This is a genomic window from Roseibium sp. SCP15, assembly GCF_040329435.1.
Taxonomy (GTDB): Bacteria; Pseudomonadota; Alphaproteobacteria; order Rhizobiales; family Stappiaceae; genus Roseibium.
On record NZ_JBDZYI010000004.1, the window covers coordinates 1 to 228515 of the forward strand.

The window sequence follows — 228515 nt, forward strand, 5'->3', positions numbered from 1 at the left end:
CGTCGATTTTGACCCGACGGGGTCCCCGCAACGAGGACAACGTCCGACGCAACGGCGCACAAAACAAGAAAATCATGCACAAACAACAAAACAAAAAAAGCCCGCACGGTGAAAACCAGCGGGCTTTTTTGGCGTCGCCAAAGGAAACAGTGCCAAAACTTAAAGGGCCCCATCAACGAGCCCAAAGCCCAACAAAGATGGGCAAAATACGCAAAGCAAAACACCGCAAACCAAACATAACAACCCGGCCTCAAACGCCGGGCTGTTAGTGCGCAAATGCACAACACGGGAAAAGAAAGGCAATCTAGAAAAAAGTGGGAAAGGCTACATAGAAGATAAGAGCGAAGACTTTCAGTACTGATTACGCCAGACGAAGAAGCGGAGTTTCCGCGCCGGGAGGCGTCTTTTGTTCCTCTTCCGAATTGTCGACGTAGCCGTCCCTCGTCTGTGGTGTTTTCATGCCAAGTATACTGCTTGCCACTTGAGTTCTCAGGACCTGGGCGGTTCCCCCGCCAATCGTGAACATTCTCGCGTCTCGAGCCATTCTTTCCAGCGGGAGGTTTCTGGAATATCCCGCTGCACCGTGGATCTGTAGAGCGTCGTTGGTCACCTTGATGGCGGTTTCCGAAGCAAGGATCTTGGCCTGGGCTGCTGCTGCCATGTCAGGAAAGCCAGTACCTGCGTCGAACGCTGCATTGTGAAGGAGGGCTCTGGAAGCTGCCAGTCCGATCGACATATCGGACAACATCCACTGCAATCCCTGAAACTCCGCAATCGGACGGCCAAATTGGTTTCTGGTCTTTGCGTAGTCTACCGCGAGTTCATAAGCGCCTTGAGCAATGCCGAGGGCGACGGTTCCGGCTCCAATGCGTTGACCGTTATAGGCGTTCATCAAACCGGCAAAGCCGCGTTTTACGCCTTCTGGCGGGACGAGTATCATGTCGTCCGGTACCACGAGATTGTCAAAGATCACTTCTGTTTCGGGAATGCCACGCAGGCCCATTGCGGGTTCCCTTCGACCGATCGTCAGGCCATCGGCATCACCGCGAACGACAATAAATCCGGCAATTCCCTGCGAAACGCCATTCTCCATGACGCGGGCGAAAATCAGATGCAGTTTTGAGACGCCGCCTCCAGTGATCCAGTGCTTGGTTCCATTGAGAATGTAGTGATCACCGCGACGTGTGGCGGTTGTCGTCATTTCCGTTGCAGCGCTGCCCGCGCCGGGTTCCGTGATGCAAATCGCCGGTTTATCACCGCTCAGGACGAGATCTGCCGCCAATTTTTTCTGCTTCTCGGAGCCGTACTTCATAATGGCACCTACGCCGCCCATATTGGCTTCAACGACGATGCGTGCGGTTACGCCACAGACTTTTGCGATTTCCTCAATCACCAGGATTGCGTCGAAGTAGGTAAGACCCAGCCCCCCGTATTCCAAGGGTATCGTCATGCCCATGAAGCCTGCCTTTGTCAGGCTTTCGACATTGTGCCAGGGATACTCCTCAGAACGGTCAATGTCGGCAGCGCGCGCACGAAAGACATCCTGGGACAGCTTTCTGGCAGCCGATTGAAGCAATGTCTGGTCGCACGTCAACTTTGTCATGGTCTTGCCTGGGCTTCCGGACAGGAGGACTTTTGTTCGGTTGAAATTGTAAGTGAATGGGTTTATTCAAATCAATCGAATTAGATTGCAAATCAACTTCAGAAAAGTTGAAGAAATGCAAACGCGCGCACTGGAAACGCTTGTTCGAATAAATGATGTTCAGTCTTTCAGTAAGGCGGCTGAGCTTCAAAACATGACGCTGTCCGCGCTGAGCATGCAAATGAAGGCTCTGGAGACAGAGTTGGGAGCGGATCTTTTTGATCGAAACTTTCGCCCGCCAAAATTGACACCTTTGGGACGATTGGTTGCGGAACGTGCAAGGGCACTTCTTCGCGAAGAACAGGCTATTGTCGGTATCTGCGGAACTGCAACTGTTCTTCATGGTGTGTTTCAGATTGGTTTCGTGCACTCTGCCAGCGTGCGAATTCTGCCTGGCTTCATCAAACTCGCCAGGGGGCATGTTTCCGAAGCGCAATTCAGATTTTCTTCTGCCTTGTCCGAAATTCTGGAGAGCCGGGTGGCCGCGGGACAAATCGATTGTGCAGTCATCACTTCCGCTGGTCAGAAGGACGATACGCTCAGATATGACGTGATTGCGTCTGAAGTGATGAGTATTGCTGCGCCTGCCGATCAACGCGGTGCAAATTTCGACGCTCTTTCCGCCAGGTTGCCGTTCATTCATTTCAGGCCAAGCACCGGGATTGGGAAACTGATTGCGGGCTTTGTCAGGAACCGGCCCCCTTCGAATCAACAGACTCTTGTCCTGGACAGCATCGAGTCCTGTATGGAATGCGTGAAGGCCGGGTTGGGATACACGATTTTGCCTCGGCCGGACATCGTTCGATACGCTGATGAAAATGTGTGTGTGGCCGATCTCAAGGAACAACCGATTTCAAGAAACCTGGTTCTTGTCTCGCGGCGAAGCGAACCAAACCCGCAATGGGTTGCGGTGATCTATGATCTGCTTTTGAAGGCTGTGTAGCAGCGCGTTTTGGAAGACGGAGCGGGACTACTTACCGTTTCACGCGTTTTCTGAAGGTTTTGGAAATGTTGCGAACGGAATTTGAGATCACACGCGTATGGCGCCACTGGCGTGCCGATGCGATCATGAGGTGATGTGCATAGCCTGCAGCCAGAATGTTCGCTGCGCAAAGGGCAATCAGGATCCATAACGGGCCGAAAATAGATCCGATTACCAATGCCGGAAACACGATCAGCGCGGAGCGAACAAACATCAGTTTGAGTGCAGTCAAAGGCGTCTGCAGCCCATTGAAAACAGCAACAGTGACATTCACCAGACCCTGAAATCCGTAGGAAAATGCGACAACCTTGAAATAGAGACTGACAAACTCGATGACGCCGGGGTCCTTGGTGAAGATCTTTGCAACGTAGGATCCGGCAAAGGCAAGGATAACGAAGAGACAAAGGCCGATCACAAGGGACGCCTTGCCTGCAAACACGATCGCTTCATCAATCCGTCCATGTTTTCCGGCGCCAAAATTCTGCGCAACAAACGGTGTCATCGCCATGCCGATCGCCGAAATGCCGACAAGTGCCAACGTTTCGATGCGACTGGCCACACCATAGGCTGCAACGGCGTCCGGACCATATCGAGCCAGAAGAAACGTCGTGAAAACTGCCGTTACAGGGACCAGTATCTGCGTGAAGATAGCGGGCAAGGAAGTCAAAAAGAACTCTCGAAGATCTCCGGCAACACCAGTCTGACCTGTTGCTCCCACCAACTGGTACCGTACCAAGAGTGTTCCTATTCCGACGAATATGAATAGAAACGATAGAACCGTCGCCCAGGCGGCACCTGCAATCCCGAGTGCGGGAAAGGGACCAACCCCGAAGATTAGAAGGTAATCAAATACCAGATTCACCACTCCGGCGATGGCAAACACGATTTCTGTATCCCTGGTGATTCCGATTGCGCGGATCGCTCCACCTCCGACAATGCCGACCATCAAGAATGGCAGTCCCAGATAAAGGATGCTCATATAGGATGCGACCAGCGGCAATGTGTCGGTTTGTGCGCCAAGGATGGCGAACAGGGGGGGATGGTCAGGACGCCTGCAATCGATATCAGGATGGAAAGCATCAGAACCACGCCCAATGCCGAGGAGGTAATCGCGCAAGCGTGTTTCCTGTTGCCAGCACCGACGGCCTTGGCAACAACCGAGGAAACACCGACCGAGAACCCGATATAGATGGAGACGATGACAAGATAGGCGTTGGAGGCAAATGTCAGCGCAGCGAGTTCAGCAGGACCGAGGAGGCCGACAAAATAGGTGTCGACTATCTGGAACAGAAACGTCGAGATCATGCCAAGGCTGATGGGAGCTGCCATCTTTACAAGCAGGGAGTTTACCGGAGCCTTGATCAGCGTATGCTCCCTTCTTCGCTTGGGCATGTTCACCTCCATTCCCGGCAGTCGCAGCCGATCTTGCGGCCGTGTTTTGAACGGTCGCGTTCAGAGCATTTTTGAAAGAACATCGTTTTCCGGGCGGTCAAAAAAGCGGTGCTTGAGAGCTCCAGCCGCATGAACAGTGATGATCGCAATCATGGCGTAGCCCAGGTACTTGTGAATGGAGATGTAAAAGACCGTCGTCTCGTAGTTCCTGGTGATCGGAAACAGAGGCAATTCCAGACCGAAAAACCAGATGGCGTGCAGCGGAGGGATGCTTGGAAACTCCGGCACTGCGGAACTTGCGACATACCCAAAAACAGGAATTGCCAGCATCGCAAGATACAGAAAGATCTGTGCTGCCCTGGCTGAGGTTCTTTCGTACCAGGGTAGCGTTGCCGGCATTTCAGGGGAACGTGAGCCGAAGCGGACAATCAGGCGAAGGATCACCAGTGCGAAGGCGAGAACCCCGAAGGCACGGTGCCATGCATAAAGATCAAACTTCCAGGGGTGGTCCAGTGTCATGCCATGCGCATAGATGCCTGACACAAGCAAGCCGATAAGAAGCACTGCCATGGACCAATGCAGAGCGCGCAGGGGAACCGAGAACTTTTGAGTTTGAGTGTTCATTTCAGGCATCCATAGCCATGAGTCCTGCCGGAAAAACCCGACAGGACCTGGTGTCAGGGAGATCAGGCGGCAGCGTCCACCTTCGGGCTGGTCCCTTGAGCTTCGTGTACGCGTTGAACAGCTGGATCGGACGCCAGTTTGCGGATGATGCGATCAATGTTCGGATAGTGTGATGTCGGCTTGTCGAAGCCATAAGCCCACCCGGCCATCGGATAGAGAAAGGCGTCGGCAATGGACTTGCTTGTGCCGACCATCCAGTCCCGTCCGTCCAGATGATCGTCGATGAGCGTCAGAGCCTTGTCGACCAGGATATGGCTTGCGGCGCGGACTGCTTCCTGACCGTTCTCGTCGGTGGTGAAGCGCATCGGCATGAAGTGCGGCCAAAAGTAAGGATGCAAGGTACCGGAAAGATAAACCAGCCAGCGGTGCAGCTCGATACGTTCCACGGTCCCTGCCGCAGGCCCGATGCCTGCGTCCGGATTCTGATCCAGGAGATACAGGAGGATTGCCATGCCTTCCGGCAACGCCAGTTCACCGTCCACCAGTGTCGGGACGACACCGGACGGATTGAGTTCAAGATATTCAGGGGACTTCATTGCGGCAAAATCCAGATGCTCAACCTCATAAGGCTTGCCAATCCATTCCAGTGCAATGTGCATGGCCGTGGCGCAGGTGCCCGGTGCTGAATAAAGTTTCATGGTTTCGGTTCCTTTCCGTTGTGACGGAAAGATGTGGCCTGTCCACTTTCGGTGCTAGACGGTGATTTCGAGCAAGGTCTGCTCATTTGAGACACAGTGCGAATTCGGCGAGGGAATGGCTTTCGCTCGCGGAGCCCGAAAAGAGAGCTCAAACCTGACACCACGCGAGAAGATGCTGCTGAAAGGACTGTGCGGCCGATCAATGTTTCGGTGCTGGAACACACCACCGGATTAATCAAAAGGCGCGAATCTTGCTGTCGTAGCGCGGCATCTTAGTTATATTCAAAATACAATGGATTGAATATTTCGAGGTTGCTGATATCAATTACTGGTAGTTTGTGTTTTGGACCCATAAATGAAGATTCTACTTGCTGAGGACGATCAGAAGGCAGCTGACTACATCCGGAACGGGCTCACGGAGAACGGGCATACCGTCGACTGGCTGACGGATGGTCGTGAGGCGCTGACTTATTGTCTTTACAATGATTGTGACCTTGCCATTGTCGACCGGATGCTGCCAGGCATGGACGGGCTTTCCCTGGTCAAGGCGCTGAGGGCGACAACCAGCAAACTGCCGGTGATTTTTCTCACCGCGCTTGGCGATGTTGACGACAAGGTAGAAGGTCTTCTGGCAGGCGGTGATGACTACATGGTCAAGCCGTTTCATTTTTCCGAGTTGCTTGCCCGGATCACCGCGCTTTCCCGCAGGCCCCAGGAAACTGCGGCCGCCACCGAGCTGAAGGTGCATGATCTGAAACTGGACTTGCTGGCGAGGACCGCCAAGCGGGCCGGTACTCCGATAGAGTTACAGCAGAAGGAATTTGCACTGTTGCAGTTGTTGATGGAAAACGCAGGGCGGGTCGTTACACGCACCATGATGCTGGAGAAGATCTGGGGCTTCAACTTCGACCCGGGTACTTCCGTCGTCGAGACTCATATCAGCAAGCTGCGCCAGAAGATCGACAAGCCGTTTGATACGGCGCTTATTCAGACCATTCGCAATGTCGGGTATTCAATCCGTGCGCCGCGCTGACGTCAGATCGGGCCTTGCCTTCAAGAACTCCCTGCGGGTGGCCTGTGCGTTCGTGTTGATGATCGTGGTCGCCGGCGTGGTTCTGGTCCTGGCTGTCACAAATACGTTGGAAGGAGAACTGCGGGCACAGACCGAAGAGGAAATCGTGCTTCTTGAGCAGATCTACCGATCCGAAGGCCAGAGCGGGTTGGTCAATGCCATCAGGAACCTCACGGAACATGCGCTGCCGATCGGACATGCCTCCGGCGTATTTGACAGCGGGGGAATTCGCCTCGCCGGAACATTGCCATCCGTTCCTCCGGCAATCGGTTGGCAGAAGGTACAGGTCAGCTATTCCGAGGCAGCTGCGACCACACAGGGATTTTATCTCAAACGCGTGTCGCTGGATGATCTGACACTGGTGATCGGCCGGAGCAGCCGGATCATCGACGCTGCCCGTTGGTGGCTGCTGTTCTGGCTGATTTTTCTCGGCACTGCGATAACCGCCGGTACATTGCTGCTTGGATATTTTGCAAGCCGGAAATCCCTGCAGAAGCTGCGCGCAATGGAAAGCGTGATGCAGAACATTTCGCGTGGGGATATCTCCGCACGGCTTGCAGTGTCTTCCGACCATGACCAGATCGACCGGATTTCAGCAGAGGTCAACTGGCACCTTGACCGCCTGGCGAGGCTGATGGAGGGCATGCAGTCGACCGCATCGTCCATAGCGCACGACATCAAGACCCCGCTGTCCAACACACAGATCTGTCTCAACCAGGCGCTTGAAAAAATAGACAAACACCGGGCTCCGCGAGAAGATATCGAAGCAGCACTTGGTGAGGTGCAAAGGCTCAATGCAATCATCGAGACCGTTCTGCGAATTTCACGCATCGAGGCAAGCGCCGGAACCTCTTCCTATCAGGATTTCGATTTGCCAACGCTTATTCGCGATATGATCGATTTCATGGAACCTTTGGCTGAACTGGCTGACCAGAACATTCGCTTGTCATCCAAGTCGGACGCCCAGTTGCTCATGCATGCCGATCCGGGAATGATCAAGCAACTCCTGGTAAATCTGCTCGGCAATGCCATCGAACACTGCCCGCCTGGAACCTCGATTGTCGTTGAGTGCCATCAGGAGAATCCTGAGATCGTGCTTTGTGTCGTCGACAACGGGCTTGGCGTTCCCGAGGCTGATCGCGACCGGATCCTGAAACCCTTTGAGCGGCTCGACAGTGCCCGGACAAAGCCGGGAAGTGGCCTGGGGCTTGCCATGGTTGCGGCGGTTGCCGAGCACCATGGTGCATCAGTGACGCTTCAGGACGCTGCGCCGGGCCTTCGGATCATACTGCGCTTTCCAAGCCGCGCGCAGGTCGAAGCCAAGGCTGCGCAGTAAAGCTCCTCATCCCGAACGCGCCCTTTGTCTGGCGTTTCGACCTGAATTTCCAAACCTCAATTATTTTTAAACTTCGCGACAGGCGCAGTTAAAGCGCACACCCCATTCTCCGGTTGTTCAAACAATACCTGCCCCTGGGGACCGGATCGGAGCGTCGCTGACATGACTGCAAAACTGCGAATGAAAATTCGCAATGCCTGCAAGGCGTTGCAAACGCAGATCCCTGCCTGTTTCCGGATTCGCGCAGGTTCACCCTCCAATACCGAAGTCCAATTGCGCTCACCGGAGCACAGCCCGTCGGAACGAAACGGCGAGCAGTACATATCCGGCGATCGCGACGTCACATTTTGAAAGGACGCCAGATCATGAACCTGCATGCAACTGCTACTGCGGCAAACACCAAGGGTGATGTTGCCCAATATCTTCGCGATTTCATGAATTCCCGCATCATCGGCCAGCAGCAGTTTGTTGACCGCATACTGCTCGGTCTGTTCAGCGATGGTCATGTGCTTGTCATCGGCGCGCCCGGTTTGGCAAAAACCAAGGCGGTAAACGCTCTTTCGGAAGTTATCGACTGCGACGCAAAGCGCGTCCAGTTCACGCCGGATCTCTTGCCGAGCGACCTGACCGGAACCGACGTCTATCGCGCTGAGCGCGGAGAGTTCAATTTCCAGAAAGGCCCGCTTTTCAACAGCCTGATCCTGGCGGATGAGATCAACCGTGCGCCGGCAAAGGTGCAGTCCGCGCTTTTGGAAGCCATGGCGGAAAAGCAGATCACGGTTGGCGGCACCACACATTTGCTGCCGGAACTCTTTATGGTCCTGGCAACGCAGAACCCGATCGAGCAGGAGGGCACTTACCCGTTGCCCGAAGCTCAGCTCGACCGTTTCCTGCTGCAGGTCAATGTCGATTTTCCCTCGGCGGAAGCCGAGCGCGATATCTTGAAACTGGTGCGCGGCGAAACCTTTGGTGAGATAGAACGGCCTGAGCGCAAAATCAGCATCAACGAGATTTTTGACGCCCGCAGGGAAGCGCTGGAAACACATGTTTCCGAAGCCCTGACCGAATACATCATTCAACTGGTTCAGGCGACCCGCAACCCGGGAGCTTACGGCGACGATCTGTCCCGCATGATTGCCTACGGCGCTTCTCCCCGAAGCACGATTGCGCTTGATCGTTGTGCAAGGGTGCATGCCTGGATGCGCGGCTCCGACTTCGCAACCCCGGCAGATGTTCAGGCGATCTTGCACGACGTTCTGCGCCACCGGATCATCCTGAGCTTTGAGGCTGAAGCCGATGGCGAGACCCGTGACGGCTTCATTGATGCTCTGATCGATCGCGTTCCGGTTAGCTGAGGTATCGGGCCATGCATGAACACCGCACCTATGCGGCAGGCGTTGAGGCGAGTACGGCGGAATTGATCCGTACCCGTCCTCCAAGGGCAACGTCGGGATTCGCCCCGTCCGGCCGTGTCAGCACACATCAGTGGGGGACCAATCGTTCGGTTTTCCGGGGGCGTGGCATGGAGTTTGCCGAGTCCCGTGAGTACCAGCCCGGCGATGACGTTCGCAGCATCGACTGGCAGGTGACCGCACGAACCGGCCGGACCCACACGAAACTCTTTCAGGAAGAAAGAGAGCGTCCGGTCCACATCCTTCTGGATCTGCGCGAGATGATGCAATTCGGTAGCCGTGTGCGTTTCAAATCGCATCTGGCAGCAGAGATTGCCGCCAAACTGGCATGGATTGGCCATGATGGCGGCGACAGGGTCGGTGGCCTGATCCTGACGAGAAGTGGTGTCCGCGATTTTCGCGGTGCGCGGACTCGCCGGGCGGTGCTTCGTTTCATCGAGGCAATTGCGGAAGAAACCCGTTTGGACCGAAAACCGGGAAAAGAACTGAGCCTTGCCGATGGCATACGCCGTTTGCGTCATGAATGCCGGCCAGGAGCCCTTGCCTTCATCGTCAGTGATTTCACCGATTTCGACAAGCGGTGCGAACAGGAACTTCGCCGGCTATCGAAAAGCCCTCACGTCACCAACATCATGGTGACCGATCCTCTGGATTGCGAATTGCCTCCGAGGGGAGGGCGGATCAGTGATGGAGACCGGGCGGTTTCTCTATCGGGCCTCAAGCGCCATGCGTTGCAGGATTATTCGACGGCATTCAACGAGCGGCAAGAGCGTCTGGAGCTGACATGCCGCCAACGGGCAATGGCGTTTCATGCGCTGTCGACGCCGGATGATCCGAAATCTCTTCTTTATGTCAAAGGCATTGAACCCGGAAGGAGGTCGCAATGACGACAGAACTTCCCCCTCAGATACTGACACAACTTGAGCAGCTTAAGGACATCCGTCTGCCTGAACCGGTTTCCTGGTGGCCACTTGCCCCAGGCTGGTGGGGCGTTGCTGTCCTGTTTCTGGCGGCTGTCGCAGCGTCGATGGTCTGGTCGATCCTGCGCAGGCGGACCGTGCGTTACGTCGCTCTGGGCGAACTTGAGAAAATGCGCGGTGAAGATGCCACCGATCTTTCGGAGCTGGCGACACATGTCTCGGCGCTGTTGCGGCGGGTTGCCATTCGACTGAACGGCCGCTCCATCGGCATTTTGAGCGACAAGGATTGGGCTGAATATCTTACCAGCGGCAAAAGCGGCATGTCCCGTGAACTGGCACTGGTTCTGTCTCAAGCACCCTACGCACCGTCGAAACCGGCGACGGACGAGCAGAAGAAGAAGCTCGTCGACGCAGCAGAACAATGGATCAGGAGGTGCGCATGATTACGTTTCTGTGGCCCTTGGCCTTCCTGGCCTTACCGCTCCCCTTCCTTGTCCGCTACTTCGCCAAACCTGCTGACCCGGGCCTTTCCGGTGCACTGCGTGTGCCGTTTTTCAAGTCCGTATTCGGCGGAGCCTCCGGCGGGGCAGGCGCTGAAAACCGCAGTTTGTGGAAGTTGACACTGGCTTCGCTTATCTGGGTGCTGTTGGTGACCGCACTTGCGCGTCCGGCATTTGTCGGCCCGGAAGTTCCGCTTCCTGCCGAAGGCCGAGACGTCATGCTGGCGATCGACCTGTCCGGTTCGATGGATGAGCAGGACTTTGCAGTCGGTGGCCGTCCGTCGACGCGTCTTCATGTGGTCAAGGCGACTGCCGATACATTCATAGAAAGCCGCAAGGGTGACAGGGTCGGCCTGGTGCTGTTTTCCGATCGTGCCTATCTGCAGGCGCCTCTGACTTTCGACCGGAATGCGGTCCGCGATCTGCTGGACGAGGCAGAAGTTGGTCTGACCGGTCAGAAAACGGCCATTGGCGATGCCATCGCAATTTCGTTGAAGCGGCTGAAGGACCGTCCGGAAAATGGCCGGGTGCTGGTTCTGCTGACCGACGGGGCGAACAATTCCGGTGTCATGGAACCTCTCAAGGCTGCCACGCTTGCTGAGGAACTCGGCATCAAGATCTACACGATTGGCGTCGGCGCGGAAGCGATGACAGTCAACACGAGATTTGGGCAGCAGCTGGTCAACCCGTCCGCAGATCTTGACGAGGGCGTCCTCAAAGAGATCGCAGACATGACCGGAGGCAAATACTTTAGGGCAACCAATGTCGAAGGACTGGCAACGGTCTACCGCGAGATTGACCGCCTGGAGCCCGTTGCGGGGGACCCGGTGCATATCCGCCCGGAAGTGGCGCTTTATTACTGGCCCGCAGGCGCGGCGCTGATCCTGGCAGCTCTGTTTGCATTGATCCTGGTCGTTCCCACCACTTTTTCACGGCGTCATAGCGTGGCTGGAGGCTGATTGAGATGACTTTCTTGTCGGATAATTTTCATTTTCTGCGGCCTGAATGGCTCTGGGCTTTGGTGCCGGCCACGGTTCTGGCTGTGCTGTTGTGGAATGGTCGCTTCCGCAGTGTCGGAAATACCTGGGCCCGATATGTCGATGCCCATCTCTTGTCGCATCTGTCGGTGCGGGGAGGCAAAAAGCAGCGCAGGAGCAGGTTGGTTGCTCCCGTCGCCTTTGCCGCAGTCGTTCTGATCATCGCGGGTCTTGCCGGCCCGACCTGGCAGAAAACCGATGTGCCGTCCTTTACCGGCGGTGAGCCGGTGGTTGCAGTGCTGAGCCTTGCCCAGTCGATGAATGCCGATGACCTGACGCCAAGTCGGCTGAAGCGCTCGGTTCACAAGCTGCGGGACATCCTGTCCCGCACGCAAGGGGACGAACGTGGCCTCGTAATCTACTCGGATGTTCCGTTTGTCGCAGCACCGCTGACAAATGATGCACGCGTCATCGAGCAAATGCTGCCCGAACTGTCAACATCCCTGATGCCGGTGCTCGGCAACAGGCTGGATCTGGCAATCGGCGAAGCTCAACAGGTTCTGGAAAGAGCGGACGCCACGCGTGGCCAGATCATCGTCATTGCGGACAATTCCGGTAGCGACTCCGATGCGAGCCTTGTTGCAGCAGAAGCCGCGCGCAGAGCCGGTTACACGATTTCCGTTCTTGCGGCCGGAACCGAGGAAGGGGCCACGCTGCAGACTGCCGACGGCCGTGCCATCAGCAATTCTCAAGGGCAGACTTTCATGACGAAACTTTCCAAGGAAAGCCTGGAAGCTTTAGCGAGTGCGGGCGGCGGACAGTTTTCGATGATCACTCCCGGTGATGCGGATCTCAACGCGCTGTTGCCAGCACAGGATCAGTCCATGCGTGCTGCAGGTGAAGCAAATGACTTCCAGGCTGATAGCTGGGTGGATATGGGATACTGGTTGTTGATCATTCCGGCACTCTTGGCGCCTTTTGTCTTCCGCCGTGGTGTCCTCATGGGTCTTGTCGTGATTGGCGCCGGTCTGTTGGCTCAGCCTCAACAGGCAAGCGCGAGCACCTGGGATGATTTGTGGGCGACACGTGATCAACAAGCGCAAACTGCGTTCCTGAATGGTGACTTCGAAACCGCCGCGAGAACCTTTGACGTTCCTGAATGGCAGGCGGGAGCAGCCTATCGGGCCGGAGAATACGGTGCCGCCGTTGCTGCCTATTCACGTTCGCAGGATCCGCAGCGGGATTACAATCTTGGCAACGCGCTTGCGAAATCCGGAAATCTTGAAGGTGCGCTGGAGGCTTATGACCGCGCACTGGACGCCGCACCGGCAGATGAAGACGCTCAGTTCAACCGTGATCTTGTTGCCAAGTTGCTGGAAGAACAGCAGCAAGAACAACAACAGCAACAGCAGCAGAACCAGGACCAACAGCAACAGGATCAACAAGGCGGTCAGGGAGAGCAAGATCAACAGGACCAGGCCCAGCAGGGTCAGCAGGGTCAGCAGGATCAGCAAGACCAGCAGGATCAGCAGCAGGAAAGTGGTTCTGAAAATCAGGAAGCCAATTCGCAAGGCAGCGAAGATCAGAACCAGCAGGAGCAATCTGGCGAACAGCAATCGGCAGATCAGCAGTCTGGTGAGCAACAGTCTGGTGAGCAACAATCTGGCGAACAACAGGCAGATGACCAGCAGAACGGCCAGGAAAATGCTGCGCAGCAATCAGGCGGCATGACGCCGGAAGAGCAGCAAGGTGAGAGCGCTGACGCCCAGGATCAGGCTGCCCAAAATGAACAGGGCCAGGATCAGCAGGCCAAAGACCAGTCGGCTGAACAACTGGCCGCCGAAGAAGAGAACCGGGAGCAGGCGGACGCCTCTCAGGAGCGGGAAGCCGAAGGTCAGACTGCAGAAATGCCTGAAGAAACCGGCCAGCAACAAGCCATGCAGCCACAGTCTTCCGAAGGTGCTGACACACAGGAACAGGCAGAGCAGGAGCCGAGTGAGAACATGCTCTCACGCCTCTTCTCGGAAGCGCTCTCAGGCAACGGCGAAGAAGAAGATGAACCCGTTGCGGAAGGCTACTCCCGCACGCCGCCACCAGTCGATCAAGCGGTGGAACAACAACTGCGCCGGGTGCCGGATGATCCGTCCGGTCTGCTGAAAGCGCGGATCCATCAACACTATGCGCGGCTGCGCGCAGCCCAGTAGGCGAGGATAAAACGATGAAGCGTAACGGAGTGAAAAAAGTTCTGTTAGCGACAGCGCTGACGCTTGCGGTGAGCCATGGTGCGCTGGCGGCAAGTCTGAATGCGAGGGTCAACACGGACAAGGTCGCGCTTGGCGATCAGTTCCAGCTGACACTGACAACGGATGGTGCAGGCAATTCAATGCCTGATCTGGCCCCTTTGCAAAGGGAGTTCAATGTCCTTGGAACGTCGAGCTCCATGCAGACCCAGATAATCAATGGCAGACATTCGCAGCAGAAAAGCTGGATTGTCACCCTGTCGCCGAAGCAGAAAGGACAGGTAACGATCCCGGAGCTGTCGTTTGACGGCGCCAGCAGCAAGCCGCTGACCCTGACAGTGCTTGATCCGTCTGACATGCCGAAATCTCAGGGTGTAGACGGGGTTTCGGTCGAGGCGACGCTTCAGGGTGACCATCATTACCTCTACCAGGAAATTCCGGTGACGGTACGGATCGAAACACCTGTGCCTCTCAAGAGAGCCGAGTTGGTCGCACCGAGCGATCCGGCCTATGAACTGGCGCCGAATGGCGAGGATCGGACGTCGCAAATCATGAGAAACGGGCAACCGGTCACCGTGATCGAGCGCCAATACATGTTGCGGCCGCAAAAGACCGGTGAAGTGACCATCGCGCCTTTTGTCATTCGGGGCGAGGTAAAGGATCCGAATGCACGTCAAAGTCCGTTTGACCGCATGGGGATCGGGCGATCCCTGTTTGACGATTTTCCCTTCAAGGGCAGTGCATTCGGCTCACGCGGCTTTGGCGGCAGCATGTTCGATGACATGTTTTCGCCCGGCAAGCCGTTTGCAGCACGGTCCGACGCGATCAAATTGTCGGTGGAGGGCGGCGCCACAACGCAGTCGGATCAATGGTTCCTGCCCGCCAAAGCGGTCAAGCTGATATCCGAGTGGTCTTCTGAAAAGCCTGAGTTCAAGGTCGGCGAAGCTGTGACGCGCAAGGTCAGTATTCTGGCGCTGGGGGCCCGTTCCGAGCAATTGCCGGATCTGCAGTTTACCGCTCCCACGGGGGCGCGGATCTATGTCGACAGCGACGCAACCGATGAGTTCAGCACCGAGGAAGGTACCGTCGGACGCCGTGAGATCGTGACGTCCATCGTGCCGACAACGGGCGGTGAAGTTGTGCTGCCGGAAATCTCCCTGACCTGGTGGGATACGGAAGCAGGTGAAGAAAAAACTGCAACCATCCCGTCCGAGACCATTCATGTGGATGGGCCCGTGACGGCGTCGGCGACGCCTTCGCGGCCCGCTGCTTCCTCCGGGCCGACAAACTCGTTTTCTTCTGAGAACGGTTCGATCCATATGGAAGAGTGGGCCCTTGCGGGAGGCGGCGTTGCCGTGACGCTGGCGCTCGCGTTCGGCGTTGCCATGGCTGCCCGGCGCAGGCATGTTCCATTGCCGGTGCAAAAGGAACCGGTCTCAAAACACGCAGACAAGTCCGGCAAGGCCCGCCGGGAAGCGGACCAATTGCTGTCAGCTCTCAAGTCAGCGGGCAGGAGCAAGGATGCCAGGAAGATCTATCTTGCAGCGCTCGCCTGGCAACGCGGATTGCCGAAAGCGGTCTCGGTTCCGCAGTCCTTCAAGCAGGAGGTAAGCAAACTGGAACAGCATCTTTATGCGGTGGACAAGGAAAGCGTGAGCTTTGATGCCGGCCGCCTGATCCAGATTGCTGAAGAGGTTACCCGAGGGGCGGGCAAGACCAGCAGGCAAAGCGGAATACTGCCTTCGCTCTATCCGGAGCATGCAAATCCGAAGATGGCCTGACGCCTTTTCAGGTCAACAGGTTGCCTGTGGTTCTTTGCAGTTGAAATGGGACAGTGCAGCAGGGATGCTGCACTGTCCCATTGAAGAGGAAGACAAATGTACAAGGTATTGCCACAAAGCGAGGGTCCCGCGCTGGGTCTCATGATTTCCGGAAAGATCGATATCACTGAAGAACAAGAGATGATCGAGCTTGCCGAAAAAGTGCTTGCCGAGCATGACAAACTCAATTTGCTTGTCATTGTTGGAGAAAACGTGTGGGCGTCTCTTGAGGCTGCTTATGCTGATCTCAGGTGGATCACCACTCATCTGAAGAACGTCGCGAAGCTGGCGATCGTCACGGACAGCAAGACGCTGGGCTGGCTGGTCGAACAGGATGCGAAGATTGCCAGGCATCTGGGAATCGGCGAACGGCACTTTGCCACTGACGAATTGGAAGAAGCGTGGACGTGGACAAAGTCCGCCTGACGTAAAAAAGAATGAAGCCCCGCCGGCCGGCGGGATTTTGTGTATCGGTGCAATACTCATCGAGTTTTGCCGGTATCAGACCGGTTGTCCCGCCATTGCCGGTTGCTGCTTTATTGATACATCCTGTGCGGCCTGCGCAATCAATGATGCGTTTGGAGCGAGACGGAGCCTGGTCGCGCCGAGGTCTGCGCCTTCGCTGAAGAGAACGTCCTGAATGCCGCTGACCTGCAGTTCCTGCCACTGCGCCGAGAGGTTGAACAGACACAGCGTCTGTCCATCCCGCAGGAATGCGAGGACCGGTTCTTCGGTGTCCAGAAACCGGGTCTGTCCGTGTTTGAGAGCCGGATTGTCGTGGCGAAGTTTCAGGAGTTGCCTGTATGTTTTCAGGATGCTGCTGTTGGACTGTTCCTGAAGGTCCGCGGACTTGGCAAGTTGCGGCGCCTTGACCGGCAACCAGCTCGTTTCGGCGTCTGAAAATCCCCCGTGAGTGGCATCATGCGTCCAGACCATGGGGGTGCGGCAGCCGTCGCGTCCCTTGTCCGCCGGCCAGTAATTGAGGCCCTGAGGGTCGGTCAGTTCTTCATAAGCAAGTTCCGTTTCCGTCTGCCCCAACTCCTCGCCCTGATAGAGGCACACAGATCCTTCAAGCGACAGCAAGAGGGCAGCCGCCTGTCTGGCCAGGGCAACCTCGTCACCACCATGGTCCGACCAGCGGCTGCAATGACGTTGAACGTCGTGATTGGAAAATGCCCAGCACGGCCATCCGTCCCGCGCTTCGCGGAAGAAGGTTTCAATGTGGTTGCGGAAGTGGCCGGCGGAAAATTCTTCGCTTAGCATATCGAACGAATAGGCCATGTGAAGCCGTCTGCCGCTGGTATAGGCCGCCATCAATTCCGTGCCATGGTGATGGTCGCCGATTTCTCCAATCAGGGTCCGGCCCTGGTATTCATCGAGGACACTGCGCAACTTTTCCAGAAAAGGCAGGTTTTCCGGCTGGTTTTTCGAGAACAGCGGATACTGCATGTCGTAAAGCCGACCGACCGGTCCTTCGCGCTTCACGTAGTCTGCCGGATTGTCTCTGAGCTTGGCGTCGTGAAAGTAGAAGTTGACGGTATCAAGCCGGAAACCGTCCACGCCCCGGTCCAGCCAGAAACGAAGAACGTTCAAGAGCCAGTCCTGAACTTCCGGATTGTGAAAATTGAAGTCAGGCTGTTCCTTCAGGAAGTTATGGAAATAGTATTGCTGGCGGCGCGGTTCCCATTCCCAGGCGCCGCCACCATTGAAGATCGCCTGCCAGTTGTTGGGTGGCGTGCCGTCGTGGTTGGGGTCTGCCCACACATACCAGTCCGCCTTCGGATTGGTGCGGGACTGCCTGCTTTCCAGAAAGAACGGGTGCTGGTTGCTGGAATGGGACAGGACCTGGTCGATGATGACCTTTAGCCCCAGTCTGTGAGCTTCCGCGATCAATGTGTCGAAATCTGCAAGCGATCCGAAGAGCGGGTCGATGTCGGTGTAGTTGGAGACATCGTAACCCATATCGGCCATGGGCGATGTGAAGATCGGAGACAGCCAGATCGCGTCGACGCCGAGCGAGGCGACATAGGGCAGGCGTTGCACGATGCCTTTCAGGTCGCCGATGCCGTCGCCATTGGTATCCTGAAAGGAGCGCGGATAGATCTGATAAATTACGGATCCCCGCCACCATTCTTCTTTCATGACCAAGCCTCCTCGCTGGTTCTTGACAGGTTTGATGGCGAATATGACTATCCAAAACGTTTTGGAAATGCAAGTTGTCCATTTCCAATCTCTCGCCTGAGTGAAGAAACTCGGCTAAGAATGATGGCAAATCAGGGGATCGTTCATGGCAACCATCAAGGACATCAGCAAGAAGCTGGGCATCTCGGTTACGACTGTCAGTCGTGCCCTGAACGGCTATTCCGACGTTAACGAAGAAACGCGGAAGCGCATTCAGAAAGCTGCTAAGGCCATGAATTACAGGCCTAATCAGATTGCGCGGAAGCTGGTGTCCGGTCGATCCGGTATTGTTGCAATGGTTCTGCCTGATGACTACGGCATCACGACAAGGGACATCTGGTTCGAAATAATTTCCGGCCTGTCTTCGGAATTTTCCAAGCGCGACATGGATTTTGTTCTCAATGTCAGCGCCAGGGAGAACATTCTCGGAGTTTATCAGCGTATGATCGACCGTGGCACAACTGACGGATTTATCATCATTGCTCCGGTCAAGAATGATCCTCGCGTTGCGATGCTTGAGAAGAACAAGGTGCCGTTTGTGATTCACGGTCAGGCCGAGCAACGCTTTGATTATGCTTACTTTGATATCGACAATTATGGGCTGACACGCCGGTCGGTGGAGTATCTGATCGGTCTCGGGCACACCCGAATCGCCTTTGTTTCCGGTCCCAAGGAACACGGCTTCATCACGCATCGTGTGAAGGGGTATTCGGACGCGCTTCGTGGGCATGGGCTGGAGCCGAAATCTGCCTGGATCCGATATGCCGACAAGATGTCGGAAGATTTTGGTCTGGTTTCGGCCATTCAGATCCTGAGTCGCGGAGGGGAGGTCCCGACGGCGTTTGTTTGTGGTAATACCTTGATTGCAAAGGGAATTTATCAAGCCGCTGCGTCTCTTGGATTGTCAGTGCCCAAAGATGTTTCCGTCATCGCGCATGATGATGCGTTGCCGGACTCTCGCGCGGTTTCATTTGATCCGCCTTTAACCGTCACTCGTTCCCCTTTGCGCGACAGTTCTGCTCCGTTGGCGGATATTCTCGTGCGGCGTATTCAAGGTGCTCCCTTGTCCGAGCTTCAAGTGACGGTTCCCGATCAGTTCATCGAACGGCAATCGACGGGCAAACCGGCCCGGTAAACCTCACTTTTTCGTGGTCTGCTTGACTTGTGATTTTGTTTGAATTAGCGTCCAAAACGTTTCGGACAACTGAAATTGGCTGAAAACGGCGATTTTTAGCGGGTTTCATGAAGTTTACACCAACGGGCAAGTGGCCATGGGAGGAAACGATGGCTCCAACTTCAACAAAATCATCTTTGAAAAGAGTGTTGCTTTCAGCGCTCTGCCTGCCTGTGTTCGCTGCACCGGCGTCTGCGGATGTCGTGAATTACGTCTCGGGAGCACCGGCAAAGGATATCAAGATCCTCAAGGAGATCGTGAAGCCCTGGGAGGAGGCAACCGGTCACACGCTCGAGTTCACGTCGATGCCACCGTCGACAACGGATTCCTTTGCGCAGTACCGGCTCTGGCTGGCTGCCAACAACTCAGACATTGACGTCTACGAGACCGATGTCATTTGGGCGCCGCAACTCGCCAATCACTTCGTTGATCTGAGTAATGCTGCTTCCGATGTGATTGATGCGCATTTCCCGTCGATCATCGAATCCCAGACGGTGGACGGCAAACTGGTGGCGTTGCCGCTCTTCACCGACGCCCCTGCCCTCTATTACCGGAAGGACCTGCTTGAGAAGCATGGTGCTGCTGTCCCTTCCACCTGGGAGGAGCTGACGGCAACGGCGAAAAGCGTGCAGGCTGCAGAGCGAGCCGGTGGGCAAAGCGACCTTTGGGGATTTGTCTGGCAGGGAAATGCCTATGAAGGTTTGACCTGCGATGCGCTGGAGTGGGTGAAATCATTCGGCGGCGGTCAGATTGTCGAGCCGGATGGAACCGTTTCGATCAACAACGAGCAGGCCATCAATGCGCTGGAGCTGGCAAAGAGCTGGGTCGGCACGATCTCGCCGGAAGGTGTTCTCGCCTATCAGGAGGAAGACGCACGCGGGGTCTGGCAGACAGGCAACGCGGTTTTCATGCGAAACTGGCCGTATGCTTATGCGCTGGGCAACTCCGACGACTCAGCCGTCAAGGACAAGTTTGGCGTCGTCCCGCTGCCAAGCGGTGGCTCAAACGACAAGTCGGCCGCCACTCTGGGTGGCTGGAATCTTGCCGTCTCCAAATATTCAAGGAACCCGGACGCGGCGATTTCGCTGGCCCTTTATCTGACTTCCCCGGAGGCGCAGAAACGCCGGGCACTGGAACTGTCGCGCCTGCCGACCCTTGTATCTCTTTACGATGACGAGGAAATCAAGGCCGAGCAGCCGGCGATCGCAGAGTGGAAGGACATCTTCCTGCAGGCTGTGCCGCGCCCCTCCGCTCCGACCAAGACCAAGTACAACGAGGTTTCGTCGAAATTCTGGTCTGCCGTTCATGACACGTTGTCGGGCAACGGTTCAGCTGCAGAAAACCTGGAACTTCTTGAAATCGAGCTGAACGAGATCAAGGGCAACTCCTGGTAATAACGAGGTCCTCCGAAGGGGGCTGGGCACCTGGTGCCCGGCTCCCGACTTTCGCTTGAAGGCGTCACCGGTCATGGTTTCAAATGTCGGCCGGATGGCCATCGCAACAGGTGGGCAATCCGCATTTCAAAAATCCGATCTGCAGCAAAGCAGGATCCGGGCAGCAAGGTGGTTTCTTGCCCCCATGATCGTGGTGCTGTTGTGCGTGGCTGCATGGCCCCTGGCGCGCACGGTCTATTTCAGCTTCACCAACACGAGCCTGACCAACCTCTACGGCGGTGAATGGGTTGGCTTCGATAATTATCTGAACTGGCGCACTCTTTCCTCTGGTCGCATAATTTTTCGCGGTACGCTTGTCGATCCCGACTGGTGGAACGCGGTCTGGAATACACTGCGGTTTGCAGTGGTGTCGGTCGGGTTAGAAACTGTCCTGGGTCTGATGATTGCGCTGGTCCTGAATGCCGAATTCCGCGGTCGCGGACTGGTGCGCGCAGCAATTCTTGTGCCCTGGGCAATCCCGACCATTGTCTCCGCCCGCCTTTGGGGGTGGATGCTGCATGACCAATTCGGCATCATCAACGATATTCTCCTGAAACTGGGCCTGATCTCTCAAAAGATAGCCTGGACGGCCAATCCAGACACGGCGATGCTTGCCGTTCTTGTGGTCGATATCTGGAAGACCACCCCGTTCATGGCGCTTTTGTGCCTGGCCGGTTTGCAGATGATCCCGAGGGATATCTATGAAGCTGCCCGGGTGGATGGCGTTCATCCCATCAAGGTGTTTTTCTACATAACCCTGCCCTTGGTCCGCCCGGCACTGATGGTCGCGGTCATTTTCCGCCTGCTCGATGCGATGCGGATCTTCGATCTGATCTACGTCCTGACGCCTAACTCGACCCAGACCAAAACCATGTCGGTGATCGCCAGGGAAAACCTGATTGATTTCGACAAGTTCGCTTACGGCTCGGCGCAGTCGACGCTTCTTTTCCTGATCATCGGGGCCAGCGTGATTGCCTATATTTGGCTGGGCCGCGTCGATCTGACCGGGGAGGATCACAGATGATCATGCCGCGCGCTGCAAGACAGATTGCCAAGACGTCCTCATTTTACGCGCTGGTCGCGGTGATCGTTATCGTGTCCGTTTTTCCGTTCTACTACGCGATCGTCAGCAGCTTCAAAACGGGAACGGATCTGTTCCGGATTTCCTATTGGCCCGCGCATTTCGATCTGGCCAACTATCGCACCGTGCTGGAAACGGGTGCGTTCCCGCGCAATCTGTTCAACTCACTGTTCGTTGCTACATTGACAGTGCTGCTGTCGCTGCTGCTTGCGGTGTCGGCGGCCTACGCGCTTTCGCGCGTGAAGTTTCGCGGACGCAGTCTCATGCTGATGACCATTTTGGGTGTCTCCATGTTTCCGCAGATCGCGATCCTTGCGGGATTGTTTGAGCTCGTGCGGGCGAGCGGTCTTTACAACACGCCGTATGCGCTCGTCCTGAGCTACCTGATCTTCACCTTGCCCTTCACTGTCTGGGTGCTCACTGCTTTCATGAGAGACCTGCCGGTGGAGATCGAAGAGGCCGCCATCATGGATGGTGCGAAACCCTGGCAGACCGTGGTTTACGTCTTTCTGCCCCTGATGTGGCCAGCCACGGTAACGACGGGACTTCTTGCCTTCATCGGGGCTTGGAACGAGTTCCTGTTTGCGCTCACGTTCACGTCTTCGGCCAATACGCGAACTGTTCCTGTCGCCATCGCCCTGTTTTCCGGATCTACCGAGTTCGAGACGCCATGGGGCATCATCATGGCTGCATCGGTCATCGTCACTGTGCCGCTTGTCGCACTGGTTCTGATCTTTCAAAGAAAGATCGTTGCCGGCCTGACGGCTGGGGGCGTCAAGGGGTAGCGTTTGGAGAGACGCGGTCAGGCACGGCCTCTCGCAAACCAGGTAAATTGAAGTGAAGCAGGCTTCAGCTTAACTAACTGACCTCGTTGTCGAGGCTCGCGAACCAGGCCTGGTAATCCAGCTCAGCGGCTTCGATCGCCTTGCCGTTAATAAGCCGGCGCAGGAATGCGATGCTGACGGCCCTGGATCTGCTGTTATAAATGGCGCCGCCTGTGTCGCGGCCCGTTTCCTGATCGACGCCCAGTTTCTCGTAAAGCGATTGCAACCGGCTCTGGACGCTGCGCAGGGAAATGCCCCGCCGACGTGAAATCGTCCGGTCGGTGAGGCCGAGGGCAATGTCGATCAGCACCTCGTATTCGGAGTCGGTCAGGCCCTGCAACCGGTCGTCGGCGCGTTGCTGAACCCCGCGCACCGCTCTGTCTATGATGCATTGGTCTTCGACAAAGACACCCTGGAGCGCCAGTTTCAGCCGGTCTTCCGACGCGGATTTCAGGATGTAGCCGTATGAGGCACCCACCGGCACAATGCGCGAAATGCCACGGACGTAGGCTTCGTCGGCATAATTTGACCAGAACAGGATGCGCGTTTCCGGTTCCTTGCGCCAGATCGCGCGGGCGGCGTCCACACCGGTCCGGTTCGGCATCTGCAGGTCCATGACAATGGCATTGGGACAATGCTGCGCGGCAAGGGCGACGCCCTCGTCTCCATCCTTTGCCTCGATCAGTTCGGTGACATCCGGCAGTTCCCGTTCAATCACTTCCCGCAGGAACGAACGGTGCAGGACATCGTCTTCAACTATCAATACGCGCATCTTGGTCTTCTGTTTGTTCGTCTAAGGCGGCAATGCCGCTTCTTGTTGCTGTTTCCGGCAGGATCACGCGCACGCAGGTGCCGGGCATTTTCGAGCAAGGCGCAATGCAGAACTCGGCAGATATCAGGGTGGCGCGGGTTCTCATGTTTTCTATGCCACCCAGATGGTCTGCATCTTCTTCAGGCAGTCCGCGTCCGTCATCGGACACCGAAAGGCAGAGGCTGTCATCTTTCAAGGAAAGGGACACGTCAATGCGTGAAGCATCCGCGTGCTTGATCGCATTGTTGACTGCTTCCTGGGTGATCCGGAAGAGCGCGATCTGCAAGGTTTCCTGCAGGTCGTTTCCTGCGCCTCCCGTTGTGTCGGAATAGTGGATGTCGATAGCCCTTGGCTGGGAAGCGACAGCTCTTTCCAACAGCGCCTCAATGCCCTGATCAAAGCCGAAGAGCTGCAATACGCTCGGTCTTGCATCCTCGATAATGCTTCTGAGCTCCTGCAGGCTGACCTCCAGATCGTCGGTCAGTTGATTGAGCGCATCTCCCGGGATCATCGGACGATTGCGAAGGCGTCTCAAGGAATGATTGAGCCGCGTGAGGTCTGCCAGCGTCTGATCATGAAGGTCCATTCCGATTCGCTGGCGTTCCTGTTCCAGGGCTTCCGTCAATCTAAGGGCTCCGGCGCGCAGGCCCTCCGCGTGTGCGTGGATCTCCGCTTGCCGAATTGCAGCGTTCCGGGCGCGTTCTCCCTGGTGCAGCGCGTGAATATAGGACGACAGCAGATCGGCAACATATTGGGCGATCGTGACGTGACTGTCTTCATAAACGCTGCGCGCATGACAGGAATAGGATAGCGCGCCGATTACCTTGCCCTCGACTTGCAGGGGAACGTGAAGGCGGCTGCGCAAACGCGCGTCGAAGATCGGATCACTGAAGGCGCCAACGAAATGAAAACGCTCATCACATTGGGCGTCGGCGGTCAGGATGAAGGCTTCTTCACCGCGCAGGATGCTTCGGATCGGGCTGACGGAAACCGGCACCGGGTCCGGAGCGTCACCCCAGCCGGTGTGAAGGCGGGCTTCATAGGCCACATGCATGTCCTGGTCACCGGTCAGAATGCAAACATCAATGTGGTCGTGAGGCAGGAAAAAGCCGACTTCCTCCGACACTTTCTGGATCAGGGATTGAAAGTCCAGTTGACCGGCCACGGCTCTTGAAATGAGCAGAAACCGCTGGAGCATGGCTTCAGTGCTGATGGGGCTCGCTCCGGTATTGGCGCTACTTTCGGTCAAGGATAGCGATCTCCATTCTTCCGCGCCCGAGCCTTTCCCGCTGAGACGCTGCCGAATTCCGCGTGCATTGATACGGGAACCCGCAGAGCTTGATGTGGAAAGTACAGCATACATCCCGAGCGCGGCATGGAAAGCTCTCCCATACCAATTCAAGACGATGTTGCTTCAAGTAAGCGGCAGCACGGATCATTGAGGGAGCGTGGGGCTGTTGCACGAGGGTGTGGAAATTGAGTGCGAGCGGATGCGGGATCTGGTTATCCCGATATGCCGGCTTGAAAAGCTCTTTGAGGACTGCCTCTGGGCAGAAGGGCCGGCCTACATGGCCGGCGCCGACTGTGTGGTCTGGTCGGATATTCCCAACAACCGCATCCTGCAATGGGTCGAGGGTCTGGGCACTCGTCCACTGGTTTCCGTATCCAACTATGCCAATGGCAACACGATCGATCGGGAGGGCAGGCTGGTCAGTTGCGAGCATCAGAGCCGCTCTGTCGTTCGCCGGGAGCACAACGGATCGCGAACAGTGCTTGCGTCGCATTTCGAGGGCAAGCGGCTGAATTCCCCGAACGACATCGTTGTGCGGTCGGATGGATCGATCTGGTTCACGGATCCGACCTACGGCATCTTGACGGATTACGAAGGCGAGCGGGCCGAACCGGAGCAGGAAGGTTGCAATGTCTATCGTCTCGATCCGGAAACCGGCGAACTGCGCGCTGTTGTTCGCAGTATGGTCAAGCCGAACGGACTGGCCTTCTCTCCCGATGAGGATCGGCTCTATGTGTCTGATACCGGAGTTTCCCATCTGGACGGTGGCCCGCATCATATCCTGGCCTTCGATCTGAATGAGCAGGGGCTGCCGGAGAACGAGCGCGTATTTGCCGAGATCTCTCCTGGCGTTCCCGATGGTTTCCGAGTTGATGAATTCGGCAATATCTGGTCGAGTTCGGGAAATGGCGTTCAGGTTTTCTCGCCTGAAGGAGACTTTCTCGGACGTATCGCCGTTCCCGAAGCAGTCTCGAACCTGACTTTCGGCGGTCCGAAAAACAACCGTCTCTTCATCACAGCAACGACCTCGCTCTACGCCATCTATGTCGGTGTGCGGGGCGCAACCAGGAGAGAAGTTCTCTGAGGAACTGAAGTACTTTTAATTGGGAGGAAATCATGACTATCAGACGTTCCCTGATGCTTGCGACAGCCGTCCTTGCGCTGTCTGCCGCAGGCGTCCCGTCCGCAATTGCCGACACATCGGACAAGCGGATTGCACTGTCCAACAACTATGCCGGTAACAGCTGGCGCCAGGCCATGCTCAATTCCTGGGAAAAGAACGCCGATCAGGCGGTCAAGGACGGCGTGGTTGCCGCAGGTGATGCGTTCACCACGGCGGAAAACCAGGCGACCGAACAAGCGGCCCAGATCCAGAACCTGATCCTTCAGGGCTATGATGCAATCGTCATCAACGCTGCGTCGCCGACAGCGCTCAACGGCGCGGTCAAGGAAGCGTGTGACGCAGGCATCGTGGTCGTTTCGTTTGACGGTGTCGTCACCGAGCCCTGTGCCTGGCGCATTGCGGTCGATTTCAAGAAGATGGGCGAGATCCAGGTCGACTACCTAGCGGAACGGTTCCCGGACGGTGGAAATCTTCTGGAAATCCGCGGTCTTGCCGGTGTCTTCGTTGACGACGAAATTCACTCGGGCATCGAATCTGGTGTTGCCAACCACAACAAGTTCAATGTCGCCGGCTCGGTTCATGGCGAATGGACCCAGACCGTTGCCCAGAAGGCTGTCGCGGGGATCCTGCCAAGTCTGCCGGAAGTGGTTGCTGTCGTGACCCAGGGTGGAGATGGCTATGGTGCGGCCCAGGCGTTTGCAGCCGCCGGACGTCCGACACCGATCATCATCATGGGCAACCGGCATGACGAGCTGACATGGTGGAAGGAGCAAAAGGATGCCAACGGCTATGAAACCATGTCGGTTTCCATTGCGCCGGGTGTCTCGACGCTTGGCTTCTGGGTTGCGCAGCAGATCCTTGACGGCAAGGATGTTCCCAAGGATCTGATCGTGCCGTTCCTGCAAATCGATCAGGCGGACCTGGAAGAAGGGCTCGCCAACACCGAGGCAGGTGGGGTTTCCAACGTCGAGTATTCTCTCGACGATGCCAAGTCCTATCTCGACGGCGTCAAGTAAGGCGTTCCAGTACCGTCCGTTGACTTTCCGGGGGAGCGATGACAACGGAAATTATGCCTCCCTTGATTGCTCTCAAGGGAATTCGAAAAGTATTCGGGGCGGTACAGGCCCTCGCTGGTGTGGATCTTGAAATCCGCACCGGCGAATGCCTGGGGCTTGTGGGTCACAATGGGGCCGGCAAGTCGACCTTGATGAATATTCTTGCCGGAACGCTGACCGCAAGCGGCGGCGATCTTGAAGTGGCAGACACCAATCAGGGCAAGGGTTACTCGGTTCAAAGTGCAGGACATCTTGGCATCCGCTGCGTCTTTCAGGAACTGTCGCTGTGTCCGAACCTTTCTGTTGCCGAAAACACCAGGATCATTCATCCGGTGCTGAAAGGCTTCGGCTGGCGCAAGCGCGCCGGCATCCTGATCATGGATCAGTTGGACCTGATTTTTCCCGGACATGGAATTTCCAGCGGCGACATCATTGGCGATCTGTCAATCGCAAAGCGGCAGATGGTGGAAATTGCCCGTGCCTTTACGGTGACGGATACTGAGCTGCACCTCGTGATCCTCGATGAGCCGACCTCGTCGCTGGATGCCCAGGTCGCCGACCAGCTGCTGGCTCATATCCGGGACATTGCATCGCACGGAGTGAGTGTCATTCTGATTTCGCACCTGCTTGGCGAAATCCTCGAAGTCTCCAATACGATTGCGGTGATGAAAGACGGGCGCGTGGTTGACTTGCGTGCCGCTGATAATTTCGACCGGACCAGCCTAGTGGAAGCCATGGGCAGCACCGTGGTTGCCGAGGCAGCGCCGCGCCGGGATGCCGTTCCTGCAAGCGCCAAAGGTGAAGAGCGCGTCCACATGCGTCCACCCGGTCAGCCGGATGACCAGAGCATCAGGGCGCAGGCAGGTGAAGTGATCGGCTTTGCCGGTCTTGCCGGTCAGGGGCAGACGGCGGCGCTTCTGTCTGTCTATGACGGTCACGGAGTATTGCCCTCAACCGGGGGAGAGGCAGCCTGCTGTTTTGTTGCCGGTGACCGGCAGGTGGACGGTGTTTTGCCCCTTTGGTCGATCCGAAAGAATATCGGTATCAGTTCACTGAAGAGACTGCGCTCCGGGTTGCTGGTGCAGGGAGAGCGGGAGCAGGAACTTGCCGAAGCCTGGAAGGACCGGATCGGGATACGGGCGCCAGATGTCGAGGCGCCGATCCTGTCGCTCTCTGGCGGCAACCAGCAAAAGGTCCTTTTTGCTCGCGCGCTGGGCTCGGCGGCGGATATCGTGCTGATGGACGATCCCATGAGAGGGGTCGATGTCGGTACGAAAAACGAAGTCTACGCCATCATCCGGCAAGAAGCCTCCAGAGGACGAACCTTCCTTTGGTACACGACCGAAATGGAAGAGCTCGACTATTGCGATCGCGTTTATGTGTTCCGCGACGGGGTGATCGCCGAGACTCTTTCGGGCGACGACATCACGGAAGAAAAGCTGTTGCTTGCCTCTTTCAAACAGGTGGCCGAACCGGCATGACATATCTTCACTTCTTTACCTCGGCCCGGTTCTGGCGAGGGGTATTGCCCGCGCTGTCGCTGACCTTCGTTTTACTAGGCGTTTTCTGGCTGCAGCCACGCGCCATGAGCTATTTCGGCCTCAACCTTCTTTTCAATCTCGCGGTGCCGATTGCTCTTGCGACCATAGCCCAGATGTTTGTGATCGCCGTGAACGATCTGGATCTGTCGATCGGCAGCTTCGTGTCTCTAGTCGCTTGTATCGGGGCGACCTGGCTCAACGACACGCCATTGTTGGGAATCGCGGCTCTGGCGGGGTGTGTTCTGGTTTATGCCGCTCTTGGAGCATTGATCCATCTGCGGCAGTTGCCCAGCATTGTTGTCACGCTGGGCATGTCGTTTGTCTGGTCCGGCTGCGCGGTGCTCCTTCTGCCAACGCCCGGCGGAGCGGCGCCAGACTGGATCCGGGCCCTTGTTTCCTTCAAGCCGCCCTACGTGCCCATGCCTCTGATTGCAGCACTGGTTCTGGCTCTGGTTGTCTATTTCGGGCTGATGCGCACATCCTGGGGTGTCTTGATGCGCGGTGTCGGCGGCAATGAAAAGGCACTCACTCGGGCAGGCTGGTCGATCCTGAAACTGAAAATGGTCATGTATTCGCTAACCGCTCTGTTCGGCATATTCGCCGGGCTCACGCTGGTCGGTCTCGCGACGTCTGCAGATGCCAACATCGCGCTTCGTTACACGCTCCTGTCGATCGCCGGGGTCATTCTCGGCGGTGGCGAGTTCGTTGGAGGACGCGTGTCGCCGGTTGGCGCTGTGCTTGGTGCCATGACCCTGACCCTGACCGCCTCCTTCCTTTCATTTCTGCGGATCTCGCCGGACTGGCAGATCGGTGCTCAGGGAGCAATCCTGATCATCGTTCTGGCTCTGAGGGCTGTCGTCAATCGTCTGGAGAAACGCTGATGAAGGTGCTCGATACACTCACGCGCAATCGTCCGTGGAGCTGGTCTTTCCTGGCGGCGTTTCTGACCTGGGCCGTCACGGCGGCCTATATCAGTGGAAGCGGCGGTCTGGCGTTGGCATCGACCGCACTGTCCTTCGCGACTTTCTTCGTGATGGTCGGGATCGGGCAAATGTTCGTCATCACGCTCGGGCCGGGCAATGTCGATCTGTCCATCCCGTCGACAATCACGTTGTCGGCCGTGGTTGCCATGATGGTGATGGGCGGCGACAACGCCATGATTCTGCCGGGCTTTCTTGCGGCGGTTGTCGTTGGAGCGTTGGTTGGGCTGTTCAATTACGGCCTCATCCGTGTCCTCAGTATCCCTCCGATCATTGCGACCATGTCGTCCAGCTTTCTGGTGCAATCCAGCGCGATTGCCCTGGGTCGCGGGGTCAAGATCAAACCGCCGTCGGCTCTTGAATGGGTTTCGACCGCGAAAATCGCAGGGCTGCCGGTCCTGTCGCTTGGTGTTGTTTTATTTGCGCTCGGCATGGCCGTTCTGCTCAACCGCACGGTCTATGGCCGGTCGGTGACGGCTTTCGGGCAAAATGTTCGTGCTGCATGGCTTGCCGGTGTGCCCGTGGAACAAATTCGGTACCTGACCTACACGCTGTCCGCGGTGCTTGCGGCGGTCTGCGGGGTGTTTCTGGCCGGCTTCTCGGGCGGATCTTCGCTGAATATGGGCGAAGAGTATCTTCTTGCCTCAATTGCAGTCGTTGTGATCGGTGGATCGTCCATCGCGGGTGGCAATTCCAATGTGCCGGGCATTTACGGGTCGGCCCTGTTTCTCTTTTTGCTGGTGGCTATGCTCAACACCTTCGGGGCAGCCGCCGGCGTGCGCCTGATTCTGACGGGCCTGATCATCGTCGGTGTTGTCACCTTTGCCGGTGGGCGAAAGGAAAGCCGGTAGGCGTACGCAAAAAAACTCGTTCATTCCGCTTGCAGCGTCACGGGTCGTTTTTGAGTCGGAGGAGACATGAGATGTCACCTCCGGCATGCGCATGCACGCCTTTAAAAACCTCCTGAATTTCCCAGAAAAAACTGCTTCCCGCCACGACGCTTGAGCAGGGATGGCATGGCGGTCTTGTGCACCTTCCGGTGACTGTTCTGGACGCTTCAAGTGCATTAGTTGAAAACGTTATCAAAATAAAATCTGAAATTTTCCGCTTGATTCAAACTAACATGTCAGTTTATTAGATTTAGAAGTTGAAACGTTTCATTTTGGGAGGACGTTATGAAATTCATGGTTGGAACGTCAGCGCTTGCCTTGGTTGCCAGTGCGGTGTTTGGCGGCGCTGCGCAGGCTACGGATCAGGAGCTTGTCATCTTCAACTGGCTCGGCGGTTCCGAGCGCGAGATGATCGTGAAGCTGGAAGAGGGCTTTGAAGCCAAGTACCCGGAGATCGATGTCAAGGACATCAACCCGGCGGCCGGTGGTGACGATGCGCGGGGCGGAATCCGGACCGCGCTGTTGGCCGGCGAAAAATTCGACATACTGATCAACACTTGGCCGTCTCTGGAAAAGGAAATGGTCGACAATGGTCTGCTGCAGCCGCTGGATGGTGCATGGGAGCAGTATGGTTGGTCGAGCGCTCTCAGCGACAGCTGGAGGAACCTCAGCAATCACGACGGCAAGACCTATGGCGCCTATTTCATAGCGGGCAACAGATCCGGCCTTTGGCATCGCACAGATACGTTGAAAGGCGCCGGCATCGAGAGCGTGCCAACCGAGTGGGATGGTTTCCTGGCTTCGTTCGGGTCTTTGAGCGAGTCCGGAAAACTTCCTGTTTTCATCGGTGCGCGCAGCTGGGCCCAGACGGAATGGTTTGAAAATGCCCTCCTGAAGACGGCCGGCACGGACTTTGCCGGCAAATTGGCGCGCCACGAGGCAAAGTGGACCGACGAACCGGTCAAGGCCACCTTCCGCAACATGCGCGACATGCTCCAGGCCAATTGTTGCGCGGATGCGGAAACCATGCTGTCCACGCACTGGACCGATGCGGCAGATGCCGTTTTGAAGGACGGCAAGGCCGGCTACATGCTGATCGGTACCTGGGTGAACAGCCGCGCTTCCAACGAATATGCGCTGACGCCGGGCGACGATTACGACTTCGTCCAGTTCCCGACCATCGATCCGGCTCATGCCGACGCTATGAGTGTTGACGGCAAGAACCTTGTTGTCATGGAAAACGCCGCCAATCCGGAAGCTGCAGAGAAATTCATCGACTATGTCCTGAGCCCGGAAGGGTCGGCGATCATCGCCCAATATGGCCAGGCGACGCCGAGCGCGCACAGCGATCTGTCGGGATACGATCCTGTCGTCGCCAAATATGCGGCCCTGTTGCAGAGCTCGGACGTCTTCTTCGTGCTTGATGATCTGCTACCGGCGGAGTTGAGCGGCGAGTTCCGGGTCAGCTTGCAGAAGTTCCTGAAAGATCCTTCTGACGCCAACATTGACGCGATCACACAGGCTATCGAAGCCAAGGCCAACGAAGTCTACCGATAATGCTGCACGGGTCTCATTCCTCCTCTTCCCGGCAGACCCCGGCCAGCCCCTTCTCGGGGCTGGCCGCAAGGCTCCTGTCCGGGAAGCTCAGGAAATATGACTGGGTCGCGTTCGCCTTGCTGGCGCCAACCCTGTTCTTCTTTGCGGTGGGGGTTCTCTATCCGCTGCTCGATACGTTCCGGGTCAGTTTCCTGGACTGGACCGGATTGAGCCGTCCGAAGCCGGCGGGGCTGGAGAACTACATCAAGCTGTTTGCCGACCCGAACTTTCACAATGCACTCAGGGTCACGCTGACCTGGACGTTGTCCTGCACTTTCATATCCGTTGCCATCGGCTGGTCGTTCGCGTTGATGTCCGGGCTCGCGCCCAAGGCAACCGCTCCCTTCCGGATCGTCATATTTGCCGCCTATGGAATTTCGGAAACAGCCAGTGGCCTCATGTGGCTTGGCATTCTGCAGCCGGAATTCGGTCTCTTGAACGGCGTCCTTCGAGCCGTGGGACTTGAGAACTGGACCAATCCCTGGCTGGGAGATCCCGACACGGCCCTTTGGGGTGTCATTGCGGCCTATGTCTGGACGCAGGCCGGTCTGCCTCTGCTCACCTGCTTTGCCGCAATCCAGGCCATACCCCGCAGTCAGATCGAGGCGGCCTATGTCGATGGCGCCACCAATTGGCAGATCCTGCGCTACATCATGATGCCGCTCAGCCTGCCGGGCGTCAGTATCGCAATCTTCATCAATCTGCTGAACAGCCTCAAGGCTTTCGACATGATCCAGATCCTGACCGCCGGTGGCCCGATCCGCGCAACCGAGACCGTTGGCTACTTCATGTATCAGGAGACGGTTGTCTACTTCAAACAGGGCTACGGCGCCGCCAGCACCATCGTGCTGCTTCTGGCCATCATGGTCTGTTCGCTGCCCCTGATCCTCAAAAGGAGCTCGGAAGCCAGATGATCCGCAAGACCCCGACATGGCCTGTGTTCATCATGGGAGCAGTTGCGGCCCTCTGGCTGGTGCCGCTGGCCGGCATCGTGATGATGTCGATCCGCCCGGAAGTCGAGATCACGTCAGGCTGGTGGGTGCTCGATCCATTCACATTCACGCTTGATGCCTGGGTCGAGGTCTGGACGACCTATCCGCTCGGCAAGGCATTCGTGAACTCGCTTCTGATCGCGTTGTTTGCCACGATCCTGCCGGTACTGTTCGCTCCTGCGGCAGCCTATGCATTCCATTATCTGAAGTTCCCCTTCAGCAAGGTGCTGCTTCTGATTCTGGTCAACGCGTTCGTGGTTCCCAACCAGGTGGTGATCATTCCGCTGTTCAAGCTGTGGCGCGAACTGGGGCTGATCGACAGCTATCTTTCAGTGGTTATTCCGTTTGTCGGGTTGTCCTTTGCCTGGGCGGTTCTTCTGGTGAAGAACTTTCTGCGCAATTTCCCGAGATCGCTTATCGATGCGGCACAAGTCGATGGTTGCGGCCATTTGCGCACCTATTTCTACATCGTTCTGCCCAACTCGCTGACCGCGATGGCTGCAGTCGCGATCCTGCAGTTCATGTGGACCTGGAACGCTCTGCTGATCCCGATGCTGTTCCTCAGGGAAAACGCGACGCTGCCGGTACTCCTTTCCACGATTTCCGGCGCCTACGAGCCCAACTGGGATCAGCGCGCGGTGGCTACCATCATCACTTCGGTGCTGCCCCTGATCATTTTCCTGGTGTTCCAGAAGTATTTCTCGGCCGACGGCAAGAACCGTAGCGGCGCAAAAGGATAACAAGCATGCCGAAACAAGAGCCGGAAAATTTCCGCTTCCGACAGATCCATCTGGATTTTCACACCTCGGAACATATCGAGGGAGTCGGTGACGATTTCGATCCCGAACAATTCGTGCAGGTGCTCAAGGACGGGGCAGTTTCTTCAGTGACGCTGTTTGGACGTTGCCATCACGGCTGGGCCTACTATCCGACCGAGATCGGCAAGCCTCACCCGCATCTGAGCCGTCCGGATCTACTCGGCGACATGGTAAGGGCGTGCAGGAAATCCGACATTGAAACGCCGATCTACATGACTGTGCAATGGGACGAGTTGAGTGCGCGCGAACATCCGGAATGGCGGGTCATGCAGGCAGAAAACCGGGCGGCTAACTACCCCGGTACAGAAGCCAGTGCCATGAACCAGCTGACGCCGACCTGGCACACGCTTTGTCTGAACCACTCCGAATATGTCGATCATCTGATCGCCATGACGCGCGAGGTCTGTGAAGCCTATGCACCGCCGGCACTCTTCATGGATATTCTGGGGTCTTACGACTGCGTCTGTAACAGTTGCCTCCGGTCCATGCGCAAAGCAGGGCTCGATCCGCTGGTTGCCGCGGACCGGAAGGCCAACGACAAGGCCGTGTTGATGGCGTTCTTCGAGCGCTTTACCCGCGAAATCAACGGTGAATTTCCGGACGTACGGATCTTCTACAATTCAGGTCATATCTTCAAAGGACAGAAAGAGCGTTACCGGTTCTACGGCCAGCTTGAACTGGAAAGCCTGCCGACCGGTGGTTGGGGATACGATCACTTTCCGGCCTCGGCACGTTATGCGGACGGACTTGGATTGCCGATGCTCGGCATGACTGGACGTTTCCACACTCACTGGGGCGAGTTCGGTGGTTTCAAACGGCCTGAAGCCTTGATATTCGAGTGCTGCCAGATGATTGCAATGGGCGCACATTGCTCGATCGGCGATCAGCTGCACCCGCGTGGTTCCATGGATCCGGCTACTTATGACCTGATCCGCCCGGCCTATGAACGAGTGAGGCAGCTGGAGCCCTATGCGGTGGGGGCTGAATATGAGGCCGATGTCGCTCTGCTGTCGCTTGAGTCCCAGGAGGGTGGGCTGACCGCCCACCTTGGCCATCGGACGTCGGAAAGCGACACGGCTGCTGCCCGAACGATGCTGGAAATGCAGATCCCGTTTGACGTGATCGAAGGGGATACGGATCTGTCGAAGTACCGCCTGGTCGTGCTGCCGGATGACATCCGGCTGGACAACGACCTTGCCGTGAGGATTGAAGAGTATCTTGCAGGGGGCGGAGCCGTTCTGGCGACAGGACAGTCGGGACTGAACGCAGATGGCAATGCCCTGATGCTGGATATCGGAGCCTCGCTGGCACCGGATGTCGGCTTCGATCCCAGTTACCTGCGGGCCGAGCCGGACCTTGATCCGGACCTACCGGGCTCTTCCATCGTGATGTACGAACAGCCTCTCGGGCTTCGGGCTCACGACGCTGACGTGCTTGCGGCCGTTCGGCCCTCCTACTTCAATCGGAAATGGGACCGTTTCTGCTCACATCTGCATACGCCGGAAGATGCCACGGCCAAGGATATTGGCCCGGCGATCCTGCAAAAAGGTCAGCTCGTTCACTGCGCGTATCCACTTTTCAGGCTCTACGGTGCAACCGGGCAGGTGCTCTACAAATATCTGCTTCGCGGGATGATCAACCGGGTTTACGGCGAGCGGTTGATGGGGACCGACCTGCCGTCGGCGGCGCGGCTTTCCCTGATGAACCAGCCCGCCGAACACAGGCAGATCCTGCATGTTCTCTATGCTCCGACGCAGTTGCGGGGGGCGGGGATGAAATACAATGATGGTCAGACGCGTCCTGTCGAGATCATTGAGGACGCACCTGAAATCGATGGTGCAACTGCCTGGATCAAAACGGATGCCGCTCCGGCCAAAGTCACCTGTGCCTATACGGGGCAGGAGGTGCGATGGACGCATGACAGCGAACGTGGTCGTCTACTACTGTCGATTCCCAGATTTCATATTCATACCGCTCTCGTCATTCATGCGGAGCAACAGAAAGACAGTTTCAGATGAACCATCGCAGTCCGACCATTCTGGATGTTGCAAAGAAGGCTGATGTCGCCGTCGGCACTGTCTCCCGTTTCCTGAATGGCCGGAACATTCGAAAGTCCAATCGTGACCGGATCGAAGCTGCGATCTCCGAGCTTGGGTTCCGGGCAAACATTGTCGCCCGGGCAATGAAAACCGAACGGACGAAGTCAATCGGACTGCTGGTGCCGGTCTTTGATGAATTCAATTCGGCGATCCTGTCCGTTCTTGTCGATGAACTTCAAGCGAACGGTTATTCCCTGCTGACCTTTCACCATGGCCATCAGGCCAAGGCGATGATTGAGGCGCTGGAGGCCGCCGCGTCCCGTCGGATCGACGCCCTGCTCCTGTCGGCGACGGAAGGCATTCAGACCGAAGTCGAACGGCAGGTGGCCGGGGACCTGCCAATTACTCTGTTCAACAACGACCTGCCAGAGGTTGCCGCCGACAGGGTTCTGGTCAATGACCGGGCAGGAACCGCTCAGGCGGTGCGTCGGATGGTTGAGTTCGGGCATGAGCGGATCGGCTTTGTCAGTGGTGACCTGTTTGAATCAACCGCACGCAATCGCCTTGACGGTTACCTTGATACGATGCGTAAGCTGGGCCTTCCCATTGACGAAGAGCTGATCTGGAAACAGGACTGGAGCCGCAGCAACGGTCATGTCGCGACCCGCGCGTTTTGTGAAATGACCAACCCGCCAACGGCCATATTTTACAGCAGCTACATTCTGGCAACCGGCGGACTTGAATTCATGCGCGGTGCGTCGCTGGTGCCGGGCAAGGATATGCACGTCGTCTCCTTCGATGACCCCGACTACTTCTCCTTGCTGACGCCCGGCATTACCGCCGTGGCGCAGCCCGTCAAGGCAGTGGCTCAATCCCTTGCTGAATTGACGATCAGCAGGTTGGAAAACGACATAGACGCCCCGCGGACCGTGACACTGGATTGCGATTTCAAACTGCGCGGATCGCTTGGACTGAAGAAAGACTGAACCGGAAATGAAACTTGTCAGCTACAACATTCGATACGGTGTAGGTATCGACGATCAACTGGACCTACCTCGCATTGCACGCGAACTGGAAGGCGCCGACATCATCGGCCTGCAGGAGGTGGACCGCTTTTTCAAGCGGGGTGGCGAGGTGGATCAGGCAGCTGAAATTGCAACGCTGCTCGGAGATTATCACTGGGTTTACGGAGCGGGCCAGGACACTGACGGGAGCTATCGAGACGCCGATGGCCGGCTTGTCAATCGCCGCCGCCAGCATGGCGAGATGATCCTGTCGCGCTATCCGATCCTTTCCACCCGCACATACCCGTTGCCGAAAATGGGGTCGATCACCCGCCACGCCGTGCAGGCGGCGTTGCTGGAAGCGGTGATTGACGCGCCGGGTGGGGCGATCCGTGTCTACAACACCCATCTCTTCTACTGGTCCCCGGACTTTGCCGTCACACAGGCTCACTTCGTCCGTGATCGCATCCTGGCAGCGCCTGGAGAGGGCGGTGCCTGGTGCGGTGATCCGGAGTTGATCGATGCGCATTGGCAGAACGATGCTCCGGTGCCGCCGATGCCACGCGATGTGATCCTGATGGGGGACCTGAACAGCAACGTCGAAACTCCGGTCTACGAGACGTTTGTCGGGCCGAAGTCGATGGAGGGTGGCCGGGTGCAGACGATCGACGGGTTTGTCGATCCGTGGGTCTGGCTTGGCAATGAGGAAACGTCCGGCAGAACGTCGCATTTTTCCGATGACAGGATCGACCACATTCTGGTTGGCGCGTCACTCCGCCATCGCATCCGCAGCATGCATATCGATGAAAACGCCCGTGGCTCCGACCATCTGCCGGTCTGGGTCGAGCTTGGCGAATAGGACAGGGACGAACAATCATGGCACGCGTAGCGTTGAACAAAATCGTCAAGGCCTATGGCAAGGTCGAGGTCGTGCATGGCATCGACATTGACATTGCGGACAAGGAGTTCGTTGTTCTGGTCGGTCCTTCAGGCTGCGGAAAATCCACCACACTGCGCATGATCGCAGGCCTTGAGGAAATCAGTGGCGGTACCCTGTCCATTGGCGACAGGGTGGTGAATGACCTTCCGCCGCGAGATCGCAACATTGCGATGGTGTTTCAGGACTATGCGCTTTATCCGCATATGAGCGTCGCTGGCAATCTCGGGTTCAGCCTCAAGATATCCGGGACGCCGAAGGCTGAAATCGACCGGCGCGTTGCCGATGCTGCCGACATCCTGGGACTGACGGATTATCTTGGCCGCAAACCCGGTCAGCTTTCAGGCGGTCAACGCCAGCGCGTGGCAATGGGCCGTGCGATCGTTCGACATCCCGATGTCTATCTGTTCGATGAACCGCTTTCCAACCTGGATGCCAAGCTGCGGACGCAGATGCGCATCGAGATCAAGAAACTGCACCAGCGTGTCGGCAACACCATCGTCTATGTCACGCATGATCAGATCGAGGCTATGACCCTTGCGGACCGGATCGTCATCATGAAGGACGGGCACATCGAGCAGATAGGGACCCCGCGGGACGTTTTCGAAAATCCGGTGAACACCTTTGTCGCGACCTTTATCGGTTCACCGCCGATGAACCTGATCAATACCGAAGTCGAGAGCAGGGAGGGCGCACCGGTCCTGACACTTCCAGGCGGCGCGCAGATCTCGGTGCCGAAACGGCTCGTCGGCAAGTTGCCACAAAACAGGGATTTGAAGCTTGGGATTCGGCCCGACGCAATTTCTCCTGCAGGCCATGGATTGCCGGTCGAGGGGGAAAGCGCTTCCCTTTCCATGCCGGTCATGTTGTCGGAAGACCTGGGTGCGGAGGCCGCGCTGTTCGCCGATCTCGGCGGTGGGCAGGTGCAGTCCGTGATGTTCAATCCCCGCCCGGTGTCCTCCGGTGAAAAGCTGGAGTTTCATATCTCGCTCGAGAAATGCCATCTCTTCGACGGGCAGAGCGGTCTCAACCTGGCCGCATAACTGCGTCGAACTCCGGCACCTGACAGGTGATGGCCCGGCTTGCAGGTTGGCCATCATCTGTCCTGTGTCGCTCTCAAGAAGAACGTGTCATTCCTGCCGAGACGCGGTCCCTCAACCCTCTCCAGGCAGCCATTGTTGCCTCAATCCCTGCCAGTCCGGCGACCAGGATCAGCAACGCAAAAGATCCTGTTTCCACGATCATCCATCCGGCGATCAGAGGAAATCCGAATATTCCCACGAAGTAGCTCAAGGCAAAGAACTGCAAGGTTTGCGGTATCAAGGATTCGTCTGCGTCGTTGGCAGCCATGGCGGCAAGTATCGGATAGCTGACGCCGTAACCGATGCCGAAGAGGAATGCGACCAGCAGATAAAGCTGATCATCGTTGCCGGTACCAAGAAACAGGACAACGGACGCGAACATCACATACTGCAAGGCAGCGATTGTCAGGTAGGGACTGTTTCCTCCCCTGAAGCGTGCCAGCGCGAGGCGAAACAAGACCACCGTCAGCGTGTAGGCGAGAAAGTAGTCTGCATAATCAAGCCCGCGTTCATCGGCAAACACCGTCTGGAAATTGTTCATACCGGCGAAGACACTCGCCCCCAGACAGACCATCACGACGGGAAGTCGTGCAGGTGACCGCATGATTGCTGCCACCGCGCTCAACGACAGGCTGGAACGCGTTTCATTGCCTGCCGCTTGTGAATGCCGGTGAACGGGAGCGACCAGAGCGAAAAACATCAGCGCGGCAATCAGGCACAGGGCTCCTGTCAGGTAAAAGGCGTCATTCACCGTGAAAGAGGCGTTTTCCAGCACGGAGGCGAGAACCGGAGACAAGCCGAATCCGGCCATTACTGCGACCGAAAGCAGGGCGAAAAATCGCACGCGCTCTTCGCTGGGCACAAGGCGGGTCAATACGATCGGGGCAAGAGCATAGGTCAGGCCCCACCCGGCCCCGAGTGAGATGCTCGCCAGAACAAGCAGAGCGCCGACACTTTCGGCCAGTCCATATGAAGTGAGGGAGATCGCAATGAGCAGGCAGGCGATCCCCAACGTGCGCACCCGGCCAAGCCGGTCAGAGAGATGTCCTGCGTAATACACCGTCAGCAAGGTTGAAATCGCCGTGACGAACAGCATGAGGCCGACCACCTTTTCGTCGGCCGAAAGGCCTTCGAACAATCGCGGCAACATGAAGGTAAGCCCATAGGCTCCGGCCTGCAGGAAATTGGCAAGGTAGAACAAGAACAACGTGGTTGAACGCGACATGCATGAAGTCCTTTGACAGGGCTGGTTTCCGCCCTTGTGATCGGTCGACTACGCTTGTCACGATTTTGGTTGTTCATTAATGTCCAAAAATCGGAAAAATGACCATACCAAATTATGAAGCTCACATCCTGGCTGGCATTCTCAATCGATCGAACCTCAAAGACACCGATTTTTGAGCAGATCTGTAGGTTCATTCGCGAGCAGGCAATCTCGGGCGAGTTGCCTGAAGGCACCAGATTGCCGCCAACCAGAATGTTTGCGACCGAGCTCGGGGTCTCCCGGTCCACTGTGATTACCGCCTACGAGCAACTTGAGGCTGAGGGTTATCTGCAAGGTCTTCGAGGGTCTGGCTACACGGTTTGCGCTATGGGCCAGGTCGAGCTGCAAGAGCAAAGGGCGCGCAAACCTTCTGCAACCTCCGAAATGCAGGCCGACCTTGCGAGACCTTTTGAAATCAGTCAGGCGGATCTGCGGCTGTTTCCGCATCGGCAATGGGCGACGACCGTGAAGCGGGTCTGTAGAACCGGCCCACAATCCATGTTGACTGGCGGCGCGCTGTTCGGGAGCTTGGAGCTGCGAGAAGCGATTGCGGATCATGTTTCAGAATGGAGAGGCGTAGATGCCTCGGCGCATCAGGTCATCGTAACCGCAGGATCGACGGACGCGCTCGAAACCTGTGTTCGCACAATGTGCGAAACCGGAGATACCATCGGGTTGGAAGAACCGGGATATCTTCCGGTTCGCCGATTTGCCCAAGACTATGGGTTGAAACCGTGTTTTCTGGCCATAGACGGGAGCGGCGCGGAGCTCCCGGCCTCACGTAACAAGCCTCGGTTGGTCGTTTTGACACCTTCGCAGCAATTTCCTTTAGGCGGTGCCATGGCGCCCAGCCGACGACTGGAATTCATCAACTGGGCAAAGGAAAACAACGCGTGGCTCGTCGAAGATGACTATGACAGCGAGTTTCGGTATTCGGGGCGTCCGATCCCGGCAATGGCGGGGTTCGATCGCCTGAAGCGGACAATCTACATCGGTAGTTTCTCAAAGATCTTTTCCAGTTCGCTGCGGCTCGGTTACATGATTGTACCGGAAAGCCTGGTGGAGCAATTTCACTCAGCCATGAAGCAGACCGGCGTAAAAGCCAGCTACATGCCGCAACCCGCGTTGGCGGAGTTCATGAAATCCGGTGAGTTTCATCGGCATTTGCGCCGTGTCCGACGCATTTACGGGGAGCGGCGGAAATTTCTGCTGAACCGGCTCGAGCGGGATTTTTCGGAAATTGGATGGTTCAAGGACCATCAGGCGGGCATGCAGGTTGTATTGCATTTGAGCAGCCGGTTTGAAGACTTTCGTATTTCCCGGGGTGCGGCTGAAAAAGGCATGTCGGTGCAACCTCTGTCACATTATTCGATCGGGGAGGTGCGTCACAACGGGCTGATTTTGGGATTTTGCAGGAGCACTGAAGAAGAATTGGGACGGGCGCTGGACTTGCTTCTTTCATGTGTTTCGGAGGCCTAGAGCGACAAAGCAATCCCAGCGGAAAGATTGCCTGGAAACAACGTAGTCCGGGTCGATGCCTGTGAGTTTCTAGCTTCTGGGCAGAGCTCCATAGAGGAATATTCTGACGATTTCCTGCACATGCGTCTTTCGCAGTTCCGGGGTCATGCCGCTGTCACCGGTCATGAGTGCACGTGTCTGATAATCCCCCTTCAGCATTTCGATGAACATTCTCGCCGCCGTCCCGGTGTCCTGCAGTTCAAGGTCGCCGCGTCGGACGCGTTCATCGAGATAGGTCTTGAATCTTTCATAAAGAACTGCCGGTCCGGCCTGGTATGCCGCCTTGCCCAGGTCCTGCCGTTCCGTAGCGACAGCGATGAACTGGCGCATTGTGGTGACCACGATCGGGCTCAGCATATTGGTGAGAAAGGTCTCTCCCATCCGTTCCAGTTCGGATTGAACGTCGTCGGTGAATTCAGTTTCCTTCGGCACCTGACTTCCCGTGACGATCGTCGAAATCAGGTCGTGCATGACCGCGTCGAACAGACCCTGTTTGTCCTTGAAGAAATCGTAGATGTCACGCCTGGAGCCGCCGGTCTGGGAAAGGATCGCTTCCAGAGACGTTTTTGAGTAGCCGCGCTCGGAGAAGAGTTTCTTTGCGACATCAATGATTTGCTGGCGTCTTTCTTCTGGTACGCGCCGTTGGGATGCTGCCATCACAGACCACCGTCTCCAAATGGATGTTGACTTGGTACTATTCAGTACCATATAGGGAGTCAAGTTGGTACTGATTAGTACCATTGGTGAACAGGCAAGACTCCCATGAAGCATATCGTTCCAGTTTTCTCGATTTTGGCTGCCGTTCTGATATCGGGTTGCAACCCGTCATCCGACGCTTCGACCAGATCGAACGAAGCTCCGGTTCGTGCCGTCAAAACGGTGACAGCGGAAGCTGCATCCGCCTACAGGCTGCGCGCCTATCCTGCAGTGCTCGAGCCACGTCAGATCACGCCGCTGGCATTCGAGGTCGGAGGTCGCGTCGGGCTCGTGGATCTGCAGATCGGGCAGGTGGTATCCGAAGGTGACAGGCTGATGGCCATAGAGCCGAAGGATTATGAGCTTCAACTTCAGCAAGCGGTGGCGGCCCTGCAGGAAGCCAGAAGTACACTGGAAAACGCCCAAAGAGATGTGAAGCGCCGCCGCCGCCTCTTTGAGAGAGGTGTGGTTTCGCAAGCCAGCCTGGACGAAGCGGAAACAGATCTGACGCTCGCCGTTGCCCGGGTGGAACAGGCCGTCAAATCGAAGGAGCTGATTGAAGAAAGTCTGGGAGATACGAAACTCACGGCGCCCTTCGACGGTTTTATCAACTCCATCGACATCGAAAGCTTCCAATCCGTTCAACCGGGCACGACCGCCTTGACGCTCTATCGTGATGATGGTCTTCAGGCTGAAATTCTGGTGAATCTCGACGTCGTGCAGAACCTGTCGGTCGATCAGCCGGTAAGTGTCGCAGTGTCCGGTCGCCCCGATCTTCAGCTTTCCGGAAAAATTTCGGAGATCGCCCACCGGGCACCGTCCGTTTCCGCGTTTCCGGTAATCGTCACGATTGGAGAAGCCGAGCCGTTTCTGCGATCCGGAGTTTCGGTCGAGATCGAGGTTGAGGTTCCGGTCACCGACGCAAGTGGTGCAATCGCATTACCGCTTTCCGCACTTGTGACTCATCTGGAAGCGGAGCTGGGTGTCCCGTCCACCGGGAAACAGCACCGAACGGGCAAGGTCTTCGTATTCGATCCTGTTACTGAAACACTGTCGTTGAAGTCGGTTGTTATCAGCGGCATGAATGATTTCGAGATGGTCGTTGTCGATGGCATCAGACCAGGTGACCAGATCGTCACTGCGGGTGTGCCGTTTCTCCAACCCGGACAACGGGTCAGACAATGGATGTCCGCCGATTACGGGGGGCAATCATGACTGGCTTGACCGAATTCGGCATCCGGAACACGCGCGTTACGATCTTCGTCCTGTTGCTGATCCTGATTGCGGGGGGGGCGACATATGTCGGTTTTCCGAAACGGGAAGATCCTGAGGTTACGGTTCGAACCGCAATCGTCTCGGCGATCAATCCGGGTCTTTCCCTCTTTCAGCTGGAAGAGCTGGTTGCCAGACCACTTGAAGAAACCGCTCGTGCGATCACCGGGGTTGATGAGGTCCGCACTCAATTGATCAGCGGTGCCGCGATCTTGGAGATCGATATCGAAACCGCGGTTCCGGAAGATGAAGTCGAAAACGTTTTCGACGACATCCGTGACGACATGAAGGATCTTACTGGCGAGATGCCTGACGGAACGCTCGGGCCGATCGTGAACACCGACTTTGGCGATGTGGCAATTGCAACCATCGCAGTGACGGGTGATGGCTTCTCTTTACGAGAATTGGAGCGCGCAACGGAAACGTTGAGAGACCGGCTTTACGCCGTCGAAGCGATCTCGGCGGTCACTCTTTATGGCACGCAGGACGAGGTAATCTGGCTTGACGTCGACCGGAGCCGTCTTGCTTCAATGGGCATTGCGCTCCAACCGATCATCAATGCTCTGCGGAGCCAGAATGTCCGGTTGCCATCCGGATCGTTTCAATCGGATGGCACGCGGATTTCCCTTGAGACAACAGGGGACTATTCCCGCATAGAGGACATAGAAAACACACTAGTGGAGGTGCCCGGAGCCGGACTGCTGCGGCTTGGCGATCTCGTGAAGGTTCGTCGCGGTTATGCCGACCCCGTCGAACGACCGGTTTATTTCGACGGCAAACCGGCGGTCCTTGCAGCGGTTGAAATGCACACGGGTGAAGACATCATCGCCATCGGTGAACAGCTCAACGAACTGGTTGTCCGGTTCAATGCCGAGCAACCCTGGGGCATTGAAGCAGAATTTTCCACCTTTCAGCCGGAAGTGGTCGATGAATCGGTCAGCAACGCCATGTCGAACATGCTGCAGACATTCCTTGTGGTCCTGCTGGTCATGTTCGCATTTCTGGGACTGCGGCAGGCTCTGGTCATTTCTTCCATCGTTCCGATTGCCGTCGCCTTTTCATTTGCGTTGATGCCGGTTCTCGGCGTTGAGCTGCAGCAGGTATCCGTTGCCGCGATTATCATTTCGCTAGGCATGCTCGTCGACAACGGCGTTGTCATCATCGAGGACATGGACAGGCGTATCCGCCAGGGTGCCGAGCGCCACGAGGCGGCCATCGCCGCCGGATCCCAGTATACCGGCCCGCTTCTCATTGCATCGGTTACCACCGTTGCCGCCTTTCTACCTCTGTTCATGGTCGACGGCACAGAAGGGCAGTACGGCTATTCGCTGGGTGCCGTCGTGGCTTTGATGCTGACCGGGTCGTTCATTGCAGCTGTATACCTTTTGCCGACTCTTGCCGTCTGGTTCCTACCCAAGTCCAGGATGGAGACAAAACGCGGAATCTTCGATCGTGTGGCGGACGGGTACGCAAAACTCATATCCTGGGGCATGAAGGCCCCATGGCTCGTGCTGTTACTGGTTCTTCTTGTCGGGGCGGGAGCAATGAGTCAGATGCCAAAAGTCCGGCAGCAACTGTTTCCGTTGAGCGAACGTGCACAGTTCCTCATTTACCTGGACCTTCCCAAAGGCAGTGACATTTCTTCCACGCGGTTTGAAGCGCTGCGACTGAGCGAATGGTTGAGCGACGAAAACAACAATCCCGAAGTTCTGAATGTCACCACGTTTGTTGGTTTCGGAGGTCCTCGGTTCGTGTTGACGCTTGATCCAGCGGATATTGATCCGGCGTCCGCCTTTCTGGTGGTCAATACCACCGATTACCGGTCATCCGCCGATGTGGTCGCCCGGGCCGAACAGGAACTGGCCTCCTCCTTTCCCAATGCTCGCGCAAGACTGAAAAGACTGGCCATGGCCGGGCGGGAGCCGGGTATCGAAATCGAGGTCTCCGGTCCTGACGCGGACAGGTTGCTTGCCGCAGCCTACCGGATCGAGCGCGAGATGAAAGCTGCGCCTGGACTGGTCGAGAACCAGGGAGACTGGGGTAATCGCGAGGTGCGCGGTGAAGTGAAAGTCGCGCAGGACCGCGCACGGGAATACAACCTCACCTCAAAAGACATTTCAGACGCGCTGGAAGGCTTTTTCGATGGCCGGCAGGTGTCAGTCTTGCGGGAAGACGATCGGCGGATCCCGATCATCATTCGGGGGCAGGCGGATGCGAGGGACAGTTTCGAGGATCTCTCGAACGTCGTGCTCGCCACGCCAAATGGCATGGTGTCGCTCGATCATGTCGCAAGCCTGCAGCCGGAGCTGGAGTTCTATTCGATCCGCCGGGTTGATCAACGCAGAACCGTGACTGTGAAGGTCCTGTCGACGGAGTTGACGGCCTACGACCTTGTGGACTTCATTCAACCGACGCTGGATGCTTTGCTGGAAGAACTGGGCCCGGCCTACAGGATCGAGATCGGTGGTGAAGTCGAGCAGGCAGGCGATGTCCGGGAAAAACTCGGCGGCGGATTTCCGGCAGCTCTCACGGTCATGCTGTTTGCCTTGATCATCCAGTTCAATTCGTTTCGGCGGGTGGGAATTACTTTCCTGTGCATTCCGCTTGTGGTGTTTGGCGTGCCGCTGGCGTTGACCTTGTTCAATCAACCCATGAGCTTCTTCGGAACACTCGGCATGATCGCGCTTTCCGGGATCATCATCAACAACGCGATCGTGATGATCGATCAGATTGACATCGAACGGCAAAGCCACCCGCTCAACGAGGCAATCGTGGAAGCGTGCCGGAAGCGGATAAGACCCATTTTGCTGACGTCGATGACGACGGTGATTGGTCTCTTTCCGATGGCCTATGCCGGAGGTGCATTGTGGGAACCCATGGCAACGCTCATGGCAGGCGGCCTCGGGTTGGCGTCCGTCCTGACCCTGTTCTACGTGCCGGCCCTTTACAGGATCGCGTTCTCGTTTTCCCGGTTCCGCAAAGAAGAAAAGCAAAAAGAAGGTCTTCCTGCATGAACAATCTCTTTGAAGGCAAAACTGGTCTCGTTCTTGGTGTCGCCAACAAGCATTCACTTTGCTGGGGTATCGCCAGCGCTCTTTCCGGATCTGGCGCCGGGCTTTTGTTGAGCTATGCCCACGACACTGTCGGCAAGCGCGTTCGCGGGCTTGCAGAGGAGTTGCAGGCTACTTGTCTGGAATGTGATGTGTCTTCAGATGACAGCCTGGATCGGTTCTTTGTTCAGGTTTCCGAAACTCTCAATGGTCGGCCGCTGGACTTTGTGGTTCACGGCGTTTCCTTTTCCGACAAACGCGAACTCGACGGCCCTTATCTCGATACATCGAGGTCCAACTTTCAGGTGGCACTTGATGTGTCTGCCTACAGTCTGACCGCCTTGTGCCAGCGGGCAGTTCCCTTGATGACCAATGGTGGATCGATTTTGACGCTAACTTATCTCGGCGCCGAAAAGGTGGTCCCGAATTACAACGTCATGGGTGTGGCCAAGGCCGCGCTGGAGGCCTCAGTCAGATATCTGGCCCATGATCTCGGTCCGTCGGGCATAACCGTCAATGCGATCTCGGCGGGGCCCATCAAGACACTCGCGGCATCGGGCATTTCCGGACTGCGTTCGCTAATCAAATGGAATGCGATGAATGCACCATTGCGGCGAAACACCACGATTGAAGAAGTTGGCGATGCAGCCTTGTTCTGCCTTAGCCACCTTGGGCGTGGCATGACCGGGGAAGTGCTGCATATCGACAGCGGCTTTCACACCACCGGCATCGTCGCGCGGGCAAACAGGGCAGTCATCGACCAGACGATGGCATGAGCATCGGTAGTGGTCTGCCAGTCAACCTGGAGCGACTGGGTGCGTTATCGCTGTCTTGAAAAATCCCTGAGGTAGACCATCAGCGCCTGAGATTTCTCGATGGCCTTGTCACTCTGGCCCTGAATGAGGGCAGCGAGCAGATCCGAGTAGATTTCCCTGCAGAAGGCCTGATCGGTGTCTTCGGCAAAGTGGAACCAGAAGCGCCGGGACAGGCCTTGGGTGGATTTCAGGGTGAAGTGCAGGAACTCGTTTTTCGAAGCATCGGCCGTCGCCAGATGAACCTCCCTAAGGAGCTCCATGAAACCGCGCCGGTCATCATCGGGCAGTGGTTTCAACTGGGCCAGGATCTGTTCGAAACGGGTCCGGTCCGAAGGGGTCTGATATTCGCAGGCCTTCTGGATGCAAAGGCGTTCGATCGGTTCGCGCAGCTCCAGAAGTTTCAGCATGGTCAGAGGGTTGATCTCGGGAATGACCACTCCGGCGCGAGTCAGTCTGACAAGGTTTTCACTCGACAGTTTCACCAGCGCTTCGCGAACCGGGGTGCGGCCCATGTCCAGGATTTCCGCAAGATCCGCTTCTGAATAGACAGCTCCGGGGGCCAGTTCGCAATTGACGATTGCCAGTTCGATGATGTCGTGAGCCTGTTCGGCCTTGGTTTTTTTCGTCACCGAAGTGAGGTTCATATGTCCTGCCTTACGCGCTGGAATACTTGCGGGTCGATAGAGACCCCAAGGCCAGCGCCGGTCGGGACTTCCATCATGCCGTCTTTATCCAACGGGGTGAGGCCGGTGGCAAGCCTTTGACGAAGCAAGGACGAACTGGTGGAATATTCCACAAGACTGGCCTGGCGACAGGTGGCCAGGAACTGCAGGTTTGCCGCTATGGTGATGTTGGTGTTGTAGCCATGCGGAACGATCCGCGCGTAGCTGCTCTCAAGCTTGGTTGCAAGACGACGAGTCTCTGTCAGACCACCGAACATTGTGATGTCCGGTTGGGCAATGTCGAACGCGTTGGCCGCCATATAGGGCTCGAATTCCCGGCAGGTTGTCAGTCCCAGATCGCCGATACCGATGGGAATGCGGCTCAAGCCTCTGAGTGTTACGTGACTGTTCAGGTCATTCAGCGGAAAAGGCGCTTCAATCCACTTGAAATCCAGCTCTTCAAGCAGAGGCAAGACGGGGCGCAGTTGGTCGAGCGTCGTCCATTCAAGTGCCACATCCAGCATCAATGAAGTATCCGGTCCGACGAAGTCACGCAAAAAACGCAGGTTTCGTTCCATCAGGTCCCGATTGTTCCACCAGGAGTGGACGCAGATTTTCAGATGTCTGAAGCCTTGCGACAGAAAACTCTTTGCCTGTCTCTCAATGCCTTCAAGCGTTTCGGAGAGAGGATAGATCGTTGCATAGGCAGGCAAGCGATCATGGTGTTTTTCGCCCAGGCAAGCCCAGACCGGAGCCCCCAAGCCCTTGGCAAACAGATCCCACAGCGCAATGTCGAGTGCGGATATGGCATGGATCACCGTGCCGTGCCGTCCGTGCCACTGGGTTGCGTCGTACATGTCGTCCCACAGGCGCGACGGATCATCCAGTGTCTGGCCGATGAGAACTCCGGCAAGGCCTCGTGACAGGTGGTTGTAGTCCGGCATTTCGATTGCCGCCTTCACCAGCGCCGGCGGCGCGTCGCTTTCGCCGATGCCAATCAGGCCGGTGTCGCTTTCCACCTCGACCAGAACATTCTGGTAAGATCCCTCAAAGCGGTGATCACCTGCTTTCGGGTCGCGCAGGATATGCGCTCGAACTGCTGTGATTTTCACGGCTCAAGCCTTGAAAACACGGCTGTCGTAAATGAAGGGGGCGAGGGCTTCCCAGTCCATTTCGATGCCCAGGCCGGGCAGACCTGACGGGCGGACGTAACCTTCCGCATCCGGGCGGATTACCCGCCTTGCCCCGAACTCGTACTTTTCGTAGGGCGCGGCCTGCTCGAAGTAATCGCAATTGTCGTGGGCCAGCATCAGGTGCAGGTTTGCGGCCTGTGTCAGCGTGTAGCCCCAGCTTTGCACTTCGCATTTCATTCCATGGGCCCGGGTCATGGCCATGCCGGCGTTGGCTCCGGTAAAGCCGCCCATTCCCGTCACGTCAAAGCGAGAACGGTCCCATGCTCCCATGGAAAGGGCCAGGTCGATCAGGTGCAGGTTGGGTAGGGAGTTTCCGCCGCAGATCACGTCGACATCGAGCGAGTCGGCCAGCCGCTTGTAGCCGCGAAGATCGCTGTCGGGGATCGGGGCTTCGAAAAACTCCCAGCCGGCCGTATCGAGCAGGCGTCCCATCCGCAAAGCCTGTTCGACTGTGTAATTGGCATCCGCATCCAGGCTCCAGCCAATTGGAATGCCGTCAAATTCCGTTTGCAGCCGGGTGACGAGGCGATAGTCGTCCTCAAACCTGCAATAGGGATGCACTTTGATGGCGGTGAACCCTTGCGCCAGCATCTCCTTGCAATAGGCGACATAGTCATCGTCGTCCGGCAGCAGTGGACTGGAAGCATAGGCGCGGATCTTGTCCCGTGCGGCTCCAAGCAGCTGATAGACCGGCAATCCGAGAAGCTTGCCCTTGGCATCGTGAAGCGCGATGTCGAAAAGCGACGTTGCCAGGTGACCAAGCGGGACGTAACGAGCCCGCATGTCCGCATAGATCTGCGGAATGTCCATCACGTCTTTTCCGAGGACAAAGGGTGCCATCAGACTGGCCGCATGAAACCCGGTGCGGTCGAATTCGTGCTCGGTGTAGGCTGTCAGTCCCGCGATGCCTTCGGTCCCATCGGAAAGGGTCAGCCGGGCGATCAGCAGGGCTTCGTACATTTCACCCAGCATGGCCGACCAGGTAACACGTTCGACGTCCGGTCCGACGGCCAAAAGCTCGATCTGTTCCACGCGATTTGCCATGATCATACTCCCAATCCTGGCCAGAGCATTTTACAGGAACACGCGGTCAACCGGCTCCGAGTTCCTGAAAAGTGCTCTGCTTACGCGAAGGGGGCGGTGATGCGCTGTCGCACCTCCGCCCCCTTCAAGACTTATTGCGACTGGTCTTCCCTGATGAACTTCACTGTGGTGATCATCATGAAGATCAGGATGAGCATGACCGGCAGGCCTACGAGAACCGAAGCGGTCTGCATGGTTTTCAATCCGCCCAGGAAGAGCAGGGTCAGTGGCAGGATCGCGATTGCGCCGCACCAGAACAGGCGGTTGCCTCGGTTGGGCTCCTGGCCTTCGTCCAGTTCCCTGGTCGATGCACAGGCCATGACATAGGCTGCGGAGTCGAAGGTGGTGGCCAGCAGGACAATGCCGGAGATAGCAACGGCGACCAGCACCAGTTTGGCCATCGGCAGTGTCTTGAACATTTCGATGATGGCAGGTGCCACACCGTCATTGTTGACCAGGTCCACCATCGGCAAGGTGCCCTGCATTTCCAGGCTGATGCCGTAGCCACCCAGAACCAGGTAGAAAAGGGTGCAGCCTGCGCTGCCAAAGACCAGCATCCCCACCACGATTTCACGGATGGTCCGGCCCATGGAAATGCGGGTGACGAACATGCCCATGAACGGTGCATAGGCAACCCACCAGGCCCAGTAGAACACTGTCCAGGCTTGCGGGAAGCCGGACTTGTTGATGCTGTCGGTCCAAGTGGACATCTTGATGTAGTTGTCGACGGTGTAGCCGATGGCATCGAGGCCGAGACCCAGAATGAAGCCGGACGGGCCGACGACGAAGATATAGACCACGATCGCCAATGAGATCAGCGTGCCGGCATAGGACAGGCGCTTGATGCCCTGATCCAGTCCGAGACCGGACGACGCGGTGAACACCGCAGTGCAACTCAGGATGATGAAGACGTCGAGATATGTTGATGGCTCAATTCCCAGCACGGAGGCTACCGCGCCACCGATCATCGGCGTGCCGAGACCGAGGGACGTTGCCGCCGCTCCCAGAATGCCGAAGATGAATAGGTAGTTGATGATCGAACCGACCGGGCCGTCAACAAGATCGCCGAGAGCGCCACGGCAGCTTTCAGACACGTTGTAGATGTGCTTCTTGCGGACGTAGTAGATGTAGCTCATGGCAATGGCGGGTACGCAGTAGAGCGCCCAGGCTGTTGGTCCCCAGTGGAAGATACCGTAGCCCTGGGCCACGGTGAACATCTCGGGTGTTTTGGGTTCGATCCCGAACGGTGTCCAAGCATAGTGGTACGCCCATTCGGTACCGCCCCAAAGAACGAGGCCGGAGGCAATGCCGGCCAGAAACACCATGGCGCCCCATGCGGACCATGTGAATTCCGGAGCCTGATCGGCAGCTCCCATCCTGATCTTCCCGGCGTCGGAAGCGGCCAGAACGATCAGGAAAATCAGTGCGGTGAAACCGATGCCCAGAAAGGCAAAATCGAAAGTGTTGGTCATCCACTCGAAGATCCCGCTGATGCTGGTCTTCGATCCGTCCGGGAAGACGATCAGCATCATCGCGATGGCCGCAATGATGGTGATGGAAATTCCCAGCGTGCGGGTGTCGGTCACGACCCCGCGCGTTTCAGCTTGAACTGACATGCTCCTCCCTTTCCCTGTTCAGTTGCGCATCAGCTGCGCGATCTCGTCTCCCGAGATCTCTTGGAACGTGTTGCTTTCCTTGATGGACAAGTCGGCTGCGATGGCCGCTGCCCGGCCATATTCAAAGCACTGCGCTGTCACCCGGGCCGAGGCCAGGGCTTCATGTTCGGCTGCCAGGCATCTGCCGGCGACGATGACGTTCGAGCCCTCCCTGGGCACAAGCGTGCCGAACGGAACGTCGTAGTAATCGTCGATCAGCCATTCGGTTTTCGGCTTTGCTCCATAGTGAAGCTCGATCGGCCAGCTGGACCGTGCGATGCTGTCGGACGCCTTGGTCTTGCCGGTGACATCTTCATTCATGAGGCGCTTGAGGCCATCGATGGAGCGGGTCTGGCGCACACCGACTTCAGCGCCGTAGTCGATGAAATAGGCGTCCTCACAGCCTGGAATTTCCTCCCGGAGAAATTCGAAGAAGGCCTTTGCCTGATAAATCGAGAACTGCTCGGCTTCGGAGTGGTCGATCGGATTGGTGACATCCAGGGCGCGGCCATCAAAACCGGTGATCTTGGTGCCATTGACCAGAATCTCGCCCGGATTGACGGTTGGGAACAGCCAGACTTTCTTGCGCACCAGTTCGTCACGTGCTTCCAGCTTTTCGACCACCTTGGGCGGGCAGATCGTGTCCGCGCCCCAGTAGGCGTTGTAGGCGTCCAGATCCACATTGCCGATCTTGAACATCATCGACGGATTCTGGATCACGCCGTTGTTGCCCTTGGTGGTGTGGAAACCGGACTTGAAGACAATGTCACCGTCACCTGAAGCGTCGATGAAACGCCTGGCGGAAACCCTGGTGAAACCGGACTTGGTGTTGAGGACCAGACTGGTGATCGTGTCACCGTCCTTCTCCACGTCCATCATCTGGGTGTGGTAGAGCACGTCGACACCGGCCTGCCTCAGGAAGTCGGTAGCCACTTTCTTGTAGCTGGCGCAGTCGTGGGTCGCGACCCAGGTCTTGCCGTAGATCTGCGGCTCAGTCAGTCCGCCGTCATCAAGAAGCGCCGAGCGGAAACGTTCGGTGAAACCATTGATGATCTGTTCCGGCTTCGCGTTTCTGGCATGCGGATCTTCAACGGTCATGTAGAGGCCGCAGATCGTGCCGGACATGCCTGACACCGCAGCGCCCCCGCAATAGGCAAGCCTTTCGATCAGCAGCACCTTGCTGCCGGCCTCGGCTGCGCAGGTTGCTGCGGCAATACCGGCAGGCCCCCCTCCCAGCACAACAATGTCGAAGGTTCCCAGCACGGGAAGGTCCGCGTAGCAATCGGGCGTCAGATTGATCTGAAACATGGTTCCTCCTAGCTTGGGGAATGGTAAATACACTATTGGTCGACGATTTGTCGACCATTAATGTATTGAATCGAGTGAACACGCGGAATTCTGCGGTTGCGATCGCTGTAACCGCTTAAAATCGTGAGTTTTTTGCTGAGAAAGTTTTTTGACCGGTGTACCCAACCGAAGCGGATTTCTACCACTTCAGGTGGTTGGGCATGTGGGTGGATGCACTGTTGATTGCGATCGCTGAAGGCAATGGTGTCGCGTTCGTTAATGTCGCAAGACGCGGAGGTTCTTTTTATCTTTCTGTCGTCATTGCCGAATATGAATCACTGTTGTCCGGCTTTGATGAACCCGCTCTCTCAAACTTCCAGATGTCAGTCGGATAGTTGCTGCGATAAGTCTATGAAGCTCGGCACAAGATTTCAGCATTTGTCATCCCGGCAGCAGCGTAGTGGATGGCTGGGATCCAGTAACCCTGGTATCAATTTGTACCGCAAACCCTTGCGTTTGCCGGATCCCTGCATTCGCAGGGATGACAACAGTTAAGTCTTTCAAAAACCGTTTTGTTCAATTGGAGTTCAAGCAGGCATCATCGGGTCAGGGTGTTGCAATCCATGCGGTGCCGCCTCATTTGGACGGGCGAACAAGATCTGAAAGGTTAGGCCATCGACCCCGGTTCAGGCCCGGGGCAGGGTGCCGCGTCAGAAACGGCAATGACGGACAAATCGGAGGTCATTGACTTCCGCTCGCTTGCGCCCCTCTTCGGATGTCACCTGACCACGTGAACCGCGCATTTTGCATGGCGGACGACGCGGGCCGCTGTGGAGCCGAGAAACAGGTCCTGCATGCCCGGGCGATGACTTGCAATGACGATGCAGTCGTTCTTCTGGGTCTCGGAAACATCGAGAATGGTGCGCGCCGAATGGCCTTCCATGACAACGACACTCGCATCGCTCAGGCCTTCAACCAAAGGGCTGAGTTTTTCGATAACGGTTTTGCGGGCCGTCTCGAAGTGATCCTCAGGCAGGAGATCACTTGCGTATTGGGGCAAGTGTTCCAACACATGCAGGACTGTTATCGCGCCATTTTCCGCACGCAGAGCGTCGGCCACCTCGAGAGCCTGACGGGCGTCGCGCCCGGTCTCGAAAGAAACGGGTACCAGAATGTTGTTGTACATGAGATCTATCCGAAAAGGACCGGCAGTCCGGAGCGTCCTTCCTGCCGGTGCGAAGTGACGGCCAAGTGTTATGGCTGGGTGAACATCGTCTGGTATTTGTCCCGAAGGATATTCTTTTGGACCTTGCCCATGGTGTTGCGCGGCAGCTCATCAAGAAGAATGAGTTTTCGTGGATGCTTGAAACGGGCAAGCGAGGTCTTGACCGAGTCCTGAATCTCTTCAAGGTCCGGCTTGCCTCCTTTTTCGGGAACGAGGACACCGAGCACGGTCTCGCCAAAGTCGGGGTGAGGCACACCGATGACGGCGCTTTCCAGAACCCCCGGTTGGTCATCGAGTACCAACTCGATTTCCTTGGGGTAGATGTTGTAGCCGCCGGAGATGATCAGGTCCTTGTTGCGGCCGACGATGTGCACATAACCGTCCTCATCTATTCGGCCAAGGTCGCCGGTGATGAAAAAGCCGTCGGCCCGCAGTTCGGCAGCGGTCTTTTCCGGCATCTGCCAGTACCCCTTGAACACATTCGGTCCTCGCACTTCGATCTGGCCGACATCACCTGCAGGCAGGCTCGCACCGGTTTCAGGGTCGGTGATCTTGAGTTCGACGCCAGGTAGGGGGAAGCCGACGGTTCCGGCGCGTCGCTCGCCATCATACGGGTTCGACGTGTTCATGTTGGTTTCGGTCATGCCGTAACGCTCGAGAATGCGATGGCCGGTGCGGTCCTCGAATTGAACGTGGGTTTCAGCCAGCAAGGGAGCGGATCCGGAGACGAAGAGGCGCATGTGCGCGGCCAGGTCCCGGGTGAAACGATCATCGTCCAGCAGTCTTGTATAAAAGGTGGGAACACCCATCATGGTGGTTGCCTGGGGCAACCGGGCAATGACCTCTTCAATGTCAAACTTTGGCAGGAAGATCATGCAGCCACCCGCGGCCAGAGTGACGTTGGAGGCAACGAACAAACCGTGCGTGTGGAAGATGGGCAAGGCATGCATCAGCACGTCGTCTGAAGTAAAGCGCCATTCCTTTACCAACGTCTGTGCGTTGGAGAGCAGATTGCTCTGGGTCAGCATCGCACCCTTGGAGCGGCCTGTGGTGCCGGACGTGTAAAGGAACGCGGCCAGATCGTCCGCGCTCCGCTCAACAGTGGTGTATGTTGCGGGCATCTGTTTTGCCTGATCCGTCAGGCTGCCGCTTCCATCCGCATTGAGGGTTTCTATCCGGGCACCGAGTTCTTGGGCAATCGGTGCTAGAGCCGGCTCGCTACCTGCATCGCAGACAATCAGCGATGCGCCGCTGTTTTCGATGAAGTAGGACAGCTCGTCCACGGTATAGGCCGTGTTCAGTGGCAGGAAGACGAGACCTGCCTGGACACAGGCTGCGTAAAGCGCCAGGGCCTGGGGTGATTTCTGAACCTGGGCGGCGACACGGTCGCCCGGTTTCAAACCAGTGCGCGTCATCGCATGAGCGATTTGAGCAGCAATGGCCAGAAAGTCTTCATGCGTGAGCGTGCTGCCGTCAGGAAGATGCAAGAACGGCGTCGATTTGCCGGCATGTATGCCGAACAGGCTGTCGTAGAGCGGGTTAGCCATTGGGGCTACCTTTCCTGGTCTGCGAGAAGGCTGAGGATCTGGCAAGCGAACGCACCTGATCCGAGGCCACCACTTCCTGTGTGGTAGCAAAGTTTTCGTGATTCTGGGCGACACGTGGCAAGTCGTAGAGATAGTTGACCATCGTGCCACTCGACTGGGCGCGGCCTTTGTCGGAAATGTCGGCGTCGGCATGCACGGCATGTACTATTGCACCGTTGCCGAGATGAAATCGGGCGACGGGGTCGACCGGCAAGCCCTTCGATGTCTTGGCGTTCAACAGATAGTAGGCGGCATCTGCCTTCATATCGTTGGCGGCGCTGCTGTCCCATTCGTGACCTTCCTTCTTCAGCCAGCGTGTGAAGCCTGGAATGGGAGACAGGGTCACGAAGGTTTTCAGGCCCGACAGCTCGCCGGAAAGATCAGCCGCCACCTGCTTGATCAGGGAATTGCCGAACGAGATGCTGGCAAGACCGGTCTGGCAATTGGAGATGGAATAAAACACAGCCGTGTCGGCGTCTTCGGCCGGCATGGCCGCGCGGTCTTCTGCAAGCAATGCCTGCACGGAGTCCGGAATGCCCTTGGTCAGGGCGACTTCCACAAAGATCAACGGTTCATCCGGCATCGACGGATGGAAAAAGGCGAAGCACCTGCGATCGGCCGGCTCCAGGCGCCTGCGAAGATCATCCCAGCTGTCGATGGCATGCACCGCCTCATAGGCGATGATCTTTTCCAGGATATGAGCAGGGCTCTCCCAGTTGATCGGGCGCAGGACCAGAAAACCGCGATTGAACCAGGAAGAAAACAGGTGCCGGAGATCGAGATCCAACGCTTCCAGTTCGGGCTCCTGGTCGCGAAGCCGCAGAAGATCCGCGCGCATTTGCACCAGTGTGCCTGTTGCACCCGGAACGCGGTTCAGCCGCCGGAAAAGCTCCTGCCGGCGAGGCTCGGCAGCGGACATGAAATTCCGGTAGCTGGTTTTTGAAGGGGCCTTTTCATAGTCATCCAGAGCTTCGCGCACCCTTGCCGGGTCGATGCTCAGTGCGGTGGCGATTTTCTGGAAGAACGCAATCTTGTCCTGGTCTTCCAGCTCATCGAAACCGGACAGAATGTCCTGCGCAATCGCAAGGCCGGAAGTCTCTCCCGCCGAGCCGACCAGATCGGTGGCCAGCTCGTCGAGCGGTCGGTTTGCCTGTTTCCGGCGAAGAGGCTGGCGGTAGCGTCGCTCGAAAACCGTCGATAGAAGGTCAGCCAGGAGTGTCATACCGCTTTCCCCATGATGACGTCAGGCAGCCAGGTCGCCAGTTCAGGGAACAGGCACAGCAGAACGATTGCCAGAACCATGCAGCCGACAAAGGGCAGCGAACCGGTCAGGATGGTCTTCAGGGAAATGTCCGGTGCGATGCCGTTGATGACATAAAGGTTCAGGCCGACCGGTGGCGAGATCAGACCGATTTCCATGTTGATGGTCAGCACGACGGCAAACCAGATCGGATCGAATCCCGCCGTGGTGATGATGGGCAGCAGGATTGGAGCTGCCATCAGGATCACGGCGACAGGCGGCAGGAAGAACCCTGCGATCAGCAGGAAGATGTTGACGGCACCCATCAGGACCCAGCGATTGACATCGAGAGTGCCAATCCACTCGGCAATCGATTGGGTGATGAACAGCGAGCTGAGCATGTAGGAAAAGACACCGGCCGCAGCGATGATGAAGAGGATCATCACCGATTCCTTGGTGCTGTCGCGCAGGACGACCCAGATCGCTTGAGGCTGCCAGAGCTTGTAGATGATGACGGCGATCAGAAGGCACAGCAACGCGCCGACCGCAGCAGTTTCCGAGGGTGTCGCGATGCCGCCATACATGGCGTAGAGGACACCAAGAATGATTGCCAGGAACGGCAGGACTCGCGGCAGGATTTCAAACCTCTGTGCCCAGCTGTAGGAACCGGAGCTGAGCCGGGCACCATCGCCTGAGCGCCATGTCGAATAGAGCGACCAGGCCATGAACAGGCCAACCAGAAGCAGACCCGGAATGACACCTGCCAGAAACAGCCGGCCGATGGAGGTTTCGGTCGCGATGCCGTAGACGATCATGGTGACCGATGGTGGGATGAGAATGCCGAGAGTGCCTCCGGCGGCGATGGAACCGGCCGCGACCCCGTCCGGGTAGCCACGTTTGCGCATCTCCGGAATACCCATCTTGCCGATGGCGGCACAAGTGGCCGGTGAGGAACCGGACATGGCAGCAAACAGCGCGCAGGCTCCCAGATTGGAGACAACCAGGCCGCCGGGCACCCGGGTCAGCCAACGTTCCAGTGCTTCATAGAGGTCTGCTCCTGCCCGGGTGGAGGCGATTGACGCCCCCATGATGATGAACATCGGTATCGACAGCAGCGCGAAATTATCGAGCTTGCCGAACAGGATTTCCGGCATCAGTTCCAGCGAGCGCGGGCCGTCGAAAATGATCAGGAAGCCGGCAGACACGATCAGCAGCCCGATGGCAACGGACACGCCGGAAAAAAGAACCAGGATTGTCGCGATTGCGACGATCGCGCCAAGGAGAAGGGGATCCATCAGCGTTACTCCAGGCCAAAGGGTTTGTCAGTGCCGGTCACGACCGCTACCAGATCGGCGATCAGCTGCAGCAGGAGAAGGCCAAAGCCAACAGGGATGGACAAGTAGGGGATCCAGAGGCGCACACCCCACACCGTGTCGGACCGCCATCCGCGTTCCCAGGCAAAATGCCAATACTCAAAGCCGTACCAGAGCATGATTGACACGATGACGATGGACAGGGCCGACGTCAGCATCGCCAGCAGGAACCTGGGGCGCGGGGCAAGAGACAGCGGGATGAGGTCCACATTCACGTGGCCTCGCAGACGCTGGACATAAGGCAGACCAACGAGCGTTGCTGCGATAACAAGATAGATCACGGCTTCGGTCTGCCAGACGGTGGAGCCGTTCAGGACGAAGCGGACGATGATCATCTGGCACGTGATTGCGACAGCCGCGACAATCATCCCGGCCGAGCACCAGCCTGCCAGATTTGAAAGGACCGCGACGGCGCGAAGGAAGGGGTTGTCTCCCGTACGAGCGACAACAGCGGAGCTATGGCCGGCCATAACCGTCTCCCTGAAAGTTTGGTTCAATTGAAAAGGGTGGGGCAGCATGTTGCTGCCCCATTCGCCGTAAACCGGTCTTGCTTACTCGACAGCAAGGGCCTTATCGAGCAGGTCCTGTCCGTCCGGCACTTCCTCAACGAACTTCTGGTAAGACGTTTCCATGGCCAACTTGCGCCAGGCTTCGAAGTCTTCCGGGCTCATCTCGGCGATTTCAACACCAGCTTCGGCAAAGACGGCTGCAGAAGCGGCGTCCTGTTTCTTGGCTTCTTCCAGGTAGTACGCCTCGGCCTTTTCAGCGGCTGCCAAAAGGGCTTTCTGCTGGTCTTCCGTCAGGCCTTCGAAGGTCGACTTGTTCATCAGGAGCGGCTGATACATGAACCACAGGGCAACGTCGCCGGCCGGTGTGTAACACTTCACCTGCTCGTAGATCCGATAGGAGACGAATGACGAGGACGATGTGTTGGCGGCCTGAAGGACGCCGGTCTGCATGGCGTTGTAGATTTCAGAAGAGGCCATGGAGGCGATGGACGCGCCTGCTCCGGCGAGCATCTGCTCGAAGGACTTGCCGGCAGCTCGGGTCTGCAATCCCTTTACGTCTTCGGGATTGGTGATGCATTTGTCCGTGCCCGCGAACCCGCCGGCAAGATAACCGTGCACCAGCACCATGACGTCGTCATCGGCCATCTTGGCTTCAAGAGCTTCCATGAAGGGCGAGCTGCTGAGGCGGGCTGCATGGTCGTGGTTCTTCACCAGGCCGGGCATCAGGGTGAGGTTGTAAGCCGGCTGCTGGCCACCAGCGTAGCTCAGCGGAAACACGGTCATGTCGAGCTGACCGCGGCTCAGGGGCTTGTACTGCTCACGCGGCTTGAACAGGGATTTGGAGCCGAAGATCTTGATGTTCAGATCGACATCTGCCGCCGCAACTTCATCTGCAACAATCTGTGCCACCTGATGGCGAATATCCTTGTTGGACCATTGGTGAGACAGCCGTAATTCCGTGGCGTTGGCGTAGGTGCCAGCACATGTAATGGCAAGGGCGGCCACCGCGCCTTTCAAAATGGATTTCATGATTTCCTCCCGAAGTCTCCACCTCAGCATGCCTGAGGGGATGGTTCAGAGTAATGCGCTTTTGTTTTTCAAGTCAACATTCTTGTATACAAAAAGTTCAAGATTGCGTTTCACATTTGCTCCAGCTAAAAATAGGGACATGGAACAACGTCGTGCAGACAACATTGCCGAAGCGCTTGAAGAACAGATTTTCAGCGGCGTCTATATGGATGGCGACCGACTGGATGAAGTGCGGCTTGCTGAACAATTCGGCGTTTCCAGAACGCCGCTTCGCGAAGCTTTTCAGAGGCTTGCGCTCTCAGGTTTGGTCGAACTCATTCCTCGCAGGGGTGCCTTCGTCCGGCAGCCGGGACCGATCGAACTGATGGAGATGTTCGAAGTCATGGCCGAACTTGAGGCCGTGTGCGGGCGGCTTGCCGCCATGCGGATATCGGAAGAGGCGCTTGAAGATCTTCGTGATGCCAACGCGAAGTGCCAGCTCGCCGTCGATGCTCAGGATCCGGACAATTACTACTCGGAGAATGAACGGTTCCATCGAACCATTTACCTGCAATCCGGTAACGGCTTTCTGGCGCAGGAAGCATCAAAGCTGCACAAGCGCCTGAAGCCATTCCGTCGCCAGCAGCTCAAGTTTCGCGGACGTATGGCTCAGTCGATGGCCGAGCATGAGGCCATTGTGGATGCGCTTTCCAAAGGGGAGCCGGAAGCAGCAGCCAAGGCCCTTCGTGAACATGTCGCCGTTCAGGGCGAAAAGTTCCATAATTTGATGGCCAGTCTGAAAACCGCTGCGGAATAGGCCATCATTTGCCTGTCCGTGCTGCAGTCCCCCTCAAGCCCGAGGCCTGTCCCCGCGGAGTGATGTCCACTCCGCGGGTTTGTCCTGGCTAGTACGTCTGTTTCAGAGCGCTGTAGTCCCCACGAAGCTGAACACGAACGGTGATGTCCGAGCTGTCGCGATTGCGCCAAAACCAGCCGTGATTGCCGGTGAAAGCCGCGGTGAGAACACCCGTCTCTCCGATGGTTCCGCGTCCCTTTTCGTAAGTGATGTTCTGGCCGCCGCCGTCACCGTGAAGATCGAAATTGACGCGCCCGGCATCGGTGCTCCAGGAGAACTCCGCCGTTGCGCCCTCTTCCATGACCAGTTTCCATTCGATGCCTTCACCCGGTTCCAGCGTGAAGCTGAAATCGTCTTTCCAGGTTTCCTGGGCCTGAGCGGAAGAAACGAAGAGACCGAGCAGACCGTCGATCAAGTCTGACCGCTGGTCCTCTGCTTCTGAGCGCAGGCGGTCCTGTTCGGCTTCCCTGGCAAGCTCGGTCTTGATCTCGCCCATCTCCGCCAGGCCGATGGCGCGACCGATGCCCGTCGGGTCGATGTTGTATTCGGCCGGCATGACGATGGTCACCAGAATGACGAGCGCGGCGGCGAGTGCGAGAATGGTGGACCGGAGAAGCTGGGCCGAGCTCGGCAACTCGTCCCGGGTCGGTTTTTGTGCGTTGTACATGATTTTGATCTTTCAGATTCAGGAAGTGACGAAAAGGCCGGTGAGCTGGTAGCCCATGAGCAGGAAGCCCATGGACATCATCACCACGTTTGCCGTGTATGCATGGCGCCAGAAGCTGTGCGTACGCCGCCAGTAGCCCATGACGATCAGGATCGCGGCCAGGGCCAGAAGCTGGCCGATCTCGACACCGACGTTGAACGCAAGCAGGTTCGGAATCAGGCCTTCTTCGGCAATCTCATAGTCAAGGATTTTGGTTGCCAGGCCGATGCCGTGTATCAGGCCGAAGATCAGCGTTGCCGCCTTCGTGTCGGGCTGAAAACCGAACCAGCGCTGATAGGCGCCCAGATTGTCGAGTGCCTTGTAGACGACGGACAGGCCGATCAGCGTATCGATGATGTAGGGATTGACGTTCCAGCCGTAGTAGACCCCCAGCAACATGGTGGTCGAGTGGCCGATGGCAAACAGGCTGACATAGATCGCGACGTGCTGCATCCGGTAGAGAAAGAACACCACGCCGAACAAAAAGAGGATGTGGTCGTATCCGGTGACCATGTGCTTGGCGCCCAGATACATGAAGGGGATGATCTTGACCCCCCAGATTTCCTGAATGTAGCCGGCATCCCCTGCCGTCACATTGTGAGCTTGCGCAAGTGTGGCACTCAGGCCAAGCGCAAGCATGATCAGTGACAGGCGAACCACCTGGCGCAAAGCCAGCGTGCTCCACCCGTCCCGAAAGACGAGATTCATAACGTATTTCCATATTGTTGAATTTGATTGCGGAGGCCCGAGAGGGCAGGTCCGTCAGACCCGGGGAGGTCGTTCCAACAGGTAAATACGTGCCGGTCCGCCGTCGGATGGCGCAATCATCCAGTCGTCCCGGCCGAAATGTGCCGCCGGTCCGCCCGCAAGACGGGTCAGATCGACGGAATGATGATCATGATCCGCGACATCGTGCTGGTGACCGTGCATGGCCCACAGAATGTCGATTTCCTCTCCGTGAGAGTGGCCGTGATCTTCGATCATCTGCAGTTGATCCTGGACTGTTTTCAGGAGTTTCGGCGTATGTGCCACGGTGGGCGAAACGGACCAGGAGGCAATCGACAGGCAGACCAAAACGGTCAGCAGCCGTGTGCCAAGCGCAAACTTGCGGCAGATGCGTAGAATGCTTCCGCTCATATCCCGTCCGTTAAGAAATCCTGTCATCAGAATCAGGTCGCCCAATCCAATGGGCTGGTTGCTAGTTGCCAAATATGGCCAAACGAGGCCGCGCGGCAAGTCACGAGCAGCTGATTTCCAACAACCAAACCGCATGAGGCAGTCATATGGGTGTGCGGATCAGGCCTTGTACAGGTCAAGAGCTGCAAAAAGCATGATGAAGCCTCCGGCCAGACCGTCAAGAATGCGCGAAATCGTGCCGATGGCTGATCCGCCACGGGTGATCAGGGAAACAAGCAGTTTTCTGGCGACAACGGTCAAAACGGCAACGGTTCCAAGGGTGAATGCGATCCCCGCCAGCATTGAGGCCGCAAACATGAGACCTGCTTCGGGGATGCCGCGTGACAATGCCAGCACCATGACAAAAAGCGTCAGCGGGCAGGGAACGAGGCCGGCGGTCACCGCAACACCCAACCCTTCCCGCTCGGAGTGTTGGGGGCGTTTTCTGAAGGCCCGGAACAGCAGCCAGAACCCGATGACGAGCAGCAAGGACCTGCTCAGCATTTCCAGATCCGGTGCGCGGCCCGCCTGGGTGAGAGTGCGTTCCATCAGCTGAGAAGCGAACAGGGCAATGAATACGGCCATCAGTACATGTGTGGCCGCGAGGAGGGTCGAGACGGCAAGTGCCCGAAAGGCGCCATGGCGGGAGCCTGCAAGGTAAGAAACCAGAATGGTTTTGCTGTGGCCGGGGGTCAGGGCGTGAATGGCTCCGAACATGATGCCCGCCAGGGTCATGCTCAATAGCACTGTCCAGTCTCCCGACTGACCGAATTCGATCAGATACGCACGGACCGCATCGTTGATCCAGCGTTGCAGGGAGACCAGCAGGTCCATTCAGAGCCGCCCGTCAGGCCAGGTCGCATGCAGACTGTCGATCACAAACGGATGGGCGTGACGCTTGCCGGAGGCGTTGGCCAGGTGTGGATGATCACGTGGCAGTTCCGGGTGCTCGTGATAGAGAACCTTCTTGTCACCTGCGGGCCAGAGCCGTGCAGCCGACAGCACACCAACAACGGCTATTCCGGCAAGGGTGACCAGAGTGGTGGACAGGCTGGCGACACTGCCCAGCCAGCCGGCAAGCGGGTAGGTGATCAACCAGCAGCCATGTGACAAAGCGAATTGCGCGGCAAAGACCATGGGGCGGTCTTCCGCGTGAGCTGAGTTGCGAAGCAGCCTACCGGATGGCACGAGGACTGCCGATGTCCCAATCCCCATCAGGAACCAGGTGCCCAAAAGCAGAGGCCAGAGCTCGGTCTTCGCAACGGAAGCGACCAGCATGGCAAAACAGAGCAACCAGAGGGGCAGCGAAGCGGCCGCGATCAGCATGACCGGGCGGTCATTCAGATTGGACAGCAGCCTCGGAAGAGCGATGGCCATTACCATTGAACCACCGCCATAGGCCGCCATCGCCAAGGCTAGGTCCGCATCGGTCAGACCGAGATAGGATTTGACGATGACAATCGTGTTGACGATGACGATTGCACCTGAACTGGCAATGGTGAGATTTAATGCCAACAGCCCTCGAAGACGCGGGGTTCGCAGATAAATCTTCATTCCGTTTATCGTGCGCTTGAAGGGTGAAGCTGTCTGGACGCCTTTTGGCGATGGCAGTGTGACCGAGACCACCAGCAAAGCAGACAGCAGAAACCCGGCAACGGTGCCGCTGAAGAGCCAGTGAAAGCCGACCAGGCCGATAAGCGCTGCTGCGATCATCGGACTCAGCAGATTTTCAAGATCGTAAGCCATCCGCGAAAGCGAGAGGGCGTTGGTGTAGTCTTCTTCTTCCGGCAGAATGTCTGGGATCGTCGCCTGGAATGCGGGCGTGAAGGCGGCGGAAGCTGATTGCAGCAGCGCGATCAGGACGTAGATCTGCCAGACTGCATCTACAAACGGCAAGGCCAACGCCGTGCCGGCGCGCACCAGGTCCAGCACGACAAGATAGGTTCTGCGGGGAAAACGGGACGCAAACCCGGCGGCGACGGGCGACAGGGTGACATAAACGATCATCTTGATCGCCAGTGCGGTGCCGAGAACGGTGCCCGCATCAGCGCCTGCAAGATCATAGGCAAGCAACGCCAGTGCGACGGTCATCAGACCGGTTCCGAACAGGGCGATTACCTGGGCGGCGAAAAGATGCCGATAGGTACGATGAGCAAGAACGGATAACATTGATCAGTGGTGGCTTCGGGCTGGAGCTGACAATGCCTTGCTTGATAGCATCTTGCGGTACGCTCGGCCATACAGGCAATCGGCTCTGCGGTGTTGTCGCGCACCCGCCACTTAAAAAAAGAAGCGCCGATATTTTTCTAAGCGGCGCTTCGGTTTATCAGGTTATTCAGCAGTTTACCTGCCGTATTCCCGCGTCGGATTGCGGTAGATGGTGTGGTAATGGCCCAGTCCGCTGGCGCTTTGACCCACATTGCCACCGGTAGACAGCAGCTCGATAATCAGTGTTGGTCCCTGAATGCGCATATAGACCGGTGAGTTGACGTCATTTCCCCCAGTCCAGGCAAAACTGATCTGATCCAGTTCAGCCTCGATATCGGTCATGCGACGAGCTGCATTTTCATCCGGTTGGATCGTGACCCATTTGGCAATTGCATCAAGCAACAGGGTTTTCTGCTCATCGGTCATCCCGGCGGTGCTCAAGCCGATTATCGGAGGCACAAATCCGTCCTTGCCCGGACCGGTTCGGATATCTTCCGGGACGGATCCAGCGTCGGCTGCTGCCTGCTGATCGTCGTTAAGAGAGGCAAACACGGCGTGGCCGGCGTGATGCATGTCGACGACGGCTTCGTAGTCAATGCCGTCCAGCGTGAAGACCGCAGGCTCGGTGCCGACGAAGCTGGGCGACATGGTTTTCACGTTGCCGCCGTCAATGGACAGATTGAGACCAAGATGGTGTCCGCCGAACTGCCAGCCCCATGGGGCGTCCGCCGACGGGGTGCCGTAGAATGACAGCCAGTAGTTTTCCGGGTTCCATTTAAGGCGCTTTGCCCTGCTGTCGGTGCTCAGAAAGGCTTCGGCGGCCATAACATCCATAACACGCCGGTAGCCGTCCTCGCTCAGGGAAGATGCCAGGAACTCGAACAACTGCTTTCGCTGGTCGTCGGAAAGCTCTCCGACTGAAATGCCTATCCGGTTCACGATACCCGCGGGCAGGTTGGACCATTCGGAGCGCTCCTGTGCATCGAGTTCGAACATGAACTGCGCTTTGGTGGTCTCATCGAAGGTGGCGAGAAAGGCATTGGCGGCCTGGAGGGCAGCTGCTCCTCCCGCAGGCCCGTATGGCAGGTCATAATCCGGGATCGGAACCAGCTGCGTGTGTTCATGCACCGGCGCCTGATGGGCGACTGCCGGAAGAGATGCTGCGGCCAGAAAAGTCGCGATCAAAGCCGCGAAGAGCGCTTGAGGTTGAACATTCATCGTCATTTTCAGCTTTCTCACTTGCGTGCGATCACGCATCGTTGCTTTGGCAAAGTCGAGGCCAATGAGATTGGACAGCTGCCTGAAGAAGTTGCGGGCGTACCGGTCACAGGCCAAATTTCTCGGTGAGAATGTGACTGGACATGCCGCCATCGACAGTCAGATTTGCGCCGCGCAACCATTTGGCGTCGTCAGACAGAGCAAAGGCGACGATTGGCGCGATGTCCTGAGGGGTGCCGGGGCGATCCATGACCTTCATGTCCTCTTCGGCGCGTTCACCGAGCGTTTCCAGAAAATCTTTCAGAATCGGTGTTTCAACAGGTCCCGGGGAAACCGCATTCATGTTGATGTTGCGATTGCGCCAGGCCCAGCGCTTTTGAAGCGTCCAGACAATCAAGGCCTGTTTGCTCAGGAAATAGGAGCGAGCTTCGGAAGCGTTCAATCCCTCTTGCGCGCAGAAGGTTTCAATGTCGTCCTCTAGCCGGAGCGAAAGGGCACGTTTCACCTGTGCTACTTCGCTTTGCCAGTCGAATCCGGCAAGGGACGCCAGGTTAACAATCGATGCGCCATCCGCCAGTTTGGGGATGAGACCTTCAGTCAGATGGATCAGACCGGTCAGATTGACCCGCATTACCGTTTCGGCAGGGGCTGTCGGCGGGACACCGGCAATATTGGCGAGACCGTTTACCTCCCGCGGCAGAGCCTCGATCAGTTTCTCAACTGAGGCCGGGTCGCCGAGGTCTGCCAGATGGAAGACATCGACCTGTGCTGCCTCATTGCGATCCACGCCAATGACCGTCGCACCGGCCTCCTTCAGGATGCGTGCGGTTTCCGCTCCGATCCCGGAAGCTGCTCCGGTCACGATATAGGTCTTGTGCGCATGCATATCCGCCTCCTGATCAGATCGGGTAGTGCTGGTCAGGATCTTCGACCGTGATCCAGCGAACTTCCGTAAATTCGTTCAAACCATAGTTGCCGCCGAAACGGCCGTAGCCGGACGACTTGACGCCTCCGAATGGAATATGGGCTTCATCGCCAACCGTCGGTCCGTTGATGTGGCAAATGCCGCTCTGGATACGGTCGGCCAATTGCATGGCGCGGCGCGTGTTCCGGCTGAAAATTGCCGAAGAAAGACCGTATTGGGTGTCATTGGCGATATCGATCGCATGGTCCGCGTCTCGCGCCCGGATCATGGCCGTTACCGGTCCGAAACTCTCCGCGCTATAGAGTTCCATCTCCGGAGTGACCCTGTCGACGATGCTCGCCGGCATGATCGTACCTGCTTCTGGCGCACCGCCGCACAGGAGCTCTGCTCCCTTGGAAAGCGCGTCTTCGATCAGACGCCCGACATGGTCGACTGTGTCTCGATCAACCACCGATCCCAGATCCACCTGTTCCGTCGGGTGGCCCGGCACCAGTGCTTTTGCGCGTTCGGCGAAGGCTACAGCGAATTCATCGGCGATTTCGTCGACGACGACAACCTTCTCGGTCGACATGCAGATCTGTCCCTGGTTCATGAAGGCGCTGAAAATCGCACCGTCCACAGCCGCAGGAATGTCTGCATCTTCGAGCACGACAAACGGCGCTTTTCCGCCGAGCTCAAGCAGACAGGGTTTCAGGTGTTCGGCAGCACGTTTTGCGATGATCCTGCCGACCCGGGTGGAGCCCGTGAAGTTGATGCGTCTTGTGAGCGGATGGTCCACGAGTGCATTGACGACTTCCGGTGCGTCCTCGGAGGTGTGGGTGAGAATGTTCAGAACGCCTGCAGGCAATCCGGCCTCAACCATGCAGTCGCCTATGAGGCGATGCATTGCCGGGCACTTTTCCGAAGCTTTCAAGACCACGGTGTTTCCGCAGGCGATGGCCATGGCAAAAGAGCGCACCGCGAGAATGACCGGTGCGTTCCACGGCGCCATTCCAACGAGAACACCGACGGGCCGGCGCTGAGCCATCGAAAAGGTGCCGGGTTTGTCGGAGGGCAGAATCTCGCCCTTGACCTGTGTCACCATGGCCGCGGCATCGCGCAGGATGTTGGCCGCAAGTTTGACGTTGAAGCCGATCCAGGTACGTGTGCCGCCGGTTTCGGACATGCCCGCCTCGATGAAGCGACCGGCGTTCGCGTCCAGAACATCCGCAGCCCGGTTCAGGATCGCGCGACGTTTGGAAGGAAGTGTTTGCGACCAGGAACTGAAAGCCTCGGCGCATGAGGCAACTGCTATGTCGACATCTGCCTTGCGGGCGGCCGCAGCACGAGTCGCCAGATCACCCGTCATCGGGTTCCGGCGGTCGAAGGTCCCGCCTTCGGCGGCAGATATGTCCTCGTTGTCGATGAGCAGTCCAGTTTCCATCGAAGCGTCCCTTCCGTGGGGTTCGTGTGAGCTAGGTTTCGTTGAATAGTTCCGTGTAGACGAGGGTTTGATTGGCGTGTTCACGCATCATTGCCTCGGCCCGCTGACTGTCGCGTTTGGAAATCGCGTCGTGGATCAGCCGGTGCTGCATGTTGCCGAAGCGCAACCGCATCAGTTCCTGCTCGGCGTTTTCTTCCTTGAAGACAACCGAACCCAGTTTGATCATGGGCAACGTTTCCATGCGGTCGAAGGCAAAGCTGACATACGGGTTGCCGCACTGGCGCATGATCGTTTCATGAAAGGTGATGTTGCCTTCCTGGTAACGCTCGATCCTGGCGTTCAGGCTCATGTCACCGGTCAGGGCCTCGTCCATCTCTTCGATGACGTTTAGAAGCAAGGCATCGATCTTGTCCGACATGCCCGATTTGGCCAGGGTGGAGGCCCCCAGCCCTTCCAGCACACCGCGCACCTCATAGGCGCGCTTGATGTCGCCGAGATTGAATTCCTGAACGGTAAAGCCGCGACCTTCGCGTTTCTTGATGAGACCTTCGACTTCAAGTGCGCGCAGGGCCAGACGCGCAGGTGTCCGGGAGACATCGAACATGTTGGCGACGCCAACTTCGCTGATCTTCTCTCCGGGTTTCAACCTGCCGTCCATGATCATGCTGTGCAGCACTGTCACAAGCCGTTTGTCCGATTGAGCGTTTTCCATACCTGGGACCTGTCTGATGATTTTCGTATCCATTTTTAGCAGATCGCCGTCCTTTCGAAGCACTCAATTATGTATCCATATTTTCGAAATAGCAGCATTTTTTCGGCTGATAAAGGATTTTTCTTGCCAATATTGAAGAATTATGGATACAAAGTTAGTGGTCATGAACGAGATGCTGTTTTCTCTGACCAATTGGGAGGACCAGATGAAGCGACGTAATTTTCTTGCACTTGCAGGTGTCTTGACCGCAGGTCTGATGTCGACATCGGCACTGGCGGCGGATCCGATTAAGTTCGGTGTGGTTTCGCATCTGACCGGGCCATTGGCCGGGGGCGAGGCCGTGACCCACATACCGAACATCGAGTTGTGGGTGCAGCAGGTTAACGACCGGGGCGGTTTATCTGTCGGTGGTGAAAAGCGGCCGATCGAGATCGTGACTTACGACGACAAGACCAATCCGGCTGAACACATCAAGGCGGTTCAGCGGCTTGCGACCCAGGACAAGGTGGATTTCATGCTGTCGCCATATGGCACAGGGTTTAATCTGGCTGCCGCGCCGATCTACGCCAAATACAATTATCCTTTGATTGCAGTGAGCTCGATTACCGACGAGATCGAGGAGCTCACCGAAAGGTTCCCGAACATGTTCTTCACCCTGGGCAGCACGTCCGGGTTTGTTGACGGCGTGGTGACCACACTGACGAAACTGCGCGAGCAGGGCGTCATCGGCAACAAGGTCGCCATGGTCAACGTTGCAGACGCTTTCGGGATCGAGCTGGCCGACACGGCCCGGCCGAAGTTTGTCGAGGCAGGATTTGAAATTGTCTATGACAAGTCTTACCCGCTTGGAACACCTGATCTGTCACCAGTGGTAAAAGGGGCGAAGGCGGCGTCTCCCGATGCATTTGTCGCCTGGTCCTATCCGCCGGATACATTCGCACTCGCGGAGCAGGCCATCATCGAGGATCTCGATGTGGGAGCCTATTACTCGGCGGTGGCGACCGCCTTCCCGGCATTTTCGAAGAAATTCGGCGGCAAGATCGAAGGGGTGCTTGGAGCTGGTGGCGTCAATCCCGATACGCCAGCCATGCAGGAGTACCGGAATGCGCACGAGGAAGTGACCGGAAAGGTCCCGGATTACTGGGCCTCGGCAACTTACTACGCACAACTGCAGATCCTGGAACAGGCGATTGAAGGCGTCGGTGAGATCGATCAGGCTGCCGTGATCGACTACATCAAGGCGAACGAGTTCGACACGGTCATCGGTCCTGTCAAATTCGACAAGCACAACAATTCGGACCGGTACTGGTCGGTTGGTCAATGGCGCGACGGCCAGTTCCGTGCGGTTGCTGACACCGGGATGGGCGACAGCGCCGACCCGGTTGCCAAAGAAGGTTGGAACTAACGGTTCCCGAAGGGCCGGCAACACCAGCCGGCCCACCCAATTCCGAGAAAGGTAAAAGCACGATGGACATCGTGATCTCTGGCCTGTTGCTGGGGGGCTCCTATGCGCTCATCGCCATGGGGCTCAATCTGCAATACGGGGTCGCCCGCATCATGAACCTTGCCAATGGTGAACTTCTGGTGCTTGGGGCTCTGGCCGCGTTCTGGGTTTTCACCACCACCGGCATGAGCCCGCTGGTGACGCTTTTTGCTGTCGCCATACTGGGTTTTGCAGGCAGTTGGGCGGTCTACAGGGTCTTTTTGGTACCTCTGGTGCGCCGCTCCGCCAATCAGGGGCAGTTGGAGGTGGATTCGATTCTTGCCACATTCGGCATGAGTTTCTTTCTCGTCGGCGTGATGGTGTCCATCCACTCGGAGTATTTCACCTACTCGTTTCTGGCCTCGCCGGTTGCGCTGCTCGGCACAACGGTTGCCCTGAACCGGTTGGTCGCCTTCTGTTTCGCGGTGCTGATCGGTGGCGGGCTTTATCTTTGGCTCAACCGGACGAGAGCCGGATTGGCTGTGCGCGCGGTTGCGGTCAGCCCGGAAGCGGCCGGTCTGGTGGGGATTAATGTCGACCGGGTATCGGCCCTCGCCTTCGCCGTTGGCGGCATGGTCACGGGAGTTGCCGGCGTTCTGGTCTCGACTTTCATCACGCTGGATGCCTCCGTCGGTGTGATCTTCACCATGAAGGCGCTGATTATCGTGATCATGGGCGGCGTCGGCGATATCCGCGGTTCCATCATTGCCGCGCTTATCCTCGGAATGGTGGAATCCGCGGTTGCAACGCTGATCGACCCGGGCCTGACGCTGGCGTCGGCCTATCTGATCTTCCTGCTCATTCTTCTTTTCCGCCCACAGGGCCTTTTCGGGCGGAGGGCCGCATGACGCAGTCAAACCTGCTGCCGCTCGTTCTGGGCGTGCCGATTGTCGCGGCTGCGGCTGTGCTGCCGCTCCTGGTTGATGGGTATTGGCTGTCTGTGGCCGTCTATGTCCTGATGTATACCGCGCTTTCCACCAGCTGGGCGCTGTTTTCCGGCCCGACACGATACATTGCCCTGTCCACGGGCGCCTTCTTCGGTGTCGGCGGATACCTGGTCGGAACAGGCATGAGCGACTACGAGCAGAGTTACTGGACCATGCTGGTGATCGCACCGATTGTCGCGACCATCCTGGCCGCGCTGATCGGACTCGTCACCTTGCGTCTTTCCGGCGTCTATTTCGTTATCTTCACGCTTGGCCTTGCGGAGATGATCCGCAATCTCGTCAGCTGGGTGCAGAACAATTTCCTTGGTTCCCGCGGTCTTTACGTTCTGACGGACCTGACCGAGGTGCACATTTACTGGATGCTGCTTGCGATCACGGCAGCGGTATTTCTGTTCGGATGGCTGCTGGGCCGGTCGCGATTGGGATTTGCCTTGCGCATTCTCGGCAATGACGAGCAGGTCGCCCAGCATGTCGGCATCGACACCGCGCAAGCCAAGGTTATCCTGTTCATGACGACCGGCTTCTTTGCCGCTCTGGTCGGTGCCGTGGTTGCTCCTCGTTACTACTACATCGAACCGAATGTGGTCTTTTCTCCGGAACTCAGCTTCCTGGTCGTGATCATGGCGCTTCTGGGAGGAATTCACCGCCTGTGGGGGCCTCTCCTCGGTGTGATTCCGTTCACGCTCTTATGGGAGGTCATCACGATCTATCTCCCGAATGCCACCACAATGGCGCTTGGGATCGCTTTCCTGCTGATTGTCTATTTCATTCCGCACGGTGTTGTCGGTCTGGCAGAAAAATTCTTGAAGCGAGGTGAGGCATGACCCCGGGCGAGCCTGTTCTTTTTGTCCGGGATGTGACCAAGCGCTTTGGCGGCCTGGTTGCGGTGGACGCTGTTTCATTCGACGTGAGAGAGCATGAAGTGATGGGGTTGATCGGGCCGAACGGGTCCGGAAAATCAACCACGATGAACCTCATTTCCGGTGCCCTTAAGGCGACATCCGGCTCAATAGTTCTCAATGGTCATGAGCTGACAAGGGCCAAGACTTTCGAGAACGCCAGGTTCGGTGTGTCACGAACCTTTCAGCTTGTGCGGATCCTGCCGGGATTGAGTTTGAGCGAGAATGTCATTGCAGGCGGTGTCTTCGGTCACAAGAGGCGCTGGGGACGCGAGGTCACGGAGTTTGCCGAAAGCCTGTTGGAGCGGGTTGGGCTTGCAGACAAGATCGGCTTGAGCGTCGACAGCCTGACTTACATTGATCAGAAGCGTCTCGAACTCGCACGCGCACTTGCCGGGGAGCCGGAAGTTCTTTTGCTGGACGAGTGGCTTGCCGGACTGAACCCGACCGAATTGCGCACTGGCATAGACCTTATCGGATCGCTCCGCTCGGAGGGCCGGACAATCATTCTGGTGGAACATGTGATGGATGCGATCCGGTCGCTGTGCGACAGGTGTGTCGTGATCAATTCGGGCAGGAAGATCGCCGAAGGTACGCCGGTTGAGGTTCTTTCGGATGCGGCTGTCATCCGGGCATATCTGGGAGAGGGCTGATGCTGGAAATACGCAACCTCACTGTGGCTTATGGCCTGCATCAGGCACTTCACGGTGTCAGCCTGAAAGTGGACTTGAGTGAAATCGTGGTCATGCTCGGTGCAAACGGGGCGGGCAAGAGCTCGCTCTTGCGGGCAATTGCCGGGATCAGCGAAGGCAAGGTGGACGGCGACATCAGTCTGGATGGTCGCGATCTGCGGGCATTGAAATCCGATGGGGTCGTAGAGGCCGGCATTGCCTTCGTGCCGGAAGGGCGCGGTATTTTCGGTGACCTGACCGTATGGGAAAACCTGCTTTTGGGAGCCTATCTTCCGAGGGCGCGTGAAAAGCAGGACAAGAACCTGAGAACCGTGCTTGAACTCTTTCCCAAGCTCGCGGAGCGGCGGAACCAGATTGCCCGGACCATGTCGGGCGGCGAGCAGCAGATGGTTGCGATTGGCCGGGCGATCATGTCGGATCCGAAGATCCTGATGCTGGACGAGCCTTCGCTGGGTCTGTCACCGTTGCTGTGCCAGGAAATGTTCCAAAGCCTCGCCCATATCAAGGAAAGCGGCATGGGTGTGCTGCTGATCGAACAGAACGCCAAGCAGAGCCTGGCAATTGCAGGCCGGGGTTATCTGATCGAGAACGGTGTCATCACCGGAGAGAATTCCGCAGAAGCAATGTTGAACGATCCAGCCGTGCAGGCGGCTTATCTGGGCGGAACCTGAGTTCGGGCCCCTGATCTCTTGACCCTGCCTTGTTGAAGACAGTGATGCGGTCAGGGCGTGGCTCCCGGCGCTGGTATCCAATGCCGGGAGCTGCAAATAAACAACGTTTAGCTGTCAGGCTGCAGTCTCAACCTCACCTGAATTTTCTTCGATTTCCTTCAGCAGCCGTGACAGCTTGACCTTCGGGTCGAGTTCGGGATTGGTGATGTGAGTGAGCATTTCCGACACGCTTGCTTCAATCCGCTTTGCATCAGCCACAGCCATGCCGTGAAAAACAAACGGCCGCAGGTAGGTCATGCCGGCCAGCAAGGCGGTCTGCTGGAACGGTTTCAGCAACTCATCCATCGAAAAATTGTTGTAACCGCCCGCGTGGTAGCTGTCGGCGGGGCCGCCGGTCGAGACGAGGATGACGAGTTCGCGGCCTTTCAACTTGTCGCCGCCCGGGCCATAGGCAAAGCCGTTGCCAAGCGTCTGATCCATCCAGGCCTTCAACACGGGTGGCGCGGAGTACCAGTAGAACGGAAACTGAAACACAATTCGCTCATGTGCGAGCAACAATGCCTGCTCGATTTCCAGGTCGAATGTCATGGTGGGGCCGCCAATTCTGCTCAGATCACGGGTGGTGACGCCGGGAGCCGAGGCCAGTGCGTCGAACCACTGCCGGTTGATTTGAGATTTTGACAGGTCCGGATGTGCTGTAAGGACGAGTGTTTTCATTGTTTTTTTTCTTCTTTGACGGGTGTTGCGCTGTAACGGGTAATGAGCGGTTGCCCATCCGGCCGCAGGACGTACTGCCATTGCTCACGAACCTTCATTTCGACGCAGCTGCCATTCTTGAGACGGGCGCGGAACAGGACTTCAAAATCTGCGCTGCTCCTGCCAGCTGAAATCTTGCTGACATGGTGTTCTGTGGGCGCTTCAAAACTTTCCAGAACGCCCGCGTACCAATCGAGAAAGCGTTCATGTCCGCTCAAGGACACCGAGACGTCGGGCATGTTCCATTCGACATTCGGATCGAGATCCTCGAGAAAAGCCTCTGGAGGATCCAACCGATCAAAGCGCTGGAACCAGTCGGTGATGAAAGCTCTCATCGCAGCTTCATTGCTCATCGGGGCAGTCTCGCTCTTGTTCACCAGGGAATTTTCTTGCGGTCGCGGAAGAAACCGCCGGTTGGACCATTGTCCGGCAGCATTGCAAGCCAGATCGCTGTATCCGCGCCTTGTTCGGGAGAACGCGACGCCGAAGCGCCGCCCATGCGGGTGCGCACCCAACCCGGGCACATTGCATTGACCTTCACGTCGGGAGGCAATGTACGGGCTGTGGCGACGGTCAGGGCATTCAGAGCTGCCTTGGCCGCACCGTACGCGCCAGGGCCTGACACGCCATCTGAGAAGGCTCCCCAACCGGAGGAGACATTGACCACCCGGCCATAGTTCCTTTGCATCATGTGCGGGACCAGATGATGCATCAGCAGGTACGGTCCATGAACCATGACGTCCATGGATCTGCGAAATTCTTCGGCGTCCTGCAAGAAGTTGCCGTAAGCCAAAACTCCGGCGTTGTTGACCAGAATATCAATCTGTCCGACGGCTTTGGCAGCGTCTTCAATGCTGTTCGGATCGGCGACATCCAGTTCCAGAGCCGAAGCGCCAATTTGGCGCGCTGCCACCTTGCCGGCCGCAAGGTCGCGAGCTCCCAGCATGACTTCGACGCCCTGCACCGCGAGGCCTATAGCTATTGCGAAGCCAATCCCCCGGTTGGCTCCTGTTACCAGTGCGCGTTTCATGATGAACACTCAGTCTGCGTATTGAAGGGACATTCGGGTGATCTTTCCTTCCGGGTTCCACCAGTAGGAGTAATGAACCACCCAGGACAGCCAGTTGACTTCCGTTTTGGCGAAACCTTCTGACGTCTCCAGTATCTTTCGATGCTTGAAGGTTTCCCCGTTGGCGATCACTTCTCGCAGGGCCCATGCCCTGATGGCGTCATGACCCTGGAACTCGCGCGAGACATCGATCATCGTGGCGTCCGGAATGAAACAGGCCATGTAGGCATCGATGTTCATTTCGTTTGTGCTGCTCTCGTAGCAGGCAATCGCAGCAGGCAGCTCGTCTGCCGTTACTGGTTGCACCGAGAGCAAGAGCGTCACTAGACACCGTTTCAGCATTGGATCACGCTCCTCACGTTGTGTTGTGTTACCGGGCTTCGGCCTTGACACGTTCCATCGCGAGGGCTGGGAGCTCGGGATTGCCAAGCTGAGCCCGGAGGTTGGCGCGCATGAAGGTTATCTTCCAGCCGGAACCGGTCCTGATCAGTTCGTGCTGGTAGTCGCCGATAAAGACCCAGGTATCCTCGCCCTCGTTTTCCAGAATGTGAGTGGCGTAGATGTTGGACGTGGTGGTTGCCCGATCGCCGTCGATGCTCACGCTTTCGGTGCCCATCAAGTGATGTGTGCGGTCGTAACCCGGTAGCACGGTTTGCCATGCCCCCACGATTTCCGCTGGCAGCAGGGTCGGTAGATCGGAGGACGTGCCAGCAGATGCATTGGCGTAGGAGGTGTAGTCGAGCACCGCCCCGTCCGGATGAAACTGAGCGGCGACCCTGTCCCAGTCTCCCTGGTCGGCATAGTAGCCGACATTGTTGATTGCGTTCAGCACCTGCTGTTCGTCGGAGATATCGGCGACAGCGGAGGTGGCGCCTGCCAGAAGCAGCGCGACGGTAGTGATTGCTTTCATGAGTACGATCCTCGATTAGGCGGCTATGCGCTTCTGTGCGAGTGCAGGCAGTTCGGTGTTGCCGCTCTGGTACTTGAACAAAAAGGTCAATGAGGAAATCCGCCAGGTTTCGGCGGTTTGCGTAAGGCCGATTTCATAGTTGCCGAATACGGTCCAAAGCTCTCCCGCTGCCGCTTCACTTATCCGATGTGTTGCAGTGACGTTGGCGCGGACATGCGCCTCGGGACCTTCAACTTCGATGATCAGTGGACCCAACTGGTGTTGTGTGGCGTCGAAGCCAGGCAGGACTTGTTGCCAGCCATGCAGGATATCTGTTGGCCTCAAATCGGCAGCTGGACCAGCGCCATAGCTGGAGTAATCCAGACGCATCGGATCGTTCATGAAGGTCCTTGCCGCAACCCAGTCACGGTTGTCGACGGCCTCGAAAAAACGCACTACGGCATTGATGATGTCTTGAGACATGAGTCAGTCCCCGTCTGAAGCTTTTGAGTGAAAAGGGCGATTACCTTGCAAGGCGCTCAGGCACCGGAGCCAGCTGGTATTGCGACCAGAAGAACGTGTTGGCGGCGTCCTGATCGGCGCTGAGATTTGTGGCCTCGACAATCTTGCCGTTCTCGATCCGGTAGACCAGGGCCCATGTCGTGTCGACATTGGGTTTGCCGTCTGCGTTGGACCAGCCGCGGTGAATGTCCACCACATGGGTCTCGTCCGCGCCGAAATAGATCGGATCGGCCTTGAAGCCAGCTGTGCCGAGTTGTTCAAAAAATGCCAGGACTTCATCGCGGCCGTTTTTGGTTCCCGAAAGCGGGTGGCGGCCTGGGATGTGCCATTGGACATTCTCGTCCATGACAGCTGCTATCGCCTCCAGATCTCCTGCGCCATAGGCGGCGAAAAAGTCCTGCACGACCTTGATGTTTTCGTCTGGTGAAGCGGCCATTGCGTTTGCTCCTGCCAAAAGTGCTGCTGCCAAGGTTGCTGTTCGAGCGAAAGTCTTCATCGTGCTGCTCCCGGTGTTTCTGATTATGTGTTGAGAAAGTCGGCCACGGCGTCAGACGCCGTTCTGACGACGTCCTTGCGATCGTAAAAGTCGAACTGGGTTACATCTTCGCCGAGCCAGAGCTTCTCCAAAGGAGCCCGGGTGCGGTCTTCATAAGCTGCTGCACCAGCAGGAAGTGCGATGGAAGGAGAGCCAACCAACAGGATCGGTTTGGTAAGACGATCGGCGGAAGTCTGGGCGTCATAGGTGAGCCAGGGCTTCCAACTCGCGATGGAAAAACGGTTGTCATATTCGGAAATCAGGCCCCGGTCCTCTTCAGTATAGTAAGGCGCCTGAAACATGACCGACTTCTGATCTGTCGCGCTTGCTGCCAAGAGGACGGTTTCTGCCGCCCCGGGAGCTTCGCTGGCGGCGATCAGTGAGGCGACTGTTTCTGCACCGCCGTAGATACCTTCAGCCATCTCGGGTGTGTGGAGCCAAGGCGCGACCAGCGCGACTTTTGCCAGCAGGTCGCTGTCTGCAACCGCCGAGGCCATGTAGCCGGATGAGGCGCAAACACCCAGTCCGGAAATCCGAGAAGCATCAACCAGGTCGAGTTCGGCCAAGAAACGGGATGCAGCATGAATGTCTGCGGTTTTGACTTCCGGGTTCTCGACATAGCGTGGGGTGCCACTGCTTTCACCCCAGCCGGTGAAGTCGAAAGCAAGCGCTACGAAGCCTCTCGAAGCCAGTTCACGCGCATAGGTGCCGGCCATCTGTTCCTTGACGGTCGTCCAGGCCCCAGTGACGATTACGGCCGGGAGGGCGTCGACTTGGCCGGCCGGTACGAAGAGAGTTCCCTTCAACTCATTTCCATTGCTTGGAAACCGGACTGTTTGCACAGAGATGCCGCTGATTTCCGGAGTGTTCTGAAGGTCTAGGTGCTGCTTGCCCATTGATATTTCCTCATGGAGCTTGCCGTTTGAAAGCTATGAGGGAAATCTAGTTAGGTGCTCTGTTTTTGATAATATCCAGAAATAGCAGTACATTCATGTATCAAATCTAATAATAAAACCGATTTGCGGGACAACATGCGACTTCCTCTGGCGACCTTGGAGATCTTCACCGCGATTGCCCAGTACGGTAGCCTGAAGGCGGCTGCGGACGCATTGGGCCTCAAGCCGTCCACGGTCAGCCACCAACTCAAAAGCCTGGAAGAACGCCTCGGAACCGCGCTGTTTATTCGCACGACAAGGTCAATCAATCTGACCGAGGCTGGTCGGGCCCTGTTGAAGGGGACGGCACCTGCGTTTCATCAGATATCGGATGCTGTTGAAAGTGCCCGGGCAACCGGACACGAACCCCGCGGCACCTTGAAACTGGCGATCCCGGAGTTTGCCTATCACCTGCTGGTCGCAAAAACCTTGCCCCAGTTCCGGGCGGCCTATCCTGAAATCGATATAGAGTTGTCGCTGACGGATGCGCTCGAAGACATTCTCGAGGCAGGGATGCATGCCGGCATTCGATTGGGAGATATTGTAGCGCAGGACATGGTGGCGGTGAGATTGTCACCCCGGATGAAGCTGGCTGTGGTCGGGGCTCCGGATTACTTTTCGCGCCAAGGCAAACCCCAGCTTCCGGAGGATCTGTTCTCGCATGAGTGTATCCGCTATCGCTTTCATAGTTCGGGGCGGCTCGCGGCCTGGAACTTTCAGGGCGATGACGGAGACTACGTCGTTGAAGTATCCGGAAAGCTGATCGTCAACTCTCTCCCGGTGGCTGTTGATGCTGCTCGGCGCGGTGAGGGGCTGATCTTCGTTCTGCATGATTATGTTGCGCAGGAAATTGCTGACGGAAGTCTTGTGCCCGTACTGCAGGAACATCAGTCTCACACACCCGGTTTCTACTTCTATTTTCCGCGCGAGTACCGGTCCATGACTGCGCTCAGACTGTTTCTGGATCTGCTTCGGAACAGCTCGGAAACCGAAGGAAGGGGAGCAACTGAAAGGTCATCGACTGTCGGATGACGTCGTCTTTCATCAACAACGGAAGCTGGAGGTGACCTTACAGGCCGTTGGTGATCATGGCCGAACGGATTTCGGCAACTTCGCTCGACAGGAAATCGCAAAAGTCCTTGGCGACGATGGAACTCGGCCGATGCGCCGGTGTCAGGATGGAGAAACTGTTTTGAATGCGCGGGCGAAATGGCCGAAAGACGATCATGGGTGGGCCGTTGCGGTTTCCCGCAGCTTCCTGTGCCTTGTACGCAGTGATCATGTCGCAGATGAGCGCGCATTGACCTGCCTCCACGAACCTGAGGCCAGGATAGGCGGACCGCAGCTCGAAGCGCTGATTGAAGTTTGCACCGGCATCGTGAAAACGCGCCAGCGCCTGCTTGTGGCTCCGGTGTTCGGAATGGAGCATCGCCAGCGGATAGCCGTCGAGATCCGCAGGAGTGATGACTTCCTTTGATGCCAGCGGATCGGTCGCAGGTACCGCACACATGCATTCCAGATCGAAATCGATCTGATCGAAGGAATTGCGGACCAACGGTGTTTCGGAAAACCCGATATCAAATTGTCTGGCAGCGATAAGTTCTTCAATTTCGGACGGGGCCCGGCTGACAAGCGCGACTTTTACACTCGGCTTGTCTGCCAGGAAGCGAGACAGGCTATCGGGTAGAAAGCTGACAACGGCTTCCGGTGTGCCGACGATCCGCAGCTGTCCGTGTTCGCGATTGGCCAGACCACGCAGAGTGCGCTTCGAAATCTCCAGTCGCCTCAGGATGGCTTCGGCTTCTTCCAGGAAAAACTCGGCTTCCGGTGTCGGGACCAGGCGGCCTTGTTCGCGGACGAATAGCTTCAGTTCAAGCTCGGTCTCCAGCCCGGCAATGGTCGAGCTGACGGCCGGTTGGGTCCGGCCGAGAGTGCGGGCTGCCTCGGAAATCGATCCACTGCGCATCACCTCGCGAAAAGTCGCCAGTTGCCGAATTGACAGATTCATTGTTGGACGAGAGCCGTTCTCCGGAAAAAATCGTGATTACTGTGTCTCTTAATTGGAGCTAGGTCAACTGCATGAAATATAGGATTTAGTCTGATGCAGAATAAAGTGCTCCTTAGTCGATTTTTACTGCACTCATTTCTGTTCTGATGCCCCTGTACTGGGTTTTTCTGCTTACGTGTCGGTAAGCTTGCCTCGTTGGTTTGAGGATATATTTTGTCCAGCGGGTCAATTGTTATACTATTCTTCCTGCCAAAGCCGATCCAGATCATAAGTTGCAACATCCTCAAGCAACTCAATGAAGCCTCTGGCCGCATGATCCAGCGATCTGCGGCCCTTCTCGGCGGTTGCCATGGATGCATTGCCGAGCGCCCCGGTCGGGTTGAGGTCCTGTGCCTTCCAGCCGAACTGGGCTTTGCCGTGGCCCCGGAGGTGCTTGAACTCCCGCAGGAACCGTTGTTGCTCTGATGTGAAGTCTTCCGCCTGATCCATGCGGACAAGGTCCGGTCGCAGGTGCAGCATCAAGGAGGTTTCTATATCTCCGCCGTGAATTCCGTAGGAAAATTCGTCTTCCGGAAACAGCCCGTCCGGCTGGCCGAAACGCAGCCAGTTTGTCGCCGTAACCAGCATGTCGTGCTTGACCCGGAGTTCCCGGGCGACGATGTCGAGAATGGGGACATTGCCGCCGTGGGAATTGATCAGCACCATTTTTCGAATTCCGGCTCGCCTGACGCTCTCACCGATTTCGATCCAGCAACGGGTAACGGTGTCCCAGGAAAGGGTAAGCGTGCCCGGAGAAGATATGTGCTCATCCGACTTGCCGACTGCCTGAATGGGAAGAAAAGTGACAGGCAAGCTATCTGGAAGCAATTCAAGCACGCGGTTGATCTGACCTTCCGCAATGGCGGTATCCGTTGAGAGTGGAAGATGCGGGCCGTGTTGTTCAATTGCCGCCACAGGCAAGACAGCGATCCAGTTCTTGCGGTTGGGGGCCTGGAAGTCGGTTGTCGTCATGTCGTGCCAGAAACGCTTGGGCAGCATTGCTTGATCCTGTCTTGGAGGCGATTGCCGGATTTGCTTGGCATAGCAACACAGCTCTGACAAGGGGATCGGTTGAAAGGTGGTTACAGCGGTTGATCACGAACAAATGATAGGGATGTCTTAACCAGCGTTAAGAAATTGCTGACGTCTTTTCCCGAAAATGCGGTCAATGATTGGCGCGCTCTTGTCCAATGCACCGGCCAATCTGTTGAGAAACAACGGCGTCGCCGGTGATACGGGACCTGGTACTGGAGAAACTTCCTCCGACCGGGACGGGGCAAGTGCGCGCGAAAGCCTGGCAAGTCCACGCAACTCCGCGCGTCAGGCAAGGGGTGTTCCGGTTCTGACACCTCAAGCGGTGCTGGCGCTACAGGAAGCCGATCAATCGGAAACGTCCAAGGGCCGTTCAACTGCTTCGGGTTCCGAAGCGCAGTCAGACAATGACAATGCCGAGGAGGCGGGCGGAAATCAGGGATCGGCCACCGGCGCTGCCGCAGGTGGCAGTGGCCAGAGTGCGACCGCTGCTCAGCCTGCGCAACAGAAAGATTCTGAAAAGGAAGAGGACTCTGACGGCGATGGTCTGAACGAAGCGGAGGAAAAGCAGGTCAAGGAACTTGCCAAGCGGGATCGCGAAGTCCGTGCTCACGAGCAGGCGCACGCTCGGGTGGGCGGAGCCTATGCGAGCGCACCTACCTACACTTTCCAGCAAGGACCGGACGGCAAGCGTTACGCAATTGGTGGAGAGGTTCAAATCGACACCGCGAAAGAACGGACGCCAGAGGCCACGATCCGCAAGATGCAGATTGTCATTCGAGCAGCAACTGCGCCGGCCGAACCCTCTTCCCAGGATCTGAAGGTGGCGCAGCAAGCCCGATCGCAGCTGAGCGAGGCACAGGCTGAGCTGCGACAGCAAAAGGCCAAGGAACTGAAAGGCGAGGACGAGGACAGCACCGGTCCGGCCTCTCCGGAGGCTGGAGGGAACCCGGATGGTGGATCCGAAGCGCAGGCCAAAAACGGTGAAGCAGAAGAAAACACTTCCGCAAACTCTTCAGGTTCCTCAGAAGAGGGCAGTTCCGACGACTCTCTGAAAAGATCAAATGCAATCGCTGCCTATCTGGAAGCCGCGAACAGTGAAAATGACGCCCAGTCCCTGTTCAACGCCCTCGTGGCCTGATTGCGCTTGAGAAAGCCGGAAAGGCGTGACAAAAGGAGCGTCTTACCGGGCACTAGGCGCCCCAGAATTCAGGTCATGACATGCAAGCTATTGCCGCACGCCGGGTCGTCTCGGCGATCTTTTTCATGTGCGGAACCTTCGTTGGTCTCTGGGCATCGCGCATCCCGGACATCAAGGCCGCAACCGGTCTGGATGAAGGCGGTTTCGGGGTGTTGCTGCTTGTCATGGCCTGTGGTGCATTTGTCGCCTTTCCGTTTACGGGGCATTGGGTAGACCGTCTCGGGGCAGCACCGGTTGCCAAGTTCCTCGCCGCGGCGACAGCTGTCAGTTTCCTGGCCGTCGGCCTGGCTCCAACAACGCCGTTCCTGACTGTCGCGCTTTTCCTGGCCGGATTTTCCTTCGGTGGGCTTGACGTTTCCATGAACGGTTGGGGGGCGGAGGTCGAAACGAGCCTCGGCCGTCCGATCATGTCTTCATTTCATGGCCTCTACAGTCTTGGGGCCGGGCTTGCAGCTGCCGCCGGTGGTTTCGCGATCGAGCTCGACCTAAGTGTTTCAGAACACTTTAGACTATGGAGCGCTCTTTCCGTTCCGTTTCTGGTCTGGTTTTACCGTCAAGCCTGGCCGAAAGCTGAACCGGCAAGCGATACCAAGAAGAAGGCACCCCTGTTTGCGGTGCCCAGGGGGGCGCTCGTCCTTGTCGGACTGATGGCCCTGTGTGCGGCGCTTGGTGAAGGGGCTGTCACCGACTGGGCAGCGCTCTACCAGATCGAGGACCTTGGCTATTCCGAAGCGATCGCGCCGACAGCATTCACCGTTTTTTCCATTGCGATGGTGATCATGCGGTTGTCCGGTGACAAGGTGATCGCCCGTTTCGGCCCCGTGCCTGTTGCGCGTCTCAGTGGGGTGGTTGCATTCCTGGGGTGTCTTTTGCTGATCTCCGGCATCAATATCTGGGCGGTTTGGGCCGGCTGTTTCATCATGGGGCTGGGCTACGCGGTTCTTTTCCCGCTGGCCATGTCACGCGCGGCGAGCGATCAGAACATGTCGAAGGGGGTGGCGCTCGCCTCCGTCGCGACGCTTGGCTACGGAGCTTTCCTGTTCGGACCGCCCTTGCTCGGATTTGTCGGAGATGCGTTTTCGCTCAGGGCATCCTTCGCAGTTGTTGCCCTGTTGACCCTGGCGCTTCCGTTCCTGGCTGCATCGCTAAAAGTGCGGGCCTGAGGACTGTTCCCGGCTAAGCAATGGTCGATATCCGGATTGCTTAGATGGGAAAGTGCCTTCAACCCAAAGTCCTGTTTCGAAAAACATGTATTTTTTGCGAACTGTCATTTGACGGTTAAATAACCTCGTTAGGGTTGCGCCACATTACTGAAGTTTTTGATTCGAATTGAATTGGGTACGGGTAGGGGCGATGGCTTTTAACTACAAGAAGAGCATTACTTTTCGTCTGGTGCAGGCGGCAAAAGCGCAACGTGCCCGCTCCGGAGCCCATCTCATGCGGATAGGATTGCATCCGGGGCAGGAGCTGGTGCTGAAAGTGCTTGCCGACTCCGATGGACGGACAATGAGCCAACTTGCACTGGCACTCGGCGTTCAGCCGCCAACCGTCACCAAAATGGTGACCCGTCTGTCCAGTCAGGGTTATGTCAGCCGCCGCGTCTCCGACACGGATGGGCGTCTGGCGCGTGTCTATCTGACGGATGAGGGCCGGGATCTGGTCGCCTCCGTGGACAAGGCCTGGAAACGGCTGGAGCGTGAAGCGATGTCTGGTCTTGATGACAAGGACCGCAAGAAGTTGCGCAAGCTCCTGCGGCAGGTTGAGAAGAATCTCTCGGTTTCGGTGGACGATGATCCGGAGCATGAAGCTGATCTTGAGGACGACGCTCCTGAAGCCAGCGGCAAGAACAAAGAACTCACCGCCGCCTGAGATCGCGAACAAGGTCAATCGGATCTGATGCGTCGCGTTTAAATGAGTGGCTGACTTCCCATCAGCTCCAGAGCGGCATGGTTTTGACCAGGAACCCGAGAACGGCTGTCGTTATCAGCACTGTCGCCATGCCGCGCCGCGCGACAAAGACCAATACAGCGGCCAGTATCGCTATGCCGGCAAGGATAGGGTCGAGGCTTTGTGGATTGGGCCAAAGAAGGTCCAACATCCCGAGCTGAAGGGTGTTCGTCTCCGCAAACAGAACATTGATTGCGAACCAGATGGCAAGGTTCAGGATGGTTCCGGCAATCGCCGCGGTGATTGCCGAAAGTGCCTTGGCCAGTCTCTTGTTACCGCGCAGCTTTTCCATCCATGGCGCTCCGGCGAGGACGAAGAGGAAGCTGGGCGTGAATGTCACCCATGTCGTCATGGCAGCGGCCAGAATTGCGCCGGTGGGAGCCGAGAACGGTGCGGGATCGCGCCAGCCGGCAAGAAAGCCTACAAACTGGGTGACCAGGATGAGCGGGCCGGGTGTTGTTTCGGCAAGGCCCAGGCCGTCAAGCATCTCACCGGCGGAGAGCCAGGATTTCGTTTCGACGGCAACCTGGGCCATATAGCTGAGCAGAGCATAGGCGCCACCGAAACTGACAACTGCGAGCAGCGAGAAGAATTCGGCAACCTCGGCAAAGACATTGCCGGGGACGAGAAGAAGAGCTGCGGCAAGCGGCGGAGTTCCCCAGATCACCAAACCTGCGAGCAGTGTCCGGACCGTTCCGGCTATCGAGGCGTGCTTTGCATGTGACGCGGATTCCTCTGGCGCGCTTTCCGGTGCGCGGGCGAAAAGGAGACCGATCAGAGCTGCGCCGATAATGACGAAGGGAAAAGGAATGGAGAAGAAAAACAGGGCGCAGAAGGAAAGGCCGCAGATCAGCCATGAAAGCCGGGTTTTGAGAGCCTTCCGGCCTATTTTCGACAGAGCCTGCAGCACGATAGCCAGAACACCGGCCTTCACTCCGTAAAAGATGGCCGAGATGAGGGTGGTGTCGCCATAGGCTGCATAAACGTAGCTGACGATGCCCATGGCGAGTGCGCCGGGCAAGATGAAAAGCAGTCCAGCGATCAGGCCGCCGAGCGTGCGTCCACTGAGCCAGCCGCAATAGGTGGCAAGTTGTTGGGCTTCCGGCCCGGGCAGCAACATGCAGTAGTTCAACGCGTGCAGGAACCGGTCTTCAGACAACCATTTGCGGTTCTCGACAAACTCCTGATGCATGACCGAAATCTGGGCTGCAGGTCCTCCGAAGGAAAGCAGGCCGACCTTCAGCGAGACCCGTGTCATCTCGGCGAGAGAGGGCTGGGTGATTTCCCCGGCCGGGATGGTTTCGTTCGAAGCTTGTGGTGTTTGCATGAGGAGAACTGCTTTCAGAAGATCCCGTTTCCTACGTGTTCTTTGTGAATGCTGCAAGACGGGTTCCTGGTGTTGCATTCGCCATCGGAAATTGCGTCGTTCAAAGATTACAAATCGCTCATTTGTAATGGACGCAGGGGCAACCTACTTCTTTTGGCATCCCAAACAGCAAGGATGGAGATGTTTGAGATGGTTGCGAGGTATCAGACGATTAATGAGGAACGTGGTGCCCAGAAAGCGGCAGAGTTACGTCGCCGCTTTAAGCAGGCGTCAAGTGCGTCCTTCAGTCGTCCGCAGTTCGGCATGTGGCCTTCCCCGCGGCAAAGAAGCTGGATGGAGATCAGGTCGCGTCAGGCACATTTCAGGGAGTTCCTGATCTGGAGTGCCATGGCTGCTATCGTGGTCTTCTTCGGGTTTATCATTTTCTAAAAAAGCGGCTCTCGAGGAGCGCTTCTTCACTCATGCAATCTCCAAAGGTGGCGCCAGGTCGCGCCACCTGAGAGCGGAGCATCCCGGGCTACCGGGTGGCGGTTGTCAGAACACCTGCTCCGATCAGAAAACTTCCCCCAATCCGGTTCATCAGCCTCATGCGGCGCGACGTGATGATGCTCGACCGCAGATGGCCGACGGAGATCGTCCAAAGCGCAATGTTTGCGGCGACCATCGCCAAGAACGTGAATTCAAGGATGATCAGTTGCGGGAGAACCGGTTCGCTGGTGTTGATGAATTGCGGTACAAAGGCAATGAAAAACATGATGTCCTTCGGGTTCAGGGCAGTCACAAGATAACAGTTCCAGAAGATTGACCGTTTCGATTGTGGCGCCCCGGCGTTGGCGTCCATGCTGAACTGTGTCTTTGCACGCCAGAGCTTGATGCCAAGCCAGATCAGATATGCTGCACCGGCAAGTTTGAGAGCGGTAAAAAGCGTCGCGGACGTCGCCAGTATTGCACCTGCCCCCAACAGGGAGGCGGTCATCGCGGTGAAATCACCCAGAACCACACCGGGCACGGTTGCCCAGGCTGCAGACCTTCCGCTGCTGAGCGCGTATCCGGCGACGATCGTGACTGTTGGGCCGGGGATTGCAAGCAGGGCTGCACTTGCAGCAACAAAAGTTATCCAAAGTTCGTAGCTCACCCTCAACTCCTTGGGACGAAAATGTGTGCTATGTATTGCATAGCATGCAAGTTGCAGATTTGCTATTAAAAACATAGTGGCGATGACATGACAAAAATCCCCTATCCAGGGAAACCGGTTCGCGGATCCAAAAGCGGTGCGCCGATCATGGCCCTTTTCGACCTTCTGGGTCGCAGATGGGCCATGGGTGTCCTGTGGACCCTTCGTGAAAACGAGCCATGCACATTCCGTGAGCTTCAGGACAAGTGCGAGACGATCTCGCCGGCGGTCCTGAACCAGCGGATCAAGGAACTCAGGCTGGCTCAGCTGATCGAGCGCAGCCCGGATGGATACGTGTCCACGTCGCTCGGGAAAGAGCTATACGATCAACTTGTGCCATTGGGAGCATGGGCCAAGGAATGGGCGAAAGAACTGCCGGATCCTGAGAGCGGCGACACCTGACAGGGCTCAGGCCGGTCGAAACTCGACATCCATCGTCAAAGCAGAAACGGGAAACCGCCCTCCATTTTCAGGAGGGCGATTTTCGTATCGGTTCCTCCATCGCCGGAATAGCCGCCCAGTCCGTTTGCCGACAGAATCCTGTGACAGGGAATGATGATGGGGATCGGATTGGCGCCGCAGGCCTGCCCGACGGGCTGTCCGAAGGTGTTCAACTCCCTTGCGACATCGCCGTAAGTTCTGGTTTCACCGTAAGGAATTGCGAGCATTGCCCGGAACACGGCCTGATGTAGCTCTCCGCCTTTCGGTGCCAGGGGCAGGTCGAAAACCTTCAGCCGACCATCGAGATAAGCCTCGAGTTGCGCAATGGCTTCCTGCAGCAATGGTGTTTCTTCTTGGCCTGACGGCCCGTTCCATTGTAATTGGGTTATTGCGCCGTCTGTTTCATGGATGGTCAGGCGCCCCAGCCACGTTTCAATCTCTGCAACTGGCATCTTTGTCCCTGCTTTCCTGTGTCATCAGTAGCGGGTGGTCAATCTTATCGCAACCGGACATTTTCAGCCGGAAAGTCCGTTTCTCAATCCATTCATCCACGGATGATCTTGGAAAAGGGCCGTCGCCAATGGCGCAGTACAGTCGGGAACGCCTGGCCGCAGGACCCACCGTTTCGGTGGCTCCTTTCGCCGGTATCGCACTTATCGTTCTGGCATGCCTGTGCTTCTCGGTGCTGGATGCGATTGCAAAGTATCTGTCTGCGAGTTTGCCGACATTGCAGATTGTGTGGATGCGCTTTGTCAGTCACGTTTTGCTTGCGTTTGTTCTGTTCCAGGTCTGGAAAACGCCGTCTCTGCTGAAAACCAGGCGTCCTTTCCTGCAGGGAATACGGGCATTTTGTCTGTTGGGCACGACCATTTTCAACTTTCTGGCCGTTCGCTACCTGCAGCTGGCCGAGACGATGTCGATCATGTTCGCCGCTCCCTTCGTGATCACCGCGCTTGCCGGGCCGATGCTGGGTGAATGGGCCGGACTTCGACGCTGGATCGCCATTATCGTCGGATTTGCCGGTGTACTTGTGGTGACGCAGCCGGGTATGGGGGGAATGCACTGGGCGGCAATCTATTCCGTTGCCGCAATGACATTTTATGCCACCTACGCGATTTTGACCCGGCAGCTGACCACCACCGACAGCTCGGCCGGAATGTTGATCATTTCCGGTATCGTGGCAGCGATCGCGATGGCACCGGCCGGACTTTCGGTCTGGGTCATGCCTCAGGATGTCTGGACCTGGGTGCTTTTGTTCGCAACCGGGGCGTTTGGTGGTGGGGGCCATTTCCTCTTCATCATGGCGCATCGCATGGTTCCGGCTCCGGTTCTGGCTCCGTTTATCTATACTCAGATTGTCTGGATGATCGCTCTTGGCTACCTGATCTTCTCAGACGTGCCGACTGTGACGACGCTGGTGGGGGCCGCGATTGTCGTCGGCTCAGGCCTATACATCCTCTATCGTGAGCGCGTGCGCGGAATATAAGCCGGCTGGTGGGTGAAAATGCTCTGGATCGGTGTTTCTCAAGTCAATGCCAGGACAGCTGTTGACGGGCCGGGCGACTTTCAGTCTTAATACCGCCTGGCGCCGGGCCGCCTGAAGGAATTGGTCGCCAGCCTGTTTAGGAGGAATGGGATGGAACTTGATCGCCGTAAGTTCTTGGGAGGAGCAGCCGCAGTCGCGGGTACGCTTGCATTGCCTCATGTGGCAAAAGCCAGCGCCGCTGCGGATGCGTATTTCAACGGGTATCAGCCGGATAACGGGTATCAGTATCGCCGGACCAACATGAACCGGATCAAGCCGGTATGGCGCCGGCAGATGGTGAAATACTTCAGTCCCGAGCCACCGGGCACCGTTGTTGTCGATACAACCAATCACTTCCTTTACTGGATCTGGGAAAACAACACGGCGCTCAGATATGGCGTTGGTGTCGGCCGTGAGGGATTCAAATGGTACGGCCGGGCACGAGTTGATCGCAAGGCGCTCTGGCCGCGCTGGGTGCCGCCACCGGAGATGTTGAAACGCCAACCCGATCTGCCACGCAAGGTGGAAGGCGGGGCTGCCAACAATCCGCTGGGGCCGAGAGCGCTGTATCTCTACAGGGATGGACGCGACCTTGGCTACAGGTTGCACGGTACGCTTGAGCCGTGGAGCATCGGTCATGACGTTTCCAGCGGTTGTATCAGAATGCTGCCTGAGGACATCATCGATCTTTATCAGCGCTGCCCGAAAGGCACGGCAGTGCTGATTCTTGAGCATCTGGGTGCCAGCGCCGGGTAATTCCGGCGCTGTGGATTTGCCATAAAGGGTAATTGGGGGATTCCTTGGGTAGTTTTTTCGGCCGGATAGGCCAGAGCGCGGCTATCGCGCTTCTTTGCGGGATTGGACTTGCGTCCTGTAACAGCGCCGGTAGCCTCACCACACCGGACGTGACCAATGCGACCGCGGCCGGGTTCGTCAACGTCGGCCCGGGATCGGAAGAGGAATTCATCATTAACGTCGGGCGCCGGGTCTATTTCGAAAAAGGGTCGGCCGTTGTCACCGACGAAGCCCGCATGACGATTGAAAATCAGGCGAAGTGGCTGAAAAATAACAAGAAATGGCTGGTGAAGGTTCAGGGCCACGCGGATGACGGTGGCAGCGAAGCCACGCAGAAGACATTGTCCACGCAACGGGCAAATGCCGTGATGACCGAGCTGATCAGCCTTGGGGTCAGCCCCAATCGGGTCTGGGTGAAGGGCTACGGTATTGAGCGTCCGGTTACGGATTGTGACGACATCACCTGTCAGTCCCAGAACCGTAGAGTGGTGGTCAATCTCCGGGAAGAGTTCGACGAGTCTGCCCCGCAACAACGCTGATTTCAGTCTGATCCAATCAACGTATCGGTTTGGACATAAAACATTTATCTGTTTACCTCGATGGGAGAGAGCTATAACGAGTGCTCCTGTCGCGCCGCGGTATTGAGAACATTGAATGTCAGAAGACAACGGATCCAAGCCACCGTCACCGGAATTGCCCCCCAAACCCGGAAAACGGCTTACGCTCGGGCATATTGCCGACCAGCTGGGGATTTCGACTGCTACTGTTTCTCTCGCTCTGCGGGACAGTCCGCTTGTGGCCCACGAGACCCGGGAAAAGGTCAAGCAGACGGCGCAGGAGATCGGTTACATCTACAACCGCTCCGCAGCCTCGTTGCGCACCTCCCGCAGCCAGATTGTCGGCGTCGCCGTTCATGACATTCTCAATCCTTATTTTGCAGAGGTCTTTTCCGCGCTTGAGGATGTGCTGGAACAACAGGGACAGATGATTTTCATCTGTAACCACAGGGATGATACCAAGCGCCAGCGCGCTTTTGTGAATACGCTGCTGCAGCACCGCGCGGATGGCTTGATCCTGTGTCCTTCGGTCGGGACGTCCGCGGAAGAGATCAACAGGCTGGTCGATCAAGGCATTCCGGTCACGCTCGTGGCCAGGGAATTGCCAGGTGTGTGGGCTCCCTGCGTGCGCGGTGACGATATGTGTGGAACCTATCTTGCCACCAAGCATCTGATTGAGCAGGGCCATAAAGATATCGCCATGATTGGCGGGCGCCGCGAAAGTTCTACCGGTCGTTTGCGCAACGAAGGATGGCGAAAGGCGCTGATCGAGGCAGGTCTGGATCCGGGCATTCAGATTGACTTGCCGGAGCTTATGACCCAGGCCGACGGGCGCGCCGCCGTACCGACAATCCTAGAAGCCGATCCCAGGCCGACCGCAATCGTTGGCTTCAACGATCTGGTGGCTTTCGGCATGATGACGACGCTGCGCAGGGCGGGTATTGAGCCTGGTCCGGACATTGCCATTACCGGTTACGATGACATTGATGGGGCCGATGCGCGAACGCCGGCGCTTACCACGGTGGCCAATCAGCCCGAGAAGATCGGCCGGCTGGCGGCTCTGACACTGCTTAGGCAGATCGCCGGGGACCGTGTTCCCAACAAGCCGATTGTCATCGAACCGGAATTGCGCATCCGGGAGAGCTCGCCGCCGCCGGGTGTGCGGATCGGACCGAAGCTGGACGCCGACTAAATCTTCTCACGAATCGCGAAAGACCAGCAGACGAATGTTTCAGTCAGATCTGAAACACCCCCGGGGCGGCAGGCCGCCCCGAGGCAATTCGTGTTTGGCTTTACCGGGGTTCGTCCTTGAGGCCCTTGAAGATCGCGTAGCATGCCATCAGCAGCACGATCGTGAAGGGGAAGCCGGTTGAAACGGCCATGGCCTGGAGCGCGCCCAGTCCGCCTCCGAGCAACAGCGCAATTGCGACCAGACCTTCGAAAGTGCACCAGAACACCCGTTGGGAAACCGGTGCATCCACCTTGCCTCCCGCCGTGATCGTATCGATGACGAGCGATCCGGAGTCGGATGATGTGACGAAGAACACGATCACGAGGATGATGGCGATGAAGGACGTGATCGATGCCAGTGGCAGGTCTGCCAGCATGCCGAAGAGAGACAATTCGGGGCTGTAGCTGGCGATCACGTGCTCATGAACCTGGCTGCCGGTGACTGTCAGGACCTGTTCGATGGCAGTGCCGCCGAATGCTGTCATCCAGATGACCGAGACGAGCGTCGGAATGATCAGGACGCAGACCACGAATTCGCGCACGGTCCGCCCACGGCTGACGCGCGCAATGAACATGCCGACAAATGGCGACCAGGAGATCCACCATGCCCAGTAGAAGGATGTCCATCCCTGGCGGAAACCGTCATCTTCCCGGCCGAATGGCATGGAAAGCGGAATGACTTCCTGCGCATAGGCCGTGATGTTGTTGATGAAGCCGGAAACGAGGGCGCTGGTCGGACCCGCGAAAATCACGAACAGAAGCAGCAATGCCGCAATCAGCATGTTGATTTCCGACAGCACCTTCACGCCGCCGTCCAGGCCGCGCAATACGGAGACCAGTGCAACGATCGTGATGCCGATGATCAGGACAACCTGTGCGGTGTTGCTGACAGGAATGCCGAAGACGAACTCCAGGCCTGCATTGGCCTGCTGCGCGCCGAAGCCGAGGGATGTTGCCAGACCGAAAAGGGTCGCGAATACCGCAAGAATGTCGATGACATGTCCTGGCCAACCCCATGTGCGTTCACCGAAAATCGGATAGAACACGGAGCGCATGGTGAGCGGCAGGCCCTTGTTGAAGGTGAACAGCGCCAGCGCCAGAGCGACGACGGCGTAGATTGCCCAGGGATGGAGACCCCAGTGGAAAATCGTCGCGGCCATGCCCATGGCCTTGGCCGCCGCGACGTTCTCCTCAATCAGGTTGCCGTCGGCATCGAAGGGCGAAGGCACGCCGACAGGCTCCGAAAAGGCCATGTGATAGACCGGTTCCAGAACGCCGAAGAACATGAGGCCGATGCCCATTCCGGCGGCGAACAGCATCGCGAACCAGCCGAAGTATGTGTAGTCGGGCGCCGCGTCCTTGCCGCCAATGCGGACACTCCCGAAAGGGGATACGATCAAAACCAGGCAGACAAGAACAAAAATGTTGCCTGAAATGATGAAGAACCAGTCCAGATTTGACGTCAGCCATTTGCGCATGGCGTCAAAAACCGGACCGACTTCATTTTGAAACGCAAGGGTCAGAAAGACGAAGGCGACGATGGTCAGGCCGGATACGAGAAAAACCGGATTGTGGATGTCGAGATTGAAGGGGCCGACATTGGTTTCGATATTGTCCTGACCGATTTCATAGTCGGTCTCAATGACATTGGCGGCACCTTCCGGGTCGCGAATGCCCTGATTGGAAGTTTCATCGCTCATGGGAGCGTTCCTTATTGTTCGAGAAATCTGTTACCGGACGAGAAAGACGGAAATGTCCGCATGTGAAGCGATGCGTCCGCCGTTTGACGGCCATAAGCGATCAGCCATGTTCGGCACGTGCGTTGCCATGACGACTAGGTCGGCGCCGGTCTCGTCAATCGCCTTGAGAAGAGCGTCTTCCAGTTCGGCTGCAGGATCATGTGCGAAAACCGCATGGCCGGACGCTGAAACACCATGCTTGTCAGCCTGGGACGCCGCATAGGCGTTCAATTTGGCGCGGAACTCGTCCGGGGTGTGCGCTAGTGCGCTTGGCACTGTGGAAGCAACAGCTGTGAAAACGATTGGTATTTTTTCGGCCTTGGCCAGATTTACTCCTGCAGATACGGATTTCTCGAGCTTGTCTGCATGGTTCAAGTCAATCGGAATGAGAATTCTACTGAACAAAATTTCCTCCCTGATCGGGCCTGAAAAGTCAAAGAGAAGTCTTTGCCTCGGCGATGATCTTGCAGAGGGGGCGCATTATTAGAATTTTTTTGGTTTAGCGCTTTTATCCGCTCTACACGACAGAAAGATACTTTAGATGTGGCCTTGAAACGTCAAAAGAACGGCATGCGTGCGCTTCGAGGCGACGTATCGCGCATTATACTAAGGTCGAGCTTAAAGTTCGAGGCCGGACGGAGATTCGGCGAACGGTGTGATGTTCGTGCCTTGCGGTAACTGCGCTCAGGACGCCTCAGTCACCCTGGATCCTTTGAAGGCTACGCACCTGTTGCGTCCGGTGGATTTGGCTTCATACAGCGCTGTGTCGGCCTTTTGCATCAGGGAGGTGAACTCGATGTCGTCCCGCGTGGTCGTGGCCAGACCCATGCTGCAGGTGACCGTCTGTTCGACCCGGTCAAGCTGGCATTCGCTGAGGATTTTCAGTCGCAACCGTTCGCAGACATTCAGGGCGTCTTCCGTTTCGGCGTTGCAGAGGATCAGGCAGAACTCCTCACCGCCAACCCGTCCGAAAACATCAACCGTGCGAAGTTCTTCGCTGACGGTGTCGGCGAATTTCTTCAGGATCTCGTCTCCGGTCGCGTGACCATGACGGTCGTTGATCTGCTTGAAACGGTCGATGTCCATCATGACCGCGGTGAAGGGTTGTTTGCTTCTGCGGTAACGCTGGATCTCGGTGTTGGCGCGTTCGAGAAATGCGCGGCGATTGAGGATCTGGGTCAGATCATCAATGCTGGCGACCCGCTCCAGATTGATCTTTGCGTCCATGAGTGCCTGATGATCGCGCTGGCGTGCGATCTCGTGCCCGATCCAGTCTGCAAACTGGCGCACGATCTGAATGTCAGCCGGTGTGAAGGAGCGCTTGCGGATATCCGGCGCTGTGAAATTGATGGTGCCGTGGACTATTCCGTCGACGAGCAGCGGAGCGCCGATATAGGTCTCAAGCGCGAAAATCTCGTAACAGGGGTGCTTGGCGAACTCGGAATTCGCGGCATTTGCCGTTGCAATCGGTTCGTTCGCATCCAAAGTCAGGATGCAGTAAGTGTCCTTGAGCGGAAATGATGTGCCTGAAACAAGCTCTCGGTTCGGGCTGTGCGCATGAGTGATGGTGTAATGATCTTCGACAACATGGCTGATGATGCCAAACGGTGTGTCGAAGTGCTCGCAACCCAGCCTCAGGATTTCGGCAATCTTTTCTTCGTGCCCGAGTTCGCGGGTCGATGTGATCGCGTAAAGTTCGGCCAGGGTGGTTTCGGTGTTTTTCCGGTCCGTGATGTCGGTTACCAGAACCACCAGTCCCTCAACCTCGCCGCGATTGTTGATACGCGGACTGCAGTCCATCTGGCTGACCCGGGTTATGCCGTCGGGATAGTGAATACTGAGTTCCCTTGAAGCCTTTTGTCCTTTCAGGGCTCTCATGAACAGTTCCTGGATGCAGGCGCGTTCGCTCTCCGGCAGGCGGTCCCGAAGGCGGGTGCCTATCAAGTCCGCACGCGGAGCATTGAACCATTCGCAGCCGGTCTTGTTGAGAAACTGGCACTTTCCCTCAATGTCGACTTCACCCACGCATGCAGAAATGCTGTCAGCCATCAGGTGAAGGTTCCTGTAAGCCTTCTCAGCTAGGGCTTTGGCTTCCTTCATCTCCGTGATGTCTGCGCGAATACCGGCGATGCCGCCGCTCCGGGTTCTGGTTTCAGAGATGCGCAGCCAGCGGCCGTCCTGCAGTTGCTGCTCGACAATGGCGCCATCCGCTTCCCGGTGCTTGGCAAGCCGATCTGCAAGCCATTCCTCGTCTTCCATTCCCTCCGTTTCATACTGTTTTCTGTTCAGGCCGAAGCGGAGAATATCCTCAAACCGGTTGCCAGGAAAAATGGCCGGAGCGGAATGGGCGTAGATGTCGCGATAGTTGTCGTTGCAAAGGATCAGGCGGTCGTCATTGTCGTAAATGGCGAAGCCCTCGGACACCGCATCCAGCGCATCTTCCAGTGTGAGCGCGATGTCGCTGAGCTTGGTCTCAAGCGCCATGCGGTCGCTGACGTCACGGGCAATGAACAAAAGGCCGGTTAGGTTCTGGCCGGAATCAAACAAGGGAGCGCTAACGACTTCAACCGGAACCGAGGTGCCGTCTCCGCGTTGCAGCTTGATCGAGTAGGCCTTCCGGTGACGCTGATCTGCGGGCGAGTTGTAAAGCTCGCCCATCTTTTCGAATTGCTCCTTGTCGGCGAAGAAGCGTTCGGTTGTTGAGCCGACGAGATTTTCCCGCGTTTCGCGAAGCAGTTTTTCCATGGCCTTGTTGGCGAACAATATGGTTCTGGTCGAATTGGTAATCAGAACGCATTCGTTCAGGTCGCCGAACGACTGTTCCAGATCCAGGTTAATACTCCCAGCCATGGCAAGTCCTGCTCTATCGTCGTTGATTGTCATACGTATTCAATCAAGACAATAAAAGTTTAATAAAAAGATACGTAGAGGAAGACTCTGCGTACGTTAGTGCATTTCCTTGTGTATTTTTGAATTCTTAATTAGTTGTTTGATTGATAACTCAAATAAGTTGATCTTTTTCAAGAAATAGTTTTACGCGTTCAAGGGCTCTTTCTATATTTGTAGTTGAATTCGCATATGATAGGCGAATGTAACCTTCTCCGAGTACTCCGAAGTCTGGACCTCCAATGGTTGCGACTCCGGTTTCCTCCAGCAGCGCGGAAGCCAGTTTCTTGGCTTTCCAGCCCGTCTTTGTGATGTTGGGGTAAGCGTAAAAAGCACCGCGCGGGGTTTTGCACGAGATGCCGTCAATGGCGTTCAGGCCGTCGACGATAACACGGCGCCGCGCATCAAATTCGGCGACCATCTCCGTGACCGCATCCTGTGGTCCGGTCAGTGCGGCGAGGCATCCATACTGGGCCGGAGCGTTGACGCAGGACCAGGCGTTCACGGCAAGCTTCCGGGCCTTGTCCATCAGGCTGTCGGGCCAAAGTGAGAATCCCATTCGCCAACCGGTCATTGCGTAGGTCTTGGACCAGCCGTCGAGCAGAATGAGCCTTTCCCTTAAGAATTCAAACTCCAGCAGGGAGACATGCTCCATGCCGTCATAGGTCATCTGGGAGTAGATTTCATCTGAAAGGATGGCAACACCCGGATGATCCTCAAGACCTGCCACGAGTGTTTCAATTTCCGATCTCGGTGTGACGCCGCCGGTTGGATTGGCGGGGGAGTTCAAAATCAGAAGTCGGGTCTTGTCGGTAATCAGCGAGAGCGTTTCCTCGGCCGAAAAGGCAAAGTCATTTGTTTCGCGGATCGGAACCGGTACCGGGCGCGCGCCGGTAAACTCGATCATCGAGCGATAGATCGGGAAGCCTGGGTCCGGGTAGAGAATGTCGACGCCCGGTTCACCGAACATCAGGATCGCCATGAACATGGTGACCTTGCCGCCCGGAACGATCAGGACATCGTCCGGATCGGTCTCAACACCGTGACGCTTCAGAAGGTCAGCAGAAACGGCCTCGCGAAGCGGCGCTATGCCGGTTGCTGGGGTATAGCCATGATGACCGTCCTTAAGAGCCTTCACGGCGGCTTCGACAATATGGTCGGGCGTTTTGAAGTCCGGCTGACCGATCCCCAGATTGATGATGTCCCGGCCCTGGCTGGCCAGTTCGGTCGCGCGTGCCAGCACCGCAAAGGCGTTTTCTTCACCAATCCGGTCAAAACCGTCGATCGTCTTCAACATGCCTGTCTCCAAATGTGCTGCGGCGTATCCGGCCAACGTTAATGCCGTCGGCAAGAAACTGAAAAGGCTTGAATTCCCGGAACCGGTTCGGATCGGCATGCATTTGAAGGATTTGTCATTCGACAACAACCGGTAACAAGTCGTTGTAGAGCGCCAGATCAGGAAATTTCCGGGATGCCCTCCCAATGCGCAACCGATGTGCTTATATTCGCGCCCAAGCGACCTGCGTTCAGGCAGGTGAAAAATACATCAACATGCCAGGAAAGTGCGCAATGTCTGCGACCCAGGATGCTCAGGCACAGATCCCCGTCACCGTTCTGACCGGTTATCTCGGCGCTGGAAAAACCACGTTGCTCAACCGGATACTGACCGAAAACCACGGTCAGCGCTACGCGGTCATCGTCAATGAATTCGGTGAAGTCGGTATCGACAATGATCTGCTTGTCGAATCGGACGAAGAAATCTTCGAAATGAACAATGGCTGCATCTGCTGCACGGTTCGCGGCGATCTGATCCGCACGGTGCAGAACCTGATGAAGCGCAAGGGTGCTTTCGATGCCATCATCGTCGAGACAACGGGTGTCGCCGATCCAGCTCCGGTGGCACAGACCTTCTTCATGGACGACGATGTTCGTGCCTCGGCGAAACTTGATGCCGTTGTTGCCGTGGTCGATGCCCGTCACGTTCTTCAACGCCTGGAAGACACAGAAGAAGCAGAAGATCAGGTTGCCTTTGCGGATGTCATTCTGATCAACAAGACCGATCTGGTGTCGGAAGAGGAGCTGGCCAATGTGGAAGCGCGCATCCGGGCCATCAATCCTTATGCAATCCAGCATCGAAGCGAACGTTGCGGTGTCGACATAGCCAAGGTGCTGGACCGCGGCGCATTCGATCTCGACCGGATTCTCTCGCTGGACCCCCATTTCCTGGAGCATGGTCACCACGCTCACGAGTGTGGCCCGAGCTGTGATCATGACCATCATCATGATCACGGCCATGACCATCACGACCATGATCACGGTCACCATCATCACCATCATGATGAGGACCCCCATTCGGTCAAGAGTATCTCCCTGAAGGCAGGCGATCTCAATCCGGACATGTTCTTTCCCTGGATCAACCAGGTTACGCAGGTTCAGGGCCCCAACATCTTGCGGATGAAGGGCATCCTGTCATTCAAGGACGACCCGCAGCGCTATGTTATCCAGGGAGTGCACATGATCGTTGAGGGCGATCATCAACGTGACTGGAAAGCAGATGAACCGCGTGAAAGCCGGCTGGTATTCATCGGACGTGACCTCAACTGGGATGTCTTGAAAGACAGTTTTCAGGCCTGCGCCGCGCAATAAGGAATTGAGATTTGCCGACAGTTGCTCCTGTGGACATGGACGGTTTCGTCGTCCGTGCCGGTTTTCTGAATGAATGTGCTTATTTTGCTTCCGGTGAAGGTGAGATTGTTTTTTCCGGACAAGGCGAAAAGAAAGTCAAACCGCATAAAGACGGGCTTCTGGCGGCCGAACCGGCGGTTGATGGCAAGGGGCTGATTACCTCCGGCGACGACGGTTGCATCTATTCCTGTTCCGCGGACGGCTCTTATGAGCTGGTTGCGGAACGGCCACGCAAGTGGATCGATCTGATTGCCGCGGGTCCTTCCGGTGCCGTTGCGTTTGCCAGCGGACGCACGGCCTGGGTTCGTCTGGCCGATGGGCGGGAAAAGGAATTTGCCCATGAGCGTGCAGTGGGCGGTCTAGCATTCGCCCCGAAAGGCGTGCGGCTTGCCGTATCGCGTTATGACGGTGCTACCCTCTGGTGGGCAGGAACCGACGGAGCCCCGGTTGAGATGACCTGGAAGGGTGCTCATCTGGGTATCAGTTTTTCCCCCGACGGCAAGTATCTCGTCACCGCAATGCAGGAAAACGCCCTGCACGGATGGCGGCTGACAGACAGTCAGGACATGCGGATGACGGGCTATCCAGCCAAGGTCAAGTCGTTCAGCTGGTCTGCCAAGGGTCGCTACCTGGCAACCTCCGGAGCCAACGCTGCAATTCTTTGGCCCTTTTTCGGCAAGACCGGTCCGATGGGGCAGTCGCCCTTGCAACTCGGCACGCGCAGCGATGCTCTGGTGACTTCGGTGGTCTGTCATCCGAAGGAAGATGTTGTCGCGATTGGGTATCAGGACGGCATGATCATGATGTGCCGCTTTGCCGACAATGCCGAAGTGCTTCTGCGCCGTCCGGGCAAGGGGCCCGTCTCGTCCATGGGGTGGGACGCCGAAGGCGTTCGACTTGCATTTGGAACGGAAGCGGCAGAAGCCGGGATTGTCAGTCTGCAGGATTAGGTGGTTCGGGAGGTGATATGGCGCGGGTCCTAATCATAGTCGTCATGCTGATCAGTGGAACGGCCACCTCCCAATTGCCCGAATTTTCCCAGCAATACCGCCAGCGTCTCGGCGGCGCAATCGATGCGCTGGAGGAGGTTCTTGCAGATTTCAAGAGAGATGCCGCGCAATTCGGACTGAGTTTGCAGGAGGCCATAGACCGCCAGCTGGCGTCTGATGATCCATTTATCAAGGCTCGAGGGAACAGCATGGCAGCGGCGGAAGTCCGGCTGTCCAGTCTGAAACAGCAACAGCTGGAGCTGAGCGGAGCAGGGTCGATCGAACGGCTGGTCATTTTCGCGCGTGGCTTCGATCGCAGACTGGCGCAAGCCACCATGCAGGACTACCAACCGGCCGTCCCGGTGACGGTTGCCGGCCTTCTGAGTGCCGGTGCCGGCGCCCTTGGCGGTTTTCTTATCATTCGATTGCTGATCGGCTTGACGCGCATCGGTCGTCGCAGGAACACTGCGGTTCGCTGACGGCAGATTGCCTTGCCTTGCGTTTCCGGTATGCCGTTAGAGAGGCTACGGAGGTCGTTGCTCTTTTGACCGGCAATCGGCAAATCGGTTAAGCAGAGTTTCAGTCTAGGTGCGGAGCTGGAAGGAAACCGGATGGACGCAATCACGCGCATGCGCTGTTTTATTCAAGTCGTCGATTCAAATGGATTTTCTGCTGCCGCCAGAGAAATGGGCCGCTCCAAGGCGCTGGTTTCAAAATATGTCGGTGAACTGGAAGACGAGCTCGGTGTCCGGTTGTTGAACCGGACGACCCGCCAGGTCTCAATGACCGACGTTGGCGAGGCCTACTACAAGGAAGCCGTCGAGATCCTGCAGAGGATCGACGACCTTCAGGCGTCCGTTCAGTCTTCTCACCAGGAAGTGCGCGGAAGGCTCAGGGTTTCCGCGCCAAGGTCGCTCGGCGACGATATGTTGAACAAGGCGATGATGGAATTCCTGGCTCTCTATCCGGAGATCAATCTGGATCTGCGCCTGGAAGACCGGTTTGTCGACCTGGTGGAAGAAGGTTTCGATGTCGCCGTCCGGGTGACGGAAATGGAAGATTCCAGTCTGATCGCCAGGAAAATCGCACCTTTCCGAACCGTGCTGTGTGCCAGCCCGGAAGTGATTGAGAAATATGGTGTGCCGAAAGTTCCGGCAGATCTTGCGACACGGCCATGCATCATCGATACCAATTACCGCTTCAAGCAGAACTGGGCGTTTCGGGTCGGTGGAGACCGGGTTTCAGTAACGGTCAAAGGGCCTTTGGAGGTCAACAGCGCCTCTGCAGCGCGCGAAGCGGCATTGTGTCATCTCGGGTTTCTCAGGCTGCCGCTGTTTTTTGTTTATGAGGAGGTTCAGGCCGGGAGGCTCGTGCCGCTCATGGAGGAATATGAGGATCCGCTGCGCGGGATTTACGCGGTCTATCCGCACCGCCGACATTTGAGTGCGAAAGTGAGGGCATTCGTTGACTTCCTAGTTGAATGGTCCGCCAGGAGGCCGACTTGCTAGGTCGAATTACAGTATTCCTACGGTGGTTATTTGGTTCAATATGACTGTTTTTCCGTAATATTTGTTCTTTCTTTCCTGATTAATTTCAAAATTGAAAATGTTGACTTGCATTTTCAATGTGCAGCTTCCAAAGTTCGACTATGGATGATGCTCAAAAACAAATCGCAGCGGGCCTGGAGCAAGTGTTCTGGAGCAGAGGATTTGCAGAGCCCAGTGTTCCCGATCTGCGGGCCGGCGTCGGCGTCAGCATGCGAACGCTTTACCGTCACTTTCCTTCACGTGAAGCCATGATCCTGGGGGCGTTGGAATACCGTCACCAGCGCTACCTGAAATATGTTCGCGAGGGCGTGAGCGCTCCTGGACTGGCGGCAGCCGAGCAATTGTTCGACAAGCTTGGTGGCTGGATGCGAATGACTGAAGGCAAGGAGTGTTTCTTCCGTCAGGCGCTCGCTGCCAACCCGGACAGCGCGGACATCGAAACCACGGTCAAGCGTCACAAGGGCGAGTTGCTCGATTTCTTCGGAGAACTCAGCGGGCAGGACGCGTTTGCCTCAACGCTCTACATGCTGCACGAAGGCGTCACCTCCTGCTATGCGGAGATGGGTGAAAGAGCAGTCGAGGACGCCAAGAAGATCGTGCGCCAGATGTTTCAAAGGGCCAACGAAAAACGGCATTCCTGAGACTTCAGACAAAAAGCCAAAGAAAACGGCGGCCTTGGCCGCCGTTTGAACGATGAGGTCAATGGGGCGAAATCAGTCCTAGAGGGACAGAGCCAGTCTTTCTTCTGCCATTGTGTCAGCAACCTGCTCAGGCGTCGTTTCTTCGCGTGCCGCGCGCTCGAATATCGTTGAAAGCGTGTCACCGATTGCAAGGGTTTTTTCCCTGACCAATGTGTCGCTGCCACCCGGTGTCGCCAGTGCAATCGAGATTACGCCTCCGGCGTTGATGGCATAATCAGGAGCATAAAGAATGCCCCGTTTTCTCAGAGCCACGCCATCCGCGGGGGTTTGAAGCTGATTGTTGGCTGCGCCGGCAACGATGCGCGCCTGAATTTGCGGAATGGTGCGGGCATTGAGGCCTGCTCCCAAGGCGCACGGAACGAAGATGTCGGCAGAAACCATATGTGCTTCAGCCGGATCAACGGCAGTCGCCCGGAAGTCTTCGATCGCTCGCAATACAGCAGGTGCATGAATGTCGGAAACGATCAGCTTCGCACCTGCGTCATGCAATTGGCGGGCAACGTCAAATCCCACATGACCCAATCCCTGGACAGACACTGTCTTGCCGGCAAGATCCGCGCTGCCAAAAACATGATGGGCAGAGGCCTTGATGCCTTCAAACACTCCAAGAGCGGTGTAGGGAGACGGGTCGCCTAAACCGGTTGCGCTTGTGCCGCGCACGTGATCGGTGTGCCTGGCGACTGCTTCCATGTCGTCCGGCGAAACGCCGACGTCCTCGGCGGTAATATAGGTGCCTGACAGACGTTCGACATGACGCCCGAAGGCTTCCATCATCTCAACGGATTTTTCCTTGCGCGGATCTGCCATGATCACGGCCTTGCCGCCGCCCAGATCAAGCCCGGCCAGTGAATTCTTGTAGGTCATTCCCCGGGAGAGACGCAGGGCGTCAGTCAATGCATCCGCAGGATTTTCATACGGCCAGACACGGCATCCACCCAGGGCAGGGCCCAGGGTGGTGTCGTGAACCGCTATGATTGCGCTCAGGCCGGTTTCCTTGTCCTGGACGAAGACGATGTTTTCGTGTTCCCCCATTTCCGGATGATCGAAAACGGCGCTGTGATGAACAGATGTGTGCAAGGCGTTCATTATTGGCTCTGTCAGGTGATTGTCGTTACAAATATTTTAGTCTCCCAAGGCGAAATATTGTCTCTTTTCTCCTAACAAGAGAAAGCTATGGGAAATCAATGTTCCGATTATCTGGAGATATTGTGAAATTTATTCCTGAAAGCTTTTGCGGTGCGAAACCTGCCGGGCCATCTTCCTGCCGTCTTCTATGGGCAAGGGCTGATGGAGCATGTAAGTGTATTGCATCTGATCGAATGGAATTTGTTGGTGCGCGGTAATCTTGCAAGATTTCTGAACTTTGCCGGGGCAGGTGCAAGCCGTGTTTGCGTCTGCGTTGCAACGCTGTTGATGATGGTAACCGGCGCGTTTGCGCATCCTCATGTATTTGTCGAGGCAAGGTCACAGCTCGTTTTCGACGACAGCGGTCAGGCCGTTGCCGTCAAACACGTTTTTCGGTTCGATGATGCCTTTTCCGCATTCGCCATCCAGGGGTTCGACACCAATGGCGACGGCATCTATTCCCGTGAAGAGCTCAGCGAACTGGCGCAGGTCAATATCGAGAGCATGGCCGACTTCGGCTATTTCACATTTGGTGACAATACCCGCGTCGAGTTCGATTTCGACGCGCCGACGGATTACTGGCTCGAGGTCGCGAATGTCTCTCTGAGGGATTACTGGGTGATGAAGCCGGAGGACTTCGAAGCCATTCAGGAAGATATCGAGATGAATGGCGGGACTGCTCCAGAAGCGGTTGATCTCCTCGAACTTCACTTCACGCTGCCATTGAAAGAGACGAGCGACGCAAAGAATACCATCACGATCGACGTTTACGACCCGACTTATTATGTCGATTTCCGTTTCAGCGAACTGGAAACCGCTGTCGGGGTCGTCAATGCTCCGGGAACCTGCCAGGTGACCCGCAAGGGGCCGCCGCCTCTGGATGAAGCGACTGCGTATGCTTTGGCCCAGATAGGCGCGGATCAACGAGATCTGCCACCGGAGTTGCAAACCGCAGCGGCGACGCAGGTCAACCAGTTGATCGTGAACTGCGCAGATGCAGGAGCTCTTGCTGCCGTCGCCAAACCAGATGAAGGTGCACCTCAGTCAGCTCATTCTCCTGGAAATTCGGATCAGAGCGCCGAGCCTGTTCAGGCCGAGGGAGTGCTGGACAGTGAGAATTCCAGAGCTGCGGACGTCGCCGAAAGGTTTGAAACCACGGTTGCTGTCATTGAAGCGTCCGACGCGCCGGTCGTTCAGGTCAGTGTGTTCGATCGGGTTTTTGGAACGATTGCGAGCAAGCAGAAGGAATTTTACCAGGAGCTGGTTGCCAGCCTGAGAGCGTTTCGGAGCAATCCGAATGCCTTTTGGCTGCTGGTTGGCTTGTCCTTTGCCTATGGCGTGTTCCATGCGGCCGGTCCGGGGCATGGCAAGGCGATCATCACATCTTATGTGGTTGCGAATAACGAAACCCTGCGCAAGGGCATCATCCTGTCCTTCGCGTCTGCCTTCGCCCAAGCCGTCACGGCAATTGTTCTGGTCGGGGGTCTCGCGGTGGTCTTCAACCTGACGAGTATCGCGATCCAGGATACGGCCCGCTGGTTTGAAATCGGTTCATACGTTCTGATTACCGGTCTAGGCGGATGGTTGCTCTGGCAAAAGGCGGGAAAACCGTTGTTGATGGGCCTTGCGGAACGCCTCGGGAGCGACCGGCTGGCGCTTGCGGGAGCTGGTACTCAAAGTCATTCCCCTCATGATCACCATCATAGCGGTCACGATCATGGCCATCATCACCACGGACATGATCATCACCATCACGATGTCGGACCCGACGGTGTCTGCTCGACCTGCGGTCACGCGCACGCGCCCACTCCGGACATGGTCCAAGGCAAAATCACGTTGGCGCGCGCAGCTTCCATCGTGCTGGCAGTCGGATTGCGTCCCTGCACAGGGGCTCTGGTGGTGTTGGTGTTTGCGTTGTCGCAGGGCATGATCGCAGCCGGTGTCATGTCCACTCTGGCAATGGCCGTCGGAACAGGCATCACCGTGTCGATTCTCGCCGGACTGGCTGTGGGGGCCAAGGACCTGGCTGTGCGACTGTTCGGCGAAGGCAGCCTGATGTCGATCAGAATTCACCGCGCCATAGAAATTCTCGGTGCGACGATTGTGTTTCTGCTGGGGGCGACACTGCTGATTGCCGCGCTTGGTTGGGGCTGACCCGGTACCTTAAAGACCAAGCCGTTTTTCCCGATAAGACCGAACAGCTTCTCCAAAGGCGACGAACAGTTTTCTGGAAGGGCCGTCGGTCATGACCCAGTATTCCGGGTGCCATTGGGTGGCCAGCACGTAGCCCGGACTGTCCCTGACCGAGACAGCTTCGATCGTTCCGTCTTCCGCTTGCGCTTCGATCACAAGACCATTTCCCAGGGTGTCGACCGCCTGACGGTGAAGGGAGTTTACCTCGAAGGGTTCGGCGCCAAGGACTTTTTCCAGGCATCCGCCCGTTGAAACTTCCACCGGATGCGCGATGCGAAAGCGTTCGTCCTGACGATCAGAGGATGGTGCGCGATGGTCGGCCTTGCCGGTAAGCGCCTGAATTTCAGTCAACAGGGTTCCGCCGAGTGCAACGTTCAGCTCCTGCATGCCGCGGCAGATGGCAAAGACAGGGATGCCGCGTTCGATGGCGCGCTTCAGCAATGGCAGGGTGGTCGCGTCCCGGTCAGGATCGTAGGGGCCGTTTTCTTCCGTCGGAGCCTGGCCGTAGAGCTGCGGATTGACATTCGACCGCGATCCGGTGGCCAGTACGCCATCAACCTGATCGAGTGCCGCATCCAGATCGAGTTCGGCGCCCAGGGATGGAAGGATCATGGGGATCGCACCTGATCCCTGCAGCAGCGCATGAAGATAGGTGGAGATTGCGGCGTGCCAGCTGAAGCCGTCAATGGACTTCACATCAGCAGTTACCAGGACGAGCGGTTTGGTCAAGTCGGCCCCCTTGGTTCAGGAGGCTTCAGACGTCTGGAAACGTCTGAAAGCCCCGGCTGAATTCAATCTAGTCCAACAATCCCAGATCCTGCGCGACCTTGTAAAGTTGAGCGGCGTTCTTGTTGCCGACTTTCTCACGCAAGTTGAGACGGTGGGATTCCACCGTGCGAACGCTGATACCAAGTTCCTTGGCGACTTCCTTGTTGGGCTGACCCTTGGCGATTGCGGTCAGAACCTGGCGCTCCCGGTCGGTGAGACCGTAGGGATCTTCCACCGGTGCGGACGTGCTTGCGCCGACGAGGGTCGGTCCAACGGCGGAGGAAAAATAGTATCCGCCGGAGGCGACGCTGGAGATTGCGGTGATCATCTCCGCAGCGGAGATGTCTTTAAGAATGTAACCCCTTGCTCCGGCCTGAACGACACCGCGCACATATTCCGGATTGTCATAGACGGAGAGGATGAGAACCGCGATTTCCGGGCAGGTCCTGCGGATTTCCGTGGCGGCTTCCAGACCGTTCATGACCGGCATGGAAACATCCATGAGCAGAACGTCGGGGCGCAGATCTTGCGCGAGACTGACCGCATCCCTGCCGTTGGTCGCTTCCCCGACAACTTCCAGCTCGGGCACCTTGCGCAGCCGTGCGCGGATGCCGTCGCGAACCAGTTCGTGATCGTCGGCGAGCAGTACGCGAACGGGTTTGCTGATTGTTTGGGTGGAAGGTGAATGCACGGTCATCTATTCATCATGCAGCTTTTGCGGCCGGGTTGTCGAGCGGCATCTGGACTTTTATCCGGGTGCCGCCGGATGCACGTCGGCTAAGGGTCAGCTTGCCTCCATACGTCTCTATCCGCTCTCGCATATTGCGAAAGCCCAGACCACCCGACTTTGGCAGGGGGCGGGGCAGGCCGACGCCGTTGTCTTCAACGGAAAGCACGAGATTCTGCAGGCCGACCTTCAGGCTGATGTTGACTTCGCTGGCCTGCGCATGCCTGGCAACATTTGTCATGCACTCCTGGACGACACGGTAGAGTGCGGTCTTGGCACCTTCGGAAAGGCGCGTGTGGCATTGCTCCGCCGTGACGTTGACTGTGATGCCGGATTGGTTCTGAAATTCCTTGCCGAGGCTTCCAAGGGCCGCTGCGAGACCCATGTCGTCCAGTACGCTCGGCCTCAGATCCCGCGATATTCGCCGAACTTCCGCAATAGTTCCGTCCAGGGTGCTGAGACATTTGGCGGCCTGGGCCTGAAGGTCGGGATGACGATTGGCCTCGCTGTGAATGAGTTCGACACCGTAGCGCACCGACACCAGCAACTGTGAAATACTGTCGTGAAGTTCGGTCGAAACCCTTTTGCGCTCCTGCTCCTGTACCTGGAAAATCCGGTTGGTCAGTTCCTTCAGCTTGCTGTCGGCAAAACGCTGTTCGGAAAACCGCACGCCGGCAATCAGTGAGCCGGCGATGACGATTGCCGCCAGGGTAATCATAAACGTCACGAGCAGGGTCTGACGGATGCTGCGGGAAAAATCGGCGCGAATCGCGGCCACCTCACGAGCGATGTCATCGGTGTAGAGTCCCGTTCCGAGCATCCAGCCCCATTTGTTCAGAAGAATCGCGTAGCCGAGCTTTTCTTCCACGCTTCCGGTGGATGGCTTGTGCCAGACATACTGGTGAAACCCGCCGCCGCTTCGTGCCGCCTGGATCAGGTTGCGGATAACGTAGTCGCCGTCAGCATCCTGCAGGTCCCACCAGTTGCCGCCGATCAGATGCGGGAGCTTGGGGTGAACGATGTTGGTGCCGTCGAGCGTGTAGACAAAGAAATAGCCGTCATAGTCAAAGGTCAGATTGTGCAGGATTTCCTTGACTTCCTCCTGCGCTGCTTCGCGCCCGCCCGGTTCTTCGTTGTAAATCTGTTCGATCGATGTCAAAGCCAGGCTGACATAGTTGCGAATCTCCTGGCGCTTTGCCGCCAGCACTCTCTGCTCGACCGCCCTGGTTTCCGCGCTGATGAGCTCAAGCGATTGATAGTAGGTTGCCGCTCCGATGAGCAGCGAGACCGCGATCAGGGGCAAGATGGTGATGAGCAGCAATTTGGTCTTGAACGTCACGAAATTTGCCCTCTTGTTGCGCTGCCGTCCGCCGAAATTGGATTCTCTTGCGTACATCTCGGTAGTACTACTGAGAAGATGCGCAAAAACACGAATAGCGGACACGTCATCTGGTCAACTAGACATACGCCGAGATCGGTGCAAGGGTGTATTCCGGTCCGATATCAGGTCCGTTTAGGGAGGAAACTAATGGATCGTCGTTCATTTATCAAAAAGGCTGGTTTGGGTGCTGGCGGTATTGCTGCTGGTTCCGCGCTTGCTGCTCCGGCAATCGCGCAAGGCACCAAGGACATGGTGATTGTCTCCACCTGGCCGCGGGATTTCCCGGGTCTGGGTATTCCGGCGCAGCGTCTTGCAGCCCGTATTGCGGAACTGACTGCTGGTCGCATCAATGTTCAGTACTTCGCTGCCGGCGAACGCGTTGGCGCATTTGACTCTTTCGACGAAGTCGCTTCCGGTAACGCTCAGGCCTATATCGGCGCTGACTACTACTGGAAGGGCAAGCATCCGGGCTGGGCAGCGTTTACCGCAGTTCCGTTCGGCCTGACCGTTACTGAAATGGACGCCTGGATCAAGTTCGGTGGCGGCCAGGAGCTCTGGGATGAGCTGGCTGGCGAATTCGGCCTCAAGAACCTTGCAATGGGTAACACCGGCGTGCAGATGGGTGGCTGGTTCAACAAGGAAATCGAAACCGCTGACGACCTCAAGGGTCTGAAGATGCGTATTCCGGGTCAGGGCGGTGACGTCATGGCGAAACTCGGCGCGTCTCCGGTCTCGCTGCCAGGTGGTCAGATCTACGAAAACCTTGTGTCCGGCGCTATCGACGCAACCGAGTGGGTTGGTCCGTTCAACGACTACTTCATGAAGTTCTACGAAGCGGCCAAGTACTACTACTATCCGGGTATGCACGAGCCGGGCGCAATGCTGGCAATGGGCATGAACAAGGCATGGTGGGATGGCCTCGACAAGGTTGACCAGCAGATCATCGTCGCAGCCTGTGCGGAAGAAAACGCCAACACCATGGCGGAAACCAACGCCAACAATGGTGTCTATCTCGCACGCCTGATCAACGAACACGGTGTTGAGCTGCGCGAGTTCTCCGACGAGATCTACGACAGCTTCGGTGAAGCCGCTCAGGAAGTTCTTGAGGAAGCAATGGATCATTCCGATCTTTCCAAGAAGATCTTCGAAAGCTTCATCAAGGCCCGTGCGGAAATCGGCAGCTGGATGGCGATCTCCGATGTCGCCTATAGCAACAAGCGGAACCGCTTCCTCGGCATTCCGGAATAAGCCGGACGGTTTAGCTAGGGGACGGGAGAAATCCCGTCCCTCTTTCTATGTAAAAGACAAAGGGCACTGCCACGATGACGGCCTTGGACAACGTTCAAGACGGCTCGCATGCCATGAATTCCGGTCATACTCCGTCTCCGGAGAGCGCACGTATCTTCCGCCTATTCGGTTGGATCGTGCTTGCGGTCATGGCAGCGTTTCTCCTCAACAACTATCTGACCTACTGGCAGAACCTGCCGGGAATAGCGCCAATCTTCGGTGGCCGGGCCAACGGGTCCCTGCCGCTGTTATGGTCCTGGCTGCAATTGGGTCTGTATGCGGTTTTGGTCATCTGGGCATTTGCCTACGTTCTGCGAAGTGGTCAGACAACGCTTCGCCAAGACAGTCTGAAGATCAGCAACATCAATGCCTTTATCATCCGGGCCGCGTTTTTCGCGGTTCTGATCGTGGGGCTGGTCGATACGGTGATCTCCTTCCTGCGCGTTGAAGGGCTGCTGGCTGACGTGGTCGGGTCCGCTCTGGCTGATGATCTCGGCAAGTCCCGTTTCCGCGGGGCCTATGTACATATGCCTCTGATCGGGCTTTCCGTCGTAATCGCCGCTTTCACGCGAACACTCGGATTTACCTGGCTCGCGCTTCTGGTGGTTGTCGCAGAGCTTCTGATTGTGATCGGCCGGTTCGTATTTTCGTATGAACAGGCGTTTCTGGCCGACCTTGTGCGCTTCTGGTATGCGGCGCTGTTCCTGTTCGCCAGCGCCTACACGCTTCTGGAAGAGGGGCACGTGCGGGTGGATGTTTTCTATGCAGGCATGGCGGCCAAGACCAAAGGTTACGTGAATGCCATCGGATCGGTCGTGCTCGGCATGAGCCTGTGCGCCGTCATCCTGATTATCGGCATGGGCGGCAAGCAGAACATCATCAACAGTCCGATCCTGACTTACGAGGTAACCCAGGCCGGTTTCGGCCTTTACGTGAAATACCTCATGGCAGGGTTCCTGGGTGTCTTTGCCGTTTCCATGATGGTCCAGTTCGTATCCTACTTCATGGACGCCGTCGCCGATATCCGCGGTGAACCGGGCGGCCGGGACCACGACAGCCACACAATTCAATAGAGCCTGACGAGACCGCTTGATATGGAACTTTTCTTCCTTTTCCTTCTAGTCGTCCTGATGGCGTTTGCTCTGGGCTCGGGTTTCCCGGTTGCCTTCGCTCTTCCAGGCTCTGCAATCCTGACCATCGGCATCGCTGCGCTGTCCGGTTATCTCTTCGCTGGAGACACCGCTGCCTACTTTGCCCACGGTGGGGCCAGCCAGTGGCTGAGTGCGGGGGTCACCAACTTCCGCGGAATCTACTGGGAGGCCGAGCGAGATACGCTGATAGCGATTCCGCTCTTCGTCTTCATGGGCATCATGCTGCAGCGTTCGAAGATCGCCGAGGATCTGCTGGTCACCATGGCCCGCCTGTTCGGGCCGGTTCCGGGTGGTCTCGGGATTTCGGTCGTGTTCGTTGGCGCGCTGCTGGCGGCAACAACCGGCATTGTGGGGGCGACCGTGGTGGCCATGGGCCTGATTTCACTGCCCGCCATGCTGCGCAACAACTATTCGGTTCCGCTCGCTACGGGCACGATCGCCGCGTCCGGAACGCTGGGCCAGATCATCCCGCCTTCCATCGTGTTGATCATTCTGGCTGACCAGCTCGCCAGCGCGGTCGATCAGGCCGGATCCCTGCGGACGACACTCTACAAGTCCAGCACCGGCGAGATTTCCATGCCGTCGGATTTCTCGGTGGTGTCGACCAGTGCCGGTGAAATGTTCCTCGGTGCGTTTCTTCCGGGTCTGGTGCTTGTCGGCCTCTACATGCTGTTCATTCTGGGCTTTGCTCTTTTGAACCCGAAGGCAGCTCCGGCAGTTCATGAAGAAGGCACGTTCACACGCAAGTTTGCCGTCAAGGTTCTCATCACGCTGGTGCCGCCGCTGGCTCTGATCTTCCTGGTCCTGGGTTCGATCATTGCAGGTGTAGCAACCGTCAATCAGGCGGGTGCGATCGGCGCCGTAGGCGCCATGATCATGGCCGGCTATCGCCTGCGGGAGGGTGAAAAGGGCGCCTATTCGCCTGCTATTATCGCCATCCTCGCCTTGCTTGGACTTGCGATGGTGATCAGTTTCATCGGAGCGGTGAACATAAAACTGATCGAGACCAGTCAGGACTTGCTCGGACTGGTGCTTGCGCTGATTGCCGTGTCGCTGTTGCTGATCGCAATCTTCTGGTCCGGCTGGCGGACTTTGAAGCTGGAAGACACGCTGCGCGGTGTGATGGTGGAGACCGCCAAGACCACGTCGCTTGTCTTCATCATCCTGCTGGGTGCCGCGATGCTGACCTCAGCGTTCCGGGCCTTTGGCGGGGAAGAGCTTGTCAAGGAATTCCTGCAGGGTTTGCCAGGCGGTTTCTGGGCTCAGTTCCTGATCGTGATGCTGGTGATCTTCATCCTGGGATTCTTTCTCGACTTCATCGAGATCGCCGTGGTTGTGGTGCCGATTGTTGCCCCGATCCTGCTTGCGGATCCGTCCGCCAACGTTACCGCGGTCTGGCTCGGCGTCATGATCGGTCTGAACATCCAGACATCGTTCCTGACGCCTCCCTTCGGTTTCGCGCTGTTCTATCTGCGCGGCGTTGCACCTGCAGTGGTCAAGACCATCGACATGTATAAGGGCGTGATTGCCTTTATCGCGCTGCAGCTCGTGGCGCTTGGCATTGTCGGCTTCTATCCTCAGCTGGTGAATTACCTGCCGAACCGCTCGACGCTTCTGTCAGAAACGGCACCTCCGCCGAAGAACCCGCGCCTTCAGTACTGCATGGAAACGCTCATCTACGAGGACTTCCAGCAGAATGGCGACAGCGTTCTGGCGGCAATCCAGGCGGCGGAAAACATCGACATGAGTTTCCTGCCGGAAGACCTGCAGAAGGACATGGCCAAAGGATTCGAAAAGGCCCGTGAAGCCCTGCCGTTGATGCAAACCATCAAGGATGCCGAAACCCAGGTTGCGGCCGCTTCGGGGGCTTACAAGCCGGTTCACGTTCAGGTGCGTGCGCTGGAACGCGATGCAAGGCGCATAGACGAGCACATCAAGGAGCTTCAGGTCATTGTCGACAGGTCGGGTCCGACCGGCATCTATTCACCCGAACAGGGTGAGCGGGCCAAAGCGCGGATTGAAGACCTTCAGGCCGAGCATGATGCGCTTCTCGCCGAGATCCCGTCCGACTGGGACGACACTTATGGTGAGTTCGCCAAGATCCAGAAGGCTGAAACCTCGGCCCGCCAGAGCTACCGCCGGACGGTGGACCAGGCCTATGAGCCTGTGCTGGAACTGAAGGCGATCCTGGCAGATGCGGAAAAGGTTGCGGCGCTGAAGCCCGAGCTTGAGGAACTGAAAAACCAGGTGCCGCAGCTTGAGCCGAAAGCCGCCGTCGATGCGATCGCCGCCATGCGTTCCAAGGTGGGTGAAGCGGAAGGCACGGGCGATATCCGCAAAGGCCTGAGCGATGCCCGCAAAATCATGCGCAGCCGGCAGCCGAATGCGGAAGAGGCCCTGGCCGAGATCGACAAGTCGATCGCCGCCCTGGATGCCGATCTCGCCTGGCGTGAGCGGGCGGCAGCGGAGATCCTGCCGCAGCTCGAAGTTTACGACGCTGCAGTGGTAAACAATATCGGACTGCGCGCCCAGAGCCGCCTGCCTACCGGTATGGCCCTAGACGTAGCCGCCTGTCTCTCAGACCACAGAGATATTTCTCTGAGCTTCTAAGAGGCCGGTCCTGAAACAGAAAAAGCGGGAAGAGAAATCTTCCCGCTTTTTTTGTTAGAAAGAGACCAATTCGCGATGGCTGGCCGACCGATTTCTTCGCGAATCCTCCCCGAAGAGCACCCGGAAAAAAGCGATCCGCAGATCAGCTCACTCCCACCGGACATCACATGAGAGCATATAGCCGGAGCCATAAATGGTTCGGATATGAGCAGGGCCGTTCTTGCGGTTCAGCTTCTTGCGAATGCGTGAGATGCGCACGTCTATCGAACGATCCAGGCTTTCGTCCCGCCCGCCATGTTCCAGAAGATAGTCCCGCGTCAGGACGCGTTTGGGTGCGCGCAGCAATGCTTCCAGCAGCGTGGCTTCGCCGGTCGAAAGGAACGTTTCTTCGCCCTCCGGTGTTGTCAGGCAATGAGAGGAGGGTTGATAGATCCATCCTTCGAAGCGAGCCAGTTCGTTTCCTGTCGAGGCCTGCCCCTGATCTGAGGAACGGCGCAGAATGGAACGGATACGGGCAACGACCTCACGCGGGTCGAAGGGTTTGACCACATAGTCATCTGCCCCAAGTTCCAGGCCCATCACCCTGTCGGTCGCATGTCCGCGTGCCGAAAGCACGATGATCGGCACAGATGACTGGCGACGGATTTCGTTGATCAGGGCCATGCCTTCCATGTCCGGCAGGCCGAGGTCGATGATGCAGGCATCGGGTGTCCGCGTGCCCAGGGCCGCCAGCACGGAAGCCGCGGTGGAAAAGACTTCTCCCTCGATGTCGAACTGGTCCATCGCTTCCTGAAGAAGCTGACCGATTTCAGGTTCGTCATCGACAATGAAAACCAGTCGTTTGGCCGCGTGGGCTGAGCGTGTCTGCAAGGTGGTCCTCAAGTGCTCGGGAAGAGAATTTTCTGCAGGGTATCTGCCAGTTGATCATCTGCAAACGGTTTCGCCAAGACCGGAAATTCACTGTAGTCATCCTGTCCGGCAAGCGCCGACCAGTCCGCGTAACCGGACATCAGCGCGATGCCTAGATCCTGCCGTTTCTGGCGGATCTCTCGGGCAAGCGCCAGACCGTTCATCTGTCCCGGCATGATGATGTCGCTGAGCACGGCTCGCAGCTCGGGCAGCTCAAATGCCAGATTGCGTGCGTCTTCCGCGCTTTCGGCGCGCAGCACCGTGTAGCCGAGATTTTGCAGCTGATCCGTGACCGTGTTGGCGACGTCCGGATCATCCTCAACCAGCAGAAGAAGTTCGCCGTCACCGCGCTTCAGATCGCCCCGGCAGGATGTCTCCGAACCATCGAGGCCAGCCTCGTCAAGCGTTTGAAAAGGCAGGAACAGTGCAAGCCGGGTGCCCTTGCCCGGGTCACTTTCGACCTTGATCGCGCCGCCGGACTGGTGAATGAAGCCATAGACCATCGAAAGACCGAGGCCGCTGCCGGTGCCGAAGTTCTTGGTGGTGAAAAACGGTTCGAAGATCCGCAACTTCGTCTCGTCATCCATACCGCTGCCGGTGTCTTCCACGGTAACTTGTGCATACGATCCGCCCGAGAGACCCAGTTCTTCTGCGTCCTGCTTGTTCAACTCGGTCCTGGAAAGGGAGATACGAAGTGATCCTCCGTCCGGCATGGCATCGCGAGCGTTGAAAGCCAGGTTGATCAGCGCCGTTTCCATCTGTGTTGGATCGATCCGTGCGCCAATGCCAACGTCGGACGCATCGGTTTCCAGGGTGATTGTCGAAGGCAACGACCCATCCAACAGCTTGCCTGCACTCGCGATGATCTGTGCCAGCGAAACGGTTTGGGGGTCGATTGCCTTGCCTCGGCTGAAGGCCAGCAGACGCTGGATCAAATCGGTTCCCCGCTTGGTTGCCTCCAGCATGGGTGAGAGCTTCCTGTCGAGCGCATTCTTGTCGATCGGGTCTTCCATCCTGCTGACGGTCAGCAGGTTGCCCATCAGAATTGCAAGCAGGTTGTTGAAGTCATGTGCGAGGCCGCCTGTCAGTTTTCCGACTGCGTCCATGCGCTGAGACTGCACCAACGTTGCCTCTGCCTGTTTTTGGTCGGTTGCGTCCAGCGACAACACGAAGATGCCGAGCGTTCGGCCGTCAACAGTCATGTCGGGTATCAGAGTGGAACGCATAAAGGCGGTGCTGCCGTCGGCCCGTTTGCGCTGATACTCATAGCTGACCGCCTTGCCTTCGAAGGCGCGTTCGATATGTGGGTGGAGTTCCTTGAACAGCTCCTCTCCGACAACTTCCGGGGCAGGGCGCCCGGCAATGGAGGCGACCGACTGCCCGAACCAGTCCGCATAACGGCGGTTGGCGAACCGGAAAACCGGGCCAGGAGACAGATAGGCGATCAGCGCCGGTATGTTGTCGGTCACAAGCCGTAGCCAGTCTTCGCTCTGCCTGAGCGCACGGGTGCGCTCTTCCACCGTGCGTTCCAGCTTCTCCTGCCGGCGACGGTCCTCGGTGACGTCGGAGTAGATTGTCACAAAGCCGCCCTGTGGCAGCGGTGTACCGGAAACGGCGATGATCTGGCCATTGGGCCGAACGCGCTCAAAATAGTGCGGTTCGAACAGCTTTGCCCGTTCGATCCGGCGGGCAATCTTGCCCTCAATGTCGCCAGGTCCGTATTCGCCGCGCTCGGCATTCACCCGGATGAACGCTTCCAGGTGGGAACCACGGCGGATGATCTCCGGGGGCATGTCGAGCATGTCCGACAGTCCCCGGTTCCAGGCGACCAGCTTGAGGTCGCCGTCGAAGACGGTGAAGCCCTGATTGATGTGATCCAGCGCTGCCTGCATCAGATCAAGCTGCGCCTTCAAGTGCTTTGTTTCCTCCATGGCGGGGAGATTAGATCAAAACTTCCGGAGACTGAACTGGAGAAAAGTAGTCTGATTGGGGGAGGGAACTGCATATGCGAGGCTGGACGGCAGGACGTGAACTCAACCCATATTGCACATTGATCAGAAGTATTCTCTTATAAGTGGAAGATATCAATGGGAGACCGATATGAAACGACTTGGCCTCGTTCTCATTTCACTGCTTTTTCCGACTGCCCTGTTGGCACAAACTCCGACCTGCGAGCCGTTCGAGATCGTTTCGCTGGATGGCCGTGTCGTGACGACTCATGACGAAGGCGAAAAAGGCCCCAGCATTGGCGATATCCGGGTCGGTGAACGCATCATTGGTGACAAGGATGGGCGCCCGATCGGTGAGGTTCGCTGGAAAATCTCCCTGCTGGATCCCGATCATGATGGCAAGCCTTCCCACAACCTGCTGCGCATGTTTTTTCTGTTCGACAACGGCAGCATTCTTGCGGACGGTATCCACACGCCCAGAAATGACATTCATGACAGTGCGAAAGTATCGGCACCGAAAACCGAGCTGGTTGTTCTAGGCGGAACGGGTGCGTTCAGGCATGCTCGCGGCGTTATTGATCTGCTCCCGGCAGACGACGGCAATCCTGAACACGTTCGCTATGAGGTCGATATCTCCTGCAAGTGATATGGCATTGTAAGGGATGAGAATCCGTCCGCGACTTTGCGAAAGGCCGGATTGTCAGAGCCTTCTGACGAAATCAGGTCAATCCGCCTAGCGTGTGCATTCTGATCAGTTGACCTGAGAACAGGAAGATAAATGCCGCGGCAGCAAGAAACAGCGCGCGCACGAAGCGTTGTCGTTTTATGTCCCTGAGCTGGGACAGTCTCAGAACTTCGTAGGCGTATTCATTAATCATGTCGCACCGGGCCAGTGACTGCCTGTACCCATCGACGGTCTCATGGTGGACGGTGTCCGGGTACAATACGGATTCAGGCCGCTTTTCCGAATTCGTTTCGAGTTTGGGCGCTGTTCTGCGCGACGGATAGAGCACGTGTCCGAACAAAAGGATCGGAAGTATCACCACCATCCAGGCCAATGCGATGCCGAACAGCCCAATCTCGGATTCGTTGGGAACTAGACGGTCAACCGAATCGACAATTCCGAGGGCAAACACATAACCGACACCGACGATTTGCGCCTTGGTATCGTAAGCTCGAATGGTGGCCTGCACCTCAGCCAATGCATCTCTGAGAATGCTGATTGACTGTTCGCTGCTGAGTGACATCTTCGGGCACCGCATACTTTCTGTATAGACCTGACACTAAACTAACAACGAATGCTGCAATGATCGAATTGAACACGCCAGCTCAGTGCCGGAGATGACGTGGGCAGGTGCTCAAAGTAAACGGCTTTTGCAGGAGTCTCTCCCTGCCTGGTTCCTTGCAAATGTGCTTGGAGACATGGGGCGGGAAACGATGCTCGACGTCAGTCTGAAAAAGGAGACGCAGCCAGTTCATTGATTGCGTTCAAAAGATCTGCTCACCGTCGACCTGCTTGGAAAGAGGGCGATAGCGAGCGGATCCAGCGTGTGCCGGTTGTGGTAGCCTGTTTTTCGCCTTGTCGCTTTTGCGACCTGATCTTCTTCAAGGTGAGAATTGCAGCATGCCGATACTCAAGATTTTCTATGACGACAAACTGGATCCGTTGGTCCGTGCCAATCGGACCCGGATTCAGGAAGGGCTCGAGCGCATGATGCGCGAGGTTCTGTTGGCCGACCCGGATCATTGCCAGGTCATCATGTGCGCATCGATCCATTGCACACCAAAGCCCGTCTATGTGGACATGCAGTTTCGGGCCAAGGAACATCGTACCCGAGAAGTGGTGGCACAGGCGATGGAGGCGATTGCAGAGGTGATGCTGAAGGCGCTCGCTGCCGGTGTGCGCATCCGCGCGTTCGATATCGACCAGGCAATGCTGCATGCCCTGGATGTTGAAGGGGAGGGATGAGATGACGGACATGCCGTCCCAATCCGGTGTTCACATCCGCGACATTGGTTGCTTCTTTGCCGGAGGACGCATCGTGACGCTGACCGGTCAGCCGAAGAGGCAGATACAGGTCGCCAGGAACGGTCCTTCGCGCATGGTTGATATGAACGGCGATTATGTGACCGGCCAGTGCTACGTGCAGTATGTTCGACAAGTGTCGCCGGCGTTCGATGCCCCTGTGATGTTCTGGCATGGTGGGGCAATGACAGGGGTAACCTGGGAAACCACGCCGGACGGGCGTCCGGGATGGCGCAACTTCTTCCTGAATGCCGGGTTCGATACCTATGTCTGCGATGCCATGGAACGCGGGCGCGCCGGATGGTCTCCCTATCCGGGCATTTACAGCTCTGCTCCCATCTTCCGCACCCAGGACGAAGCCTGGTACATGTTTCGTATCGGCGAGCAGGGGTCTTATGTTCACGACCCGTCCGAGCGCAGGCCCTTCCCCGGCAGTCAGTTTCCGGTTGAGAGTTTTGACGCATTTGGAGCTCAGCTCGTACCGCGATGGACGGACCACGGCAGCGAAAGTCTGGAGGCCTACTATGACGTGCTTCGCCGCGTCGGTCCCGTCTGGTTGATTGCACACAGCCAGGGCGGGAACCTGGCTCTCGAGGCAGTCGCATCTCTACCTGAACTTTTCAAAGGTGTGGTCGTGATCGAACCGGCCGCCGCACCGCCCGACATGGGGCACGCGGAGAGAGTTCCGCATCTCTTCGTCTGGGGCGACAACATGGAACGGTTGCCGACCTGGGTCGCCTACCGGCAAGTGGTGAAGGACTACATCGAGAAATTGTCGGGCGCCGGTGGTCGGGTCGATCTTCTGGACCTTCCGGCCGAGGGCATTCACGGCAATTCCCATTTGCCGATGATGGACCGGAACTGTGAAATTGTTGCAGGAAAAATTCTGTCCTGGATCAAGAGCCAGTAGCTAAGTCACAGATAACATTAGCCACTTGAAACTGTCCTGAACTGTTCTTTCGCACATGCAGCGCAAATGAAACAATTCGACATGTTTGACACATATTGCTGAAAATCACCCGGTCTAGCCTTCAATTCAACGGGAACGAGACGAGGATATCGTTTGAAACTTCACAAATTAGCGGTTGAAGGTTCGGGCGGCAGATAGTTTCATACCCGGTGAAAGAACGACCCCTAATAATTGGGGCGCCTTCCAGATCAACCTGCCTTTCCACATGTGCGTGGCAAGTCGGAACACTGATCGACAAGAGATTATTAGAGCATCTGGGCTTGCGTTCCTCCGGACGCAGGATGCTTTAGGGGAAGAAACGATACATGGTAGGGTCGGCCAGCGCTTCACCGCGTGAGGAGGACACCTTTCCGAAAATCCTGATGCAGAATGCGAAGGTTTTCGGGACCCGGACTGCGTTCCGGGAGAAGGACTACGGGATCTGGCAGAGCCGGACGTGGTCCCAGGTGTGTGAAGAAATCCGCGCGTTTTCCATCGGATTGAAAAGTCTCGGTCTGAGTGCCGGGGACAAGGTTGCCATCGTCGGGGCGAACCGGCCACGGCTCTATTGGGCCATGGTTGCGTGCCAGGCGCTGGGAGCTGTTCCCGTGCCCGTCTATTCGGACAGTGTTGCCGAAGAAATGGCCTATGTGCTTGGTCATGCGGAGGTCAAATTCGCCGTCGTCGAAGACCAGGAACAGGTCGACAAGCTCTTGTCGATGTCGGAAGAAGTTCCGAGCCTGACCGACGTCATCTACGACGAGCAGCGCGGGCTGCGGGACTACGATCACACGCATCTGCATGATTATGCCGCCGTGCAGGACAAAGGCCGGGACCTGCTGGCGAAGGATCCCACACTCGCGGGTGAATGGGAAAAAGGTTTTGCGGGCGGCAAGGGCAGCGACATCGCCGTCATGCTCTATACCTCCGGCACCACCGGCCGGCCTAAGGGTGTCATGCTGTCCTTCGACAATCTGGTGATCTCGGCCAGAAACGCCAATGTGTTCGATCACCTGGATGAAACCGAGGAAGTGCTCGCCTACCTGCCGATGGCCTGGATCGGTGACCACGTCTTTTCGCTCGCCCAAGCCTTCACCGCCGGATACTGCGTCAATTGTCCGGAAAGTATGGATACGATCGACACCGACCGGCTTGAGATTGCTCCAACCTACTTCTTCGCACCGCCGCGCGTCTTTGAGAACATGCTGACCCAGATTATGGTACGCATGGAGGACGCCGGAAAAGCCAAACGTGCCATGTTCGACTACTTCATGGGTGTTGCGCGCGAGGTGGGCGAGAAGATCCTGAACGGCGAACAGGTCGGCCTGAAGGAGCGGCTGCTCTACAGGCTTGGCGAATTCTGCGTTTACGGTCCCTTGAAAAACCGCATGGGTCTGACCCGCATGAAGGTTGGCTATACTGCAGGTGAAGCCATCGGACCGGAGATTTTCCAGTTTTATCGGTCACTCGGTCTTAATCTGAAACAGCTCTACGGCCAGACGGAAGCCAGCGTTTACATCACGCTGCAGCCCGACGGCGAGATCTTTGGCGATACGGTTGGCAAGCCAGCGCCTGATGTCGAGCTGAAGATCGAGGAGAATGGCGAAGTCATGTACCGTTCGCCGGGTGTCTTTGTCGGCTACTTCAAGAATGACGAGGCAACCGCAAAAACCAAGACGCCTGACGGTTGGGTTCATACCGGCGACGCGGGCATCATTGCCGACAATGGTCATCTGAAGATCATAGATCGGGCCAAGGATGTCGGAAAGCTGAACAACGGCTCGCTGTTCGCACCGAAATACATTGAGAACAAGCTGAAGTTCTTCCCGAACATCAAGGAAGCGGTCGCGTTCGGTCACGAGCGGGATGTTGCGGCTGTGTTCATCAACATCGATCTGACGGCTGTCGGGTCCTGGGCGGAACGCAACAACGTCAACTACGCATCCTACCAGGAACTGGCGGCCAATCCGGATGTTTACGCCATGATTGAAAGTCATGTCGATCAGGTTAACAGGGACCTGTCGCAGGAGCCGATGATGGCAGGCGCCCAGATCAAGCGTTTCCTGATCCTGCACAAGGAGCTGGACGCGGATGACGGTGAGTTGACCCGGACGCAGAAGGTCCGCCGGTCGTTCATCGCAGAGCGTTACGCTCCACTGATCGAAGCGCTCTATGACGGCTCGTCGTCCAAGCATGTCCGCACGGAAGTGACCTTCGAGGACGGCCGCAAGGGCGCAATCGAGGCAAAGGTCGAAATCCGGGACATGAACGCCTATGACGCGGAGAAGGGCATTCAGGAGGCTGCCGAATGAACGCCTTTGTAACTGACAAGACGCTTTCTCCTGCCGGAAGTGCAGATGAAGCGGAGCGCGAAGAACTGCTGCGCGTCGACAACGTGTCACTGTCCTTCGGCGGGGTCAAAGCGATCACCGACATTTCGTTCGACATCCTGAAGGGCGAGATCCGGGCGATCATCGGACCCAATGGTGCCGGCAAAACGTCGATGCTGAACGTGATCAACGGTTTCTATCACCCGCAGGAAGGTACCATCACCTGGCAGGGCAAGGTCCGCCGCAAGATGAAACCCTACGAGGCGGCCAGCAATGGAATCGCCCGTACCTTCCAGAACGTGGCACTGTTCAAGGGCATGACCACGCTCGACAACATCATGTCGGGTCGTTCGCTGAAGATGCACCGGAATTTCTTCTGGCAGTTGCTGTGGCGTGGCCCTGCGGAACAGGAAGAAATCGAACATCGCCGGAAAGTTGAAGACATCATTGACTTTCTGGAAATCCAGGCGATCCGCAAGACGCCCGTCGGGCGGCTTCCCTATGGACTGCAAAAGCGTGTCGAACTTGGCCGGGCGCTTGCCATGGAGCCGGACCTGCTTCTGCTCGATGAGCCCATGGCGGGGATGAACCTGGAAGAAAAAGAAGACATGAGCCGGTTCATTCTCGACGTGAACCAGGAATTCGGCACAACAATTGCCCTGATCGAACACGACATGGGCGTTGTCATGGATCTTTCCGACCGTGTGGTTGTGCTCGATTACGGCAAGAAAATCGCGGACGGCCCACCCGAAGAGGTGCAGGCCAGCCAGGCCGTGATCGACGCTTATCTCGGCGTGAGCCACTAGGGAGGGACCAGGACATGCTATACGACATTTTCATCGATCCCTTCGTACAGATGTACGACATGCCGGACTTCTTCCTGCAGGTTCTGTGGGAAGGCTTCGTTGCCGGAATTCTCTACGCACTGATCGCACTCGGTTTCGTTCTGATCTTCAAGGCCTCAGGCGTCTTCAACTTCGCTCAAGGCATCATGGTGGTGTTCGCCGGCCTGACGCTGGTCGGCCTCAATGAAAACGGCATACCGGCTTACCTGGCATTGGCGTTGACCATCGTGGTCATGGGCGTATTGGCCTACGGGGTGGAGAGGGTCGTCATGCGACCGCTCGTCAACCAGCCCGATATCATCCTGCTGATGGCGACCATCGGCCTGACCTATTTCCTGATCGGATTCGGTGAATTCGTCTTCGGCGGCGAACCGAAACAGATGATCACCGAGCAACTCGGTCTGCCGACCGGATCGACGGCTATCGAAATGGGTGAGCGCGGGCTTATCATCCTGCAGCATATCGATATTGCGGCAGCCGTGATCGCGGTGATCATGGTGACGGCACTGGGGATCTTCTTCAACAAGACCAGGATCGGCCGCGCGCTGCGTGCAGTGGCGGATGATCACCAGGCTGCGCTGTCGGTCGGCATCTCGCTCAACCAGATCTGGGCCATCGTGTGGTTTGCCGCAGGCCTGGTGGCGCTGGCGACAGGCATCATGTGGGGCGCGAGATCCGATGTGTCCTTTGCGCTGGAGATCGTCGCCTTCAAGGCGCTGCCGGTTCTGATCCTGGGCGGGTTCACATCGATCCCGGGTGCCATCGTCGGCGGTCTGATCATCGGCTTTGGTGAGAAGATCGGCGAACTCTACTGGGGTGGTCTGGTCGGCGGCGGCATCGAGTCGTGGCTTGCCTACATCATCGCCCTGATCTTCCTGCTGTTCCGGCCTCAAGGCCTCTTCGGCGAACGCATCATCGAGCGGATTTAAGGATCTAGCGCCCATGTTTTATCGCGAAGCTGGCCAGTTCAAGACAAGCTACAAGGCGGATCAGGCGCTCATGCCGATCCTGCAGGACCGGATCGGTCTGACGGTCATCCTGGTTGTTGCCTTTGTCGTCATCCCGGCCTTTGCCAATGACTTCTTTCTCACCTCCATCATGATCCCGTTCCTGGTGTTCTCGCTGGCAGCGATCGGCCTGAACGTGCTGACCGGGTTCTGTGGGCAGCTGTCCCTTGGAACCGGTGCGTTCATGGGGGTAGGGGCTTATGCCGCCTACAAGCTGACGACCATCTTTCCGGACGCCAACGTCATCGTGATGGTGCTGCTGTCAGGTGTGTTTTCAGCTGCCATCGGGGCCGTGTTCGGTCTGCCGAGCCTGCGCATCAAGGGGCTGTATCTGGCGGTGACCACACTGGCAGCGCAGTTCTTCCTTGAGTGGTGCTTTATCCGCATTCCGTGGCTGTATAATTACAACGCTTCCGGCGCGATCGAAGTCCCGCACCGTGAAGCCTTTGGTGTCGTTGTCTCCGGTGCGGAGGCCACCCCGATCGTGCGCTATTTCATCGTTCTGTGCATCACGATCGCGATCGCCTACCTGATGGCCAATGTCCTTCGCGGACGGATCGGCCGGTCCTGGATGATGATCCGCGACATGGATATCGCCGCCGAGTTGATGGGTATCCGTCCGTTGCAGACAAAGCTGATGGCCTTCGCCGTTTCGTCCTACATTTGCGGTGTCGCCGGCGCGATGATGGTGTTCTTCTGGCTGAACGCTGCTGAACCTTCATCCTATTCGATTTCGCTGTCTTTCCAGATCCTGTTCATGGTGATCCTTGGTGGATTGGGCAGTCTCGGAGGGGCTTTCATGGGGGCGGCGTTCATCTGGATCCTGCCTGTCTTCCTGAAATTCATTCCGGGTGTTCTCGGCATCGATCTGGCGGCGGAAACGGTTGAACACGTGACCTTCATGATCGTCGGCGCCTTGATCATCTTCTTCCTGATCGTCGAACCGCACGGGTTTGCCCGGCTCTGGCAGATCGGGAAACAAAAGCTCAGGGTCTGGCCGTTCCCTTACTAGGAACACCGGTCCTTTGAACCCGCCATCCGGAAAATGGACCGATCCGGGGAGGAATGGCGCAACAGGTCTGGCGGTGCCGGATGGTCCGGGGCCGCATGGGAGGAGTAATATGAAGAGCATAAAGCAACTTGCGCTGGGAACCGCTGTTGCCGCCGGGGTCGCCATTTCAGGCCTCGCAACAACAGCAGCTCAGGCAGAAGATACCAACTATGTTCCGCTGTTGACCTACCGGACCGGTCCGTTTGCAGCTTCCGGCATTCATATTGCCAATGGCATGCACGACTATCTGCAGATGCTCAACGAGCGCGATGGCGGTATCGGTGGCGTCAAGCTGGAACTGGAAGAATGCGAAACCGGTTACAACGCGCAAAAGGGCGTTGAGTGCTATGAGGCCACCAAAGGCAAAGGTGCGCTGGTCTACAATCCGTATTCCACCGGTATCACCCTTCAGCTGATCCCGAAGGCAGGCGTTGACAAGATCCCCGTGCTTTCCATGGGTTATGGCCTGTCCGCCGCTGCGGTCGGCTCCACTTTCCCGTGGGTGTTCAACGTGCCGGACACTTACTGGGACGGCGCGTCCGTGGTCATCAAGTACATCGGTGAGCAGGAAGGCGGTCTTGAGAACCTGAAGGGCAAGAAGATCGGCTACATCTTCCTGGATGCCGGTTATGGCCGCGAACCGATCCCGCTCTTGGAGCAGCTGGCTGAAAAATACGGCTTCGAGCTGCTGCAATACCCGGTTGGCGTAAAGGAAATGCAGAACCAGTCCTCACAGTGGCTGAACGTGCGTCGTGACCGCCCGGACTACATGGTGATGTGGGGTTGGGGTGCAATGAACCCGACCGCAATCAAGGAAGCTGTGAAGATCCGTTTCCCGATGGACAAGTTCATCGGTGTCTGGTGGTCCGCAGGCGATGACGATGCTGCAGCTGGCGGTGAAGGAGCCAAGGGCTACAAGGCCATGAACTTCTCCGGTGTCGGCCGTGATTTCCCGGCACTTGACGACATCGACAAGTACGTCGTTGGTGCTGGTCTGTCCTCCACCGATGCGGAGACCATTGGCGGCACGCTCTACAATCGTGGCGTTCTCAACTCGGTCATCATCGCCGAAGGCATCCGGACAGCACAGGAGCTGACCGGCAAGAAGGTGATTACCGGCGAGGACATGCGCATGGGTCTGGAAGCCCTGAACTTGGATGAGGCCCGTCTGAAAGAACTGGGTCTTGCCGGTTTTGCGCATCCGATGAAGGTCACCTGCGAAGACCATTCCGGCAGCAACCCTGTCTTCATTCAGGAGTGGGACGGCAAGAAATGGCGTCAGGCGTCGGGTTGGATCGAGCCGATGACCGACCTCGTTCGTCCGCTGCTTGAGCAGGCCGCTGCGGAATACGCTGAGAAAAACGCGCCGTGGCCGAAGCGCACCGAACCCTGCCCGAACTGATAGGCAGTCCGCTCCATCGCGCATCAGGCGCGGTGGAGCCTCTCAGGAGAGTATGGAATGGCATTACTGGATGTAGAACAACCCGGTTCGGAAAATGCAGCTGAAGCTGCGGAAACGATCCTGTCGGTCAACAATATCGAGGTCATCTACGATCACGTGATCCTCGTCTTGAAAGGCGTGTCGCTGACGGTTCCGAAAGGCGGGATCGTGGCTCTGCTGGGCGCGAATGGTGCCGGCAAGACGACAACGTTGAAGGCTGTTTCCAATCTGCTCGGCGCCGAGCGTGGTGAAGTTACCAAGGGCAAGATCCTGTTTGATGACGAAGAAGTCCAGGCGCTGTCACCCAACGATCTGGTCCGTCGGGGATGCATTCAGGTGATGGAAGGGCGGCACTGTTTCGGTCACCTGTCCATTGAAGAAAACTTGCTGACGGGTGCCTACACCCGAAAAGACGGTCATGCCGCCGTGAAGGCCGACCTCGAGATGGTCTACAATTATTTTCCGCGCCTTCGTGAACGGCGCCAAAGCCAGGCAGGCTACACATCAGGCGGCGAGCAGCAGATGTGCGCCATTGGCCGCGCGCTGATGAGCCGGCCGAAAATGATCCTGCTAGATGAACCCAGCATGGGACTGGCTCCCCAGCTTGTGGAAGAGATTTTCGAAATCGTTCGTCAGCTGAACGAGAAGGAAGGCGTTTCCTTCCTGCTGGCGGAGCAGAACACCAATGTGGCGCTGAAATACGCGACTTACGGCTACATCCTCGAATCAGGTCGCATCGTTCTGGATGGCGACGCCAAGGCCCTGCGGGAAAACGAGGATGTGAAGGAATTCTATCTGGGCGTTGGCGGCGAAGGCCGCCGCTCGTTCCGGAACGTCAAACACTACAAGCGAAGGAAGCGCTGGCTGGCCTAAAGGGCCGCAACAGGCGGAGACGACCATGAGCGACAATCAGTTTGATGCGCGCGAGCGGCAAGATCCCGCTCAGCGTGAACAGGATCTTTTTGCCAGATTGCCGGATTTGCTGGCACATGCGACCTCGAAATCGTCCGCGTGGGCAGAGCATCTGGACGGGTGCGACATTGGTGCGGTCCAGAACCGGACGGCGCTCGCCGCTTTGCCCATGCTGAGAAAATCAGACCTCTTGAACAAGCAGAAGGCAAATCCGCCATTTGGAGGCTATCTGGCCGGTGACCTGTCAGAGGCGGCACGTGTTTTCATGTCGCCCGGTCCCATCTGGGAACCGCAGGCGCCTGGTCTTGACCCCTGGAACGGAGCCCGCAGTCTCTTTGCTGCCGGGTTCAGAAAAGGGGATATTGTTCTCAATGCATTTTCATACCACCTGACACCTGGAGGGTTCATCCTTGATCAGGGGGCTATTGCGCTAGGCTGCACCGTTTTCCCAGCGGGCGTCGGCAATACGGACACACAGGTTGAAGCGGTCGAGGTGTTGAAGCCGACTGCCTTTGTCGGAACGCCCGACTATCTGAAGATCCTCCTGGACAGGGGACGGGAACAAGGCCGTGATATCTCCTCCATCAAGAAAGCCCTGGTTTCCGGCGGCGCCTTGTTTCCGTCCCTGCGCAAGGAATACGAGGATCAGGGTATTCAGGTTGGACAATGCTACGCGACGGCGGATCTCGGCGTCATTGCCTACGAGACCGAGGCAAAGGAAGGCATGGTCGTCAATGAGGACTACATCGTTGAAATTGTCAGGCCAGGTACGGGTGAACCTGTTGCCGACGGCGAGGTCGGTGAACTGGTGGTTACCAACTTCAACAGCCTCTATCCGTTGATCCGGTTCGCGACCGGAGACCTGTCGAAGATCATACCGGGTCAATCTGCGTGCGGACGGTCCAACATGCGGCTTGCGGGCTGGATGGGCCGTGCCGATCAACGCACCAAAGTAAAAGGTATGTTCATCGACCCTGCGCAGATTGCGCAGATCGTTGCCGCCCATCCGGAAGTCACCAAGGCGCGCCTCGCCGTCAGCAGACGGGGCGAAACGGATGCGATGACACTCTCGGTCGAAACGGAACGGACGGAAAACGATCTTTCAGAGCGTGTAGCTGCGACCTTGCGGGAAATCACGCGTCTAAAGGGAGACGTTGAACTTGTACCTGCAGGCGCACTTCCAAATGATGGTAAGGTGATCGCGGACGAGCGTGAATACGGATAACTCGGTCGTTATGGGGTTGGAAAACCTGTTTTGTTAGTTTTTGCGAACATGAACAAGCAGGTGATCCGGCGGTTTTCTTGAACGTATGGACTATGCCGCATTGGCCTTCCCGTCAGCTTGGCTTATGTAGTGCGACAGAAGAAGAAAAGCGCAAGGACCGACCCAGCCCATGACCGTTCAACCGACCGCGCCCATTGCCTCCGATCAGGCTGCGGAATTCAGCAAGTTAAAATTGCCGGAAGGCCATCCTCCGGCAAAGAGCGGCAAGGTTGGTGTGCTGCTGGTCAATCTGGGGACGCCGGATGCGACCGATTACTGGCCGATGCGCCGGTACTTGAGGGAATTTCTGTCCGACAAGCGTGTGATCGAATGGCCACGCGCGATCTGGTACCCGATTCTTTATGGCATCGTGTTGATGACGCGCCCGGGCAAATCCGGAAAGGCCTATGATGAGATCTGGAACCACGAGAAGAACGAATCGCCACTTCGCACCATAACCCGCAGCCAATCCGACAAGCTTGCGCAGATGCTTGGGGGCGAAAGCGGTCGATTGAAGGTCGATTGGGCCATGCGCTATGGCCAGCCCTCCATTCCAGACAAGCTGAAAGCTCTGAAGGAAGATGGCTGCGACCGCATCCTAGTATTTCCACTCTACCCGCAATATTCAGCAACCACGACGGCTACGGTCAATGATGTGGTTTGCAAGACGCTTCTGGACATGCGGTGGCAACCGGCTATTCGGACGGTGCCGCCTTATCATGACGATCCTGTCTATGTGAAGGCGCTGGCAAAGTCAGTCGAGCAGCATCTGGACAGTCTCGATTTCGAGCCGGATGTTGTCCTGACGTCCTATCACGGCATACCGCAATCCTATTTCAAGAAGGGCGACCCCTACCACTGCCACTGCATGAAGACCACGCGTCTGATGCGCGACGTTCTCGGCTGGGACAAGGAAAAACTGCGGGTGACCTTTCAATCGCGTTTCGGTCCTGAGGAATGGCTGCAGCCCTATACCGACAAGACTGTCGAACAGCTTGCGAAAGACGGCGTGAAGAATGTTGCCGTCATGAATCCGGGCTTCGTGGCTGACTGCCTGGAAACGCTGGAAGAGATTGCCGGGGAGGCCGGTGAGATCTTCGAGGAAAACGGTGGCGACAACTTCAGTCATATTCCCTGTCTGAATGACAGTGAGCTCGGAATGGATGTCATTGCCCACATCGTTCGCCGCGAACTAGGTGGCTGGGTCTGATCAACCTGCAAGCCGGTGTTAAGGATGGCAGGCAATTGTCCTCGTAAGAAGTGACGAGGGTCCCCATATTTTAAGGGTCTGTTTTGAATTGTTGCCGGATACGTGTGCGTATCCGGGAGCCGTTCTGTGCGCACGGCGATAGCGCTGGATCAGTTGGGTGAAACAGCGCATAGTTGCCGCACGATTCAGGGCAGACCCAAACATTGCGGGAGACGTTCATGCCAATTGATGGATTTACGGGATTTGATATCTTCCTGATCGGCCTACTGGTGCTGGTCATTCTCATTATCTTTGCGGGTGTGAAAACTGTACCGCAAGGCTACAATTACACGATTGAGCGATTTGGCAGATATCGGAAGACCTTGTCACCGGGACTGAATTTCATCGTCCCGTTCGTCGATCGGATCGGCCACAAGCTGAACATGATGGAACAGGTTCTTGACGTTCCTTCCCAGGAAGTCATTACCCGGGATAATGCCACCGTCACAGCCGACGGGGTCACCTTCTATCAGGTGCTTGATGCAGCGCGTGCCGCCTATGAAGTCCTGGGTCTGCAGAACGCTATCCTGAACCTGACCATGACCAATATTCGCTCGGTGATGGGCTCCATGGATCTGGATAATCTTCTGTCCAACCGCGATGAAATCAACGCACAGATCCTGAGGGTTGTCGATGCCGCGGCGGAGCCCTGGGGTATCAAGATTACCCGTATCGAAATCAAGGACATCAATCCTCCGCGTGACCTTGTGGATGCCATGGCGCGGCAAATGAAAGCCGAACGTGAAAAACGCGCCTCCATTCTTGAAGCGGAAGGGAAGCGGCAGTCGGAGATCCTGAAGGCGGAAGGTGAAAAGCAGTCGCTCATTCTTGAAGCTGAAGGTCGCCGCGAGTCAGCCTTCCGCGACGCGGAGGCGCGCGAAAGAGAGGCAGAAGCCGAGGCCAAGGCCACCCAGATGGTGAGCGCGGCGATTGCTGCCGGCGACGTTCAGGCGATCAACTACTTCGTTGCCAACAAATATGTCGAAGCTTTCAAGGAACTGGCGACTTCGCGCAATCAGAAGACTCTTATCCTGCCGATGGAAGCCACATCGTTGCTGGGAGCCTTGAGTGGTATTGGGGAAATCGCCAAGGAGGCCTTTGGCGAGGATGCCAAAACCAACCGGACGGCCTCCCGGATTCCTGATACCGGACCATCGAATGGAGGCAATGCGTGAGCCTGGTTGAAAGCACAATTGCAGCGCTGGGTCCGTGGAGCTGGTTTGTTCTTGGGCTCATCCTGTTGGGTCTGGAGATCCTGGCTCCGGGGACCATTTTCCTGTGGTTCGGTCTGTCGGCACTGGTTGTCGGGGTGGTTGCGCTGACACTCGGACTATCCTGGCAGGTTCATGTCGCCCTGTTCCTGGTCCTGTCATTGGTCAGCCTGCTCGTCGGCCGGCGCATGATGGCGCGCATGGCATCTGAAAGAGGTGATCCTGGCCTGAACAAGCGGGGGAGCCGCTATATCGGACGGGAATTTACGTTGGCGACCCCTTTGAATGAAGGTGCAGGCAATCTCTCGATTGATGACACGATCTGGCGGATTACCGGTCCGGACCTGCCGGCAGGCACAAAGGTGCGTGTTGAATCAATTGACGGTGCCCGGCTGGTGGTTAGCCCGGTCGATTGAATTGAGGTCGATTTGCTGAAACAGATCCGCCGAACCGATCAGGGCTTGTGACCTGGCGGGATCGGCGGTTCTTCCGCCATCAGCAGAATTCCGACACGCCTGTTCGCCGCAAGATAGGGGTCGTTCGGAAAGAGCGGTTCGGTGTCCGACTTGCCGACGACGGCGAAGAACTGATCTTCCGGAACGCCGTATTCTGCCAGGATCTGCCGGGCGATGTTGGCGCGTTCGCTGGAAAGATCCCAACCGGTGTAACTCGGGTTCGTGGTTGGACGTCCAGCGGTCGTATGTCCCGTGATTTCAATGCGATTAGGCATTTTTGCCAGAACCGGCGCCATTTTTGCGATCAGACGGCGCGTGGTTTCATAGGGATATTTGGACCCTTCCCTGAACATCGAGCGACCATCCTGATCAACCAGCATGATGTTCAAGCCCTCGTCAGACTCTTCCAGAATGATATTGCTGGATATCTCGGTGATTTCAGGCATTTCCTGCCACGCCTGGCGCAAGGAAGCCGCAGCCGTTGCAAACTGGCGGGGCTTTTCGATGTCGGCTTCCAGCGTGTCGTTGGTGTTGGCTTCGGGTCCTTGCTTGCGTCTCTTCTCGTGACGCTCCTGTGCAAAGTCGGAATCCATCTCCTGTTCGACCTGGCTGATGTCCTTCATGTAATCGCGGATCGGGATACCTTCGACTTCGATGATCCCGGTCTTGCGGGAGCTGTCCTTCACGCCGAAGGCTTCGCGCATGGAACCGGCGACGACCTGCAGTTTTTCCTTGTCCTGGATGGAGAAGGAAATGATCAGAACGAAGAAACAGACGAGCAGGGACATAAGGTCCGCGAAGGTTACAAGCCAATCGGGAGCTCCGCCGCCGCCTTCCTGTTTTTTCTTTGCCATTGTTGATCGTCCGGTTCTTCTTTGCCCTAGGCGGCTTCTGCGAGGTCAGCGCGTGCTTTTTCAGGCAGATACGCCACCAGCATTTCCTTGATGAGGGCAGGGCTCTTGGATTCTCTGATCTGACAGACGCCATCGATGATCAGGGTCTGGTTCAGTTCGTCGACATCGAATTTTGCATCAAGCTTGTCGACCAGCGGCAAGCAGATAATGTTCGAGACCAAGGCGCCATAGAGAGTTGTCAGAAGCGCGACAGCCATGGAAGGGCCAATGGCCGCCGGGTCGTCCATATTCGCAAGCATCTGAACCAGACCTACGAGCGTTCCGATCATGCCGAAGGCAGGGGCCGAATCGCCAAGCGCCTTGAAGACGCGTTTGCCCTCGGAAAGACGGGACAATTGCAGATCGCGTTCGCGCTCCATCGCCTCCCTGATGAACTCGAGCTCATAGCCGTCGGCAATGTATTGAACACCCTTTGCCAGCACCGGGTCCGATACATCGACGTTTTCCAGGCCGAGCGGTCCGGACTTGCGAACGATTTCGCCCAGGTTGGTGATTTCGGAGATCAGATCGCGAGGAGAAGCGTTCCGGCCCGCGAGCGCGACTTTGAATCCCGTTACAAAGGCGGTTGCAATGTCGGAAAGCTGAAAGCGGATCAATGTGGCGGCCAGACCACCACCGATAACGATCAGCATCGAAGGCACGTCAATGAACTGACCAAAACTGCCGCCAAGAAAAATAGCGGTCGTGACAATGCCAAACGCACCAAGAATGCCGATTAGAGTCGCCAGATCCATTCTGTACACACACCAGGGTTTGCGGCCTCAGGCCGATGAAACTCTGGTGCAGTTTAAATGCGTTAAGGCTAATCAAATCCTAATGATGCTACTCACCTATCTCAGAAAAGACACTTTTTCTGAAACGAGCGCATGCAATATGGAAACGGACCGGGTGTCAGGCAGCGCCGATCCGCAGCAGATCATGAAGGTGGACAATACCGACCGGATGTCCGTCCTCGATTACGAAGACCGATGTGATCGAAAGGCTGTTAACGAGTTCCAGGATCGAGGCGGACAGTGTATCCGGTGACACCGTTTTGGGCGACGGCGTCATGATCTCTCCCGCACTCTTTTCCAAAAGGTTGGAAGAGACATGGCGACGCAAATCACCATCGGTGATGATTCCAATGAGCTGCTTGAGTTCGTCAACCACGCCCAGAACACCGAAACCCCTCTGGGTCATCAAGACGATGCCTTCGCTCATGGGGGCGTTCGCGGGGACCAGCGGCATCCGCTCACCGGAATGCATGATGTCCTTGGCCGATTTCAGGCTAGCCCCAAGTCGACCGCCAGGATGAAACACGCGGAAGTCCTGCGCGGTGAAGCCGCGGCCCTCCAGAAGAGCAACCGCAAGAGCATCACCGATAGCCAGTTGAGCCAATGCGGACGACGTGGGTGCAAGCCCGTGAGGGCAGGCCTCCGCGACGCTCGGCAACTTCAGGACAATATCGGCGGCCTTACCCAATGTGCTGTCGTTTCGGGACGTGATTGCAACGAGCGGAACCTTAAACCTGCGAGAATAGTTGACGATACTGGCCAGTTCCTGGGTTTCTCCGGACCAGGACAGGGCCAGAACCACGTCGTGTTCGGTGACCATGCCTAGGTCGCCGTGGCTGGCTTCACTTGCGTGAACAAAGAAAGAAGGCGTACCAGTCGATGCAAAGCTCGCGGCAATCTTCGTTCCAATATGCCCGCTTTTGCCGATGCCTGTAATGATGACCCGGCCTCGGCTCTTTTGAATGAGCTCGCAGGTTTGTTGAAACGGGCTACCGAGTCCATCCTTCAAGGCAGCTCTGACCGCACTCAACCCTGCAATCTCGGTTTCTAGCGTTCTTTCCGCCGAGACCAGCCATTTTGAGGCTGCGTTTGTGTCATTTTCGGAAGTGGGGTCAAGCAATGGATTGGCCATGGAACATTTCTTATTTTTCAGGAGTGCCTAGGACTAGGCCACTCTTTCTCGCGGATCAAGAAGACGTGATGCATTAAAAGGATTAAATTTGGCGAGTTTTTGCTGCCTGTCAATTTGCAAGAAAGAAACGAAGGATTAACCATCCTTCGTCAGTTTGGACCGGATCAAGATTTCGACCGGTTCTGGAACTAAATGCGCCGCATCGTGCACCTGATAATTTGTTTCGCCGCAATCCAGGCCACCCCTTCGGCTGCGCAAACGGCTTTATCGGATCTGCGCGGGACAGGAGACCCCGAAAGCGCTCTCAACTCGGCTGACGCGTCAGATCAACGCGCGAACGATGGTAGGGTTAACCCCACGCAATCCAACGTTTTTTCCCTCAGGCAGACGTTGAACTCCGCCGAGGCCGAGACTGGTTCGAGTGGACTTGGGACCGACGGCAGAGTGGCTCCTGTTCGCCCATTTTCCGACCGAATTGCGGCTGTGAGCCGGTCTCAACCCTTGTCGGGATCAGGAATAGACGACAGCGTCTTTGGCGGCGACACCACGTTTGATGCTCCGGAAGGCATCCGCCTTGGGTCCTTTACCTTTACGCCGCAACTGGGATTGTCCACAGGCTGGACGGACAACACGTCGCAGTCGGCTTCGGGAGGATCTGGCGGTCTATACCGGATTTCTCCGGATCTGTCGTTGAGGTCGGATTGGACGCGCCACCAGTTCGATGCCTCATTCCGAGGCACTTACACCGGATATCCGCAGAATTCGGATGACAATGACGGCTCGGTTGCAGCGGCCGCTAACCTGCGTCTTGATGTCAGCGAGGCAACGCAGGTGACAACAGGCGTTGCATATTCCTACACCAGAGAAGAAGACGGTAGCGCCGAATCTTCGTCAGGCACGGATCATATTCAGCAGCTTTCAGGCAGCCTCAGAGGCACCCGGCGGATTGGCCTCGTTGCAGCCACTGCTTCGTTGGGCGCGGACCGGAGTGTCTACACATCCGATGGAGGAATTTCGGAAAGTGGCCGCAACAACACGTTGTACTCAGCAGGACTAAGGCTTGACGGCAATGCTGGTGGCGTCCTGTCACCCTTTGTCGAAGGTGCGCTGTTGCTGCGCCGTTACGATGATACGTGCAGCGACAGTATTTGCGAAAAACGCAATGCCAACGGTTACCAGCTCAGTGGCGGTGTGACGATTGCATCCGGCCCCAAGGTCACCGGCGAACTCGGCGTTGGTTGGCGGATCGAGGACGTGGAAGACGGCCGCCTGGACAATCTGTCCGGTCTGATTGTTGACGGCTCTCTAGTCTGGTCCCCAAGTCGTCTGACCACTGTCACGGCAGGCGTTGGAACCCGCTTTGAAGCGACGGATATCGACGGCTCCAGCGGGTCGATCATCTATTCGGGCGACATCAGGCTGGCGCATGCCTTCAGCGACCGTTTCGTCGGCGAAACCGGCCTCGGATACAGCTTTCGCGACTATGAAGGTGTTTCCATCCAGGAAAGCACTTTGAGCGGTTTCGGAGGGCTGACTTTTGCCCTGACCCGGAACGTGGCTCTCACTGCCAACTATACCCATCGACGTTTCGACAGTTCCGAAGACGGAAGCGACTACACGGAAAACTCAGTTGAAGCAGGCCTTCGGTTCCGGCATTAACTACACGGTAACCTGAACAAATCATTCATGGGTTGGGAGCAGATATTGATACGGACCAGGGCGTAAGGAGGCCCCTATGCGGAGCTTTGGACGGATAACTGCCAGCGTGATGTTTTCGTTTTTCCGGAAAAACCGCCAGAAATTGCGGATGAAGGACCTTCTGGGACCTGCTCTGTTTTCAACGGGCCTTGTCCTTACGTCCTTGTCCGCTCACGCGGAACCGGGATTCGACAGGTTCGTGCGCGATTTCTGGCCGACGGCCAAAGCGGCCGGGATCAGTTCCCAGACCTACAACGCCGTTTTTACCGGTATGAAGCCGGACGATGACACGTTGCGACTGATGAACAAGCAGTCGGAGTTCGTAAAGCCGATCTGGGACTACCTTGACAGCGCTGTTTCGGAAAACCGTGTTGAAAAAGGGCGGAAGCTGCTCAGCGAATACGGCCCTGTCCTGCAGCATATTGAAGCCCGGTATGGTGTTGACCGAGAAGCGGTACTGGCAATCTGGGGCATGGAAACCAACTATGGCGGCTATATGGGGCGCCACAACGTCGTTCAGGCACTGGCGACCCTGGCTTACGCCGCGCCGCGTCGGAAGAGTTTTTGGCAGAAAGAACTGGTTACCGCGCTTGCGATCGTTCAGGCCGGCCACGTCCGGTTTCAGGATATGGAGGGCTCCTGGGCCGGCGCGATGGGACACACACAGTTCATGCCTTCCAGCTGGAAGGCCTACGCAGCCGATTACAATGGTGACGGCCGCCGCGACATTTGGACGTCTGTGCCAGATGCGCTTGCTTCAACCGCCAACTATCTGAAGAAACACGGCTGGCAAACCGGCAAAACCTGGGGCTACGAGGTGAAGCTTCCAGCAGGTTTTGACTATCAATTGGCTGATGGTGACACGACGCTGAAGCTCGGCCAGTGGGCGAATTACGGTGTTCGCCGTTCCAACGGCAAGGGATTTCCACGCCCATCTGACAATGCAGTCCTGGTTCTTCCTGCCGGTGCCAGCGGTCCGGCTTTTCTTATGCTGCGCAATTTCTACGTTATCAAACGATACAACAATGCGACGGCCTATGCGCTTGCTGTTGGTCATCTGGCGGATCGATTGATCGGTGGTGGCCCTTTGCAGGGGGACTGGTCGCGTGAGCATCTGCCGCTCAATCGCTCGGAGACCGCAGAGTTGCAGGCGTTGCTCAACCGCAGTGGATTTGCCGTTGGAGCCGCAGACGGGCGGATAGGTCCTGCAACCCGCAAGGGAATTCGAGCCTACCAGCGTTCCCGCGGACTTGTCCCGGACGGCTACGCCTCGGTTGTTTTGCTGGCACATCTCAAGCTTGGCGGCTAAACTGAACCAACCAGAATTTCCATTCAGGAGCCAGCGGTGAAATTGCGGCCCGCACAAGGCAGGATCGACAGAGCCGTGAGATTGTTCTCGCGGCTCATTGTGGCGTTGCTGCTTGTTTTGATGAGCGAGGGCGTTTCTGAAGCTTTAGCCCAGGATGCGCCGGGCAATGAGATCATCGTTGCCCAGAATGGTCCGTTCCGCGGCTTCAATCCGTTTGCTCCTTTGCAAAAACTGTTTGGCGGTGGTGGTGGCCGGCAACGCATTCAAAGGCAGCAACCGACCAAACAGAAACGGCGGAAAGTGACTCGCCCTGCCGGAGCCCCACCAAAATTTGAAGTTCAGCCAAAAGATCCTGATGCTGGACTGGTTCTGGTCGTAGGCGACCGGATGGCACGCGGTGTCGCCGATGGCCTCAAGTTCACGCTTGCAGACAAGCCACAGATCCGCGTTGAAGCGATTACTCAGGACAAAGCTGGATTTTCGGGCGAAAACGCACCTGACTGGGCAACAGAGGTACTTGCCAAGATCCGGGGTGCTGATGTCAAAGCGGTTGTCGTCATGATCGGGCGCCGTGATATGGGCAAGGAGTTTCCCGGCGATCCTCCGATCGAATTCATGACGGATGAGTGGTTGACCGCCTACAGAAAAAAGGTCGATGCGTTCATCCGGGTCGTTCGACAGGAAAAGAAACCCATCGTTTGGGCAGGCCTGCCGCCGACCTATGATGAACTTGTCAATGGCGACTTCACGCAACTGAACTCGATCTTTCAGGGAGCCGCCGAGGACCGTCGTGTTCGCTACGTCGATATCTGGGATATCTTCCTGGCAGAAGACGGGAGCTATTCCTCATTCGGACCGGATGTCGACGGGAAGAATACGAGGCTGCGCACAAAGAATCGCATCGGATTCACCTGGGCGGGTTACCGGAAAGTCGCCTTTTTCGTCGAAAGAGAGCTGTCACGCCTGTTGGGCGGATATGGTGGTTTGGCATTTGAAGGGGTTGAGGATGACCCGAATTTCATCGTCCTCACCGGTCGAACGACCTCACCCGAAGCCTTGTTGCTTGGCGGCGAAGACGACAAGGAAATTGACGAGAACAGTGCGGCGTATCGTTTCTTTGTGAAAGGTGAAACGCTGCCTCCGATGCCGGGACGCGTGGACGATCCTCGCATGGCTGTAGAGGGAACCTCCGCTCTCGAGACCAGACCGGAAACTGAAGTCCCAAGCGGCTCCTGAGATCCGAGAGGCTCAGGGTTTCAAGGGAGCTTTGCAAAAAACAAAACCCCGCCGGCGCAACCGACGGGGTTTTTGGTTTCGTGTGACTGGTCTTAGCGTGGCAGATCGGAAGAACCGGTCAGGAACTCATCCACGGCGCGAGCAGCCTGGCGGCCTTCTCGGATCGCCCAGACGACCAGGGACTGACCCTTGCGAACGTCACCAGCTGCAAAAACCTTGTTCATGCTGGTCTTGTAGTCGTCCGTGTCGGCTTTCACGTTGGTGCGGCCATCGAGTTCCAGTGCATCGCCTGCCTGCGCGATGTAGGTATCGAGCAATGGTCCGGAGAAGCCGATGGCGGCAAGAACGAGATCGGCTCGCAGGATGAACTCGGTGCCTTCGATCGGACGGCGCTTTTCATCAACACGGGCGCATTTTACGCCGGTGACTGTTCCGTCCTCGCCAACCAGAGCGAGGGTCGCTGCGGAGAACTCGCGCTCCGCGCCTTCTGCCTGCGAGGAAGACGTGCGGAACTTGGTCGGCCAATATGGCCAGACGGTCATCTTGTCTTCCTTGAGCGGCGGGATCGGCCGGATGTCGAGCTGCGTCACGGACAATGCACCCTGACGGAATGCGGTGCCGACACAGTCCGAGGCGGTGTCGCCACCGCCGATGACGACCACGTGCTTGCCACCTGCCCAGATCGGAGCCTCTTCGCCTTCCGGCTCACCGCCAACACGGCGATTTTGCTGAACCAGGTAAGGCATCGCCCAGTGGCAGCCCTCCAGTTCCATGCCGGTAACACCCGGGTCACGTGGTCGCTCAGCACCGGCACACAGGATTACCGCGTCATGGCGCGCAGCAAGTTCTTCCAGGCTGACAGTGACGCCGACGTTGACCCCATAGTGGAATGTTACGCCTTCCGCCTCCAGCTGCTGGACGCGGCGGTCGATGTAGTGCTTTTCCATCTTGAAGTCAGGGATGCCGTAGCGCAGCAGGCCGCCAGCCTTCGGTTCACGCTCATAGAGATGAACCGTGTGGCCCGCACGTGCCAGCTGCTGCGCAGCTGCAAGACCGGCAGGGCCGGAACCGATGATCGCGACGGCCTTGCCGGTTTTGGTGGCTGAGGGTTCCGGAACAATCCAGCCCTCTTCCCACCCCTTGTCGGCAAGGGCCTGTTCGACGGTTTTGATGTTGACCGGAATGTCTTCCAGGTTAAGCGTACACGCCTCTTCGCACGGTGCCGGGCAGATGCGTCCGGTAAACTCCGGGAAGTTGTTGGTGGAATGGAGATTGCGCAGCGCGATGTCCCAGTCCCCCTGATACACCAGATCATTCCAGTCGGGGATCTGGTTGTTGACCGGACAACCGGTCGGGCCGTGGCAGAACGGAATGCCGCAATCCATGCAGCGCGCTGCCTGATTGACGACTTCCTGCTCATTCAGGGGAATGGTGAATTCACGAAAATGACGAATGCGGTCGGATGCAGGCTGATACTTTTGTTCCTGCCGATCGATTTCCAGAAAACCGGTTACCTTGCCCAAGGTGACCTCCTCAAACTGTATGCGTTCCCAAGGTGGCTGCAATCGGCCGCTACACGGCCGAGAGCCATTTCGTTCAGTTGGCCGGTTATTCGGCTGCGACCATGCCCAGGCGCTGCTCTTCCATTTCTCTGAGCGCACGTCGGTACTCGACCGGCATGACCTTGACGAACTTCGGACGGTAGGTTGCCCAGTTGTCCAAAATTGCCTGCGCCTTGGTCGAGCCTGTCAGTTCGACATGCTTTGTCAGCGTCTGACGCAGGCGTTCATCGTCGTGGCGGGTCATGTCGCAGGAAAGGTCCACGCGGCCCTTGTGCTCGATATCGCCACCATGGTGATGCAGCTTTTCCAGAAGGTCGTCTTCTTCCGTCACCGGCTCCAGATCGACCATCGCAAGGTTACAACGAGATCCGAAGGAACCGTCTTCATCCAGAACGTAGGCAATGCCGCCGGACATGCCGGCAGCGAAGTTGCGTCCGGTCTGGCCGATGACGACGACAACACCGCCGGTCATGTATTCGCAGCCATGGTCGCCGACACCTTCAACAACCGCTGTTGCGCCGGAGTTGCGCACGGCAAAACGTTCGCCCGCAACGCCGCGGAAGTAGCATTCACCTTCTGTCGCACCGTAAAGAACGGTGTTGCCGACGATGATGGAGTCCTCGGCAACAATGCGGGTGTTTTCCGGCGGACGGACAATGAGCTTGCCGCCTGCAAGACCCTTGCCGACGTAGTCGTTGGCGTCGCCGACAAGGTCGATGGTGACACCGCGGGCAACGAAAGCTCCAAACGCCTGGCCTGCCGTGCCCTTGAGATTGATCTTCAGCGTATCGGCGTGCTTCAGGCCCTTGTTGCCATAACGCTTCGCAATTTCGCCGGAAAGCATGGCGCCAACCGAACGGTCGACGGAACAGATGGTCTCATCGACCACTGTCGGCTCCTTGCTGTCGAGCGCAGGTTTGGCGGCAGCGATCAGGCGGCGGTCGAGAATGTCGACAATCGGGTGTTCCTGACGGGCTGTCCAGCGAGTTTCCTCTTCAGCTGCTTCAGGCTGGAAGAAGATCCGCGAGAAATCGAGGCCCTGTGCCTTCCAGTGTCTGATTGCCTCGTCCTTGTCGAGATAGTCGGACCGGCCGATGAGGTCGTCCAGCTTCTCAACGCCGAGTTCCGCCATGAGTTCACGGACTTCCTCTGCAACATAGAAGAAGTAGTTGATGACATGTTCCGGAGCGCCCTTGAACCGCTTGCGCAGAACCGGGTCCTGGGTGGCGATACCGACCGGGCAGGTGTTGAGGTGACACTTGCGCATCATCAGACAGCCTGCGGCAATCAGCGGTGCCGTGGAGAAACCGAATTCGTCAGCTCCAAGCAAAGCGCCAACGATGACGTCGCGGCCCGTCCGCAGTCCACCGTCAACCTGCAATGCAATGCGTGAGCGCAAACCGTTCAGAACGAGGGTCTGCTGGGTTTCAGCCAAGCCGATTTCCCATGGGCTGCCTGCATGCTTGATGGAGGTGAGGGGCGAAGCACCCGTACCGCCGTCATAGCCGGAGATGGTGATGTGGTCCGCGCGCGCCTTTGCAACACCGGCCGCAACCGTTCCGACACCGACTTCCGACACCAGTTTGACCGAGATATCGGCTTCCGGGTTGACGTTTTTCAGGTCATAGATGAGCTGCGCCAGATCCTCGATCGAGTAGATGTCGTGGTGCGGCGGCGGAGAAATCAGGCCGACGCCCGGAGTGGAGTGACGCACCTTCGCAATCACCGCATCCACCTTGTGACCCGGCAGCTGGCCGCCTTCACCCGGCTTGGCACCCTGTGCGACCTTAATCTGGATCATGTCCGCGTTGACCAGATATTCCGTGGTCACACCGAAACGGCCGGAAGCAACCTGCTTGATGGCAGAACGCCGCGGGTTCATCGAGCCGTCCGGCAGTGGGTTGAAACGCTCCGGTTCCTCACCGCCTTCACCGGTGTTGGACTTGCCGCCGATCTGGTTCATGGCGATGGCGAGCGTTGTATGTGCTTCGCGGGAAATGGATCCGAACGACATGGCGCCGGTCACGAAACGCTTGACGATGTTTTCTGCCGATTCCACGCGATCAAGATCAATGGAAGTCCGGCCGATTTCGTCCGCGCTCTTGATACGGAACAGGCCACGGATGGCGAAGCGTCCGCTTTCTTCGTTCACTTCCTTCGCGAAAGCCCGGTACATGTCCGGCAGGTTCGCACGAACGGCGTGTTGCAGCGTGGCGATGGAATCCGGGGTCCACATATGGCTTTCGCCGCGCGTCCGGTAGGCATATTCGCCGCCGACCTCGAGCGACCGGCGCAGGATCGCAACGTCGCCAAACGCTTCCGCATGACGAAGTACGGTCTCTTCGGAAACTTCCGACAGACCAATGCCCTCGATCATCGTCGCGGTGCCGAAGAAGTACTTCTTCACGAATTCGGAAGACAGGCCTACTGCGTCAAAGATCTGCGCGCCGCAATAGGACTGGTAGGTCGAGATGCCCATCTTGGACATGACCTTCAAGATGCCCTTGTCGATGGACTTGATGTAGCGCTCGACAACCTCGTACTGATCAACTTCCTCCGGGAAGTCCATTTCCATGTGCATGGAAAGAAGGGTCTCGAAGGCGAGATACGGGTTGATCGCTTCGGCACCGAAACCGGCCAGGACGCAGAAGTGGTGGACTTCGCGGGCTTCACCGGTTTCGACAACCAGTCCGACGGAAGTCCGCAGACCCTTGCGGATCAGGTGGTGGTGCACGGCCGCAGTTGCCAGCAGGGCCGGGATCGCGATCCGGGACCGGCTGATCAGGCGGTCGGAGAGAATAATGATGTTGTAACCGTCGCGAACCGCCTTTTCAGCGCGCTCGCACAGTTTCTCCAGAGCGCCGTCCATGCCTTCGGCGCCTTTTTCGGAGTTGTAGGTGATGTCCAGCGTTTTCGCGGAGAACTGATTGTCGGCGATATCACCAATCGCACGGATCTTCTCAAGATCCTCATTGGTCAGGATCGGCTGGCGAACCTCAAGGCGCTTGGACGTCGACAGACCTTCAAGGTCGAAGATGTTCGGGCGCGGGCCAATGAAGGAAACAAGGCTCATCACCAGCTCTTCGCGGATCGGGTCGATCGGCGGGTTGGTGACCTGGGCGAAGTTCTGCTTGAAGTATGTATAAAGCAGCTTCGACTTGTCGGAGAGAGCCGAGATCGGCGTGTCCGTGCCCATGGAACCGATCGCTTCCTGGCCGACAGTCGCCATCGGCGTCATCAGGAGCTTGATGTCTTCCTGCGTGTAGCCGAAGGCCTGCTGGCGGTCGAGCAGGCTTTCGCCGGCAACCGGTGCCCGCTGGCGCACGCCTGGAAGATCTTCCAGAACGATCTGGGTGCGGTGCAGCCAGTCCTTGTAAGGGTTGGCGGTCGACAATTGACGCTTGATCTCGTCATCGGAAACGATGCGGCCTTCTTCAAGGTCGATCAGCAGCATCTTGCCTGGCTGCAGGCGCCATTTCTGAACAACGCGCTCTTCTTCGACCGGCAGAACGCCCACTTCGGAAGACATGATGACGAAATCGTCGTCTGTGACGATATAGCGGGCCGGACGCAGGCCATTACGATCAAGGGTGGCGCCAATCTGGCGTCCGTCCGTGAAGGCAACGGCGGCCGGGCCGTCCCACGGCTCCATCAGGGCTGCATGATATTCGTAGAATGCACGGCGATTGTCGTCCATCAACGGATTGCCGGCCCAGGCTTCCGGGATCAGCATCATTGCTGCATGGGCGAGCGAGTAACCGCCCATGGTCAGGAACTCCAGGGCATTGTCGAAACAAGCCGTGTCCGACTGTCCTTCGTAGGAAATCGGCCAGAGTTTGGAGATGTCGTCGCCAAGCAGCGCCGAGGAAACCGACGCCTGGCGCGCGGCCATCCAGTTGACGTTGCCGCGAAGCGTGTTGATCTCGCCGTTGTGGGCGACCATGCGGTACGGATGCGACAGATCCCAGGATGGGAATGTGTTGGTTGAAAAGCGCTGGTGAACAAGCGCAAGCGCGGAAGTGAACCGCTCGTCTTTCAGGTCGGAATAATAGGCGCCAAGCTGATAGGCCAGGAACATGCCCTTGTAGACGATCGTGCGGCTGGACAGCGAAACGATATAGAAGCCTTTTTCAACCGCATCGGTCTCCGCGCGCACTGTGTTGGAGATCACCTTGCGCAATACATAAAGACGGCGTTCGAACGCGTCCTGATCTTCGCTGCTGGAACGCTTGATGAATACCTGGCGAGATACCGGTTCGGTTGCCGCGATGTCCGGCGCCTTTGACAGCGAGGAGTTGTCGACAGGCACATCACGCCACCCGATCAGCTCCTGACCTTCGGCACTGATGACGCGTTCGACGATTTCTTCACACTTGGCGCGCAGGGCATCATCCTGCGGCATGAAAATGAAGCCGACGCCATAGTCGCCGAAATCGGGAAGCGCGGAACCGGCCTTTTCCATCTCTTCCTTGAAGAAGACATGGGGGATCTGTACCAGCATTCCGGCGCCGTCGCCCATGAGCGGATCTGCGCCAACCGCGCCGCGGTGAGTCAGGTTTTCCAGAACCTGCAGACCGTCAGAAATAATCTTGTGAGACTTTCCGCCCTTCATGTGGGCGACAAAGCCAACGCCACAGGCATCGTGTTCGCGCGACGGATTGTAGAGCCCTTTGTCGGCGGCCGTGCCCAGTCGTTCGGCAAGTGTGGCGGTAGCTGTGGTTTTTGTCTCCACGCCCCCGGCTTGCATGGCTGTGCTGGTCGTCAGCTCTCTCTTCGTCATATGCGCCCTCACTGTTAACCCCAGTGGTGCCGTGGCTCGAAGCGTCCGGTTTCGTTCGGGTCGCATTCCATCAAGAATGCGGCTCGGCGAACCCTGGCTTACCTGCCCCGGCTCTGTTGTGTATTTACCGCGCCGGTCCATCAAAACAAACCGCCGCATTGACGCAGCGGACTGCCCGCTGCCGAAACTTTCCGTTCCGCTCCGTCGCAGATCCTCCCTCGAATCCGCTGACTGGTCGGCCTGGTCGCTGCTTCAGGTGCTGCAGTATAGATCGACTTGCAGCTCACAGCAATTGGGACAGTATCCCTGTCCTATTCCAAGCGGCGCGAACATGACAGATTTCGCCGCCATGAGCAAGTGTGTTTTGGTGCGGGTGCAGTATAATTGTTTCGCCCAAAAAGTTCCAATCGTCTGGAAAGGTCGATTCTGGAAGGATTTGGGCAAGATTCTTTCGTTTGTTAGAAAATGTTAAATGGTTGCTCGCAAAAGGGTCACAGGCGTTTGATTTCCTATTTATCGCCAATATGCTCATGTACGTGCTGCGCCTTCGCTGCATCGGTTCGAGCGTGGGCCCCTATTTGAATAAAAGTTCGATCAGAGGAGTACGAAATGAAGAATAAGGCCATGTCTGCAGCGATCGTTGCTGGTGCCGTCGCAACCGCGATCGCAGGTCTGTCCACCACCGTGCCCGCGCATGCCCAAGCCAAGGAAAAGTGCTACGGCGTGTCCCTGAAAGGTCAGAACGACTGTAAAGCTGGTGCGGGAACCACTTGTGCAGGCACTTCTACCGTTGATTATCAGGGCAATGCCTGGACCCTGGTCCCGAAAGGCACTTGCACCACCATGGAATTGCCGGGTGACCGTCATGGTTCCCTGACCGAACTCGATCGCGATTTGCCGGAAGCCTAAGGTTTTTGAACAGCGCCGCCACGCGCGCGGCCAGTGTTTTCAGGCAGGCGGTTTGAAATCGCCTGCCTGACAAGACTTCACTCCAAAATGGACCCCACCCAAACTGGAGCACACCATGTCACCCGCAAGCCCTCCCACGGACCATAAACGCGTTGATGCCACGGTCCCGGCTCGTGCCGGAGCAGGGCTCAAGCCGGAACATGTTGCTGAAATTCTGGAAACTTCCGCGGATATCGGCTTTTTCGAGGTTCATGCGGAAAACTACATGGGAGCTGGTGGCCCGCCCCATCGGCAGCTTGAAGCGATTCGTGAGAAGTATCCGCTTTCGCTCCACGGTGTCGGTCTGTCCATCGGTGGTGAAAACCCGTTGGACAAGGAGCATCTGAAACGGCTGGCGCTTTTGAACAAGCGCTATGAGCCGGGGCTGTTTTCCGAGCATCTGGCCTGGTCGACCCATGACACGACCTATTACAATGACCTGCTGCCGGTGCCGTACAATCAAGTGACACTGGACCGTGTCTGCGATCATATCGACGAGGTTCATGAGACGGTCGGGCGCAAGATGCTGCTTGAAAATCCGTCCACTTATGTCGCCTTTGAACAGAGCACCATGAGCGAACTGGATTTCCTCAAGGAAATCGTGCGTCGCACCGGTTGCGGTCTGCTGCTTGACGTCAACAACGTTCATGTGTCGTGCACCAATCACGCGCGATCTGCCGAAGCTTATCTTGCCGATTTCCCGATGAATGACGTCGGCGAAATTCACCTTGGCGGTCATGCCCCCGACAAGGACGATGCCGGGCGGCCATTGCTGATCGATGCGCATGATCGGGAAGTCGACGATGCTGTCTGGGCGCTTTATGAAAATGTGATCCAGCGGACCGGCGGACTGCCGACGCTGGTCGAATGGGACAATGACATTCCTGCCTGGCCGGTTTTGCTGAGTGAGGCGGAGGCGGCTGAGCGGATCCTTGCCGGTGCCGCCGCACCTGACCTGAAGCGCGCTGTCTGAAATGAGCAGGCAGGATTCAATTCCCCAAATCGGAACGGGCGATTTTGGCGAAGCCATCTGGGATCCGGATGGCGGTACACCGGCCGGTATCATCGGGCCTGATGGACATGAAGCGCCGAAGCGGTTCAACGTCTATCGGAACAATGTGATTGTCAGTCTCACCGAAGCGGTTGGCCAAAACTATCCGGCGATCATGAACCTGCTAGGCGACGAGTATTTCAATGCTCTGGCCCGGGCATTTGTGATCCAGCGTCCGCCAAAGTCTCCGGTTCTGATCTGGTATGGCAGCGAATTTGCCGACTTCATCGAAACCTTTCCGCCGCTTGCGGCTTATCCCTATCTTGCGGATGTCGCCCGGTTGGAATGGGCGTGGCTGCAAGCCTATCACGCGGCTGATGAGACGCCTCTTGATCCGGCAGCTTTGAGCGCACTGCCTCCGGAGGCTATCGGAAACGCCCGATTTACAAAACACCCTGCTGCCAGCCTGATCGCCTCCAAATGGCCGGTCTGGGACCTGGTGCGGGCAAACAGGTTCGATCCCGAAGCAGTCGAAGGGATTGATCTGAACATATCGCAGTCCGTGCTGATCACACGCCCCGAGCTTGATGTGGAGCTCGTTTTGCTTCGGCCTGGCGGTGATGTGTTCCTGACATCTCTTCTGGACGGGGCGCCGCTTGGTGAGGCCGCGGCGCACGCGCAGTCGGAAGAGACTGAGTTTTCATTGTCCGATTGCTTGTCGGATGTACTTTCAAATGGCGTTTTTTCCGACCTCCGGGCACCATGAACAGTCAATGGCCTGAGGTTCCTGCAGGAAAGGGAAGGGGGAATTAATGGGTGCTCTTATCGGGTTTTTTGTCCGGTTGTACACAATCGTGTTCGGAGCGTTGGAACGGCTGACAAACGGATGGTTTTTAGGGTTTGCCGCACGCTTTATTTTTGCGGCGGTTCTGCTTCAGTTTTTCCTGAATTCGGCGATGACCAAGATCGGTGGCAGCGTCATGAACATTTTCACGCCGACCGCCGGTGCCTATGCGCAGATGTTCCCGCAGCTGATGGAGCAGGTAAGCTACGACACCAGTCAGATTGCCTTTTTTCCTTATGGCCTGCTGGTGCTGCTTGGCACCTGGGGTGAGTTCATTCTTCCGGTGATGGTCGTGCTCGGTCTGTTTACCCGATTTGCAAGTGTCGGCATGATCATTTTCATCATCGTCATGTCATATGTGGACATCTATGGCCACGGTGCCGACGCCAAGACCATCGGTGCGCTGTTCGACGGTGAGCCATACGCGATCATCTCCGATGACCGACTCCTGTGGATCTTCCTCTTGCTGGTGCCGACGTTGAAGGGACCAGGCGTGATCTCGCTGGATTGGCTGCTCGGGTCCTACTACCGCAAGCGGGAAATGTACTACTAGGAAATTTGTGTTGCCGGTTGTTCGGGCAAGTGCTTAAACCGGCACATGAATTTTGCAAGTGACAATTGGGCGGGTGCGGCTCCGGCGGTGATGTCGGCGCTGTCCCGCCATAATACCGGATTTTCGCCGGCCTACGGCACTGACACGCTGACGGAAAGCGTGTACCGGAAATTCAACGACATTTTCGAACGCGAAGTCGCGGTCTTCTTCGTTGCGACCGGGACCGCCGCCAATGCGCTGTCGCTTGCTGCCTATTCCAGGCCGGGTGGTGCGATTTTCTGCCATCGCGACAGTCACATACAGGTGGATGAGTGCAACTGCCCTGAATTCATGACAAGCGGCGGCAAGCTTGTCAGCGTTTCAAGTAGCGATGGCAAGTTCACAGCCGATGCGCTGCGGGATGCCATGGCCGGATTTCCCGAAGGGGTGGTGCATCACGGACAGGTTGCTTCGGTTTCCATCAGCCAGGCGACGGAAAGTGGAACCGCCTACGCACTTGAAGAAATTGCAGCGATCAGTGACGTTGCCAAATCCCGTTCCGTTCCGCTTCACATGGATGGTGCCCGTTTCGCCAATGCTCTTGTCACATTGGGGTGTACTCCGGCGGAAATGACCTGGAAATCGGGTGTTGATGTTCTTTCCTTCGGGGCGACAAAAAACGGATGCTGGTGCGCCGAGGCCGTGGTGTTCTTTGATCTCGAAGCCGCGAGGGGGTTTGAGTACTTCCGCAAGCGCGGTGGGCACCTTTTCTCCAAAAGCCGGTTCGTTGCTGCACAGTTCGATGGTTACTTCGAGAATGACAGTTGGCTGGAAACCGCAGGTCATGCGAACAGCATGGCTTCAAGGTTGGCTGAGGGCATTTGTGCGCAAGGCGGGCGGACTGCCTGGGCTGTGGAAGCGAACGAGCTGTTCCCGATCTTGAAGCGCAGCCAGCTCGAGAAACTTGAAGCGGCTGGAGCAAAGCTCTACGAGTGGCCGGCCAAGGACCTGACACCGAACATTGCGCCCGCGGAAGATGAAGTCTGTCTGCGTATGGTGACGAGTTTCGCCACGAGCGAGGCCGATGTGGATACATTCCTGAAGGTGCTGTCCGGCGAAGAATGAAGGCTGGGAATCCTTTGCCTTGGAGCTCGTGGAACGACAGCGTGAAACGCAGCTGATGAAGCTGCATCTGTTGTCCGGTCACCTTCATAGAGGACCCTTTTCAGGGCAGTTCAAGCCGAACAGTATGCAAAAAGGCGCCTGGTTGCCCGGGCGCCTCTTGTTCAACCTGCCGCGTGAGCGGCTTGAATTTAGTGAGCGGTCGATTCGATCTGCTTGGCTCCGCCAGATGTGATTTCAATCTTGCGCGGTTTCATGGCTTCGGGGATTTCCCGTACGAGGTCAACGTGCAGCAAGCCGTTTTCAAGGCTGGCGCCATCGACGCGAACGTGTTCGGCAATCTGGAAGCGGCGCTCGAAAGTGCGCGCTGCAATGCCGCGGTACAGGACTTCCCGATCGGAATCTTCTTCGGCTTTTTCACCCTTGATGGTGAGAACGTGCTCTTTGGCTTCTACCGATAGTTCCTCATCGGTGAAACCGGCAACTGCCATCGTGATCCGGTAGGCGTTTTCGCCAGTCCGTTCAATGTTGTAGGGTGGATAGCTCGGAGTGTCGCTGCCGGCTGTGTCCAGCATCGAGAAAAGGCGGTCAAACCCGACGGTAGACCGGTAAAGCGGAGAAAAGTCCAAGTGACGCATGATTCTGTCCTCTCTTTGAGCAACTGAAACTTCACTGTTTATGTGATCCTGATCCCCCAACATTGGCGGGACAGGTGTTTGGCACAGACCCAATTTGGCGCCTGCAAGAAGACAGATGGGAACTTGGTTTTTCCTTTTCAAGAGGGAGGATATTTCGCCGTTTCCGGTCAGATGAACAGCGGATGAACAGGCTCTTCCGTCCGCGTTCAACCGAGGTCGTGCATCTTGTGATCAACGTCAGCACAGCGCTGGCGGCAAGATCAGGAGAACTCAAATGTTTGCAAAGGCTTCTAAGCTTTCCGCCCCTGTTGCCGGTGCCATATTGCTGGCTTCCCTATGCTTCGCTCCCGTCGCTTCGGCCGCGCCGTTTCAGGTTGACCGGTCGTTTAAACCGGTAAACTCCGAGCGCGTCATCAAGGTCGATCATCGCTGGGGGCCTGGCCGTCACGGTGGCGGATGGAACAATGGGCGTGGTTGGGGCTACCGTGAACTGGGCCCGAGGCAAATTCGCCGCAGCCTGCGTCACCGCGGTTTCTATCGTATCAAGATCCTGGATCGCCGGGGCCCGATGTACATTGTCAAAGCGATCGGATGGCGTGGAATGCCGATGCGGCTGGTCGTCGATTCCAGAACGGCCGACATTGTACGCAGCCGCCCGGTCGGGCATCGGAAAAACTGGCAATATCGGTGGTAATTGCAGGTCCGACTGCATCTGTTTCAGGGCCGGTACCCCAGGGTGCCGGCCTGAAGTTTGTTGTCGCCCCGGCCCAAGCCAGCTATCACAGGGTATTGCCCTTTTGAATCGGACTGCCATGAGCCTCATTGACCATCCAGACAATCCCATACCGGACGGTGCGGAAACCGGGTTTGTGGTGACGCCTGACAAGGTCAAGATCCGCTATGCGCACTGGCACGCGGCCGGGCAGCAGAGGCGCGGCACCGTGACTTTGTTGCAGGGACGCGCCGAGTTCATCGAAAAATATTTCGAAATTATCGAAGACCTGCGTTCACGCGGGTTTGCGGTCGTGACCTTCGACTGGCGCGGGCAGGGGGGATCGCAGCGTCTGACGCGCAACCCAAGGCGCGGGCATGTGTCAAGTTTCAAAAAGTTCCGGATCGATCTCCGAACGGTTTTGAAGCAAGTCTCCCTGGCGACGTATCCGGGGCCGCATTTTGCGCTGGCTCACTCAACGGGCGGGCTTGTCCTCTTGTCCGACACCGAGCGGCTCCGCACGATGCTGGACAGAGCCGTCATCACCGCCCCTCTGCTGGGTCTGCCTTCAGGTGCCTGGACACCGGATTTTGCTTCTGCATGGCGATGGGGGCTGAGGAAGCTCAGTTTCGGCCTGCTGGGGCGTCCACCGCTCAAGGCAACAGCGCCCAAGACGTCTGCGTTTGTCGAGAAGGTCGGATTTCCCCTTGCCAGGCTGTTTTCCTGGACCGGATTTGGCCGGGTTTTTGTGCCGGGTGGAAACGGCGAAATTTTCGTGCCTTTCGAGACCAATCGGCAGACATCGGACAAGGTTCGGTTTGAGCGGTTCAACAAGGTGCTGGAAAAGGCGCCGGAGCTCGGCGTCGGTGCACCCACAATGGGTTGGGTCAACGCGGCCGCCAGAACGATGCTGTCCCTGCGCAAGCGGGATGCAGGACCAAACCTGAAGCTTCCCTGCCTGGTGCTGGCGGCCGGCAATGACAGGGTTGTCTCGACGCCGGCAATCGAGGACTTCGTTTCGCGCACAAAAGCTGCAGCATATGTGGAGATCCCAGGCGCTGCACATGAACTGATGATGGAACGTGATGTGTTCCGCGACCAGTTCTGGGCTGCGTTTGATGCTTTCATCCCCGGGCTTGAAGCGGAACAGGAGCTGATACGCGCACTGCAGTAGCGCGACTCAGTCAGCTTGTCAGGGCGAGTTCCTTCAGCAGAATATCGTGTAGTTGCGGGCTTCCGGAAGCCAGAATCCGGCCACCGTCAGCTGGCGAGCCTCCGGTCCATGTCGTGACCACGCCACCAGCTCCTTCAATGATCGGAACAAGGGCCACGATATCGTAGGCCTGCAGTCCGGATTCGATGACGGCATCGCCATGCCCGGCGGCAACCATGCAGTAGGCATAGCAGTCAGTGCCGTATCTGGAGAGTTGAACGGACGCCTCGATGCGGTCGAACGCGGCCCGCTCGTCATCTTCGAAGATGGCTGGCGTTGTGGTGAATACGGTTGCTTCTGCAAGGCGGTCACAGGCTCGGGTCTCAAGCGTCTTGTTGCCGAGCGGCCCATGATACCAGGCCGTTTCGCCGTCGCCGCCATATCTCTCGCCAACGTAGGGCTGAACCATCATGCCGAGGCTTGGTTTGCCTGCCGTGCGCAGTCCAATCAGAGTGCCCCAGGTCGGCAGGCCGGTGATGAATGCGCGAGTACCGTCGATTGGATCCAGCACCCAGACATTTTCTGCGTCGAGATTTTCCGGGCCGTGTTCTTCGCCCAATATACCGTGACCTGGATAGGTGCTGTTGATGAGCGAGCGCATTGCGGTTTCGCCGTTTCGATCAGCAACCGTGACCGGATCGAAGCCGTTTTCCCATTTGTTGTGAACGTCGAAGCCTGACCGGAAGTGGGGCATGATCGCTTCGCTGGCGGCGTCTGCCAGCCTGTCCAGAAAGGGAGCGAACTCGTTTGAGCTGGAAACAGGTGTCGTTGTCATCAATCCCCTCCGTGCCGCAACAGGCGGCTCAATCATCACAGAATGCCCGAGTTGCTGCTTGTATAACCAGTTCTGCTGAAAATTGAATCCGCAAAACCTGACCTTTTGCTCAAAATATGATCAGGAATCGCAAGGGGTGCGTCTTGAAGTTTGTGCGGTGCGGTGCAATATTATTGCGGTGCGGCATACTTTGTCGCGCCGCCCTTCTTGGGCGTTTCCTCCCTAGACTTGGGCCGCCTCTTATGAGCGCGGCCTTCTTTTTATTCTGCTGCGATTGAATCGGCCGGCAATGCGGCATCCGGCATTGATGTCAGCTCACGCGCGAACTCCCGCAACGCATTGAAGAGATCTCCAAAGCCGACGGAAGGCTGATGCGTGGTCTCATCCATGTAGAGGCCGCGGTTGATTTCGATTTGCAGGGCGTGCAGGCCACTTGCGGGCCGTCCGTAATGCTCAGTGATGAAGCCGCCTGCATAAGGTTTGTTCCGGCTGACGTTGAAACCGAGGTTTTTCAGGATCGAATAGGCGAAGTCCGTCAGGTCGCTGTTGCAGCTGGTGCCATAACGGTCGCCGAGGACAAAATCCGGCCGTGTGTCGGTGGTCTGGCATTTGACGCTGGACGGCATCGAATGACAGTCAATCAACACGGCATATCCAAACGTGACATGGGTTTGCGCCAACAGCCTCCGCAGGGTCGTGTGGTAGGGCTTGTAGATTTCCTCAACGCGGTTCAAGGCCTCCTCGACAGGAAGACGGTGGCGATAGATTTCGTGGTTTTCACTGACGATCTTCGCAACGGTGCCCAGGCCGCCGGCCACTCTGATGGAACGTATGTTGGCGTAAGTTGGCAGCCGGCCGTCGAACATTTTCGGGTCCAGCTCGTAAGGTTCCCGGTTTACGTCCAGATAGGCTCTTGGAAAATGCGCTCGCAGAAGCGGGGCGCCAAGAGGTACCACATGGGCGAAGAGGTCATCGACATAGGCATCTTCGGACCTGCGGATCGAATTTTCGTCCAACCTTGAAGACGCAAGAAAGTCTTTCGAATACTGACGCCCGGAATGTGGGGAATTGAAAACGTAGGGAAGGCGCTGATCGGCGGGACAAAGTACATCAAATGCCGGTAAGCCATTAAAGTCGGCCTCGAATGGGGTCTCGCTCGCAGAGGTCTTGTTATCCGTCAAATGCTATGTCCCAATTGCTCTTCGTGGTCCATGCCGTGCCAGACTGATACATGAAGGCATGTCCCATGGTGCCAAGGAATCAACACACAGTCCACAGTGATGCGCTCAAAAGCTTAGGAGAACCAATTCTCCCTATCATTCTGTGGAATTCGGGCTATAACCGGCTGAAGGTGAACCCGCATCATCAACAATATTAAGAAGGATGGTCGTTTACGATGTCGCGTATTCTGCTTGCCGAAGATGATAATGACATGCGCCGCTTCCTGGCGAAGGCGCTCGAGAACGCAGGGTATGATGTGATCTCCTTCGACAATGGCAAGAGCGCCTACGAACGTTTGCGCGAAGAACCATTTTCCTTGCTGTTGACCGATATCGTGATGCCTGAGATGGATGGGATTGAGCTGGCGCGCCGGGCGACGGAACTCGATCCGGACCTAAAGGTGATGTTCATCACCGGCTTTGCGGCCGTCGCATTGAACCCGGAATCGGATGCGCCCAAAGACGCGAAAGTTTTGTCAAAGCCCTTCCACTTGAAGGACTTGGTGCAGGAAGTGGAACGGATGCTTGCTGCCTGAGTGCAGCTTTCAACAGGGTGCGGTGCCGGATAAGGGAAAATTTGACAGATCGGTAAAAAGGGGGGTTGCACTGACTTGAGATCCCCGTTATATCGCACTCCACCACGGCGCTGGTGCGCCGGACTACCGAGAAATTCGGGCGTGTAGCTCAGCGGGAGAGCACTTCGTTGACATCGAAGGGGTCACAGGTTCAATCCCTGTCACGCCCACCATTATTGCGCTGATTGTAGGTTCCAAGAAGCGCGGGTCGATCAGAAGACAGGCGCAGAATTTGCTGCTGCTTTGTGACCGATCCAATCGAACGTGAGCGCCTTAGGCGCTCATTTGGTTTAAAGTAACAAGAACCCTTTAGGGGGGACAGTGACATGAAGATCAAGAATTCGCTTAAAGCGCTTATGACCCGCCACCGTGACAACCGTATGGTTCGCCGCAAAGGCCGCGTCTTTATCATCAACAAGAAAAACCCGCGCTTCAAAGCTCGCCAGGGTTAATCTTGCTGCTGCGCTGTTGCGTGCAGGCCTGAGGATTTTCCTTGGAATTGAAGCTCTTTCAGGGCTTCACGGGAAAATCCAGGAACAGGACAGACGCCAGCGCACGAAGATGTGTCAAATTCCCGGATTGACCACCGCATTCAACGTTCCATAATCGTTGGATGCGGATTTTTGTGTTTGCCCTTCTCTGTTTCTTCAGTACCGGCCTGGCCGGAGCGCAGCCCGTGCCGGATCTCGGACCCGAAGTCGCGCCACCCTCGGCGGAAGACTTCAACCCGATGCCGGAGGACCTGCCGGATGATGGCGGGCAGGTGGTCGTTGAGGAATCCGACCCGGATGATGAAGAAACCCGCCTGGATGAGCTTTATGCCGATTTGGCGGATACCGGCGATCCTGTGAAAGCTGAACACGCCGCTCGAGAGATCCAGCGGATCTGGATGGATTCGGGCAGTGATACCGTCGATGTGCTGATGTCCCGTGCAGGCAAGGCTATTCAGGCCGAGGATCACGCGCTGGCGCTGGACCTTCTGGACATTGTGGTGGTGCTGAAACCTTCATTTGCTGAAGGTTGGAACCGGCGGGCAACTGTTCACTATATGCGGGAAGATTTCGGCAAGTCTCTGGTCGATATCGAGCGCACGCTTGCTCTTGAGCCCCGGCACTGGGGGGCTTTGTCAGGGTTGGCGATCATCCAGCGACGGCTGGGTTTTGAAAATGAGGCGCTCGAAACATTCAGACGGGCAATTGAAGTCAATCCCGGTCTGGAAAATGCCACCAAGGCAATTGAAGACCTTGAGAAGGAAGCTGAAGGCGAACCTGCCTGATCCTGAGGACGATCGCCTTTGAAACGGAGACAATCACTCCGAAAGGCTTGATTGCCTGCGAGCGGGTGCTATTTCCGGCATATGTATTATCTATTGATTACGCCCGTGATTCTGCTGTGCGGATGTGCGCTCTATACAATGTGGCGTGTCACTTGGATTTCCGGAAAATTCAAACCTGATGGCCACTTTGCGACCGTCGATGGTGTCCGGTTGCACTATCATTCATACCCGGCTGCCTCAGGCGATCAGCATGCACCTGTACTCGTGTTTCTGCATGGGGCGAGCGGAAACGCCTATGACATGCGTCTGGCGTTTCTGGAGACGTTGAAAGGCAGGTATTCGCTTCTTTTCATCGATAGGCCGGGCCTCGGGTTTTCGGAAAGCCAATCGAACGGTCGTAGCACACCGGGAGAGCAGGCAAAGGTCATTGCCGGCCTTTTGGAAAAACTGGAAGTGAGCAACGCGATTGTTGTTGGACATTCGCTGGGGGGCAGTGTGGCCGCTGCCATCGGGTTGGCTGCTTCAGTGCGGGTCCGGGGGCTCGCATTTCTTGCACCAGTCAGTCATCGGTGGCCAGGCGGCGTGAACTGGTACTATACGCTTGCGTCCATGCCACTGATCGGGACGCTTTTTTGCTGGACGTTGACGTTGCCGATTGCCGAAAGGCTGGCATCATGCGCGATCACGAGTGTTTTTTCACCGGACCATCCGCCTGAAAACTACCTTTCGGAAATAAGGGTGCCGCTGCTGTTCCGGCCTGAGGCCTTTCGCGCAAACGCGTTGAATATCACGTCACTGAAGCAGGCCGTCACAGAGCAATCCAAAGAGTATCGCACCCTTGTCCAGCCGGCCTTGATCGTGACCGGAACACAGGACAGTGTTGTCTGGCCCTCTATCCATTGCGAAGGGCTTCTGACAAGCCTGCCCGACGCTGAGTTGATGGTATTGGACCGGGCAGGGCACATGCCGCATCACACCCACACGCAAGAGATTGTACGAGGCCTGGAAAGACTGATCAGCCGAGTGATGGCCGGGCAAGGGACAGATAGCCGCTCGGAGCGTCATTTGAGGGCGTTGGAGCGGGCATAGAAAAGGCGGCCCGGGGGCCGCCTTTGGTATTCAACCGATTAGATTGTCAAATGCCACCCTGGCCGTCGTTGCCGACAAAGGCAATCCGCAACATGTTGGTGGAACCCGGGGTGCCGAACGGTACGCCTGCGGTCACAATGATGCGCTGACCGGGCTTGGCAAATTCCTCGGAATAGGAAATCCGGCAAGCGCGATCGATCATGTCTTCTTCGTTGGCGGCATCTTCACTGACTACGCAGTGCAGTCCCCAGCCAAGCGACAGGCGTCGTGCGGTTGCCAGGACAGGTGAAAGGACAATCACCGGGCAGGAAGGACGTTCGCGGGAAGCACGCAGGCCTGTGGCGCCGGAAGTCGTGTAACAGACCACAGCAGCAAGGTTGAGTGTCTCTGCAATTTGCCGCGCTGCAGCGGAGATCGCGTCCGCACCGGTGGCTTCCGGCTCAGCGCGCTGAGCATAGATGATGGCGCGGTAGTTGCTGTCCTGTTCAACCTGATGAGCAATCTTGTCCATCGTTGAGACGGCTTCGACCGGAAAGTCGCCAGCTGCAGATTCAGCAGACAGCATGACGGCATCGGCGCCTTCAAAGACGGCGGTGGCAACGTCGGAGACTTCCGCGCGGGTCGGAACCGGAGCGGTGATCATGGACTCCAGCATCTGGGTTGCGATCACGACCGGTTTGCCGGCCCGGCGGCAGGCACGGGTGATGCGCTTCTGCAGACCGGGAACCTGTTCCAGCGGCATTTCAACACCGAGATCGCCGCGAGCGACCATGACTGCATCGGAGAGCTCGATGATTTCATCCAGGCGACCGATTGCCTGCGGCTTTTCGATCTTGGCGAGAACACCGGCGCGGCCACGCGTGATCTTGCGGACTTCCGCCAGATCGTCAGGACGCTGAACGAAGGACAGGGCAACCCAGTCGACATTCTGTTCGAGAGCGGCGATCAGGTCCTTGTGGTCCTTTTCGGTCATTGCGCTGGTGGCAATTTCGGAATCGGGAACGCTGACGCCCTTGCGGTCGGACAGTTTGCCGCCGACGACAACTTCGGTGACGGCTTTGGTCGGAGTGGATTCGATAACTTTCAGCTGCACCTTGCCGTCGTCCAGAAGCAGACGGTGGCCGGGTTCCAGGGCTTGAAGAATTTCCGGGTGCGGGAGGTGCACGCGATTGATGTCGCCGCCGGATGTGTCAGCGTCCAGAGTGAAGGTTGCGCCGTTTTCCAGCATGACCGGGCCATCGGCAAATGTTCCCACCCGGAGTTTCGGACCTTGCAGATCCGCGAGAATCCCTATTGGTCGCCCAAGATTTTCCTCAACAGAACGGATGCGTTCAACGAGCATCTTCAGACGTTCATGATCTGTATGGCTCATGTTGATGCGGAATACATCAGCACCAGCACGATACAGCTTTTCAATGATGTCTTGTTCTGAGGAGGAGGGTCCGAGAGTTGCTAGAATCTTGACTCGTCGGTTACGCCTCATCGCCCACCTGTTCCTTGTTGCACAGGCTCCGTCAGCTGGACCGTCCAGCTGCTCTGTTCGCCCGTGTCTATTTCAAAAAAGCCTGTCCGCTCGAATCCTCGAGCCACACAGTCCTCAATTCCGCGAATGGTGAATTCCTTCTCCCGGGTGCACATGAACGCCCGGCCACCCCATTCGCCGAATTGGTCGTAATCAACTGCGTAGATGTAATAGTATCGTGACACCAGCGAACCTGGAACCAAAGTTTCACAGGAGTTGGAAGCAAGGTTCCACCAGCCTTCGGTGACCCAGTCGGTCTTGTCCTTGTAGCCGATGGCCACGCCGACCTGGCTGTCGGTCTTGTTGCAGAGCCGCAGATCAGCCTTGGCTTCGTCACTGGTAGTCGAGAGAAACAGCAAGGCGAGAAAGCCGGTAAAGAAAGCCATCATGGGCACGTTCCCACGTGCCCGAGACCTTAACTGGTACCGTTCCCCAACCTCAAACATATGCAGTCGTTCACTTTGCTGCTTTACAGACATTCGCTTTTTGCGTGGACAAGCGGGTCTTGTCAACGTCGTTAACAGGTTATGTTGGTGCTTTCACCCAACCTCGTTTCCGGAAACCGTCCTGACGATCTGCCCAGTCATACGGTCTTCTCTCCTATGAGGTCAGAAATGGGGCGGGAACAAGGCGGTTTGGTTTCTGATAGAGATTAGGCGTCAATAAACGGTATACAATTTACATTCCGCAACGTAAATAAAGCTGTATTCACAGAGTTTTCCCCTATCTGGCGGCAAAATTTAAAGCGCTTCGAATCGCTTACGGCTCCTGGACCCGATTTGTGTATTCAGGCTTGGTTCCGGACGCAGTTTGCCTTAAACCTGTGCGCCTGCATCCTCCCGGTGCACCTCTTGTTTAACCCGGGTCATTCGGCAACGGCGCGCCTTTGCAAATGCCTTCGCCCGGATGAACCGGGTCAGACAAGACAAGTGCCGGGCCTGAAGATTTTTCACGAAGCGAGATATGATAGAAACAGCAGCCGTGGCCGTTGAGGCCTTCCAGCCGACCGAATATGTCGATGGCAATTTTGATGCCGGACTTTTGCTCCTGTGCGACCACGCGCGCAACGCGGTGCCGCCCGGTTATGGCGACCTTGGTGTGCCGAAAGAGCAGTTCGAACGGCATATCGGCTATGATATTGGAGCCCGCGCCGTCACAATTGAGCTTGCGAACCGTCTCAAGGCACCTGCCTGTCTATCGACTTTCTCCCGTCTTCTCATCGATCCGAACCGGGGAGAGGACGATCCGACGCTGGTCATGCGTCTGTCGGACGGTGCAGTTGTTCCCGGCAATGCGAAGGTGGACGAGACTGAACGGGCATATCGCATCGCGCAGTTTCACAAGCCGTATCATGACATGATCGACCATACGCTGGATGTGATGATCGAGAAATCAGAGCCGCCGGCTGTCATTTCGATCCACAGTTTCACACCGGTCTGGCGAGGGGTTCCGCGGCCGTGGCACGCAACGGTCCTGTGGGACAGTGATCCGCGTGCCGTAAAGCCGATGCTGGAAGGATTACGCGCGCAGGACGGACTTGTTGTCGGCGACAACGAGCCTTATGACGGAGCTCTCAAAAACGACACAATGTATCGGCACGCAACGCGCCGCGGTCTTTCGCAGGTTCTGCTTGAATTGCGTCAGGATCTGATTGCCGACGAGGCAGGCGTGCTTGAGTGGGCCGATCGGCTGGAACCCATATTGCGTGATATTGCGCAGCGGTCCGACTGCCGTAAGGTCCAGCATTTCAAATCCCGCACCGATACCGACTAGGCATGCGGGCCAATTGACGAGACGGAGGAGTTCATCGAGATGGACGATCAGACAAAACTGGAACTGGAAGCAGCGGTCTTCAGGCGCCTGGTGGACCACCTGCGCAACCGCACGGATGTACAGAATATCGACATGATGAACCTTGCCGGTTTCTGCCGGAACTGTCTTTCCAACTGGTATCAGGATGCTGCCGAGGAAAAAGGTCTTTCCCTTGAGAAGTCGGATGCCCGCGAAATCGTCTACGGCATGCCTTATGACGAGTGGAAGACCAAGTACCAGACCGAGGCCACGGCCGAACAGAAAGCCGCGTTCGAGAAGAACAAGCCCCAGCACTGAGCTGTTCTCGGCACACATTCGATGCTTGACGGGCCGGGGCGAGTCTGGCACGGCACCTTAACTTTTCAGGACCGGCAGTCATTCCCCATATCTGTGGTCCTTCAACTCAACAGATCAAGAAACACACATAAGGAGACAAATCTACATGTCCGATCCGGGTGGAGTTGCAGCCGACCAGCTGCGTGCATTCGTCGAACGTATCGAGCGTTTGGAAGAAGAGAAGAAAGTTATCTCCGACGACATCAAGGATGTTTACGCGGAGGCCAAAGGCAACGGTTACGATGTGAAGATCCTGCGCAAGGTCGTTTCACTTCGCAAAAAGCAGCCGCATGAGCGCGAGGAAGAAGAAGCGGTTCTGGACCTCTACATGCATGCTCTCGGCATGGCGGGCCCGGGACCTTCCGAAGGCTGATCCAATAGCTTCCTGATACAAAAAGAGCGGCCAATCAGCCGCTCTTTTCTTTTGTGCGCAAATTCAGCCGCCTGAAACCTGATCGAACATTGCTTACCGGGCGAAACGTACCGGCAGGACGACAACAGCCGGCCCATCGAAGCGATCAGTTCTCAATCCGGAATAAGGCGTTGTTTCAAAGCTTGCATTGACGAAACGATTGCCCGGCATCATCACGTTTTTCAACTTGCGCTGATCGGGGTGGCTGAGCCATGCAAACGTCTGGTGACGGGTGGTTCCTGCACCGGACAGAAGCGTCGGTTCGGATTTGTCCGGCAGGCTGGCAAATCCTGCGTGCGGGTCGACAATCTGGCTACGCGGAATGCGACCGGACAGGGACGGCTGAGCGGATTTGGGTTTTTCGGCTTCCGCTGCTGCGCTGCGCTGCTCGCTTCTGCGCTGTTGACCTGTTGCGGATGGAAGCAGTGAACGGTTCAGGCTCGGAGGAGTTGCGGTCGCAGACGCATAGGCGAGGGTCGTCTCCGGGCGCGGTGCTGGCGACGGAGACGGCACTGCCGTGCCGGTTGCCGCAGCAATCGCTGCCACTGGGTCGTCCGTCGTGGCCGCTCCAGGCACCGGTACATCTTCCGAAATGCCGAGCTGTGCAGCTGCAACACGAGCGGCTTCGCTCAAACCATTGTCGGGTTTCTGCGAAGGTGCACGTGCAATCTGGAACCGCGTATCAATGGTTTCGTTGGTCGGCGCCGGCTGTTCGCCGCTTTCGATGGCGACACGCTGCGCGTCAAGCGTATTGGGTGCTGGCGGCGTGCTTGCGATCGCCGGTGTTTCCGGTGCTTCGTCTTGCGGCTTCAAGGCCGGAGCAGCGCTGGCGACAACAATCGGCGCTTCGTCGACGACAGGTGTTTCAGGTTCGGTCTGCTTAACCTTGCGAGTCGGCACAGGCGGGTTCTTGATGACGGGAGACGCGTCCGCGGTCTGCGTTGCCTTGGGCTTGCTGCCAACTGCTCCTGGCCGCGTGTTCTGTTCCGTGTCGTTGCTGCCGCCGCGACCAAACAGGCTGGCAAACAGGTTGCTGCCGCCGGACGAGCTGTTGTCATTGCCGGTGGAAGCCTGGATCGGTTTTCCTGGAGCGGTGAGGCTTTGGTCCCGGGTGGAGACCGGTTCGCTGCCGGAGCTTGGGCGCGAACTGGAGGCGACGATGGTGGGTTTCGAGGTGCGTTTCTTGCCGGACTTGGATTCGGCAAGCGCCAGTTTGTAGCCCTTCAGGGGCTTGCCGTCGGATGGGATGTGCAGGGTCTTACCGTTCGGGAACACCCTTGCAAGCTGCGAACGGCTCATCTTCGGCCAATGCCGGACCCTGCCGGTATCCATGTGGACGAATGGCGAACCGGATTTGGGATAATAGCCGACACCGCCAACTTCCTTGCGCAGACCCGTGGCGCGCAGTTTGGAAAGCTTGACGCCCGGAATATAGAAATCCATCGCCTTGCCGAGTGTGTGCTGGCTGTTCTTGGCAACACCTCTGGAGCGTTTGCGCAACATGTTGTTGGTTGCAGGAGACCGGTAGCTGGAGACGACGTGGATGTAATCCCGCGCGCCGACCTTTCTGTAGACTTCCCACACCAGGTCCAGAAGTTCGGGATCCATCTTGATGATCTCGTTGCGGCGCCAATCCCGCAGAAAGCGGTTGGCCTCACGCAGGCCGCCTGGCAGATAGCGGCCATTCTTCTTGAAGGTGATCGACACCCGTTCCTTGGTGTGTGTGTTGTAAAGCTTGAGTGTGCGGGTTTCCGCGATGGCAGAAGTTGCCAGACAGGCATAAGCAACGGTTAACGCGCCCGCAATTCTTGCAGCGCGTTTCAGCCAAGCGACGGCGTCGAAATCAACAAACCGGTTACGCAATCTCTATCTCGCCGTTTTTCGAAGGCTTTCGCCCATCCCGTGCTCCCCAGCAGGAGACATACACTAACCGCTGCAAGTTAAGAAGTTTTTACCTTAATTTCGCTTGCGCGATAATCGTGGCAGAATTGCAACGCCCCACCTGCATTTGTGGCAAAAAATCTTACGTGAAGCTGGATAAAGGCAGAATGCGACAAAAAATCGTCCAATTCTAAGCCATCAACGAAATTAACAGCAGTCAGGCCGCAGCATCCTTGTTGGTTTCTTCCAGGCCGTATTCCTTGAGCTTGCGATACAGCGTGGACCGGCCGATTCCCAACCTTCTTGCAACTTCGGTCATGCGACCGGAGTAGTGATTGATCGCGGCCCGAATCAGTTCTTCCTCGATGTCTGCAAGTTTTCGCACGTGTCCGTCCTGATCGAGGTTGCGCATGAAGCCGAACGGTGCCGCGAACTCGAAACCTGACTGTGGCGCGGGAGCTGCAGGGCTTTCGGCATGTACAGGTTCTGCCGGAATGTGCGGCCGCACCGGCTCCTGAGCATAAGACGATTGAACCTGTGCCGGCGTAGGTTGAGTTTGCGCTGCGGATGTGGGTTGCGAAATCGGTTGGTCCAGTGCTGCCTGAACCTGCGGAAAGTCGAACACGGTCAGCTGGGCACCGTCACACAGAACCACCGCGCGGAAGACTGCGTTTTCCAGCTGCCGGATATTGCCAGGCCAATGATAGTCCTGAAGCATGGCCAGCGTATCGGACGAAACACCGGCCACGTGCGGTTTGCCTTCTTCGGCTGCAAAGCGTGCCAGAAAGTGCCGGGTCAGTGCCGGAATGTCTTCTCTCCGATCCCGCAGAGGTGGGATCCAGATCGGGAAGACATTCAGCCGGTAGTAAAGATCTTCACGGAACGCGCCTTCCTTCACCTGGTCAATCAGGCGGCGATTGGTTGCCGATATCAATCGGAAGTCCACCTTCACCGGCCGGCGGGCGCCGATCGGGTCGATTTCGTTTTCCTGAATGGCGCGCAACAGTTTTACCTGCACGTCCTGTGGCAATTCGCCGACCTCATCAAGAAACAGCGTGCCGCCATGTGCTTCCTGGAATTTGCCGGTATGTTTGTCGACTGCGCCTGTAAAGGCACCTTTCTCGTGTCCGAACAGAATGGACTCAACGAGATTTTCCGGAATTGCTCCACAGTTGACAGTCACCATTGACTTCGACTTTCGGTCGCTCGAACCCTGAATGGCACTGGCGATCATTTCCTTGCCGACACCGCTTTCCCCTTCGATCAGAATGGGAATGTTGGAGGCAGCTGCCCTTTTGCCCAGGTTGATCACACGTTCCATGGCGGCGGAATGGGTGATGATGTCGGCAAAGGTCAGAGTACCGGACGCCTTATTGCGAAATCTTGTGATCTCGTCTTCCAGAGCGGACGTTTTCAGGAGGTTCCTGATGGAGACGTTGAGCCGCTCGGGTGCAACAGGCTTCACAACAAAATCCTGCGCACCGGCGTTCATCACGTTCACGACGGTGTCGATACCGCCATGCGCGGTTTGTACGATTACAGGCGTTGCAATCTTGTCGCCGCGCAGACGCTCCAGCACGCCAAGACCGTCGAGCTCAGGCATGACCATGTCCAGGATGATCAGGTCGATCTCGCTTGCTTCCGGTCCGCTCATGATCCGCACGGCTTCGGCGCCGTTTTCAGCGGTCTTCGACCGATAGCCGAATTTCTTGACCGCCTCCTGAAGCAGTCTGCGCTGGATCGGATCGTCGTCAACAATGAGGATTTTGCCGCTGATTGCTTGCATGGTTCGCTTCGATTTTTCCGGATTTGTATCGTTTCGAACCATTCTGGTCGCAATTGGGTAAATAAATCGTCCAAGAGAAGGCAAAAAAGTTATCTGTTTTCAATTGCAGGTCACGGGTGCACCGGCCTACAAATTCACAAACAGAGAATCCGACGCCTCGTTCAGGGCGATCTTTCACCGGAGTGAACAATGCCGATGCCGCACCCAGTCTTTGCGCCTCAATCTTCTGCGTCTGCCGAACTCGGCAATCTGCCGGAGTGGAACCTGGCCGATCTTTATCCGGCAATGGATGCTCCAGAGGTCACGGCAGATCTGAAGGAATCCCTGGAGCGGGCCAAGACCTTCGAGACTTCCTACAAGGGACGGCTGGCCGAGTTGGCAAAGGACAATGTTCCGGCGCTGGTGACCGCAATCCGCGCTTATGAGGATCTGGAAGACCTCATGGGGCGGCTGATCTCGTTCGCCGGCCTGGTTTATGCGGGCAATACCATCGACCCGGTCGCGCAGAAGTTCTATGGCGACGTCCAGGAACAGATTACGACCGCCAGCTCGCATCTTCTGTTCTTTACACTGGAGTTGAACACCGTCGATGATGCGGTGATCGAAACAGCCTTGCAGGACGAACATCTCGCGCATTTCCGCCCGTGGATCGAGGATCTGCGCAAGGGCAAGCCTTATCAGCTGGAAGATCGGGTCGAGCAGCTGTTTCACGAAAAGTCGGTAACCGGCAGCAGCGCCTGGAACCGCCTGTTCGATGAAACCATGGCGTCTCTCACCTTTGATGTCGAGGGTGAGGCGCTTGCCATCGAACCCACCTTGAACCTGCTGGTTGATCCATCGGCGGAAAAACGCAAGCACGCTTCGGCCGCGCTTACCAAAACCTTCTCGGAAAATCTGCGAACCTTCACCCTCATCACCAATACTTTGGCGAAGGACAAGGAAATCTCCGACCGCTGGCGGAATTTTTCCGATATCGCCGACAGCCGTCACCTGGCGAACCGGGTGGAGCGCGAAGTGGTCGATGCTCTGGTCGCAGCTGTTCGTGATGCCTATCCGCGCCTGTCGCACCGTTATTACAAGCTGAAGGCCAAGTGGCTCGGCATGGACCAGCTCAATACCTGGGACCGGAACGCGCCGTTGCCGGATGCGGATACGCGCATCATTCCATGGACCGAAGCCAAGGACACGGTTCTTTCCGCCTACAGCAACTTTTCGCCCGATATGGCCGAGATTGCCGGACGGTTCTTCGACAAGGGCTGGATCGATGCACCTGCCAGATCCGGCAAGGCTCCAGGCGCGTTCGCGCACCCGACGGTCCCAAGCGCGCATCCGTATGTTCTGGTCAACTATCAGGGCAAGATCCGCGACGTGATGACGCTTGCGCACGAGCTCGGGCATGGGGTCCATCAGGTTCTGGCAGGCGCCAACGGTCCACTCATGGCGCCGACGCCTCTGACACTGGCTGAAACGGCCAGCGTCTTCGGTGAAATGTTGACCTTCAAGTCGCTGCTGGGTCAGGCGGACAATCCGCAGACCCGCAAAATCATGCTGGCGTCGAAGGCCGAGGACATGATCAACACCGTTGTCCGGCAGATCGCCTTCTACACGTTTGAGCGCAAGGTCCACACCGAGCGCCGCAATGGAGAACTGACCGCCGACAAGATCGGTGAGCTGTGGCTTTCCGTCCAGGGCGAAAGCCTCGGTCCGGCGATCAAGCTGAACGAAGGGTATGAGACGTTCTGGACCTATATTCCGCACTTCATCCATTCACCGTTCTATGTCTATGCCTATGCGTTTGGCGACTGTCTTGTGAACTCGCTCTATGCGGTCTACGAAGAGGCCGAGGCAGGCTTCCAGGAGAAGTACTTCGATCTTCTGAAGGCAGGTGGCACGAAGCACCATTCCGAGTTGCTTGCTCCATTCGGCCTGAGTGCGACGGACCCGGATTTCTGGAAAAAGGGCCTTGCAGTCATCGAGCGCATTATCGATGAGCTTGAGGAACTGGATCAGGCCTGATTGAGGTTTTGCATTTGAAAAGGGGAGAGTTCTCTGGAGCTCTCCCATTTTGCGTTGCAGGCGCAGACCCCGTTCAGGCTGGCCGCGTTTCTTCTCACCGATTGCGACCCTGTCAAAAGACTTGCGTTTCGGTGAAATAGCCATGATTGAATAACATCAAATTCCAGCACAGGAGTTTCGATGTCACGGCGCCCCACAATCACCAATCTGGCACGCGAAGCCGGAGTAAGCACTGCCACTGTCGACAGGGTCCTGAATGGACGAGAAAAGGTTCGCGAGGCGACGGCACGCAAGGTGTATGAAGCCGCCGAGCGGATTGGCTACCACGCTGCGCCCCTTATTCTCCAACGTTTGCGCTCAGACCTGCCAGAGCGTCGCCTGGGCATTCTTCTGCAAAAGGAGAATCAGGAATTCTACCAGCGCTTCGCCAATACCTTCGGGGCAAAGGTTCGGGCTTGTGCGTCTGTTCGTGGCCAACCGAACATTGTCTTTGCCAGGTCTCAGGATCCGGACGAGCAGGCGGAGCTGATTTTCGAGCTGGGGCAGCGCAATCATGCGGTGGCGGCAACGGCGGTGAACCATCACGAGACCACGAGAGCGGTTCGTGAACTCTATCGTCGCAACGTGCCTGTCTTTGCGTTGCTCAACGATTTTGCTCAAGGGTTGCGGCACAGTTATGTCGGCCTGAACAACATGAAGATCGGCCGAATGGCGGCCTGGACGATCTATAGCACCGGCAACCGGGCGGGGAAGGTGGCTGTCTTTGTCGGCGGAAGCCGGTGGCATGGTCACGAGCTGAGAGAGACCGGCTTTCGCAGCTATTTCCGTGAACAGCCCAAACGGTTCGAATTGCTCGAAACTCTCGTCAATCTCGAAACACGAAACGTGACTTACGAAGCAACGCTCGACCTGCTCCAGCGCCATGCAGACCTGCGTGGAATATTCGTTGCCGGCGGCGGGATGGAGGGGGCGATCGAGGCGGTGCGCGAACGGCGTGCGCCGGGTGACGTAACGATGGTCGTCAATGAGCTGACGGAGATTTCAACCAGCGCCCTTCAGGATGGGTATGTCACGCTTATCGACAGCACGCCCCTGGAGAAGCTGTGCGGAACACTTGTCGAAGCAATGCTGGATGCCGCCGACAATGGCGTGACCGACGAGCCGCGGCAGATATTCCTACAGCCGGACATCTTCGTTCCGGAAATTCTCTAATTTTGACGAAATTACATCATCAGAAACATGATTTTTTCATCAGAAATGATGGAAAACTGCCGATTTCGTGATTGAAGAAAGACCATCTGACCTGCAAGCGTACGTGCAATTCGAAACACAGCCCCGAGGTCCAGATGGCGCTTCAATTCGCCTTGAATCACATGACAGTCGCTCGCCAGAGCTATACCGACGCATTTGATCTGGCGGCGATGCTCGGGTGCATTGGCGTTGAGTTCAGGAATGACCTCCCGTCTGAACTGTTCGACGGCGATGCACCCGACATGGTCAAGGCAAAGGCGAAAGCTGCGGGACTTCGGATACTCGGACTTTCCGAAGTCAAGATGTTCAACGCCTGGGATGACCGGAAGGCTTCGGAAACCGAAGCACTGCTGACGATCGCAAAGGCCATCGGGGCGGAAACGATCAGCCTGATCCCGCGGTGTGACGGTCACGGCTGCGGTAATGGCGAGCGCCAGGCCAATCTGCGTCTGGCCCTCCGCGAAATCCTGCCGATGCTGAAGTCCTTCGACATTGTCGGTCTGGTCGAAGCGCTTGGCTTTGAGCATTCGTCGCTGCGTTTCAAATCAGAAGCGATGGAAGCCATTGTCGCGCTCGGTGGCGAGGAACGGCTGAAGCTGGTCCACGACACCTTTCACCATTACCTGGCGAGCGAAACGCAATTCTTTCCGGACGACACAGGCATTGTCCATGTTTCCGGTGTCGAGGATCACGACCTCACATTGCAGGAAATCGGTGACGAGCACCGCGTGCTTGTCGGTCCCAAGGACCGGTTGGGCAACGTCAATCAGCTGAAAGAGCTGATCGGGGCGGGGTTCGACGGGCCGATCTCCTATGAAGCCTTTTCGCCCATCGTACACGATTTCGCACAGCCGAAAGACGAACTGCAGGCATCGATGAAGCACCTGGAAAGTGCCGTGTCTGTCGAGGAAACACTCCTTCCGGGGTGACTTTCCAACAATTGCTTCAATCAAAGTGGAGGAAATCATGAAGCGTTTTCTAACGGCGGCCGCAATGTCCGCACTTCTGTCGACAAGCGCCATGGCCGAAAATATCGGTGTGTCCATGGCCTTGTTCGATGACAACTTCCTGACCGTTCTACGGAACGGCATTCAGGAACTGTCCGACGGCATGGACGGGGTCGACGTTCAGATCGAAGATGCGCAGAACGATGTTGCGCGGCAGCTTGACCAGATCAACAATTTCATCGCCTCCGGCGTCGATGCAATCATCGTCAATCCGGTGGATACCTCTGCAACCGAGGCAATGTCCAATGCGGCAGCTGCTGCAGGTGTGCCGCTGGTCTACGTCAACCGTCAGCCGATCAACCTGGACACCATGCCGGACAACCAGGCATTCGTCGGCTCGAATGAAATTGAATCGGGAACGTTGCAGGCATTCGAAGTCTGTCAGCAGTTGAGGGCTGCGGGCAAGACCGACGGAGCTCGCGCTTACCTGTTCATCGGTGAGCTGCAGAACCAGTCTGCAATTCAGCGCACCAAGGATGTCCATGACGTGATCGGCATGGACATGTGCAACTTCATCACCCTGATCGATGAGCAGACCGCAAACTACAGCCGGAACGAAGCTCAGGATCTGATGACGAACTGGCTGTCGACAGGTGAACCGTTCGACGCGGTGTTCGCCAACAATGACGAAATGGCGATCGGCGCGATCCAGGCGATGAAGGCCAATGGCATCAGCATGGACGATGTTGTCGTTGGTGGCATCGACGCAACTCAGGATGCGTTGCAGGCCATGCAGTCCGGTGACCTTGACGTCACCGTCTTCCAGAACGCGGCGGGACAGGGCTCCGGTGCCCTGAATGCGGCCCTGTCGCTTGCGCGCGGTGAAGATGTGGCTCAGTCCGTCTACATACCGTTTGAACTTGTGACGCCCGGCAACATCGCAGACTACCTGTCCAAGAACTGACGTCGCTGAACAGCCTGGCCGGGTGGCGCAAGTGATGCGTCACCCGGCTTTCTTTTCGCAAAAGAAAACGAACGACAACCTGGGAGGAGCCGGAACATGTCGGATACGACGCATGGGACGGGCGGCCTTAAATTCGACTCCACAAAGCGGCGATGGCCGAACGAGCTGAATGTCTTCATGGCACTCGTGCTCATCATTCTGATTTTTGAGGGGCTTGGTGCGGCTCTGATGGGACAGAGCTTTCTGTTCGACAGCAATGGCCGGTTCGATTCCATCTTCAATGAAGCCCGGCTTAAGATCATTATCCTGCAGGTCGCAATCATCGGCATCATCGCGCTTGGTGTGACGCAGGTCATCATTGTCGGTGGCATCGATTTGAGTTCCGGTTCCATCGTCGGCGCAACCGCCATGATCGCGATGAGTTTCGCGCAGGTTGCCGAAGTGAACGGAAACCCCAATCCAAAGGCGATCTTTGGTCCGGCTTTTCTCGATCTCCCGGTGATAGTTCCGATCATCGTCGGCATGGTCTGCGGTATCGTGGCAGGGGCGGTCAACGGTGTCCTGATTGCCTATACCCGCATTCCGCCGTTTATCGCCACGCTTGGCATGATGGTGACCGCACGCGGTATTGCCAAATGGTGGTCGAAGGGCAATCCGATTTCCTTCCCGACGGAGAGCTACGCTTCGATTGGCGCCGGCATGATGCCGGTCATCATCTTCGTTGCGCTTGCGATCCTGTTTCACCTTGTCCTGAAATACACCGTCTACGGCAAACACACCTACGCCATCGGTTCAAATGAAGAAGGCGCGCGCATGGCGGGGATCAGCGTCGACCGGCACAAGGTGCTTGTTTATGTGATCGCCGGGACTCTTGCATCGCTGGCTGCGATCGTTCTGAGTTCGAAAAACCTGACGGCACAAGCCGGAATGGGTCTGGTCTATGAGCTTGATGCCATCGCCATGGCGGTCATCGGCGGCGTGTCGCTTTCCGGCGGTCGAGGGTCGATCCTGGGTACAGTGCTGGGAGCGCTGATTTTCGGCGTGATCATATCCGGTTTCACCTTCTTGAGGCTCGATGCCTACTACCAGGAAATGGTCAAGGGCGTGATCATCGTTGCTGCGGTTGTTCTGGATCAGTGGCGCCAGCGCCGTGCGGCTGCAAGGGCCTGAGGGGGAGAAGACATGAGTGATATCATCCTTGAAACCCGGGACCTGACCAAGCATTACGGCGGTGTCCACGCGCTGGAAGGTGCGAATTTCTCGCTGCGCAAGGGCGAGCACGTTGCGATCATGGGCGACAACGGGGCTGGCAAGTCCACCTTCGTTCGCCAGATCACCGGGGTTGAGCAACGCACGCGCGGTGACATCATCTTCGACGGCAATCCGGTTCACTTTGCCGGGCCTCTTGAGGCCCGCGAAGCAGGTATCGAGACTGTATTCCAGACGCTGGCACTCGCCGACGATCTGGATGTGCCGGACAATCTTTTTCTTGGCCGGGAGTTGACCAAGCTGAACTTCCTCGGACCCTTTCGTCTGCTGGACTACAAGGGCATGCGCGAGGCGACGCTTAAGGGACTGGAAAAGACCGCGGTGAAGATCCCCAATATTCGCAACACGATCCGCAACATGTCGGGTGGTCAACGGCAGTGCGTGGCGATTGCCCGGACAGCGACCTTTCATTCCAAGCTGACCATCATGGATGAGCCGACAGCAGCGCTCGGTGTGCAGGAAACCGCGCAGGTGGAAAACATCATCCGCACACTCAAGGAACAGGGTGAGCCGTTGATCCTGATTTCCCACAACATGCGGCAGGTGTTCGATCTGGTGGACAGGATTGTGGTGTTCCGGCGCGGGCGCATCTGCGCCAATCTTCGCAAGGAAGAGACAGATGGCGAGGATGTGGTTTCCTACATCACCGGCGCAAAGACCCAGACTGAATTTGCCGAAACCGCTTAGGCACGCTTTCGGGCGTGCCTGCAGGCCAAACGATTAAACAACGAAAGAATACAGGATGACAGTGAAGCTGGCCCTATTGGGCGCCGGCCGGATTGGCCAGGTGCATGCTCGCGCCATTTCCGGCATTGGGGGGGCTGCGCTTGTGGCGGTTGCCGACCCGCTGGAAGCCGCGGCAAGTACGGTCGCGCATGAATACAATTGTCGTGTCGCGTCGATAGACGAGATCGCCGGGATTGAAGATCTGGACGGGGTTTTGATCTGCACGCCGACGAACACTCACGCAGATCTGATCGAGCGCTTCGCCCGGCTGGGCAAGGCGGTTTTTTGCGAAAAGCCGGTCGATCTGGATTTGCAGCGTGTGAAAGCCTGCCTTGAGGTTGTGCGTGAGGCCGGTGCCCCGTTGATGCTCGGCTTCAACCGGCGTTTCGATCCACATTTCGCAGCCGTCAGGAAAGCCATTGTCGATGGCAAGGTCGGCGCCGTTGAGCAGGTCTCTATAACCGCCCGGGACCCCGGCCTGCCGCCATTTGAGTATATCGACGTTTCGGGCGGCATATTCCGCGACATGACGATCCATGATTTCGATATCGCGCGGTTCCTGCTCGGAGAAGAGATCTCCGGCGTGCAGGCCACGGCTTCAGTGCTCGTGGATCCCCGGGTTGCGGAACATGATGACTTCGACACGGTGACGGTGGTCATGACGACGGCTGACGGCAAGCAGTGCACGATCCAGAACTCCCGCCGCGCGACCTACGGCTATGACCAGCGTCTGGAGGTATTCGGGTCAGCTGGAATGCTGACGGCGGAAAACCAGAGGCCGGTCTCCATCGAATTGGCAAATTCGGAGGGTTTCACGCGGCCGCAACTTCACGACTTCTTCATGACCCGTTACATGGACGCCTACGCTGCCGAAATTCGAGCCTTTGTCCGCACGATCTCGGAAGGAACAAGTCCGTGTCCTGCAGGCGAAGACGGATTGTTCGCCCTTGCTTTGGCCGAAGCCGCGATCAAGTCGGTTGAGGAAGGGCGCAAGGTGCAGGTGTCCGAGGTTCTTTCGACCTGATATCCCGTCTGAAGGAAGCTAGACGAAAATCGACTTGAACGGCGCCGGCGAATTTGATCGGATGCGTTGCGCCTAGCGCTTGAGTGCCAACCCGTTGTCCGCAGGTCAGACTGCATGTCGTTCAGTTCGTCACCCTCATTCCAGCACACCCCTTATGACGGTACCAGCCAGCCATTTACCGTTGGTTTGAAACCGATTGATGAGGAGGCCTGGCTGGAGCCGGATCCGTTTTTCGCCAGTCATCTGGCGGAAAAGGAGCGCCTTTACCTGCTTCAACCGGACAGCGTCTTCCGAGAGGAAGCCGGGACGGAAGCGGCCCAGGCCGAAGTGCTCGCTCTCATCCTGGACAACCTGTCCCGTTTCCATGGCGCGACGCATCAGGTTGAGGAAAGCACCGTCAGGATTCCGGTCACGGGCCGTGATGTGTCGTTGACCGATATGCCTGCTCTCTTAATTGCGTCCAGGCTCGTACAGGAAGATCTTATTCTCATGCGCCCGGGCGATGACGGGTATCGACTGGTGGCTGCATCGTTGTGCTTCCCGTCATCCTGGTCCCTGGCCGAAAAGTTCGGAAAATCCATGAGCGGCATTCATGAAGGCGTGCCGGGCTTCAACGGCAGCCGTATGGGACTGATGGTTGCGCGGTTGTTTGACAATCTCAAGATCGATCAGCTTGTGTGCCGCTTCAACTGGTCAATACATCCTGATGGCGACCTCTATCATCCCCTTCCCAAGGACATGCGGTTTGACTGCCCGGAGCAGGCTCTGGCCAGTTTGTTCCTGCGTGTGGAGCGTCAGACTTTGCGCCGGCTGCCCGAAAGCGGGGATATCCTGTTCGCGATCAAGGTCCATCACGATCCCCTGACGGCTCTCAAGACGCAAGACGATCGTGCCGAAATTGCGGGAGGTCTTCACAAGCAGTTGCAGGCGCTGGATGAAGACCAGCTTGACTATAAGGGCCTGAGCCGGACACGCGATGCGCTTCTGGGGGCTTTGGAAGGCTTCTTCTCCCAGTCATTGCATTCCGAGGCGCTTTCTCGACCGTCTTAACTGGATATTGCGACAGTAGTTCATATTTAGTTCGTGGAGACAGCGCCTGAACAGCAATTGGGAGCAAACCACCACATGCCGCAATCCAAAGACCGGGAAAGCAATCGGTTCAGTGCCCGGATGGGGCGTTACGCCAAGGTCGGTACCAATATGGGCGGTATTGCCGCCAAGGTTGCCGGTGCCCGGTTGTTCGGAATGGAGCTCGACAACGCGAAGAATGCCGCGGAACTGGCCGCAGCGCTTGGCGGCCTCAAAGGCCCGCTGATGAAGGTGGCTCAGCTTCTGTCGACCATACCGGACGCCTTGCCGCCGGAATATACGACGGAGCTGGCGAAACTGCAGGCAAGTGCGCCTCCCATGGGATGGGCCTTTGTCAAGCGTCGCATGCGGGCAGAGCTCGGCGCAAACTGGCAAAGCCGGTTTGACGAATTTGGCCGGGAGCCGGCCGCGGCGGCGTCACTTGGTCAGGTGCACCGCGCGACCGGCCACGACGGAAGAGTTCTGGCCTGCAAGCTGCAGTATCCGGACATGGCTTCAGCGGTGGAGGCGGATCTGAAACAGCTTCAGATGCTGTTTTCGCTGCACCGTCGCATGAGTCCTGCCATCGACACACGTGAAATTGCCAAGGAAATCAGCGCAAGGGTTCGCGAAGAACTCGATTACGCGCGCGAGGCTGCGCATATCGCAATGTACAGCGAGATCCTGTCCGGTGCCGACCAGATCCGTGTGCCGGAAGTCATGGACGACCTGTCTACCGGACGGCTGCTGACGATGGGATGGCTGACGGGCAAACCCTTGCTTGAATACAAGGAGCATAGTCAGGAAGAACGGAATTTGCTTGCGAGGACCATGTTCCACGCCTGGTGGCATCCGTTCAGCCATTTTGGGGTCATTCACGGTGACCCGCATTTGGGCAATTACACCGTGTTTGAGCAGGAAGGCGCCCCAGCCGGGATCAATCTGCTCGACTATGGCTGTATCCGCATTTTCCCGGAAGCCTTTGTTGAAGGCGTCGTGGACCTCTACCGAGGCCTTCTGGAAGAGGATAACGACCGGGTCGTCTCGGCTTATGAGCGTTGGGGATTCAAAAACCTCAAGAAAGAAATCATTGAGGTCCTCAATATCTGGGCCAGGTTCATCTACGGTCCATTGCTCAGTGACCGGGTCCGCTCGATTGCCGACGGCGTTTCGGCGGCCGAGTATGGCCGCAAGGAAGCGTTTCGCGTCCACTCTGCGCTCAAGGAACTGGGACCGGTGACCGTGCCGCAGGAATTTGTCTTCATGGATAGAGCCGCAATCGGCCTTGGAGGAGTGTTCCTGCATTTGCGGGCAGAGCTGAATTTCTTCGAATTGTTCAACGAGCAGATCGAAGGCTTCGAAGCAGCCACGGTTCGGCGACGCCAGCAGAGTGTTCTTGAGGGCGCGGGCCTTGCCGGGGCCCCGACTGCGGCCTGAAATCCGCTCGCGGTATCCCCACATGTGACCGATTTGCATGGTCTCAGGGATAATTCGTCAAAAAGTCGCGTCCCGAAGGGCGGAATCTGCCGATCCGATGATTGCCGAACCGGAAAACTTTATTGTATGAAGGCAGCCGACTTATGAATCTTCCTGGGGGACTTTATGTCTGACAACAACGCGCCCGCAATGGATTACGACTCTCACGAGCGGACATACGAAGGGTTCATCAACTTCTCAAAAGTTGGAACCGTGGCTGTCCTGAATATCGTCCTTTGCCTGATCCTGTTCGCTTTTGGCGGCACCGCCGCAACCGTGTTCGGTTGGCTGATGCTGATCGCCACCATCGTTGCCTCGGCCATTGGCCTTGCACTCGGCGCAACCGGCTGGATCCCGCCTGCAGCCGTTTTTCTTGCAACCGGCGTTCTGACCGTTCTGCTGGTTTAAGCCTGGAATTTCCGTCCCCATTCAGGTGGCGATGGAACGTTTTCAGGACTTCGGTTTCAAAGGCGCGGCTTGTTCCGCGCCTTTCGTTTTAGAGTAACGGTCATGTCCGATTCAGCGCCCGGTCCGTTTGTCTATTGCCCGCCAACCGATCCCTTCCTGCCCGTCCTGCACGAGGACGAGGATCTGCTTGTCGTCAACAAGCAGACCGGATTGCTGAGCGTCCCGGGAAAAGCAGCGGAACATTCAGACTGCCTGGAGCGGCGTGCGCAGGAACTCCATTCCGGCGCGCGCATCGTGCACCGGCTGGATATGGACACATCCGGCGTGATGGTCCTGGCAATGAATGCGGCGGCACATCGGCACCTTGGGCTGCAGTTCGAGAGACGCAAAACCCGTAAGACCTATCTTGCCGAAGTCTGGGGTCATGTCGCGGAAGACGAGGGGGAAATTGATCTCCCTCTGGTGTGCGACTGGCCCAACCGACCGAAGCAGATGGTGAGCTTCGAACATGGAAAGCCGGCGCTGACCCGCTGGGAGGTGGTGGATCGAACCGAGAAGACCTCGCGGGTCCGGCTGTTTCCTCACACCGGCCGCTCTCATCAGCTGCGGGTCCACATGCTGTCACTCGGACACCCGATCATCGGTGATCGCTTCTACGCCGAAGGAGAAGCGCTGGCGGCATCAAAAAGGCTGGCGCTGCACGCGGAAAGCCTCGAGCTGCATCATCCGTCAGGTGGTGCGCGTGTGACGTTCCGGGCTGAGTGCCCGTTCTAGATTTTTATCTTCAGGAATATCGGGCCTTAGCCCTGACCGACCCGGCCCAGGCCGTCCCGCGCGATCTTGTTTGAATTGTCCAGGGACATGGCGCGGGTGTAATTGCGACGGGCGTCTTTCTGCTTGCCGAGCATTTCAAGAGCCAGACCGCGATTCGCCCAGGCAACCGAGGACTCACGGTCAAGGTTCACGGCCATGGACAGATCAGAGAATGCTGCATCCGGATCGTTGACGGCAAGATAGGAAATGCCGCGCGCAATATAGGGTGCGGCTGCCTTCGGGTTCAGGCCGATCGCGGTCGCGAAGTCCTCGATCGCCAGGCTGTCCTGATTTTGTGCCTGGTAGATCAGGCCACGATTGTAGAACGCTCTCGCATCGGAGCTGTCGCGGGCAATCACGGAATTGAAGTCGGCGAGGGCGGCGTTGAAATTACCCTGCTGGCGATAAATGTTTCCGCGGCCCACATACGCCACATCGTAATCAGGCTTGATATTGATGGCCCGCGTGTAGTCGGCAACGGCCAGGTCGTTCTTGCCCTGGCGGCGATAGACCAGAGCGCGGTTGGCGTAGGTCTGATAGGACTGCGGGTTCAGTTGTATCGCACGGTTGAAGTCTTCGACCGCAAGGTCGAGCTTTCCTGCCTGACCATATGCGATACCGCGCGTGCTGTAGGCGTTGGCATCCGAAGGATTGGATTCGATTACAGCAGTAAGGGAGGCAATATTGGTGGACGAGCCGACCGAGCTGTTGATCGGAACGTCGTTGTAAACACCGCCGCCGGTGTTACACGCAGCCAGGAGCGTAGCCAGGCTGAGCAAAGTTGCATGAGGCAGGTACTTGCGCATGCGGCACATATGATCTCTTACAGTCAAGCGATTGGACATGCCGTTCATCTGCCTCCAATTGGGCGTTAATGTGACTGCGGAAGGAATTGCCTTCTCATGTCCCAAGCAATCTCAAACAAACGCCAAAAAGCCGACCGTAACTGCGGCCGGCCTTACGGCATCTTTGCTTAGGAATGGCGGTCTTCACCGCCAGGCGCACTCGAGCCGGATTAACGGCGAGCGGACTTGCCCGGGAGCAGACCTTCACGCTGTGCCCGCTTGCGAGCCAGCTTGCGCGCACGGCGGATAGCTTCTGCCTTTTCACGCGCCTTCTTTTCAGACGGCTTTTCAAAATGACCGCGAAGTTTCATTTCACGGAAGATGCCTTCGCGCTGCATCTTTTTCTTGAGCGCCTTCAGCGCTTGATCGACATTGTTGTCGCGAACCAGAACCTGCACGCGTTTTTTCCCGTTTTCGATGCGCTGCGGCCTATCCGCAGCCAGAATTGGACTTTGCCAGAATTGGACTTTGATTGAAGCGAGGTCTTGTCAACAATCTACTCGACTGCCCTGATCACAAGCAGTCAACGCAATAAGCACTTTTGTACAATGCATTCACTTGTGTACAGAAACCGGATCGCCGCTGACGCGTCGCTCACTTTGGCGGGCTTAATACCAGAGCAAGCCTCATGTGTCCACAGTCATTCGCAAAGAAAGAACGCCTATTCTGACTCAACGTCGTTTCAAGGCAGAGAAGAAATATGGACACTTCGTCTTTTGCAGATTAGAGGTGAAAGTCTCACCCAGACCTGAAGCCTCGATCAAGAAGGCCGGTCTTAGCCCTAATTGTTGGAGGAAGCAATGGCGCAGCGTGCGTCCGAGGGGCCCGATTCGGCGCAGGGCACATCTCTCTGGCGCAGCGACATTATGCCAACGCTGGCGCTGGGACTGCCGCTTGCCGGGGCGCAGCTTGCGCAAATGGCGATCAACACGACGGACGTTCTCATGATCGGCCGTCTGGGGGCGGAAGAACTTGCGGCCTCGGTGCTTGCGTTCAACTTTTTCACGCTGCTGTGGTTCTTTGGTATGGGGGTTCTGCAGGCCGTGATTCCGCTTGCAGCGCGGGCGCGTGGCCAGCGCAGGCCTCGCGATCTGCGCCGCGCAGTTCGCATGGGTTTCTGGATCTCGACGCTGTTCTGCGTACCGGTCTGGTGCCTGCTGTTCTTCATCGAATCGATTCTGCTCATGCTTGGGCAGGAACCGGAGCTGGCACGCCTGGCCGGGGTCTACATGCGCGTGCTGCAGTGGTCCATGGCGCCGGCTCTGCTTATCATGGCCGTTCGTGGGTTCCTGACGGTGATGGAGCGCACCCAGGTGGTGCTATGGGCGACGATTGCCGGCGCTGTTGTGAATGCCATCCTGGACTACGCCCTGATTTTCGGAGAGTTCGGCTTTCCGCGTCTTGAGCTGGTGGGGGCCGGAATCGCATCTGTTTTCAGTGCAACGACGACGTTTCTCTTTCTGCTCTTTTATTCTCTCTGGCACCCCAAGTTGCGGCGTTACAACATTCTCGGCCGTATTTGGCGTTCCGACTGGCCGGTTTTCTTTCAGATTGTGCGTATGGGGGCGCCGATCGGCCTGACCATTGTTGCGGAAGGGTCGCTCTTTACCGCCTCGGCCATCATGATCGGCTGGTTGGGGACCATTCCGCTTGCAGGACACGGCATCGCGCTGCAAATCGCCTCGATCACCTTCATGGTGCCGGTCGGCCTTTCGGTTGCCGCCATGACCAGGGTCAGCCTGGCCGCGGGCCGCGGCGATCATGCAGGTATCGGCCGCGCCGGCTGGACCTCTCTGGTGGTGACAATGATCTTCATGGGATGTTTTGCGGTTCTGTTCTGGACGATTCCCGAGACGCTTGTCGGTTTTTATCTCGACCTCAATGATCCCCAGGCCGAAGAAGTTCTTGCCTATGGCGTGTCGTTCCTGTTGGTCGCGGCCCTGTTCCAGTTGGCAGACGGTGGGCAGATCATCGGCGTGAACAACCTGCGCGGATTGGGCGATACCACAATACCGCTCTTTTATGCGCTGTTCGGGTATTGGGGTGTCGGTATCAGCCTGTCGCTGGGGCTCGGCTTTTTGGCCGGTTGGGGAGGCGTTGGCGTGTGGTGCGGTCTCGCCGGAGGCTTGGCCTGCGTTGCGCTTCTGGCAAATGTTCGCTTTGCCAAGCGCGAGCAGCTCGGGCTGGTCAGAGGCTAGGAAAAGTCGGTGTCGCAGGCTTGTGCCAACGTCACCGACCGTCACGCTCAGTCGGTTTTGGGGGAAATCCTGTTCACATGGCCCATCTTGCGGCCTGCGCGGGTTTCCGACTTGCCATAGAGGTGCAGACGCGCAGACGGTTCTTTCAAAACGCTCTCCCAGGCGTCTGCATCAAAGCCGATCAGATTTTCCATGACAACATCCGAGTGACGCGCAGAAGACCCAAGCGGCCAGCCGGCAACGGCCCGAATGTGCTGGTCGAACTGGGACGTCAGGCAGGCGTCCTGTGTCCAGTGGCCGGAATTGTGCACGCGCGGGGCAACTTCATTGACGAGAAGTGTTTCAACGCCGCCGTCCTTCACCAGGAACATTTCGACACCCATCACGCCCACATATTCGAGGTTTGAAACAATCTGCTCGGCCATGGTTCGAGCGACCTCAAGCGTGGTTTCGGATACGCCGGCCGGGACTGTTGAGGTCTTCAGAATGTGGTTTTCATGATGATTGCGTGCAATGTCGTAGCTCGAGCAGGTCCCCGCAAGATCCCTTGCAACAATAACCGAAACTTCGCAGTCGAACGGGATGAGTTCCTCCAGCACTGCCGGTACCGAGCCGAGTTTCTCAAACGCGCCTTCGGCGTCTTTCGGTTCGCGGATCATCAGCTGACCTTTGCCGTCATAACCGAAACGACGTGTTTTCAAGACACCCCTGCCTGTGAAGTTCTGGAGCGCGTTGTCAAGATCCTGCTGCGAATTGATTTCGGCAAAACCGGCAATCGCGACGCCCGCGCCGGTTAGAAACTGCTTTTCGAACAAACGGTCCTGGGAAACTTCCAGCGCCCGGACGCCTGGCCTGACAGGAACCCTGGCATCAAGATGAGCTGCCGTCTCGCCCGGAACATTTTCAAATTCATAGGTTACGACGGAGACGGCTTCAGCGAAGCGGTCGAGCGCTTCCTTATCCTCATAGGACGCAAGTGTGTGGGCTGCACAGACATCAAATGCCGGACTGTTCGCATCGGGGCAGAAGATGTGCGTTTTCAAGCCGAGGCTTGCAGCGGACTGAGCCAGCATTCGGCCCAATTGCCCGCCACCTAGAATTCCAATGGTATCGCCTGGGTTCAAGCGGGACTTCGCGCTCATCGCCTTGATCCTGTTGCTGCCGGAGCCTTAGTTGATGTCGTCGGTCGGAAATTCGGCCACCGCCGCCGTTTTGTTTGACCGGTATGTGTCGAGAGCTGCTTCGATGTCCTTGTCACTCAAGGCCAGAACCGCGGCTGCCAGAAGGGCTGCATTGGTCGCGCCGGCCTTGCCGATGGCCAGTGTGCCGACGGGGATTCCGCCAGGCATCTGAACAATCGACAGGAGGCTGTCTTCGCCGGAAAGGGCGCGGCTTTCAACAGGCACACCGAAAACCGGCAGCGGTGTCAGCGAAGCCGTCATTCCAGGAAGGTGAGCGGCACCTCCGGCTCCGGCAATGATCACCTTGAAACCTTCTGCCTTTGCTCCCTTGGCAAAGTCATACATGCGGTCCGGAGTTCTGTGTGCGGAAACGATTCGGGCTTCGTAGCTGATGCCCAGCTGATCGAGCGTGTCCGCCGCATGTTTCATAGTCGGCCAGTCGGATTGACTGCCCATGATGATTGCGACATCCGCTTGTGCCATTTCATGCTCTCCATTCCAGCTGGCTCAGAAGAGCCGCGGAGTATAGGCAGGGCGCAGCGCATCGCAAGCGCCAATCGCGGGAAATCGGCCAAAAATTGGATGTGTGTGCAATCTGGAAGTCGCCTTGGGTGAATGGTCAGGCGATGATGTCCGGAAACAGCTGATCTTCAAGCGCGGTGATCCGGTCCTTGATCATCAGTTTCTTCTTCTTCAGGCGCTGCAACTGAAGGACATCATGGTTGGAGGTTGCCGCCAACGCCTCCACGGCCACGTCAAGATCTCTGTGTTCCTGACGAAGCTGTGCGAGCTCCATTCGCAGTGCATCCGTTTCCATTTGCGCCATCTATGTCCCCCAAATCAGGACACAAGTCCTATTCGATTTTACTGCCACCGGGCAAGATAGCATCTTTGTCAGGCCCTTGGCCGAATTTTAAATGCTTCGCAAAACTCTGCCGGGAAACAGATTGTGAAAAAATATGCGTTGCCTTGACAATTGTTAGTCGGCGAAAATGTTGTGGGAATTTTTCATGAGTTTTGAAGCGCTTATTTGACGCGTGTTTTTCAAGGTTTTCTAAGGATAGTCGCTCGAATGCATAATTTGACGGCGAAACGCAGCAGATATGCAGAATCTGCAATCGACAAGGCTGGATTTTCTGTGGCAGTGTGCAGCTGTTGAGCCAACAGACAGGAGGTTTTATCCATGTCAATGCAGTCGCATCTCGCCGAACTCGAGCGCCGTCACGCGGAAATGGAACGCAAGATTGAGGATGCTCAGTTGCACCCGAGTACAGACTCCCTGAAATTGGCTGACATGAAACGGCAAAAGCTCAAGATCAAGGACGAGATTGAGCGAATACGGCAAGATGTGACCCTCCATTAACGCATCAAGACCGTGAAATGAAAAAACGCCGCGCATGTCGCGGCGTTTTTGTTTTTGAGGCAGGCATCTGTCAGGAATTCACAGCGCCTTTGCCTGCTCGCGCAAGGCAAATTTCTGGATCTTGCCGGTCGAGGTTTTCGGCAGGTCACAGAAGACAACGGTCTTGGGGACCTTGAAGTTGGCGAGATAGTTGCGGCAGAACGCGATCAGATCCGCTTCGCTGGCTTCCGAGCCCGGTTTGAGTTCAACGAAGGCACAGGGAGTCTCGCCCCACTTTTCGTCCGGCCGGGCGACAACGGCTGCAGCCTGAACTTCGGGATGCTTGTAAAGAACTTCCTCGACCTCGATGGAGGAAATGTTCTCGCCGCCGGAAATGATGATGTCCTTTGACCGGTCCTTGAGCTGGATATAGCCGTCCGGATGCATCACGCCGAGGTCACCGGAATGAAACCAACCGCCCTCGAACGCTTTTTCGGTTGCTTCCGGGTTCTTCAGGTAACCTTTCATGACCACATTGCCACGGAACATGACTTCACCCAGCGTTTCCCCGTCAGCCGGAACAGGGTCCAGCGTTTCGGGATCGAGAACCGTCAGGTCTTCCAGCGCGACATAGCGTACGCCCTGCCTTGCTTTCTTCTGCGCCTGCTCGCCGAGCGGTAATTCGTCCCACTCCGACTTCCAGTCATTCACCACTGCCGGACCGTAGACTTCCGTCAAACCGTAAAGATGTGTGACGTTGAAGCCGGCGGTCTTCATTGCGGCTAGAACGCTTTCAGGTGGCGGGGCGGCAGCCGTGAAGAAATCGACCTCGTGATCGAGTTCGCGCTTTTGATCATCGCCTGCGTTCAGCAGAGTCGACATAATGATAGGCGCACCGCACAAGTGAGTGACCTTCTCGTCGGCGATCAGATCCCACATCGGTTTCGGACGGACCCAGCGCAGACAGACATGTGTGCCGGCAACGACCGACAGGGACCAGGGAAAGCACCAGCCATTGCAATGAAACATCGGCAGGGTCCAGAGATAGACCGGGTGCTTGGCCATGGACGCGGTGATGACATTGGCCTGGGCAAGCAGGTAGGCACCGCGGTGATGGTAAACCACGCCTTTCGGGTTGCCGGTGGTGCCGGACGTATAGTTGAGCGTGATGGCGTCCCACTCGTCTTCGGGAAGAGACCATGCGAACTCCGGGTCGCCTGACTGCAGGAATTCTTCGTAGTCGAGTGTTCCCAGCCGCTCTCCGTCCTGCGGGAATTCAGGGTCGGAATAGTCGATCACCGTCGGCTTGACCGCCGCGATTGCAAGCGCTTCCTTGATGACCGGGGCGTATTCGCGATCGGTGATCAGGACCTTGCAGTTCGCGTGATCGAGCTGAAAGGCAATGATTGCAGCATCGAGGCGCGTATTCATGGAATGCAGAACCGCCCTGGCCATGGGAACGCCGTAGTGCGCTTCGAGCATCGGCGGCACGTTGGACAGCATTACACTGACCGTGTCGTTGCTGCCGACGCCGAGTGTACTCAAGGCCGAGGCGAGCTGCCGGGACCGACGATAAAACGTCCGGTAGTCGGTTCGCTGCTGTCCGTGGACGATTGCCGTCCGCTCCGGAAAAACGTCCGCGGCGCGCGCCAGAAAGCTGAGCGGGCTAAGCGGGGCGTAGTTAGCCGTATTCTTATCAAGCCCTTGCGAGAAAGGGCTGACAGTAGAACCCATGATCATCCTCCCTTGATCATTTTTCCGTCATGAAAGCCGGAAACGATCAAGTGTGCAATGCATCATTCGGCCATGAAGCGGCAGATCACAGAAGAAATGCGTAAATGCCGTCATAGGTCAGCTTGGCGCCGATAATGCCCATGAAGGTGTAGATGATACCGTAGAAGGTCTCGCCCTTGATGAGCCGAACCAGCCTGACGCCTGCAAGGGTCGCGATCAGCGCAACAGGAAACAGGGTGACCGATGTGGTCAGGTTGGTGGCGTCGAACTGGCCCAGCATGAAGTAGGGGACCAGTTTGATGGCGTTCACGACCGCGAAAAAAATCACGGCAGTTCCGACAAAGAGCGCCGGACTGAGGCGGAGAGGCAGCACATACATCTGAAAGGGAGGCCCGCCGGTGTGGCTGATGAAGCTGGTGAACCCGGCTACAGCCCCCCAGAACAGGCCTTTCGGCCGATTGTGACTTGCGCCCTCGGCGGCCTTTCGCCGCTTGAAAACGTAGTCTGCCACGAATGCAATGGATGTCGCTCCGACGAGCAGCGTGACGAACGCATCATCCACATAGGCTGCTGTGGCCCATCCGATGGTGATGCCGACAACCGCTGCCGGAATGAGAATGGACAGGGCCTTCCAATCCGCCCGGCCCTTGTAGGCCGTCAGCGCAACGACATCCATGATTATCAGAATGGGCAACATGATACCGGCCGCCTGAAGCGGCGATATGACAAGTGTCATGATCGGAACGCCGAGCATGGCCATCGTGCCGCCGAAGCCGCCTTTGGACAGGCCGACTAGAAACACCGCCGGAATGGCTGCGGCGTAAAACCATGGATCTGTAATCGGGATCATCAGCTGGAAAGTTCAGATAGGTACAAGGAACGGACCTGCGTAACAAGCATGCCAGAGTGCTTACGTAAAGTCCCGACCTCCAAATTGATAACGCGGGAAGGCTTGCAATTTCTCCTGCCCTTACAGCACTCTGTTGACCAAAGGCCGGACTGGCTGTTTGGGAGGACATTTCATGGCAAGCCGCTATCACGAAGTCTATCAGGGCTGGAAGGACGATCCGCAGGGTTTCTGGAAAGCAGCAGCCTCGGAGATCGACTGGATTTCAACCACTGACAGGGTTTTTGATCCGGACCAGGGGCAGTATGGGCGCTGGTTCCCCGACTGGGAATGCAACACCAGCTACAACTGTCTGGACAGGCATGTCGAGCGGGGCCGTCCGGGCCAGCCAGCGCTGATCTACGACAGTCCGATCACCGGCAAGACCGCGACCTACACCTACGCCGAGCTTCTTGAGGAAGTCGAGGCGTTCGCCGCTGTTCTACAGGACAGGGGTCTGGAAAAGGGTGATCGGGCGATCATCTACATGCCGATGATCCCGCAGGCAGTTATGGCAATGCTTGCCTGTGCTCGCCTTGGTGTCATTCACTCGGTGGTTTTCGGCGGTTTCGCCGCGAATGAGCTGGCAACACGTATCGACGACGCCTCTCCGAAAGCGATCATCGCCGCTTCCTGCGGCATCGAGCCGGGGCGTGTCATTGCCTACAAGCCATTGCTTGACGAGGCGATCAATCTTTCGACCCACAAGCCGGAATGCTGCCTGGTGTTTCAACGCGAGGAACAGGGCGCAGACCTGATCGATGGGCGTGACTTTGATCTTGGAAGCCTGACCGATGAAGCAAAGGCGGAAGGGCGCAAAGTTGCTCCCGTGCCGGTTAAGGCGACCGATCCGCTCTATATTCTCTACACTTCGGGTACGACCGGGCAGCCCAAAGGTGTGGTCAGGGACAATGGCGGCCACATGGTGGCGCTGAAGTGGTCCATGTCCAATCTCTATGACGTTCAACCCGGTGAAGTTTTCTGGGCGGCGTCCGATGTCGGCTGGGTCGTTGGCCATTCCTACATCTGCTACGCGCCGTTGCTGCATGGCTGCACGACGGTTGTTTTTGAAGGCAAACCGGTTGGAACCCCCGATGCAGGCGTTTTCTGGCGCGTCATCTCCGATCACAATGTCGTTTCTCTCTTCACGGCACCGACCGCGTTCCGGGCGATCCGCAAGGAAGATCCGAATGGCGAGCTGATCAAGAAATACGATCTTTCAACCTATCGGTCGCTGTTCCTGGCGGGGGAAAGGGCTGACCCGGAAACGGTCAACTGGGCGATTGATCAGTTGCAGGTGCCGGTGATTGACCATTGGTGGCAAACGGAAAGCGGTTGGTGCATGGTTGGCAATCCGCTTGGCCTTGGACAGTTGCCGGTGAAGCCCGGATCGCCAACGGTTCCGATGCCCGGCTATGACGTCCAGGTTCTGGACGATGCCGGGCATCCGCTTGGTCCCAATACGCTGGGCAATATCGTTGTAAAACTTCCGCTACCGCCGGGCTGCCTGCCGACGCTGTGGAACGCCGATCAACGTTTCTTCGACGCCTATCTTGCCGAGTTCCCCGGGTATTACAAAACGGCGGATGCCGGTGTGATCGATGATGACGGATATCTGTCGATCATGGCGCGTACCGACGACATCATCAACGTTGCCGGGCACCGGCTTTCCACGGGTGGCATGGAAGAAGTCCTGGCGACCCATCCGGACGTTGCGGAATGTGCGGTCATTGGAATTGCGGACAAACTGAAAGGGCAGCTGCCTTGCGGTTTCGTGGTTCTCAAAGCCGGTGTCGAGCGATCCCACGATGAGATTGAAAAGGAACTGGTGAGACTTGTTCGCGAGAAAATCGGCCCTGTGGCCGCTTTCAAGATTGCGATCACGGTTGACCGGTTGCCGAAGACCCGCTCCGGCAAGATCCTGCGCGGCACAATGCGTCAGATCGCGGATGGTGAAAGTTACAGGATGCCGGCAACGATCGACGATCCGGCTATTTTGGACGAAATCAGTGACGCTTTGAAATCACATGGAATTTCGGCTTGATCGGATGAGGTGACGTTACTGGAGGTCCTCACAGGGCATCGACAGCGTCAATTTTGCACACTAATGTCGGGCCGCCGCGTGGCGGCCCGCGTAGTTTACGCGGCTTCAGATTTCTTTAGCAGCCGTGAGGTTTTTCGTGTCTTTGGAGAATAAGGTCGCCATCATTACGGGCGCAGCGCGTGGGATCGGTTTTGCCGTTGCCAAGCGGTTTGTCATGGATGGCGCCAAGGTCGTGATCGCCGATGTGGACGACACAACAGGAGAGGAAGCGGCCGAGGAGCTCAAGAGCCTGGGCGACGCGCTTTACATTCACTGCAATGTTGCAGAGCGTCTCGATGTTCGGAACCTGGTCGCCGAGACCCTGAACGCGTTCGGTGATATCGATATCCTGGTCAACAATGCCGGTATCGTTGCCGGTGGCGATTTTCTTGAAGTTGAAGAGGAAGACTTTGACCGCGTTCTTTCGGTGAACCTGAAAGGCGCGTTCCTGTGCTCGCAGGCAGTTGCCCGGCATATGGTTGAAAAGGTTGAAAACGGTGGTGAGCCCGGCTGCATCATCAACATGTCATCCATCAACTCGGTCGTTGCGATCCCGAATCAGATTCCCTACTGCGTTTCCAAAGGCGGCATGACGCAGCTGACCAAGACAGCGGCTCTGTCCCTTGCACAATACGGCATTCGAGTGAATGCAATCGGGCCCGGCTCGATCATGACCGAAATGCTGGCGACCGTGAACAGCGATCCGGCGGCCAAAAACCGCGTCCTGTCCCGCACGCCCATGCTGCGGATCGGTGAGCCGGCGGAAATCGCGGGCGTCGCGGCCTTTCTGGCGTCAAGTGATGCCGGATATGTCACCGGACAGACGATTTTCGCTGACGGTGGACGGCTGCCGCTGAACTACACCGTCGCCGTGCCGGACGACAGCTGAGCCAGCCGAACTGGCTCAGCAGTCTCAGCTAAGCTTAACCAGACTGTGACGATGGCAGATGTTCAGGACAATCTGTGAATGATCCAAGAGACGGCCGCTACGCCGTCTCTTTTTGCTCTTCAGCGCCGAATTGAAGCCGGGCAAGCTTGGCGTAGAGGCCACCTGCCGCGCTCAGTTCAGCGTGAGTTCCGGATTCGACAATCCGCCCGTCGTCCATGACAACGATCCGGTCGGCTTTCAGAACGGTTGCAAGCCTGTGGGCAATCACCAGGGTCGTGCGATCCTTCATCAGGCGATCGAGCGCCTGTTGCACCAGGTTCTCGCTTTCGGCGTCAAGCGCGCTTGTGGCTTCGTCGAGAAGAAGGACAGGCGCGCTTTTCAGAACCGCTCTTGCTATCGCGATCCGCTGGCGTTGGCCGCCTGACAGAGTGATGCCGCGTTCGCCGACCATGGTGTCGTATCCGTCGGGCATCGCCTCGATGAAGGGGGCGGCGAGCGCCGCCTTGGCTGCGGCAATGATGTCGTCCCGGTTCGCGTCCGGTCGTCCGTACGCGATGTTCTCGGCAATGGATGCACCAAAGATTGCCGTATCCTGGGGAACAAGCGCAATGTGCCGGCGCAGGTCCTCCGGATCGAGTTGCGACAGCTCAACGCCGTTCAGGCGAACAATGCCTGAATTCGGGTCGTAGTAACGCATCAACAGGCTGAACAGCGTTGATTTCCCGGCGCCGGACGGACCGACAACGGCAACGGTTTCGCCGGGCGAAACTTCAAGGGTCAGGTCCCTGACCACCGGCATGTTCTTGCTGTTCTGGTACGCAAACGAGACATCGTTGAAGGAAATGTTGCCCCGTGTCCTTTCGGGCAGCTTGACCGGATTGGCCGGCGCGCTGATTTCGGGCTGGACTTCCAGAAGCTCGGACAGCCGCTCTGCTGCGCCTGCGGCCTGCGAGAGTTCGCCCCAGACTTCAGAGAGTGCTGCGAGAGACCCGGCCGCCAGAATGGAATAAAGCAGGAACTGGCTCAACTCACCGCCGGTGATCCGGCCGGCGAAAACATCGCTTGCGCCGATCCACAGAACCGCGACGATGCTAGCGCCGATGACACAGATCGCAAAGCCGGTCAGAGCCGCGCGCGCCAGGATTGCCTTGCGGGCAGCCTGGAAAGCGGTTTCAATCTCGGATGCGTATTTGTCGGAACTGAGACGCTCATGGGTGAAGGCCTGGAGGGTCCTGACCGAGCCGAGCATCTCACTGGCATAGGCCGAGGCACTGGCGAGAGTGTCCTGGGCAAAGCGCGAACGCTTGCGCACCTGTCTTCCGAAGCCGAGGACTGGGACAAGAATAACCGGGATCGCCGCCAGCACGATGACCGAGAGCCGTGGACTGGTGACGACCATCATCACCGAGGCGCCTGCAAACATCAGGAAATTGCGCATGGCGAGAGAGGCGCTGGAGCCAAAGGCGGCCTTGATCTGGGTGGTGTCGGCCGTCAGTCTCGAGAGAATCTCGCCCGATTTGGCGCTGTCGTAGAATGACGGGCTGAGCCGGGTCATATGAGCAAAAACATCTGACCGGACTTCCGCGACCACTCGTTCTCCGATCCACATGACCAGGAAATAGCGCGTGGCACTGGCCGTCGCCAACGCGCAGACTACGCCGATCAGCACAATGAAATACGAGTTCACCAACGCCGGGTCATCGGCGCCGAAGCCGAAGTCGATCATCCTGCGTACGGCAGCGGGCAAGATGAGAGTGATGATTGCCGCTGAAAACAGGGCCACGATCGCAGCCGACACCATGCCTTTGTGTTTCAAAAGGTAAGGCAACAGCCGGGTAAGCGGCCTTAGGGACCTGCGAGATGTTTTCTGATCGGTGTTTGCACTTGCAGCAGGGGTGTCAGCCAAGATGGCTCTCCTCATCATTCCTACCAGCCAGATCTTTGTCGGCTCCGTCTTTAACATGTTCCGGCAATCGCACAATGGCTTTAAGGTTGATGGCCGGTTTATTGCGATGTGACAGATTTCCGACAGCAATTCCTTGATCGAAGCCAAACCTGAATTGCAGGATTTTGCCCCTTGTCTTGCCTGCCGCCTTAGGGTATATCCCCGCCTCATGTTTCTGAGGGCGGCGTCTGCAACCGGATCGGCGGCCCTTTACTTCGTTTTGCGCTGGCGTGGCGTCTTTCCCGGAAAGAGGCTTCAAGGCGCTTGAAAGGATCGGCCATGAAAGCGGATATCCATCCCGACTACCACACCATCAAGGTCGTCATGACCGATGGTACCGAATTCACCACCCGCTCCACCTATGGTGCGGAAGGCGACACTCTGCAGCTGGACATCGACCCGACGTCTCACCCGGCATGGACCGGCGGTGACCGTCAGCTGATGGACCGCGGCGGCCGCGTGTCCCGCTTCAAGAACAAGTTTGCTGGTTTCCTGGGTTCCTAATAGCCCATTGCAACAGCTGCTTATTGAAAACCCGGCCAATGGCCGGGTTTTTTGTTGTTCGCAGATGGAGGATCTTCGGTGTTTCGTTTCATTTCGATCCGATAGCTCAAGGCCGTCCACCTTTGCTGCCTGGATCGAGGGAACCCCACGCCGGAAAAACAAAAGCCGCCTTGCGGCGGCTTCCATCAAAAGAAGAGTGTCGGCAGAGGTTATCCGAGTTTGCCAAAGGCGGCGTGCAACTGACTGAGTTGGGAGGCGACCGGATTGTCGTTGGTTGCTTCTTCGACGTGTTCTTCCGCGTCCTTGCGATAAAGCATCTTGTCGAGATGAACGACACGCTCCTGAAGACGGGTGGAGCGCTCGATCAGGTCGCGCAGGGTTGCCGGAAGTTCGTCCCAGGACGGGCCGCCTGTAGCACTGGAAAGCTTGTCGAGGCGAACCTTGTTTTTCTCGCTGCCCGCCTGCTCACGGGACATTTCACCCTCATTGACGGCGCGTTGCAGCAACAACCAGGACGCCAACTGCATCAGCCGGGTCGTCAGGCGCATGGATTCCGTGGCGTAGGCAAGAGAAGCTGGACGAGGCAGCTGCTTGGCTTCCTCGCGTCCGTTGCCATCCAGATAGGTGGCGGTTTCCTCTACCAGCGACATGCCTTCCTGAAACAGGTTCTGGAAGTTGTCGGAGTTGGCAAGGTGATGCGCGATGTGAACGGCACCAACGGGACCAATGGCTTTTTTTGTTTCTTCCGTCATGGGATTACTACGCCTCAGTTACTCTTCCAGTTTGACCCGTTTCTTTATTACTGGCCTGTCCCGAGATAAGACATCTCGTGCCAGATGTTCCTTTTTGGAACGAAACGGCTCCTCATGCCGATAGCTTTGCAAGCTGTATGCCAGATTGGCAGAAAGCGGCTTTGGCCGGAACTTCAATAAGATACTATGAGGCGCGATCAAAAAAAAGAGCCGCACGGTTGCGGCTCGAAGTCTTTAACAGGGAGGCGTCAAACAGAGTGGACAGGAGCCACTCACATCCAGATGACTGGATACATAAATTTATACTTTGGAAAGATTAACGATAGGTAAACGAGTAAAAATTTACCTACCTCGTTTACCTAACTATGCGGCAGATTTCGTCAGTTGTTGTTAACCTTGCAACAAATAACAAGGTTATTTCTGGAAAAATGAGTTGGCGGCATCGCGAATAGTGCCGCGCTGCTCAAGTTCCTGCCGTGTACGGTTAACCTCTTCGTTCAGCGCTTCGATACGTTCGGTTAACTCTGATTCCGACAAGCGGGACAGATCTTCGCCGACCGTGATCGCGCCCTGAGCGGGCTTTTTGGGGGCGTCATCGTCAAACAGGCTCATTATCCGGCTCCCTGAAGTTTGGCGCACTCTATCTGAATGGAGCGCTTGTTTGTTTCATTTCCATTCCCATAGTCTGACTGTGCACTCAATATAGGTTAAACCCCCGGAGCTGCCAGACGCCGGGCCGATGACCAGTCTCAAAATGAACCAGAAGGAATGTCCTCCATGCAAAACCTACCGGAAAACATGTCCGCGATAGCGATTTCCGAACCCGGTGGGCCGGAGGTTTTGAAACCGGAAACACGGCCGATGCCGGAAATTGATTCTCATGAGATTCTTGTTCGCGTCGTTGCTGCCGGCGTAAACCGGCCAGACGTCTTGCAGAGAAAGGGCGCCTATCCGCCGCCAAAGGGTGCTTCTGACCTTCCCGGGCTGGAGGTTGCCGGTGAAGTGGTCGCTTGTGGCGCGGAGGTGCAGCGGCACAAGGTCGGTGACATGGTAACTGCGCTGGCGCCGGGGGGAGGATACGCAACCTTTTGCAAGGTTCCAGGTGGCCATGCATTGCCGATCCCCAAAGGATTGTCCATGGTTGAGGCTGCGGCCCTGCCTGAGACGTTCTTCACGGTCTGGACCAACGTGTTCGACCGCTGCGGCCTGTCGAGCGGAGAGCGCTTCCTGGTTCATGGCGGTACGTCCGGAATCGGCACAACAGCAATTCAGCTGGCAAAAGCGTTCGGTGCGGAAGTTTTCACCACTGTCGGATCAGACGAGAAGGCCGAGGCGGTTCGTAAACTCGGCGCGGATCATGTCATCAACTATCGCAACCAGGCATTTGAAAAGGCTGTGCTGGAGCTGACGGACGGGCAAGGGGTCGATGTGATCCTGGATATGGTCGGAGGCGATTACGTTGAACGAAACTGGAAGGCGGCTGCGGTTGAAGGGCGGATCTGCCAGATTGCAACGCTAAACGGAATTGCGGAGAACGTGAACTTTTCGCGCCTGATGGTAAAACGTCTGACGCATACAGGGTCGACCTTGCGGCCCAGAAGCGACGCATTCAAAACAGCGATTGCCGAAAGCCTGGAGGAGAAAGTCTGGCCACTGATCGAATCGGGAGAAGTCGGTCCGGTCATGGATTCAACGTTCCCTTTCAGTCAGGCTTCCGAGGCCCACAAGCGGATGGAAAGCTCTGGCCATATTGGGAAAATCGTTCTGACCATGGAGTGACGCTAGGTGCAATGCTGCGCTGCGGAAAGATGAATGTGTGACTCCATTTGCGTTTCCGCGACGTTCGGCTTATATTCCCGCCACTTCCCTTGAAACAGAGATGGAACACCGCTTTTTCGCCCCGCCGGGCGGGGGAGCAGACGAGAGGAATTTATCCGATGGCGAACACGCCGCTTATGCCGAAGGCAACCGCCGTCTGGCTCGTAGACAACACTGCACTGAGCTTCACGCAGATTGCCTCGTTCTGCAAACTGCACCCGCTTGAAGTCAAGGCTATTGCCGATGGTGAAGCTGCGCAGGGGATCAAGGGGCTTGACCCGATTCTGACCGGCCAGCTGTCGCGTGAAGAAGTCGAGAAAGCTCAGAACGACCCGAACTATCAGCTGAAGCTGCAGGGTTCGAAAGTGGTTGTTCCGGAATCCAAGCGCAAGGGGCCGCGTTACACGCCGGTTTCCCGTCGTCAGGATCGTCCGAATGCGATTCTCTGGCTGGTGCGTAACCATCCTGAACTCAAGGACGCACAGATCATGCGCCTGGTTGGAACAACCAAGCCGACGATCGCAGCCATTCGCGAGCGTACCCATTGGAACTCCGCGAACCTGACGCCGTCCGATCCGGTAACTCTTAGCCTCTGCAGCCAGCTTGAGCTGGACATGGAAGTTGAGAAAGCTGCGAAGAACGCTCCGCAGCCAATGGTTGGCGAGCCTGTCGAAACGCTGATGCCGGTCGAAGATACCACCAGCGAAGATGCAATCGCAGCCGCCTTCTCGCTTGATCCGAGCACTCCGATCAAGCGCGAGGAAGAAGAAGAAATCGATGCTGATGCGGTCTTTGCAAAGCTGAACTCCCTGAAGAGCGAGAGCGAAGAAGAGGAGGCTGAAGAGGCTGTAGTATCTTTTGACGTCGCAACTGCTGAAGAAGTTGGCGAAGCTGAAGAGACTGGCGAAGCTGAAGAAGTTAGCGAAGCTGCGGAGGCTGATGAGGCTGATGCGGCGGAAGAAGTCGAAGAAGGCAGCGAAGAAAACAAGTAAGTCTTCTCGTATTCAGTTAAGAAAAAGGCCGCCAGCGGATGTCGCTGGCGGCCTTTTTCATGCCTGGTCGAGAGTCGTCACCAGAGAGGTGATCTTGCCGGCCGAAATCTTGAACACATTGGTTCCGCTGCCGCTTCCTCCCGGAATTGCCTGAGAATGACAAGTCCATTTCACGGTAATGGTCTCACCCGATACTTCCACGGACCCCAGGGTGATAACGGCATCGTCAAATGCGTCGGTTCGGCTTGCGGCAAAGGCCTCCAGAATCGCATCCCGTCCTTTGTGAGGTTCGCTTCGGCCTGAAAACGGCTCTGTATATTCGGCATCCTGTGCAAAGATCGACCCGAGTATTTCCAGGCCGGAGGGACCTGCCTGCATTGCGAGAAAGAAATTGCTGATTTCTAATGGCATCATGCTCATGGAGGGTTCCTTCTAAATGTCTGTCGACCCGGAAGTTCTGAAAGCCCTGGCGTCAGCGCTGAACGATCTGCGCGACAAGCCGCAGGCACCGATACCAGCAGGGGTTCTCGATGCTCTGGCGCCATTGGTCACGTCCGGAATGCAGTTGAAGATCGATCTGGAAGCAAGCCGATTGATAGGGGCGCCTCTCGTGACAGTTGTCGAGCAGGCCTCGACCCGAGATCTGCTTTCACCTCTGACACCGCGTCAGCGGGAAGTGGCCAAGCTGGTGATCGCCGGACAGTCCAACAAGGCGATCGCCGAGGGCCTCGGTATCAGTATCGCTACCGTCAAAGATCATGTTCATGCCATTCTGGAGCGCTTGGAATTGCCTTCCCGGCACGCTGTGATCGCTGCAACGCGAGCAACCATCAAAGCCTAATTGTCCCGGCCTGCCGGCACAATCCATCCGAAGATGGATAGGTGCCTCAAGCCGGGTGTCGGTTGTCATATTGTCTTTTATGGAAGGCGTGGCCGGAGTGCGACCTAGTTCAGATAAAACAGTCGAACGGTCTGCTTCGGCTTGCTGGTGGCAGCCCGTTTGAAAGGCGGTTCGTCGTAGGCGTCCTTGGCGCCCGACACCGTGTAGCCTTCACTCGGAACCTGGCCATTCATATCAAGGTCGCGGTTTCCGTTTTCGTCATGAAACGCGATCACGGCGTACGGGCCGGATCTGAGGTCAGGAAAGAATGCCTGTACAGAGCCGGTGGAGGCCGATATCTCCTGATATCCGACGGCGGCCTTGTAGTCGTAAGCCTTAAAGGCGTCGCGATTGTCCATGATGAGGACAACCACCTTGCCATTGCTGTTTCTGATGCCGTCAACGGTTACTTCCAGTCCCTGCGGTGTCCCGGCTTTTGCTTCTTCAGCTTCAACGGCCGGAACATGGCTTGCCATCCATGCACCGCCGACAATTATGCCGGCGCTTACGCAAAGGGCGGTGATACGCTGTCGCATTGTGGGCATTTGAAACTCCGCTTCACTTGATGTTGGTGTCGTTTTTCTTCGCAGGCTGCCACCCGGGCGGGTTTATGAGGACGCCGAGTTTGTTAAACAGTCCGGGCATCTGCCAGACTTCCTTGCCAAGGCGATAGAAGCCGTGCAGGAAGGCAACCAGCGGGTTGACGGAATTGATTGGGCGGGTGAGCCCGTAGGCCACTTTCTCCCGCTCTTCCGCGAATGTGTTGAACATCCTGTCCCATATGATGAAGATCCCGGCATAGTTCTTGTCGAGATAGGCCGGGTTCGAACCATGATGAACCCGGTGATGGGACGGTGTGTTCATGACCGCCTCAACCGGACGCGGCAGCTTGCCGACGGCTTCGGTGTGAAGCGCCGTCTGATAGACCTGGACGACAACTTCGGCAAACAGGACAACCACCGGATTGAAGCCAAGCAGGACAAGCGGCAGGTGAAAGAACACGGGCCAGAATGAATCCATCGGTCCGAAACGGTATGCGACGGAAATATTGAAGAACGGCGAGGAATGGTGGACCGAGTGGGTTGCCCAGCCAAAGTTCACCCGGTGCATGAACCGGTGTTCCCAATAGTAAACGAGATCCGCGAGAACGATGCAGACAAGCACCGTTATCCAATTGATCTCGATATCGAAAATTGCAAATTGCCAAACGTAGTAGAACGTCGCCACATAAAACGCGCCGAGAAACAGGATCGTCAGGCCGATAAACATGGCGAGGGTGATGTAGTTTGTGATTGTGTCGCCGATCAGCGTCCAGCTGAGCCGCTTGTAGATCCAGTACCGGATCAACTCGAAAGCCAGAAACCCGAGCGCGATTACAAAAAACCAGTCGTCGATGAAGATCTCCAACTGTTCCAACCACGACGGACTGATGGGGCTGAGCAAGGTTTGCAAGGGTTTCTCCAAAATTATCAAAGTTGACAATTAAATGAGGTCATGCGATTAGATTGTCAACATTGAAAATTTATTCGGAGGTGAATTTGGCCCGTCCGGACATAAAGGATGACCGAAGGGAACAGATCCTGGATGCGTTCGAAACGTGTGTGGCTCGCTATGGCCTTGAAGGAGCGACCCTTGCCAAGGTGGCGGAAGTCGCCGGGCTGGCGCGTCCGCTTATCCGGCACAATGTCGGCAATCGGGAAGATCTTCTGGCTGCACTGATCGAGCGATTTCTCTCCCAGAGCCGGACTTCCATGACTACTTTGCTGTCCTATCTACCAAGCCAAAACCGGCTGGCCGTGCTTATCGACCTTTTGTTCGACCCGCGTTACGCGAACCCGCGCCTGGTTCAAGTGTTCAATGCATTGAGCGCCGGAGCGCCGGATGACAGTGAGCTGGCCTGCCGGCTGCGGGAATGGCTGGAAGACTTTGTCGGCAAGATCGAAAACGAGATCGCTCGCGAACACCCGCAGGCTTCGGAGGACCAAGTCAAGGCGGCAGGTGCGGGGATCTCCGGCATCTACTTTAACGTTGAAGCGCTCTATCCGATTGGAGTTTCGGCGCAGTTCATAGAAGCCTCCAAAAATGCAGCGCTACTGCTGGTTATGGCACTTGGGAAACAAAATTGACTGAACTTCATAGACTAAGCCGCGAGGCATATACCGATTCAGCCTGGCTCAATCTGGAAGTTGAGCGGCTGTTTTCCGGTTCATGGTGTTTTGTGGGCGTCACCGCGGACTTCAAGGAAGCTGGTGACTACAAGAACGCCGAAATCGGGGCATTTCCGATAACGGTGATCCGGGACAAGAGTGGTGACCTGCATGCGGTGCATAACATCTGCCGACACAGGGGGGCGACACTGTTTGACGGCGAGGGTGGTAACATCGGCAATTCGATCGTTTGTCCCTATCATCGCTGGACCTATGGACTGGCAGGTGAATTGCGCGGGGTGCCTGACAAACAGACCTGTTTTCCGGATCTTGATCGTTCGAAACTCGGATTGAAGCCTGCTGGATTTGGAATATTCAATGACTTCGTCTTTGCCAATCCGGATCCCGACGCGAGTTTCGACGACTGGATTGCCCCGGTTGCGGGTCAAGCGTGGCCTCATGACATGTATGCATCGGATGTCAGGGAAGCGGTTCCTCTGGTCTATGACGTGAAATGCAATTGGAAAGTCTTCGCGGAGAATGCCATCGACGGCTATCACCTTGCCTATTTGCATGAGCAGACACTCGGTGGACCGACGCCGGACAAAAACATCTGGGAGCAAGCCGGCGACCATATGATCTGGTATGCGAACGAGGAAGGGGTGCGCCACCGGTTGCCGAAGAAGATCCGGGACGAGAATGGAACGACCGGCACGATCAGGAGCGCGCAACAGACCGGATACGGCGGGGTCTACTTCCTGTTCCCGCTCACGCTCATTGTGCCAACGCCCTATGGGCTGTCGATTACAATGCTGAAACCGACATCGGCTTCCACAACGCGATTGATCATCCGCCATTGGGTCGGTCCCTGGCAGTCACTGGATGAGCGGAAATATATTCAGGGGTTCGACAAGAAAACCGGAATCATCTCCTCGGACAACTGGACCAAGCATCCTCTGGAAACTGGGGACTTTCAGACGGAAGATGTGTGGATCTGCGAGAAGGTACAGAAGGGACTGCAGTCCCCGGCTTTTGAGCCAGGGCCGCTATCGTTTGGGCCCGGCGCCGAAGATCCCATTCGATGGTTTCATCGCAGCCTCTTGAGCCGGCTGCGGGATTCGGACTGAGTCGGGAGCACACTATGCATTGGACAACATTTTTGGGGTTCCTGCTGCTTGGCTGGGTAATTCTTGATCTCTTTACCGGAACTGTCTGGTTGCACCGCGCATTTCGCCGTTCCGAAGAGCCGGTTGGTTATTGGTTGATCATGGGACTTTGGCTTTTGGTAGCCCTGTCGTGTTTCTACTGGATCGGCGGATTCTGAAGTATGTCGTGACAAGACCGGATCATCCATCGCCAATGAAAGCCCCCCACAACCGGCGTGTCTCCCACCAGCGATCATAGGCTGCGTTGTTGCGGAAACCGAGGAACAGGGACAGAGCAATGCCGAAGACACCCATGGCGGCAATCGGTATGCGCGGAAGTGAAACAACATGCATGTCGAGAAGCATCACAGTCCCGGATAGCACGGCCACGGAGATGATCTTGCTGAAGATCTGCGGAACGATTGATCCCTGCATGACAACAAACAGACGCAGGGCCGAAGGGGGCTCCATGATGATCATTTCGCGCTCTTTTTGCTGAACGTGACATTGCTGTTCTGACCCAGTCCGTATTTCACGCACCAAACGATGACGGCAAGGCTCAGAACGAACCATAAGCCGCCCCAGAACAGAGTTGGCCCGCCAAATTCCTCAGCAAGCATGTAGGCATCGGAGCGGACACCCGATCGTCTGATCGTGTCGTCGAAAATGTCGAAGGGGACGTAGATCATGCTGGCCAGCCCAATCACCCGAAGCAGCAGATCGTTGAGGCGGCGGTCGAGGTAACGTGCGACGGCAAGCATTCCGAGACCAGTTATTGAACAGAAGACAAAGGGAAAAAGGTCCCGAATGTACAAGGCAGTGATCATCAATGTGACGACACCGAACAGAGCAACTGCGACCCGGTCCAGCTTGGTCTGAACCGCAATCACGAGCAGCGCAACGCCCAGGAGAAGCGACCCGAGATATCCTGCGGAAAGCACGACGAAGCGATTCCCTCCGCGCGAGATGACGTGACCGCCTTGCTGAGGTGACAGCGAAAGATCAACGACGGATCCACCGGTCAAAATAGTGGCGAGCGCATGAGACAGTTCATGCAGGAAGACAATCAGGATTTTCAACGGAATGACGACAGGTGTGTTCCAGAGCAGGAACAGAAGTCCTGTGATCACGATCAGCTGCCAATGTCCTTTGAGCAATTGCATGTTTTGACCTGTCCGTGTCCCCGTTGCCTGCTCTCACTGGAGTGCGGGAAAGCTTCTGAAGGTGTGTTTCGGCGAGACTTTTCGTTTTGAAGTTCTGGCGTTGATCGGTTTGCCTGGTGGATTTCAGACAAAGACGGAGACACCGAGCAGCACCAGGCCGGCGGTTGCCAGTTTCCAGGCCAGGGTTCGGTAAAGGGGAACGCCAAATGCGTAGAGCGGCAGAAACAGAAGGCGTCCAAGCAGATAAGAGCCGGCACCGAACATGCTAAGACCATCAAACCCCTGAACGTGATCGAGCACCAGGACCAGTGCGATCAGGATTGGGAACGTTTCCTGAAAATTGAGCTGCGCTCTCTTCAGTCGTCCGGCGACGCCTTCCGGAAGCAGATTCTCGTCGCGTGCTCCGATCGTGTATTTGTGGCCGACCTGGGCCTTGAATGCGAAGGATGCGCAGGCGATATGGACAAGACCCAGCGCTGATGCAATCAGGACGGTTGCATATTCGATCTGCATTGAAATGCCCCGTTTGCTTGTGCCCTGACTGACCTTCTAAGCGTCAGCGTTCCGTCAGCTTCAATTCGATGCGCCGGTTTCTCGCCAGAACGTCAGGTGTTTCCCCTTCCTCGAGAGGTTGGAATTCACCAAAACCTGCGGCGACCAGGCGTTTGGGATCGACGCCCCTTTCAATCAGGTATCGAACGACGGAAATCGCGCGCGCTGCGGAAAGTTCCCAGTTGTTGCGCAGACGTCCGGTTCCTGAAAGAGGGCGGGCATCCGTGTGGCCGTCGACGCGCAAGACCCAGTTGATTTCATCCGGGATCTGGACACTCAGTTCCTGGATGGCGTCCGCCAGCTTGTCGAGCTCAGTCTGACCGGCCGGGTTGATGTCCTCCGAACCGGAGTCAAAAAGCACTTCCGACTGGAACACAAAGCGGTCGCCGACGACGGAAATGTCCGAACGCTGCGAGAGAATTTCCCGGAGACGGCCGAAAAAGTCAGACCGATAACGCGAGAGTTCCTGGACACGTTGGACAAGTGCAGCATTCAGCCTGCGGCCGAGGCTGGCGATCTTGGCCTGACTTTCGGCTTCCTTGGCTTCGGAAGCTTCCAGTGCGGCATTGGCTGCTGCGATCTGGCGTCTGAGAGCCGCGATCTGCTGGTTGAGCAATTCCACCTGGGCAAGGGCTTCCTGGCTGACCTGCTTTTCATCATCCAGCAGGTTTTCCAGTCGGCTTGCCCTGCCACCTGCGGCATCGGCGGCGCCGGAACTGCTCTCCAGCAATCCAAGCAGGCGTGTCTGTTCCGCCTCGGCATCGCTCAGGCTGGCCTGAAGCCCAAGGATGGTGTCTTCAAGTTCACCGGAAGCGGCCCGTTCGAGTGCAAGCAATTCGGTCAGTTCGCTGATCTGCGCGTTCAGGCGGTTCAGTACCGTGTCGCGGCCGGACAGCTGCTGCGACAGAAAGAACTGAGCAATCATGAAGATCGACAGCAGGAAGATGATGACGAGCAGGAGCGTCGCCATGGCGTCAACGAAGCCAGGCCAGTAATCCGTTGACTGAGCGCGGCGGCGGGCGCGAAGTCCGGCTAGTCCACCAGCCATGTTCTACTCCTTGGCGCGATCGAAAGCGGACGCTATCGAGGTCAGCAGACCCTCGATACGCTTCTGCTGGTCGCCTTGGGACTCAGCCCAGTCGCGCATCATCTGCTGCTCGGAACGCACATGTTTGACCAGACCCTGAATGCCTTCGGCAAGATTGGCCATGGCCTGGTTGGCGTTCTTGCTGCTGCCTTCTTCCATGCTTTTTTGCAGCGACTGGATGGAGGCCTGGATCTGTTCGACACCGGAGGCTTCAGGTGCTGTGAATGCTGCGTCTTCCGGATCAATATCCGTGACAGTCGAGAGCCAGTCTTCCAGTTCATTGTAGAACCGGTTCTGGGCCTGCCCCGCCTGCAGGTCGAGAAAGCCAAGAACAAGAGACCCCGTCAAACCGAACAGGGAGGATGAAAACGCAGTGCCCATGCCGGAAAGCGGTGCTTCAAGGCCAGCCTTGAGATCTTCGAAAATCACATTGGCATCGCCCGAGCCGACATCAAGGGACTGAATGGTCGCTCCGACGGAACTCACGGTCTGAAGCAGGCCCCAAAAGGTGCCGAGGAGGCCCAGGAAAACCAGCAGACCCGTCAGATAGCGGGACATTTCGCGCGATTCCTCAAGGCGCATGCCGATGGAATCGAGGATCGAGCGAGCCGTTGTCGGTGTGAGCGCCATGTCCCCGGCCTTGTTGCCGAGCAAAGCTGCCATCGGTGCAAGCAGGACGGGTGAGCGCGTGTCGAGGGCCGGGTCGCCCATACGGAAACTGTTGACCCAGGAAATTTCCGGGAAAAGCCGGATAACCCGGCCGAACAGCAACAAGACCCCGAAAAGACCGACAAAGACAATCAGACCGTTTAGGCCGGGATTGCTCATGAAGGCGGTCGATATCTGAGGGAAAAGAATAAAGGCTATAAAAGCAACGATCACCAGGAAGATGATCATGAAGGTCAGATATGCCCTCGGGCTGGAAAGGCTATAGGGGTCAAATTCACGGGCCATATTGAGCAATCAATCACCTGTTGCAGAGGTAATTGATTGATAGCGTGATTTTTGACGCCTTGGAAACCTCTAAACGTAACCCAGGGCTGAAATAGGTCTGGAAAGCACGAAAACCGGCGCATCAGTCAAGGGCGCCGGTTATCGAATTGCTGCTTATTAAGGATTTCAGTCCTTGGTCGGGGCTTCGGCCTTCTTCAGCAAACGGATCAGGTGCTTGTGGGCGTCTTCGTTGCCGACGACGACATCGCCGCTTTCCAGCATCTTGTCCTTGCCGTTGAGGTCGCTGACAAAGCCGCCAGCTTCACGCACCATCAGGATACCAGCTGCGATGTCCCAGGAATTGAGATTACGTTCCCAATAGCCGTCAAGGCGGCCGGACGCCGTCCATGCAAGGTCCAGCGCTGCAGCACCTGCACGGCGGATGCCCGCGACTTCCGGCATGATGTAGCGAAGTTCGCGCAAGGTGCGGCCGTGATCTCCCTTGCCGATGAAGGGAAGGCCTGTACCAAAGACCATCTCGGGAAGATCCATCCGGCCAGCTACACGGAGCCGGCGGTCGTTCATGTAAGCTCCCCGGCCGCGCTCAGCGGTGTAGAGTTCGTCCATGACCGGATTGTAAATAACACCGGCAACGATCTCTCCAGCACGTTCCAGGGCAATGGATGTTGCGAATATCGGAATACCGTGGAGAAAGTTGGTTGTGCCATCCAGCGGGTCAATGTGCCAACGGTGCTGACCATCGGTGCCTTCGACTTCGCCGCTTTCTTCCATGACCAGACCGAAAGTCGGGCGAGCCTTGGTCAGCTCTCCGCGCAGGATCTCCTCGGCCTTGCGGTCTGCAGCCGAAACGAAGTCGCCAGGGCCCTTGCGGGACACCTGCAGATTTTCCACTTCACCGAAGTCGCGGACCAGGCTGCGTCCGGCCTTGGTTGCGGCTTGAACCATCACGTTGAGGAGAGCTGTGCGGGCCATAGATTATCACTTGTTGTTGGGCGCGGCCCGGTTCGAGCCGGGCGCGCCAAATCGGAATTGGTTGTGTGCGGATCAGTCCGCGCGGCGGACATATTCCAGAGTGCCGGTGTCCACGATGATCTTTTCGCCAGCTGTGATGAATGGCGGAACCATCACGCGAACGCCGTTTTCCATCAGCGCAGGCTTGTAGGAAGAGGACTGGGTCTGTCCCTTGACGACCGCGTCGGCTTCACTGATTTCCAGGGTCACGTGCTGCGGCAGCGTGATGCCGATCGGGCGTTCTTCATGAAGCTCGACGGTCACCATCATGCCGTCCTGAAGGAACGCAGCGCGGTCACCAACGAAATCGGACTGCAGTTCCAGCTGCTCGTAGGTTTCCGTGTCCATGAAGATCAGCATGTCGTCCTGGGTGTAAAGGTACTGGAAGTCCTTTTGCTCAAGACGAACGCGCTCGACCTTGTCCTCCGAGCGGAAACGTTCGTTAAGCTTGCGGCCATCGAGCAGGTTTTTCATTTCGACCTGGGCAAACGCGCCGCCCTTGCCGGGCTTTACGTGCTGAACTTTTACGACGGCCCAAAGCGTGTCCTGGTGCTGAAGCACGTTACCGGGCTTGATTTCGTTACCGTTGATTTTCATGGAACGACCGACTTTATGATTTGTTTGGATCTGAAGCAGCGCTACGGCCAGCGGAGGCTGGTGCGCCGGAATTTGCTGGCGCCTGTCCACCACAAAAGCGGTCTTGTTTCAAGAAAAAAAGGCAATCCGGCTTCTTTTGCTGCGGTAATCGGGCGAATTATGGAGATTCCGCAGCCGGATCTTCCGTCGGCTTCATCAACGTGGCCGAGTATTGCTCCGCAAGCTCCCGGGCCTCTTCCATGGTGGTTTCGTCGAGGCTTTCAACGATCCTGTCCAGCGACAGATCGGAAACCCCTAGTGTGCGGGCAATCAGGTGCCAGCCGGCGGCTGCCGCAAAATCCTGCTCCCGGCCGCGGCCATAGGCGTAGACGCGGGCGAGACGGTTCATGGCGACGGGATTGCCAGCTGTTGCTGCGCGTTCGAACCAGTCGGCAGCTTCCGCTTCATTCGGGTCGACGCCCTTCCCCTGGTGGCGCAGAATGCCGTAATAAACCTGCGCGGACGTATGTCCGCGTCTCGCCGCCCGGCCCAGCCAGAACGCACCCTGACCCGGATCGTTCAGGCCGCTCTGTGCTTCGAGAAAGGACAGGCCGAGAGCGTATTGCGCTTCCGGATCATTGCGTTTCGCGGCCTCTTCCAGGAGTTCGCGCGCCTTTTCCTCATTGAATGGCCGTCCGTCGCCTTCCTGATATAGCAGTGCAAGATTGTACAGCGCGGAGGCGTTGCCGGCATCGGCGGCTTGTTCGAAAAGGTCCGCCGCTTTTTTCTTGTCCACCTCGACACCGGTTCCAAGCAGATAGAACTGTGCAAGCTGCATGGCGGAACCCGCATCCCCCTTGCCGGCGGCAAGGCCGTACCAGTCGGCGGCTTTGGACTTGTCCTGCTCGATGCCAAGTCCGGCTTCGTGCAGAACCCCGAGCAGCGCCTGAGCCGCCTTGTCTCCCTCTTCCGCCAAAGGTGTGGCAAGACCAAGAGCGGTCAGGAACCAACCACGCTGGAATGCGGTATAGGCGGTGTCGGCATTGGCTTCTTCGCTCTCGTCAAGTTTGGGCGGACCGGCATCAACGATGCTCAGAAGTGTCTTGTCCTTCGTCGTCACATCGACCAGAACCGGAAGCGAACCATCATTGGGCGCTGTTGGCAGCTCCACGGGTGCGGGCGCTTCCTCACCGGTTTCCTGCGCATGGGCCACTCGTTCGCCGGCAAAGGCCATCGTTGCTGCTGCAAGAAGAGTTGCGGCCCACTTTCTTCCGCCTGGGCTGGTCTTGTCCTTGCGCATCAATTCTGCTCCGGTCTCAATAAATTTATTCAGCTTCGGGAAATGGATAGGCATCCAGAATTCGATTTGCCTCTGAAATGATCGAGGTGACGTCTGCCGCCGGCTTCCAGACTGCATCCTTCAACGCAACAAAATCGGCGCCGGTTGCCGCAGCTTCATCCAGGGTGTCAATCGTGTTGCCGGCGAGCGCAACACAAGGCGTTTCGAAGAGTTCCGCCCACCATGAGGCGCCGGACAAGGTTTTGGAATGCGCGTTTTCCTTCTCGTCCAGATCCAGTTTTCCGAAGAATATGTAGTCTACGCCGGTTTCGGCCCATTCCATGGCATCGTGCTTCAATTTTGTGCCGCCGGTGCCGACGATGCGTTCAGGCTGGAAGCTTTCGACGGCCAATTTCACATCCTCCAGAGATGCGTCGACATGCACGCCATCGGCTCCACTCCGTCCGGCTGCCTGCGTGTCGCCGTAAACGATCGCGGCTGCTCCGCCGTCCTGAATGACGGGAACCAGAATGTCTGCTGCGGCCTGCACCTCCTTGGTGCCGGCGCCGGGCATGTAGATGAGCACGCAGGCAATATCTCCGCCGGCAAAGGCCTTCTTGAGCTTGGCCGCAAGATCGGCAGTGTCAAACTCGGGTGGTGTCACAAGGAAGAGGCGAGGGCGGTTCACGGGCAGCGGTCCTGGATCAGTTTGATTCTCAGTCCATGACCTAAAGACGGCGAAAGAGGGACGCAAGGCCCCTCTTTCAATAAAGTGAATGAAACTATCTGCTTACGAGTAGCAGGAATTAGCTGATTTTCGGGTCCAGGCTGCCGTCCTGATAACGGGCAGCCATTTCCGCCAGCGTAATAACCTTCTTGATCTTGGAGGCCTGACCTGCCGTGTTGAAGGCTTCCAGGCGCTGGACGCAAAGCTTCTGCATGGCTTCACGGGCAGGCTTCAGGTACTTGCGTGGATCGAATTCGCCCGGATTTTCGCTCAAAACCTTGCGGATCTGGCCAGTCATCGCCATTCGGTTGTCCGTGTCGATGTTGATCTTGCGAACGCCGTTCTTGATGCCGCGCTGGATTTCTTCAACCGGGACGCCCCAGGTCTGCGGCATCTCGCCACCATACTGATTGATGATGTCCTGCAGGTCCTGCGGCACGGAGGACGAACCGTGCATGACCAGGTGAGTGTTCGGCAGGCGGCGGTGGATTTCTTCGATCACATGCATCGCCAGGATTTCGCCATCCGGCTTGCGGGTGAACTTGTAGGCGCCGTGGCTGGTGCCCATGGCGATCGCCAGCGCATCAACCTTGGTTTCCTGAACAAATTTGACCGCTTCTTCCGGGTCGGTCAGCAGCTGCTCCTGGCTGAGCTTGCCTTCAGCACCGTGTCCGTCTTCCTTGTCGCCCATGCCGGTTTCGAGAGAACCCAGAACACCAAGCTCGCCTTCAACGGAGATGCCGCCAAGATGGGCCATGTCGGTTACCGTCTTGGTCACGCCGACATTGTAGTCCCAATTGGCCGGTGTCTTGCCGTCTGCTTCCAGCGAACCGTCCATCATGACGGAAGTGAAACCGGCCTGAATTGCGGTCATGCAGGTCTGTGGCGCGTTACCGTGGTCCAGGTGAACGCAGACCGGAATGTGCGGATAAATCTCGATCACCGCGTCCATCATGTGCTTCAACATGACGTCGTGAGCGTAAGCACGTGCGCCGCGGGAAGCCTGGATGATGACCGGGGAATCGGTCTGGTCGGCTGCGGCCATGATCGCCAGAGCCTGTTCCATGTTGTTGATATTGAATGCCGGAACGCCGTAATCGTTCTCGGCAGCATGATCAAGCAGCTGGCGAAGGGTAATACGTGCCATCAATAGTCTCCCAAGAGTCCGGTTCCGTGCAGGTCTGCTGCAGGCTAGCGCGATAATCACGTCACCGGTATTGCGGTGCGTCAATCCCCGGTGGTTCTATCAAGATTTTCCGGCATGGAAAGGGGGACCGGTGTGCTTAAATCAATTTAAATACAAAGCATTGCCAGAATTTGTACCAACACAATTAATTTGCGTCGCAAATTAATGTGGCACCCTGACCCCTAGTTCTGAACCAGCGAACTGATGTCGACGAAGGTTCCTGCAGGGTCCCGCAAGATCATTCGCTTTTGGCCGTAAGGCATTTCGCGAGGAGCTTCAATGATATTCGCATTCGCTGCCAGAGCGCGTTCATGGATGGCGTCGCAATCGTCAACCACGAAGGTAAGCATCACCCCGGCCGGTGCCTGTCGGGCTTCGGCCGGGACGATGTCGTGGGTCTGCTGGAGGATACCCAGCTCGAGGCCAGGATTTTCAGGATCAGCAAGATTGACGAACCAATCCGAAGAAAACTGAGGTTTCAATCCAAGCAGCTGCTCGTAGAAGGCCGTCGTTGCGGCGACTTCCTCGGTCAGGATATTGGTGAAACTGCGTTGCATTCCCCTTCCTCCCAATTGTTCAGGAAAGCATCAGGATTCCAGTGCCTTGACGCCTGGAAGTTCCTTGCCCTCCAACCATTCCAGGAATGCACCGCCAGCTGTCGAAACATAGGAGAAACTGTCAGCTGCACCTGCATGGTTCAGGGCTGCGACAGTGTCGCCTCCACCTGCAACGGAATTCAACCTGCCTGCTTTCGTGTTTTCAGCTGCGTGTTTTGCTGCTGCAACGGTTGCCTTGTCGAACGGTTCGATCTCGAAAGCGCCCAGTGGACCGTTCCAGACGAGGGTCTTGGCCGCGTCGATCTTGCCCTTGACGGTTTCGATGGAGGCAGCGCCGACATCCAGGATCATGGCATCGGACGGGATTGCATCGAGTGCAACGGTCTCGTTGTCCGCACCTGCCTTGAATTCCCTGGCAACGACGGCATCGTCGGGAAGGACGATTTCACAATTGGCTTTTTCCGCAGCAGTCATGATCCGCTTGGCGGTATCGGCCAGGTCGTGCTCGCAAAGCGACTTGCCAACGTTCGTGCCTTTGGCAGCCAAGAACGTGTTGGCCATGCCACCACCGATGACCAGCATGTCCACCTTGGATACGAGGTTTTCCAGAAGATCGATCTTGGAAGATACCTTTGCGCCGCCAACTACCGCCAGAACCGGACGGACCGGCTCGCCAAGCGCTGAGCCGAGGGCTTCCAGTTCTGCCTGCATCGTGCGGCCGGCATAGGCAGGCAGCAGTTTGGCAATGCCTTCCGTGGAGCCGTGGGCCCGGTGTGCTGCGGAGAAGGCATCGTTGACATAGATGTCGCCGTTGGCGGCAAGCGCCTTGGCAAATTCCGGATCGTTCTTTTCCTCGCCCTTGTGATAGCGGGTGTTTTCCAGAAGCAGAACATCGCCGTCGGCCATCGTCCCGATGGCGTCAGCCGCTGCTTCACCGATGCAATCTTCGGCAAAGGAGACGTTGCGGCCAAGAAGATCAGTCACGGCAAGAGCGACGGGTGCAAGCGACATGGACGCCACACGCTCGCCTTTCGGACGACCGAAATGGGCCAGAAGGATCACCTTGGCACCCTTTTCGGACAATTCCCGGATGGTTGGCAGAACGCGTTCGATACGGGTTGTGTCAGTGACCTTTTCACCGTCCATCGGAACGTTCAGGTCCACGCGAACCAGAGCGCGCTTGCCGGCGATGTCAGTCAGATCGTCGAGAGTTTTGAAAGCCATGTGAACACCTGTTGTCAGGGGCGGGTCGAGTTGGTTGTGACGGCTATGCCGATGCCGAACAAGGTCAGCAGGACGCCGAATGAGCGCTCCATCCAGAGTTTGGCGCGCATGAATTGAAGCCGGACGGCCGGAAGCGTGAAGAACATCGTGACCAGGACAAACCACAGGAACACGCCGCTTGCCATGATGACACCATAGCCGATCTGCGTCCAAAGGGCCGTCTCGGGGGAGGTGACCTGCAAGAACACACTCAAGGCGAACATTGTGGCCTTCGGATTTGTCACATTTGTGAAAAAGCCCCAGCGCAATGCCTTGAGCGGCGGCATGCCGGTACGTGCACCATCGGCAGGCATGTCCTTTGAGGCGGTCCGATACATGGAAATGCCGAGGAAGACCAGATAGGCCGCGCCGATCAGCTTGAGTGCATTAAAGAGCAGGATCGACTGGGACACGACCAGGCCTATGCCCGCGAGCGCGTAGGTCACGTGAACGCCGAGTGCAAGTGCGATGCCGAGCGCGGTCATGATGCCTGCGAGGCGTCCGCCGATCAGGGCATTGCGCAGAACGACGGCGAAATCAGGCCCTGGCACGATGGCGACGACGATCGTCAGTGAAATAACGGTGAAAAGTTCGAGCAAATAAACCCCCAAATGATCGAACATAGAAAAGGCGGATGCAGAAAGCCCGCATCCGCCTGAAAGGTCAATGTGGATGATGTGACATCCAACTCATTATTTAGATGAGCTTTGCCATGGCGACGGCCGTGTCGGCCATGCGGTTGGAGAAGCCCCACTCGTTGTCGTACCAGGTCAGGATGCGGACGAAGGTGCCGTCCATGACCTTGGTCTGGTCCATGTGGAAGACCGAAGAGTGGCTGTCATGGTTGAAGTCCATGGAGACCAGTTTTTCTTCCGTGTAGCCCAGAATGCCCTTCAGCTTGCCGTCCGCAGCTTCCTTGATGGCAGCGTTGATTTCCTCGACAGAGGTTTCGCGCTTGGCGATGAAGTTGAGGTCGACCACGGAAACGTTCGGGGTCGGGACACGGATGGCAACACCGTCCATCTTGCCATTCAGGTCCGGGAGAACCAGACCAACAGCCTTTGCCGCACCGGTGGATGTCGGGATCATGGACATTGCCGCAGCACGGGCGCGGTAGAGATCCTTGTGCATCGTGTCCAGTGTCGGCTGGTCACCGGTATAGGAGTGGATGGTTGTCATGAAGCCTTTTTCGATGCCGACCGTCTCGTTCAGGACGTAGGCAACCGGGGACAGGCAGTTGGTGGTGCAAGAGGCGTTGGAGACGACCAGGTCATCCGCAGTCAGCGCATCGTGGTTGACACCGTAGACGATGGTCTTGTCTGCGCCGGCAGCCGGCGCGGAAACCAGAACGCGCTTTGCGCCGGCTTCGAGGTGAGCGGATGCTTTGTCCTTGGCGGTGAAGATGCCGGTGCACTCCAGAGCGACATCAACGCCGAGTTCACCCCATGGCAGATCCTTCGGGTCACGGATTGCAGTTACCTTGATCGGTTTGCCGCCACCCACGGAGATGGTGTCACCTTCAACCGTGACTTCTGCCGGGAACCGGCCATGAACAGAATCGTAGCGCAGCAGGTGTGCGTTGGTTTCAACAGGGCCGAGATCGTTGATCGCAACGACTTCAATATCGGTGCGGCCGGATTCGACGATGGCACGCAATACATTGCGGCCGATGCGTCCAAATCCGTTGATTGCTACCTTGGTTACCATAGTCAACTCCCGCAATCTCCGGCGTGCCTCGTCGGGCTTAAACCGGTTTAAAAACCACATACAGTGGTCACTGAAATAGCACAAGCGTGCTCGAAGGCCCGGCACCATAGGAGGAAGTCTTGGTGCCGGGAATTGATCTCAATTAATTGCTAAGCTTTTCTTTCACCGCAGTGACAACTGCGTCCTTGGTGATGCCGAAATGCTCGTACAGCTCCTTGTATGGAGCGCTGGCGCCAAATCCGGTCATGCCAACGAACAGGCCATCATTGCCGATGAAGCGGTCCCAACCCATGCGGATCCCGGCTTCGACAGCAATTTTTACCTTGGAGTTGCCGATAACGGCAGCCTGGTAATCGTCCGACTGCTGTTCAAACAGCTCGAAGGACGGGACAGAAATCACGCGTGCTGCGATGCCTGCGTCGGTCAGCTCCTTGTGAGCGTCAACCGCGATTTCAACTTCGGAACCTGAAGCGAAGATCGTCACGGCAGCATCGTCTTCACTTTCGATCAGTACGTATGCGCCCTTCGCGCAGCGGTTTTCTTCCTCGTAGGACTTGCGCTGAGCCGGCAGGTTCTGACGCGTGAGGGCGAGGATCGACGGACCATCCTTGTTTTCCAGCGAAAGCTGCCAGCATTCCAGCGTTTCGGTGACGTCGGCCGGACGGAAGAAGGTCAGCTGGGGAATTGCCCGCAGCGCGGCAAAGTGCTCGACCGGCTGGTGGGTCGGTCCGTCTTCGCCAAGGCCGATGGAATCGTGGGTCATCACGTGGATGACACGCTGGCCCATGAGAGCTGCAAGACGGATCGACGGACGGCAGTAATCGGAGAAGATCAGGAAGCCGCCGGAATAGGGGATGAGACCGCCATGCAGGGCCATGCCGTTCATCGCAGCAGCCATGCCGTGCTCGCGAATGCCGTAATGGATGTAACGTCCGGAGAAATCGTCCGGAGTGACCGGCAGCGTCTGTGCGGTCTTGGTGTTGTTGGAGCCAGTCAGGTCGGCAGAGCCGCCGATTGTTTCCGGTACAACTTCGTTGATGACGTTCAAGCAGGCTTCGGAAGCCTTGCGGGTTGCCATGGTTGGCTGGTCTTCCGCGAGCTGTTTCTTGTAGTCAAGAACGGCTTGAGTGAAGCCGGCAGGCAGATCGCCCCGGTTGCGGCGTTCGAACTCCGCACGGGTCTCGGCGTCGGCTTCGGCAAAGCGCTTCTGCCAGTCTTTGTGTGCCTGCGCGGACCGCAGACCGGCGATGCGCCAGGCATCGAGAATGTCGCTCGGAACTTCAAACGGCTCATGCGGCCAGTTCAGTGCCTCACGGGTGCCGGTGATTTCTTCCGCACCAAGCGGAGCGCCGTGAACTTTCGCGGTGCCGGCCTTGGTTGGTGCGCCGAAGCCAATGGTGGTCTTGGCAGCGATCAGGGTCGGTTTGTCGCTGGCCTGTGCCTGACGGATCGCAGCCGCAATGGCTTCCGGGTCATGGCCGTCGACATCAATGGTGTTCCAGCCGGAAGCCGCAAAGCGGGCCTGCTGGTTCGTGCTATCGGTGATCTCGACTTTGCCGTCGATGGAGATGCCGTTGTCATCCCAGATGACGATCAGCTTGTTGAGCTTCAGATGACCGGCGAGGGTCAGGGCTTCCTGGCTGATGCCTTCCATGAGGCAGCCGTCACCAGCAAGAACGTAGGTGAAGTGATCGACCAGATCCTTGCCGAAACGGTCTGCCTGAAGGCGCTCCGCAATGGCCATTCCGACCGCGTTGCCGAGACCCTGGCCAAGCGGGCCGGTGGTGGTTTCGATCCCGGCGCCATGGCCGTATTCCGGATGGCCTGCTGTGCGCGAGCCGAGCTGGCGGAAGTTTTTCAGTTCTTCCAGCGAGAAATCTTCATAGCCCATCAGATACAGCAGGCTGTAAAGCAACATCGAGCCATGACCGGCGGACAGAACGAAGCGGTCACGGTCGGACCAGTTCGGCGCGGTCGGATCAAATTTCAGGAATTCGGTAAAAAGGACTGTGGCAATGTCGGCTGCGCCCATGGGCAGTCCGGGGTGACCGGATTTTGCCTTTTCCACGGCATCAATGGCAAGAAAGCGGATCGCATTTGCCATGCGCTGGTGTTTTTCAAGATCGGTCATCGTTTTCCCGTTGCTTGCTTTGGAGCCCCTTTAGACCAGAGCGGTTCATCTGGTAAAGGTATTTTCTGAGGTACGTCGCTCAAAAACTGACTTTCGTCAATCTCGATCAGGCGCCAGACAAATATCAGGAACGAGCACCGAGTCAATAAAGCTGCGCAAGGGTATTTTAGGAACAAAAACACTGTCCGGCGGGTTATAGAGTTGAGGATTCTGCCAAGGGTGGCATTGACTGAGGGAAGATGCGGTGCCTAAGCTCGACACCCTAAAAAAGATTTGCTTTTTCGCTGTAAATCACACGTTTGAGTGTATTGAGTTGCATGCATTTCAGGCGTCCGGCGGCTGCAGGAGTGAAAGCGCTAAATCTCCAGCTGTTACGGAACGGAATGACAGGCGGGTGCCGCAAGCTATTGGGATAACGTGATTTATGGCGGAAATCGACTGCATGGAAAAGACCAGCCTTGCCGATGCGGTAAAACGCCTGGATGCAGCTGTTGGTAATCTTGAAACGGCCGTGCAACGTCGTATGGATGCGGACAGATCCTTGAATTCCCTGCAGGAAGATTTACAGCGGCTCGGCGAAGATCGCTCTCAGCTGGCCGCCTCCCTGGATGAAAGCGAAGCCCGGGCATCGCGTCTGGAAGAAGCCAACAAAGATGTGTCCCGGCGTCTCGTTTCTGCCATGGAAACAATTCGAAGCGTGCTGGATGCGCACGGAGGTTAACGATTGATGGCGCAGATTACCGTCACGATTAATGGCAAATCCTTCCGCATGGCCTGTGACGACGGCGAAGAAGACCGGTTGATGGGTCTGGCAGCCCGTTTCGATGGCTGGATTTCCGAGCTCAGAGGCGCTTTCGGTGAAATTGGCGATCAGAGACTGACCGTCATGGCCGGCATCATGGCAACCGATCAGCTTTCGGAACTTGAAAAAAAGATCGCCCGGCTGGAGCAGGAGCTGACGGAAGCCAAGCAGCAGCAGGTCGCCGCTCTCGACAATATGAGCCAGAACGAGGAAGAGCTTTCCAGGGCGATTCATACTGCGGCAGCGCGGATCGAGAGTCTCGCCGACGGTCTGAGCAAGAGCTTGCGGACTTCGGAACCATCCTGATTCCTTCAGGCTACCTGGAATAATTTTTCAGATTTCGTTTGTGATGAAATTTCTGACGCTCTGGTAATTGCCGGGGCGCGAGTCTATATGCGGTACTTGCGGCTGCCCGATACGTCAGGAAGATTATCCCCGGGGCCTTACGCATTCCCTAGGGAGCTGTCCCTGCTTTGGGCCGTGGTCCGTTGCATACGGCGCCCACCTACATTGTAGGTTTCCCGGGATTGCAATTCCAACGGTCGGACGGCTGCACAGATTTGCCTTGTTGATTTTGTGCTCTGATTGTAAGGGGCACGGGTCCCGGCAAGTCGGGCCGGTTGTGTTCAATGAAGAGGCCCCATGACTGCTCTTTCCCCACTTGCTGCTGAAAAAGACGTTTATCGCAAGCAGGCGCTTGGTCGCCGCAAGGCGATGGATGAGATCGAGCGTATCGAAAAGAGCCTTGCGCTTGTCGATCATGCCCACACCCTGCCTATTCCGGTTGGTGCGACAGTTGCGGGCTTCTGGCCGATCCGCGATGAAATCGATCCGAGGCCGCTGATGGACCATCTACGGCAAAAGGGGCACCAGTTGTGTCTTCCCGCAATCGCGGAGCCGCATTTGCAGTTCAGGAAACTGGAACGCGGAACGGAATTGGTTTCAGCCGGATTCGGGACAATGGAACCGGCGCCCCATGTGGAAGTTCTTCGCCCGGATGTTCTTCTGATGCCGCTGGCCGGTTTCGACAAGTCGGGAAACCGGCTTGGATACGGCAAAGGCTACTATGACACGGCGATCGCAGCCCTTGAAAAACAGGGCGCGCTGCTGTGTATCGGTGTCGCGTTTGGCGTTCAGGAGGTTGACCGCGTGCCCGCAGAAGCGCATGACAAACCTTTGAACGGGATTCTGACCGAAGTCGGATACCGGGCATTTGACTAACCGGGCTGCCGGTTGACGGTCTAGCGAGGATTTATGCGTATATTGTTTCTGGGGGATCTTGTCGGCCGCGTGGGCCGGACGGCGGTAATACAGCAATTGCCGGACCTTGTTGAGACCAACCAGCTCGATTTCGTAGTCGTCAACGGCGAAAATTCCGCTTCCGGCTTCGGTATTACCGAAGCCATCTTGCAAGATGTACTGGACGCAGGTGCGGATGTCGTCACCACCGGCAATCATGTCTGGGATCAACGTGACACGCTGGTCTATATCGAGCGGCAGGACCGTTTGCTGCGCCCTGTAAACTATCCGGCGGGCACACCGGGCAGAGGCGCTCATCTTTATACCGCCAGAAACGGTGCGCAGGTGATGGTGGTCAATGTCATGGGGCGCGTCTATATGGACGCCCTGGATGATCCTTTTGCCGTCATGGAGAGGGTCGTGAATGAATGTCCGCTCGGCCAGGTTGCCGACGCCATCATCGTGGACATCCATGCCGAAGCCACCAGCGAGAAGCAGGCAATGGGCCATTTTCTCGACGGCCGGGTGAGCCTGGTCGTTGGAACGCACACCCATGTGCCGACCGCCGACCATCAGATTCTCGAACACGGAACGGCCTATCTGTCGGATGCCGGCATGTGCGGCTCCTATGACAGTGTGTTGGGTATGGACAAGGAAGAGCCGGTAAACCGGTTTCAGCGCAAGATCCCGGGTTCGCGATTCACTCCTGCAACCGGCGAAGCCACAATATGCGGTGTCGCCATCGAAACGGATGACCGCACCGGGCTCGCGGAGCGTGTTGCCCCGGTGCGTATCGGCGGTCGTCTGGAGCCAGTTTTGCCGCCATTTTGGTCGCGGTAGGCTGAAGGAACCGTTCAGGAATTTCTCCGAACTGGATTTTCGGCGCCAACTTGCCTATAAGCGGCGCAGTTTTTCATCAAAATCATCCGCAGAGAACCGAGAAGAGCCATGGCAGGCCATTCAAAATTCAAGAACATCATGCACCGCAAGGGACGTCAGGATGCGGCCCGCTCAAAGATGTTCTCCAAGCTGTCCAAGGAAATTACTGTAGCCGCGAAGATGGGTGATCCGGATCCGGATTCGAACCCGCGCCTGCGCTTGGCCGTTCAGAACGCCAAGGCACAGTCGATGCCAAAGGACAATATCCAGCGTGCGATCAACAAGTCGCAGTCCGGCGAGGGCGATAACTATGAAGAGATCCGCTACGAAGGATACGGTCCTGCGGGCGTAGCCGTTGTTGTCGAGGCCTTGACCGACAACCGCAACCGGTCTGCTTCCAACATTCGCTCCTACTTCACCAAATGCGGCGGTTCGCTCGGGGAGACCGGTTCGGTTTCCTTCATGTTCGACCGGGTCGGCGAGATCGTCTACAAGCCGGAAGCCGGTGAGGCCGATGCGGTTCTGGAAGCTGCGATCGAAGCCGGTGCGGAGGACGTTCAGTCCGATGAAGCGGGTCATACGATCTACACGGCATTTGAAGATCTGAATGACGTTGCCAAGGCTCTTGAAGATGCACTGGGCGAAGCGGATTCCACCAAGATCATCTGGAAGCCGCAGAACCTGACGCCGGTCGATGCCGACAAGGCCCAGACGCTGATGAAGCTTATTGACATGCTGGAAGACGATGACGACGTCCAGAACGTCTACTCGAACTTCGACGTTGATGAAGAGACCATGGCGGCGCTGGCGTCCTGATAGATCTTCAAAAAAACTGATTGTGAAACCCCGGCCAGGCCGGGGTTTTGTTTTTTCAGTATCGGCCGGGTTCCGTCATCTCGGAAAATCAACTGTGCCACAGGCTGGCTGCCAGCGGCTGTTCTCACAAGCAGAGCTAATCAATGACGTTTGGTCATTCAGGAGACACTTTTATGTTCGGCATTTTCGAACTGACACAAGCCGACCCGAAGTCCCTTTCGGAACGGGCTCTCAAACTGTCCGAGGAAGCCGGGGAACTGGCGCAGGCGGTTCTGTCCGTCACCAAGGCTCCTGGCAGTGAATACAAGAACCACACGCTAGCAGATGTCCGTGAAGAAGCTGTCGATGCGGCAATTGTTGCGCTGAGCGTTCTGGCGCATGCGTCTTCCAGCGAGCAAGAGTTTCAAGACGAGCTCGACCGGTTGATGAGTGAGAAATGCGCCAAATGGCAGGCAAAGGTTGCAGGCTGATCTCTATCCGCGGAAGAGCGAATCGAGAGCAGGCATGCTGGTGAGGGCCGCCAGGGCAATCAGGACGTAGGCTATTTTTCGATAAAGGTCGGGATTGGCGTTCTTGAAGCCCCTGGATCCGGCAAAAATGGCAATGGCATAGACCGGGATCGCCATGAGCAGGAGATGGAAGACTTCCAGCGTGAAGAAGCCGTTCAGGATATAGGCGGCAAAGGTTCCGAAGCTGGCCAGGGCGAAAAAGATGATCAGGTTGGCCCGAACAACAGCCGGTTCTTTTGCGCTGGACAGCCAGAACGCGACTACGGGTGGTCCGGAGACCTGCGAAATGCCACCAAGCACCCCGGCAACGCCGCCGACACCGAGCGAGATCGCAGTGCCAGGCTTTCTGTGGTAGCGCCAACCTGAAACAAGCAGCAGCAACAGACCTGCGACGATTACAAAGATTGTCCAGCGCAGGACGAGGACGTCCGCGTTCGCCAGGAGCCACGCACCAAAGTGCACAAAAACCACGGCGCCGATCACCGCCGGCAGAACCGTTGCCCAATCACACATTCTGAGCGCCCGGATGACCAGCGGCAGGGCGACAATACCGTCGATGAACAGAAATGCAGCTGCAGCCGTTGACGGTACGAGCACGCTGGTTGCCACCGGCATGAAGATCATTCCCGCACCAAAACCGGCAAATCCGCGCACACAGCCCGCAATGAATAGAACCGCCGCGAGGAACAGGAGAAGTTGGGGCGGAAATGAATTGAAAATCTCGAACATGAAAACTCGTAGATTAGCGGGCGTCATAACGAAACGTGCAAGTCCTCAATTGAGCCTTCGTCAAAAAATGGAGGAGGGGCACGCCGGGAGTGGTGAAAACGGAGCCTGCTGGGGGTGGCTCTCATGAGGTTTTAGACAGGCTTTCCGTTGGTAAGCTGCGCTTTGGCTGGCGTCAACGGGGAAGTTTTGTTACCGATTTGTTCCATGACACATGCGATTCGATTGCTGGGCATCGACCCGGGGCTGCGGCGCACCGGCTGGGGCATGATTGAAGCGGCCGGAAACAGGCTGTCCTTCATAGCTTCAGGAACGGTCACCTCCGACAACAAAAAGAGCCTGGCAGAGCGGCTGGTTCAACTGCATGACGGGTTGCATGAGGTCGTGCGCCAGCATGATCCGGTGGAAGCTGCCGTCGAACACACCTTCGTCAACAAGGATGCGGGCGCGACCCTCAAACTGGGGCAGGCGCGCGGCATCGCGTTGCTCGTGCCTTCGCTGGCGGGGCTTCCTGTTGCCGAATACGCGCCGAACCTGGTGAAGAAAACCGTGGTCGGGACCGGCCATGCGGAAAAGGAACAGATCCGGGCAATGGTGAAAGTGCTGATGCCAAGGGCGACGTTCAATTCAGACGATGCAGCAGATGCGCTGGCAATTGCCATTTGTCACGCCCAGCACAGGGCAAGCACAGCAGCACGTCTTGCCGCGGTGGGGGCAGTATGATCGGAAAACTCAAGGGCACCGTCGACAGTTACGGCGAAGATCACCTGATCCTGGACGTGCACGGCGTCGGATACCAAGTCTATTGCCCCTCACGCATCTTACAGGGCCTGCCAAGGGCAGGGGAAGCAGCAGTCCTGTTCATTGAGACCATCGTGCGGGAAGACATGATACGCCTTTACGGTTTCGGTCTGGAAGCGGAAAGGGAATGGTTCCGGATCCTGATGACCGTTCAAGGTGTCGGAGCCAAGGTGGCGCTGGGCATTCTCGGTATTCTGAAGGCCAGTGAAGTTGCCAACGCCATCGCGCTTGGCGACAAGGCGACGATCTCCCGGGCTCCCGGTGTCGGCAAACGTGTTGCGGAGCGCATTCTCTCGGAATTGAAGGACAAGGCGCCGAGCCACGCCAGTGTCGATCAGGCGACGATCTCGGTCTCACAGGATGTGGCGGACAACATTGCTGCGCGACCGGTTGCCGAAGCGGTTTCCGCTCTGACAAATCTGGGGTATGCCCAGGCACAGGCCAGCGCCGCGGTGGCAAAGGCCATGCAGTCCGCGGGAGAAGACGCGTCTACCGAAGTCCTGATCCGGCTGGGCCTGAAGGAACTGGCAGGATGATTGCCTTTACTTACGCGGTCATTGCAGTTGTCTTTGTGGTATTGGGCATTGGCGGGATCATGTATCTCGACCATAAGTTCTCCCAATCGGTCGGCGATCGTCCGTTTGCGATAAAAGGGCGCCGGATCGACACGGATGATCCGTTTGTCCGCAGTCAGTTCAAAAAATTCTATGCACTCAGAGTTGCCTATTCGATAGCTCTTCTGGTGCTTTTGTTGGTAGTCGTAAGCCATGTCGGATGACACACGCATTGTTACGCCGGAAATCCGGGGTGATGAAATCGACAGCACCATGCGCCCGCAGGCGCTGGACGATTTCGTCGGTCAGGCACAGGCCCGCGCCAATCTGAAGGTCTTCATCGGTGCTGCGAAAGCGCGCGGAGAAGCTCTGGACCATGTTCTCTTTGTCGGGCCTCCGGGGTTGGGCAAGACGACACTGGCACAGATCATGGCGCGTGAGCTGGGTGTCAATTTTCGCGCGACTTCTGGGCCGGTGATCGCCAAAGCGGGTGACCTTGCCGCGCTTTTGACCAACCTGGAAGAGCGGGACGTCCTGTTCATCGACGAAATTCACCGCCTCAACCCGGCGGTGGAAGAAGTGCTCTATCCGGCGATGGAAGACTATCAGCTCGACCTGATCATCGGCGAAGGACCAGCTGCGCGGTCGGTCAAGATCGATCTTGCGAAGTTCACGCTTGTCGCGGCAACCACGCGGCTCGGTCTTCTGACGACCCCGCTCCGGGATCGCTTCGGCATTCCGGTCCGGCTGCAATTCTACACGGTCGCGGAGCTGGAACATATCGTTAAACGCGGGGCTTCCATTCTTGGTATCGGAATGGCGGAAGACGGGGCACATGAGATTGCCAAGCGGTCACGCGGAACACCGCGCATCGCCGGGCGCCTGTTGAGGCGGGTCCGGGATTTTGCGGTTTTCGAAGGCGTGGAGCGCGTCGACCGGATGCTGGCGGACAAGGCACTGCTCCAGCTTGAAGTTGATGGAGCAGGTCTCGACAGCCTCGACCGGCGTTATCTCAATCAGATCGCCGTGAATTTTGGCGGTGGCCCGGTGGGGATCGAGACAATTGCCGCCGCGCTTTCCGAGCCCAGGGACGCGATTGAAGAAATTGTCGAGCCTTACCTGATTCAGAACGGATTTCTGCAAAGGACACCACGTGGCCGCATCCTGACGCCCACGGCTTTCAGCCATCTCGGCCTTGCGGCTCCGTCCCGGCCCGACGGACCTCAAATGGGTCTCTTCGTTGACCCTGAGTAGATAAGCCGGGTAATCGATTTAAGCTGCATCGTAATTTATATCGATGATGCCTATGTAGTGGTTAAGCATTTATTGGCGAATCCGCTCGTATTGTCTCCTTAACTATGCGGGGGACACTATGCGTAAGCGGCTTTCATCAAAACTAGCTCTTATGTTCTTGGCTGGCGCACTGACCATGTGCGTGGCTATTGTTACGGTTACATCGACGCTCTCAAGAGATGTTGCAAACGGCCAGGCCGACAACAGCCTTCAGAGTGCAACCAAGGCCAAGCAAAAGGTGCTTGAGCTGGCCTTGGGCCAGGTGATCTACAGTGCGAAGTTTTTCGTGTCTCTGGAAGAGGCGAAAGACAGTCTGATGAAGACGCTGGTTGGCTGGAAAAACCTGAAGGAAGGGCAGAAAGACACCCTTCGCAGGATTTTCGTGACGGAAAATCCCCATCCGCCGCATGAACGTCATCTGCTGAACGAGCCGTCCGAATCCAACTACTATGTCAACAACCACAAGGTTGTTCATCCGATCTATAAGGATGTCATCGATCAGGGGCTGTTCTCCGACGCCGCTTTGGCAAACCCGGACGGGTTCATCACCTACACCTATCGCAAGGGCCCTGATTTTGCGTTCCATGTCGATGACGCGGAGATCGATGGCAACCCGGTTCAGATTGCGATGGGCAGTCTGTTCGCAGCAGCCAAAAACGAAACTCTGGCAGCGGGCCAGATCTACTCTTCCGGGTTTGTTGCCGCAGAAGATGGAACGGTTTCCCTGGTTCTGGCAGCTCCGGTCTTCTATCTGGATCGCTTCTTTGGCGCAGTTGCCTTTTCCACAAACATGCAACAGTTGGCGGCACTCCTGAACGAACCTTCAGGTCTGGGCGAAAGCGAACTGAGTTTTCTGGTTGATGCGTCCGGGCGGCTGGTCCAGTTGAATGATGCAGGCCAGGCGAGCGCGGTGTTCTCGCTTGCCGACATTTCGAACGGTGATCGTCTGATCCAACTTGAGGGCAGTGATTTCCGCTTTGCCGAAGCAACGGACACCTTCGAGAACACGCCCTACGGGGTTGTGGAAGCGGTCAGGCAGACGGAACTTTCCGCGGCTGCAGACCGTATCACCTATGGCGCCATTATCTCCGGCTTTCTGTGTCTTGTCCCGATCGTTGGTTTGATCTGGTGGGTTACGCGGCGCATGTTTGCCCCGATGGAATGCCTGGCTGTGGCAGCAAGCAAGATTGCCGATGGTGATCTGGAAGTTGCTGTGGAAGCAACCGAACGGCAGGACGAGATCGGGCGGCTTGCGCGCTGTATCGAGGTTTTCAAGGATAACTCCGTCGAACGCGAACGGTTGGCTGCTGAGCGCAAGGTGGGACACATTGCCCGCGAGAAGCGTGAAAAGCTGATCGACTCGCTGATTGCCTCGTTCCGGGCGGAGTCCCAAGCGGCGCTGGAACTCGTAGAGACGAACATCGCCCGGGTTGAGGACGTGTCTTCAGCATTGAACGACCGGTCCTCGTCAGCCTCCGAGCAGGGGCAGACGGCGGTCAGCACCTCGCAAAACGCTTCTTCCAACGTGCAGGCGGTTGCCTCTGCGACAGAAGAGTTGAATGCGTCGATTTCGGAAATCTCCCGCCAGGTCGAAACGACTGCCTCCATCGTGGAGCAGACAACCGCGGCGGCGCAAAGCTCCAATTCAAAGATTTCCGGGCTTGCGGAAGCGGCCAACAAGATTGGCGATGTCGTCTCCTTGATTTCCGAAATTGCCGAGCAAACCAATCTGCTGGCATTGAACGCAACCATCGAGGCTGCGCGTGCGGGTGATGCGGGCAAGGGCTTTGCTGTTGTTGCCTCTGAAGTGAAGTCGCTGGCCGGACAGACGGCGAAAGCGACGGAAGAAATCTCGGCGCAGATTGCCGCCATCCAGGCTTCGACAACGGATGCGGTTGAAGAAATTGCCCGGGTGTCTGAATCCGTTGAAGAGGTCAACTCCTACACGATCACCATCTCCGATGCCGTTCAGCAGCAGGGTTCAGCGACCGGCGAGATTTCGCGCAATGTTGCGGAGGCTGCTGATGGAACACGAAGTGTTGCTTCCACCGTTGCCTCGTTGAACGAAGGTGTTGAGGAAAACACCGCAGCTGTTGGCGATATGCTGACGGCGACGCTGGAGATGAAGCAACAGGCCGAACAGTTGCGTGGTTCGGTCGAGAAGTTCCTCTCAGAGGTTGCAGCTGCCTGATCGAAATCCTAGTTAAGCGGACAGGGCCTTCCGGTTTGAAGACCGGAGGGCCCTTTTCATTTGAGCAAGAGAGGATTGTGCCGTGACGGATTGGCCGGACTTGGCGGGACGCCTGGAAGAGGGCGGACACGCGCTGCCCGTGAGGGTCTATTACGAAGACACGGATTTTACCGGCATTGTCTATCACGGTGCCTATGTGCGGTTTTTTGAACGCGCACGATCCGATTTTCTGCGTCTGATCGGCATACACCATGCCGAAATGGCTGAAGGTGCCCACGGCAGTTCGCTCGCCTTTGCGGTTCGCAGCATGACCCTGGACTTTCAGAAACCGGCTCGGATCGACGATGTTCTGGAAGTTCACACCAGCCTTTCAGAATACAAAGGTGCCCGGATCAAGCTTGATCAGCTTATCTACAGGGGTGAAGAGCTGCTGGTTTCAGCCGCCGTTACCGTCGCAATCATAACCTCGGAAGGGAGACCGACCCGTTTGCCGCAGGTTCTGGCTGAAAAACTGCAGCTTCACGCCCCGGGCGAATCGTCTGGCGATTGAAGGGGTTGGGAGAAACCCGGCTCAGTAGCCGCATAGTTCTCATCAAAATACTTAAAAACAAACTGCTGCGTTAAGCTTGCAGTAACCTTAATTGATTCCTTTAGAGAGGGACTTGCTTTGTTCAGCAAAGTCCCAGTTTTGACAAATTCAACCGTCAGAGAGGCGGCTGGCTATTAGAGCTGACGTATTGATTCCGGTTCATCAGAGGCTGCCGGATCTTCAGAGCAAATAAACGTCAGACGGCCTAGGGGTCTTTGAATATATGGAAACACTAGTCCAATCGACATTGGCGGCGCCGGAAGGTGATATCTCGTTTTTCGCGTTGTTCTGGCAAGCGCACATCATCGTAAAGATCGTGATGATCGGCCTGCTTGGCGCATCCGTGTGGTGCTGGGCCATTATCGTCGACAAGTTCCTGCTGATCGGCCGCACCAGACGGCAGATGAGCCGGTTTGAAACCGTTTTCTGGTCGGGTCAGTCCCTGGAAGAGCTTTACGGAACGCTTCACAACAGAGTGAATCATTCCATGGCAGCCCTGTTCGTCGCAGCAATGCGCGAATGGAAGCGCAGCCATGAGGGGGCCAAACCTGCGATCGGCAGCCTGCAGCAGCGGATTGACCGGGTGATGGATGTCACCATACAAAGGGAAGCCGAGCGGCTGGAAAGCCGGTTGCTGATCCTTGCAACGGTCGGATCGTCTGCGCCGTTCATTGGCCTCTTCGGCACCGTCTGGGGCATCATGACCGCCTTCCAGGCCATTGCCGCATCCGAAAGCACGAATCTCGCCGTCGTGGCACCCGGTATCGCCGAAGCGTTGTTCGCAACGGCTTTGGGCCTGCTGGCGGCTATTCCGGCCGTTATTGCCTACAACAAGTTCAATTCCGATGTCGGCAAGGCGGTTTCGCGGATGGAAGGATTTGCGGACGAGTTTTCCGCCATTCTGTCGCGTCAAATCGACGAGAGGGGCTGAGCCATGGCCATGCAGGTCGGTTCCGGTGATGCTGGTGGTGGACGGCGCGGACGACGTCGGCGGCGGCACGCCCCAATGAGTGAAATCAACGTGACGCCATTCGTGGACGTCATGCTGGTTTTGCTGATCATCTTCATGGTGGCGGCCCCGCTTCTCACCGTGGGAGTGCCGATCGATCTTCCTGAAACGCGTGCAAAGGCGCTTGAGGGAGACACTGAGCCGATCACGATCTCGGTCAGCTCCGCTGGAGAGATTTTCATTCAGGATACGCCCATTGCCATTGATGAAGTTGTTCCGAAGCTCGAGGCCATTGCCGCCAACGGGTATGACGAACGCATCTATGTGCGCGGCGATCAGGATGCCGACTACGGCACCATGATGCAGCTGATGGGCCGGATTAACGCCGCCGGGTTTAAACGCCTCGGTCTTGTCACACTGGAAGAACGGGATTCGTAACGCGTCATGCGCGCAGGTCTCATCGCGTCATTAGCCGGGCATACGGCAGTACTGGTCTGGGGCTTGATTGCCTTGCCGGACGCGGAGAGTTTTTCCGTTCCGCAGGTCGAGTCCTTGCCTGTCGATCTTGTGCCGGTGGAGGAATTCACGCAGCTTAGAATTGGCGAGAGAACAGCTGAAGTGCGCGAGGTCGCAGCATTGCAGCCGGCCGATACATCCACCGAAGAGCCTCCGCAGCCTGCGGACAAGCCGGGTGAAAGCCAGGTTCAACAGCCGACACCGCCAACACCTTCGCCAACTCCGGCACCGGCTCCAGAGCCTGAACCGGAGCCGCAGGAAGTCGCCGAACCCGAATCGGCGCCCGCACCTGCCCCGGAACCGGAGCCTGCCCCGGATCCCGAACCTGTTCCGGATCCTGAACCCGCCCCGGAACCGGAGCCGCAGCAACAGGCTGCCCCGGCACCGCAACCGATCGTGACCAGTGTCGCACCGCGGTCAAAACCGACGCCGCCGCGCCGTGCGCCGGAGCCGCCGCAGGACAATTTCAACTCTACCGAAATTGCCGCGCTTCTGAACAAGGTCGAACCGGCGAAACAGACCGGCAATGCCTCACAGGAACCTGCATCGCTCGGGTCACGGCAGGGCGCACAGAATGTGCGCATGAGCCAATCCGAGCTTGATGCCCTTCGTGGTCAGGTCGCGCAGTGCTGGAGCCCGCCAGTCGGTGCGGTCGGGGCGGAAGAACTCAAAGTTCGGGTGCGGTTCAGCCTTGCCCAGGATGGTCAGGTAGCAGGAAATCCTGAAGTTCTGAACTCCAACGGAAACCCGGCATTCCGGGCTGCATCAAGCAGCGCGGTGCGTGCGATCATGCGCTGTCAGCCATACAACCTGCCTGTTGCAAAATATGATGCCTGGCAGGAAGTGATCATTAATTTCGACCCGAGAGAGATGCTCGGGGGATAGTCCGGTCTGACCGGAAACATACTGTCGATGAGGGAGCATTTTGCTCATGCGTGGAATACTGAAGGCACTTGCAGTTCTTACAGGCCGAAAAGCCTGGGGTGTTGCTGTTGTATTGGCAATTGCAGCGGTGGCAGCACCGAAGCCTGCATCCGCGCTCGTCGAAATCGATATCACCCAGGGCAACATCGAGCCGCTGCCTATAGCTCTTCCTGCATTTTCCGCTGAAGGCGGCGACAGCAAGCTGGCGGCCGACATGACGGCGGTGATTTCAGCGGATCTCAAGCGGTCTGGGCTGTTCAACCCTCTCGATCCGGCAAGTTTCATTCAGAAGAACATGAGCGTGAACTCCACGCCGCGCTTCGGCGACTGGCGTCAGATCACGGCTCAGGCGCTGGTAACCGGTACCGTCATCAAGCAACCGGACGGAAGGTTGCGCGCAGAGTTCCGTCTGTGGGACGTTTTCGCGGCGGAGCAGATGCTCGGCCAGCAATTCTACACCACGCCCGAAAACTGGCGGCGTCTGGCGCATATCATCGCCGATGCGATTTATGAGCGGCTGACCGGCGAAAAGGGATACTTCGACACGCGCATCGTCTTCGTCGATGAAACGGGACCCAAGGACAAGCGTGTGAAGCGACTGGCAATCATGGATCAGGACGGGGCCAATGTGCGGTATCTGACCCGTGGCGATGATCTGGTGCTGACACCGCGTTTCTCACCGAGCCGTCAGGAAATCACCTACATGTCCTATGGCGGAACAGATCCGAGTGTCTACCTGCTGAATATCGAGACCGGACAACGTGAGATTGTCGGCAATTTTCCGGGCATGACGTTTGCCCCGCGCTTCTCACCTGATGGACAAAGCGTTGTCATGAGCCTGCAGCAAGGTGGCAATGCGAACATCTTTAAGATGGACCTGCGGTCCCGCCGGACGACGCGTTTGACGAATACAGCTGCTATCGATACCAGCCCGTCCTTTTCACCCGACGGACGCCAGATCGTCTTTGAGTCGGATCGCGGCGGTGCCCAGCAGCTTTACGTGATGAACGCCGATGGTGGAAATGCTCAGCGTATTTCCTTCGGCCCGGGACGATATTCAACACCGGTCTGGTCACCTCGCGGCGATTTGATCGCCTTCACGAAACAGCACCAGGGCCGTTTCATGATCGGTGTCATGCGTCCGGACGGCAAAGGGGAACGAATCCTGACCGAGGGCTACCACAACGAAGGGCCGGCCTGGTCACCCAACGGCCGGGTTCTGGTGTTTTTCCGTGATACGCCAGGGGCAAATGGTGGTCCCCAGGTTTGGACGGTGGATCTGACCGGTTACAACGAACAGCGGGTGGACACACCGGCCTTTGCGTCGGATCCGTCCTGGTCACCGCTCATAAACTAACAATCAATCGGCTCACTGCCCGTCGGTGTTAAGTATTTGCTAACCAGGTTTGCAAAGAAGCTTTTAACCAGGTTTGGCTACAAAGCATTTACCTAAACCGGACAATTCGAAGATCGAGTTGACCGGATGTCAGATTGGCGGGCTGGGGATTAGGAGACAGGAATGTTCAAACAAGAAGTTGCTGCACGAAGCGCACGCTGGATTGCGGTCTGTTTCGCGGTTCTGTTTGCCGCAGCATGTGCTCAGAACAAGACGGACGGGCTTTCCAGCAATGTGCAACCCGGAACCGGGCAGGACTTTGTGGTCAACGTTGGCGATCGGGTGTTCTTTGAAGAAGATCAGTCCACGCTGACAGCGCAAGGACAGTCAACCCTGGGCAACCAGGCCAAATGGCTCAACAAGTTCTCCCAATATACGATCACCGTTGAAGGTCACGCGGATGAGCGTGGCACGCGTCAGTACAACATTGCGCTGGGTGCCCGGCGGGCACAGGCTGCCCGGGATTACCTTGTCGCGCAGGGCGTGAGCGCTTCGCGGATCAAGACGATTTCCTATGGCAAGGAGCGGCCGGTCGCCGTTTGTAACGACAACAGCTGCTGGTCTCAAAACCGCCGTGCAGTTACCGTGTTGAACAACGCGACCAATTGATCGAACCTGAGATCGACTGCAAAGGCCGGGCTTGTTGTCCGGCCTTTTCTTTTGTTCATTGACAAATTGGGCGATTTCTCCCGGCAACGGGCCCAAATCGTCAAACTTTGGCCGAAGTCGGAGCGCTCTGTGCACTTGAGTGCGGAGCCGGGCATGCTAAGACTTCATGCATGAGGGCCAGAGAGACATCGTCGTGAAATTTCGGCTATGTTCAAAGCACCACTGCCCCTGAACCGGAGGAGCGAATGCGAAATTTCAAGGGACTGGCAAGTCTCTTCGTTGCGATGGTTTTCATCGCGGTTGCCACACCGTCCGAAGCACAGCTTTTCGGGCGAAAGAAAGACGATTCCAGCGTGCGGATCGGCCAGCTGGAAGAACGCATCCGGGTGCTGACCGGACAGATCGAGCAATTGTCCTATCAGATGCGGGAATTGCAGGATCAGATGCGCCGCATGCAGGAAGACAACGAGTACCGCTTCCAGCAGCTGGAAGGGGGAACGCCGAGAAAACGTTCGGAGATTGCACCAAGTGCCGCCCCTGGCGGCACTGCACCGGGACTTTCTCCTGATGGAACGCCCCAGACAGGTACCTTGGTTGCGCCGGGTGGCGGGTTCGCAACCCTGCCGGCCGATGGGTCAGGCGACGGAGACTGGGATCAGTCTGGCGGTTACCAGGGTGGAAATGGATTGCCGAGCGATGGGCCGATCGATCTGTCGGCGCTCGCCAATGGCCTGGAGACCGTTCCGGGAACCGGCCAGGATGCAGGTCCCGGCCCGGGCCTTTCAACGAATGACGATCAGATCGCCTCCGTCATCGGCAGCGGTGACCCGCGGACGGATTATGATCAGGCTTATTCCCTTGCCGTGAACGGGGATTACGCCGGGGCGGAACGGGGTTTCCGGATGTTTCTGGAAAACTATCCGGACGATGCCCTGTCGGCCAATGCGCAATACTGGCTTGGTGAAAGCCTGCTGGCGCAACAGAATTTCAGAGAAGCCGCTGATGCGTTCCTGAAGACCTATACGGATCATCCGGGCAATTCCAAGGGTCCGGACAGCCTGTTGAAACTTGGTGTGTCTTTGCGTGGGCTTGGCGAGAAAGACGCTGCCTGTGCGACATTTTCAGAACTGCTGAGCAAGTTTCCAAATGCCGCTCCGGCCGTGTTGTCTCAGGCACGGGATGAACGCCGCCGTGCGCAATGTACCTGACAAGCCGGTTGAGCCTACCGGGCTCCCGGCCGATGAAGTCGACAAACTCCTTTCAGTCTTAAATGATTTTTCAAAGCTGACGCTCGCCGTATCCGGCGGTGGCGACTCCCTTTGCCTGATGATGCTTTTCAACGAATGGCGACATCGGACCGGTTGGACCGGTGAGGCGGAGGTCGTTGTTGTCGACCATGGCCTCAGACCGGAAAGCGACACAGAAGCAGAATTTGTTGTCCGACGTTCTGAAGACGTTGGTCTGTCGGCGACAGCGCTTCGCTGGGAAGGCGAAAAACCGTCCCGCAATATTCAGGAAGCCGCGCGCCAGGCGCGTTATCGATTGATTTCGCAACATATGCGGCGCTCGGGTAGCGAAGCACTGGTGCTGGGGCACCATCTGGATGATCAGGCCGAAACGTTTCTGGACAGGCTTTCACGGGGAAGCGGTCTTCACGGCCTGAGTGCAATGGCAGCTGACGAACCTGATGGCCCAGAGGGCTTGCGACTTTTGCGCCCGTTGCTTCCAACGACAAAAAAGCAACTTGAAGCAAGTCTGTTGGAGCGAGGGCTCAGCTGGTGCAAGGATCCGTCCAACGAGAATCTGAAATACAAACGAAGCCGGTTGCGGAAAATTCTGGCGCTGCTGGAAGAAGAGGGTTTGTCTCCGGAACGGATCGCACAGACAACGGCACATCTCAGGCGAGCCCGCGAGGCATTGGATCAATCCACTCGGGAATTTGCGGAAACA

221 protein-coding genes, 1 tRNA gene, 1 other RNA gene and 2 pseudogenes (1 of these 225 running past the window's edge) are annotated in these 228515 nt (G+C 57.1%); 130 read left to right on the plus strand and 95 right to left on the minus strand.

The genetic code is table 11. The features are described 5' to 3' along the window. A partial coding sequence (locus ABLO27_RS19845; RefSeq protein ID WP_353035077.1) for a hypothetical protein occupies positions 1-269 on the plus strand: 269 nt, incomplete at its 5' end. Between the two features lie 92 nt (positions 270-361). Here ABLO27_RS19845 and acdA read toward each other — a convergent pair. After that, entirely contained in the window at positions 362-1603 is a 1242-nt protein-coding gene (gene acdA / locus ABLO27_RS19850; protein WP_353035079.1) for a 3-sulfinopropanoyl-CoA desulfinase, read from the minus strand. A gap of 115 nt (positions 1604-1718) precedes the next feature. On the opposite strand from acdA, the gene ABLO27_RS19855 reads away from it, so the two are divergent. Further along, positions 1719-2585: a LysR family transcriptional regulator gene (locus ABLO27_RS19855; protein WP_353035080.1), complete on the plus strand. Its 867-nt coding sequence runs from the start codon at positions 1719-1721 to the stop codon at positions 2583-2585. A 31-nt stretch (positions 2586-2616) separates the two neighbouring features. On the opposite strand, the gene ABLO27_RS19860 is transcribed toward ABLO27_RS19855, so the two are convergent. The 4 genes and pseudogenes from ABLO27_RS19860 to ABLO27_RS19875 all read right to left on the minus strand — a co-directional run bounded on the left by ABLO27_RS19860 (position 2617) and on the right by ABLO27_RS19875 (position 5338). Continuing rightward, positions 2617-3342, minus strand: a complete 726-nt coding sequence (locus ABLO27_RS19860; RefSeq protein WP_353036043.1) for an MATE family efflux transporter — start codon at positions 3340-3342, stop codon at positions 2617-2619. 69 nt (positions 3343-3411) lie between these two features. Next, positions 3412-4028, minus strand: a pseudogene (locus ABLO27_RS19865) (MATE family efflux transporter); the annotation flags it as partial. 48 nt (positions 4029-4076) lie between these two features. Next, the gene (locus ABLO27_RS19870; protein WP_353035082.1) at positions 4077-4640 is read right to left on the minus strand and encodes a cytochrome b; all 564 of its coding nucleotides are present in this window, start codon (positions 4638-4640) and stop codon (positions 4077-4079) included. Positions 4641-4702: 62 nt separating this feature from the next. Then, a complete protein-coding gene (locus ABLO27_RS19875) occupies positions 4703-5338 on the minus strand; it encodes a glutathione S-transferase family protein (protein WP_353035083.1) in 636 nt (211 codons plus the stop codon). Between the two features lie 355 nt (positions 5339-5693). Here ABLO27_RS19875 and ABLO27_RS19880 point away from each other — a divergent pair, with 355 nt between their 5' ends. From ABLO27_RS19880 to ABLO27_RS19920, 9 genes are all read left to right on the plus strand, one after another. Continuing rightward, positions 5694-6371, plus strand: a complete 678-nt coding sequence (locus ABLO27_RS19880) for a response regulator transcription factor (RefSeq protein WP_353035085.1) — start codon at positions 5694-5696, stop codon at positions 6369-6371. Continuing rightward, the gene (locus ABLO27_RS19885; protein ID WP_353035086.1) at positions 6340-7746 is read left to right on the plus strand and encodes a sensor histidine kinase; all 1407 of its coding nucleotides are present in this window, start codon (positions 6340-6342) and stop codon (positions 7744-7746) included. The genes ABLO27_RS19880 and ABLO27_RS19885 overlap by 32 nt, the downstream gene beginning before the upstream one ends. A gap of 434 nt (positions 7747-8180) precedes the next feature. Continuing rightward, positions 8181-9101, plus strand: coding sequence for an AAA family ATPase (locus tag ABLO27_RS19890; protein ID WP_425328923.1), 921 nt, complete (start codon positions 8181-8183; stop codon positions 9099-9101). A gap of 11 nt (positions 9102-9112) precedes the next feature. Next, on the plus strand, positions 9113-10045 hold the full coding sequence (locus ABLO27_RS19895; protein ID WP_353035090.1) for a DUF58 domain-containing protein: 933 nt from the start codon (positions 9113-9115) through the stop codon (positions 10043-10045). Continuing rightward, on the plus strand, positions 10042-10521 hold the full coding sequence (locus ABLO27_RS19900; protein WP_353035092.1) for a DUF4381 domain-containing protein: 480 nt from the start codon (positions 10042-10044) through the stop codon (positions 10519-10521). The genes ABLO27_RS19895 and ABLO27_RS19900 overlap by 4 nt, the downstream gene beginning before the upstream one ends. After that, positions 10518-11537: a vWA domain-containing protein gene (locus ABLO27_RS19905; protein ID WP_353035093.1), complete on the plus strand. Its 1020-nt coding sequence runs from the start codon at positions 10518-10520 to the stop codon at positions 11535-11537. The genes ABLO27_RS19900 and ABLO27_RS19905 overlap by 4 nt, the downstream gene beginning before the upstream one ends. A gap of 5 nt (positions 11538-11542) precedes the next feature. After that, complete coding sequence (locus ABLO27_RS19910; protein WP_353035095.1) at positions 11543-13759, plus strand: VWA domain-containing protein; 2217 nt, start codon at positions 11543-11545, stop codon at positions 13757-13759. A gap of 14 nt (positions 13760-13773) precedes the next feature. Next, entirely contained in the window at positions 13774-15576 is a 1803-nt protein-coding gene (locus tag ABLO27_RS19915) for a BatD family protein (RefSeq protein ID WP_353035096.1), read from the plus strand. A 96-nt stretch (positions 15577-15672) separates the two neighbouring features. Beyond that, on the plus strand, positions 15673-16041 hold the full coding sequence (locus ABLO27_RS19920) for an STAS/SEC14 domain-containing protein (RefSeq protein WP_353035098.1): 369 nt from the start codon (positions 15673-15675) through the stop codon (positions 16039-16041). A 75-nt stretch (positions 16042-16116) separates the two neighbouring features. On the opposite strand, the gene ABLO27_RS19925 is transcribed toward ABLO27_RS19920, so the two are convergent. Further along, positions 16117-17757, minus strand: coding sequence for an alpha-amylase family glycosyl hydrolase (locus ABLO27_RS19925; protein WP_353035099.1), 1641 nt, complete (start codon positions 17755-17757; stop codon positions 16117-16119). Positions 17758-17902: 145 nt separating this feature from the next. Between ABLO27_RS19925 and ABLO27_RS19930 the strand changes: the two genes are divergently transcribed. The 4 genes from ABLO27_RS19930 to ABLO27_RS19945 all read left to right on the plus strand — a co-directional run bounded on the left by ABLO27_RS19930 (position 17903) and on the right by ABLO27_RS19945 (position 22269). After that, positions 17903-18931 (plus strand): substrate-binding domain-containing protein, encoded by a 1029-nt coding sequence (locus ABLO27_RS19930; protein ID WP_353035100.1) that lies wholly within the window; start codon positions 17903-17905, stop codon positions 18929-18931. Between the two features lie 149 nt (positions 18932-19080). After that, positions 19081-20364 carry an ABC transporter substrate-binding protein gene (locus ABLO27_RS19935; RefSeq protein ID WP_353035101.1) on the plus strand — a complete coding sequence of 428 codons (1284 nt, stop codon included), beginning with the start codon at positions 19081-19083 and terminating at the stop codon, positions 20362-20364. Positions 20365-20437: 73 nt separating this feature from the next. Then, entirely contained in the window at positions 20438-21427 is a 990-nt protein-coding gene (locus ABLO27_RS19940; protein WP_353035103.1) for a carbohydrate ABC transporter permease, read from the plus strand. A 2-nt stretch (positions 21428-21429) separates the two neighbouring features. Continuing rightward, positions 21430-22269: a carbohydrate ABC transporter permease gene (locus ABLO27_RS19945; protein WP_352942616.1), complete on the plus strand. Its 840-nt coding sequence runs from the start codon at positions 21430-21432 to the stop codon at positions 22267-22269. A 73-nt stretch (positions 22270-22342) separates the two neighbouring features. On the opposite strand, the gene ABLO27_RS19950 is transcribed toward ABLO27_RS19945, so the two are convergent. Both ABLO27_RS19950 and ABLO27_RS19955 read right to left on the minus strand, forming a co-directional pair. Continuing rightward, complete coding sequence (locus ABLO27_RS19950) at positions 22343-23080, minus strand: response regulator transcription factor (protein ID WP_353035104.1); 738 nt, start codon at positions 23078-23080, stop codon at positions 22343-22345. Further along, a complete protein-coding gene (locus ABLO27_RS19955; protein WP_353035106.1) occupies positions 23061-24368 on the minus strand; it encodes a GAF domain-containing sensor histidine kinase in 1308 nt (435 codons plus the stop codon). The genes ABLO27_RS19950 and ABLO27_RS19955 overlap by 20 nt, the downstream gene beginning before the upstream one ends. A 241-nt stretch (positions 24369-24609) precedes the next feature. Here ABLO27_RS19955 and ABLO27_RS19960 point away from each other — a divergent pair, with 241 nt between their 5' ends. From ABLO27_RS19960 to ABLO27_RS20015, 12 genes are all read left to right on the plus strand, one after another. Then, positions 24610-25494, plus strand: a complete 885-nt coding sequence (locus ABLO27_RS19960; RefSeq protein WP_353036045.1) for an SMP-30/gluconolactonase/LRE family protein — start codon at positions 24610-24612, stop codon at positions 25492-25494. Between the two features lie 32 nt (positions 25495-25526). After that, positions 25527-26549, plus strand: coding sequence for an ABC transporter substrate-binding protein (locus tag ABLO27_RS19965; RefSeq protein ID WP_352942493.1), 1023 nt, complete (start codon positions 25527-25529; stop codon positions 26547-26549). Between the two features lie 38 nt (positions 26550-26587). Continuing rightward, positions 26588-28069, plus strand: coding sequence for a sugar ABC transporter ATP-binding protein (locus tag ABLO27_RS19970; RefSeq protein WP_353035108.1), 1482 nt, complete (start codon positions 26588-26590; stop codon positions 28067-28069). Continuing rightward, complete coding sequence (locus ABLO27_RS19975; protein WP_353035109.1) at positions 28066-29010, plus strand: ABC transporter permease; 945 nt, start codon at positions 28066-28068, stop codon at positions 29008-29010. The genes ABLO27_RS19970 and ABLO27_RS19975 overlap by 4 nt, the downstream gene beginning before the upstream one ends. Then, complete coding sequence (locus tag ABLO27_RS19980; protein ID WP_353035111.1) at positions 29010-29960, plus strand: ABC transporter permease; 951 nt, start codon at positions 29010-29012, stop codon at positions 29958-29960. The genes ABLO27_RS19975 and ABLO27_RS19980 overlap by 1 nt, the downstream gene beginning before the upstream one ends. Positions 29961-30284: 324 nt before the next feature. Further along, positions 30285-31556, plus strand: coding sequence for an ABC transporter substrate-binding protein (locus ABLO27_RS19985; protein ID WP_353035113.1), 1272 nt, complete (start codon positions 30285-30287; stop codon positions 31554-31556). Then, a complete protein-coding gene (locus ABLO27_RS19990) occupies positions 31556-32509 on the plus strand; it encodes a carbohydrate ABC transporter permease (protein WP_353035115.1) in 954 nt (317 codons plus the stop codon). The genes ABLO27_RS19985 and ABLO27_RS19990 overlap by 1 nt, the downstream gene beginning before the upstream one ends. Beyond that, complete coding sequence (locus tag ABLO27_RS19995) at positions 32506-33327, plus strand: carbohydrate ABC transporter permease (RefSeq protein ID WP_353035117.1); 822 nt, start codon at positions 32506-32508, stop codon at positions 33325-33327. The genes ABLO27_RS19990 and ABLO27_RS19995 overlap by 4 nt, the downstream gene beginning before the upstream one ends. Positions 33328-33332: 5 nt before the next feature. Then, the gene (locus tag ABLO27_RS20000) at positions 33333-35423 is read left to right on the plus strand and encodes an alpha-amylase family protein (RefSeq protein ID WP_353035118.1); all 2091 of its coding nucleotides are present in this window, start codon (positions 33333-33335) and stop codon (positions 35421-35423) included. Then, on the plus strand, positions 35420-36430 hold the full coding sequence (locus ABLO27_RS20005) for a LacI family DNA-binding transcriptional regulator (RefSeq protein ID WP_353035120.1): 1011 nt from the start codon (positions 35420-35422) through the stop codon (positions 36428-36430). The genes ABLO27_RS20000 and ABLO27_RS20005 overlap by 4 nt, the downstream gene beginning before the upstream one ends. Before the next feature lie 7 nt (positions 36431-36437). After that, the gene (locus ABLO27_RS20010) at positions 36438-37307 is read left to right on the plus strand and encodes an endonuclease/exonuclease/phosphatase family protein (protein ID WP_353035122.1); all 870 of its coding nucleotides are present in this window, start codon (positions 36438-36440) and stop codon (positions 37305-37307) included. Positions 37308-37324: 17 nt separating this feature from the next. After that, positions 37325-38428, plus strand: a complete 1104-nt coding sequence (locus ABLO27_RS20015; RefSeq protein WP_353035124.1) for an ABC transporter ATP-binding protein — start codon at positions 37325-37327, stop codon at positions 38426-38428. A gap of 73 nt (positions 38429-38501) precedes the next feature. Here ABLO27_RS20015 and ABLO27_RS20020 read toward each other — a convergent pair whose 3' ends face one another. After that, positions 38502-39692: an MFS transporter gene (locus ABLO27_RS20020; RefSeq protein ID WP_353035125.1), complete on the minus strand. Its 1191-nt coding sequence runs from the start codon at positions 39690-39692 to the stop codon at positions 38502-38504. 114 nt (positions 39693-39806) lie between these two features. On the opposite strand from ABLO27_RS20020, the gene ABLO27_RS20025 reads away from it, so the two are divergent. Then, a complete protein-coding gene (locus tag ABLO27_RS20025; protein WP_353035126.1) occupies positions 39807-41210 on the plus strand; it encodes a PLP-dependent aminotransferase family protein in 1404 nt (467 codons plus the stop codon). Positions 41211-41279: 69 nt separating this feature from the next. On the opposite strand, the gene ABLO27_RS20030 is transcribed toward ABLO27_RS20025, so the two are convergent. After that, positions 41280-41906: a TetR/AcrR family transcriptional regulator gene (locus tag ABLO27_RS20030; protein ID WP_353035128.1), complete on the minus strand. Its 627-nt coding sequence runs from the start codon at positions 41904-41906 to the stop codon at positions 41280-41282. 105 nt (positions 41907-42011) lie between these two features. Between ABLO27_RS20030 and ABLO27_RS20035 the strand changes: the two genes are divergently transcribed. From ABLO27_RS20035 to ABLO27_RS20045, 3 genes are read left to right on the plus strand one after another with little or no spacing between them, the layout of a single operon-like run. After that, on the plus strand, positions 42012-43160 hold the full coding sequence (locus ABLO27_RS20035) for an efflux RND transporter periplasmic adaptor subunit (protein WP_353035129.1): 1149 nt from the start codon (positions 42012-42014) through the stop codon (positions 43158-43160). Further along, positions 43157-46231 (plus strand): efflux RND transporter permease subunit, encoded by a 3075-nt coding sequence (locus ABLO27_RS20040; protein WP_353035131.1) that lies wholly within the window; start codon positions 43157-43159, stop codon positions 46229-46231. The genes ABLO27_RS20035 and ABLO27_RS20040 overlap by 4 nt, the downstream gene beginning before the upstream one ends. Beyond that, entirely contained in the window at positions 46228-47043 is an 816-nt protein-coding gene (locus ABLO27_RS20045; protein ID WP_353035133.1) for an enoyl-ACP reductase FabI, read from the plus strand. The genes ABLO27_RS20040 and ABLO27_RS20045 overlap by 4 nt, the downstream gene beginning before the upstream one ends. Positions 47044-47087: 44 nt before the next feature. Here the strand turns inward: ABLO27_RS20045 and ABLO27_RS20050 are convergent, their stop codons facing one another. From ABLO27_RS20050 to ABLO27_RS20070, 5 genes are all read right to left on the minus strand, one after another. After that, complete coding sequence (locus ABLO27_RS20050) at positions 47088-47726, minus strand: GntR family transcriptional regulator (RefSeq protein WP_353035135.1); 639 nt, start codon at positions 47724-47726, stop codon at positions 47088-47090. Next, complete coding sequence (locus ABLO27_RS20055) at positions 47723-48856, minus strand: mandelate racemase/muconate lactonizing enzyme family protein (RefSeq protein WP_353035137.1); 1134 nt, start codon at positions 48854-48856, stop codon at positions 47723-47725. The genes ABLO27_RS20050 and ABLO27_RS20055 overlap by 4 nt, the downstream gene beginning before the upstream one ends. A 3-nt stretch (positions 48857-48859) precedes the next feature. Beyond that, complete coding sequence (locus tag ABLO27_RS20060; RefSeq protein ID WP_353035139.1) at positions 48860-49981, minus strand: mandelate racemase/muconate lactonizing enzyme family protein; 1122 nt, start codon at positions 49979-49981, stop codon at positions 48860-48862. 131 nt (positions 49982-50112) lie between these two features. Continuing rightward, on the minus strand, positions 50113-51636 hold the full coding sequence (locus tag ABLO27_RS20065; RefSeq protein ID WP_353035141.1) for a BCCT family transporter: 1524 nt from the start codon (positions 51634-51636) through the stop codon (positions 50113-50115). Between the two features lie 18 nt (positions 51637-51654). Then, the gene (locus ABLO27_RS20070) at positions 51655-52983 is read right to left on the minus strand and encodes an FAD-dependent oxidoreductase (RefSeq protein ID WP_353035143.1); all 1329 of its coding nucleotides are present in this window, start codon (positions 52981-52983) and stop codon (positions 51655-51657) included. Positions 52984-53183: 200 nt separating this feature from the next. Between ABLO27_RS20070 and ABLO27_RS20075 the strand changes: the two genes are divergently transcribed. Then, positions 53184-53357 (plus strand): hypothetical protein, encoded by a 174-nt coding sequence (locus tag ABLO27_RS20075; protein WP_353035145.1) that lies wholly within the window; start codon positions 53184-53186, stop codon positions 53355-53357. Positions 53358-53740: 383 nt separating this feature from the next. Here ABLO27_RS20075 and ABLO27_RS20080 read toward each other — a convergent pair whose 3' ends face one another. The 6 genes from ABLO27_RS20080 to dctP form a co-directional block, all read right to left on the minus strand. Continuing rightward, positions 53741-54148: a universal stress protein gene (locus ABLO27_RS20080; RefSeq protein ID WP_353035147.1), complete on the minus strand. Its 408-nt coding sequence runs from the start codon at positions 54146-54148 to the stop codon at positions 53741-53743. Positions 54149-54216: 68 nt separating this feature from the next. Continuing rightward, positions 54217-55734, minus strand: a complete 1518-nt coding sequence (locus tag ABLO27_RS20085; protein WP_353035148.1) for a malonate--CoA ligase — start codon at positions 55732-55734, stop codon at positions 54217-54219. Continuing rightward, the gene (locus ABLO27_RS20090; protein ID WP_353035149.1) at positions 55727-56995 is read right to left on the minus strand and encodes a malonyl-CoA decarboxylase; all 1269 of its coding nucleotides are present in this window, start codon (positions 56993-56995) and stop codon (positions 55727-55729) included. The genes ABLO27_RS20085 and ABLO27_RS20090 overlap by 8 nt, the downstream gene beginning before the upstream one ends. Then, positions 56992-58308 carry a TRAP transporter large permease gene (locus ABLO27_RS20095; protein ID WP_353035150.1) on the minus strand — a complete coding sequence of 439 codons (1317 nt, stop codon included), beginning with the start codon at positions 58306-58308 and terminating at the stop codon, positions 56992-56994. The genes ABLO27_RS20090 and ABLO27_RS20095 overlap by 4 nt, the downstream gene beginning before the upstream one ends. Before the next feature lie 5 nt (positions 58309-58313). After that, entirely contained in the window at positions 58314-58856 is a 543-nt protein-coding gene (locus tag ABLO27_RS20100) for a TRAP transporter small permease (RefSeq protein WP_353035152.1), read from the minus strand. An 81-nt stretch (positions 58857-58937) separates the two neighbouring features. Then, positions 58938-59924, minus strand: coding sequence for a TRAP transporter substrate-binding protein DctP (dctP, locus tag ABLO27_RS20105; protein ID WP_353035154.1), 987 nt, complete (start codon positions 59922-59924; stop codon positions 58938-58940). Positions 59925-60063: 139 nt separating this feature from the next. On the opposite strand from dctP, the gene ABLO27_RS20110 reads away from it, so the two are divergent. After that, entirely contained in the window at positions 60064-60720 is a 657-nt protein-coding gene (locus ABLO27_RS20110) for a GntR family transcriptional regulator (protein ID WP_353035156.1), read from the plus strand. Between the two features lie 88 nt (positions 60721-60808). Here the strand turns inward: ABLO27_RS20110 and ABLO27_RS20115 are convergent, their stop codons facing one another. The 9 genes from ABLO27_RS20115 to ABLO27_RS20155 form a co-directional block, all read right to left on the minus strand. Beyond that, positions 60809-61426 carry a transmembrane anchor protein gene (locus ABLO27_RS20115; protein WP_353035157.1) on the minus strand — a complete coding sequence of 206 codons (618 nt, stop codon included), beginning with the start codon at positions 61424-61426 and terminating at the stop codon, positions 60809-60811. Positions 61427-61444: 18 nt separating this feature from the next. Beyond that, on the minus strand, positions 61445-62104 hold the full coding sequence (locus ABLO27_RS20120; RefSeq protein ID WP_417714826.1) for a HupE/UreJ family protein: 660 nt from the start codon (positions 62102-62104) through the stop codon (positions 61445-61447). A gap of 123 nt (positions 62105-62227) precedes the next feature. Beyond that, positions 62228-62602: a hypothetical protein gene (locus ABLO27_RS20125; RefSeq protein WP_353035161.1), complete on the minus strand. Its 375-nt coding sequence runs from the start codon at positions 62600-62602 to the stop codon at positions 62228-62230. A 159-nt stretch (positions 62603-62761) separates the two neighbouring features. Then, the gene (locus ABLO27_RS20130) at positions 62762-63475 is read right to left on the minus strand and encodes an ABC transporter permease (RefSeq protein ID WP_353035163.1); all 714 of its coding nucleotides are present in this window, start codon (positions 63473-63475) and stop codon (positions 62762-62764) included. Further along, on the minus strand, positions 63476-64810 hold the full coding sequence (locus tag ABLO27_RS20135) for an MFS transporter (protein ID WP_353035165.1): 1335 nt from the start codon (positions 64808-64810) through the stop codon (positions 63476-63478). Between the two features lie 174 nt (positions 64811-64984). Further along, positions 64985-66073, minus strand: coding sequence for a DUF3500 domain-containing protein (locus ABLO27_RS20140; RefSeq protein WP_353035167.1), 1089 nt, complete (start codon positions 66071-66073; stop codon positions 64985-64987). A 100-nt stretch (positions 66074-66173) separates the two neighbouring features. Continuing rightward, positions 66174-66953 carry a coniferyl-alcohol dehydrogenase gene (locus tag ABLO27_RS20145; RefSeq protein ID WP_353035169.1) on the minus strand — a complete coding sequence of 260 codons (780 nt, stop codon included), beginning with the start codon at positions 66951-66953 and terminating at the stop codon, positions 66174-66176. A 13-nt stretch (positions 66954-66966) separates the two neighbouring features. Then, on the minus strand, positions 66967-68415 hold the full coding sequence (locus tag ABLO27_RS20150) for an aldehyde dehydrogenase (protein ID WP_353035170.1): 1449 nt from the start codon (positions 68413-68415) through the stop codon (positions 66967-66969). Between the two features lie 31 nt (positions 68416-68446). After that, positions 68447-69160, minus strand: a complete 714-nt coding sequence (locus ABLO27_RS20155; protein WP_353035172.1) for a GntR family transcriptional regulator — start codon at positions 69158-69160, stop codon at positions 68447-68449. Positions 69161-69332: 172 nt separating this feature from the next. Between ABLO27_RS20155 and ABLO27_RS20160 the strand changes: the two genes are divergently transcribed. The 5 genes from ABLO27_RS20160 to ABLO27_RS20180 all read left to right on the plus strand — a co-directional run bounded on the left by ABLO27_RS20160 (position 69333) and on the right by ABLO27_RS20180 (position 73819). Further along, positions 69333-70532 carry an amino acid ABC transporter substrate-binding protein gene (locus tag ABLO27_RS20160; RefSeq protein ID WP_353035173.1) on the plus strand — a complete coding sequence of 400 codons (1200 nt, stop codon included), beginning with the start codon at positions 69333-69335 and terminating at the stop codon, positions 70530-70532. A gap of 62 nt (positions 70533-70594) precedes the next feature. Beyond that, positions 70595-71458, plus strand: a complete 864-nt coding sequence (locus ABLO27_RS20165; protein ID WP_353035174.1) for a branched-chain amino acid ABC transporter permease — start codon at positions 70595-70597, stop codon at positions 71456-71458. Then, entirely contained in the window at positions 71455-72381 is a 927-nt protein-coding gene (locus ABLO27_RS20170; protein WP_353035176.1) for a branched-chain amino acid ABC transporter permease, read from the plus strand. Before ABLO27_RS20165 ends, ABLO27_RS20170 begins: the two co-directional genes overlap by 4 nt. After that, positions 72378-73109 carry an ABC transporter ATP-binding protein gene (locus ABLO27_RS20175; protein WP_353035178.1) on the plus strand — a complete coding sequence of 244 codons (732 nt, stop codon included), beginning with the start codon at positions 72378-72380 and terminating at the stop codon, positions 73107-73109. The genes ABLO27_RS20170 and ABLO27_RS20175 overlap by 4 nt, the downstream gene beginning before the upstream one ends. Next, the gene (locus ABLO27_RS20180) at positions 73109-73819 is read left to right on the plus strand and encodes an ABC transporter ATP-binding protein (protein ID WP_353035180.1); all 711 of its coding nucleotides are present in this window, start codon (positions 73109-73111) and stop codon (positions 73817-73819) included. The genes ABLO27_RS20175 and ABLO27_RS20180 overlap by 1 nt, the downstream gene beginning before the upstream one ends. Positions 73820-73933: 114 nt before the next feature. On the opposite strand, the gene ABLO27_RS20185 is transcribed toward ABLO27_RS20180, so the two are convergent. From ABLO27_RS20185 to ABLO27_RS20220, 8 genes are read right to left on the minus strand one after another with little or no spacing between them, the layout of a single operon-like run. Next, entirely contained in the window at positions 73934-74536 is a 603-nt protein-coding gene (locus ABLO27_RS20185; protein ID WP_353035181.1) for an NAD(P)H-dependent oxidoreductase, read from the minus strand. Next, on the minus strand, positions 74533-74928 hold the full coding sequence (locus ABLO27_RS20190; protein WP_353035183.1) for a nuclear transport factor 2 family protein: 396 nt from the start codon (positions 74926-74928) through the stop codon (positions 74533-74535). The genes ABLO27_RS20185 and ABLO27_RS20190 overlap by 4 nt, the downstream gene beginning before the upstream one ends. Before the next feature lie 20 nt (positions 74929-74948). After that, positions 74949-75605, minus strand: a complete 657-nt coding sequence (locus tag ABLO27_RS20195; protein ID WP_353035185.1) for an SDR family NAD(P)-dependent oxidoreductase — start codon at positions 75603-75605, stop codon at positions 74949-74951. A gap of 9 nt (positions 75606-75614) precedes the next feature. Next, entirely contained in the window at positions 75615-75986 is a 372-nt protein-coding gene (locus ABLO27_RS20200; RefSeq protein WP_353035187.1) for a nuclear transport factor 2 family protein, read from the minus strand. 28 nt (positions 75987-76014) lie between these two features. Beyond that, positions 76015-76554 (minus strand): nuclear transport factor 2 family protein, encoded by a 540-nt coding sequence (locus tag ABLO27_RS20205; RefSeq protein ID WP_353035189.1) that lies wholly within the window; start codon positions 76552-76554, stop codon positions 76015-76017. Between the two features lie 15 nt (positions 76555-76569). Continuing rightward, the gene (locus tag ABLO27_RS20210; RefSeq protein ID WP_353035190.1) at positions 76570-77016 is read right to left on the minus strand and encodes a nuclear transport factor 2 family protein; all 447 of its coding nucleotides are present in this window, start codon (positions 77014-77016) and stop codon (positions 76570-76572) included. Positions 77017-77056: 40 nt separating this feature from the next. Further along, positions 77057-77551: a nuclear transport factor 2 family protein gene (locus ABLO27_RS20215; RefSeq protein ID WP_353035192.1), complete on the minus strand. Its 495-nt coding sequence runs from the start codon at positions 77549-77551 to the stop codon at positions 77057-77059. Positions 77552-77574: 23 nt separating this feature from the next. Then, positions 77575-78486, minus strand: coding sequence for an alpha/beta hydrolase (locus ABLO27_RS20220; protein ID WP_353035194.1), 912 nt, complete (start codon positions 78484-78486; stop codon positions 77575-77577). A gap of 135 nt (positions 78487-78621) precedes the next feature. Here ABLO27_RS20220 and ABLO27_RS20225 point away from each other — a divergent pair, with 135 nt between their 5' ends. Beyond that, a complete protein-coding gene (locus ABLO27_RS20225; RefSeq protein WP_353035196.1) occupies positions 78622-79557 on the plus strand; it encodes a LysR family transcriptional regulator in 936 nt (311 codons plus the stop codon). 37 nt (positions 79558-79594) lie between these two features. On the opposite strand, the gene ABLO27_RS20230 is transcribed toward ABLO27_RS20225, so the two are convergent. Then, the gene (locus tag ABLO27_RS20230; RefSeq protein WP_353035197.1) at positions 79595-80533 is read right to left on the minus strand and encodes a LysR substrate-binding domain-containing protein; all 939 of its coding nucleotides are present in this window, start codon (positions 80531-80533) and stop codon (positions 79595-79597) included. A 237-nt stretch (positions 80534-80770) separates the two neighbouring features. After that, a complete protein-coding gene (locus tag ABLO27_RS20235; protein ID WP_353035199.1) occupies positions 80771-81571 on the minus strand; it encodes a creatininase family protein in 801 nt (266 codons plus the stop codon). A gap of 169 nt (positions 81572-81740) precedes the next feature. On the opposite strand from ABLO27_RS20235, the gene ABLO27_RS20240 reads away from it, so the two are divergent. From ABLO27_RS20240 to ABLO27_RS20250, 3 genes are all read left to right on the plus strand, one after another. Beyond that, positions 81741-82745: a putative metalloprotease CJM1_0395 family protein gene (locus tag ABLO27_RS20240; protein ID WP_353035201.1), complete on the plus strand. Its 1005-nt coding sequence runs from the start codon at positions 81741-81743 to the stop codon at positions 82743-82745. 80 nt (positions 82746-82825) lie between these two features. Further along, a complete protein-coding gene (locus tag ABLO27_RS20245; protein WP_353035202.1) occupies positions 82826-83968 on the plus strand; it encodes an MFS transporter in 1143 nt (380 codons plus the stop codon). 190 nt (positions 83969-84158) lie between these two features. Continuing rightward, positions 84159-84674, plus strand: a complete 516-nt coding sequence (locus ABLO27_RS20250; protein ID WP_353035203.1) for a MarR family winged helix-turn-helix transcriptional regulator — start codon at positions 84159-84161, stop codon at positions 84672-84674. 61 nt (positions 84675-84735) lie between these two features. Here the strand turns inward: ABLO27_RS20250 and chrA are convergent, their stop codons facing one another. Then, complete coding sequence (chrA, locus tag ABLO27_RS20255) at positions 84736-86079, minus strand: chromate efflux transporter (protein WP_353035205.1); 1344 nt, start codon at positions 86077-86079, stop codon at positions 84736-84738. Between the two features lie 189 nt (positions 86080-86268). Between chrA and ABLO27_RS20260 the strand changes: the two genes are divergently transcribed. Then, positions 86269-86508 carry a hypothetical protein gene (locus ABLO27_RS20260; RefSeq protein ID WP_353035207.1) on the plus strand — a complete coding sequence of 80 codons (240 nt, stop codon included), beginning with the start codon at positions 86269-86271 and terminating at the stop codon, positions 86506-86508. Between the two features lie 88 nt (positions 86509-86596). On the opposite strand, the gene ABLO27_RS20265 is transcribed toward ABLO27_RS20260, so the two are convergent. Next, positions 86597-87214: a LysE family translocator gene (locus ABLO27_RS20265; RefSeq protein ID WP_353035209.1), complete on the minus strand. Its 618-nt coding sequence runs from the start codon at positions 87212-87214 to the stop codon at positions 86597-86599. A gap of 87 nt (positions 87215-87301) precedes the next feature. Between ABLO27_RS20265 and ABLO27_RS20270 the strand changes: the two genes are divergently transcribed. Then, positions 87302-87655, plus strand: coding sequence for a winged helix-turn-helix transcriptional regulator (locus ABLO27_RS20270; RefSeq protein WP_353035210.1), 354 nt, complete (start codon positions 87302-87304; stop codon positions 87653-87655). Between the two features lie 35 nt (positions 87656-87690). On the opposite strand, the gene ABLO27_RS20275 is transcribed toward ABLO27_RS20270, so the two are convergent. Then, positions 87691-88146 carry a methylated-DNA--[protein]-cysteine S-methyltransferase gene (locus tag ABLO27_RS20275; protein WP_353035212.1) on the minus strand — a complete coding sequence of 152 codons (456 nt, stop codon included), beginning with the start codon at positions 88144-88146 and terminating at the stop codon, positions 87691-87693. A 128-nt stretch (positions 88147-88274) separates the two neighbouring features. Here ABLO27_RS20275 and ABLO27_RS20280 point away from each other — a divergent pair, with 128 nt between their 5' ends. From ABLO27_RS20280 to ABLO27_RS20295, 4 genes are all read left to right on the plus strand, one after another. Further along, positions 88275-89180 carry a DMT family transporter gene (locus ABLO27_RS20280; protein WP_353035213.1) on the plus strand — a complete coding sequence of 302 codons (906 nt, stop codon included), beginning with the start codon at positions 88275-88277 and terminating at the stop codon, positions 89178-89180. 150 nt (positions 89181-89330) lie between these two features. Further along, entirely contained in the window at positions 89331-89975 is a 645-nt protein-coding gene (locus ABLO27_RS20285; protein WP_353035214.1) for a L,D-transpeptidase, read from the plus strand. Positions 89976-90019: 44 nt separating this feature from the next. Further along, positions 90020-90553, plus strand: coding sequence for an OmpA family protein (locus tag ABLO27_RS20290; protein ID WP_353035216.1), 534 nt, complete (start codon positions 90020-90022; stop codon positions 90551-90553). A 115-nt stretch (positions 90554-90668) separates the two neighbouring features. Next, a complete protein-coding gene (locus tag ABLO27_RS20295) occupies positions 90669-91763 on the plus strand; it encodes a LacI family DNA-binding transcriptional regulator (RefSeq protein WP_353035217.1) in 1095 nt (364 codons plus the stop codon). Between the two features lie 100 nt (positions 91764-91863). Here the strand turns inward: ABLO27_RS20295 and ABLO27_RS20300 are convergent, their stop codons facing one another. The 4 genes from ABLO27_RS20300 to ABLO27_RS20315 all read right to left on the minus strand — a co-directional run bounded on the left by ABLO27_RS20300 (position 91864) and on the right by ABLO27_RS20315 (position 97723). After that, a complete protein-coding gene (locus ABLO27_RS20300) occupies positions 91864-93501 on the minus strand; it encodes a BCCT family transporter (RefSeq protein ID WP_353035219.1) in 1638 nt (545 codons plus the stop codon). A gap of 30 nt (positions 93502-93531) precedes the next feature. Beyond that, the gene (locus tag ABLO27_RS20305; RefSeq protein ID WP_353035220.1) at positions 93532-93945 is read right to left on the minus strand and encodes a universal stress protein; all 414 of its coding nucleotides are present in this window, start codon (positions 93943-93945) and stop codon (positions 93532-93534) included. 279 nt (positions 93946-94224) lie between these two features. After that, the gene (locus ABLO27_RS20310; RefSeq protein WP_353035221.1) at positions 94225-96390 is read right to left on the minus strand and encodes a diguanylate cyclase; all 2166 of its coding nucleotides are present in this window, start codon (positions 96388-96390) and stop codon (positions 94225-94227) included. 151 nt (positions 96391-96541) lie between these two features. Beyond that, positions 96542-97723, minus strand: a complete 1182-nt coding sequence (locus ABLO27_RS20315) for a pyridoxal phosphate-dependent aminotransferase (RefSeq protein ID WP_353035223.1) — start codon at positions 97721-97723, stop codon at positions 96542-96544. A 272-nt stretch (positions 97724-97995) separates the two neighbouring features. Between ABLO27_RS20315 and ABLO27_RS20320 the strand changes: the two genes are divergently transcribed. The 5 genes from ABLO27_RS20320 to ABLO27_RS20340 all read left to right on the plus strand — a co-directional run bounded on the left by ABLO27_RS20320 (position 97996) and on the right by ABLO27_RS20340 (position 102288). Further along, positions 97996-99072: a CobW family GTP-binding protein gene (locus ABLO27_RS20320; RefSeq protein WP_353035224.1), complete on the plus strand. Its 1077-nt coding sequence runs from the start codon at positions 97996-97998 to the stop codon at positions 99070-99072. Between the two features lie 11 nt (positions 99073-99083). Further along, a complete protein-coding gene (locus ABLO27_RS20325; protein ID WP_353035226.1) occupies positions 99084-100061 on the plus strand; it encodes a WD40 repeat domain-containing protein in 978 nt (325 codons plus the stop codon). A 17-nt stretch (positions 100062-100078) separates the two neighbouring features. Next, positions 100079-100579: a DUF2937 family protein gene (locus ABLO27_RS20330; protein ID WP_353035227.1), complete on the plus strand. Its 501-nt coding sequence runs from the start codon at positions 100079-100081 to the stop codon at positions 100577-100579. 132 nt (positions 100580-100711) lie between these two features. Next, positions 100712-101608 carry a LysR family transcriptional regulator gene (locus tag ABLO27_RS20335; protein WP_353035228.1) on the plus strand — a complete coding sequence of 299 codons (897 nt, stop codon included), beginning with the start codon at positions 100712-100714 and terminating at the stop codon, positions 101606-101608. Positions 101609-101748: 140 nt separating this feature from the next. After that, positions 101749-102288, plus strand: a complete 540-nt coding sequence (locus tag ABLO27_RS20340) for a TetR/AcrR family transcriptional regulator (protein ID WP_353035230.1) — start codon at positions 101749-101751, stop codon at positions 102286-102288. Positions 102289-102366: 78 nt separating this feature from the next. On the opposite strand, the gene ABLO27_RS20345 is transcribed toward ABLO27_RS20340, so the two are convergent. After that, positions 102367-103434, minus strand: a complete 1068-nt coding sequence (locus ABLO27_RS20345) for a Glu/Leu/Phe/Val dehydrogenase dimerization domain-containing protein (protein WP_353035231.1) — start codon at positions 103432-103434, stop codon at positions 102367-102369. Between the two features lie 327 nt (positions 103435-103761). On the opposite strand from ABLO27_RS20345, the gene ABLO27_RS20350 reads away from it, so the two are divergent. Then, positions 103762-105627 (plus strand): DUF1007 family protein, encoded by a 1866-nt coding sequence (locus ABLO27_RS20350; RefSeq protein ID WP_417714827.1) that lies wholly within the window; start codon positions 103762-103764, stop codon positions 105625-105627. Between the two features lie 9 nt (positions 105628-105636). Here ABLO27_RS20350 and ABLO27_RS20355 read toward each other — a convergent pair whose 3' ends face one another. From ABLO27_RS20355 to ABLO27_RS20365, 3 genes are all read right to left on the minus strand, one after another. Next, positions 105637-106395: a gamma-glutamyl-gamma-aminobutyrate hydrolase family protein gene (locus tag ABLO27_RS20355; RefSeq protein ID WP_353035233.1), complete on the minus strand. Its 759-nt coding sequence runs from the start codon at positions 106393-106395 to the stop codon at positions 105637-105639. Positions 106396-106462: 67 nt separating this feature from the next. Further along, on the minus strand, positions 106463-107131 hold the full coding sequence (locus ABLO27_RS20360) for a response regulator transcription factor (protein ID WP_353035235.1): 669 nt from the start codon (positions 107129-107131) through the stop codon (positions 106463-106465). A gap of 7 nt (positions 107132-107138) precedes the next feature. Continuing rightward, positions 107139-108500: a cache domain-containing protein gene (locus ABLO27_RS20365; protein ID WP_353035237.1), complete on the minus strand. Its 1362-nt coding sequence runs from the start codon at positions 108498-108500 to the stop codon at positions 107139-107141. A 189-nt stretch (positions 108501-108689) separates the two neighbouring features. On the opposite strand from ABLO27_RS20365, the gene ABLO27_RS20370 reads away from it, so the two are divergent. The 3 genes from ABLO27_RS20370 (at position 108690) to ABLO27_RS20380 (ending at position 113590) form a co-directional block, all read left to right on the plus strand. Further along, on the plus strand, positions 108690-109790 hold the full coding sequence (locus tag ABLO27_RS20370; RefSeq protein ID WP_353035239.1) for a TRAP transporter substrate-binding protein: 1101 nt from the start codon (positions 108690-108692) through the stop codon (positions 109788-109790). A 74-nt stretch (positions 109791-109864) separates the two neighbouring features. Then, positions 109865-110902, plus strand: a complete 1038-nt coding sequence (locus tag ABLO27_RS20375) for a TRAP transporter small permease subunit (protein WP_353035241.1) — start codon at positions 109865-109867, stop codon at positions 110900-110902. Between the two features lie 21 nt (positions 110903-110923). Further along, entirely contained in the window at positions 110924-113590 is a 2667-nt protein-coding gene (locus ABLO27_RS20380) for a TRAP transporter large permease (RefSeq protein ID WP_353035243.1), read from the plus strand. Positions 113591-113737: 147 nt separating this feature from the next. Here the strand turns inward: ABLO27_RS20380 and ABLO27_RS20385 are convergent, their stop codons facing one another. Together ABLO27_RS20385 and ABLO27_RS20390 are read right to left on the minus strand one after the other, a co-directional pair. After that, positions 113738-114460, minus strand: coding sequence for a response regulator transcription factor (locus ABLO27_RS20385; protein ID WP_353035245.1), 723 nt, complete (start codon positions 114458-114460; stop codon positions 113738-113740). A gap of 8 nt (positions 114461-114468) precedes the next feature. After that, complete coding sequence (locus tag ABLO27_RS20390) at positions 114469-116412, minus strand: PAS-domain containing protein (protein WP_353035246.1); 1944 nt, start codon at positions 116410-116412, stop codon at positions 114469-114471. Positions 116413-116599: 187 nt separating this feature from the next. On the opposite strand from ABLO27_RS20390, the gene ABLO27_RS20395 reads away from it, so the two are divergent. Then, the gene (locus tag ABLO27_RS20395) at positions 116600-117094 is read left to right on the plus strand and encodes a hypothetical protein (RefSeq protein ID WP_353035247.1); all 495 of its coding nucleotides are present in this window, start codon (positions 116600-116602) and stop codon (positions 117092-117094) included. Positions 117095-117167: 73 nt separating this feature from the next. Here ABLO27_RS20395 and ABLO27_RS20400 read toward each other — a convergent pair whose 3' ends face one another. After that, positions 117168-117695, minus strand: coding sequence for a hypothetical protein (locus ABLO27_RS20400; protein ID WP_353035249.1), 528 nt, complete (start codon positions 117693-117695; stop codon positions 117168-117170). Positions 117696-118072: 377 nt separating this feature from the next. Here ABLO27_RS20400 and ABLO27_RS20405 point away from each other — a divergent pair, with 377 nt between their 5' ends. The 12 genes from ABLO27_RS20405 to ABLO27_RS20460 all read left to right on the plus strand — a co-directional run bounded on the left by ABLO27_RS20405 (position 118073) and on the right by ABLO27_RS20460 (position 131149). Beyond that, the gene (locus tag ABLO27_RS20405; RefSeq protein ID WP_353035251.1) at positions 118073-118417 is read left to right on the plus strand and encodes a hypothetical protein; all 345 of its coding nucleotides are present in this window, start codon (positions 118073-118075) and stop codon (positions 118415-118417) included. Between the two features lies 1 nt (position 118418). Further along, positions 118419-119384: an esterase gene (locus ABLO27_RS20410; protein WP_353035252.1), complete on the plus strand. Its 966-nt coding sequence runs from the start codon at positions 118419-118421 to the stop codon at positions 119382-119384. Positions 119385-119749: 365 nt separating this feature from the next. Then, the gene (locus ABLO27_RS20415; RefSeq protein ID WP_353035253.1) at positions 119750-121735 is read left to right on the plus strand and encodes an AMP-dependent synthetase/ligase; all 1986 of its coding nucleotides are present in this window, start codon (positions 119750-119752) and stop codon (positions 121733-121735) included. Next, positions 121732-122559 carry an ABC transporter ATP-binding protein gene (locus tag ABLO27_RS20420; RefSeq protein WP_353035255.1) on the plus strand — a complete coding sequence of 276 codons (828 nt, stop codon included), beginning with the start codon at positions 121732-121734 and terminating at the stop codon, positions 122557-122559. Before ABLO27_RS20415 ends, ABLO27_RS20420 begins: the two co-directional genes overlap by 4 nt. 14 nt (positions 122560-122573) lie before the next feature. After that, on the plus strand, positions 122574-123527 hold the full coding sequence (locus tag ABLO27_RS20425) for a branched-chain amino acid ABC transporter permease (RefSeq protein ID WP_353035256.1): 954 nt from the start codon (positions 122574-122576) through the stop codon (positions 123525-123527). Positions 123528-123540: 13 nt separating this feature from the next. Then, positions 123541-124617, plus strand: a complete 1077-nt coding sequence (locus ABLO27_RS20430; protein ID WP_353035257.1) for a branched-chain amino acid ABC transporter permease — start codon at positions 123541-123543, stop codon at positions 124615-124617. A 109-nt stretch (positions 124618-124726) separates the two neighbouring features. Then, the gene (locus tag ABLO27_RS20435) at positions 124727-126058 is read left to right on the plus strand and encodes an ABC transporter substrate-binding protein (protein WP_353035258.1); all 1332 of its coding nucleotides are present in this window, start codon (positions 124727-124729) and stop codon (positions 126056-126058) included. A gap of 57 nt (positions 126059-126115) precedes the next feature. Further along, positions 126116-126970, plus strand: a complete 855-nt coding sequence (locus ABLO27_RS20440) for an ABC transporter ATP-binding protein (protein WP_353035259.1) — start codon at positions 126116-126118, stop codon at positions 126968-126970. A 25-nt stretch (positions 126971-126995) separates the two neighbouring features. Continuing rightward, a complete protein-coding gene (locus ABLO27_RS20445; RefSeq protein WP_353035260.1) occupies positions 126996-128234 on the plus strand; it encodes a phenylacetate--CoA ligase family protein in 1239 nt (412 codons plus the stop codon). Between the two features lie 169 nt (positions 128235-128403). Beyond that, on the plus strand, positions 128404-129483 hold the full coding sequence (gene hemH, locus ABLO27_RS20450) for a ferrochelatase (RefSeq protein ID WP_353035262.1): 1080 nt from the start codon (positions 128404-128406) through the stop codon (positions 129481-129483). Between the two features lie 218 nt (positions 129484-129701). Continuing rightward, a complete protein-coding gene (locus tag ABLO27_RS20455) occupies positions 129702-130697 on the plus strand; it encodes an SPFH domain-containing protein (protein ID WP_353035264.1) in 996 nt (331 codons plus the stop codon). After that, a complete protein-coding gene (locus ABLO27_RS20460; RefSeq protein ID WP_353035266.1) occupies positions 130694-131149 on the plus strand; it encodes an NfeD family protein in 456 nt (151 codons plus the stop codon). Before ABLO27_RS20455 ends, ABLO27_RS20460 begins: the two co-directional genes overlap by 4 nt. 38 nt (positions 131150-131187) lie before the next feature. Here the strand turns inward: ABLO27_RS20460 and ABLO27_RS20465 are convergent, their stop codons facing one another. The 3 genes from ABLO27_RS20465 to ABLO27_RS20475 form a co-directional block, all read right to left on the minus strand. Next, positions 131188-132042, minus strand: coding sequence for a flagellar motor protein MotB (locus ABLO27_RS20465; RefSeq protein ID WP_353035268.1), 855 nt, complete (start codon positions 132040-132042; stop codon positions 131188-131190). 26 nt (positions 132043-132068) lie between these two features. Then, a complete protein-coding gene (locus ABLO27_RS20470; RefSeq protein WP_352942258.1) occupies positions 132069-132836 on the minus strand; it encodes a motility protein A in 768 nt (255 codons plus the stop codon). A gap of 157 nt (positions 132837-132993) precedes the next feature. Then, positions 132994-134007 carry a KpsF/GutQ family sugar-phosphate isomerase gene (locus ABLO27_RS20475; protein ID WP_353035270.1) on the minus strand — a complete coding sequence of 338 codons (1014 nt, stop codon included), beginning with the start codon at positions 134005-134007 and terminating at the stop codon, positions 132994-132996. Between the two features lie 444 nt (positions 134008-134451). Between ABLO27_RS20475 and ABLO27_RS20480 the strand changes: the two genes are divergently transcribed. The 3 genes from ABLO27_RS20480 (at position 134452) to ABLO27_RS20490 (ending at position 138250) form a co-directional block, all read left to right on the plus strand. Then, positions 134452-135666, plus strand: a complete 1215-nt coding sequence (locus ABLO27_RS20480) for an outer membrane beta-barrel protein (protein ID WP_353035272.1) — start codon at positions 134452-134454, stop codon at positions 135664-135666. Positions 135667-135814: 148 nt separating this feature from the next. Then, complete coding sequence (locus tag ABLO27_RS20485; protein ID WP_417714828.1) at positions 135815-137014, plus strand: lytic murein transglycosylase; 1200 nt, start codon at positions 135815-135817, stop codon at positions 137012-137014. A gap of 36 nt (positions 137015-137050) precedes the next feature. Beyond that, positions 137051-138250 (plus strand): SGNH/GDSL hydrolase family protein, encoded by a 1200-nt coding sequence (locus tag ABLO27_RS20490; protein ID WP_353035277.1) that lies wholly within the window; start codon positions 137051-137053, stop codon positions 138248-138250. A gap of 92 nt (positions 138251-138342) precedes the next feature. Here the strand turns inward: ABLO27_RS20490 and ABLO27_RS20495 are convergent, their stop codons facing one another. Beyond that, complete coding sequence (locus ABLO27_RS20495) at positions 138343-139773, minus strand: glutamate synthase subunit beta (RefSeq protein ID WP_353035279.1); 1431 nt, start codon at positions 139771-139773, stop codon at positions 138343-138345. An 85-nt stretch (positions 139774-139858) separates the two neighbouring features. Next, entirely contained in the window at positions 139859-144559 is a 4701-nt protein-coding gene (gene gltB, locus ABLO27_RS20500) for a glutamate synthase large subunit (RefSeq protein WP_417714829.1), read from the minus strand. Between the two features lie 642 nt (positions 144560-145201). Here gltB and ABLO27_RS20505 point away from each other — a divergent pair. The 5 genes from ABLO27_RS20505 (at position 145202) to ABLO27_RS20525 (ending at position 149032) form a co-directional block, all read left to right on the plus strand. Continuing rightward, a complete protein-coding gene (locus ABLO27_RS20505; RefSeq protein ID WP_353035281.1) occupies positions 145202-145501 on the plus strand; it encodes a DUF2282 domain-containing protein in 300 nt (99 codons plus the stop codon). Between the two features lie 115 nt (positions 145502-145616). Further along, positions 145617-146513, plus strand: a complete 897-nt coding sequence (locus tag ABLO27_RS20510; protein WP_353035283.1) for a DUF692 domain-containing protein — start codon at positions 145617-145619, stop codon at positions 146511-146513. A gap of 1 nt (position 146514) precedes the next feature. After that, positions 146515-147297 (plus strand): DNA-binding domain-containing protein, encoded by a 783-nt coding sequence (locus ABLO27_RS20515; RefSeq protein ID WP_353035285.1) that lies wholly within the window; start codon positions 146515-146517, stop codon positions 147295-147297. Positions 147298-147343: 46 nt separating this feature from the next. Continuing rightward, positions 147344-147928, plus strand: a complete 585-nt coding sequence (locus ABLO27_RS20520) for a DoxX family protein (protein WP_353035287.1) — start codon at positions 147344-147346, stop codon at positions 147926-147928. A gap of 3 nt (positions 147929-147931) precedes the next feature. Next, positions 147932-149032 (plus strand): threonine aldolase family protein, encoded by a 1101-nt coding sequence (locus ABLO27_RS20525; RefSeq protein ID WP_353036047.1) that lies wholly within the window; start codon positions 147932-147934, stop codon positions 149030-149032. A gap of 188 nt (positions 149033-149220) precedes the next feature. Here the strand turns inward: ABLO27_RS20525 and ABLO27_RS20530 are convergent, their stop codons facing one another. Continuing rightward, on the minus strand, positions 149221-149667 hold the full coding sequence (locus ABLO27_RS20530) for an Hsp20 family protein (RefSeq protein WP_353035288.1): 447 nt from the start codon (positions 149665-149667) through the stop codon (positions 149221-149223). 274 nt (positions 149668-149941) lie between these two features. On the opposite strand from ABLO27_RS20530, the gene ABLO27_RS20535 reads away from it, so the two are divergent. Beyond that, on the plus strand, positions 149942-150361 hold the full coding sequence (locus tag ABLO27_RS20535) for a hypothetical protein (RefSeq protein ID WP_353035290.1): 420 nt from the start codon (positions 149942-149944) through the stop codon (positions 150359-150361). Between the two features lie 118 nt (positions 150362-150479). Further along, the gene (locus ABLO27_RS20540) at positions 150480-151553 is read left to right on the plus strand and encodes an alpha/beta hydrolase (RefSeq protein ID WP_353035291.1); all 1074 of its coding nucleotides are present in this window, start codon (positions 150480-150482) and stop codon (positions 151551-151553) included. Positions 151554-151563: 10 nt separating this feature from the next. Here the strand turns inward: ABLO27_RS20540 and hisN are convergent, their stop codons facing one another. Together hisN and ABLO27_RS20550 are read right to left on the minus strand one after the other, a co-directional pair. After that, positions 151564-152367 (minus strand): histidinol-phosphatase, encoded by an 804-nt coding sequence (gene hisN, locus ABLO27_RS20545; protein ID WP_353035293.1) that lies wholly within the window; start codon positions 152365-152367, stop codon positions 151564-151566. Positions 152368-152627: 260 nt separating this feature from the next. After that, positions 152628-153548, minus strand: coding sequence for an N-formylglutamate amidohydrolase (locus tag ABLO27_RS20550; protein ID WP_353035294.1), 921 nt, complete (start codon positions 153546-153548; stop codon positions 152628-152630). Positions 153549-153763: 215 nt separating this feature from the next. Here ABLO27_RS20550 and cpdR point away from each other — a divergent pair, with 215 nt between their 5' ends. The 5 genes from cpdR to ABLO27_RS20575 all read left to right on the plus strand — a co-directional run bounded on the left by cpdR (position 153764) and on the right by ABLO27_RS20575 (position 156527). Next, positions 153764-154123, plus strand: coding sequence for a cell cycle two-component system response regulator CpdR (cpdR, locus tag ABLO27_RS20555; protein ID WP_352942224.1), 360 nt, complete (start codon positions 153764-153766; stop codon positions 154121-154123). A gap of 137 nt (positions 154124-154260) precedes the next feature. Further along, positions 154261-154335: transfer RNA gene (locus ABLO27_RS20560), tRNA-Val, on the plus strand. Positions 154336-154488: 153 nt separating this feature from the next. Beyond that, the gene (gene ykgO, locus ABLO27_RS20565) at positions 154489-154614 is read left to right on the plus strand and encodes a type B 50S ribosomal protein L36 (protein ID WP_352942222.1); all 126 of its coding nucleotides are present in this window, start codon (positions 154489-154491) and stop codon (positions 154612-154614) included. A gap of 224 nt (positions 154615-154838) precedes the next feature. Further along, the gene (locus ABLO27_RS20570) at positions 154839-155438 is read left to right on the plus strand and encodes a tetratricopeptide repeat protein (protein ID WP_353035296.1); all 600 of its coding nucleotides are present in this window, start codon (positions 154839-154841) and stop codon (positions 155436-155438) included. Between the two features lie 138 nt (positions 155439-155576). Continuing rightward, a complete protein-coding gene (locus tag ABLO27_RS20575; RefSeq protein WP_353035297.1) occupies positions 155577-156527 on the plus strand; it encodes an alpha/beta fold hydrolase in 951 nt (316 codons plus the stop codon). Between the two features lie 46 nt (positions 156528-156573). Here ABLO27_RS20575 and pyk read toward each other — a convergent pair whose 3' ends face one another. Then, positions 156574-158010 (minus strand): pyruvate kinase, encoded by a 1437-nt coding sequence (gene pyk / locus ABLO27_RS20580; RefSeq protein WP_353035298.1) that lies wholly within the window; start codon positions 158008-158010, stop codon positions 156574-156576. Then, positions 158007-158438 (minus strand): DUF1036 domain-containing protein, encoded by a 432-nt coding sequence (locus ABLO27_RS20585; protein ID WP_352942214.1) that lies wholly within the window; start codon positions 158436-158438, stop codon positions 158007-158009. The genes pyk and ABLO27_RS20585 overlap by 4 nt, the downstream gene beginning before the upstream one ends. A 574-nt stretch (positions 158439-159012) precedes the next feature. Between ABLO27_RS20585 and ABLO27_RS20590 the strand changes: the two genes are divergently transcribed. From ABLO27_RS20590 to ABLO27_RS20600, 3 genes are all read left to right on the plus strand, one after another. After that, the gene (locus ABLO27_RS20590) at positions 159013-159822 is read left to right on the plus strand and encodes an N-formylglutamate amidohydrolase (RefSeq protein WP_353035299.1); all 810 of its coding nucleotides are present in this window, start codon (positions 159013-159015) and stop codon (positions 159820-159822) included. Positions 159823-159861: 39 nt separating this feature from the next. Then, the gene (locus tag ABLO27_RS20595) at positions 159862-160158 is read left to right on the plus strand and encodes a DUF1244 domain-containing protein (protein WP_353035301.1); all 297 of its coding nucleotides are present in this window, start codon (positions 159862-159864) and stop codon (positions 160156-160158) included. Positions 160159-160303: 145 nt separating this feature from the next. Beyond that, a complete protein-coding gene (locus ABLO27_RS20600; RefSeq protein WP_207142257.1) occupies positions 160304-160570 on the plus strand; it encodes a DUF2312 domain-containing protein in 267 nt (88 codons plus the stop codon). Between the two features lie 93 nt (positions 160571-160663). On the opposite strand, the gene ABLO27_RS20605 is transcribed toward ABLO27_RS20600, so the two are convergent. Together ABLO27_RS20605 and ABLO27_RS20610 are read right to left on the minus strand one after the other, a co-directional pair. Continuing rightward, complete coding sequence (locus ABLO27_RS20605) at positions 160664-162415, minus strand: DUF882 domain-containing protein (protein ID WP_417714830.1); 1752 nt, start codon at positions 162413-162415, stop codon at positions 160664-160666. A gap of 292 nt (positions 162416-162707) precedes the next feature. Continuing rightward, positions 162708-164276, minus strand: coding sequence for a sigma-54-dependent transcriptional regulator (locus tag ABLO27_RS20610; RefSeq protein ID WP_353035304.1), 1569 nt, complete (start codon positions 164274-164276; stop codon positions 162708-162710). Positions 164277-164465: 189 nt separating this feature from the next. On the opposite strand from ABLO27_RS20610, the gene ABLO27_RS20615 reads away from it, so the two are divergent. From ABLO27_RS20615 to ABLO27_RS20665, 11 genes are all read left to right on the plus strand, one after another. Beyond that, positions 164466-166292 (plus strand): M3 family oligoendopeptidase, encoded by a 1827-nt coding sequence (locus ABLO27_RS20615; RefSeq protein WP_353035306.1) that lies wholly within the window; start codon positions 164466-164468, stop codon positions 166290-166292. Positions 166293-166472: 180 nt separating this feature from the next. Further along, on the plus strand, positions 166473-167504 hold the full coding sequence (locus ABLO27_RS20620; protein WP_353035308.1) for a LacI family DNA-binding transcriptional regulator: 1032 nt from the start codon (positions 166473-166475) through the stop codon (positions 167502-167504). A 134-nt stretch (positions 167505-167638) separates the two neighbouring features. After that, positions 167639-168472: a TIM barrel protein gene (locus tag ABLO27_RS20625; protein WP_353035310.1), complete on the plus strand. Its 834-nt coding sequence runs from the start codon at positions 167639-167641 to the stop codon at positions 168470-168472. 37 nt (positions 168473-168509) lie between these two features. Further along, a complete protein-coding gene (locus ABLO27_RS20630; protein WP_353035312.1) occupies positions 168510-169454 on the plus strand; it encodes a sugar ABC transporter substrate-binding protein in 945 nt (314 codons plus the stop codon). 96 nt (positions 169455-169550) lie between these two features. Continuing rightward, positions 169551-170624, plus strand: coding sequence for an ABC transporter permease (locus ABLO27_RS20635; RefSeq protein WP_353035314.1), 1074 nt, complete (start codon positions 169551-169553; stop codon positions 170622-170624). Between the two features lie 12 nt (positions 170625-170636). Then, a complete protein-coding gene (locus ABLO27_RS20640) occupies positions 170637-171410 on the plus strand; it encodes an ATP-binding cassette domain-containing protein (RefSeq protein WP_353035315.1) in 774 nt (257 codons plus the stop codon). Positions 171411-171465: 55 nt separating this feature from the next. After that, a complete protein-coding gene (gene iolG, locus ABLO27_RS20645; RefSeq protein WP_353035317.1) occupies positions 171466-172473 on the plus strand; it encodes an inositol 2-dehydrogenase in 1008 nt (335 codons plus the stop codon). Between the two features lie 114 nt (positions 172474-172587). Next, positions 172588-173523 (plus strand): heme-dependent oxidative N-demethylase family protein, encoded by a 936-nt coding sequence (locus tag ABLO27_RS20650; RefSeq protein ID WP_353035319.1) that lies wholly within the window; start codon positions 172588-172590, stop codon positions 173521-173523. Between the two features lie 75 nt (positions 173524-173598). Continuing rightward, on the plus strand, positions 173599-174978 hold the full coding sequence (locus tag ABLO27_RS20655; protein WP_353035320.1) for an ABC1 kinase family protein: 1380 nt from the start codon (positions 173599-173601) through the stop codon (positions 174976-174978). Positions 174979-175143: 165 nt separating this feature from the next. Then, on the plus strand, positions 175144-175425 hold the full coding sequence (locus tag ABLO27_RS20660) for an aa3-type cytochrome c oxidase subunit IV (protein WP_353035322.1): 282 nt from the start codon (positions 175144-175146) through the stop codon (positions 175423-175425). Positions 175426-175527: 102 nt separating this feature from the next. Beyond that, the gene (locus ABLO27_RS20665; protein WP_353035324.1) at positions 175528-176199 is read left to right on the plus strand and encodes a pseudouridine synthase; all 672 of its coding nucleotides are present in this window, start codon (positions 175528-175530) and stop codon (positions 176197-176199) included. A gap of 26 nt (positions 176200-176225) precedes the next feature. On the opposite strand, the gene ABLO27_RS20670 is transcribed toward ABLO27_RS20665, so the two are convergent. Together ABLO27_RS20670 and rpsU are read right to left on the minus strand one after the other, a co-directional pair. Further along, positions 176226-177083: a tetratricopeptide repeat protein gene (locus ABLO27_RS20670; RefSeq protein ID WP_353035326.1), complete on the minus strand. Its 858-nt coding sequence runs from the start codon at positions 177081-177083 to the stop codon at positions 176226-176228. Between the two features lie 170 nt (positions 177084-177253). Further along, positions 177254-177481: a 30S ribosomal protein S21 gene (gene rpsU / locus ABLO27_RS20675; RefSeq protein ID WP_008188883.1), complete on the minus strand. Its 228-nt coding sequence runs from the start codon at positions 177479-177481 to the stop codon at positions 177254-177256. 402 nt (positions 177482-177883) lie between these two features. Here rpsU and ABLO27_RS20680 point away from each other — a divergent pair, with 402 nt between their 5' ends. Further along, on the plus strand, positions 177884-179281 hold the full coding sequence (locus ABLO27_RS20680) for an MATE family efflux transporter (RefSeq protein ID WP_353035328.1): 1398 nt from the start codon (positions 177884-177886) through the stop codon (positions 179279-179281). Positions 179282-179328: 47 nt separating this feature from the next. Here the strand turns inward: ABLO27_RS20680 and ABLO27_RS20685 are convergent, their stop codons facing one another. The 3 genes from ABLO27_RS20685 to ABLO27_RS20695 all read right to left on the minus strand — a co-directional run bounded on the left by ABLO27_RS20685 (position 179329) and on the right by ABLO27_RS20695 (position 181279). Next, the gene (locus tag ABLO27_RS20685; protein WP_353035330.1) at positions 179329-180423 is read right to left on the minus strand and encodes a 5-(carboxyamino)imidazole ribonucleotide synthase; all 1095 of its coding nucleotides are present in this window, start codon (positions 180421-180423) and stop codon (positions 179329-179331) included. A gap of 27 nt (positions 180424-180450) precedes the next feature. Next, positions 180451-180945 (minus strand): 5-(carboxyamino)imidazole ribonucleotide mutase, encoded by a 495-nt coding sequence (purE, locus tag ABLO27_RS20690; protein ID WP_353035331.1) that lies wholly within the window; start codon positions 180943-180945, stop codon positions 180451-180453. Between the two features lie 136 nt (positions 180946-181081). After that, a complete protein-coding gene (locus ABLO27_RS20695) occupies positions 181082-181279 on the minus strand; it encodes a YdcH family protein (RefSeq protein ID WP_417714831.1) in 198 nt (65 codons plus the stop codon). A 366-nt stretch (positions 181280-181645) separates the two neighbouring features. Between ABLO27_RS20695 and ABLO27_RS20700 the strand changes: the two genes are divergently transcribed. Beyond that, positions 181646-181825, plus strand: a complete 180-nt coding sequence (locus ABLO27_RS20700; RefSeq protein WP_353035335.1) for a YdcH family protein — start codon at positions 181646-181648, stop codon at positions 181823-181825. A 78-nt stretch (positions 181826-181903) separates the two neighbouring features. On the opposite strand, the gene ABLO27_RS20705 is transcribed toward ABLO27_RS20700, so the two are convergent. Then, positions 181904-183538, minus strand: a complete 1635-nt coding sequence (locus ABLO27_RS20705) for an acyl-CoA synthetase (protein WP_353035337.1) — start codon at positions 183536-183538, stop codon at positions 181904-181906. A gap of 85 nt (positions 183539-183623) precedes the next feature. Next, positions 183624-184388, minus strand: coding sequence for a sulfite exporter TauE/SafE family protein (locus ABLO27_RS20710; RefSeq protein WP_353035339.1), 765 nt, complete (start codon positions 184386-184388; stop codon positions 183624-183626). Positions 184389-184560: 172 nt separating this feature from the next. Between ABLO27_RS20710 and ABLO27_RS20715 the strand changes: the two genes are divergently transcribed. Continuing rightward, entirely contained in the window at positions 184561-186468 is a 1908-nt protein-coding gene (locus ABLO27_RS20715; RefSeq protein ID WP_353035341.1) for a propionyl-CoA synthetase, read from the plus strand. A 136-nt stretch (positions 186469-186604) separates the two neighbouring features. Continuing rightward, a complete protein-coding gene (locus ABLO27_RS20720) occupies positions 186605-187396 on the plus strand; it encodes an SDR family NAD(P)-dependent oxidoreductase (RefSeq protein ID WP_353035343.1) in 792 nt (263 codons plus the stop codon). A gap of 97 nt (positions 187397-187493) precedes the next feature. Here the strand turns inward: ABLO27_RS20720 and ABLO27_RS20725 are convergent, their stop codons facing one another. Next, positions 187494-189317, minus strand: coding sequence for an ABC transporter transmembrane domain-containing protein (locus ABLO27_RS20725; RefSeq protein ID WP_417714832.1), 1824 nt, complete (start codon positions 189315-189317; stop codon positions 187494-187496). 303 nt (positions 189318-189620) lie between these two features. Between ABLO27_RS20725 and rpmE the strand changes: the two genes are divergently transcribed. Next, on the plus strand, positions 189621-189845 hold the full coding sequence (gene rpmE, locus ABLO27_RS20730; protein WP_008196026.1) for a 50S ribosomal protein L31: 225 nt from the start codon (positions 189621-189623) through the stop codon (positions 189843-189845). Positions 189846-190054: 209 nt separating this feature from the next. On the opposite strand, the gene ABLO27_RS20735 is transcribed toward rpmE, so the two are convergent. Both ABLO27_RS20735 and ABLO27_RS20740 read right to left on the minus strand, forming a co-directional pair. Then, on the minus strand, positions 190055-190597 hold the full coding sequence (locus tag ABLO27_RS20735; RefSeq protein WP_353035347.1) for a DUF1465 family protein: 543 nt from the start codon (positions 190595-190597) through the stop codon (positions 190055-190057). A 414-nt stretch (positions 190598-191011) separates the two neighbouring features. Further along, the gene (locus tag ABLO27_RS20740; RefSeq protein ID WP_353035349.1) at positions 191012-191209 is read right to left on the minus strand and encodes a DUF1192 domain-containing protein; all 198 of its coding nucleotides are present in this window, start codon (positions 191207-191209) and stop codon (positions 191012-191014) included. A 165-nt stretch (positions 191210-191374) separates the two neighbouring features. Here ABLO27_RS20740 and ABLO27_RS20745 point away from each other — a divergent pair, with 165 nt between their 5' ends. Then, a complete protein-coding gene (locus ABLO27_RS20745; RefSeq protein ID WP_353035350.1) occupies positions 191375-192376 on the plus strand; it encodes an NAD(P)H-quinone oxidoreductase in 1002 nt (333 codons plus the stop codon). A gap of 158 nt (positions 192377-192534) precedes the next feature. Then, a pseudogene (locus tag ABLO27_RS20750) lies at positions 192535-193260 on the plus strand (DUF1013 domain-containing protein); the annotation flags it as partial. A 204-nt stretch (positions 193261-193464) separates the two neighbouring features. Here the strand turns inward: ABLO27_RS20750 and ABLO27_RS20755 are convergent. After that, positions 193465-193827 (minus strand): nuclear transport factor 2 family protein, encoded by a 363-nt coding sequence (locus ABLO27_RS20755; RefSeq protein WP_353035352.1) that lies wholly within the window; start codon positions 193825-193827, stop codon positions 193465-193467. A gap of 16 nt (positions 193828-193843) precedes the next feature. On the opposite strand from ABLO27_RS20755, the gene ABLO27_RS20760 reads away from it, so the two are divergent. Continuing rightward, positions 193844-194248, plus strand: a complete 405-nt coding sequence (locus ABLO27_RS20760) for a helix-turn-helix transcriptional regulator (protein ID WP_353035354.1) — start codon at positions 193844-193846, stop codon at positions 194246-194248. A 104-nt stretch (positions 194249-194352) separates the two neighbouring features. Here the strand turns inward: ABLO27_RS20760 and ABLO27_RS20765 are convergent, their stop codons facing one another. Both ABLO27_RS20765 and ABLO27_RS20770 read right to left on the minus strand, forming a co-directional pair. Beyond that, entirely contained in the window at positions 194353-194832 is a 480-nt protein-coding gene (locus tag ABLO27_RS20765; protein ID WP_353035356.1) for a DUF2141 domain-containing protein, read from the minus strand. Between the two features lie 13 nt (positions 194833-194845). Continuing rightward, positions 194846-195739, minus strand: a complete 894-nt coding sequence (locus ABLO27_RS20770; protein WP_353035358.1) for a sterol desaturase family protein — start codon at positions 195737-195739, stop codon at positions 194846-194848. A gap of 86 nt (positions 195740-195825) precedes the next feature. Between ABLO27_RS20770 and ABLO27_RS20775 the strand changes: the two genes are divergently transcribed. Genes ABLO27_RS20775 through ABLO27_RS20785 form a run of 3 tightly spaced genes read left to right on the plus strand, consistent with a single transcriptional unit; the run spans position 195826 to position 197758 of the window. Then, positions 195826-196413 (plus strand): TetR/AcrR family transcriptional regulator, encoded by a 588-nt coding sequence (locus ABLO27_RS20775; protein WP_353035360.1) that lies wholly within the window; start codon positions 195826-195828, stop codon positions 196411-196413. Beyond that, positions 196410-197561 (plus strand): aromatic ring-hydroxylating oxygenase subunit alpha, encoded by a 1152-nt coding sequence (locus tag ABLO27_RS20780; protein WP_353035362.1) that lies wholly within the window; start codon positions 196410-196412, stop codon positions 197559-197561. Before ABLO27_RS20775 ends, ABLO27_RS20780 begins: the two co-directional genes overlap by 4 nt. Positions 197562-197575: 14 nt before the next feature. Then, positions 197576-197758 (plus strand): hypothetical protein, encoded by a 183-nt coding sequence (locus tag ABLO27_RS20785; RefSeq protein WP_353035364.1) that lies wholly within the window; start codon positions 197576-197578, stop codon positions 197756-197758. A 22-nt stretch (positions 197759-197780) separates the two neighbouring features. Here ABLO27_RS20785 and ABLO27_RS20790 read toward each other — a convergent pair whose 3' ends face one another. The 15 genes from ABLO27_RS20790 to tkt form a co-directional block, all read right to left on the minus strand. Continuing rightward, positions 197781-198059 (minus strand): bestrophin family ion channel, encoded by a 279-nt coding sequence (locus tag ABLO27_RS20790; RefSeq protein ID WP_353035366.1) that lies wholly within the window; start codon positions 198057-198059, stop codon positions 197781-197783. Next, complete coding sequence (locus ABLO27_RS20795) at positions 198056-198742, minus strand: M50 family metallopeptidase (protein WP_353035368.1); 687 nt, start codon at positions 198740-198742, stop codon at positions 198056-198058. Before ABLO27_RS20795 ends, ABLO27_RS20790 begins: the two co-directional genes overlap by 4 nt. Positions 198743-198865: 123 nt before the next feature. After that, on the minus strand, positions 198866-199255 hold the full coding sequence (locus ABLO27_RS20800; RefSeq protein ID WP_353035369.1) for an MAPEG family protein: 390 nt from the start codon (positions 199253-199255) through the stop codon (positions 198866-198868). 43 nt (positions 199256-199298) lie between these two features. Next, the gene (locus ABLO27_RS20805) at positions 199299-200342 is read right to left on the minus strand and encodes a peptidoglycan -binding protein (protein WP_353035371.1); all 1044 of its coding nucleotides are present in this window, start codon (positions 200340-200342) and stop codon (positions 199299-199301) included. 3 nt (positions 200343-200345) lie between these two features. Then, positions 200346-201335, minus strand: coding sequence for a flagellar motor protein MotA (locus ABLO27_RS20810; protein WP_353035372.1), 990 nt, complete (start codon positions 201333-201335; stop codon positions 200346-200348). Between the two features lie 165 nt (positions 201336-201500). Continuing rightward, positions 201501-202307 (minus strand): inositol monophosphatase family protein, encoded by an 807-nt coding sequence (locus ABLO27_RS20815; RefSeq protein ID WP_353035374.1) that lies wholly within the window; start codon positions 202305-202307, stop codon positions 201501-201503. A gap of 72 nt (positions 202308-202379) precedes the next feature. Beyond that, a complete protein-coding gene (gene efp / locus ABLO27_RS20820) occupies positions 202380-202943 on the minus strand; it encodes an elongation factor P (RefSeq protein ID WP_094074798.1) in 564 nt (187 codons plus the stop codon). Positions 202944-203100: 157 nt separating this feature from the next. Further along, the gene (locus ABLO27_RS20825) at positions 203101-204222 is read right to left on the minus strand and encodes a tetratricopeptide repeat protein (RefSeq protein ID WP_353035376.1); all 1122 of its coding nucleotides are present in this window, start codon (positions 204220-204222) and stop codon (positions 203101-203103) included. 25 nt (positions 204223-204247) lie between these two features. Then, positions 204248-204889 (minus strand): thiamine phosphate synthase, encoded by a 642-nt coding sequence (locus ABLO27_RS20830; RefSeq protein WP_353035378.1) that lies wholly within the window; start codon positions 204887-204889, stop codon positions 204248-204250. A 118-nt stretch (positions 204890-205007) separates the two neighbouring features. Beyond that, positions 205008-206075 carry a class II fructose-bisphosphate aldolase gene (gene fba / locus ABLO27_RS20835; RefSeq protein WP_353035380.1) on the minus strand — a complete coding sequence of 356 codons (1068 nt, stop codon included), beginning with the start codon at positions 206073-206075 and terminating at the stop codon, positions 205008-205010. Positions 206076-206296: 221 nt separating this feature from the next. Then, positions 206297-206671, minus strand: coding sequence for a VOC family protein (locus ABLO27_RS20840; RefSeq protein WP_353035382.1), 375 nt, complete (start codon positions 206669-206671; stop codon positions 206297-206299). A gap of 30 nt (positions 206672-206701) precedes the next feature. Then, the gene (locus tag ABLO27_RS20845; RefSeq protein ID WP_353035384.1) at positions 206702-207895 is read right to left on the minus strand and encodes a phosphoglycerate kinase; all 1194 of its coding nucleotides are present in this window, start codon (positions 207893-207895) and stop codon (positions 206702-206704) included. Between the two features lie 14 nt (positions 207896-207909). Further along, complete coding sequence (locus ABLO27_RS20850; protein ID WP_353035386.1) at positions 207910-208533, minus strand: LysE family translocator; 624 nt, start codon at positions 208531-208533, stop codon at positions 207910-207912. A gap of 97 nt (positions 208534-208630) precedes the next feature. After that, complete coding sequence (gene gap / locus ABLO27_RS20855) at positions 208631-209641, minus strand: type I glyceraldehyde-3-phosphate dehydrogenase (protein ID WP_353035387.1); 1011 nt, start codon at positions 209639-209641, stop codon at positions 208631-208633. Between the two features lie 142 nt (positions 209642-209783). Next, positions 209784-211772: a transketolase gene (tkt, locus tag ABLO27_RS20860; protein ID WP_353035389.1), complete on the minus strand. Its 1989-nt coding sequence runs from the start codon at positions 211770-211772 to the stop codon at positions 209784-209786. Between the two features lie 442 nt (positions 211773-212214). On the opposite strand from tkt, the gene ABLO27_RS20865 reads away from it, so the two are divergent. The 7 genes from ABLO27_RS20865 (at position 212215) to ABLO27_RS20895 (ending at position 215978) form a co-directional block, all read left to right on the plus strand. After that, the gene (locus ABLO27_RS20865; RefSeq protein WP_353035391.1) at positions 212215-212493 is read left to right on the plus strand and encodes a DUF4164 domain-containing protein; all 279 of its coding nucleotides are present in this window, start codon (positions 212215-212217) and stop codon (positions 212491-212493) included. Positions 212494-212499: 6 nt separating this feature from the next. Then, on the plus strand, positions 212500-212880 hold the full coding sequence (gene zapA / locus ABLO27_RS20870; RefSeq protein WP_353035392.1) for a cell division protein ZapA: 381 nt from the start codon (positions 212500-212502) through the stop codon (positions 212878-212880). A 96-nt stretch (positions 212881-212976) separates the two neighbouring features. Next, a non-coding RNA gene (gene ssrS / locus ABLO27_RS20875) (6S RNA) lies at positions 212977-213131 on the plus strand. An 85-nt stretch (positions 213132-213216) separates the two neighbouring features. Continuing rightward, positions 213217-213795 carry a 5-formyltetrahydrofolate cyclo-ligase gene (locus tag ABLO27_RS20880; protein WP_353035393.1) on the plus strand — a complete coding sequence of 193 codons (579 nt, stop codon included), beginning with the start codon at positions 213217-213219 and terminating at the stop codon, positions 213793-213795. A 33-nt stretch (positions 213796-213828) separates the two neighbouring features. Beyond that, a complete protein-coding gene (locus ABLO27_RS20885) occupies positions 213829-214653 on the plus strand; it encodes a TIGR00282 family metallophosphoesterase (RefSeq protein WP_353035394.1) in 825 nt (274 codons plus the stop codon). A 108-nt stretch (positions 214654-214761) separates the two neighbouring features. After that, the gene (locus ABLO27_RS20890) at positions 214762-215508 is read left to right on the plus strand and encodes a YebC/PmpR family DNA-binding transcriptional regulator (RefSeq protein WP_353035396.1); all 747 of its coding nucleotides are present in this window, start codon (positions 214762-214764) and stop codon (positions 215506-215508) included. Positions 215509-215681: 173 nt separating this feature from the next. After that, entirely contained in the window at positions 215682-215978 is a 297-nt protein-coding gene (locus ABLO27_RS20895; protein ID WP_353035398.1) for a MazG-like family protein, read from the plus strand. Between the two features lie 3 nt (positions 215979-215981). Here the strand turns inward: ABLO27_RS20895 and ABLO27_RS20900 are convergent, their stop codons facing one another. Beyond that, on the minus strand, positions 215982-216746 hold the full coding sequence (locus tag ABLO27_RS20900) for a sulfite exporter TauE/SafE family protein (RefSeq protein ID WP_353035399.1): 765 nt from the start codon (positions 216744-216746) through the stop codon (positions 215982-215984). A 204-nt stretch (positions 216747-216950) separates the two neighbouring features. Between ABLO27_RS20900 and ruvC the strand changes: the two genes are divergently transcribed. The 13 genes from ruvC to tilS all read left to right on the plus strand — a co-directional run. Next, on the plus strand, positions 216951-217466 hold the full coding sequence (ruvC, locus tag ABLO27_RS20905) for a crossover junction endodeoxyribonuclease RuvC (RefSeq protein ID WP_353035401.1): 516 nt from the start codon (positions 216951-216953) through the stop codon (positions 217464-217466). Then, complete coding sequence (gene ruvA / locus ABLO27_RS20910; RefSeq protein WP_352942070.1) at positions 217463-218080, plus strand: Holliday junction branch migration protein RuvA; 618 nt, start codon at positions 217463-217465, stop codon at positions 218078-218080. The genes ruvC and ruvA overlap by 4 nt, the downstream gene beginning before the upstream one ends. Then, positions 218077-218322: an endonuclease gene (locus ABLO27_RS20915; protein ID WP_353035403.1), complete on the plus strand. Its 246-nt coding sequence runs from the start codon at positions 218077-218079 to the stop codon at positions 218320-218322. Before ruvA ends, ABLO27_RS20915 begins: the two co-directional genes overlap by 4 nt. Next, the gene (ruvB, locus tag ABLO27_RS20920) at positions 218312-219352 is read left to right on the plus strand and encodes a Holliday junction branch migration DNA helicase RuvB (protein ID WP_353035405.1); all 1041 of its coding nucleotides are present in this window, start codon (positions 218312-218314) and stop codon (positions 219350-219352) included. Before ABLO27_RS20915 ends, ruvB begins: the two co-directional genes overlap by 11 nt. A 175-nt stretch (positions 219353-219527) precedes the next feature. Then, positions 219528-221582: a methyl-accepting chemotaxis protein gene (locus ABLO27_RS20925; RefSeq protein ID WP_353035407.1), complete on the plus strand. Its 2055-nt coding sequence runs from the start codon at positions 219528-219530 to the stop codon at positions 221580-221582. Positions 221583-221664: 82 nt separating this feature from the next. After that, the gene (gene ybgC / locus ABLO27_RS20930) at positions 221665-222132 is read left to right on the plus strand and encodes a tol-pal system-associated acyl-CoA thioesterase (RefSeq protein WP_353035409.1); all 468 of its coding nucleotides are present in this window, start codon (positions 221665-221667) and stop codon (positions 222130-222132) included. A 262-nt stretch (positions 222133-222394) separates the two neighbouring features. Continuing rightward, complete coding sequence (tolQ, locus tag ABLO27_RS20935; RefSeq protein ID WP_352942060.1) at positions 222395-223102, plus strand: protein TolQ; 708 nt, start codon at positions 222395-222397, stop codon at positions 223100-223102. A 3-nt stretch (positions 223103-223105) separates the two neighbouring features. Continuing rightward, positions 223106-223558 carry a protein TolR gene (tolR, locus tag ABLO27_RS20940; protein WP_417714816.1) on the plus strand — a complete coding sequence of 151 codons (453 nt, stop codon included), beginning with the start codon at positions 223106-223108 and terminating at the stop codon, positions 223556-223558. Between the two features lie 6 nt (positions 223559-223564). Continuing rightward, positions 223565-224521 carry a cell envelope biogenesis protein TolA gene (locus ABLO27_RS20945; protein WP_353035411.1) on the plus strand — a complete coding sequence of 319 codons (957 nt, stop codon included), beginning with the start codon at positions 223565-223567 and terminating at the stop codon, positions 224519-224521. Positions 224522-224567: 46 nt separating this feature from the next. Then, positions 224568-225917, plus strand: a complete 1350-nt coding sequence (gene tolB / locus ABLO27_RS20950) for a Tol-Pal system beta propeller repeat protein TolB (RefSeq protein WP_353035412.1) — start codon at positions 224568-224570, stop codon at positions 225915-225917. Positions 225918-226079: 162 nt separating this feature from the next. Beyond that, positions 226080-226565 (plus strand): peptidoglycan-associated lipoprotein Pal, encoded by a 486-nt coding sequence (gene pal / locus ABLO27_RS20955; RefSeq protein ID WP_353035414.1) that lies wholly within the window; start codon positions 226080-226082, stop codon positions 226563-226565. A gap of 245 nt (positions 226566-226810) precedes the next feature. Further along, entirely contained in the window at positions 226811-227773 is a 963-nt protein-coding gene (gene ybgF, locus ABLO27_RS20960; protein ID WP_353035415.1) for a tol-pal system protein YbgF, read from the plus strand. Next, positions 227757-228515 carry the 5' portion of a tRNA lysidine(34) synthetase TilS gene (tilS, locus tag ABLO27_RS20965; RefSeq protein WP_353035416.1) on the plus strand. 618 nt of this gene lie beyond the right edge of the window, so 759 of the gene's 1377 nt are visible here — the first part of the coding sequence; the start codon lies at positions 227757-227759; the stop codon falls past the right edge of the window. Before ybgF ends, tilS begins: the two co-directional genes overlap by 17 nt.

Coding starts and splice junctions, on each gene's coding strand:
- acdA (WP_353035079.1), bottom strand. CDS start 1,603: ATGACAAAGTTGACGTGCGACCAGACATTGCTTCAATCGGCTGCCAGA.
- ABLO27_RS19855 (WP_353035080.1), top strand. CDS start 1,719: ATGCAAACGCGCGCACTGGAAACGCTTGTTCGAATAAATGATGTTCAG.
- ABLO27_RS19870 (WP_353035082.1), bottom strand. CDS start 4,640: ATGAACACTCAAACTCAAAAGTTCTCGGTTCCCCTGCGCGCTCTGCAT.
- ABLO27_RS19875 (WP_353035083.1), bottom strand. CDS start 5,338: ATGAAACTTTATTCAGCACCGGGCACCTGCGCCACGGCCATGCACATT.
- ABLO27_RS19880 (WP_353035085.1), top strand. CDS start 5,694: ATGAAGATTCTACTTGCTGAGGACGATCAGAAGGCAGCTGACTACATC.
- ABLO27_RS19885 (WP_353035086.1), top strand. CDS start 6,340: ATGTCGGGTATTCAATCCGTGCGCCGCGCTGACGTCAGATCGGGCCTT.
- ABLO27_RS19890 (WP_425328923.1), top strand. CDS start 8,181: ATGAATTCCCGCATCATCGGCCAGCAGCAGTTTGTTGACCGCATACTG.
- ABLO27_RS19895 (WP_353035090.1), top strand. CDS start 9,113: ATGCATGAACACCGCACCTATGCGGCAGGCGTTGAGGCGAGTACGGCG.
- ABLO27_RS19900 (WP_353035092.1), top strand. CDS start 10,042: ATGACGACAGAACTTCCCCCTCAGATACTGACACAACTTGAGCAGCTT.
- ABLO27_RS19905 (WP_353035093.1), top strand. CDS start 10,518: ATGATTACGTTTCTGTGGCCCTTGGCCTTCCTGGCCTTACCGCTCCCC.
- ABLO27_RS19910 (WP_353035095.1), top strand. CDS start 11,543: ATGACTTTCTTGTCGGATAATTTTCATTTTCTGCGGCCTGAATGGCTC.
- ABLO27_RS19915 (WP_353035096.1), top strand. CDS start 13,774: ATGAAGCGTAACGGAGTGAAAAAAGTTCTGTTAGCGACAGCGCTGACG.
- ABLO27_RS19920 (WP_353035098.1), top strand. CDS start 15,673: ATGTACAAGGTATTGCCACAAAGCGAGGGTCCCGCGCTGGGTCTCATG.
- ABLO27_RS19925 (WP_353035099.1), bottom strand. CDS start 17,757: ATGAAAGAAGAATGGTGGCGGGGATCCGTAATTTATCAGATCTATCCG.
- ABLO27_RS19930 (WP_353035100.1), top strand. CDS start 17,903: ATGGCAACCATCAAGGACATCAGCAAGAAGCTGGGCATCTCGGTTACG.
- ABLO27_RS19935 (WP_353035101.1), top strand. CDS start 19,081: ATGGCTCCAACTTCAACAAAATCATCTTTGAAAAGAGTGTTGCTTTCA.
- ABLO27_RS19940 (WP_353035103.1), top strand. CDS start 20,438: ATGGTTTCAAATGTCGGCCGGATGGCCATCGCAACAGGTGGGCAATCC.
- ABLO27_RS19945 (WP_352942616.1), top strand. CDS start 21,430: ATGCCGCGCGCTGCAAGACAGATTGCCAAGACGTCCTCATTTTACGCG.
- ABLO27_RS19950 (WP_353035104.1), bottom strand. CDS start 23,080: ATGCGCGTATTGATAGTTGAAGACGATGTCCTGCACCGTTCGTTCCTG.
- ABLO27_RS19960 (WP_353036045.1), top strand. CDS start 24,610: ATGCGGGATCTGGTTATCCCGATATGCCGGCTTGAAAAGCTCTTTGAG.
- ABLO27_RS19965 (WP_352942493.1), top strand. CDS start 25,527: ATGACTATCAGACGTTCCCTGATGCTTGCGACAGCCGTCCTTGCGCTG.
- ABLO27_RS19970 (WP_353035108.1), top strand. CDS start 26,588: ATGACAACGGAAATTATGCCTCCCTTGATTGCTCTCAAGGGAATTCGA.
- ABLO27_RS19975 (WP_353035109.1), top strand. CDS start 28,066: ATGACATATCTTCACTTCTTTACCTCGGCCCGGTTCTGGCGAGGGGTA.
- ABLO27_RS19980 (WP_353035111.1), top strand. CDS start 29,010: ATGAAGGTGCTCGATACACTCACGCGCAATCGTCCGTGGAGCTGGTCT.
- ABLO27_RS19985 (WP_353035113.1), top strand. CDS start 30,285: ATGAAATTCATGGTTGGAACGTCAGCGCTTGCCTTGGTTGCCAGTGCG.
- ABLO27_RS19990 (WP_353035115.1), top strand. CDS start 31,556: ATGCTGCACGGGTCTCATTCCTCCTCTTCCCGGCAGACCCCGGCCAGC.
- ABLO27_RS19995 (WP_353035117.1), top strand. CDS start 32,506: ATGATCCGCAAGACCCCGACATGGCCTGTGTTCATCATGGGAGCAGTT.
- ABLO27_RS20000 (WP_353035118.1), top strand. CDS start 33,333: ATGCCGAAACAAGAGCCGGAAAATTTCCGCTTCCGACAGATCCATCTG.
- ABLO27_RS20005 (WP_353035120.1), top strand. CDS start 35,420: ATGAACCATCGCAGTCCGACCATTCTGGATGTTGCAAAGAAGGCTGAT.
- ABLO27_RS20010 (WP_353035122.1), top strand. CDS start 36,438: ATGAAACTTGTCAGCTACAACATTCGATACGGTGTAGGTATCGACGAT.
- ABLO27_RS20015 (WP_353035124.1), top strand. CDS start 37,325: ATGGCACGCGTAGCGTTGAACAAAATCGTCAAGGCCTATGGCAAGGTC.
- ABLO27_RS20020 (WP_353035125.1), bottom strand. CDS start 39,692: ATGTCGCGTTCAACCACGTTGTTCTTGTTCTACCTTGCCAATTTCCTG.
- ABLO27_RS20025 (WP_353035126.1), top strand. CDS start 39,807: ATGAAGCTCACATCCTGGCTGGCATTCTCAATCGATCGAACCTCAAAG.
- ABLO27_RS20030 (WP_353035128.1), bottom strand. CDS start 41,906: ATGGCAGCATCCCAACGGCGCGTACCAGAAGAAAGACGCCAGCAAATC.
- ABLO27_RS20035 (WP_353035129.1), top strand. CDS start 42,012: ATGAAGCATATCGTTCCAGTTTTCTCGATTTTGGCTGCCGTTCTGATA.
- ABLO27_RS20040 (WP_353035131.1), top strand. CDS start 43,157: ATGACTGGCTTGACCGAATTCGGCATCCGGAACACGCGCGTTACGATC.
- ABLO27_RS20045 (WP_353035133.1), top strand. CDS start 46,228: ATGAACAATCTCTTTGAAGGCAAAACTGGTCTCGTTCTTGGTGTCGCC.
- ABLO27_RS20050 (WP_353035135.1), bottom strand. CDS start 47,726: ATGAACCTCACTTCGGTGACGAAAAAAACCAAGGCCGAACAGGCTCAC.
- ABLO27_RS20060 (WP_353035139.1), bottom strand. CDS start 49,981: ATGGCAAATCGCGTGGAACAGATCGAGCTTTTGGCCGTCGGACCGGAC.
- ABLO27_RS20065 (WP_353035141.1), bottom strand. CDS start 51,636: ATGTCAGTTCAAGCTGAAACGCGCGGGGTCGTGACCGACACCCGCACG.
- ABLO27_RS20070 (WP_353035143.1), bottom strand. CDS start 52,983: ATGTTTCAGATCAATCTGACGCCCGATTGCTACGCGGACCTTCCCGTG.
- ABLO27_RS20075 (WP_353035145.1), top strand. CDS start 53,184: ATGTGGGTGGATGCACTGTTGATTGCGATCGCTGAAGGCAATGGTGTC.
- ABLO27_RS20080 (WP_353035147.1), bottom strand. CDS start 54,148: ATGTACAACAACATTCTGGTACCCGTTTCTTTCGAGACCGGGCGCGAC.
- ABLO27_RS20085 (WP_353035148.1), bottom strand. CDS start 55,734: ATGGCTAACCCGCTCTACGACAGCCTGTTCGGCATACATGCCGGCAAA.
- ABLO27_RS20090 (WP_353035149.1), bottom strand. CDS start 56,995: ATGACACTCCTGGCTGACCTTCTATCGACGGTTTTCGAGCGACGCTAC.
- ABLO27_RS20095 (WP_353035150.1), bottom strand. CDS start 58,308: ATGGATCCCCTTCTCCTTGGCGCGATCGTCGCAATCGCGACAATCCTG.
- ABLO27_RS20100 (WP_353035152.1), bottom strand. CDS start 58,856: ATGGCCGGCCATAGCTCCGCTGTTGTCGCTCGTACGGGAGACAACCCC.
- dctP (WP_353035154.1), bottom strand. CDS start 59,924: ATGAAATCCATTTTGAAAGGCGCGGTGGCCGCCCTTGCCATTACATGT.
- ABLO27_RS20110 (WP_353035156.1), top strand. CDS start 60,064: ATGGAACAACGTCGTGCAGACAACATTGCCGAAGCGCTTGAAGAACAG.
- ABLO27_RS20115 (WP_353035157.1), bottom strand. CDS start 61,426: ATGTACAACGCACAAAAACCGACCCGGGACGAGTTGCCGAGCTCGGCC.
- ABLO27_RS20120 (WP_417714826.1), bottom strand. CDS start 62,104: ATGCTTGCGCTTGGCCTGAGTGCCACACTTGCGCAAGCTCACAATGTG.
- ABLO27_RS20125 (WP_353035161.1), bottom strand. CDS start 62,602: ATGAGCGGAAGCATTCTACGCATCTGCCGCAAGTTTGCGCTTGGCACA.
- ABLO27_RS20130 (WP_353035163.1), bottom strand. CDS start 63,475: ATGGACCTGCTGGTCTCCCTGCAACGCTGGATCAACGATGCGGTCCGT.
- ABLO27_RS20135 (WP_353035165.1), bottom strand. CDS start 64,810: ATGTTATCCGTTCTTGCTCATCGTACCTATCGGCATCTTTTCGCCGCC.
- ABLO27_RS20140 (WP_353035167.1), bottom strand. CDS start 66,073: ATGACGATGAATGTTCAACCTCAAGCGCTCTTCGCGGCTTTGATCGCG.
- ABLO27_RS20145 (WP_353035169.1), bottom strand. CDS start 66,953: ATGCATGCGCACAAGACCTATATCGTGACCGGAGCAGCTTCCGGGATC.
- ABLO27_RS20150 (WP_353035170.1), bottom strand. CDS start 68,415: ATGGAAACTGGACTGCTCATCGACAACGAGGACATATCTGCCGCCGAA.
- ABLO27_RS20155 (WP_353035172.1), bottom strand. CDS start 69,160: ATGGATACGAAAATCATCAGACAGGTCCCAGGTATGGAAAACGCTCAA.
- ABLO27_RS20160 (WP_353035173.1), top strand. CDS start 69,333: ATGAAGCGACGTAATTTTCTTGCACTTGCAGGTGTCTTGACCGCAGGT.
- ABLO27_RS20165 (WP_353035174.1), top strand. CDS start 70,595: ATGGACATCGTGATCTCTGGCCTGTTGCTGGGGGGCTCCTATGCGCTC.
- ABLO27_RS20170 (WP_353035176.1), top strand. CDS start 71,455: ATGACGCAGTCAAACCTGCTGCCGCTCGTTCTGGGCGTGCCGATTGTC.
- ABLO27_RS20175 (WP_353035178.1), top strand. CDS start 72,378: ATGACCCCGGGCGAGCCTGTTCTTTTTGTCCGGGATGTGACCAAGCGC.
- ABLO27_RS20180 (WP_353035180.1), top strand. CDS start 73,109: ATGCTGGAAATACGCAACCTCACTGTGGCTTATGGCCTGCATCAGGCA.
- ABLO27_RS20185 (WP_353035181.1), bottom strand. CDS start 74,536: ATGAAAACACTCGTCCTTACAGCACATCCGGACCTGTCAAAATCTCAA.
- ABLO27_RS20190 (WP_353035183.1), bottom strand. CDS start 74,928: ATGAGCAATGAAGCTGCGATGAGAGCTTTCATCACCGACTGGTTCCAG.
- ABLO27_RS20195 (WP_353035185.1), bottom strand. CDS start 75,605: ATGAAACGCGCACTGGTAACAGGAGCCAACCGGGGGATTGGCTTCGCA.
- ABLO27_RS20200 (WP_353035187.1), bottom strand. CDS start 75,986: ATGCTGAAACGGTGTCTAGTGACGCTCTTGCTCTCGGTGCAACCAGTA.
- ABLO27_RS20205 (WP_353035189.1), bottom strand. CDS start 76,554: ATGAAAGCAATCACTACCGTCGCGCTGCTTCTGGCAGGCGCCACCTCC.
- ABLO27_RS20210 (WP_353035190.1), bottom strand. CDS start 77,016: ATGTCTCAAGACATCATCAATGCCGTAGTGCGTTTTTTCGAGGCCGTC.
- ABLO27_RS20215 (WP_353035192.1), bottom strand. CDS start 77,551: ATGAAGACTTTCGCTCGAACAGCAACCTTGGCAGCAGCACTTTTGGCA.
- ABLO27_RS20220 (WP_353035194.1), bottom strand. CDS start 78,486: ATGGGCAAGCAGCACCTAGACCTTCAGAACACTCCGGAAATCAGCGGC.
- ABLO27_RS20225 (WP_353035196.1), top strand. CDS start 78,622: ATGCGACTTCCTCTGGCGACCTTGGAGATCTTCACCGCGATTGCCCAG.
- ABLO27_RS20230 (WP_353035197.1), bottom strand. CDS start 80,533: ATGAATCTGTCAATTCGGCAACTGGCGACTTTTCGCGAGGTGATGCGC.
- ABLO27_RS20235 (WP_353035199.1), bottom strand. CDS start 81,571: ATGCTGCCCAAGCGTTTCTGGCACGACATGACGACAACCGACTTCCAG.
- ABLO27_RS20240 (WP_353035201.1), top strand. CDS start 81,741: ATGATTGGCGCGCTCTTGTCCAATGCACCGGCCAATCTGTTGAGAAAC.
- ABLO27_RS20245 (WP_353035202.1), top strand. CDS start 82,826: ATGCAAGCTATTGCCGCACGCCGGGTCGTCTCGGCGATCTTTTTCATG.
- ABLO27_RS20250 (WP_353035203.1), top strand. CDS start 84,159: ATGGCTTTTAACTACAAGAAGAGCATTACTTTTCGTCTGGTGCAGGCG.
- chrA (WP_353035205.1), bottom strand. CDS start 86,079: ATGCAAACACCACAAGCTTCGAACGAAACCATCCCGGCCGGGGAAATC.
- ABLO27_RS20260 (WP_353035207.1), top strand. CDS start 86,269: ATGGTTGCGAGGTATCAGACGATTAATGAGGAACGTGGTGCCCAGAAA.
- ABLO27_RS20270 (WP_353035210.1), top strand. CDS start 87,302: ATGACAAAAATCCCCTATCCAGGGAAACCGGTTCGCGGATCCAAAAGC.
- ABLO27_RS20275 (WP_353035212.1), bottom strand. CDS start 88,146: ATGCCAGTTGCAGAGATTGAAACGTGGCTGGGGCGCCTGACCATCCAT.
- ABLO27_RS20280 (WP_353035213.1), top strand. CDS start 88,275: ATGGCGCAGTACAGTCGGGAACGCCTGGCCGCAGGACCCACCGTTTCG.
- ABLO27_RS20285 (WP_353035214.1), top strand. CDS start 89,331: ATGGAACTTGATCGCCGTAAGTTCTTGGGAGGAGCAGCCGCAGTCGCG.
- ABLO27_RS20295 (WP_353035217.1), top strand. CDS start 90,669: ATGTCAGAAGACAACGGATCCAAGCCACCGTCACCGGAATTGCCCCCC.
- ABLO27_RS20300 (WP_353035219.1), bottom strand. CDS start 93,501: ATGAGCGATGAAACTTCCAATCAGGGCATTCGCGACCCGGAAGGTGCC.
- ABLO27_RS20310 (WP_353035221.1), bottom strand. CDS start 96,390: ATGGCTGGGAGTATTAACCTGGATCTGGAACAGTCGTTCGGCGACCTG.
- ABLO27_RS20315 (WP_353035223.1), bottom strand. CDS start 97,723: ATGTTGAAGACGATCGACGGTTTTGACCGGATTGGTGAAGAAAACGCC.
- ABLO27_RS20320 (WP_353035224.1), top strand. CDS start 97,996: ATGTCTGCGACCCAGGATGCTCAGGCACAGATCCCCGTCACCGTTCTG.
- ABLO27_RS20330 (WP_353035227.1), top strand. CDS start 100,079: ATGGCGCGGGTCCTAATCATAGTCGTCATGCTGATCAGTGGAACGGCC.
- ABLO27_RS20335 (WP_353035228.1), top strand. CDS start 100,712: ATGGACGCAATCACGCGCATGCGCTGTTTTATTCAAGTCGTCGATTCA.
- ABLO27_RS20340 (WP_353035230.1), top strand. CDS start 101,749: ATGGATGATGCTCAAAAACAAATCGCAGCGGGCCTGGAGCAAGTGTTC.
- ABLO27_RS20345 (WP_353035231.1), bottom strand. CDS start 103,434: ATGAACGCCTTGCACACATCTGTTCATCACAGCGCCGTTTTCGATCAT.
- ABLO27_RS20350 (WP_417714827.1), top strand. CDS start 103,762: ATGATGGTAACCGGCGCGTTTGCGCATCCTCATGTATTTGTCGAGGCA.
- ABLO27_RS20360 (WP_353035235.1), bottom strand. CDS start 107,131: ATGACCGTGCATTCACCTTCCACCCAAACAATCAGCAAACCCGTTCGC.
- ABLO27_RS20370 (WP_353035239.1), top strand. CDS start 108,690: ATGGATCGTCGTTCATTTATCAAAAAGGCTGGTTTGGGTGCTGGCGGT.
- ABLO27_RS20375 (WP_353035241.1), top strand. CDS start 109,865: ATGACGGCCTTGGACAACGTTCAAGACGGCTCGCATGCCATGAATTCC.
- ABLO27_RS20380 (WP_353035243.1), top strand. CDS start 110,924: ATGGAACTTTTCTTCCTTTTCCTTCTAGTCGTCCTGATGGCGTTTGCT.
- ABLO27_RS20395 (WP_353035247.1), top strand. CDS start 116,600: ATGAAACGACTTGGCCTCGTTCTCATTTCACTGCTTTTTCCGACTGCC.
- ABLO27_RS20400 (WP_353035249.1), bottom strand. CDS start 117,695: ATGTCACTCAGCAGCGAACAGTCAATCAGCATTCTCAGAGATGCATTG.
- ABLO27_RS20405 (WP_353035251.1), top strand. CDS start 118,073: ATGCCGATACTCAAGATTTTCTATGACGACAAACTGGATCCGTTGGTC.
- ABLO27_RS20410 (WP_353035252.1), top strand. CDS start 118,419: ATGACGGACATGCCGTCCCAATCCGGTGTTCACATCCGCGACATTGGT.
- ABLO27_RS20415 (WP_353035253.1), top strand. CDS start 119,750: ATGGTAGGGTCGGCCAGCGCTTCACCGCGTGAGGAGGACACCTTTCCG.
- ABLO27_RS20420 (WP_353035255.1), top strand. CDS start 121,732: ATGAACGCCTTTGTAACTGACAAGACGCTTTCTCCTGCCGGAAGTGCA.
- ABLO27_RS20425 (WP_353035256.1), top strand. CDS start 122,574: ATGCTATACGACATTTTCATCGATCCCTTCGTACAGATGTACGACATG.
- ABLO27_RS20430 (WP_353035257.1), top strand. CDS start 123,541: ATGTTTTATCGCGAAGCTGGCCAGTTCAAGACAAGCTACAAGGCGGAT.
- ABLO27_RS20435 (WP_353035258.1), top strand. CDS start 124,727: ATGAAGAGCATAAAGCAACTTGCGCTGGGAACCGCTGTTGCCGCCGGG.
- ABLO27_RS20440 (WP_353035259.1), top strand. CDS start 126,116: ATGGCATTACTGGATGTAGAACAACCCGGTTCGGAAAATGCAGCTGAA.
- ABLO27_RS20445 (WP_353035260.1), top strand. CDS start 126,996: ATGAGCGACAATCAGTTTGATGCGCGCGAGCGGCAAGATCCCGCTCAG.
- hemH (WP_353035262.1), top strand. CDS start 128,404: ATGACCGTTCAACCGACCGCGCCCATTGCCTCCGATCAGGCTGCGGAA.
- ABLO27_RS20455 (WP_353035264.1), top strand. CDS start 129,702: ATGCCAATTGATGGATTTACGGGATTTGATATCTTCCTGATCGGCCTA.
- ABLO27_RS20465 (WP_353035268.1), bottom strand. CDS start 132,042: ATGGCAAAGAAAAAACAGGAAGGCGGCGGCGGAGCTCCCGATTGGCTT.
- ABLO27_RS20470 (WP_352942258.1), bottom strand. CDS start 132,836: ATGGATCTGGCGACTCTAATCGGCATTCTTGGTGCGTTTGGCATTGTC.
- ABLO27_RS20475 (WP_353035270.1), bottom strand. CDS start 134,007: ATGGCCAATCCATTGCTTGACCCCACTTCCGAAAATGACACAAACGCA.
- ABLO27_RS20485 (WP_417714828.1), top strand. CDS start 135,815: ATGAAGGACCTTCTGGGACCTGCTCTGTTTTCAACGGGCCTTGTCCTT.
- gltB (WP_417714829.1), bottom strand. CDS start 144,559: ATGCAAGCCGGGGGCGTGGAGACAAAAACCACAGCTACCGCCACACTT.
- ABLO27_RS20505 (WP_353035281.1), top strand. CDS start 145,202: ATGAAGAATAAGGCCATGTCTGCAGCGATCGTTGCTGGTGCCGTCGCA.
- ABLO27_RS20510 (WP_353035283.1), top strand. CDS start 145,617: ATGTCACCCGCAAGCCCTCCCACGGACCATAAACGCGTTGATGCCACG.
- ABLO27_RS20515 (WP_353035285.1), top strand. CDS start 146,515: ATGAGCAGGCAGGATTCAATTCCCCAAATCGGAACGGGCGATTTTGGC.
- ABLO27_RS20520 (WP_353035287.1), top strand. CDS start 147,344: ATGGGTGCTCTTATCGGGTTTTTTGTCCGGTTGTACACAATCGTGTTC.
- ABLO27_RS20530 (WP_353035288.1), bottom strand. CDS start 149,667: ATGCGTCACTTGGACTTTTCTCCGCTTTACCGGTCTACCGTCGGGTTT.
- ABLO27_RS20535 (WP_353035290.1), top strand. CDS start 149,942: ATGTTTGCAAAGGCTTCTAAGCTTTCCGCCCCTGTTGCCGGTGCCATA.
- ABLO27_RS20540 (WP_353035291.1), top strand. CDS start 150,480: ATGAGCCTCATTGACCATCCAGACAATCCCATACCGGACGGTGCGGAA.
- hisN (WP_353035293.1), bottom strand. CDS start 152,367: ATGACAACGACACCTGTTTCCAGCTCAAACGAGTTCGCTCCCTTTCTG.
- cpdR (WP_352942224.1), top strand. CDS start 153,764: ATGTCGCGTATTCTGCTTGCCGAAGATGATAATGACATGCGCCGCTTC.
- ykgO (WP_352942222.1), top strand. CDS start 154,489: ATGAAGATCAAGAATTCGCTTAAAGCGCTTATGACCCGCCACCGTGAC.
- ABLO27_RS20575 (WP_353035297.1), top strand. CDS start 155,577: ATGTGGCGTGTCACTTGGATTTCCGGAAAATTCAAACCTGATGGCCAC.
- pyk (WP_353035298.1), bottom strand. CDS start 158,010: ATGAGGCGTAACCGACGAGTCAAGATTCTAGCAACTCTCGGACCCTCC.
- ABLO27_RS20585 (WP_352942214.1), bottom strand. CDS start 158,438: ATGATGGCTTTCTTTACCGGCTTTCTCGCCTTGCTGTTTCTCTCGACT.
- ABLO27_RS20590 (WP_353035299.1), top strand. CDS start 159,013: ATGATAGAAACAGCAGCCGTGGCCGTTGAGGCCTTCCAGCCGACCGAA.
- ABLO27_RS20595 (WP_353035301.1), top strand. CDS start 159,862: ATGGACGATCAGACAAAACTGGAACTGGAAGCAGCGGTCTTCAGGCGC.
- ABLO27_RS20600 (WP_207142257.1), top strand. CDS start 160,304: ATGTCCGATCCGGGTGGAGTTGCAGCCGACCAGCTGCGTGCATTCGTC.
- ABLO27_RS20610 (WP_353035304.1), bottom strand. CDS start 164,276: ATGCAAGCAATCAGCGGCAAAATCCTCATTGTTGACGACGATCCGATC.
- ABLO27_RS20615 (WP_353035306.1), top strand. CDS start 164,466: ATGCCGATGCCGCACCCAGTCTTTGCGCCTCAATCTTCTGCGTCTGCC.
- ABLO27_RS20620 (WP_353035308.1), top strand. CDS start 166,473: ATGTCACGGCGCCCCACAATCACCAATCTGGCACGCGAAGCCGGAGTA.
- ABLO27_RS20625 (WP_353035310.1), top strand. CDS start 167,639: ATGGCGCTTCAATTCGCCTTGAATCACATGACAGTCGCTCGCCAGAGC.
- ABLO27_RS20630 (WP_353035312.1), top strand. CDS start 168,510: ATGAAGCGTTTTCTAACGGCGGCCGCAATGTCCGCACTTCTGTCGACA.
- ABLO27_RS20635 (WP_353035314.1), top strand. CDS start 169,551: ATGTCGGATACGACGCATGGGACGGGCGGCCTTAAATTCGACTCCACA.
- ABLO27_RS20640 (WP_353035315.1), top strand. CDS start 170,637: ATGAGTGATATCATCCTTGAAACCCGGGACCTGACCAAGCATTACGGC.
- iolG (WP_353035317.1), top strand. CDS start 171,466: ATGACAGTGAAGCTGGCCCTATTGGGCGCCGGCCGGATTGGCCAGGTG.
- ABLO27_RS20650 (WP_353035319.1), top strand. CDS start 172,588: ATGTCGTTCAGTTCGTCACCCTCATTCCAGCACACCCCTTATGACGGT.
- ABLO27_RS20655 (WP_353035320.1), top strand. CDS start 173,599: ATGCCGCAATCCAAAGACCGGGAAAGCAATCGGTTCAGTGCCCGGATG.
- ABLO27_RS20660 (WP_353035322.1), top strand. CDS start 175,144: ATGTCTGACAACAACGCGCCCGCAATGGATTACGACTCTCACGAGCGG.
- ABLO27_RS20665 (WP_353035324.1), top strand. CDS start 175,528: ATGTCCGATTCAGCGCCCGGTCCGTTTGTCTATTGCCCGCCAACCGAT.
- ABLO27_RS20670 (WP_353035326.1), bottom strand. CDS start 177,083: ATGTCCAATCGCTTGACTGTAAGAGATCATATGTGCCGCATGCGCAAG.
- ABLO27_RS20680 (WP_353035328.1), top strand. CDS start 177,884: ATGGCGCAGCGTGCGTCCGAGGGGCCCGATTCGGCGCAGGGCACATCT.
- ABLO27_RS20685 (WP_353035330.1), bottom strand. CDS start 180,423: ATGAGCGCGAAGTCCCGCTTGAACCCAGGCGATACCATTGGAATTCTA.
- purE (WP_353035331.1), bottom strand. CDS start 180,945: ATGGCACAAGCGGATGTCGCAATCATCATGGGCAGTCAATCCGACTGG.
- ABLO27_RS20695 (WP_417714831.1), bottom strand. CDS start 181,279: ATGGAAACGGATGCACTGCGAATGGAGCTCGCACAGCTTCGTCAGGAA.
- ABLO27_RS20700 (WP_353035335.1), top strand. CDS start 181,646: ATGTCAATGCAGTCGCATCTCGCCGAACTCGAGCGCCGTCACGCGGAA.
- ABLO27_RS20705 (WP_353035337.1), bottom strand. CDS start 183,538: ATGGGTTCTACTGTCAGCCCTTTCTCGCAAGGGCTTGATAAGAATACG.
- ABLO27_RS20710 (WP_353035339.1), bottom strand. CDS start 184,388: ATGATCCCGATTACAGATCCATGGTTTTACGCCGCAGCCATTCCGGCG.
- ABLO27_RS20715 (WP_353035341.1), top strand. CDS start 184,561: ATGGCAAGCCGCTATCACGAAGTCTATCAGGGCTGGAAGGACGATCCG.
- ABLO27_RS20725 (WP_417714832.1), bottom strand. CDS start 189,317: ATGAGGAGAGCCATCTTGGCTGACACCCCTGCTGCAAGTGCAAACACC.
- rpmE (WP_008196026.1), top strand. CDS start 189,621: ATGAAAGCGGATATCCATCCCGACTACCACACCATCAAGGTCGTCATG.
- ABLO27_RS20735 (WP_353035347.1), bottom strand. CDS start 190,597: ATGACGGAAGAAACAAAAAAAGCCATTGGTCCCGTTGGTGCCGTTCAC.
- ABLO27_RS20740 (WP_353035349.1), bottom strand. CDS start 191,209: ATGAGCCTGTTTGACGATGACGCCCCCAAAAAGCCCGCTCAGGGCGCG.
- ABLO27_RS20745 (WP_353035350.1), top strand. CDS start 191,375: ATGCAAAACCTACCGGAAAACATGTCCGCGATAGCGATTTCCGAACCC.
- ABLO27_RS20755 (WP_353035352.1), bottom strand. CDS start 193,827: ATGAGCATGATGCCATTAGAAATCAGCAATTTCTTTCTCGCAATGCAG.
- ABLO27_RS20760 (WP_353035354.1), top strand. CDS start 193,844: ATGTCTGTCGACCCGGAAGTTCTGAAAGCCCTGGCGTCAGCGCTGAAC.
- ABLO27_RS20765 (WP_353035356.1), bottom strand. CDS start 194,832: ATGCCCACAATGCGACAGCGTATCACCGCCCTTTGCGTAAGCGCCGGC.
- ABLO27_RS20785 (WP_353035364.1), top strand. CDS start 197,576: ATGCATTGGACAACATTTTTGGGGTTCCTGCTGCTTGGCTGGGTAATT.
- ABLO27_RS20790 (WP_353035366.1), bottom strand. CDS start 198,059: ATGATCATCATGGAGCCCCCTTCGGCCCTGCGTCTGTTTGTTGTCATG.
- ABLO27_RS20795 (WP_353035368.1), bottom strand. CDS start 198,742: ATGCAATTGCTCAAAGGACATTGGCAGCTGATCGTGATCACAGGACTT.
- ABLO27_RS20800 (WP_353035369.1), bottom strand. CDS start 199,255: ATGCAGATCGAATATGCAACCGTCCTGATTGCATCAGCGCTGGGTCTT.
- ABLO27_RS20805 (WP_353035371.1), bottom strand. CDS start 200,342: ATGGCTGGTGGACTAGCCGGACTTCGCGCCCGCCGCCGCGCTCAGTCA.
- ABLO27_RS20810 (WP_353035372.1), bottom strand. CDS start 201,335: ATGGCCCGTGAATTTGACCCCTATAGCCTTTCCAGCCCGAGGGCATAT.
- ABLO27_RS20815 (WP_353035374.1), bottom strand. CDS start 202,307: ATGGCCCGCACAGCTCTCCTCAACGTGATGGTTCAAGCCGCAACCAAG.
- efp (WP_094074798.1), bottom strand. CDS start 202,943: ATGAAAATCAACGGTAACGAAATCAAGCCCGGTAACGTGCTTCAGCAC.
- ABLO27_RS20825 (WP_353035376.1), bottom strand. CDS start 204,222: ATGCGCAAGGACAAGACCAGCCCAGGCGGAAGAAAGTGGGCCGCAACT.
- fba (WP_353035380.1), bottom strand. CDS start 206,075: ATGGCACGTATTACCCTTCGCCAGCTGCTTGATCATGCTGCCGAGAAC.
- ABLO27_RS20840 (WP_353035382.1), bottom strand. CDS start 206,671: ATGCAACGCAGTTTCACCAATATCCTGACCGAGGAAGTCGCCGCAACG.
- ABLO27_RS20845 (WP_353035384.1), bottom strand. CDS start 207,895: ATGGCTTTCAAAACTCTCGACGATCTGACTGACATCGCCGGCAAGCGC.
- gap (WP_353035387.1), bottom strand. CDS start 209,641: ATGGTAACCAAGGTAGCAATCAACGGATTTGGACGCATCGGCCGCAAT.
- tkt (WP_353035389.1), bottom strand. CDS start 211,772: ATGACCGATCTTGAAAAACACCAGCGCATGGCAAATGCGATCCGCTTT.
- ABLO27_RS20865 (WP_353035391.1), top strand. CDS start 212,215: ATGGAAAAGACCAGCCTTGCCGATGCGGTAAAACGCCTGGATGCAGCT.
- zapA (WP_353035392.1), top strand. CDS start 212,500: ATGGCGCAGATTACCGTCACGATTAATGGCAAATCCTTCCGCATGGCC.
- ABLO27_RS20880 (WP_353035393.1), top strand. CDS start 213,217: ATGACTGCTCTTTCCCCACTTGCTGCTGAAAAAGACGTTTATCGCAAG.
- ABLO27_RS20885 (WP_353035394.1), top strand. CDS start 213,829: ATGCGTATATTGTTTCTGGGGGATCTTGTCGGCCGCGTGGGCCGGACG.
- ABLO27_RS20890 (WP_353035396.1), top strand. CDS start 214,762: ATGGCAGGCCATTCAAAATTCAAGAACATCATGCACCGCAAGGGACGT.
- ABLO27_RS20895 (WP_353035398.1), top strand. CDS start 215,682: ATGTTCGGCATTTTCGAACTGACACAAGCCGACCCGAAGTCCCTTTCG.
- ABLO27_RS20900 (WP_353035399.1), bottom strand. CDS start 216,746: ATGTTCGAGATTTTCAATTCATTTCCGCCCCAACTTCTCCTGTTCCTC.
- ruvC (WP_353035401.1), top strand. CDS start 216,951: ATGACACATGCGATTCGATTGCTGGGCATCGACCCGGGGCTGCGGCGC.
- ruvA (WP_352942070.1), top strand. CDS start 217,463: ATGATCGGAAAACTCAAGGGCACCGTCGACAGTTACGGCGAAGATCAC.
- ABLO27_RS20915 (WP_353035403.1), top strand. CDS start 218,077: ATGATTGCCTTTACTTACGCGGTCATTGCAGTTGTCTTTGTGGTATTG.
- ruvB (WP_353035405.1), top strand. CDS start 218,312: ATGTCGGATGACACACGCATTGTTACGCCGGAAATCCGGGGTGATGAA.
- ABLO27_RS20925 (WP_353035407.1), top strand. CDS start 219,528: ATGTGCGTGGCTATTGTTACGGTTACATCGACGCTCTCAAGAGATGTT.
- tolQ (WP_352942060.1), top strand. CDS start 222,395: ATGGAAACACTAGTCCAATCGACATTGGCGGCGCCGGAAGGTGATATC.
- tolR (WP_417714816.1), top strand. CDS start 223,106: ATGGCCATGCAGGTCGGTTCCGGTGATGCTGGTGGTGGACGGCGCGGA.
- ABLO27_RS20945 (WP_353035411.1), top strand. CDS start 223,565: ATGCGCGCAGGTCTCATCGCGTCATTAGCCGGGCATACGGCAGTACTG.
- tolB (WP_353035412.1), top strand. CDS start 224,568: ATGCGTGGAATACTGAAGGCACTTGCAGTTCTTACAGGCCGAAAAGCC.
- pal (WP_353035414.1), top strand. CDS start 226,080: ATGTTCAAACAAGAAGTTGCTGCACGAAGCGCACGCTGGATTGCGGTC.
- ybgF (WP_353035415.1), top strand. CDS start 226,811: ATGCGAAATTTCAAGGGACTGGCAAGTCTCTTCGTTGCGATGGTTTTC.